At 72.4% G+C, this 230,686-nt stretch carries 185 protein-coding genes, 1 tRNA gene, 3 rRNA genes, 1 other RNA gene, 4 pseudogenes and 1 riboswitch (1 of these 195 only partly in view); of the genes and pseudogenes, 77 read left to right on the top strand and 117 right to left on the bottom strand.

Annotation, left to right across the window (positions count from 1 at the left end):
• Positions 1-173: 173 nt before the first annotated feature.
• The 6 genes from ACSURM_RS22600 to ACSURM_RS22575 form a co-directional block, all read right to left on the bottom strand.
• Positions 174-2,525, bottom strand: coding sequence for a HelD family protein (locus tag ACSURM_RS22600; RefSeq protein ID WP_436957466.1), 2,352 nt, complete (start codon positions 2,523-2,525; stop codon positions 174-176).
• Positions 2,526-2,585: 60 nt separating this feature from the next.
• Entirely contained in the window at positions 2,586-3,386 is an 801-nt protein-coding gene (locus ACSURM_RS22595; RefSeq protein WP_436957465.1) for a zf-HC2 domain-containing protein, read from the bottom strand.
• A 63-nt stretch (positions 3,387-3,449) separates the two neighbouring features.
• Positions 3,450-4,061, bottom strand: coding sequence for a sigma-70 family RNA polymerase sigma factor (locus tag ACSURM_RS22590; RefSeq protein ID WP_436957464.1), 612 nt, complete (start codon positions 4,059-4,061; stop codon positions 3,450-3,452).
• A gap of 172 nt (positions 4,062-4,233) precedes the next feature.
• A complete protein-coding gene (locus ACSURM_RS22585) occupies positions 4,234-4,827 on the bottom strand; it encodes a CGNR zinc finger domain-containing protein (RefSeq protein WP_436957462.1) in 594 nt (197 codons plus the stop codon).
• 206 nt (positions 4,828-5,033) lie between these two features.
• The gene (locus tag ACSURM_RS22580; protein WP_436957460.1) at positions 5,034-6,185 is read right to left on the bottom strand and encodes a uroporphyrinogen-III synthase; all 1,152 of its coding nucleotides are present in this window, start codon (positions 6,183-6,185) and stop codon (positions 5,034-5,036) included.
• Positions 6,186-6,272: 87 nt separating this feature from the next.
• Entirely contained in the window at positions 6,273-7,643 is a 1,371-nt protein-coding gene (locus ACSURM_RS22575; protein WP_436957459.1) for a nitrate/nitrite transporter, read from the bottom strand.
• Positions 7,644-7,987: 344 nt separating this feature from the next.
• Here ACSURM_RS22575 and ACSURM_RS22570 point away from each other — a divergent pair, with 344 nt between their 5' ends.
• The gene (locus tag ACSURM_RS22570) at positions 7,988-8,323 is read left to right on the top strand and encodes a hypothetical protein (RefSeq protein ID WP_436961165.1); all 336 of its coding nucleotides are present in this window, start codon (positions 7,988-7,990) and stop codon (positions 8,321-8,323) included.
• On the opposite strand, the gene ACSURM_RS22565 is transcribed toward ACSURM_RS22570, so the two are convergent.
• Entirely contained in the window at positions 8,238-9,290 is a 1,053-nt protein-coding gene (locus ACSURM_RS22565) for a LysR family transcriptional regulator (protein WP_436957457.1), read from the bottom strand. The two genes, ACSURM_RS22570 and ACSURM_RS22565, sit on opposite strands and share 86 nt — an antisense overlap.
• A gap of 83 nt (positions 9,291-9,373) precedes the next feature.
• Between ACSURM_RS22565 and ACSURM_RS22560 the strand changes: the two genes are divergently transcribed.
• Positions 9,374-10,615, top strand: coding sequence for an MFS transporter (locus ACSURM_RS22560; protein WP_436957455.1), 1,242 nt, complete (start codon positions 9,374-9,376; stop codon positions 10,613-10,615).
• A 39-nt stretch (positions 10,616-10,654) separates the two neighbouring features.
• Here the strand turns inward: ACSURM_RS22560 and ssrA are convergent.
• The 5 genes from ssrA to ftsE all read right to left on the bottom strand — a co-directional run bounded on the left by ssrA (position 10,655) and on the right by ftsE (position 14,641).
• Positions 10,655-11,024: a transfer-messenger RNA gene (gene ssrA, locus ACSURM_RS22555) on the bottom strand.
• A 97-nt stretch (positions 11,025-11,121) separates the two neighbouring features.
• Complete coding sequence (gene smpB / locus ACSURM_RS22550) at positions 11,122-11,661, bottom strand: SsrA-binding protein SmpB (RefSeq protein WP_436961164.1); 540 nt, start codon at positions 11,659-11,661, stop codon at positions 11,122-11,124.
• 80 nt (positions 11,662-11,741) lie between these two features.
• Positions 11,742-12,929, bottom strand: coding sequence for a S41 family peptidase (locus ACSURM_RS22545; RefSeq protein ID WP_436957453.1), 1,188 nt, complete (start codon positions 12,927-12,929; stop codon positions 11,742-11,744).
• Between the two features lie 68 nt (positions 12,930-12,997).
• Complete coding sequence (gene ftsX / locus ACSURM_RS22540) at positions 12,998-13,915, bottom strand: permease-like cell division protein FtsX (RefSeq protein WP_189995962.1); 918 nt, start codon at positions 13,913-13,915, stop codon at positions 12,998-13,000.
• A 36-nt stretch (positions 13,916-13,951) separates the two neighbouring features.
• Complete coding sequence (gene ftsE, locus ACSURM_RS22535) at positions 13,952-14,641, bottom strand: cell division ATP-binding protein FtsE (RefSeq protein WP_030610589.1); 690 nt, start codon at positions 14,639-14,641, stop codon at positions 13,952-13,954.
• A gap of 275 nt (positions 14,642-14,916) precedes the next feature.
• Here ftsE and ACSURM_RS22530 point away from each other — a divergent pair, with 275 nt between their 5' ends.
• Positions 14,917-15,117 (top strand): hypothetical protein, encoded by a 201-nt coding sequence (locus tag ACSURM_RS22530; protein ID WP_030782860.1) that lies wholly within the window; start codon positions 14,917-14,919, stop codon positions 15,115-15,117.
• Positions 15,118-15,199: 82 nt separating this feature from the next.
• On the opposite strand, the gene ACSURM_RS22525 is transcribed toward ACSURM_RS22530, so the two are convergent.
• The 4 genes from ACSURM_RS22525 to ACSURM_RS22510 form a co-directional block, all read right to left on the bottom strand.
• Positions 15,200-16,249: a hypothetical protein gene (locus tag ACSURM_RS22525; RefSeq protein WP_436957450.1), complete on the bottom strand. Its 1,050-nt coding sequence runs from the start codon at positions 16,247-16,249 to the stop codon at positions 15,200-15,202.
• Positions 16,250-16,551: 302 nt separating this feature from the next.
• Positions 16,552-17,658 (bottom strand): peptide chain release factor 2, encoded by a 1,107-nt coding sequence (prfB, locus tag ACSURM_RS22520; protein ID WP_436957449.1) that lies wholly within the window; start codon positions 17,656-17,658, stop codon positions 16,552-16,554.
• Between the two features lie 59 nt (positions 17,659-17,717).
• On the bottom strand, positions 17,718-18,947 hold the full coding sequence (locus tag ACSURM_RS22515) for a serine/threonine-protein kinase (protein ID WP_436957447.1): 1,230 nt from the start codon (positions 18,945-18,947) through the stop codon (positions 17,718-17,720).
• A 111-nt stretch (positions 18,948-19,058) separates the two neighbouring features.
• Positions 19,059-20,798: a serine/threonine-protein kinase gene (locus tag ACSURM_RS22510; RefSeq protein ID WP_436957445.1), complete on the bottom strand. Its 1,740-nt coding sequence runs from the start codon at positions 20,796-20,798 to the stop codon at positions 19,059-19,061.
• Positions 20,799-21,236: 438 nt separating this feature from the next.
• Here ACSURM_RS22510 and ACSURM_RS22505 point away from each other — a divergent pair, with 438 nt between their 5' ends.
• The 6 genes from ACSURM_RS22505 to ACSURM_RS22480 all read left to right on the top strand — a co-directional run bounded on the left by ACSURM_RS22505 (position 21,237) and on the right by ACSURM_RS22480 (position 33,500).
• Complete coding sequence (locus tag ACSURM_RS22505; protein ID WP_436957443.1) at positions 21,237-24,920, top strand: FHA domain-containing protein; 3,684 nt, start codon at positions 21,237-21,239, stop codon at positions 24,918-24,920.
• A gap of 190 nt (positions 24,921-25,110) precedes the next feature.
• The gene (locus tag ACSURM_RS22500) at positions 25,111-26,490 is read left to right on the top strand and encodes an ABC transporter substrate-binding protein (protein ID WP_436957441.1); all 1,380 of its coding nucleotides are present in this window, start codon (positions 25,111-25,113) and stop codon (positions 26,488-26,490) included.
• 7 nt (positions 26,491-26,497) lie between these two features.
• Positions 26,498-27,841, top strand: a complete 1,344-nt coding sequence (locus ACSURM_RS22495) for a carbohydrate ABC transporter permease (protein WP_436957440.1) — start codon at positions 26,498-26,500, stop codon at positions 27,839-27,841.
• Positions 27,838-28,746, top strand: coding sequence for a carbohydrate ABC transporter permease (locus ACSURM_RS22490; RefSeq protein ID WP_436957438.1), 909 nt, complete (start codon positions 27,838-27,840; stop codon positions 28,744-28,746). Before ACSURM_RS22495 ends, ACSURM_RS22490 begins: the two co-directional genes overlap by 4 nt.
• Before the next feature lie 347 nt (positions 28,747-29,093).
• A complete protein-coding gene (locus ACSURM_RS22485) occupies positions 29,094-31,295 on the top strand; it encodes a bifunctional glycosyltransferase/CDP-glycerol:glycerophosphate glycerophosphotransferase (RefSeq protein ID WP_436957437.1) in 2,202 nt (733 codons plus the stop codon).
• Positions 31,296-31,301: 6 nt separating this feature from the next.
• Positions 31,302-33,500, top strand: coding sequence for a bifunctional glycosyltransferase/CDP-glycerol:glycerophosphate glycerophosphotransferase (locus tag ACSURM_RS22480; protein ID WP_436957436.1), 2,199 nt, complete (start codon positions 31,302-31,304; stop codon positions 33,498-33,500).
• Between the two features lie 22 nt (positions 33,501-33,522).
• Here ACSURM_RS22480 and ACSURM_RS22475 read toward each other — a convergent pair whose 3' ends face one another.
• A complete protein-coding gene (locus ACSURM_RS22475) occupies positions 33,523-33,936 on the bottom strand; it encodes an organic hydroperoxide resistance protein (protein WP_189995974.1) in 414 nt (137 codons plus the stop codon).
• Positions 33,937-34,038: 102 nt separating this feature from the next.
• Here ACSURM_RS22475 and ACSURM_RS22470 point away from each other — a divergent pair, with 102 nt between their 5' ends.
• Entirely contained in the window at positions 34,039-34,497 is a 459-nt protein-coding gene (locus ACSURM_RS22470; RefSeq protein WP_436957434.1) for a MarR family winged helix-turn-helix transcriptional regulator, read from the top strand.
• On the opposite strand, the gene ACSURM_RS22465 is transcribed toward ACSURM_RS22470, so the two are convergent.
• The gene (locus tag ACSURM_RS22465; RefSeq protein WP_436961163.1) at positions 34,451-35,935 is read right to left on the bottom strand and encodes a glycosyltransferase family 39 protein; all 1,485 of its coding nucleotides are present in this window, start codon (positions 35,933-35,935) and stop codon (positions 34,451-34,453) included. The two genes, ACSURM_RS22470 and ACSURM_RS22465, sit on opposite strands and share 47 nt — an antisense overlap.
• Before the next feature lie 234 nt (positions 35,936-36,169).
• Here ACSURM_RS22465 and ACSURM_RS22460 point away from each other — a divergent pair, with 234 nt between their 5' ends.
• Complete coding sequence (locus ACSURM_RS22460) at positions 36,170-37,441, top strand: glycosyltransferase 87 family protein (protein WP_436957432.1); 1,272 nt, start codon at positions 36,170-36,172, stop codon at positions 37,439-37,441.
• Positions 37,442-37,513: 72 nt separating this feature from the next.
• Here ACSURM_RS22460 and ACSURM_RS22455 read toward each other — a convergent pair whose 3' ends face one another.
• Positions 37,514-38,149 (bottom strand): TetR/AcrR family transcriptional regulator, encoded by a 636-nt coding sequence (locus ACSURM_RS22455; RefSeq protein ID WP_436957430.1) that lies wholly within the window; start codon positions 38,147-38,149, stop codon positions 37,514-37,516.
• A 199-nt stretch (positions 38,150-38,348) separates the two neighbouring features.
• On the opposite strand from ACSURM_RS22455, the gene ACSURM_RS22450 reads away from it, so the two are divergent.
• The 4 genes from ACSURM_RS22450 (at position 38,349) to ACSURM_RS22435 (ending at position 44,021) form a co-directional block, all read left to right on the top strand.
• A complete protein-coding gene (locus tag ACSURM_RS22450; protein ID WP_436957428.1) occupies positions 38,349-39,263 on the top strand; it encodes an ABC transporter permease in 915 nt (304 codons plus the stop codon).
• The gene (locus ACSURM_RS22445; protein WP_436957426.1) at positions 39,256-40,062 is read left to right on the top strand and encodes an ABC transporter ATP-binding protein; all 807 of its coding nucleotides are present in this window, start codon (positions 39,256-39,258) and stop codon (positions 40,060-40,062) included. The genes ACSURM_RS22450 and ACSURM_RS22445 overlap by 8 nt, the downstream gene beginning before the upstream one ends.
• A 108-nt stretch (positions 40,063-40,170) precedes the next feature.
• Positions 40,171-42,378 carry a CDP-glycerol glycerophosphotransferase family protein gene (locus ACSURM_RS22440; RefSeq protein ID WP_436957424.1) on the top strand — a complete coding sequence of 736 codons (2,208 nt, stop codon included), beginning with the start codon at positions 40,171-40,173 and terminating at the stop codon, positions 42,376-42,378.
• Positions 42,375-44,021: a glycosyltransferase family 2 protein gene (locus ACSURM_RS22435; protein ID WP_436957422.1), complete on the top strand. Its 1,647-nt coding sequence runs from the start codon at positions 42,375-42,377 to the stop codon at positions 44,019-44,021. Before ACSURM_RS22440 ends, ACSURM_RS22435 begins: the two co-directional genes overlap by 4 nt.
• Positions 44,022-44,045: 24 nt before the next feature.
• Here the strand turns inward: ACSURM_RS22435 and ACSURM_RS22430 are convergent, their stop codons facing one another.
• Positions 44,046-45,557: a hypothetical protein gene (locus ACSURM_RS22430; protein WP_436957420.1), complete on the bottom strand. Its 1,512-nt coding sequence runs from the start codon at positions 45,555-45,557 to the stop codon at positions 44,046-44,048.
• Positions 45,558-45,655: 98 nt separating this feature from the next.
• Entirely contained in the window at positions 45,656-50,602 is a 4,947-nt protein-coding gene (locus ACSURM_RS22425; RefSeq protein WP_436957418.1) for an NAD-glutamate dehydrogenase, read from the bottom strand.
• A gap of 652 nt (positions 50,603-51,254) precedes the next feature.
• Between ACSURM_RS22425 and ACSURM_RS22420 the strand changes: the two genes are divergently transcribed.
• Positions 51,255-51,821, top strand: coding sequence for a DJ-1/PfpI family protein (locus ACSURM_RS22420; RefSeq protein ID WP_436957416.1), 567 nt, complete (start codon positions 51,255-51,257; stop codon positions 51,819-51,821).
• Positions 51,822-51,874: 53 nt separating this feature from the next.
• Here the strand turns inward: ACSURM_RS22420 and ACSURM_RS22415 are convergent, their stop codons facing one another.
• Together ACSURM_RS22415 and ACSURM_RS22410 are read right to left on the bottom strand one after the other, a co-directional pair.
• Positions 51,875-52,543: an HAD family hydrolase gene (locus tag ACSURM_RS22415; RefSeq protein WP_436957415.1), complete on the bottom strand. Its 669-nt coding sequence runs from the start codon at positions 52,541-52,543 to the stop codon at positions 51,875-51,877.
• Between the two features lie 48 nt (positions 52,544-52,591).
• Positions 52,592-53,104 carry a DUF6912 family protein gene (locus ACSURM_RS22410; RefSeq protein WP_436957413.1) on the bottom strand — a complete coding sequence of 171 codons (513 nt, stop codon included), beginning with the start codon at positions 53,102-53,104 and terminating at the stop codon, positions 52,592-52,594.
• Positions 53,105-53,433: 329 nt separating this feature from the next.
• Here ACSURM_RS22410 and ACSURM_RS22405 point away from each other — a divergent pair, with 329 nt between their 5' ends.
• Positions 53,434-53,922, top strand: coding sequence for an Rv3235 family protein (locus tag ACSURM_RS22405; RefSeq protein ID WP_436957410.1), 489 nt, complete (start codon positions 53,434-53,436; stop codon positions 53,920-53,922).
• Positions 53,923-54,041: 119 nt separating this feature from the next.
• Here the strand turns inward: ACSURM_RS22405 and secA are convergent, their stop codons facing one another.
• Positions 54,042-56,855, bottom strand: coding sequence for a preprotein translocase subunit SecA (gene secA, locus ACSURM_RS22400; RefSeq protein WP_436957408.1), 2,814 nt, complete (start codon positions 56,853-56,855; stop codon positions 54,042-54,044).
• A gap of 253 nt (positions 56,856-57,108) precedes the next feature.
• Here secA and ACSURM_RS22395 point away from each other — a divergent pair, with 253 nt between their 5' ends.
• Positions 57,109-57,678, top strand: a complete 570-nt coding sequence (locus ACSURM_RS22395) for a GNAT family N-acetyltransferase (RefSeq protein ID WP_436957407.1) — start codon at positions 57,109-57,111, stop codon at positions 57,676-57,678.
• 77 nt (positions 57,679-57,755) lie between these two features.
• The gene (locus ACSURM_RS22390; protein ID WP_436957405.1) at positions 57,756-58,931 is read left to right on the top strand and encodes a winged helix-turn-helix domain-containing protein; all 1,176 of its coding nucleotides are present in this window, start codon (positions 57,756-57,758) and stop codon (positions 58,929-58,931) included.
• A 3-nt stretch (positions 58,932-58,934) separates the two neighbouring features.
• Here ACSURM_RS22390 and ACSURM_RS22385 read toward each other — a convergent pair whose 3' ends face one another.
• The 7 genes and pseudogenes from ACSURM_RS22385 to mtnA form a co-directional block, all read right to left on the bottom strand.
• A complete protein-coding gene (locus tag ACSURM_RS22385; RefSeq protein ID WP_436957403.1) occupies positions 58,935-59,681 on the bottom strand; it encodes a response regulator in 747 nt (248 codons plus the stop codon).
• Positions 59,682-59,884: 203 nt separating this feature from the next.
• Complete coding sequence (gene hpf / locus ACSURM_RS22380) at positions 59,885-60,577, bottom strand: ribosome hibernation-promoting factor, HPF/YfiA family (protein ID WP_391342449.1); 693 nt, start codon at positions 60,575-60,577, stop codon at positions 59,885-59,887.
• A 312-nt stretch (positions 60,578-60,889) separates the two neighbouring features.
• Positions 60,890-61,833, bottom strand: a pseudogene (locus tag ACSURM_RS22375) (ComF family protein).
• Between the two features lie 111 nt (positions 61,834-61,944).
• Positions 61,945-63,777: an LpqB family beta-propeller domain-containing protein gene (locus ACSURM_RS22370; protein ID WP_436957402.1), complete on the bottom strand. Its 1,833-nt coding sequence runs from the start codon at positions 63,775-63,777 to the stop codon at positions 61,945-61,947.
• Complete coding sequence (mtrB, locus tag ACSURM_RS22365) at positions 63,767-65,890, bottom strand: MtrAB system histidine kinase MtrB (protein WP_436957400.1); 2,124 nt, start codon at positions 65,888-65,890, stop codon at positions 63,767-63,769. The genes ACSURM_RS22370 and mtrB overlap by 11 nt, the downstream gene beginning before the upstream one ends.
• A 1-nt stretch (position 65,891) precedes the next feature.
• Entirely contained in the window at positions 65,892-66,581 is a 690-nt protein-coding gene (gene mtrA / locus ACSURM_RS22360; RefSeq protein WP_187279108.1) for a two-component system response regulator MtrA, read from the bottom strand.
• A 108-nt stretch (positions 66,582-66,689) separates the two neighbouring features.
• On the bottom strand, positions 66,690-67,835 hold the full coding sequence (gene mtnA, locus ACSURM_RS22355) for an S-methyl-5-thioribose-1-phosphate isomerase (RefSeq protein ID WP_436957398.1): 1,146 nt from the start codon (positions 67,833-67,835) through the stop codon (positions 66,690-66,692).
• 140 nt (positions 67,836-67,975) lie between these two features.
• On the opposite strand from mtnA, the gene ACSURM_RS22350 reads away from it, so the two are divergent.
• Genes ACSURM_RS22350 through ACSURM_RS22330 form a run of 5 tightly spaced genes read left to right on the top strand, consistent with a single transcriptional unit; the run spans position 67,976 to position 73,634 of the window.
• Positions 67,976-69,361 (top strand): glycerophosphoryl diester phosphodiesterase membrane domain-containing protein, encoded by a 1,386-nt coding sequence (locus tag ACSURM_RS22350; RefSeq protein WP_436957396.1) that lies wholly within the window; start codon positions 67,976-67,978, stop codon positions 69,359-69,361.
• Between the two features lie 4 nt (positions 69,362-69,365).
• On the top strand, positions 69,366-70,139 hold the full coding sequence (locus tag ACSURM_RS22345; RefSeq protein WP_436957395.1) for a DUF4129 domain-containing protein: 774 nt from the start codon (positions 69,366-69,368) through the stop codon (positions 70,137-70,139).
• Positions 70,136-71,335: a DUF4350 domain-containing protein gene (locus ACSURM_RS22340; RefSeq protein WP_436957393.1), complete on the top strand. Its 1,200-nt coding sequence runs from the start codon at positions 70,136-70,138 to the stop codon at positions 71,333-71,335. Before ACSURM_RS22345 ends, ACSURM_RS22340 begins: the two co-directional genes overlap by 4 nt.
• On the top strand, positions 71,335-72,324 hold the full coding sequence (locus ACSURM_RS22335; RefSeq protein ID WP_436957392.1) for an AAA family ATPase: 990 nt from the start codon (positions 71,335-71,337) through the stop codon (positions 72,322-72,324). The genes ACSURM_RS22340 and ACSURM_RS22335 overlap by 1 nt, the downstream gene beginning before the upstream one ends.
• Positions 72,324-73,634 (top strand): DUF58 domain-containing protein, encoded by a 1,311-nt coding sequence (locus ACSURM_RS22330; protein ID WP_436957390.1) that lies wholly within the window; start codon positions 72,324-72,326, stop codon positions 73,632-73,634. Before ACSURM_RS22335 ends, ACSURM_RS22330 begins: the two co-directional genes overlap by 1 nt.
• Before the next feature lie 108 nt (positions 73,635-73,742).
• Here ACSURM_RS22330 and rrf read toward each other — a convergent pair.
• The 4 genes from rrf to ACSURM_RS22310 form a co-directional block, all read right to left on the bottom strand.
• Positions 73,743-73,859 (bottom strand): 5S ribosomal RNA (rrf, locus tag ACSURM_RS22325).
• A 91-nt stretch (positions 73,860-73,950) separates the two neighbouring features.
• Positions 73,951-77,072 (bottom strand): 23S ribosomal RNA (locus ACSURM_RS22320).
• Between the two features lie 301 nt (positions 77,073-77,373).
• A 16S ribosomal RNA gene (locus ACSURM_RS22315) occupies positions 77,374-78,900 on the bottom strand.
• The 16S, 23S and 5S rRNA genes sit together here, the layout of an rRNA operon.
• Positions 78,901-79,474: 574 nt before the next feature.
• The gene (locus tag ACSURM_RS22310) at positions 79,475-80,482 is read right to left on the bottom strand and encodes a stage II sporulation protein M (protein ID WP_436957388.1); all 1,008 of its coding nucleotides are present in this window, start codon (positions 80,480-80,482) and stop codon (positions 79,475-79,477) included.
• Between the two features lie 143 nt (positions 80,483-80,625).
• On the opposite strand from ACSURM_RS22310, the gene ACSURM_RS22305 reads away from it, so the two are divergent.
• A complete protein-coding gene (locus ACSURM_RS22305) occupies positions 80,626-81,645 on the top strand; it encodes an RDD family protein (protein WP_436957387.1) in 1,020 nt (339 codons plus the stop codon).
• A 28-nt stretch (positions 81,646-81,673) separates the two neighbouring features.
• On the opposite strand, the gene ACSURM_RS22300 is transcribed toward ACSURM_RS22305, so the two are convergent.
• Both ACSURM_RS22300 and ahcY read right to left on the bottom strand, forming a co-directional pair.
• Positions 81,674-82,288: a hypothetical protein gene (locus tag ACSURM_RS22300; protein ID WP_436957385.1), complete on the bottom strand. Its 615-nt coding sequence runs from the start codon at positions 82,286-82,288 to the stop codon at positions 81,674-81,676.
• Positions 82,289-82,459: 171 nt separating this feature from the next.
• Positions 82,460-83,917, bottom strand: a complete 1,458-nt coding sequence (gene ahcY, locus ACSURM_RS22295; RefSeq protein WP_436957384.1) for an adenosylhomocysteinase — start codon at positions 83,915-83,917, stop codon at positions 82,460-82,462.
• Positions 83,918-84,382: 465 nt separating this feature from the next.
• Between ahcY and ACSURM_RS22290 the strand changes: the two genes are divergently transcribed.
• Positions 84,383-86,431, top strand: coding sequence for a fructose-specific PTS transporter subunit EIIC (locus ACSURM_RS22290; RefSeq protein WP_436957382.1), 2,049 nt, complete (start codon positions 84,383-84,385; stop codon positions 86,429-86,431).
• Between the two features lie 134 nt (positions 86,432-86,565).
• A complete protein-coding gene (gene lepB, locus ACSURM_RS22285; protein WP_436957381.1) occupies positions 86,566-87,246 on the top strand; it encodes a signal peptidase I in 681 nt (226 codons plus the stop codon).
• Positions 87,247-87,267: 21 nt separating this feature from the next.
• Here lepB and ACSURM_RS22280 read toward each other — a convergent pair whose 3' ends face one another.
• From ACSURM_RS22280 to ACSURM_RS22255, 6 genes are all read right to left on the bottom strand, one after another.
• The gene (locus tag ACSURM_RS22280; RefSeq protein WP_436957379.1) at positions 87,268-88,248 is read right to left on the bottom strand and encodes a cation diffusion facilitator family transporter; all 981 of its coding nucleotides are present in this window, start codon (positions 88,246-88,248) and stop codon (positions 87,268-87,270) included.
• A 169-nt stretch (positions 88,249-88,417) separates the two neighbouring features.
• Positions 88,418-89,569 carry a mannose-6-phosphate isomerase, class I gene (gene manA, locus ACSURM_RS22275; protein WP_436957378.1) on the bottom strand — a complete coding sequence of 384 codons (1,152 nt, stop codon included), beginning with the start codon at positions 89,567-89,569 and terminating at the stop codon, positions 88,418-88,420.
• A gap of 179 nt (positions 89,570-89,748) precedes the next feature.
• Positions 89,749-90,876: an SIS domain-containing protein gene (locus ACSURM_RS22270; protein ID WP_436957376.1), complete on the bottom strand. Its 1,128-nt coding sequence runs from the start codon at positions 90,874-90,876 to the stop codon at positions 89,749-89,751.
• 119 nt (positions 90,877-90,995) lie between these two features.
• Positions 90,996-91,166, bottom strand: coding sequence for a Trm112 family protein (locus ACSURM_RS22265; protein ID WP_181798431.1), 171 nt, complete (start codon positions 91,164-91,166; stop codon positions 90,996-90,998).
• 74 nt (positions 91,167-91,240) lie between these two features.
• Entirely contained in the window at positions 91,241-92,605 is a 1,365-nt protein-coding gene (locus tag ACSURM_RS22260; RefSeq protein ID WP_436957374.1) for a phosphomannomutase/phosphoglucomutase, read from the bottom strand.
• A 104-nt stretch (positions 92,606-92,709) separates the two neighbouring features.
• Positions 92,710-93,135 carry a DUF3499 domain-containing protein gene (locus ACSURM_RS22255; RefSeq protein WP_030615734.1) on the bottom strand — a complete coding sequence of 142 codons (426 nt, stop codon included), beginning with the start codon at positions 93,133-93,135 and terminating at the stop codon, positions 92,710-92,712.
• Between the two features lie 350 nt (positions 93,136-93,485).
• Between ACSURM_RS22255 and ACSURM_RS22250 the strand changes: the two genes are divergently transcribed.
• Complete coding sequence (locus ACSURM_RS22250) at positions 93,486-93,872, top strand: metallopeptidase family protein (RefSeq protein ID WP_436957373.1); 387 nt, start codon at positions 93,486-93,488, stop codon at positions 93,870-93,872.
• Between the two features lie 65 nt (positions 93,873-93,937).
• Here ACSURM_RS22250 and ACSURM_RS22245 read toward each other — a convergent pair whose 3' ends face one another.
• The 3 genes from ACSURM_RS22245 to ACSURM_RS22235 form a co-directional block, all read right to left on the bottom strand.
• A complete protein-coding gene (locus tag ACSURM_RS22245) occupies positions 93,938-95,476 on the bottom strand; it encodes a DUF5719 family protein (protein ID WP_436957371.1) in 1,539 nt (512 codons plus the stop codon).
• Positions 95,473-99,189: a glycosyltransferase gene (locus tag ACSURM_RS22240; protein ID WP_436957369.1), complete on the bottom strand. Its 3,717-nt coding sequence runs from the start codon at positions 99,187-99,189 to the stop codon at positions 95,473-95,475. Before ACSURM_RS22240 ends, ACSURM_RS22245 begins: the two co-directional genes overlap by 4 nt.
• A gap of 181 nt (positions 99,190-99,370) precedes the next feature.
• Positions 99,371-99,634 carry a WhiB family transcriptional regulator gene (locus ACSURM_RS22235; protein WP_003975777.1) on the bottom strand — a complete coding sequence of 88 codons (264 nt, stop codon included), beginning with the start codon at positions 99,632-99,634 and terminating at the stop codon, positions 99,371-99,373.
• Positions 99,635-100,311: 677 nt separating this feature from the next.
• Here ACSURM_RS22235 and ACSURM_RS22230 point away from each other — a divergent pair.
• From ACSURM_RS22230 to ACSURM_RS22215, 4 genes are all read left to right on the top strand, one after another.
• Positions 100,312-100,806, top strand: a complete 495-nt coding sequence (locus tag ACSURM_RS22230; protein ID WP_436957367.1) for a cysteine dioxygenase — start codon at positions 100,312-100,314, stop codon at positions 100,804-100,806.
• Positions 100,807-100,839: 33 nt separating this feature from the next.
• Entirely contained in the window at positions 100,840-101,799 is a 960-nt protein-coding gene (gene cofD, locus ACSURM_RS22225) for a 2-phospho-L-lactate transferase (RefSeq protein WP_436957365.1), read from the top strand.
• Positions 101,796-103,136 (top strand): coenzyme F420-0:L-glutamate ligase, encoded by a 1,341-nt coding sequence (locus ACSURM_RS22220; RefSeq protein WP_436957364.1) that lies wholly within the window; start codon positions 101,796-101,798, stop codon positions 103,134-103,136. Before cofD ends, ACSURM_RS22220 begins: the two co-directional genes overlap by 4 nt.
• 68 nt (positions 103,137-103,204) lie before the next feature.
• Positions 103,205-104,218, top strand: a complete 1,014-nt coding sequence (locus ACSURM_RS22215; protein ID WP_436957362.1) for a DNA-3-methyladenine glycosylase family protein — start codon at positions 103,205-103,207, stop codon at positions 104,216-104,218.
• Between the two features lie 337 nt (positions 104,219-104,555).
• Here ACSURM_RS22215 and ACSURM_RS22210 read toward each other — a convergent pair whose 3' ends face one another.
• On the bottom strand, positions 104,556-105,638 hold the full coding sequence (locus ACSURM_RS22210; RefSeq protein ID WP_436957361.1) for a sugar phosphate nucleotidyltransferase: 1,083 nt from the start codon (positions 105,636-105,638) through the stop codon (positions 104,556-104,558).
• Positions 105,639-105,786: 148 nt separating this feature from the next.
• On the bottom strand, positions 105,787-107,157 hold the full coding sequence (locus tag ACSURM_RS22205) for a peptidoglycan recognition protein family protein (RefSeq protein ID WP_436957359.1): 1,371 nt from the start codon (positions 107,155-107,157) through the stop codon (positions 105,787-105,789).
• Positions 107,158-107,286: 129 nt separating this feature from the next.
• Here ACSURM_RS22205 and ACSURM_RS22200 point away from each other — a divergent pair, with 129 nt between their 5' ends.
• The 4 genes from ACSURM_RS22200 (at position 107,287) to ACSURM_RS22185 (ending at position 113,196) form a co-directional block, all read left to right on the top strand.
• Positions 107,287-108,042 carry a TIGR03089 family protein gene (locus ACSURM_RS22200; RefSeq protein WP_436957357.1) on the top strand — a complete coding sequence of 252 codons (756 nt, stop codon included), beginning with the start codon at positions 107,287-107,289 and terminating at the stop codon, positions 108,040-108,042.
• Positions 108,043-108,271: 229 nt separating this feature from the next.
• On the top strand, positions 108,272-109,459 hold the full coding sequence (locus tag ACSURM_RS22195) for an LCP family protein (protein ID WP_436957355.1): 1,188 nt from the start codon (positions 108,272-108,274) through the stop codon (positions 109,457-109,459).
• A gap of 240 nt (positions 109,460-109,699) precedes the next feature.
• Positions 109,700-111,460 (top strand): LCP family protein, encoded by a 1,761-nt coding sequence (locus ACSURM_RS22190; protein WP_436957353.1) that lies wholly within the window; start codon positions 109,700-109,702, stop codon positions 111,458-111,460.
• An 80-nt stretch (positions 111,461-111,540) separates the two neighbouring features.
• Positions 111,541-113,196: an LCP family protein gene (locus ACSURM_RS22185; RefSeq protein ID WP_436957352.1), complete on the top strand. Its 1,656-nt coding sequence runs from the start codon at positions 111,541-111,543 to the stop codon at positions 113,194-113,196.
• Positions 113,197-113,241: 45 nt separating this feature from the next.
• Here ACSURM_RS22185 and ACSURM_RS22180 read toward each other — a convergent pair whose 3' ends face one another.
• Positions 113,242-114,264 (bottom strand): glycosyltransferase family 2 protein, encoded by a 1,023-nt coding sequence (locus tag ACSURM_RS22180; RefSeq protein ID WP_436957351.1) that lies wholly within the window; start codon positions 114,262-114,264, stop codon positions 113,242-113,244.
• Positions 114,265-114,392: 128 nt separating this feature from the next.
• Here ACSURM_RS22180 and ACSURM_RS22175 point away from each other — a divergent pair, with 128 nt between their 5' ends.
• A complete protein-coding gene (locus ACSURM_RS22175; RefSeq protein ID WP_436957350.1) occupies positions 114,393-115,883 on the top strand; it encodes an LCP family protein in 1,491 nt (496 codons plus the stop codon).
• Between the two features lie 97 nt (positions 115,884-115,980).
• On the opposite strand, the gene ACSURM_RS22170 is transcribed toward ACSURM_RS22175, so the two are convergent.
• Entirely contained in the window at positions 115,981-116,529 is a 549-nt protein-coding gene (locus tag ACSURM_RS22170) for an acyl-CoA thioesterase (RefSeq protein WP_436957348.1), read from the bottom strand.
• Between the two features lie 119 nt (positions 116,530-116,648).
• Between ACSURM_RS22170 and ACSURM_RS22165 the strand changes: the two genes are divergently transcribed.
• Positions 116,649-117,971 carry an LCP family protein gene (locus tag ACSURM_RS22165; RefSeq protein WP_436957346.1) on the top strand — a complete coding sequence of 441 codons (1,323 nt, stop codon included), beginning with the start codon at positions 116,649-116,651 and terminating at the stop codon, positions 117,969-117,971.
• A 116-nt stretch (positions 117,972-118,087) separates the two neighbouring features.
• On the opposite strand, the gene ACSURM_RS22160 is transcribed toward ACSURM_RS22165, so the two are convergent.
• Together ACSURM_RS22160 and ACSURM_RS22155 are read right to left on the bottom strand one after the other, a co-directional pair.
• Positions 118,088-118,453: a four-helix bundle copper-binding protein gene (locus tag ACSURM_RS22160; RefSeq protein ID WP_436957345.1), complete on the bottom strand. Its 366-nt coding sequence runs from the start codon at positions 118,451-118,453 to the stop codon at positions 118,088-118,090.
• A gap of 192 nt (positions 118,454-118,645) precedes the next feature.
• Entirely contained in the window at positions 118,646-119,803 is a 1,158-nt protein-coding gene (locus ACSURM_RS22155) for an acyl-CoA dehydrogenase (protein ID WP_436957343.1), read from the bottom strand.
• Between the two features lie 188 nt (positions 119,804-119,991).
• On the opposite strand from ACSURM_RS22155, the gene ACSURM_RS22150 reads away from it, so the two are divergent.
• Positions 119,992-121,335 (top strand): UDP-glucose dehydrogenase family protein, encoded by a 1,344-nt coding sequence (locus ACSURM_RS22150; RefSeq protein ID WP_436957341.1) that lies wholly within the window; start codon positions 119,992-119,994, stop codon positions 121,333-121,335.
• Here the strand turns inward: ACSURM_RS22150 and ACSURM_RS22145 are convergent.
• The 6 genes and pseudogenes from ACSURM_RS22145 to ACSURM_RS22120 form a co-directional block, all read right to left on the bottom strand.
• Positions 121,332-121,798, bottom strand: a pseudogene (locus ACSURM_RS22145) (hypothetical protein); the annotation flags it as partial. The gene ACSURM_RS22150 and the pseudogene ACSURM_RS22145 sit on opposite strands and share 4 nt — an antisense overlap.
• Positions 121,794-121,862, bottom strand: a pseudogene (locus tag ACSURM_RS22140) (DUF397 domain-containing protein); the annotation flags it as partial. The pseudogenes ACSURM_RS22140 and ACSURM_RS22145, both read right to left, overlap by 5 nt.
• A gap of 390 nt (positions 121,863-122,252) precedes the next feature.
• Entirely contained in the window at positions 122,253-123,083 is an 831-nt protein-coding gene (locus tag ACSURM_RS22135; RefSeq protein ID WP_436957339.1) for a helix-turn-helix domain-containing protein, read from the bottom strand.
• Entirely contained in the window at positions 123,080-123,604 is a 525-nt protein-coding gene (locus ACSURM_RS22130) for a DUF6879 family protein (RefSeq protein ID WP_436957337.1), read from the bottom strand. The genes ACSURM_RS22135 and ACSURM_RS22130 overlap by 4 nt, the downstream gene beginning before the upstream one ends.
• A complete protein-coding gene (locus tag ACSURM_RS22125; RefSeq protein ID WP_436957336.1) occupies positions 123,588-123,779 on the bottom strand; it encodes a hypothetical protein in 192 nt (63 codons plus the stop codon). The genes ACSURM_RS22130 and ACSURM_RS22125 overlap by 17 nt, the downstream gene beginning before the upstream one ends.
• 426 nt (positions 123,780-124,205) lie before the next feature.
• Complete coding sequence (locus ACSURM_RS22120; protein ID WP_436957335.1) at positions 124,206-124,712, bottom strand: CGNR zinc finger domain-containing protein; 507 nt, start codon at positions 124,710-124,712, stop codon at positions 124,206-124,208.
• 84 nt (positions 124,713-124,796) lie between these two features.
• Here ACSURM_RS22120 and ACSURM_RS22115 point away from each other — a divergent pair, with 84 nt between their 5' ends.
• Positions 124,797-125,156 carry a VOC family protein gene (locus tag ACSURM_RS22115; RefSeq protein ID WP_436957333.1) on the top strand — a complete coding sequence of 120 codons (360 nt, stop codon included), beginning with the start codon at positions 124,797-124,799 and terminating at the stop codon, positions 125,154-125,156.
• Between the two features lie 31 nt (positions 125,157-125,187).
• Positions 125,188-125,580 (top strand): VOC family protein, encoded by a 393-nt coding sequence (locus tag ACSURM_RS22110; RefSeq protein WP_436957332.1) that lies wholly within the window; start codon positions 125,188-125,190, stop codon positions 125,578-125,580.
• A 39-nt stretch (positions 125,581-125,619) separates the two neighbouring features.
• On the opposite strand, the gene ACSURM_RS22105 is transcribed toward ACSURM_RS22110, so the two are convergent.
• Genes ACSURM_RS22105 through ACSURM_RS22095 form a run of 3 tightly spaced genes read right to left on the bottom strand, consistent with a single transcriptional unit; the run spans position 125,620 to position 128,476 of the window.
• The gene (locus tag ACSURM_RS22105) at positions 125,620-126,813 is read right to left on the bottom strand and encodes a dipeptidase (RefSeq protein ID WP_436961162.1); all 1,194 of its coding nucleotides are present in this window, start codon (positions 126,811-126,813) and stop codon (positions 125,620-125,622) included.
• A 5-nt stretch (positions 126,814-126,818) separates the two neighbouring features.
• Complete coding sequence (purE, locus tag ACSURM_RS22100; protein WP_078637677.1) at positions 126,819-127,340, bottom strand: 5-(carboxyamino)imidazole ribonucleotide mutase; 522 nt, start codon at positions 127,338-127,340, stop codon at positions 126,819-126,821.
• Positions 127,337-128,476 (bottom strand): 5-(carboxyamino)imidazole ribonucleotide synthase, encoded by a 1,140-nt coding sequence (locus ACSURM_RS22095; RefSeq protein WP_436957330.1) that lies wholly within the window; start codon positions 128,474-128,476, stop codon positions 127,337-127,339. Before ACSURM_RS22095 ends, purE begins: the two co-directional genes overlap by 4 nt.
• A 193-nt stretch (positions 128,477-128,669) precedes the next feature.
• Between ACSURM_RS22095 and ACSURM_RS22090 the strand changes: the two genes are divergently transcribed.
• Positions 128,670-129,173 (top strand): GtrA family protein, encoded by a 504-nt coding sequence (locus tag ACSURM_RS22090; protein ID WP_436957329.1) that lies wholly within the window; start codon positions 128,670-128,672, stop codon positions 129,171-129,173.
• Positions 129,174-129,270: 97 nt separating this feature from the next.
• On the opposite strand, the gene ACSURM_RS22085 is transcribed toward ACSURM_RS22090, so the two are convergent.
• Both ACSURM_RS22085 and ACSURM_RS22080 read right to left on the bottom strand, forming a co-directional pair.
• On the bottom strand, positions 129,271-130,542 hold the full coding sequence (locus ACSURM_RS22085; RefSeq protein WP_436957328.1) for an ATP-binding protein: 1,272 nt from the start codon (positions 130,540-130,542) through the stop codon (positions 129,271-129,273).
• A 37-nt stretch (positions 130,543-130,579) separates the two neighbouring features.
• On the bottom strand, positions 130,580-131,257 hold the full coding sequence (locus tag ACSURM_RS22080) for a response regulator transcription factor (protein ID WP_189991950.1): 678 nt from the start codon (positions 131,255-131,257) through the stop codon (positions 130,580-130,582).
• Between the two features lie 490 nt (positions 131,258-131,747).
• Between ACSURM_RS22080 and ACSURM_RS22075 the strand changes: the two genes are divergently transcribed.
• Positions 131,748-133,253 (top strand): peptide MFS transporter, encoded by a 1,506-nt coding sequence (locus tag ACSURM_RS22075; RefSeq protein WP_436957326.1) that lies wholly within the window; start codon positions 131,748-131,750, stop codon positions 133,251-133,253.
• Between the two features lie 68 nt (positions 133,254-133,321).
• On the opposite strand, the gene ACSURM_RS22070 is transcribed toward ACSURM_RS22075, so the two are convergent.
• From ACSURM_RS22070 to ACSURM_RS22045, 6 genes are all read right to left on the bottom strand, one after another.
• Entirely contained in the window at positions 133,322-134,638 is a 1,317-nt protein-coding gene (locus ACSURM_RS22070) for a hypothetical protein (RefSeq protein ID WP_436957324.1), read from the bottom strand.
• Positions 134,639-134,640: 2 nt separating this feature from the next.
• Complete coding sequence (locus tag ACSURM_RS22065; protein ID WP_436957322.1) at positions 134,641-135,804, bottom strand: hypothetical protein; 1,164 nt, start codon at positions 135,802-135,804, stop codon at positions 134,641-134,643.
• Entirely contained in the window at positions 135,801-136,691 is an 891-nt protein-coding gene (locus ACSURM_RS22060; RefSeq protein WP_436957321.1) for a COG1470 family protein, read from the bottom strand. The genes ACSURM_RS22065 and ACSURM_RS22060 overlap by 4 nt, the downstream gene beginning before the upstream one ends.
• 132 nt (positions 136,692-136,823) lie before the next feature.
• Positions 136,824-137,561, bottom strand: coding sequence for an LPXTG cell wall anchor domain-containing protein (locus ACSURM_RS22055; protein ID WP_436957319.1), 738 nt, complete (start codon positions 137,559-137,561; stop codon positions 136,824-136,826).
• Between the two features lie 901 nt (positions 137,562-138,462).
• Complete coding sequence (locus tag ACSURM_RS22050) at positions 138,463-139,023, bottom strand: ATP-binding protein (RefSeq protein ID WP_436957317.1); 561 nt, start codon at positions 139,021-139,023, stop codon at positions 138,463-138,465.
• Positions 139,024-139,336: 313 nt separating this feature from the next.
• Positions 139,337-139,714, bottom strand: a complete 378-nt coding sequence (locus ACSURM_RS22045; protein WP_289966970.1) for an STAS domain-containing protein — start codon at positions 139,712-139,714, stop codon at positions 139,337-139,339.
• 248 nt (positions 139,715-139,962) lie between these two features.
• Here ACSURM_RS22045 and ACSURM_RS22040 point away from each other — a divergent pair, with 248 nt between their 5' ends.
• Positions 139,963-140,859 carry an RNA polymerase sigma factor SigF gene (locus tag ACSURM_RS22040; RefSeq protein ID WP_359045507.1) on the top strand — a complete coding sequence of 299 codons (897 nt, stop codon included), beginning with the start codon at positions 139,963-139,965 and terminating at the stop codon, positions 140,857-140,859.
• Between the two features lie 132 nt (positions 140,860-140,991).
• Here the strand turns inward: ACSURM_RS22040 and hutI are convergent, their stop codons facing one another.
• Genes hutI through hutU form a run of 4 tightly spaced genes read right to left on the bottom strand, consistent with a single transcriptional unit; the run spans position 140,992 to position 146,508 of the window.
• The gene (gene hutI / locus ACSURM_RS22035; protein WP_436957315.1) at positions 140,992-142,167 is read right to left on the bottom strand and encodes an imidazolonepropionase; all 1,176 of its coding nucleotides are present in this window, start codon (positions 142,165-142,167) and stop codon (positions 140,992-140,994) included.
• A 20-nt stretch (positions 142,168-142,187) separates the two neighbouring features.
• Entirely contained in the window at positions 142,188-143,525 is a 1,338-nt protein-coding gene (locus tag ACSURM_RS22030; protein WP_436957313.1) for a formimidoylglutamate deiminase, read from the bottom strand.
• Complete coding sequence (locus tag ACSURM_RS22025; protein ID WP_436957311.1) at positions 143,522-144,847, bottom strand: allantoate amidohydrolase; 1,326 nt, start codon at positions 144,845-144,847, stop codon at positions 143,522-143,524. Before ACSURM_RS22025 ends, ACSURM_RS22030 begins: the two co-directional genes overlap by 4 nt.
• The gene (gene hutU / locus ACSURM_RS22020) at positions 144,844-146,508 is read right to left on the bottom strand and encodes a urocanate hydratase (RefSeq protein WP_436957309.1); all 1,665 of its coding nucleotides are present in this window, start codon (positions 146,506-146,508) and stop codon (positions 144,844-144,846) included. Before hutU ends, ACSURM_RS22025 begins: the two co-directional genes overlap by 4 nt.
• 502 nt (positions 146,509-147,010) lie before the next feature.
• Here hutU and ACSURM_RS22015 point away from each other — a divergent pair.
• From ACSURM_RS22015 to ACSURM_RS22000, 4 genes are read left to right on the top strand one after another with little or no spacing between them, the layout of a single operon-like run.
• On the top strand, positions 147,011-147,394 hold the full coding sequence (locus ACSURM_RS22015; protein WP_359045514.1) for a hypothetical protein: 384 nt from the start codon (positions 147,011-147,013) through the stop codon (positions 147,392-147,394).
• Positions 147,391-148,206 (top strand): transcriptional regulator, encoded by an 816-nt coding sequence (locus ACSURM_RS22010; RefSeq protein WP_436957307.1) that lies wholly within the window; start codon positions 147,391-147,393, stop codon positions 148,204-148,206. The genes ACSURM_RS22015 and ACSURM_RS22010 overlap by 4 nt, the downstream gene beginning before the upstream one ends.
• Positions 148,207-148,237: 31 nt before the next feature.
• Positions 148,238-148,717: a roadblock/LC7 domain-containing protein gene (locus tag ACSURM_RS22005; RefSeq protein WP_436957305.1), complete on the top strand. Its 480-nt coding sequence runs from the start codon at positions 148,238-148,240 to the stop codon at positions 148,715-148,717.
• A gap of 10 nt (positions 148,718-148,727) precedes the next feature.
• Complete coding sequence (locus tag ACSURM_RS22000) at positions 148,728-149,102, top strand: hypothetical protein (protein ID WP_189991980.1); 375 nt, start codon at positions 148,728-148,730, stop codon at positions 149,100-149,102.
• Positions 149,103-149,108: 6 nt separating this feature from the next.
• On the opposite strand, the gene ACSURM_RS21995 is transcribed toward ACSURM_RS22000, so the two are convergent.
• Positions 149,109-149,702, bottom strand: a complete 594-nt coding sequence (locus ACSURM_RS21995) for a hypothetical protein (RefSeq protein WP_436957303.1) — start codon at positions 149,700-149,702, stop codon at positions 149,109-149,111.
• A 94-nt stretch (positions 149,703-149,796) separates the two neighbouring features.
• A complete protein-coding gene (locus tag ACSURM_RS21990) occupies positions 149,797-150,639 on the bottom strand; it encodes a MurR/RpiR family transcriptional regulator (RefSeq protein ID WP_436957301.1) in 843 nt (280 codons plus the stop codon).
• A gap of 130 nt (positions 150,640-150,769) precedes the next feature.
• Here ACSURM_RS21990 and ACSURM_RS21985 point away from each other — a divergent pair, with 130 nt between their 5' ends.
• A complete protein-coding gene (locus ACSURM_RS21985) occupies positions 150,770-152,197 on the top strand; it encodes a purine-cytosine permease family protein (protein ID WP_436957299.1) in 1,428 nt (475 codons plus the stop codon).
• 10 nt (positions 152,198-152,207) lie between these two features.
• Entirely contained in the window at positions 152,208-152,666 is a 459-nt protein-coding gene (locus ACSURM_RS21980; protein WP_436957297.1) for a hypothetical protein, read from the top strand.
• Between the two features lie 14 nt (positions 152,667-152,680).
• Here the strand turns inward: ACSURM_RS21980 and ACSURM_RS21975 are convergent, their stop codons facing one another.
• Positions 152,681-153,442, bottom strand: coding sequence for an SDR family oxidoreductase (locus tag ACSURM_RS21975; RefSeq protein ID WP_436957296.1), 762 nt, complete (start codon positions 153,440-153,442; stop codon positions 152,681-152,683).
• Positions 153,443-153,590: 148 nt separating this feature from the next.
• Here ACSURM_RS21975 and ACSURM_RS21970 point away from each other — a divergent pair, with 148 nt between their 5' ends.
• Complete coding sequence (locus ACSURM_RS21970) at positions 153,591-154,427, top strand: helix-turn-helix transcriptional regulator (RefSeq protein WP_436957295.1); 837 nt, start codon at positions 153,591-153,593, stop codon at positions 154,425-154,427.
• A 468-nt stretch (positions 154,428-154,895) separates the two neighbouring features.
• On the opposite strand, the gene ACSURM_RS21965 is transcribed toward ACSURM_RS21970, so the two are convergent.
• From ACSURM_RS21965 to ACSURM_RS21955, 3 genes are read right to left on the bottom strand one after another with little or no spacing between them, the layout of a single operon-like run.
• Entirely contained in the window at positions 154,896-155,402 is a 507-nt protein-coding gene (locus tag ACSURM_RS21965) for an NUDIX domain-containing protein (protein WP_436957293.1), read from the bottom strand.
• A gap of 54 nt (positions 155,403-155,456) precedes the next feature.
• Positions 155,457-155,651, bottom strand: a complete 195-nt coding sequence (locus ACSURM_RS21960; protein ID WP_436957292.1) for a hypothetical protein — start codon at positions 155,649-155,651, stop codon at positions 155,457-155,459.
• Positions 155,626-155,961, bottom strand: a complete 336-nt coding sequence (locus ACSURM_RS21955; RefSeq protein ID WP_436957290.1) for a hypothetical protein — start codon at positions 155,959-155,961, stop codon at positions 155,626-155,628. Before ACSURM_RS21955 ends, ACSURM_RS21960 begins: the two co-directional genes overlap by 26 nt.
• Before the next feature lie 122 nt (positions 155,962-156,083).
• Between ACSURM_RS21955 and ACSURM_RS21950 the strand changes: the two genes are divergently transcribed.
• Both ACSURM_RS21950 and ACSURM_RS21945 read left to right on the top strand, forming a co-directional pair.
• A complete protein-coding gene (locus tag ACSURM_RS21950; RefSeq protein ID WP_436957288.1) occupies positions 156,084-156,896 on the top strand; it encodes a helix-turn-helix domain-containing protein in 813 nt (270 codons plus the stop codon).
• Positions 156,893-157,093, top strand: coding sequence for a DUF397 domain-containing protein (locus ACSURM_RS21945; RefSeq protein ID WP_436957287.1), 201 nt, complete (start codon positions 156,893-156,895; stop codon positions 157,091-157,093). The genes ACSURM_RS21950 and ACSURM_RS21945 overlap by 4 nt, the downstream gene beginning before the upstream one ends.
• Before the next feature lie 125 nt (positions 157,094-157,218).
• Here the strand turns inward: ACSURM_RS21945 and ACSURM_RS21940 are convergent, their stop codons facing one another.
• Complete coding sequence (locus ACSURM_RS21940) at positions 157,219-158,610, bottom strand: cystathionine beta-synthase (RefSeq protein ID WP_436957285.1); 1,392 nt, start codon at positions 158,608-158,610, stop codon at positions 157,219-157,221.
• Between the two features lie 162 nt (positions 158,611-158,772).
• On the opposite strand from ACSURM_RS21940, the gene ACSURM_RS21935 reads away from it, so the two are divergent.
• The 3 genes from ACSURM_RS21935 (at position 158,773) to ACSURM_RS21925 (ending at position 162,431) form a co-directional block, all read left to right on the top strand.
• The gene (locus ACSURM_RS21935; protein WP_436957283.1) at positions 158,773-159,789 is read left to right on the top strand and encodes an SGNH/GDSL hydrolase family protein; all 1,017 of its coding nucleotides are present in this window, start codon (positions 158,773-158,775) and stop codon (positions 159,787-159,789) included.
• A 337-nt stretch (positions 159,790-160,126) separates the two neighbouring features.
• Positions 160,127-161,347 carry an acetyl-CoA C-acetyltransferase gene (locus tag ACSURM_RS21930; protein ID WP_436957281.1) on the top strand — a complete coding sequence of 407 codons (1,221 nt, stop codon included), beginning with the start codon at positions 160,127-160,129 and terminating at the stop codon, positions 161,345-161,347.
• A 298-nt stretch (positions 161,348-161,645) separates the two neighbouring features.
• On the top strand, positions 161,646-162,431 hold the full coding sequence (locus ACSURM_RS21925; RefSeq protein WP_436961161.1) for a hypothetical protein: 786 nt from the start codon (positions 161,646-161,648) through the stop codon (positions 162,429-162,431).
• Positions 162,432-162,554: 123 nt separating this feature from the next.
• Here the strand turns inward: ACSURM_RS21925 and ACSURM_RS21920 are convergent, their stop codons facing one another.
• The gene (locus tag ACSURM_RS21920) at positions 162,555-162,866 is read right to left on the bottom strand and encodes a hypothetical protein (RefSeq protein WP_436957280.1); all 312 of its coding nucleotides are present in this window, start codon (positions 162,864-162,866) and stop codon (positions 162,555-162,557) included.
• A 99-nt stretch (positions 162,867-162,965) separates the two neighbouring features.
• On the opposite strand from ACSURM_RS21920, the gene ACSURM_RS21915 reads away from it, so the two are divergent.
• Entirely contained in the window at positions 162,966-163,196 is a 231-nt protein-coding gene (locus ACSURM_RS21915) for a DUF4287 domain-containing protein (protein WP_436957278.1), read from the top strand.
• Between the two features lie 57 nt (positions 163,197-163,253).
• Here ACSURM_RS21915 and ACSURM_RS21910 read toward each other — a convergent pair whose 3' ends face one another.
• The 3 genes from ACSURM_RS21910 to ACSURM_RS21900 all read right to left on the bottom strand — a co-directional run bounded on the left by ACSURM_RS21910 (position 163,254) and on the right by ACSURM_RS21900 (position 165,782).
• Positions 163,254-164,111: a Bax inhibitor-1/YccA family protein gene (locus ACSURM_RS21910; protein ID WP_436957276.1), complete on the bottom strand. Its 858-nt coding sequence runs from the start codon at positions 164,109-164,111 to the stop codon at positions 163,254-163,256.
• A 148-nt stretch (positions 164,112-164,259) separates the two neighbouring features.
• Positions 164,260-165,435 carry a 4-hydroxybenzoate 3-monooxygenase gene (locus ACSURM_RS21905; protein ID WP_436957275.1) on the bottom strand — a complete coding sequence of 392 codons (1,176 nt, stop codon included), beginning with the start codon at positions 165,433-165,435 and terminating at the stop codon, positions 164,260-164,262.
• 263 nt (positions 165,436-165,698) lie between these two features.
• Positions 165,699-165,782 (bottom strand) — tRNA-Leu (locus ACSURM_RS21900).
• A gap of 413 nt (positions 165,783-166,195) precedes the next feature.
• On the opposite strand from ACSURM_RS21900, the gene ACSURM_RS21895 reads away from it, so the two are divergent.
• Both ACSURM_RS21895 and ACSURM_RS21890 read left to right on the top strand, forming a co-directional pair.
• Positions 166,196-166,966, top strand: coding sequence for an ABC transporter ATP-binding protein (locus ACSURM_RS21895; RefSeq protein ID WP_189752092.1), 771 nt, complete (start codon positions 166,196-166,198; stop codon positions 166,964-166,966).
• Positions 166,966-169,494, top strand: coding sequence for an ABC transporter permease (locus tag ACSURM_RS21890; RefSeq protein WP_436957273.1), 2,529 nt, complete (start codon positions 166,966-166,968; stop codon positions 169,492-169,494). The genes ACSURM_RS21895 and ACSURM_RS21890 overlap by 1 nt, the downstream gene beginning before the upstream one ends.
• A gap of 80 nt (positions 169,495-169,574) precedes the next feature.
• Here the strand turns inward: ACSURM_RS21890 and ACSURM_RS21885 are convergent, their stop codons facing one another.
• The 15 genes from ACSURM_RS21885 to ACSURM_RS21815 all read right to left on the bottom strand — a co-directional run bounded on the left by ACSURM_RS21885 (position 169,575) and on the right by ACSURM_RS21815 (position 188,881).
• Positions 169,575-170,867, bottom strand: coding sequence for a class I SAM-dependent methyltransferase (locus tag ACSURM_RS21885; protein WP_436957272.1), 1,293 nt, complete (start codon positions 170,865-170,867; stop codon positions 169,575-169,577).
• A 219-nt stretch (positions 170,868-171,086) separates the two neighbouring features.
• Positions 171,087-172,466 carry an NAD(P)/FAD-dependent oxidoreductase gene (locus ACSURM_RS21880; RefSeq protein ID WP_436957271.1) on the bottom strand — a complete coding sequence of 460 codons (1,380 nt, stop codon included), beginning with the start codon at positions 172,464-172,466 and terminating at the stop codon, positions 171,087-171,089.
• A gap of 444 nt (positions 172,467-172,910) precedes the next feature.
• Positions 172,911-173,852 (bottom strand): Ppx/GppA phosphatase family protein, encoded by a 942-nt coding sequence (locus tag ACSURM_RS21875; protein ID WP_436957269.1) that lies wholly within the window; start codon positions 173,850-173,852, stop codon positions 172,911-172,913.
• On the bottom strand, positions 173,849-174,385 hold the full coding sequence (locus ACSURM_RS21870; protein WP_289967018.1) for a DUF501 domain-containing protein: 537 nt from the start codon (positions 174,383-174,385) through the stop codon (positions 173,849-173,851). The genes ACSURM_RS21875 and ACSURM_RS21870 overlap by 4 nt, the downstream gene beginning before the upstream one ends.
• A 28-nt stretch (positions 174,386-174,413) precedes the next feature.
• Positions 174,414-174,890 carry an FtsB family cell division protein gene (locus tag ACSURM_RS21865; RefSeq protein ID WP_436957267.1) on the bottom strand — a complete coding sequence of 159 codons (477 nt, stop codon included), beginning with the start codon at positions 174,888-174,890 and terminating at the stop codon, positions 174,414-174,416.
• A 106-nt stretch (positions 174,891-174,996) separates the two neighbouring features.
• Positions 174,997-176,277 carry a phosphopyruvate hydratase gene (eno, locus tag ACSURM_RS21860; protein ID WP_436957265.1) on the bottom strand — a complete coding sequence of 427 codons (1,281 nt, stop codon included), beginning with the start codon at positions 176,275-176,277 and terminating at the stop codon, positions 174,997-174,999.
• Between the two features lie 475 nt (positions 176,278-176,752).
• A complete protein-coding gene (locus ACSURM_RS21855) occupies positions 176,753-177,490 on the bottom strand; it encodes a transglycosylase family protein (protein ID WP_436957264.1) in 738 nt (245 codons plus the stop codon).
• Positions 177,491-177,495: 5 nt separating this feature from the next.
• A riboswitch (cyclic di-AMP (ydaO/yuaA leader) is annotated at positions 177,496-177,670 on the bottom strand.
• 183 nt (positions 177,671-177,853) lie between these two features.
• On the bottom strand, positions 177,854-179,005 hold the full coding sequence (locus ACSURM_RS21850) for a transglycosylase family protein (protein ID WP_436957262.1): 1,152 nt from the start codon (positions 179,003-179,005) through the stop codon (positions 177,854-177,856).
• Positions 179,006-179,173: 168 nt separating this feature from the next.
• The gene (locus ACSURM_RS21845) at positions 179,174-180,514 is read right to left on the bottom strand and encodes a cytochrome P450 family protein (RefSeq protein WP_436957261.1); all 1,341 of its coding nucleotides are present in this window, start codon (positions 180,512-180,514) and stop codon (positions 179,174-179,176) included.
• 322 nt (positions 180,515-180,836) lie between these two features.
• Positions 180,837-181,859 (bottom strand): nucleoside triphosphate pyrophosphohydrolase, encoded by a 1,023-nt coding sequence (locus ACSURM_RS21840; protein WP_436957260.1) that lies wholly within the window; start codon positions 181,857-181,859, stop codon positions 180,837-180,839.
• Between the two features lie 181 nt (positions 181,860-182,040).
• Positions 182,041-182,694, bottom strand: coding sequence for a SurA N-terminal domain-containing protein (locus ACSURM_RS21835; RefSeq protein ID WP_436957258.1), 654 nt, complete (start codon positions 182,692-182,694; stop codon positions 182,041-182,043).
• A 151-nt stretch (positions 182,695-182,845) separates the two neighbouring features.
• Positions 182,846-183,673 (bottom strand): glycoside hydrolase domain-containing protein, encoded by an 828-nt coding sequence (locus ACSURM_RS21830; protein WP_436957256.1) that lies wholly within the window; start codon positions 183,671-183,673, stop codon positions 182,846-182,848.
• A gap of 66 nt (positions 183,674-183,739) precedes the next feature.
• Entirely contained in the window at positions 183,740-185,230 is a 1,491-nt protein-coding gene (locus ACSURM_RS21825) for a protein kinase domain-containing protein (RefSeq protein WP_436961160.1), read from the bottom strand.
• A gap of 38 nt (positions 185,231-185,268) precedes the next feature.
• Complete coding sequence (locus tag ACSURM_RS21820) at positions 185,269-186,021, bottom strand: hypothetical protein (RefSeq protein WP_436957254.1); 753 nt, start codon at positions 186,019-186,021, stop codon at positions 185,269-185,271.
• Positions 186,022-186,178: 157 nt separating this feature from the next.
• Entirely contained in the window at positions 186,179-188,881 is a 2,703-nt protein-coding gene (locus ACSURM_RS21815) for an N-6 DNA methylase (protein WP_436957253.1), read from the bottom strand.
• Positions 188,882-189,072: 191 nt separating this feature from the next.
• Between ACSURM_RS21815 and ACSURM_RS21810 the strand changes: the two genes are divergently transcribed.
• Together ACSURM_RS21810 and ACSURM_RS21805 are read left to right on the top strand one after the other, a co-directional pair.
• Positions 189,073-189,621: a hypothetical protein gene (locus ACSURM_RS21810; RefSeq protein WP_436957251.1), complete on the top strand. Its 549-nt coding sequence runs from the start codon at positions 189,073-189,075 to the stop codon at positions 189,619-189,621.
• Positions 189,622-189,804: 183 nt separating this feature from the next.
• Positions 189,805-190,554, top strand: coding sequence for a hypothetical protein (locus tag ACSURM_RS21805; RefSeq protein WP_436957250.1), 750 nt, complete (start codon positions 189,805-189,807; stop codon positions 190,552-190,554).
• A 31-nt stretch (positions 190,555-190,585) separates the two neighbouring features.
• Here the strand turns inward: ACSURM_RS21805 and ACSURM_RS21800 are convergent, their stop codons facing one another.
• Both ACSURM_RS21800 and ACSURM_RS21795 read right to left on the bottom strand, forming a co-directional pair.
• Complete coding sequence (locus ACSURM_RS21800; protein WP_436957248.1) at positions 190,586-191,329, bottom strand: GNAT family N-acetyltransferase; 744 nt, start codon at positions 191,327-191,329, stop codon at positions 190,586-190,588.
• A gap of 169 nt (positions 191,330-191,498) precedes the next feature.
• Entirely contained in the window at positions 191,499-192,215 is a 717-nt protein-coding gene (locus ACSURM_RS21795; protein WP_436957246.1) for an HNH endonuclease family protein, read from the bottom strand.
• Positions 192,216-192,424: 209 nt separating this feature from the next.
• On the opposite strand from ACSURM_RS21795, the gene ACSURM_RS21790 reads away from it, so the two are divergent.
• Positions 192,425-193,216 carry an SDR family NAD(P)-dependent oxidoreductase gene (locus ACSURM_RS21790; RefSeq protein WP_436957244.1) on the top strand — a complete coding sequence of 264 codons (792 nt, stop codon included), beginning with the start codon at positions 192,425-192,427 and terminating at the stop codon, positions 193,214-193,216.
• Between the two features lie 27 nt (positions 193,217-193,243).
• Here ACSURM_RS21790 and ACSURM_RS21785 read toward each other — a convergent pair whose 3' ends face one another.
• The 4 genes from ACSURM_RS21785 to ACSURM_RS21770 all read right to left on the bottom strand — a co-directional run bounded on the left by ACSURM_RS21785 (position 193,244) and on the right by ACSURM_RS21770 (position 200,865).
• Positions 193,244-193,603, bottom strand: a complete 360-nt coding sequence (locus tag ACSURM_RS21785; protein ID WP_436957242.1) for a MerR family transcriptional regulator — start codon at positions 193,601-193,603, stop codon at positions 193,244-193,246.
• Between the two features lie 31 nt (positions 193,604-193,634).
• On the bottom strand, positions 193,635-197,171 hold the full coding sequence (mfd, locus tag ACSURM_RS21780; protein WP_436957240.1) for a transcription-repair coupling factor: 3,537 nt from the start codon (positions 197,169-197,171) through the stop codon (positions 193,635-193,637).
• 329 nt (positions 197,172-197,500) lie between these two features.
• Entirely contained in the window at positions 197,501-200,080 is a 2,580-nt protein-coding gene (locus tag ACSURM_RS21775; protein WP_436957238.1) for an ABC transporter permease, read from the bottom strand.
• A complete protein-coding gene (locus ACSURM_RS21770; protein ID WP_359045596.1) occupies positions 200,077-200,865 on the bottom strand; it encodes an ABC transporter ATP-binding protein in 789 nt (262 codons plus the stop codon). Before ACSURM_RS21770 ends, ACSURM_RS21775 begins: the two co-directional genes overlap by 4 nt.
• A 460-nt stretch (positions 200,866-201,325) precedes the next feature.
• On the opposite strand from ACSURM_RS21770, the gene ACSURM_RS21765 reads away from it, so the two are divergent.
• Entirely contained in the window at positions 201,326-202,822 is a 1,497-nt protein-coding gene (locus tag ACSURM_RS21765; RefSeq protein WP_436957236.1) for an MFS transporter, read from the top strand.
• Between the two features lie 15 nt (positions 202,823-202,837).
• On the opposite strand, the gene ACSURM_RS21760 is transcribed toward ACSURM_RS21765, so the two are convergent.
• The 3 genes from ACSURM_RS21760 to ACSURM_RS21750 form a co-directional block, all read right to left on the bottom strand.
• Positions 202,838-203,725 (bottom strand): cellulose-binding protein, encoded by an 888-nt coding sequence (locus ACSURM_RS21760; protein ID WP_436957234.1) that lies wholly within the window; start codon positions 203,723-203,725, stop codon positions 202,838-202,840.
• 226 nt (positions 203,726-203,951) lie between these two features.
• Positions 203,952-206,930, bottom strand: coding sequence for an SUKH-4 family immunity protein (locus ACSURM_RS21755; RefSeq protein ID WP_436957232.1), 2,979 nt, complete (start codon positions 206,928-206,930; stop codon positions 203,952-203,954).
• A gap of 10 nt (positions 206,931-206,940) precedes the next feature.
• Positions 206,941-207,936 carry an SMI1/KNR4 family protein gene (locus ACSURM_RS21750; protein WP_436957231.1) on the bottom strand — a complete coding sequence of 332 codons (996 nt, stop codon included), beginning with the start codon at positions 207,934-207,936 and terminating at the stop codon, positions 206,941-206,943.
• A 289-nt stretch (positions 207,937-208,225) separates the two neighbouring features.
• Between ACSURM_RS21750 and ACSURM_RS21745 the strand changes: the two genes are divergently transcribed.
• Positions 208,226-208,741 (top strand): YwqJ-related putative deaminase, encoded by a 516-nt coding sequence (locus ACSURM_RS21745; RefSeq protein WP_436957229.1) that lies wholly within the window; start codon positions 208,226-208,228, stop codon positions 208,739-208,741.
• 46 nt (positions 208,742-208,787) lie between these two features.
• Positions 208,788-209,282, top strand: a complete 495-nt coding sequence (locus tag ACSURM_RS21740) for an SUKH-3 domain-containing protein (RefSeq protein WP_436957227.1) — start codon at positions 208,788-208,790, stop codon at positions 209,280-209,282.
• Between the two features lie 23 nt (positions 209,283-209,305).
• Here ACSURM_RS21740 and ACSURM_RS21735 read toward each other — a convergent pair whose 3' ends face one another.
• Entirely contained in the window at positions 209,306-210,634 is a 1,329-nt protein-coding gene (locus ACSURM_RS21735) for a sensor histidine kinase (protein WP_436957226.1), read from the bottom strand.
• Between the two features lie 166 nt (positions 210,635-210,800).
• On the opposite strand from ACSURM_RS21735, the gene ACSURM_RS21730 reads away from it, so the two are divergent.
• The 6 genes from ACSURM_RS21730 (at position 210,801) to ACSURM_RS21705 (ending at position 216,511) form a co-directional block, all read left to right on the top strand.
• Positions 210,801-211,658, top strand: a complete 858-nt coding sequence (locus ACSURM_RS21730) for a hypothetical protein (protein WP_436957224.1) — start codon at positions 210,801-210,803, stop codon at positions 211,656-211,658.
• Between the two features lie 199 nt (positions 211,659-211,857).
• Positions 211,858-213,306: a bifunctional UDP-N-acetylglucosamine diphosphorylase/glucosamine-1-phosphate N-acetyltransferase GlmU gene (gene glmU, locus ACSURM_RS21725; protein ID WP_436957222.1), complete on the top strand. Its 1,449-nt coding sequence runs from the start codon at positions 211,858-211,860 to the stop codon at positions 213,304-213,306.
• Between the two features lie 154 nt (positions 213,307-213,460).
• Positions 213,461-214,441, top strand: a complete 981-nt coding sequence (locus ACSURM_RS21720) for a ribose-phosphate diphosphokinase (RefSeq protein WP_436957220.1) — start codon at positions 213,461-213,463, stop codon at positions 214,439-214,441.
• Positions 214,442-214,646: 205 nt separating this feature from the next.
• Positions 214,647-215,240: a 50S ribosomal protein L25/general stress protein Ctc gene (locus ACSURM_RS21715; protein ID WP_359045618.1), complete on the top strand. Its 594-nt coding sequence runs from the start codon at positions 214,647-214,649 to the stop codon at positions 215,238-215,240.
• Between the two features lie 69 nt (positions 215,241-215,309).
• On the top strand, positions 215,310-215,912 hold the full coding sequence (gene pth / locus ACSURM_RS21710) for an aminoacyl-tRNA hydrolase (protein WP_436957218.1): 603 nt from the start codon (positions 215,310-215,312) through the stop codon (positions 215,910-215,912).
• 92 nt (positions 215,913-216,004) lie between these two features.
• Positions 216,005-216,511, top strand: a complete 507-nt coding sequence (locus tag ACSURM_RS21705) for a hypothetical protein (RefSeq protein WP_359045622.1) — start codon at positions 216,005-216,007, stop codon at positions 216,509-216,511.
• 73 nt (positions 216,512-216,584) lie between these two features.
• Here the strand turns inward: ACSURM_RS21705 and ppc are convergent, their stop codons facing one another.
• Positions 216,585-219,317: a phosphoenolpyruvate carboxylase gene (gene ppc / locus ACSURM_RS21700; RefSeq protein ID WP_436957217.1), complete on the bottom strand. Its 2,733-nt coding sequence runs from the start codon at positions 219,315-219,317 to the stop codon at positions 216,585-216,587.
• Between the two features lie 307 nt (positions 219,318-219,624).
• On the opposite strand from ppc, the gene ACSURM_RS21695 reads away from it, so the two are divergent.
• Positions 219,625-220,632: an acyl-CoA desaturase gene (locus ACSURM_RS21695; RefSeq protein WP_436957215.1), complete on the top strand. Its 1,008-nt coding sequence runs from the start codon at positions 219,625-219,627 to the stop codon at positions 220,630-220,632.
• Positions 220,629-221,306, top strand: coding sequence for a TetR/AcrR family transcriptional regulator (locus ACSURM_RS21690; protein ID WP_030778996.1), 678 nt, complete (start codon positions 220,629-220,631; stop codon positions 221,304-221,306). Before ACSURM_RS21695 ends, ACSURM_RS21690 begins: the two co-directional genes overlap by 4 nt.
• 28 nt (positions 221,307-221,334) lie before the next feature.
• On the opposite strand, the pseudogene ACSURM_RS21685 reads toward ACSURM_RS21690, so the two are convergent.
• Positions 221,335-222,149 (bottom strand): annotated as a pseudogene (locus ACSURM_RS21685) (trans-aconitate 2-methyltransferase).
• A gap of 87 nt (positions 222,150-222,236) precedes the next feature.
• Between ACSURM_RS21685 and tamR the strand changes: the two are divergent.
• A complete protein-coding gene (gene tamR, locus ACSURM_RS21680; RefSeq protein WP_030616064.1) occupies positions 222,237-222,734 on the top strand; it encodes a MarR family transcriptional regulator TamR in 498 nt (165 codons plus the stop codon).
• Here tamR and ACSURM_RS21675 read toward each other — a convergent pair.
• Complete coding sequence (locus tag ACSURM_RS21675) at positions 222,693-223,460, bottom strand: LuxR C-terminal-related transcriptional regulator (protein ID WP_436957213.1); 768 nt, start codon at positions 223,458-223,460, stop codon at positions 222,693-222,695. The genes tamR and ACSURM_RS21675 overlap by 42 nt on opposite strands.
• Positions 223,461-223,775: 315 nt before the next feature.
• On the opposite strand from ACSURM_RS21675, the gene ACSURM_RS21670 reads away from it, so the two are divergent.
• Positions 223,776-224,228, top strand: a complete 453-nt coding sequence (locus ACSURM_RS21670) for a GNAT family N-acetyltransferase (RefSeq protein WP_436957211.1) — start codon at positions 223,776-223,778, stop codon at positions 224,226-224,228.
• A gap of 7 nt (positions 224,229-224,235) precedes the next feature.
• On the opposite strand, the gene galK is transcribed toward ACSURM_RS21670, so the two are convergent.
• From galK to galT, 3 genes are read right to left on the bottom strand one after another with little or no spacing between them, the layout of a single operon-like run.
• The gene (gene galK, locus ACSURM_RS21665; RefSeq protein ID WP_436957210.1) at positions 224,236-225,390 is read right to left on the bottom strand and encodes a galactokinase; all 1,155 of its coding nucleotides are present in this window, start codon (positions 225,388-225,390) and stop codon (positions 224,236-224,238) included.
• A complete protein-coding gene (gene galE / locus ACSURM_RS21660) occupies positions 225,390-226,352 on the bottom strand; it encodes a UDP-glucose 4-epimerase GalE (protein WP_436957208.1) in 963 nt (320 codons plus the stop codon). The genes galK and galE overlap by 1 nt, the downstream gene beginning before the upstream one ends.
• Entirely contained in the window at positions 226,349-227,434 is a 1,086-nt protein-coding gene (gene galT, locus ACSURM_RS21655) for a galactose-1-phosphate uridylyltransferase (RefSeq protein WP_436957206.1), read from the bottom strand. Before galT ends, galE begins: the two co-directional genes overlap by 4 nt.
• Positions 227,435-227,611: 177 nt before the next feature.
• On the opposite strand from galT, the gene ACSURM_RS21650 reads away from it, so the two are divergent.
• Both ACSURM_RS21650 and ACSURM_RS21645 read left to right on the top strand, forming a co-directional pair.
• On the top strand, positions 227,612-229,303 hold the full coding sequence (locus ACSURM_RS21650) for a sodium:solute symporter family protein (protein ID WP_436957204.1): 1,692 nt from the start codon (positions 227,612-227,614) through the stop codon (positions 229,301-229,303).
• 21 nt (positions 229,304-229,324) lie between these two features.
• Positions 229,325-229,645 carry a hypothetical protein gene (locus ACSURM_RS21645; RefSeq protein ID WP_436957203.1) on the top strand — a complete coding sequence of 107 codons (321 nt, stop codon included), beginning with the start codon at positions 229,325-229,327 and terminating at the stop codon, positions 229,643-229,645.
• 18 nt (positions 229,646-229,663) lie between these two features.
• Here the strand turns inward: ACSURM_RS21645 and ACSURM_RS21640 are convergent, their stop codons facing one another.
• Together ACSURM_RS21640 and ACSURM_RS21635 are read right to left on the bottom strand one after the other, a co-directional pair.
• Complete coding sequence (locus ACSURM_RS21640; RefSeq protein WP_436957201.1) at positions 229,664-230,350, bottom strand: helix-turn-helix transcriptional regulator; 687 nt, start codon at positions 230,348-230,350, stop codon at positions 229,664-229,666.
• Between the two features lie 174 nt (positions 230,351-230,524).
• Positions 230,525-230,686, bottom strand: the final stretch of a protein-coding gene (locus tag ACSURM_RS21635; protein WP_436957199.1) for an outer membrane protein assembly factor BamB family protein. 1,641 nt of this gene lie beyond the right edge of the window; 162 of the gene's 1,803 nt are visible here — the last part of the coding sequence; the start codon falls outside the window, past its right edge — the gene reads right to left on this strand; the stop codon is at positions 230,525-230,527.

Here is a 230,686-nt window from a genome sequence, read left to right as displayed (position 1 = left end):
ACCCGCCATGCTCGCCTCGCGGCAAGTGGTCGCTCGTAGCGACGAAGGTTGGGCCCGGGGGCTTGGATCGGGCCGGTGCCACACCAAGGCTAACAAACCCTCGCCCAGGGCCATTCCCCTCACGCGGGATTGTTCGAAATCGACACGTGAGGCAGGAGCCGTGTCCCCGCCTGTCAGTCCCTGAGCAGGTCCGGGACCCCGGTCGGGTCCGGGTCGTCCCGTTGGGTCGAGACCACCGTCAGCTGCTGGGTGGCCCGGGTCAGCGCCACGTACAGCACGCGCAGGCCGGCCGGCGACTCGTCGGCGATCTCCGCGGGCGAGACGACGACCGTCGCGTCGTACTCCAGGCCCTTGGCCTCCAGGCTGCCGAGGGCCACCACCCGGTCGCCCAGCCCGGCCAGCCAGCGCCGGGCCTCCTCGCGCCGGCCCATCGCCACCACCACGCCGACCGTGCCGTCCACCAGGCCCAGCAGCCGCTCGGCCTCCGCGCGCACCGTCCGCTCCAGGGAGTCCGCCACCACGGTGAAGCGCGGCTCCACCCCGGTCGACCGCACGGCGGAGGGGGCCTCGGCGCCGGGCATGGCGAGCGCGAGCACCTTCGCGGCCAGGTCGGCGATCTCGGCCGGGTTGCGGTAGTTCACGGTGAGCTGGAAGCGGCGCCTGGGCCGGCTGCCCAGCGCCTCGTCGCGGGCCTCGGCCGCCTCGTCCGGGTCGGACCAGGAGGACTGCGCCGGGTCCCCGACGACCGTCCAGGTGGCCTGCCGGCCGCGGCGGCCGACCATGCGCCACTGCATCGGCGTCAGGTCCTGCGCCTCGTCCACGATGACGTGCGCGTACTCGGTGCGCTCCTGCGCCAGCCGCTCGGCCCGCTCGCGCTGGGTCTCCTCGCGCACCGGCATCAGCTCCTCCAGGCCGGTGAGCTGGTCCAGCGGGTCCAGTTCGCGCTTCTTGCGGGGGCGGGCCGGGGCGCCGAGGATCGCCTGGAGCTCGTCGAGCAGGGCGATGTCGTGCACGGACAGGCCGTCCCGCCTGAGCGAGCGGGCGACCTTGCGGACCTCGCCGGGGTTGAGCACCCGCCGGGCCCAGCGGCCGAGCCGCTTCTCGTCGGCCATCGCGGCGAGCACGGCCCGCGGGGTCAGCTCGGGCCACCAGGCGTCGAGGAACGCCAGGAAGGAGTCCTCGCTCGTGACGTCCTCGTCGAAGGAAGAGCGCAGCTCGGCGGCCAGCTCCGGGTCGGTGTGCCGGGCGGCGGCGCCGGACCGGGCCCACAGGGCGTCCAGCAGCAGCTTGCGGGCGCGCGGGCGGAGCAGGTTGACCGGCGCGGTGCCGGTGAGGGCGGTACGGCGGATACGTTCCAGCTCGTCGGCCTCCAGTTCGAGCCGGCGCCCGAAGGCCACGACGCGCAGCCGGGAGGGCGTGCCGTCACCGGGCCGGTCCTCGTCGTCCTCGGCGTCGGCCGGGGCGGCCGGGCCCAGCTCCAGGGCGCCCCGGGCGGCCTTGCGCAGCACCTTCAGCATCCGGGCGGAGCCCTTGGCGCGGGCCACGGACGGGGAGTCGTAGACGGTGGCCTCCGCGCCGTCGACGAGGGAGCCGATGGCGCGGATGGCGACCTGGCCCTCCTCGCCGAGCGAGGGCAGCACGCCCTCGGTGTAGGCGACCAGCAGCGGCGTCGGGGAGACGATCAGGATGCCGCCCGCGTAGCGTCTGCGGTCCTGGTAGAGCAGGTAGGCGGCGCGGTGCAGGGCGACGGCGGTCTTCCCGGTGCCCGGTCCGCCCTCCACGTAGGTGATGGAGGCGGCGGGGGCCCGGATGACCAGGTCCTGCTCGGCCTGGATGGAGGAGACGATGTCCCGCATGGTGTGGCCGCGGGCCTGGCCGAGGGCGGCCATCAGGGCGCCGTCGCCGATGACCGGCAGTTCCCGGCCGTCCAGGTACGCCGTCAGCTCCGGCCGCATCAGGTCGTCCTCGACGCCGAGCACCCGGCGCCCCTTGGAGCGGATGACCCGGCGCCGCACCACCCGTCCCGGCTCCACCGGCGTGGCCCGGTAGAAGGGCGCGGCGGCCGGCGCCCGCCAGTCGATGACCAGCGGGGAGTAGTCCTCGTCCAGGACGCCGATACGGCCGATGTGCAGCGTTTCGGCGATGTCGGCGGTGTCGTCCTCGCGCACGGCGCCCTCGGCGGGCTCGACGGCCGTGTAGGCGCCGTCGGGCCCCTTCTTGCCGTCCTTGCCGAGCAGCAGGTCGATCCGTCCGAAGAGGAAGTCCTCGAACTCGTTGTTCAGCCGGTTGAGATGGACCCCGGCCCGGAAGACCTGGGCGTCCCGTTCGGCGAGCGCGCCCGGGGTGCCGACCTGGCCGCGCTGGGCCGCGTCGTGCATCAGGAACTCGGCCTCGTGGATCTTCTCCTCTAGCCGCCGGTACACCCGGTCCAGGTGTTCCTGTTCGACGCTGATCTCCCGGTCACGGACGGAATCGTGTGTCTCGTGTACCGAGCCGACCGCGGACTGCTGAACCTGAGCGGCCACCTGGCCCCCTTCTGACGTGCTGGGCAGCCGTCAACCGTACGCGAAGGGGACCCGTCGAAGCTACGGGGCGGTCACCCGGGGCGCGCCCCGGGGCTCCGCGTCGACCTCCACCAGCTTCCGCCCCTCGAACGTCACCACCTCGAAGTGGTCGATCTCGTCGGGCCGGAAGGCCGCCGCCCCGCCGATGTAGAGCGGTTTCCGCGCCTGGTCGGTCTCGGCGTCCGGGATGCCGTACCCCCGGTCGGGCACCGACCACGACGACATGGTCACGCGCTGGCCGTTCTTGGCGACGAGCACCAGGGAGCACTTCAGCGGGCCCTTGACGTTCTTCAGCTCCAGCACCGCCTGGGTGCCCCAGTCCTTGCCGGTCATGGCGACGGTCGCGCTGACGCGGGTCGCGGCGTCCGTGGCGGACTTCCGGTCGGACATGGTGCGGAAGGCGGACTGGGCCGGTGGCGCGGCGACCTGCCCGTCCCCGTCGGAGCCGCCGCCGGCCGCGACCGCGGCCAGCGGGCCCGCGACGACCAGGGCCGCCGCGGCGGCGATCAGGTACAAGCCGCGGCGGCGCTTGCGGGCGCGCTGCTCGGCGACCTCGCCCACCAGCTCCTCCATCAGCCGGGGGCCGGGCCGGGCGGCCAGCGACTCGCCGATCGCGGGGGTGCCGCCGGAGCCGGGCAGGTCGGCCAGCGCGGCGAGCATCGGTTCCATCCCGGCCAGCTCGTCCAGTTGCCGGGCGCACCACTCGCAGCCGGCGAGGTGCGCCTCGAAAGCGGTTGCCTCGGCGTCGTCGAGGATCCCTAGGGCGTAGGCGCCCACGGTCTCGTGTTCGCTCGGCACCGGAGATCCCTGGCTGGGGTTCATGGGCCCAGGCATACCCGGACCACCCGGTCCGAATGCCCGCTCTCCCCCCGTACCCGCTGCTCATCACGCCGTCACCCCCCGCTCCTCCAGTGCCAGCTTCATCGACCGCAGGGCGTAGAACACCCGGGACCGGACGGTTCCGCTGGGTATGCCGAGGGTCTGGGCCGCCTCGTTGACGGTACGCCCTTTGAAGTACGTCTCGACGAGCACCTCCCGGTGGGCCGGGGTCAGGTCGTCGAGCGCGTCCGACAGCGTCATCAGCCACAGCGCCTTGTCGATCTCGTCCTCCGCGGGGATGACCTCCAGCGGCGACGGGTCGACCTCCTGCGGCCGGGCCTGCCGGCTGCGGTGGCCGTCGATCACGATGCGGCGCGCGACCGTCACCAGCCAGGGGCGTACCGAACCGGTCGCCCGATTGAGCCGACCGGCGTTCTTCCAGGCACGGATGAGCGTTTCCTGTACGACGTCCTCGGCGCGCTGCCGGTCACCGGCGACCAGCCGCAGGACGTAGGCGAGCAGTGGACCGGCGTGCTCCCGGTAGAGCGCGCGCACCAGTTCCTCGTCGGGTTCGGCGGGCGGTGCGGGTACGCGGGGTTCCGAGGGGCGTGCGGACAGGCGATGTCGGGCCTTCGATCCACGGTCCTTGGCCACGGCCGCATCCTTGCGCACGCCCACCTCCGGTGTCCGGGGGTTCCCCCAGTCGGTAGCTCGCCCACCCGTACGCAGGGGGGCGGTGGGGCGTTCAAAGCGGAAGCCCGGATTTCCCCGAGGCGGGCCGCCGGCCGGGACATGCCCGCACATTTCCACCACGGGATCTCCAGCGCGCTGTACGGCCCGTGTCACACGGTCAGGCGCGGGCGAGTGCGGCCCGCCGCCGGTGCCGGGCGACCCGTTCGCGGTTGCCGCACACCTCGCTGGAACACCAGCGCCGGCGCCGGCCCCGGGAGGTGTCGAGGTAGACGAGGGGGCAGTCGTCCCCCGCGCACTGCCGTACCGAGGCCCGCGCGACGGGGTCGGTGAGCAGTTCCACGGCGTCCCGGGCGACGACGGCGAGCAGCCCGGCACACCCGGGCGGCCCGGCCAACTCCCTCACCAGGCTTCCGCCTTCCCCGGGTACGGCGACGGGCGCGGGCGGCACGGCCCGGGCGGCCTCGTTGACCCGAGCGAGCGCACCCCCGTACCCGCCGGCCTCCCCAGCCAGCAGTACGCGCACCAAGTGCCCGATGTCCGCCCGCAGTTCCCGGAAGGCGGCCGGCCAGGAGACCTCCGCGTGCCCGAGCGGGGTCCCGTCCGGCACCAGTCCGGAACCGGTGATCCACGCGCACAACGCGCCCACGCCGTCCAGGCGTTCGCCCGGATGCCGGGTGGCGAGCAGGTCCAGGCACACCCGTCCGGCATCGAACCGCAGCGGGTACGCGGGCGTGCCTCCACCGAGTGCCATGTGCCAGTCACCGCCTAGGCAGAAACCGTGCGCGGGCGTGCACCCCCGCGCACGGACGGCATGCGGGACGACCGCGTCCCGCCTTCTCCACAGTGCCTGGCGGGGGGTTGGGCCGGAAGCCCTCGTGCGGGGAACGGGTCGCCCGCCACGGTCCGGGGCCCCGTGCGCCACGGCGGCCCTCCGCGCCGCCGGGCCGTGCCCCGGCCCTACTGGTCCGCGTACTTGCTGTCCGCCGCCGGGTCGAGGGCCAGCCGGTAGCCCCGCTTCACCACCGTCTGGATCAGTTTCGGCGCGCCGAGGGCCGTGCGCAGACGGGCCATCGCCGTCTCCACGGCGTGTTCGTCGCGGCCCGCGCCGGGCAGGGCCTTGAGCAGGTCCGCGCGCGGGACCACCCAGCCGGGGCGGCGGGACAGGGCGCGCAGCAGGGACATGCCGGCCGGCGGGACCGGCTTGAGTTCGCCGTCGATCAGGACCGCGTGGCCGCGGATCTCCACCCGGTGGCCGGCGACCGGCAACGCGCGGGCGCGGGCCGGGAGTTCCTGGCAGAGCAGCTGCACCAGGGGGCCGAGGCGGAAGCGTTCCGGCTGGACCGTGTCCACCCCGTGGGCCTGGAGGGGCAGCGCGGTGACCGGGCCGACGCAGGCGGGCAGGACGTCGTGGGCCAGCGCCGACAGCAGCTCGCCCAGCAGGCCGCGCTCCTCCGCCCGGGAGAGGAGGGAGGCGGCGGCGGGGGCGCTGGTGAAGGTGAGGGCGTCCAGGCCGCGGCCGACGGCCGTGTCCAGCAGACGGTCCAGCGGGCCGGTGTCCTCCGGGGGCATCCAGCGGTAGACCGGCACCGGGAGCACCTCCGCCCCGGCGGCCCGCAGCGACTCCACGAAGCCGGGCAGGGGTTCGCCGTGCAGCTGTACGGCGACGCGGCTGCCGTCGACGCCCTCCTCCAGGAGCCGGTCGAGGACCTCGGCCAGGGACTCCGAGGAGGGCGACCACTCCTCGGTCAGGCCCGCCGCCCGGATCGCGCCCTTGACCTTCGGGCCGCGGGCCAGCAGCCGCGCCCCGCGCAGCCGGCCCACCAGCTGTTCCCCGAGGCCCCAGCCGTCGGCGGCCTCGACCCAGCCCCGGAAGCCGATGGCGGTCGTGGCCACGACGACGTCCGGCACCCGGTCGATGATGTCCTTCGTGGCGGCCAGCAGTTCGCTGTCGTCGGCGAGCGGCACGATCCGCAGCGCGGGAGCGTGCAGGACGGTGGCGCCGCGCCGCTGGAGCAGGGCGCCCAGCTCCTCGGCCCGGCGCGCGGCGGTGACGCCCACGGTGAACCCGGCGAGGGGGCCGTGCTCGGGTTGCTGCTCTTCGTCGTACATGGGGCTCTCCTAGCTGACCGGCGCGCCGCACGAGCCTGTCAACACTGCGTGACAGGCTCGGTTCGGCTCGATGTCGCCGGTGTTACGTCATACCTCGGCATAGCTGAGCTGGGTCTTCTCCTCGGACGTGGACGCCGTGGCCGGAATCCGCCCGATCGGGCGGCGAAGGTATACGGCCCAGGTGACCACGAAGCAGACAGCGTAGAAGCCGAGGAACGCGACGAAGGCACCGGTACCGGAGCCGTAGGAGAGGAAGGACTGGCGGAAGGCCAGGTTGATGCCGACCCCGCCGAGCGCGCCGACCGCGCCGATCAGCCCCATGGCCGCGCCGGACAGCCGCCGGCCGTGGGCGACGGCCGCCTCGCCCTCGAGCCCCCGGGCCAGGGCCTTGGCCTGGAAGATGCCGGGGATCATCTTGTACGTCGACCCGTTGCCGAGGCCGCTGAGCACGAACAGCACGACGAAGACGGACACGAACAGCGGCAGCGACTTACGCATGCCGGCCCCGATCAGTACGGCGGTGGCGGCCGCCATGCCGACGTAGTTCCACAGGGTGATGCGGGCGCCGCCGTAGCGGTCGGCGAGCCAGCCGCCGACGGGGCGGATCAGGGAGCCGAGCAGCGGGCCGATGAAGGTGAGGTAGGCCGCCTGGAGCGGGGTCCGGCCGAACTGGTTGGTCAGCACCTGGCCGAAGGCGAAGCTGTAGCCGATGAAGGAGCCGAAGGTGCCGACGTAGAGGAAGGCCATGATCCAGGTGTGGCCGTCCCGGGCCGCGTCCTTGGCCGCGCCGGTGTCGTTCTTCACCGAGGCCAGGTTGTCCATGAACAGCGCGGCGAGCACGGCGGCCACGACGATCAGCGGGATGTAGATGCCGAGCAGCACGCGCGGGCCGCCGCCCGCGCCGATGATGGCGAGCGCGGCGAGCTGGATGACGGGGACGCCGATGTTGCCGCCGCCCGCGTTGAGCCCGAGCGCCCACCCCTTCTTCCGCAGGGGGAAGAAGGCGTTGATGTTGGTCATGGAGGAGGCGAAGTTGCCGCCGCCGATCCCGGCCAGCAGGCCCACCAGGAGGAACGTGGAGAAGGACGTGCCCGGCTCCATCACCGTGAACGCGGCGATGGTCGGGGCGAGCAGCAGGCTCGCCGAGACGACCGTCCAGTTCCGGCCGCCGAAGACGGCCACGGCGAACGTGTACGGCACCCGGACGACCGCGCCGACCAGCGTGACCACCGAGGTCAGCAGGAACTTGTCGGCGGGGGTCAGCCCGTACTCGGGGCCCATGAACAGCACCAGCACGGACCACAGGGTCCACACCGAGAACCCGATGTGCTCCGACAGCACGGAGAACCACAGGTTCCGGCGGGCGATCCGCTCCCCGGTCGCGTTCCAGAACCCCTCGTCCTCCGGGTCCCAGCGCTCGATCCAGCGGCCTCGACGGGTTGGGGCTGGGGCTGTCATCAGGCCTCCACGGTGCTCCGGCTGCTCGGTCTGCCGACCACTGACTCGGTTGACTCGGTCCGAAGGTAGGAAGGGCGCGTTTCCACCCTGTGGCAGCGGGTGACCGGAAGGGAACGTTGCTCTCACTCGGGCGGGGGGCGACCGGTGAGGGGGCCTGACCCGCCGGCGCGGGCCGGTATCCGGCTACATCCGGTTCGAACACCACCTGACCGATCCGAACACGGCCACAGGTCACGCTCACCCTCGGCGACCACCCCTGCCCCGCGCCCCGGTGAGCCGGCTGACCCTCTGGAACTGCTCAAGTGGTTTGGAGGGTGCCGTCGGTCGGAGCGAGCATGATCCATATGAAGGGACTCGCGGGATTCGGCAAGAAGCAGGACTGTGTGCTCGTCATCCGGGACGCCGATGTCGTGCTGGCGGCGTTGCGGGAGGTGCTGGACGGGGCCCCGGAGCGGGAGCGGGCCGGGCTGGAGCGGGCCGTCGCCGTGGTCGGGGGTGTCGCCGGGGCGGACGAGGGGGCGCTGCGGGCCGCGTGGGTGCGGGAGCGGCTCGCCGGGGTCGGGTTCGCCGGGGACATCGACTCCGTCGCCGCGGTCAAGGCGCTGCGCCAGGCCGAGCCGGACCTGAGTCTGCTCGCGGCCGTCCAGTTGCAGCGGGACGCGGTCGCCCATCCGGCGTGATGCCGGCCGCCATGGTCTCCTCGTCCACCGCCGGGAGCCAGCCGTCGGCCGGGCGGCGCAGCCAGCCCTCCGACCGGGCGGTGTGCGCCGCCGCACGTCTCAGGGCCGTCAGGCCGGGGTGGACCAGGCCCCTGCGCCAGACCAGGGAGACGGGGGACAGCGGGACGGGGGCCACGAGGGGGCGGCGGACCGTGCCGGGCCTGGGCGGGAAGTCCACCACCGCCAGGACCGGGTTCCCGGTCTTCGCCATGACGCGGGTGAACTCCTCGTCGCCGACGGCCATCGGCAGCGGCGGCGCGAGCCGGATCCCCCGGCCCTCGAACAGGCGCAGGGCCAGGTCGGTCCACTCCCGGGTGCGCGGGTTGCCCGCGCCGGCGTACAGCGTCTCCCCGGCCAGCGCGGACACCGGGACCTCGGGCAGGGGCGCCAGCGGGTGGTCCTCGGGCAGGACGACGGCCATCGGCTCGTACCGCACCGGCTGCTGTACGAGGCCGGAGCGGAGTGCCGGGTCGAGGCCGGCGAAGCGGCCGAAGGAGACGTCCAGGCGGCCGGCCAGCAGATCGGCGGCGGCGCCGGTGAGCCCGCTCTCGTAGCGGGCCATCAGCTCGCAGTCGGGGGCGAGTTCGCGGGCCCGGTGCAGCACCCGGCGGCCGGTGGCCAGGCCCGCCGTGTTCAGGTCGACCAGCAGCGGGCGGGCCTGTCCGGCCGCGAACGCGGCGAGCAGGTCGTCCTGGGCGGCGAGGACCCGGCGCGCGTACGGCAGCAGGCGCTCGCCGTCGGTCGTGAGGGTGACCTGCCGGGTTGTGCGGACGAACAGCTCCGCGCCCAACTCCCGCTCCAGCCGCCGTACATCACGGCTGAGCGCCTGCTGGGCTACGTAGAGGCGGGCCGCGGCCCGGGTGAAGTGCAGGTCCTCCGCCACGGCCACGAAGGCGCGCAGCAGGCGCGGGTCCAGGGATGCGGGCACGGAGCGAATCTACAACGCGGGTGCGTCAATCGGCGCCGCGCAGGTGTTGGACCCGGTGATCCCCTCCGGGTGACCGTGGGGGCATGCCTCAACCGACCACCCAGGAACGCCGGATACGGAAGAGAACCACCGGACTCTCCGGGTACCGGCGGCTGTTCGGGCTCCCCGGCGCCCGTGCCTTCACCGCCGGCAACCTCCTCGCCCGCCTTCCCATGGGCATGTTCAGCGTGAGCGCGGTCGTGATGATCGCCGGTGCCCGGGGCTCGTACGCCCTCGCCGGTGCCGTCACCGCGACCGGGCTCGCGGCGACCGCGGTGGCCGGGCCCTTCGTCGCCCGGCTGGTGGACCGGCACGGGCAGGCCCGGATCGCGCTGCCGGCCACGGTCGTCTCCGTGCTCGGCAGCCTCGCCCTGCTGCTGTGCGTCCGCTGCGACGCCCCCGACTGGACCCTCTTCGCGGCCTACGCCTGCACCGCGACCACCCCGAACATCGGCGGCCTCTCCCGTGCCCGCTGGGCCCATCTGCTGCGGGACGAGCCCGGCGCGCTGCACACGGCGAACGCGTTCGAGCAGGCCGCGGACGAGCTGTGCTTCATGCTCGGGCCGGTCCTCGCCTCCTTCCTGACCGGAACGTTCTTCCCGGAGGCGGGCACGCTCACGGGGGCGGTGCTGCTGCTCGCCGGGATGCTGCTGTTCACCGCCCAGCGGGCGACCGAGCCGCCGCCGACGGCCCGGTCCCAGGGGCCGTCACCGTTGCGCGGCCCGGGCATCCCGGCGCTGCTGGTCTGCTTCACGGCGACCGGAGCCGTGTTCGGTTCCCTGGAGGTCGTCACCCTCGCCTACGCCGACGCGCAGGGGCACCGCGCGGCGGGCGGCGCGGTGCTCGCGCTCCAGGCGGCGGGCTCGTGCGCGGCGGGGCTGGCGTACGGGGCGTTCGGGTCGGCCCGGCCCCGGCTCGTCCCGTGCCTGGCGGCGATGGCCGCCTTGATGGTGCTGCCCCGGGCGGCGGCCGGCACCGGCTCGCTCGTGGTGCTCGCCGGTGCGCTGCTGGTCGCGGGCATGGCGACCGCGCCGACCATGGTGACGGCGATGGCGCTGGTGCAGCGGCGCACCCCGGCCGGCCGGCTGAACGAGGGCATGAGCCTGATGGTGACCGGGCTGCTCGCCGGGATCGCTGGCGGCTCGGCGGCGGGCGGCTGGGCGGCCGAGCGCCTCTCCCCCGTCACCGCCTTCGCCGTACCGGCCGCGGCGGCCTTCCTGGCCCTGCTCGTCGGCGTGGCGGGCGGACGGGAGGGGGCAAGGCGAAGGCCCCGCCACTCAGTGTGACGGGGCCTTGCCCACATGGGGTCGGCCCCCTAGGGGGCCTCGTGGAGATGGCGGGAATCGAACCCGCGTCCAACGGTGCGGAATCAGGGCTTCTCCGTGTGCAGTCCGCTGCGATTTTCTCGGCCCCGGAGATCACGCGGACAAGTCTCCGACGGGCTCAGTCACTGTTTGATTTCCCTCTACACCCCGTGACCGGGTCTAGAGGTTTAGTTCCCTAGCTGATGCCAGGATCCGGGTCGGGAACAGCCCCGGGCTGACACTTCGCAAGTCGCTACTTAGGCAGCGAGGGCGAAGGAATCGCGCTTGGTGTTGGCGATTATTTTTTGCGACATATGGTTTACGAGATCATTGCCGCTTCCTCGACACGCTTCCCCTGCTTCGACAGCCGCTGTCGAAACCGATCATCCCCATGTTGATTTCTCAAGGTGCGCACCCACTGTGAGGTGCAGGTGCCATCGTACGGGAACAACGCGGGCCGATGCCAGCCTATTCCCGTGGCCGGCCGGCTAGGCGCCGCGCTGCCGGCGCTTCGCCGCCGCGATCGCCCGGGCCGCCTCCCGCCGGTCCTGCTGCTCGCGCAGCGTCTGCCGCTTGTCGTACTCCTTCTTGCCCCGCGCGAGAGCGATCTCGGCCTTCGCCCGGCCGTCCTTGAAGTAGATGGCGAGGGGCACGATCGTGTGCCCCGTCTCCTGGGACTTCGCCTCCAGCTTGTCGATCTCCTCGCGGTGCAGGAGCAGCTTGCGCTTGCGGCGCGCGGAGTGGTTGGTCCAGCTGCCCTGGTGATACTCGGGGATGTGGGCGTTGTGCAGCCACGCCTCGCCCCGGTCGATGTGGACGAAGCCGTCGGTCAGCGAGGTCCGTCCCTCGCGCAGCGACTTGACCTCCGTGCCCATGAGCACGAGCCCGGCCTCGAAGGTGTCGATGATCGCGTAGTCGTGCCGGGCCTTCTTGTTCTGGGCGACGATCTTGCGCTTGCCGCCCTTCTCGCCGTCCCTGGCCTTGGCGGCCCCGCCGTGCTTGGGCTGGGACTCCTTCGGTACGTACATTCCCTTGCTCATAGTGCCGCCATTTTCGCACCACACAGGGGTGGTGAGTACAGCCGTTTACGGGTGGGCGCGCGGCGCGGCTACGACGGGTCGCCCAGCCCGGTGAGCACCGTACGGGCCCGGGGCAGGGCCTGGTCCGGGCCCGCCTCCAGGTCGGGGGTGATGCCCCGGCCGTCGACGGTGTGCCCGGACGGGGTGCGGTAGTGGCCGACGGTCAGCTCGGCCACCGAGCCGTCGGGCAGCTTCGTCGGCATCTGGACGGAGCCCTTGCCGAAGGTGCGCGACCCGATCACCACCGCGCGCCCCCGGTCCTGGAGGGCGCCGGTGAGCAGCTCGGCCGCGCTCATGGTGCCGCCGTCGACGAGGACGACCAGCGGCCGGGCGGTGTCGCCGCCCGGGTCGGCGTGCAGGGCGCGCTGGGCGCCGTCGACGTCGTAGGTGGCGACCAGGCCGCCGTCCAGGAAGGCGGAGGCGGTGGACACGGCCTCGGTGACCAGGCCGCCGGAGTTGCCGCGCAGGTCGAGGATGGTGCGGCCGTCGGCGGGGGCGGTGCGCAGGGCCGCGCGCACCGCGTCGGCGGAGCCCTTGGTGAACGCGGAGACCTTGACGGCGGTGACCGCGCCGGGCAGCCGGCTCACGGTCACGGGGTCGGTGGACAGCCTGGCCCGGCGCAGGGTCCTCGTCCACGCGCGCGTGCCCCGCTCCAGGCCGAGCGTGACCGTCGTACCGGCCGGGGCATCCGCCCTGCCGTCGCCGCGCGCGTCGCCGCGCAGCAGGGCGATCACCTCGGTGACCGGCCGGCCGTCGGTGCGGTGGCCGTCGACGCTGCGCAGCCGGTCGCCGGCCCGGATCCCGGCGTCGGCGGCGGGCGAGCCGGGCCGCACCCGGGTGACCTCGATCCCGCCGGCCGGCTCCTGCCGCGCCCACAGCCCGACACCGGTGTAGCGGCCGTCGAGCGCGTCCTGGAACTCCTGGTACTCGCCCTCGGAGTAGACCGCGGCCCAGCGGTCGCCGCTGCGGCTGACGGCCCGTTCGGCGGCCTCCGTCGGGGACTTGCCGGCGGCCATCGCCGCGGCGGCGGCCTCCCGCACGGCCTCGGGCCGGGCGGCCGGGTCCGCCGGTGCGGCGACGGCCCTGCGCTGCGGGGCGCCGGGCCCCGGGAAGGCGTCGGTGGCGGCGCCCGCCCCCAGCACTCCGGCGAAGACCAGTGTCAGGGCGGCGCCGCGGCGGACGCGGCGGGGACTGCAGAGGGGGTCACGGCCTGACATGGCGGTGAGTCTAGGACAACGCGAAGGGCCGCACGGGCGGTTGCCCGTACGGCCCTTCTTGGTGTGCGTCACACCTTCAAGTATTTGCGGAGCGCGAAGAACGCCGCCAGGGACGGCATCAGCACGCTGGTCGCCAGGATCAGCGGCAGCTTGGTCAACACGGCGTCCCAGCCCACGAAGTTGATGAGGGTCAGCTTGTGGGAGAGGTCCATGCCGTGGTCGATGGTGAAGTACCGGCCGAGCACGAGGGCCACACAGGCCAGGCCGCCGCCGATGAGTCCGGCGACCGCGGCCTCGGCGATGAACGGCGCCTGGATGTAGAAGCCCGAGGCGCCGACCAGGCGCATGATGCCGGTCTCGCGCCGGCGGCTGAACGCCGAGACGCGCACGGTGTTGACGATCAGCAGCAGGGCGACGATCAGCATCATCGCCATCACGCCGAGCGCGCCCCGGTTCATCAGGTTCAGCAGCTGGAAGAGGTTGTCCAGGATGCCCTTCTGGTCCTGCACCGACTGCACGCCGTCCCGCCCGTTGAACGCGCTCGCGATCACCTGGTACTTCTGCGGGTCCTTGAGCTTGATCCGGTACGACTCCTGCATCTGGTCCGGCGTCAGCGAGCCGGCCAGCGGGGAGTTGCCGAACTGCTCCTTGTAGTGCTTGTACGCCTCGTCCTGGGACTCGTAGGTCACGTTCTCGACGACCGGCATCTGCTTCAGGTCCGCGAGGATCTGCTTCTTCTGGTCCTCGGTGACCGCGCCCTTGGCGCAGTGCACGTCGTTCTCCGCGTCGTGCTTGTTGCACAGGAAGATCGAGACGTTGACCTTGTCGTACCAGTAGCCCTTCATGGTGCTGACCTGGTCGCTCATCAGCAGCGAGCCGCCGAACAGGGCCAGGGACAGGGCGACGGAGACGATGACGGCGAAGGTCATCGTCAGGTTGCGGCGGAGACCGACACCGATCTCCGACAGGACGAACTGGGCGCGCATGGCTACTTCTTCAGGCCTTTCGGGAACTGGGTGCGGTCAGTGCTGGTAGCCGTAGACGCCGCGGGCCTGGTCGCGGACGAGGCGGCCCTTCTCCAGCTCGATGACGCGCTTGCGCATCTGGTCCACGATGTTCTGGTCGTGCGTCGCCATGATGACGGTGGTGCCCGTCCGGTTGATCCGGTCGAGCAGCTTCATGATGCCGACGGAGGTCTGCGGGTCGAGGTTGCCGGTGGGCTCGTCGGCGATGAGCAGTTTGGGCCGGTTGACGAACGCGCGCGCGATGGCGACGCGCTGCTGTTCACCGCCGGACAGCTCGCCGGGCCTGCGGTCCTCCTTGCCGCCGAGCCCGACCAGGTCGAGCACCTGCGGCACGGACTTGCGGATCTCGCCGCGGGACTTGCCGATCACCTCCTGGGCGAAGGCCACGTTCTCCGCGACCGTCTTGTTCGGCAGCAGCCGGAAGTCCTGGAAGACGGTGCCCAGCTGGCGGCGCATCTGCGGCACCTTCCAGTTGGACAGGCGCGCGAGGTCCTTGCCGAGCACGTGCACCTGGCCGTGGCTGCACCGCTCCTCGCGGAGGATGAGCCGCAGGAAGGTGGACTTTCCGGAGCCGGAGGACCCCACGAGGAAGACGAACTCGCCCTTCTCCACCTCCAGGGAGACATCCCTGAGTGCGGGGCGGGTCTGCTTGGGGTAGACCTTGGAGACGTTGTCGAATCGGATCACGGATGCACCACGGGTCGCCGGGGGTAGATGAGCGTGACCATACGCGAACCGGGTGTGCGAGCGCAGGCACAGGTTGAGGTTGGGCAAGACTTGTACGTTTTTGTACCTCCCGGTGTCCGTACCCCCCGCCTACGCCCGGGTGCGGGCCCCGCGCACGCTCCGCGGGAACCTGGCACAGTGGAAGAAGGAAGACGAAGGACGACGGGAGCGCCGGGGAACGTTCCCGTTCCCGTGAGCGTTGTACATGTGATGGCCGGTGCAAGGAGGGCGAGCGCATGACGTACGACCGGTTGGTGTGCGCGAACTGCGCGGCGCCCGTGAGCGAGGGCCGGTGCCCGGTGTGCCGTGCCAACCGCGAGCGACTGCAGCAGGAGGGCTTCTTCGGGGGCCTGAACGGGCTGAACCCGATGGCGCTGATCGCGCTGCTGGCGGTGCTGATCGCCGCGGTGGCGCTGCTGGCGCACCAGACGGCGTGAGCATGCCGTAAGGGCCCGGAGCGCCTGGCTCCGGGCCCTTACGTATGCGCTGTGCTTGCGGTGCGTGACCGCGCGGTCACGCTCAGGCAGCGGCGCCGCTCCGGCCGTTGACCAGGCGCGGCAGCATGCGGAAGCCGATACCGCCGGCGATCATGGTCGCGGCGCCGACGAGCAGGAACGCGGTCTGCCCGGCACCGGTCTCGGCGAGCTGCTTGTCGCCGCCCTGGGCCACGGTGTCGGAGCCGGTGTCGGTCAGCGCCGAGGAGCCGGCGTCCTGCGGGACGGTGTTGTTGCCGCCGCCGTTGGGCGTGTTGTTGTTGCCGCCGGTGCCGGTGCCGCCGTCGGTGGAACCGCCGGTGGAGCCGGTACCGCCCGTGGTGCCGGTGGTGCCGGTGCCGCCGTCGGTGCCGGTGCCGCCGTCCGTGCCGCTGTCGCCGCCCGAGTTGCCGCCGTTGCCGTTGCCACCGGAGTTGCCGTTGCCGCCGTCGGTGCCGCTGTCGCCACCGTTGCCGCCGTTGCCGTTGCCACCCGAGTTGCCGTTGCCGCCCGAGTTGCCGTTGCCGCTGTCGCCGCCGATGACACCGCCGATGGACGCGTCACCGCCGTTGGAGGCGTCACCGCCCGAGGCGGCGGCACCACCGGAAGCGGCGTCACCACCAGAGGCCGCCGCACCACCGGAAGCGGCAGCACCACCCGAGGCGGCGTCACCGCCCGAGGCCGCCGCACCACCGGAAGCGGCGTCACCACCAGAGGCCGCCGCACCACCGGAAGCAGCAGCACCACCAGAGGCAGCGTCACCGCCCGAGGCCGCCGCACCGCCGGAAGCAGCATCGCCACCAGAGGCCGCCGCACCACCCGAGGCGGCGTCACCACCCGAGGCCGCCGCACCACCGGAAGCAGCAGCGCCGCCCGTGCTGTCGGTGCCGCCGTCGGTGCAGATGCCGACCGGGCAGCTGCCCCCGTCGGTGTTCCCGCCGTCGGCGCCGACACCGCTCACGCCGAGGCTGATCGGACCCGCCTGGACATCGAGGTCCAGGGCGGAAGCCGCGCCCGCCGCGGTCAGCGAGGCACCGGCCGCGATCACGGCGCCGGCGGCTATCCGCGCGACCCGGATCCGCGTCTTCTTCGTCATATGGTTGCTACCCCCAGTAGCTGTTCGTCCATGAGGCGGCACGTGGGACGGGCGTGCCGTGATCGACGGAGGCAGCTGGTGACGAAGAGTGCGTCAACTCGATCCCCCGGTTCACATGCGCCCCGCGCATACGCATGCCGCCGCCCCACCCTTCCGATTTTTCATAGCAACGTCAAGGGCGTTGCGGGCGTAATGCCCGATGGGGTGGCGTTTAGGGGGAATGGGAGCCTGTGAGTGTGATGTAAAACCCGGACAAAAGAACAACTGCCGCCCATCGGACGGCAGTTGTCATGTCGACAAAGTTACTTCTCCTGCTGCTTGCGCCAGCGAATACCGGCCTCCAGGAACCCGTCGATCTCGCCGTTGAACACGGCCTCCGGGTTGCCCACCTCATGCTCGGTGCGCAGGTCCTTGACCATCTGGTAGGGGTGCAGCACGTACGAACGCATCTGGTTGCCCCAGGAGTTGCCGCCGTCGCCCTTGAGGGCGTCCATCTTGGCCTGCTCCTCCTGGCGGCGCCGCTCCAGCAGCTTGGCCTGGAGGACGTTCATCGCAGTGGCCTTGTTCTGGATCTGCGACCGCTCGTTCTGGCAGGAGACCACGATGCCGGTGGGCAGGTGGGTGATGCGGACGGCGGAGTCGGTCGTGTTGACGCCCTGGCCGCCGGGGCCGGAGGAGCGGTAGACGTCGATCCGCAGGTCGGACTCGTCGATCTCGACGTGGTCGGACTGCTCGACGACCGGCAGCACCTCGACGCCCGCGAAGGACGTCTGGCGGCGGCCCTGGTTGTCGAACGGCGAGATGCGCACCAGGCGGTGCGTGCCCTGCTCGACGGAGAGCGTGCCGTAGGCGTACGGCGCCTGCACGGAGAAGGTGGTCGACTTGATGCCGGCCTCTTCGGCGTACGAGGTCTCGATCAGCTCCGTCTTGTAACCGCGCTGCTCGGCCCAGCGCAGGTACATGCGCTGGAGCTTCTCGGCGAAGTCGGCCGCGTCGACGCCGCCGGCCTCGGCGCGGATGTTGACGAGCGCCTCACGGGAGTCGTACTCCCCGGACAGGAGGGTGCGCACCTCCATCTCGTCCAGCGCCTTCTTCACCGAGACCAGCTCGGACTCGGCCTCGGCGCGGGTGTCCGGGTCGTCCTCCTCCTCGGCCATCTCGAAGAGGACCGCGAGGTCGTCGATCCGGCCGCGCAGCGCCTCCGCCTTCCTGACCTCGGCCTGGAGGTGGGAGAGCTTGCTGGTGACCTTCTGCGCCTCGTCCGGGTTGTCCCACAGGGACGGGGCCGCCGCCTGCTCCTCAAGCACGGCGATATCTGCCCTCATCTTGTCGAGGTCCAGGACGGCCTCGATCGACTCCATGGTCGAGGAGAGGGACTTCAGCTCTTCGGATACATCGACGACTGCCACGCCTTCCAGCGTAACGGCTGTGGCAAGCGTCCTCGGCCGGGTCGGGTCCGCCCCGGGTCTCAGGGGGCCGACGTGCTGTGCGTGTCCTGGGGTGCCCGGCCGTCGTCCCCGTCGGCGGCGGCGAACCACGCGCCGACGCCCACGGCCGCCGCCACCAGCACTCCGGCCACGCCCAGGGTCACCCGGCGCCGCCGCACCGCGACCCGGTGACGGGCCGAGCCCGGGCGGGGCGCGCCGGCGGCCCGGGGCACGCGGGCGGTCCCGTGGGCGCCGCCGGCCAGCTCGTCCGGCGCGGGCACCCGCATCGACGTGTGCGTGTCCCGGTTGGAGTCCGGCCGGGCGCCGGGGACCAGGGACACCGCGCCGCGCCGCCGTACCGGCTCGCCCTCCGGGGCGGCCGCCGGCGCGGGCTCCCCGGCCTCCTCCTCTGCGGGTCCCGGCTCGTCCACCTCCAGCGGCGGCAGCCCGGCCAGCGTGGGCAGCTGCTCGCGCAGCCGCGCGGCGAGCTCCGAGGCGCGCAGCCGGGAGGCGGGGGCCTTGGCCAGGCACTGGACGAGCAGCTGCCACAGCTCCTCGGGGATGCCGGGCAGCGGTACGACGGTTTCGGTGACGTGCCGGCGCAGCACCGCGCCGGGGTGGCCGCCGCCGAAGGGCGTGAAGCCGGCCAGCAGCTCGTACAGGACCGTCGCCAGGGCGTAGATGTCCACGGCGGCGCGCGGCGGCAGGCCCTCCACGATCTCCGGGGCCAGGTAGTCCGGGGTGCCGATGATCTTCGTGGCGCGGGTCCGCTTGGGCGAGTCGATCAGCTTGGCCACGCCGAAGTCGGTGAGCAGCGCGGGGTGGGCGCCGCCCGGTCCGAGCGGGCCCTGCATGTCGAGCAGGACGTTCTCGGGCTTGACGTCCCGGTGGACGACCCCGGCGGCGTGGGCCGCGGCCAGCGCGTCGGCGACGTCGGCGACGATCGCGACGGCCGCCTCGGGGGCGAGCCGCCGCTCCCGCTCCAGCCGGGTGCGCAGGTCGGTGCCGCGCACCAGGTCCATGACCAGGGCCAGGTCGTTGCCGTCGACCACCAGGTCCCGCACGGTGACGATGCGCGGGTGCTCCAGGCCGAGCAGGGCGGTGCGCTCCTGCACGAAGCGTCCGACGAGCTCCTGGTCGGAGGCGAGGTCCTCGCGCAGCAGCTTGATGGCGACGGGGCCGTCCGGTCCCTCGCCCAGCCACACCGTCCCGGCGCTCCCCCGCCCCAGGATCTGGTTCGCGGTGTACCGGCTGCCGATCTTCCGTGCCAAGACTGCTCCTACAGACGCGTGTTGTCGTTAAAAGTACGCGTCCGGCGAGCCAACCTCCTCCGCGGAGGCGGAAATCACCCGGCAGGTGTCGACAAATCTCCAACCTGACGGTCAGTTCCCGGAGGAGCCGCCCAGGTCGTTGATCCAGCCGCCCACCGTGCCGGCCCAGTCGGTCAGCTGGTCCCAGTAGCCCTTGCCGGTGCCGATCCAGTCCTGGAGCGGGGTCAGCTCCCAGATCAGCCAGCTGACGACGATCAGGATGACGATCGTGAACAGGCAGCCCTTCAGGCAGCCGAGCCCGGGGATCTTCATCGGGTTGGCACTGCGCTGCCGCGGCGCCCGGGGCTCGCGCGCGGGCCGCCGCGGCTCGGGCGGGGCGGGCGGCGCGTACCGCTGCGGCTGCTGGGGCTGCTGGGGCTGCGGCGGCTGGGGCGTGGCGTACCGCTGGGGCTGCTGCTGCGGGTAGCCGTGGCCCGGCGCCTGCTGCGGGCGCTGCCGGCCGCGCGGCTGCGGCTGCTGCGGGCGGGGCTGGGGGGCCGGGCGCGGCTGCTGCTGGGGCCGGGGGGCGACCTGCCGCTGGGGGCGGCGGCGCAGCGGGTCCTCGTCCGGGTCCAGGTACTGGATCTGCGTCTGCTCGTTGCGGTCGCGGGCGGCGCGCAGCTGGTTCTGCCAGGGGTGCGGCTGCTCGGGCTGCTGCCCCTGCGGGCCGTACTGCCCCTGCTGTCCCTGTTGGTTCGGCGGGACCGGCGGCAGGACGGCCGTGGGGTCCGCCGCGCCCGTGTTCGGCAGTACGGCGGTGGGGTCGGCGGCGCCGGCCGGGCCGTCGGTGTGCGGCAGCACGCTGGTCGCGGCGTTCGGGTCGTACGCCCCCGACGGCGCGTTCGACGGCAGCACCTGGGTGGGGTCGGCGGCGCCGGGCGCGTCCGGGACGGCGGTCGGGGCCGGGTCGGGGGCGAGGAGCGCGCCGACCCCCTCGGCGGCGGCGATCCGCGCGGCGTTCGCGTGCACGCCGACGCCCTCGGCGACGACCCGCAGGGCCCGCGCGAGGTTCTCGGCGCCGGGCCGTTCGTCCGGGTTCTTGCGCAGGCAGCGCTCTATGACCGTCCACAGCGGGTCCGGGACGGTGGAGGGGCGGCGCGGCTCGGCGCTCAGGTGCTGGTGCAGCACCTCGAGGGCGGTGGAGCCGGCGAACGGCGGACGGCCGGTGACCAGCTCGTACAGCAGGATGCCGGCGCCGTAGATGTCCACGGCGGAGGTCTGCGGGCGGCCCTCGGCGGACTCCGGGGCGACGTAGGCGGGGGTGCCGACGAACTCGTGGGTACGGGTCAGTCCCGGGGAGTCGGCGAGGCGGGCGATGCCGAAGTCGGTCAGCATCGGGTGCATCTCGCCGCCCTGCTGCATGAGCAGCACGTTGGCGGGCTTCAGGTCGCGGTGGACGACGCCGTCGGCGTGGCTCGCGGCGAGGGCGTCGGCGATCTGCGCGGTCAGCAGGGCCGCGGCGACCGGGGTGAGGGGGCCGTTCTCGCGCAGGTAGCGGTGCAGGTCGGGGCCGTCGACCAGGTCCATGACCAGCGCCAGCAGGTCGCCCTCCACGACCAGGTCGCGGACCCGGACGATGTTCGGGTGGGTGAGCCGGAGCAGCACGGAGCGCTCGCGCAGGAAGCGCATCACGATGTCCGGGTCGCTCGCCAGCTCCTCCTTGAGGACCTTGATCGCGACCGTCTCGCCCGGCTGTCCGGGCACGGCGGCCTCGGCGCCCGCCGTCTCGCGCTGGCGGGCACGCCAGACGGTGCCTGTGGCGCCGCGTCCGAGCGGCTCCTCAAGCAGGTACTTGCTGCCGACTGGCCGCACGTCACGCGCTCCCTGCTGGTTGCTGTCGCTTGCTTCCGGCGCATCCGGTCCCGGTGTCCCGAGGACCCGGTGCCCCGCTGTTCCGCCCCACTGTAGTGCCGTGCTACGGGGCACCCCCACGCGTTCCCGGGCATCCCCGGGGCGCTCGGGACGGGGCTCGACGGAAAGACGCCGGTCGCGGTCCTCCGGTTGCCCGGGGCCGGACGTGACCGATCTCAACTGATCGCCGACGGGGTCCGGGTCCGGCACTTTTGGGGGCAGAGCCGACCAATCAAGATCACTTGCTGTCGGGTTCCAAGCGCGTTGCCGACGGCAGGTGCGAGGATGCCTCCAGCAGTCCGCCGGGACGGTTCCGGCGGCCGCTGGCCGACGTGCTCGTGTGGGGTGGGGGGAAGTCCGCGCCCGCGCAGACCCGCGCAGAAGGGACCGCTGACGCCGATGCAGATCCGGCTGACCGTCGTAGACCCGCTCGGTCCGCCCCCGCAGGGGGGCCGCGCCGTGAGCCGCGACGTGCTGGTCACGGCGCCCGTGGGCACGGAGCTGGGCGCGGTGGCCTCGGCGCTGGCCGGGGCGGTCGCGGGCGAGGGGGGCGCGGGGCGCGAGGCCGGCGCCTCCGTGGTGCTGTACGCGGGCGCGGAGCGGCTCGATCCGCGCCGGAGCACGCTCGGTGAGCCCCCGCTCGTGGACGGCGCCGTACTGTCCCTGGGCGCGCCGGCGGAGCCCGAGCCGCATCCCGAGCTGGACACCGCCCCGGCGCAGCTGCACGTGGTGGCGGGGCCGGACGCGGGCGGGGTCCACCTGCTGCACGGGGGGCGGATCACCGTGGGCCGCTCCGCCGACGCGGACGTGCCGCTGGACGATCCCGACGTCTCCCGGCTGCACTGCGCGGTCACCGTCGGCGCGGACGGCCGGGTCGCGGTCGCCGACCTCGGCTCCACGAACGGCACGTCCCTGGACGGCACACGGGTGACGGACCGTCCGGTACGGGTGCCCGCCGGGGGCCTGCTGCGGATCGGGGAGTCCGCCCTGCGGGTGACTCCGTCGGGCGGGGCGGGGTCACGGGTACGGGCGGTGCCGGACGGGGAGGGCCGCGTACGGGTCGGCGTGGGCGGTGACGGGCCGGGGGCGGGGCCGGGTTCCGGGGCGGGGGCGGGCCCGGGTTCACTTTCTGTTGCGAATTCGGGCTCAGGTTCAGGCCCCTTCGGGGAGACGCACCACGCCTACGGCTCCTTCGCCCCCGCCGCCCAGGCCCGGGATCCCCGGCGCGGGCAGTCGCCGGTGGTGCCGGGGCAGGCCGGGGCGCCGAGCGTGGAGAGCCGGAGCGCGGGCCTCGGTGTGCCGGGCGCGGTGTCCGGCGGTGCCGCCACCCACGCGGGCCGCTTCGGGGTCGCCGGCGGGCCGGGCGGGGCGTCCGGAGCGGCGTACGCCGGGGCGCCCGGTGGCGAGGACCCGCGCCCGGGCGGGCGCAAGAGCACCCCGGTCAGGGGCACGGACCTGCCGCCGGGCAGCCTCCCCGGACCCGACGGCGCGACCTACACGCAGTACGGCGACCACCCCGGGCACCCCGACGCCCCGTACGGCGGCCGTCCCGGGCGGATCGACGTACCGCAGGACACCCACCCGGCACCCGGCGACGCCGGTGCCCCCTCCCGGCCGGCCGCCCTCCCGCAAGGGGCCCGGCGGCGCGGGTTCGGGGCCTGGGCCCGGCGGCTGACCGGTGGCCGCGGGGAGCAGGCAGGCGGTGCCGTGCCGTACGACGCCGCCCCCGGGCCCGCCGCCGACGGTGGCCCGGCCGCCGGTGCCGTACCGCGCCCGGACACCTGGCCGGACCCGGCCGCGCTGCTGCTGACGGCGCTCGGTCCGGGGCCCCGGCTGTGGGAGCGCGGGCCGGGCCACCCGGAGGCGCTGACCGTGCGGCTCGGCACGGCCGACCGGAGCGCGCCGGACGGCTCGTGGCTCCTGCCCGCCGTACCGGTGACCGCCGCGCTGCGCGAGGCCGGCGCGCTGGGCCTGGCCGGTCCGCGCCCCCGGCTGTCCGGGCTGGCCCGCGCGGTGCTGGCCCAGCTCGCCGCGCTGCACTCCCCCGACCTGCTGGAGATCGTGCTGATCAGCGCGGACCACTCCCGGCCGGTGGCGGACCGTACGGAGGAGTGGGCCTGGCTGGGCTGGCTCCCGCACGTCCGGCCGGGCCGCGGCCAGGACTGTCGGCTGCTGCTGGCCTACGACCGCGAGCAGGCCGCGGCCCGCGTCGAGGAACTGCTGCGCCGGGCGGAGGACCACGCCGGGGCGCCGGACGGACCGTCCGGAACGGTGACCGGAGCCGCGCCCGCCGGAGCGATGCCCTCGCCCATCGGGACGGTGCCCGGACCCACCGGAGCGATGCCCGGACCCGCCGGAGCCATGGTCGCGCCCACCGGGACGATCGCCGGCCCCGCCGGGGCCCCGGCCCAGCACGCTCTCACCGGCCCGGCAGGGATATCCGTACCCGCCCAGGGCACGCCCGCCCGGACCTCCGGCCTCCCCGCCCGTCACCCCCTCGGCGCCCCCGGCACCGTCGGCACCCCCGGCAGCGGCTCCCGAGGGCCGTTCACCGTCGTCGTCGTGGACGGAGACCCCGGCGGTTCCGCCCTGCGGGACGACCTCGCGCGGCTGGCCGCGGCCGGGCCGCGGGCCGGGATCCACCTGGTGTGTCTCGCCGAGACCGAGCCCGCCTCGCCCGTCTCCCCCGTGGCGCGGACGTACGAGGCCGCCTGCGCGGTGACGCCCGCCTTCCGGCACTGCGGTGCCGTCGCGCTGCTCAGCGGGGACGTCGCCACCGCGCTGCAACTGCTGCGGGTCGGGCCGGGCGGCCCGGTCGGTCCGGGCACGCACGGCACCGTGGACGCCGTCTCCGCCGCCTGGGCGGACCGGTTCGCGCGGGCGCTGGCGCCGCTGCGCCCGGACGGCCCGGACAGTGAGCCGCACCCGCGCGTGGCCGTGCCGCTGCCCCGGTCGGCCCGGCTGCTGGACGAGCTGGGACTGGCCCGCGCCACCCCGGCGTCACTGATGGCGCGCTGGGCGGACGCGGCGGACGACACCGACTCCCCGGGCGGCCGGGCCCGGGCCGTGCTCGGCGCCGGGCCGCGCGGCCCGGTCACCGTCGACCTCGTGTCGGAGGGGCCGCATCTGCTCGTCGAGGGCCCGGCCGGCAGCGGCCGTACCGAGCTGCTGCGGACCGTGGTCGCCTCGCTGGCCGCCGCCGAGCGGCCGGACCGGCTGGCCGTGGCGCTGCTCGAGGGCCGGGACGGCGCCGGCACGGGCGCCGGGCGGGGCGAGGGCCTGCGCGTGTGCACGGACATCCCGCACGTGACCACCCACCTGATCGCCAACGACCCCGTGCGGATGCGGGAGTTCGCGCAGTCGCTGAGCGCCGAGCTGAAGCGCCGGGCGGAGTTGCTGGGCCGCACCGACTTCGCCCGCTGGCACGCGGGGCGGGAGGTGTCCGGCCGGATGGTGGCCCAGCGCGGCTCCGCCACGGGGTCGGCCTCCGGTGACATCGAGGCGCCGCCCAGCTCCACGCTGCGGCTGCGGCCGGGCGCGGCGTCCCGTCAACGCGCCGCCGCAGCACCGCCGTTGCCCCGGCTGGTGGTGGTCGTGGACGACCTGGACGCCCTGGTCTCCCCGGCGCTCGGCTCGCCGGGCCGGCCCGCCGCGGGCTCGGTGATCAGGGCGCTGGAGGCGGTGGCCCGGGACGGCGACCGGCTCGGGGTGCACCTGGTCGCGGCGGCCGGGGCGGACGGCCGCACGGCCCAGTCGGAGCCGGCCCGCCGGGCGGCCCTGCGGGTCGTCCTGGACGCGCCGCAGCCGGGGCCGGAGCAGCCGGCGCCGGGGCGGGGACGGCTGACGTACGCGGACGGCCCGGCCGTGGGCTTCCAGGGCGGCCGGGTGACCGGGCGCATCCCGCGCACCGCGACCCAGCGGCCCACGGTGGTCCCGCTGGACTGGGCGCGCACGGGCGACCCGCCGGCCCGCCGCCCGGTGCGGGAGCTGGGCAACGGCCCGACCGACCTGGCCCTGCTGGCGAGCGCGGTGGAGCGGGCGGCCCGCGAGGTCGCGGCGACCGAGGTCCCGTCCCTGCTCTAGCCGCTCTTCCCCCCGAACTTCCCCGCGAACTTCCCTGCATACGTGCCCGGTTACGAGCCGATCACGATACGACGGTCCGGCCCCCGGGCGCTCTTGCCCGGGTGGAGCGGCCCGGCGTACACCGGACCGCACGGGACAGAGTTCTTACGTTCAACGCGCGTTCAACGAAGAACGAACGAACGGGGAAGTGATGCACAGCGAGAGCAGCACATTCCGGGCCCACCGGGCCGTCACCGCGGTCGCCGCCCTGCTCACGGGGGCCCTCGTGCTCACCGCCTGCGCCGGCGGTGACGACGACAAGGAGGGCACCGGGGGAACGACCGGCGCGACCGCGGGTTCCACCGTCACCCTGCCGAAGCTGGACGGCGCCAAGCTGGAGGTGGCCGCCGTCTGGACCGGCGGCGAGCAGGCCAACTTCAAGAAGGTCCTCGCCGAGTTCGAGAAGCGCACCGGCGCGTCGGTCACCTTCGTGCCCGCGCAGGACCCGATCATCAACTTCCTCGGATCGAAGATCGCGGGCGGCCAGCCGCCGGACGTCGCGCTGCTGCCGCAGCCCGGCGCCATCAAGCAGGCCGTGGACAAGGGCTGGGCCAAGCCGCTCGGCGCGGCGGCCGTCAAGGAGCTGGCGGAGAACTACTCCCGGGGCTGGCAGGACATCGGCAAGGTCGACGGCAAGCAGTACGGCGCCTACTACAAGGCCGCCAACAAGTCGCTGATCTGGTACAACACCCAGGTCTTCGAGAACGCGGGCGCGAAGGAACCGAAGACCTGGCAGGAGCTGCTGACCGCCTCGCAGGCGGTGTACGACTCCGGGGTCACGCCGTTCTCGGTGGCCGGCGCGGACGGCTGGCCGCTGACCGACTGGTTCGAGAACATCTATCTGTCCCAGGCGGGCCCGGAGAAGTACGACCAGCTGGCCCAGCACAAGATCAAGTGGACCGATCCCTCGGTCAAGCGGGCGCTGACCACCCTCGCCGAGCTGTGGGGGAAGAAGGACTATCTGGCGGGCGGCCAGAAGGGCGCGCTGCAGACGGAGTTCCCGCAGTCGGTCACCCAGACCTTCACCGGCGGCGACCAGCCGAAGTCGGCCATGGTCTACGAGGGCGACTTCGTGCAGGTGAACATCGGCGAGACCAAGTCGAAGGTGGGCACGGACGCCAAGGTGTTCCCCTTCCCGGCGGTCGGCGACAGCGCGCCGGTGGTCTCCGGCGGTGACGCGGCGGTGATCCTGAAGGACTCCGAGGCGGCGCAGGCCCTGGTGACCTTCCTCGCCTCCCCGGACGCGGCCACCGTCCAGGCCGGGCTGGGCGGTTACCTCTCCCCGAACAAGAACGTGCCCCTCTCGGCGTACCCGAACGAGGTGCAGCGGAAGATCGCCAAGGCGCTGATCGAGGCCGGTGACGACTTCCGCTTCGACATGTCCGACCAGGCCCCGCAGGCCTTCGGCGGCACGCCCGGCAAGGGCGAGTGGAAGGACCTCCAGGACTTCCTGAGGAACCCCGAGGACGTCGCGGGCGCCCAGGCCAGGCTGGAGCGGGACGCGGCGGCGGCGTACGGGAACGGGGGCTGATCCGGGCATGGCGTCGGCAGCGGCGGCCGGGGCCCCACCGGGCCCCGCCGCGCCCCGCGGTCGCAAGAGCGTGACCGGCACCCGCAAGGCCGTGGCAGCGCTGTTCCTGCTGCCCGCGCTGGTGCTGCTCGGCGCGCTCGTGGTCTACCCGATCGGGTACTCGATCGTCCGCAGTTTCTCGAACGCCTCCGGTGACGGCTTCGCCGGCTTCGACAACTACAAGACGCTGTTCACCGACGACGGCATCCGGACCGCGCTGAAGAACAACGTCATCTGGGTGGTGTTCGCGCCGACGGTCGCCACCGCGCTCGGCCTGGTCTTCGCGGTGCTGACCGAACGGGTGCGCTGGGGAACGGCGTTCAAGCTGGTCGTCTTCATGCCGATGGCGATCTCGATGCTGGCCGCCGGGATCATCTTCCGGCTGGTGTACGACCAGGACCCGGACAAGGGGGTCGCCAACGCGGTCTGGGTGGGCGTGCACGACACGTTCGCGCAGTCGTCGGCGTTCCCCAAGGCGCATCCGGGCCGTAAGTCGCCGCTCGTGGCGGACGGCGGGGGTTTCGTCACCAGGGACGCCGTGCGCGCCGGTCGGCCGGTCGCGCTGCCCCTGGTGGGCGTGGCCCCCGGTCAACTGCCCGACGGGGTGGAGCGGGCCGTGGCGGCGAAGCCGGAGCCGGGCAGGGTCACCGGCACCACCTGGCAGGACTTCACCCGCGGCAAGGGCGTCGGCAGGCTCGGCGCGCCGGACCCGTCCGAGGTGGGGTATGCCGGGATGCGGATCGAGGCGGTGAAGGACGGGAAGGTGGTGGCCTCCGCCGAGGCGTCCGCCGACGGCACCTTCACCCTGCCCGCCGCCGCGGACGGGGCCCGGCTGCGGCTGCCCGCGGACAACTTCCGGGAGCCGTACAACGGGGTCTCCTGGCTCGGCCCGGCGCTGGTCACCCCGGCGATCATCGGGGCGTACGTGTGGATGTGGGCGGGCTTCGCGATGGTGCTGATCGCGGCCGGACTCGCGGGCGTGCCCCGGGAGCTGCTGGAGGCGGCCCGGGTGGACGGCGCCTCCGAGTGGCAGGTGTTCCGCAAGGTCACCGTGCCGCTGCTGGCCCCGGTGCTGGCGGTCGTCGTCGTCACGCTGATGATCAACGTGCTGAAGGTGTTCGACCTGGTGTTCATCATCGCGCCGGGCTCCTCCCAGGACGACGCGAACGTGCTGGCGCTGGAGCTGTACCGCAAGGGCTTCTCGGAGGGGCAGCCGGGCGTCGCGAGCGCCATCTCGGTGTTCCTGCTGCTGCTGGTGATTCCGGTGATGCTGTTCAACATCCGTCGGCTCAGGCGGGAGGTGCGGCGATGACGGTGACCACCGAAGGCGTCCGGAAGGCCGGGGCGGCCCGGGCGGTTCCCGCCCGGCGGTCGGTCGGTGCCCGGATCGTGGAGCGGCTGGGCGGCGGACTGGTCCGCGTGGTGCTGATCGTCGTGGGCCTGTTCTGGCTGGTGCCGACCATCGGCCTGCTGGTGTCCTCGCTGCGCTCGCCGCAGGAGATGAGCGCGAGCGGCTGGTGGACGGTGTTCACCGAGCCGTCCCAGCTCACCGTGGACAGCTACCGGAAGCTGCTGGAGAACTCCGACATCACGCACTCGCTGGTCAACACCGTGCTGATCACGGTCCCGGCGACGGTCCTGGTCGTGGTGATCGGGGCGCTGGCCGGGTACGCGTTCGCGTGGATGGAGTTCCCGGGCCGGGACTGGTGGTTCCTGGGCGTGGTGAGCCTGCTGGTGGTGCCCGTGCAGGTGGCGCTGATCCCGATCGCCGAACTCTTCGGGAAGATCGGGCTGTTCGGGTCGATCCTCGGGGTGATCCTGTTCCACACCGGGTTCGGGCTGCCGTTCGCGGTGTTCCTGCTGCGGAACTTCTTCGCGGAGATCCCGCGCGAACTGCTGGAGGCGGCCCGCCTGGACGGCGCCGGTGAACTGCGGCTGTTCGCACGGGTGGTGATGCCGCTGGGCGGTCCGGCGATCGCCAGCCTCGGCATCTTCCAGTTCCTGTGGGTGTGGAACGACATGCTGGTCGCGCTGGTGTTCACCAAGTCGGGCACCCAGCCGGTCACGGTCGCCCTGCAGACGCAGGTACGGCAGTTCGGCAACAACATCGACGTCCTGGCGCCCGGCGCGTTCCTCTCCATGGTGATCCCGCTGGCCGTGTTCTTCGCGTTCCAGCGGCAGTTCGTGTCCGGCGTGATGGCGGGCGCGGTCAAGTAGCGGTACGAGCGGGTCAGTTCAGGGGGCGGGCCGGTCGCGGCCCGCCCCTTTCGCGTCGGGCCGGGGTAGCCCGAATGCCGTACCCGCCGTAACCAATTCACTCCATCGGCCGTTCCCGGACCACCACGCCCGCGCCGAGCGACCCAGGGATGTCCCGTGCCCCGGTTCAGTGTCACCGTGCCGCCACCTCCCGGTTCCCTGCCCGACCCCGGGAGCCGCTGAACACCGTTGTCACGTCCTGGAGTTCCCGTGCCCCTCGGCTCGACGCGGCCCGCCCCGAGCCGGCCGACCACCTGGCGTCCGGCGGGACGGCCCGGCCGCGTCCGCACGACGACAGAGAGAACAGAATGCCCCGCTTCAGCATCATCGTCCCGTCCCATGGGGTCGCCGGACGGCTGTCCCAGGCGCTGGACTCGGTCCTCGGCCAGTCCTTCGGCGACCTCCAGCTGATCCCGGTCTGCGACGCCCCCGACGCCGCCGCGGCCGAGGTCGCCGCCGGGTACGCGGGGCGGGACTCCCGGGTGACCGTGGTCCACTCGCCGCCGTCCGCCGGGCTGAGCGGGGCGCGCAACGCCGGGATGCGGGCGGCGGCCGGCGCCTATGTGCTGTTCCTGGACGGCGACGACCTGCTGCTGCCGGGGGCGCTGGCGGTGGTGGACGCCCGGCTGTCCGAGGTCGCCGGGGTGGACGTGCTGTACTGCGAGCACGAGCGCGCCCCCTGGTGGGAGGGCGAGCCGGCGACCTCGGCCGGGCCGCTGCCGGGGCGGGCCCCGCTCGGTGCCTTCGCCCCCGCCGAGCTGCCCGGGCTGACCGGCGTCCAGCTGCCCGCGTGGAGCGCCGTGTACCGCCGGGCCTTCCTCACCGAGCGGGAACTCGTCTTCCCGGACGGGTACTTCACCGACCTGGGCTGGGGCGGGCTGGTGACCGTCGCGGCCGGGCGGATCGCGGTGCTGCGCCGGCCCGTCGTACGCCACCGGGCCCGCCGCCAGGGCAGCCGGCTGCAGCTGCCCGGCCCGCACCAGCACACCCTGCTGGACCAGGTGGAGCGGGTGCTGACCCGGGCGGCCGAGGCGGAGCTGCCGCCCGAGCGGACCGGGCCGCTGTTCGACCAGGCGTTCGCGCTGGTGCTGAAGGCGGCGTCCCGGCCGGAGCGGCTGCTCTCGGGGCACCGGGCGTTCTTCCGCCGGGCGGCCCGGCTCTACCGGCTGCACCGCCCGGCCGGTCACCGGGTGCCGGACGGCAGCCTCGGCGTGCAGCACCGGCTGCTGGCGGCGGGCGCGTACGGCGCGTTCCGCGCCCTGCGCGGCGCCCGCCGGGCGGCCGGCGGCACCGTCGCCCGGCTGCCGCGCCCGCTCCCGGCCCGCACCCGGCTGCGCTACGCCCGCGACCTGCGCCGCCCGCTCGATCCGGACCTCGCCGTGTACTGCGCGTACTGGGGCCGGGGGTACGCCTGCAATCCGGCGGCGATCCACGCCAAGGCCCGGGAGCTGGCCCCGCACCTGCGCGGGGTGTTCCTGGTCGAGGCCGGCCGGGAACACACCATGCCGGACGGCGTCGAGTACGCGGTGCTCGGTTCGCGCCGCTCCTGGGAGGTGCTGGCCCGGGCCACGTACCTGGTCAACAACGCCAACTTCGCCGAGGGCGTGGTCAAGCGGCCGGGCAGCGTGCATCTGCAGACCCAGCACGGCACCCCGCTGAAGACGATGGGCGTGGACCAGTCGGTGTACCCGGTGGTGGCGGCCCGGTCCGGCAGCTTCACCAAGCTGCTGGGCCGGGTCGACCGCTGGGACTTCAGCCTGTCGTCCAACCGCCACTCCACCCGGATGTGGGAACGCGCCTTTCCGGGCTCCTACGAACAGCTGGAGTACGGCTATCCGCGCAACGACGTCTACTACACGGCGACCGCCCGTGACGTGGCCCGGATCCGCCGTGAGCTGGGCGTCCCGGAGGGCCGGACGGCCGTGCTGTACGCGCCGACCCACCGCGACCACCACACCGGCTTCGAGCCCGGCCTGGACCTGGAGGCGTTCTGCCGGGCGGCCGGGGACGACGTAGTCGTGCTGCTGCGCGCCCACTACTTCTACGACCGGGGCGGCCCGCGCGGCTCGGGCCGGATCATCGACGTCACCGCGCACCGCTCGACGGAGGACGTGTGCCTGGCGGCGGACGCGCTGATCACCGACTACTCGTCCATCATGTTCGACTACGCCAACCTGGACCGGCCGATCGTGATCCACGCCGCCGACTGGGAGGTGTACCGGGAGACCCGGGGCGTCTACTTCGACCTGCCGGCCGAGCCGCCGGGCCTGGTCGCCCGGACCCCCGGGGAGCTGGCCGCCGTGTTCCGCGACGGCTCGTACGCCGGTCCCCGGGCGCGGGCGCTGCGGGCCGCGTTCCGGGAGCGGTTCTGCGAGTTCGACGACGGGCGGGCCGCCGAGCGGGTGGTGCGCCGGGTGCTGCTCGGCGAGCCGCCCCAGGCGCTGCCGCCCGTGCTCCCGCTCGCCGAGCGCGTCCCCGCCCCCGCCGCCGCGACCCTCACGAGGAGCTGACCCGCCGTGCCCCGCTTCAGTGTGATCGTGCCCTGTCACCGGGTGCAGGGCTTCCTGCCCGAGTGCCTGGACTCGGTGCTCGGGCAGTCCTTCGGGGACTTCGAGCTGATCGCCGTGGACGACCGCTCCCCGGACGACTGCGGCGCGATCCTGGACGAGTACGCCCGGCGCGATGCGCGGGTGAAGGTGCTGCACCTGCCGGAGAACGTGGGCCTCGGCATGGCCCGCAACGCCGGGCTCCCGCACGCCACCGGCGACTACCTGCTCTTCCTGGACAGCGACGACACCCTCACCCCGGGCGCGCTGGAGGCCGTGGCCGACCGGCTCGCCGAGACCGCCGACCCGGACGTGCTGGTCTTCGACTACGCGCGCGCCTACTGGTGGGGCGGCACCCGGCGCAACGTCCTCGCGCACCTCCTCGCCGAGGAGGAGGTGTTCACCGCCGCGGAGTACCCGCGGATCCTGGACCTGCTGATGGTGGTCTGGAACAAGGCCTACCGCCGGGACTTCGTCACCGAGCACGGCTTCGCCTTCCCGCCGGGCTACTACGAGGACACCCCCTGGACGTTCCCGGTCATGCTCAGCGCCCGCCGGATCGCCGCCCTGGACCGGATCTGCGTGCACTACCGGCAGCGCCGGCAGGGCAACATCCTGTCCACCACCAGCCGCAGGCACTTCGACATCCACGACCAGTACGAGCGGGTCTTCGCGTATCTGGCCGGGCGGCCGGAGCTGACGTCCTGGCGCCCGTACCTGCACCGCAAGATGGGCGAGCACTGCCTGGACATCCTGGCCAAGCCGGACCGGCTGCCGCCCGCCGACAAGGCCGAGTTCTTCCGGCGCACGGCCCGGCTGTTCCGCGCCCACCGGCCCGAGGGCGCCCGGGTGGACGGCGAGGTCGCCGTGCTGACCGGCTCCTGGACCGGGTACCGGCTGCGGCGGCAGTCGGCGCGGGCCGGGCGGGAGGCGGCCCGGCGGGCGGCCCGGGCGCGCCGGGCCGCCGCCGCGCGGGCCCGCGCCGGCTGGGCCGCGCTGCACGCCCGCCGCCCGCTGGACGAGCGCCTCGTGGTGTACTCGGCGTCCTCGCACCGGGGCGTGCTCGGCGACCCGGCGGCGATCTACCACGCGGCCCGCGAGATCGCCCCTGAGCTGCGCGGGGTGTGGGTGGTGCGGGACGAGGAGACGGCGGCGGGGCTGCCGGACGGCGTGGAGCACGTGATCGTCGGCTCGCGGCGCTATCTGGAGGTCACCGCGCGCGCGAAGTTCTTCGTCAACGACGTCAACTGGCCCGGCACCCTGGCCAAGCGCCCCGGCAGCGTGCACATCCACACCCACCAGGGCACCCCGCTGAAGTACCTGGGCGCCGATCTGCGGGACAAACCCGGCGCGCGGCTCGGCCTCGACGTGCCCCGGATGCTGCGCCGGGCCGACCGCTGGGACTACAGCCTGGTCGCGAGCCGCCACGCCGAGCTGGTGTGGGAGCGGGCCTACCCCTGTCACTTCACCTCGGTGCGCACCGGCAGCCCGCGCAACGACGTGCTGGTGCGCGGCGGGCCCGGCGGTTTCCGGGAGCGGCACGGCATCCCGGAGGACCACACGGTGGTGCTGTACGCGCCGACCCGCCGGGACTACCGGCGCAACGGCTACGTGGAGCGGATCGACCTGGCCCGGTTCGCGGCCGGTCTCGGCGAGGGGCACACGCTCGTGGTCCGGCTGCACCCGTCGCTGGCCACCGGCCCGGCGCGGGGCATGGGCCTGGCGGAGCTGGCCCGGCGCCGGATCGTGGTGGACGCGACCGGCGAACCGCACCTGGCGGACGTCCTGCTCGCGGCGGACGCGCTGGTCACGGACTACTCGTCGGTGATGTTCGACTACGCCGTCCTGGACCGGCCGATCGTGATCCACGCCGACGACTGGCCCGCGTTCACCGCGAGCCGGGGCGCCTATCTCGACATCACCGCCGAGCCGCCCGGCCATGTCACCCGCAGTTGCCGGGAGCTGTCCGGGCTGTTCCGCTCGGGCGGCTGGCGGGACGCGGAGTCGGCCCGGCTGCGGGCCGCGTTCCGCGCCCGGTTCTGCGAGTTCGAGGACGGCCGGGCCGCCGAGCGGGTGGTGCGGACCCTGCTGCTGGGCGGGCCGCCGTCCGGCCCGGCGTCCCGGATCCCGGGCCAGTCCGGGTCCCGGGACGCGCTGTCGCCGGCGTAGCGGTCGCCCGGCCGTGCGACGGCTACTCGATGACGAGGTCGACGTCGATGTTGCCGCGGGTGGCGTTGGAGTACGGGCAGACCTGGTGGGCGGCCTCGACCAGTTCGCGGCCGGTGGCCTGGTCCACCGTGTCGGGCAGTTCGACGCGCAGGGTGACCTTCAGCCCGAAGCCCTCGCCCTGCTTGCCTATGCCCACCTCGGCGGTCACGGCGGCGTCGCTGACGTCGACCTTCGCCTGGCGGCCGACCAGGCCGAGGGCGCTGCCGAAGCAGGCGGCGTACCCGGCGGCGAAGAGCTGCTCGGGGTTGCTGCCCTGGCCGTCGCCGCCCAGCTCGACCGGCATGGCCAGGGCGAGGTCGATCCGGCCGTCGGAGGAGACGGCACGGCCTTCGCGGCCGTGGGTCGCGGTGGCGACGGCGGTGTAGAGCGCGTCCATGTCAGACCATCCCTCTCGGATGCGGGGTTCGTTACGACCGAAAGTAGAGCACACAACTAAGTTGTGCACAACTGAATCTCGGGCAAGGGCTACCCTGGAGGCATGACCGAACCGGAGTGGCTCCGCCTGGACCGCCAGATCTGCTTCTCCCTGCACGCCGCGTCCCGCGCCTTCACCGGCGTCTACCGCGTCCTCCTCCAGGACCTCGGGCTCACCTACCCCCAGTACCTGGTGATGCTGGTGCTGTGGGAACAGGGCGAACTGCCCGTCAAGAAGCTCGGCGAGCGGTTGCGGCTGGACTCCGGCACGCTGTCCCCGCTGGTCAAGCGGCTGGAGGCGGCCGGTCTGGTACGGCGTGAGCGCAGCGCCGAGGACGAGCGGTCGGTCCTCGTCCGGCTCACCGGGGAAGGCTCGGCGCTGCGCGAGCGGGCGCTCGAGGTGCCGCGCCGGATCATGGCGGCGACCGGCTTCGACCCGGCGGAGATCGGCGAGCTGCGCGAGCGGCTCGACCGGCTCACCGCCGCCCTGGACGCGGCGGCGCGGACGGAGGCCGCGCGCTGACCGGGCGGACGTAGAGCCGTACCGTCGCCATCCCCCGCACGGCCTCCTCGCGGCCGGTGAACTGCTGCCAGAGCGTGGTCAGCTTCGCCCGTTCCACGGGGTTGCGCGGCACCCAGCGGGCGCCGAGCAGCCGGCGGTCCCCGACCACCCACACCCGGTCCAGCCGCGCCAGCCTGCGGCGCAGCTCGGCCACGCCGGCCTCGCGCCCGTACAGCGTCCCGGACTCCGCCGCTCCCGCCACCCGCAGCACGTCCCGGGTGCCGCGGAACGGCCCGGGGTAGGTGAGCGCCACGTTCCGCATGGCCGCCGGCACGAACACCACGGCGTCCCCGGCCGCCAGCTCCCGCCCGGCGGCCCGGGAGACGGCCCCCAGGTCATCCGCCCGGGCACCGGGGTCGCGGTCGTCGCGGAGCAGGGGGAACTGGTGGAACACCGCGAGGGCGACGGCGGCGACGCCGAGGAGGGTGAAGGCCGGGAAGGCCAGGGGCCGGCACCCTGCCCGCCGTCGGCGCCCCCACAGCCGCTCCGCCGCCCCCGCCACCCGCTCCGCCCCGCAGGCCACCAGCAGCGGCGCCCCCGACAGGGCGTAGAGCACGTACCGGTCGACGTACAGCGGCGACGCCTGCGACACCAGCATCAGCACCAGCGGCGGCACCACCGTCACCGGCAGCGCCACCCCCGCGCACGTCGGCTCCCCCCGCCGCCCGACCAGGCGCGGCAGGCCCAGGCAGCCCAGCGCGAGACACACCCAGTACACCGAGTCGGCCGGCCCCAGGAACGTGCGCAGCAGCCCCCCGGCCGTCTCCGCCGTGGGCGCCCGCAGCCACGCCAGCTGCGCCGACTGGCCCCGCGACACCAGCGCCAGCGGCAGCAGCGCCAGCACGACCGCCGCCGCCGCGCGGCCCCAGCCCCGCCACACCCGCCGCCCGGCCCGGGCCAGCGCCAGCGACACCGCGTGGGCGAGCAGCAGCAGCACGGCGAACTCGTGCAGCCAGCAGGTGACGCCGAGGACCACGCCGTAGGCCCGCCACGCACCGCCGCGCACGGCCCGGACGAACAGCAGCGTCGCCGCGGTGGCACCGGCCGCGACCAGGGCGTAGGAGCGGCCCTCCTGCGCGTAGTGCCCGGCCATCGGCGTGACGGCGTAGAGCAGCCCGGCCCACAGCCCGGCCCGCGGCCCGAGGAGCCGGTGGCCGAGCTCGGCCACCAGCGCCGCCGTGGCGGCCGCCGCGCACACCGACGGCAGCCGCAGCGCGACCTCGCCGGGGTGGACGGCGAGGACGGCGTGCGCCAGCAGGTAGTACAGGCCGTGCACCGCGTCCACGTCGTGCAGCAGGTGCCAGATCTGCGGCACGGTCCGGCGCCCCACCTGGAAGCTGACGGCCTCGTCGCGCCACATGCCGCCCCGGTCCAGCCGCCACAGCCCGAGGACCAGCATCACCAGCGCGGGCACGCCGGGGACGGCGGCCCGCCGCAGCCGTTCCCGGGCGGGCGGCCGGCTCGTTGTACCGGTCGGCGCGCCCATGGGCGCGCCGACCGCTCGACGCGATCGCGGTGTGGCAGGAAGCCCGACGTTCACCATGGCCCGATCTCTTGCGATTAGCCAATATTCGCGGATTATGACGGCGTATCAGCCGGGATACACCAACCGCACCGCTTAGGCTCCCATGTGATGAACCGTCTCCGTGTCACCCCCGGACCGATCGTCACCCTTGCCGCCCTGTGGCTCGCCACCCGCGCCCTGATGCTGTGGCTGACCGCGCACAGCGGTCCCCGGCTGCTGGGCGGGGGCGCGGTCACCCGGGAGGTGTGGCGGCTGTACCACCACTGGTACGGCGTGCTCGCGCACGGCTCCTTCCCGGCGCACGACACGCTGTGGCAGTACCCGCCGGGCGCGGGCGCGGTGCTGCTGGCGCCGGGGCTGCTGCCGGGCCTGACCTACTTCCAGGCGTTCGTGCTGCTCACCCTGGCCGCGGACGCGGTGACCGTGGCGGCGCTGCTGCGCGCGGGCAGCAGGCCCGGCCGCAGCCTGCTCGGCGCGGCCCTGTGGACCGGCGGCCTGCCGCTGCTGCTGCACCTGCCGCTGGCCCGCTACGACGTCCAGGTCACCGCCCTGGCCGTGCTCTCCCTGCTGGCCATGGCCCGCTCCCCGCGCGCGGGCGGCGCTCTCGCCGCGCTGGGCGCGCTGGTGAAGGTGTGGCCGGCGCTGGTGCTGCTGGGCACGCCCCGGGGCCGGCCGACGCGCGGGGCATGGCTGTCGGCGGCCTGGACCGGCGCCGGGTGCCTGGCCGTGCTCGCGGTGTTCTTCACCCACCCGCTGTCCTTCCTGCGGGAGCAGGGCGGCCGGGGCGTGCAGATCGAGTCGCTCGGCGGTACGGCGCTCAACCTGGCCCGGCACTTCGGCTGGTCCGGCCGGTCCCGCTACCAGTACGGCGCGGTGGAACTGGTCGGCCCGTATGTCCGCGCGGTCGCCGTCGCCTCCCTCACGCTGACCGTGCTCTCCTTCGCGCTGCTGGTGCTGTGGCGGGTGCGGGCGCGGCACTTCGGCGAGGCGACGCCGTTCGACGCGGCGCTGAGCGCGGTGCTGCTGTTCACGGTCACCAGCCGGGTCATCAGCCCGCAGTACATGATCTGGCTGATCGGGCTGGCCGCCGTCTGCCTGACCTCGCGGCACACCGTCCAGCGGCCGGTGGCGGTGCTCGTCCTGGCGGCGTCCGCGCTGAGCACGGTGGCGTTCCCGATGTACTACCGCGAGGTGATCGACGGCACCTGGGCGGGCTGTCTGCTGATGCTGGCCCGCAACGGGCTGCTGACGGCCGCCGCCGTGCTGTCCTGCGTACGGCTGTGGCGGTCCGCGCGCCCGCCGGCCGACGGCACCGGGCCCACGACGCGGCCCCGGCCCGGCTCCGACCGCCTCCCGGACCGGGCGCTGAGCGCGTCGTAGCGGGGCCTCGCCCGGCCGCGGGTCACGGGGGCGGCGAGTCGGTCCTCAGACCGACCCCGGGCGCCCGGACCCTCACAGCGCCCTGAGGGCCGCCGCCGTGGCCCGGGCCAGCTTCTCCAGGTAGCCCTTCGGCGGTTTCGGGGCGCGGATCACCACCGAGCGCCAGTACAGCGGGCCGGAGATCAGGTCGAGGGCCAGCTCCGGGTCGGTCCCGGCGCGCAGTTCGCCCCGCTGCTCGGCCGCCGCCACGATCCGGCTGGCCACGCCCTCCTGGCCGTCCCGCAGGGCCTTCTGGAAGGCCTGGGCGAGATCGGGGTTGCGGGCCGCCTCGGCCTGGAGGTCGGGGATGACCTGGGACGCGACCGGGTGGCGCAGGGCGCGGGAGGTGACCTCGTACAGCAGGCGCAGGTCGCCCTCCAGGGAGCCGGTGTCGGGCACCGGGAAGCCGGTCACCGCCATCGCCGAGACCACGTCCAGGACCAGGTGGAGCTTGGAGCGCCAGCGCCGGTACACCGCCGTCTTGCCGACGCCGGCCCGCCGGGCGATGCCCTCGATGGACATGCGGGCGTAGCCGACGGCGGCCAGTTCCTCGAAGACCGCCGTCCGGATGGCCTCGGTCACGTCCTCCCGGAGCACGGCGGCCCCGGCGGGCGCGCGGCGGCGCGGACGCGCCGGCGGCTCGTCGGCGGAGGCGGCGTTCGTCGTCATACCGCACAGCATAGGCCGCGACGACGAAACGGTTGCGTTCCGACGTGCCCTGCCCTACGCTCACGTAGCGACGATACGGTCCCGTCCCGACGTAAGAGCACGTGAAGAGAAACGTAAGGAAACGCCGGCCGACGGGCACCGCGGCGCTCCCGGCGCGAGCCGGGCGCGACATCCCCTCCCCCGAGCGAAAGCAGCGGATGTGAGCCAGGTCCTCCACACACCGCCCCCCACCCGGGCCCCGGCCGACGGCGATCTCGCGGCGCTCGCGGCCCGGCACGGCCTGTCGGTCAGCGGCGCCCGCCCCTCCCTGCCGCAGTACGTCCGCCAGCTGTGGGCCCGCCGCCACTTCATCGGCGCCTTCGCCACCGCCAAGCTCACCGCCCAGTACAGCCAGGCGAAGCTCGGCCAGGTCTGGCAGGTCATGACCCCGCTGCTGAACGCGGCGGTCTACTACTTCATCTTCGGCGTGCTGCTCGGCACCAAGCAGAACGTGCCGGACTACGTGCCGTTCCTGGTCACCGGCATCTTCGTGTGGACGTTCACGCAGAGCTCGATCATGGCGGGCACCCGGGCGATCTCCGGCAACCTCGGCCTGGTCCGGGCGCTGCACTTCCCGCGCGCCGCCCTGCCGGTCTCCTTCGCCCTCCAGCAGCTCCAGCAACTGCTGTTCTCGATGTGCGCGCTGGCCGTCATCCTGCTCTGCTTCGGCGTGCCGGTCGCCGCCTCCTGGCTGCTGGCCGTCCCCGTGCTCGTCCTGCAGTTCACCTTCAACGCGGGCGTCTCCATGATCATGGCGCGGCTCGGCGCCAAGACCCCGGACATCGCCCAGCTGATGCCCTTCGTGCTGCGCACCTGGATGTACGTGTCCGGCGTGATGTGGAGCATCGACAAGATCGCCGAGCACGACGACCTGCCGCATGTCGTCACGGTTCTGCTACAGATCAACCCGGCCGCCGTCTACATCGACCTGATGCGGTTCGCTCTGATCGACAGCTTCCAGGCCCACCAACTGCCCCCGCACGTCTGGGCGGCGGCGGTCGGCTGGGCCCTGCTCGCCGGTGTCGGCGGTTTCATCTACTTCTGGAAGGCTGAGGAGACGTACGGCCGTGGCTGAGCACACCACCGAGAAGGTCCCCACCGTCGTCGCCGACCGCGTCGACATCGTCTACCGGGTCAACGGCACCGGCGCGGGCCGCGGTTCCGCCACCGCCGCCCTCAACCGCATCCTGCGCCGGGGGAAGGCCGAGAAGGCGGCCGGCGTGCGCCGGGTGCACGCGGTGAAGAAGGTGTCGTTCGTCGCCTACAAGGGCGAGGCGATCGGGCTCATCGGCACCAACGGCTCGGGGAAGTCGACCCTGCTGAAGGCGGTAGCGGGCCTGCTCCCGGTGGAGAGTGGGCACATCTACACCGACGGCCAGCCGTCCCTGCTGGGCGTGAACGCGGCCCTGATGAACGACCTCACCGGCGAGCGCAACGTCCACCTCGGCGGCCTGGCCATGGGCATGTCCCGGGAGCAGATCAAGGAGCGCTACCAGGACATCGTCGACTTCTCCGGCATCAACGAGAAGGGCGACTTCATCACCCTGCCCATGCGCACCTACTCCTCCGGCATGGCCGCGCGGCTGCGCTTCTCCATCGCCGCCGCCAAGGACCACGACGTCCTGCTGATCGACGAGGCGCTGGCCACCGGCGACCGCTCCTTCCAGCGGCGTTCGGAGGAGCGGATCCGCGAACTGCGCAAGCGCGCCGGCACGGTGTTCCTGGTCAGTCACAACAACAAGTCCATCCGCGACACCTGCGAGCGGGTCCTCTGGCTGGAGCGCGGCGAACTGCGCATGGACGGGCCGACGGAGGCGGTCATGAAGGAGTACGAGGCCTTCACCGGCGAGAAGAAACCGGCGGCCAAGGCATAGGCCGCGGCCTCCCGTTGGAGACGACACCGGCCATATCCGTTTTATATGACCCTTACATGATGTTGTGGAAGATGTGCCGGACATACCCAGCCCAAGGAGTCCACACACATGCCCCAGTTGAGCGTGATCGTCTACGGGTCGAACACCCAGGGGCATCTCACCGAATTGCTCGACTCCCTGACGGCCCATCCACCGCCCGGCACCGAGGTGGTCGTCGCCGCCGTCGGCGACTGGGCGCGGGAGACGGCCGAGGGGTACGCGCCCTCGGTCCTCGTCGTACCGCTGCCGGACGGCACGGGTGACGCGCAGGCCCGCGCGGCCGGTGCCGCCCGGGCCTCCGGCCGCTGGCTGCACTTCGTGCACGCGAGGGACGGCCTCCCGGCCGGCGGGCCCCGGCTGATCGCCGAGCGCACCGCCGAACTGGACGCCCCGGACGGCACGGACCCCGTCGACGTGCTCCTGTTCGACCACGTCGGCACGGACTGGCAGGGCGTCGGCAGACCCTCCCCCGACGGCCGCCGGCTGGCCGCCGCCGGCCGGACCCCCAGACCCCTGGACGAGGCCGCCGACCTGCTGCGGCTCGCCCCGCTGCTCGGCAACCGCGCCCTGCGCACCGCCTTCTGGCAGGCCCACGAGGAGCTGCACACCGACGCCGACGAGCCGCGCGCCGCCCACGCCGCCCTGCTGGCCGCCGGCCGGATCGCCTGCCTGCCCCAGGCCGCGTACGAACACCGCGTGCCGCGCCCGCAGAGCCTGCCGCCCCGCACGTCCGAGGACCGGTTCGCGCTCATCGGCCGGTACGAGTCCCTGCTCCCGCTCACCGAGGACCGCCGCGCCCCCCGCGCGGTGCTGTACGACCTGATGGTGCGTGACCTGGTCGGCACCTTCGCCCGCGAGGACCTGCCCGACGCGGTGGCCCGCGAGTTCTTCCACCGCGCCGCGCGGGCCGCGGTCCGCTGGCGCCCCGACGACCACCAGCGCCCGGCCGGCCTGGACGGCATACGGCACGCGCTGCTGGAAGAGGGCGCCTACACCCGGTACCGCGCGCTCCAGGCCGCCAACCGCACCCGCCGCGCCGCCCGCGCGACCCTGCGCACCCGCAAGCGGCAACTGGGCACCAAGGTCCGCGACCAGCAGTACCGGCGCGCGCTGAGCCGCCCGGTCGACCCCGGCCTCGCCGTGTTCGCGTCCTACTGGAACCGCGGGGTGGCCTGCAACCCGGCCGCCATCGCCGCCAAGCTCGGCGAACTCGCCCCGCACATACGCCCCGTGTGGACGGTGAGCAAGAAGAACGCGGCCCTGCTCCCGCCCGGCACCGACCACGTCATCCCCGGCTCCCGCCGCTACTGGGAGACCCTGGCCACCGCCAAGTACCTGACGAACAACGTCAACTTCCCCGACGCGGTGGTCAAACGCCCCGACGCGATCCACCTCCAGACCCACCACGGCACCCCGCTCAAGCGGATGGGCATGGACCAGCGGGACCACTCGGCCGCCGCCCAGGGCCTGGACTTCGCCGCGCTGATGGCCCGCGTCGACAGATGGGACTACAGCCTCAGCGCCAACCGCCACAGCACCCGCATGTGGCAGCGCGCCTACCCCTCCCGCCACACCTCGCTGGACTACGGCTATCCGCGCAACGACGTCTACTACACGGCCACCGCCGCCGACGTCCGCGCCGCCCGCGAGCGCCTCGGCATCGCCCCCGGGCAGACGGCCGTGCTGTACGCGCCCACCCACCGCGACTACGAGGCCGGCTTCACCCCCCGCCTCGACCTGGCCGCCCTCGCCGACAACCTGGGCGAGGACACGGTCCTGCTCGTCCGCGCCCACTACTTCTACGGCGCCGCCGCCCAGCTCACCGGGCTGCGCCGCTCCGGCCGGATCATCGACGTCTCCGTCTACGACCCCGTGGAGGAGCTGTGCCTGGCCGCCGACGCCCTGGTCACCGACTACTCGTCGATCATGTTCGACTACGCCAACCTGGACCGGCCGATCGTGATCTACGCCGACGACTGGGAGACCTACCGCACCACCCGCGGTGTCTACTTCGACCTGATGGCCGACCACCCCGGCCAGGTCGCGCGCACCCAGGGGGAGCTGACGGAGATCTTCCGCTCCGGCGCCTGGCGCGACGAGCGCGCGGCCAAGGCACGGGCCGCGTTCCGGCACCGGTTCTGCGAGTACGACGACGGACGCGCCGCCGAACGGGTCGTACGGCGGGTGTTCCTCGGCGAGCCCGCGGAAGCGCTGCCCCCGGTCCTCCCCGTCGACCGGCGCACCCCTGCCCCGACGCCCGAGGAGGCCACCGCATGACCAGCCCCGACGTCACGGTCACGATCATCGTCCACAACGACGCGGCCCGGCTGCCCCGCGCGGTCGCCTCCGTGCGCGCGCAGACCCACGCCGGCATCGAGATCGTCATCAGCGACGACCACTCCACCGACGACACCCCCGAGGTGGCCCGGCGGCTCGCCGCCGAGGACGACCGCATCCGCGTCATCCGGCTGCCGGAGAACAGCGGCGGGTGCAGCGCCCCGCGCAACCGGGCCATCGAGTCGTCCCGGGCGCCGTACCTGATGTTCCTGGACAGCGACGACGAACTCCCGCCGCGCGCCGTGGAGGTGCTGCTCGCCGCGCACCGGGAGCGCGAGGTCGACTTCGCCATGGGCGCGGTGCGCCGGGTCCGGGTCGACAACGGGCGCCGCTCCACCTGGATGCCCCACCTGGTGGCCGAGCACCGCACCCTGGAGGGCATCGAGGAGGACCCCCGCCTGCTCTTCGAGCACCTGGCGACGAGCAAGATGTACCGGCGCGACTTCCTGGACCGCCACCGGCTCCGCTTCCCCGAGGGCATCCACTACGAGGACCAGCTCTTCTCGGCGCAGGCGTACTGCCTGGCGAAGGCGTTCACCATCGTCCCCGAGCCGGTGTACGTCTGGTACATCGAGCCGTTCGCCGCCGCGGCCTCCGCGTCCATATCCAACCAGCGGGACCGGATGTCCAACGTCCGCGACCGGGTCGGCGTCCAGCGGCTGATCGACGACTTCCTGCACGACAGCGGGCACGAGGGACTGCGGGCGGACAAGGACTTCAAGTTCCTCAAGCACGACTTCCGCCTCTACGCCGGCGATCTGCCCCACCGGGACGACGCGTGGCTGGCCGCCTTCGCCGAGATCATGAACCCGTACCTGGACACGCTGTCCCCCGAGGCGTACGGCAGGCTGCCGCGCGACGAGCGGGTGGTGCTGGAGCTGCTGCGGCAGGGGCGCACGGCCGAGGCACGGCAGGCGGCGCGCGGGCTGGGGCACGCGGTCGCGCCGCGCCGGGTGACGACCGACGGGGCGGGTGTCCCGTACTGGGGCGAGACACCGCCGACGACGGAGCGGGCCCGCCGCGAACTGGACCTGTCCGAACTGGAGCTGGACACCCGCCCGTTCCCGACGGCGCTGTTCCGCCACGAGATCACGGACCTGGCCTACGACCCCGGCGCGGCCCTCACCCTGACGGTCCGCACCTACGACCCGGGCCTGCGCCTGCCCGTCGGCCCCCAGCGGGCGTCGCTCCTGCTCACCCCAGGAAAGCGCCGGATGACCGTCCCGTTCCGCCTGGACCCGGTGCGCCCCGGCGTCTTCACCGGCACGGTCCGCCTCGACCTCGCCTCGGCGTCCCTGCCCGTCCAGGGCTTCGACGGCTTGCGCCACCCCCAGATCCGGCTGGAGCGGCAGGGCCTGGCCAACTCGTCGGTGCTGCTCGCCCCGCCGGACTTCCCCGCGCGCACGGCCCGCGTCCCGCACCACACCGTCACCGTCGAACCGGAACCCCGCAACCCCGGCCGGCTGCAGATCCGCTGGCGGCCGGTGGGGGCGACGGCCCGGGTCCTGCGCCCGATGGCCCGCCGGGTCACCAACCCGCGCCTACGGAGTGCCGTGCGGCTGGTGGCGAGCGTCCTGAAGTAGGGGGCGCCCGGGCGGCGCCGTCGCTCAGGGCACCACGCGGTACAGCACCTGTCCCCGGGGCCCCACGGCCGTCTTGTGGAGCCACGGGGCCGGGGCGCCCCCGACCACCCAGCGCACCCCGTACTCGCGCAGGATCCCCCGCCGCTCCTCCGCTCCGGCGCCCGCGGAGAAGTACCGTTTCACCGCCGCCTCCCGCCGCGCCGCGTCCGGCAGGAACACGTCCGGATAGCCGGGCGCCACGGTGTACGGCCCGTACGCGGGGATCTGCCGGGCCGGGAACCGGCGGGCCATCACCACGTCGCCGTACCGCACCCCGGCCCGTACGGTCCACTGGTACCCGGCCCACGGCGGCCGGTACTTCGCCGCGACCGCCCCGGGCAGCGCGTCCCGGCGCACCGCGTACCCGAGCGTCCCGGCCTGCGTCCACGCCCCCGCCACCAGCGCGACGAGCAGCACGCCCGCCCACCCCCGGCGCACCGCCCACCGCCCCGCCGACACCGCCTGGAGCGCGGCGGCGAGCTGGGCCGGGATCAGCGCGGCGGGCAGGGCGCGGCCCCAGGAGTAGTGGCCGGTCAGCCCGCCCGCGGCCACCATCAGGACACCGAGCAGGAAGAACAGGGCAAGCGGGTCCCGGCGGTCCCGGCGCAGCCGGAACCCCAGCGCCACCACCCCGAGCAGCACATACCCGAACCGCCCGGCCAGGTCCCGGTACAGCGACCGGTGGACCGCCTCCAGGTCCCCGCCGGCAAAGAACAGCGCGAAGAAGTCGTAGTACGGCCACAGCCACAGCACCAGCAGCCCGGCGAGCAGCCCGGCGCCGAGGCGGAGCAGCGTCGCGCGCGCCGGACGGGCCCCGGCCACCATGGCCAGTGCGCCCAGCGTCGCCACCACCCCGGTGAACTGGTGGCACAGCAGGATCACCGCCCACAGCGCCCCGAGCGCGGCCCCCGCGCCCCACCCGGCCGGTCCGCGCGCCGCCCGGGTCAGCCACGCCCAGAAGTGGAAGGTGAGCCCGAGCGCCGGCACGCTCGGGTACGACACCGTCAGGGCCAGGGAGTTCAGGCCGAGGAAGCCGCTCCAGGCGAACAGCGCCGGGCCCCACAGGAACAGCAGGCTCAGCAGGGCCAGGGCGGGGGCGGCACGGTGTGCGGTGAGGGTGCGGACGTAGCGGTGGACGCCCGTCACCAGCAGCGCCAGTCCGGCGAGCGCGGCCAGGCGCAGGACCACGAAGACGGACAGGCCGGTCGCCTTGGCGACGATGCCGAGCAGCAGCGTCCAGGGCGAGTAGTACGGGCTCGGCGTGTCGGCGTCGACCAGCGGGTTGCCGGGGTGGAGGAGGCCGTGCCGCAGCCGCTCGACCGTGGCCGCGTGCATGCCCAGGTCGCCCGCCCACGGCAGCCGGACGACGACCAGGAGCAGCAGTACCAGGACCAGTGCGGCGGCGCCCCGCGCCGCTGTCCGGCCGGCGCGGGCCACCGGATCGCGCGGCACCGCCGTGCGCCGCTCCGGTTCGATGTCGGTTGTCGTGGTCTGCATGATCCACCGACCCTACCGCCGTCCGTGTCTCCTCCCCCGGACAGACGGAAGGCGCCCGGGGCCACCGCGGGCCCCGGGCGCCTGTCCCTCCGTACGGACTACGAGTGCGTGCGCAGCAGCGTCCGCATCGTGCGCATCGCCACCGACAGGTTGGCGAGGTCGAAGGAGTCCGAGCCCCGGATCTCGTCCAGCGTGGTGCGGGCCCGGCTCAGGAGCGCCGCGTTCTTCTGCTCCCACGCCTCGAACCGCTGCTCCGGCGTCGAGGTGCCGTTGCCCACCGCGAGGATGTCCGCGGTGAGGGCCGCGTGCGCCGCGTACAGGTCCTCGCGGATGGAGGCGCGGGCCATCGACTGCCAGCGGTCGGTGCGGGGCAGCTCGATGATGCGGTCCATGAGCCGGGTGATGTCCAGCCGGTCGGCGAGGTCGTAGTACACCTCGGCGACGTCCAGCGGCTCCTTGCCCGTGCGGTCGGCCACCGACACGATGTCGAGCGCCGGGAAGGCGGAGGAGAAGCCGGCCACGCGGGTCGCCAGCTCGTCCGGGACGCCGGCCGCGGACAGCTCGTCGTACACGTGCTGGTACCACTCCAGGTCCGCGCCGCGCAGCAGCTTCGGCAGCTCCTGCCAGACCCGCTCCACCCGCTCGGCGAAGAACTCGACCGTCTCGGCGAGCTGCACCGGCTGCTGCCGGTTGTTCAGCAGCCAGCGCGTGCCGCGCTCGACCAGGCGGCGCGAGTGCAGCCGGATGCGGGTCTGCACGGCCGCGTCGACCTTGTTGTCCAGTGCCTCGACGGCGTCCCACACCGGTGCCGCGCAGAAGATCACGCGGGCCGCGGTCTGGGCCCGGACGATCTCCTCCAGGGAGGCGCCGGTCTCCTCGCGCAGCCGGTGCAGATACGTCGTACCGCCCGTGTTGACCGTGTCGTTGACCAGCACGGTGGTGGTGATCTCGCGGCGCAGCGGGTGGTTGTCGATGGCGTCGGCGAACCGCTCGCGCAGGGCCGTCGGGAAGTAGGCGTGCAGCAGACCGCGCAGGTACGGGTCGTCCGGCAGCGAGGTGTGCAGCAGCTCCTCGGCCACCGTGATCTTCGTGTACGCCAGGACCACGGCCGTCTCCGGGCCGGTCAGGCCCTGGCTCTGGGCGAGGCGCTCGCGGATCTGCCGGTCGGTCGGCAGGAACTCCAGCGCCCGGTCCAGGTGGCCCTCGCGCACCAGGTGGCGGATGAACCGCTGCTGGGCGTGGAGCATGTCCTTGGCCTGGGACAGGGCGTTGGCCAGGGCGGTGTTCTGCGCGTAGTTGTTGCGCAGGACCAGCGCGCCGACCTCGTCGGTCATCTCGGCGAGCAGCTTGTTGCGCTGCTTGACGGTCATGTCGCCGTCCGCGACCAGACCGTTCAGCAGGATCTTGATGTTCACCTCGTGGTCGGAGGTGTCCACACCGGCGCTGTTGTCGATCGCGTCGGTGTTGATCTTGCCGCCGTTCCGGGCGAACTCGATCCGGCCGAGCTGGGTCAGGCCCAGGTTGCCGCCCTCGCCGACGACCTTGGCCCGCAGGTCCTGGCCGTCCACGCGGATGGCGTCGTTGGCCTTGTCTCCGACGTCGGCGTGCGACTCCGTCGACGCCTTGACGTACGTGCCGATGCCGCCGTTCCACAGCAGGTCCACCGGCGCCTTGAGGATGGTCCGCATCAGGTCGGCCGGGGTCATCTTGGTGACCTTGCCGTCGATGCCGAGGGCCTCGCGGATGTGACTGTTGAGCGGGATCGACTTGGCGGTGCGCGGGAAGATCCCGCCGCCCGTCGACAGCAGACCCGTGTCGTAGTCGGCCCAGCTGGAGCGGGGCAGCTCGAACAGGCGGCGGCGCTCGGCGTAGGAGGTGGCCGCGTCCGGGTTCGGGTCGATGAAGATGTGCCGGTGGTCGAAGGCGGCGACCAGGCGGATGTGCTCCGACAGCAGCATGCCGTTGCCGAACACGTCACCGGACATGTCGCCGATGCCGACGACCGTGAAGTCCTCGCTCTGCGTGTCCACGCCCAGCTCGCGGAAGTGCCGCTTGACGGACTCCCAGGCGCCGCGCGCGGTGATGCCCATGCCCTTGTGGTCGTAGCCGGCCGAACCGCCGGAGGCGAAGGCGTCGCCGAGCCAGAAGTCGTAGCTGTTCGCGACGTCGTTGGCGATGTCGGAGAAGGTCGCGGTGCCCTTGTCGGCGGCGACCACCAGGTAGGTGTCGTCACCGTCGTGCCGGACCACGTCCCGCGGCGGCACGACCTCGCCGGCCACCATGTTGTCGGTGATGTCGAGCAGCGCCGAGATGAACGTCTTGTAGCTGGCGATGCCCTCGGCCAGCCAGGCGTCGCGGTCCACGCCCGGGTCGGGCAGCTGCTTGGCGACGAAGCCGCCCTTGGCGCCCACCGGCACGATCACGGTGTTCTTCACCATCTGCGCCTTGACCAGGCCGAGGATCTCCGTACGGAAGTCCTCGCGCCGGTCCGACCAGCGCAGACCGCCGCGCGCGACCTTGCCGAAGCGCAGGTGCACGCCCTCCACCCGCGGCGAGTACACCCAGATCTCGAACGCCGGGCGCGGCGCGGGCAGGTCCGGGATGGCCCGCGGGTCGAACTTCATGGAGACGTAGTCGTGCGGCTCGCCGCCCGGCCCCTCCTGGAAGAAGTTCGTGCGCAGGGTCGCCTTGATGACGGTCAGGAACGACCGCAGGATGCGGTCCTCGTCCAGGCTGGCCACCTGCTCCAGGGCCGCGTCCAGCTCCTCCAGCAGGGCGTCGGTGATCTCCACGCCGGCCTGCTGCCGCTCCGGGGACATCCGGGCCTCGAACAGGGAGACCAGGAGCCGGGTGGTGTGGACGTTGTTGCGGAGGGTGTCCTCCATGTAGTCCTGCGAGAAGGTCGAGCCGGCCTGCCGCAGGTACTTGGCGTAGGCGCGCAGCACCATCGCCTGCCGCCAGGTCAGCCCGGCGCTGAGCACGAGGGCGTTGAAGCCGTCGTTCTCGGCCTTGCCGGTCCAGGTCGCGGCGAACGCGTCCTGGAACCGCTCCCGGCCGTCGTCGCCGAGGTAGTCGCCGTTGCCGCCGCCGAGCGACTTCGGCATGCGCAGGCCGAAGTCGTAGATCCAGGCGGTGGTGCGGTCGGCGCAGCGCATCTCGTACGGCCGCTCGTCGGTGACCTCGACGCCGAGCCGGCTGAGCACCGGCAGCACCTTGGACAGCGAGACCGTGCCGCCCTTCTGGTAGATCTTGAACCGGCGCTCGTCGGGCGCGGCGCCCACCGGCTCGTACAGGCTCAGCGAGAAGGCCTTGTCCTCGCTCAGCTGCTCCAGGTGGGTCAGGTCGGCGACGGCCGCGCGCGGGCTGTGGTCGGCCTTGTAGCCCTCCGGGAAGGCGTGGTTGTAGCGGCGCAGCACCTCGGCCGCGCGCTCCTCGCCGCACTCGGCGGTCAGTGCCTCGGCGAACGCGTCGGCCCAGGAGCGGGCCGCCTCCACCAGGCGGGCCTCGATGCGCTCCTTGTCGGTGTCCGACAGCTCGGGCAGCTCGGTGCCCTGCGGGACGCGGACCACGAAGTGCAGCCGGGAGAGGATCGACTCGGTGTTCCAGGCGGTGAAGTCGACGCTGGTGCCGCCCAGCTCCTCCTTGAGGATGTCGATGATCCGCAGGCGCACGCCGGTGGTGTAGCGGTCGCGCGGGAGGTAGACGAGGGCCGAGTAGTAGCGGCCGTACTCGTCCTGGCGCAGGTACAGCCGCAGCCGGCGGCGCTCCTGGAGGTAGAGCACGCTGGTGACGATGGCCTGGAGCTCGGCGACCGGCGTCTGGAACAGCTCGTCGCGCGGGTAGGTCTCCATGATCTGGAGCAGGTCGCGGCCGTCGTGGCTGTGCGGCGAGAAGCCGGCCCGGTCCAGCACCTCGTCCACCTTGCGGCGGATCACCGGCACCCGGCGCACGGACTCGGTGTAGGCGGCGGAGGAGAACAGGCCGAGGAAGCGGCGCTCGCCGACGACGTTGCCGTCCGCGTCGAACTTCTTGACGCCGATGTAGTCCAGGTACGACGGCCGGTGCACGGTGGCCCGGCTGTTGGCCTTGGTCAGCACCAGCAGCTTGTGCTCGCGGGCCTTGGCGCGGGCGTCGGCCGGGAGGCGCTCGAAGGAGGGGCTGACCGGGTGCTGGTCCTCCTCGGCGTGGTGCGGGTCCGAGCGCAGTATGCCGAGACCGGTGCCGGGCACGGCGGCGAGCGTGTCGTCGTCGCGCAGCTGGTACTCGCGGTAGCCGAGGAAGGTGAAGTGGTCTGCGGCCAGCCAGTGCAGCAGCTCGCGGGCCTCCGCCACCTCGGGACGGGGCAGGTCGGCGGGGGCGGGCTCGCCCTCCAGGCCGTCGGCGATCCGGATCGCCGCGTCCCGCATCTTCTCCCAGTCCTCGACGGCCTCGCGCACGTCGGACAGCACGCGCAGCAGGTCGGCGGCGATCTGCTTCAGGTCGGCGCGGTCGGTCTCCCGGTCGATCTCGACGTGGATCCAGGACTCGACGTGCGCGTCGTGCGGGAGGGCGTCGCCGACGGGCGGGGTCGGCAGCACCTCCAGCAGCTTGCCGGTCAGATCCCGGCGGACCACGAACTGCGGGTGGATGACGACGTGGATGCCGCGCCCCTGCCGCGTCAGCTCGTTGGTGACCGAGTCCACGAGGAAGGGCATGTCGTCGGTGACGACCTCCACGACGGTGTGGCTGCACGTCCACCCGTTCTCTTCCACGGTCGGGGTGTGCACCCGCACGTTGGCCGTGCCCTGCGGGCGGTTCTCGGCGAGCCGGTAGTGCGAGACCGCGGCGCCGAAGACGTCGACCGGGTCGCGGTCGGCGAAGTCCTCGGGTGCGGTGTGCAGGTAGTAGCGCTGGAGGAACGCGAGCACGGATTCGCTGTCCGGGGTGCCGGGGGTGCCCTCGCTCGTCGTCCCGGTCGGTAGGTGCCCCCCGACCGGGCTGTTCTCAGCTACCCGGGCGGCCCTTTCGAGCAGCTCGGCCTTGGCTTCGTCCAGCTTGGTCTGCATTGTCCTCTGGCTCCTGTCGCGCGCCGTTGCGTGACGTAGAAGGAAGTTCTGTCTCTTCCCTTGCGACACAACGCCACGTCCCGGGGTGTCCGGTCACTGTCGACGGTATGCCGCGAGGTGAGATGAGCGGGGTGATTTCGGCCAATTTGATGACGCCGGCCGAGTGTGACGCTGCTCTCGGCACCGCCGTGACCCGGACCATTTCCGGCGCCGCGGAGGCGTCCGCGCCCCCGTCCCGCCCGCGAGGACCAGCGACCGCCGCCCGGTCACGGAGACGAGCCGTGCAACCCGGGCGCGGGGCGGGAACAGGATCGTCCCCGCGGGATATCGCGCTGATCACGCCACAAGGCTATCGCTCTTGCCCCGGGGCGCGTCATGAGCCGCTTGTGTACAAAACCAGGTGGTGAAGTTTGACGTTCTGCACAGCGGTGGTGGCGGAGAGGGTGGCGTATCCGGCCACCGGCGCGCGCCACCCGCCGCCGGGCATCCGGTCGCGCCCCCGCGTGCGCCGCCGCACTCTGAAAACCACCGGGTCCCCTTGGCAGACGCGCCCGGCGGGGGGCACGGTGCCTTCAGTCCGCCGCGGGTCCCAGCGTCCCACTGCGGAGCCCCGAGCCCCACCCCCACGCACGAAAGCCCGCGAGGAGCCGACATGCCCACGAAGATCCTCATCGTCACCGGAGACGCCGCGGAGTCCCTGGAGGTGCTCTACCCCTACCAGCGGCTGCGCGAGGAGGGCTACGAGGTCCACATCGCGGCCCCCTCCCGCAAGACGCTCCGCTTCGTCGTCCACGACTTCGAACCCGGCTACGACACGTACACCGAGAAGCCCGGCTACACCTGGCCCGCCGACCTGGCGTTCGCCGAGGTCGACCCCGGTGCGTACGCGGCCCTGGTGATCCCCGGCGGCCGGGCGCCCGAGTACCTGCGCAACGACGCCGAGCTGCGCAAGATCCTCAAGGCGTTCTTCGACGCGGACAAGCCCGTGGCCCAGATCTGCCACGGCCCGCTGCTCACCGCCGCGGTCGACTCCCTGCGGGGCCGCCGGGTGACCGCCTACCCGGCCCTGGAGCCGGACATGCAGACGGCCGGCGCGGACTTCCAGGACACCGAGGCGGTGGTCGACGGCACCCTGGTCTCCTCCCGCGCCTGGCCGGACCACCCGGCGTGGATGCGGGAGTTCCTGAAGGTGCTGCGGGCGTCCGCTCCGGCGAGCTGAGACCGCCTACAGGCTCCCCGCGCCCCTTCGCGGGGCGCACCTCGCCACCCCCGTCACGCCGCTATTCTGCGGGCCTCCGCGACCGCCTCGGCCAGGGAGTCCACCACCGGCACGCCGACGCCCTCCAGACTCGCCCGGCTGTGCGACCCCCCGCTGTACAGCACGGCCCGGGCACCCACGTGCCGCGCCGCGACCGCGTCGTCCGCCGCGTCCCCGATCACCACGGTCCGCTCCGGCTCGGCCACCCCCGCCAGCGCCCGCAGGTGCCGCACCATGTGCTCGGCCTTGCTGCCGCCGGACGGCCCGGTGCGCCCGTCGATGCGGACGAAGTGCGGCTCGATGCCGAAGCCCCGCACCACCGGCACCAGTTCCTCGTGCCCGTACATGCTCAGCAGCGACTGGCTGTGCCCGTCCGACCGCCACCCGGCGAGCAGTTCCTCCGCCCCCTCGGTCAGCCCGCACCGCACCCGGTGCTCGGCGTAGTGCCGCTGGAAGGCGCCGTCCATCAGCTCCCACTCGGCGTCGCTCGGCAGCCGGCCGAGCAGCCGCTCGTAGAACCTCGGCACCGGTACGCAGTACAGCGAGCGGTACTGCTCCAGTGTGATCGGCGCGAGCCCCAGCTCGGCGAAGGCGGCGTTCGTCGCCCCTATGACCGCGTCGTTGTCGTGGAAGAGCGTCCCGTTCCAGTCCCAGACGATGTGCGCGCTTTCGTGCGTCCCCATGCCCGAGACCGTACCCGCCGCCACTGACAATCACGGCGTCGGCCGAGGTCAGCCCCGTGCGACGAGGTTGGGGATCTCCTGCGTGGCGTACCACAGCAGTTCGTGGTCGTCCGCCCCGTCCACCACGAACCGGGCGTCGTCGTCCCCGCCGTCCGCGGCCGGCAGCGCCCGCGCCGCCGCGGCCACGTCCGGTTCCGCGTCCTCGGCGTCGACGTGCACGGCGGCCGCCTTCGCCAGCGGCACCGACGCCGCCACGGTCACCTGGCCGAGGGCGGAGGGTTCGAGCCCGCGGTCCGGGTCGACGCTCGCCGCGCCGTCGGGCACGTCCACCGCGACCACCACCCGGCGCCGTACCGCGTCCGGGTCCGCCGCCAGCAGCCGCAGCGAGGCCAGCGCGGCCCGGCCGAGCGCCGCGTACTCCAGCTCCTCGATGTCCTCGGAGAGGTACCACTCGCGCAGGGCGGGGGTGACGGCGTACGCGACGAAGGGGCCGCTCCCCAGCTCACCCGTCCTGTGCGCCTCGGCGAGAGCGGGCAGGGTCAGGGGGACGTAGACGCGCATACTGGCCGCTCTTTCCTGGTCAAAGGCTCCGCTGGGGCCCCGGGGAGGGCGGCTGGCGCGTCTCCCGGCGGGCCTTCAGGATACGTGCGTCCGTCCTCTTTCGAGCTCCCGCCCACCGCCGTCGAGAAGTCAACTCCAGGCCACCGGTCCACCCTCTCCGGCCGCTTCTCCCCGGGGTCCGGGACCCTCACTCCACACTGATGGGTGAACCTTCCCGGCTCGCGCCCACCGGCCGCCCCTCGCTTGCCCGGGCCTTCAGCGCCCCGTACAAGGTCCCCACCACTTGTTACCGCCCGGTACCCCTCCCGGGCCGGCCGAACGGGATCCCCATGAACAAGGTCATGAGCCGAACCGTCCAGCCCCGCCCGCGGCACCGCCCGCCGACCCGCCGCGACACCCGCCGCCCCGGCGGGACGCCACCCCGAGCGGCCGCCCGCCCGGCGGCCGGCCGCGCCCAGAGCCTCCGTACGGCCCCCGGGACGGCCGCAGGACAGCCCCGGCCCACCGACCTGTTCGCGGACCGCCTGCTCGCCGTCCTGAGCGGCCAGCGGCCCGTCCACTGGATGCTCCGCCACACAGCCGGCCGCGCCTACGACGACCTGGCCCGCCTCGCCGAACGCGTCCCGCTGCGCACCCCCGGCCCCCGCGCCATCCGCCCGGTCGTCCAGGACATCGGCTACTACGTCGCCGACGAGGGCGCGCTGGAGGTCTTCGCCCGCGTCGCCACCGGCGACCGCCTGCGCGCCATGGCCTTCCGCCTGGAACTCGGCGAGGACCTCCGCTGGCGCTGCACAGCGGTGGAGACGGGGCCCGTGTGACCCCCTCCCCGCCCCGCCTCGGCCCGGAGCGATGCCCGAAGGGCCGGGTCCCCGTCGGAGACCCGGCCCTCAGGCGCCGCCGGCCGCTCAGGCGCGGCGTGGCTTCCCGCGTCGCTTCGTCACTTCTTGCGGCGCCGGCCGCCCTTGGCCTGCCGCCGCCGCTCCGCCCGGGTCAGCCCGTCCGACTCGGAGCGCACCGGCTCCTCGTCCTCCAGGTCCCGCTCCACGATGCCGCCCTCGCCGTCCACCGTCGGCGCGGAGAAGTGCAGCTCCCGGCGCTGCGGAACGTCCAGCCCCTTCGCACGGATCTCGGGACGGGCGGTCGCCTGCGCCGGCACCGTGTCCTGCGCGCCCTCGCCGGCCGGCTGGGCCTGCGCCTCGACCGGGACCTCCTCGACCTGCTGCTCGACCTGGACCTCCAGGTTGAACAGGTAGCCGACGGACTCCTCCTTGATGCCGTCCATCATCGCGGTGAACATGTCGAAGCCCTCGCGCTGGTACTCGACCAGCGGGTCCTTCTGGGCCATCGCGCGCAGGCCGATGCCCTCCTGGAGGTAGTCCATCTCGTAGAGGTGCTCACGCCACTTGCGGTCCAGGACCGACAGCACGACCCGGCGCTCCAGCTCACGCATGATCTCGGAGCCGAGCTGCGCCTCGCGGGCCCCGTACTGCTCGTGGATGTCCTCCTTGATGGACTCGATGATGAACTCGGCGGTCAGACCGGCCCGGTCACCGGCCGCCTCCTCCAGTTCATCGATGGTGACCTTCACCGGGTAGAGCTGCCGGAAGGCGCCCCACAGCCGGTCCAGGTCCCAGTCCTCGGGGAAGCCCTCGGAGGTCTCCGCGGTGACGTACGCCTCGATCGTGTCGTCCATGAAGTGCCGGATCTGCTCGTGCAGGTCCTCGCCCTCCAGGACGCGGCGGCGCTCGCCGTAGATGACCTCGCGCTGCCGGTTGAGCACCTCGTCGTACTTCAGGACGTTCTTGCGGGTCTCGAAGTTCTGCGTCTCGACCTGTCCCTGCGCGGAGGCGATCGCGCGGGTGACCATCTTGTTCTCGATCGGCACGTCGTCCGGCACGTTGGCCATGGACATCACGCGCTCGACCATCTGGGCCTTGAACAGGCGCATCAGGTCGTCGCCCAGCGAGAGGTAGAAGCGGGACTCGCCCGGGTCGCCCTGACGGCCGGAACGGCCGCGCAGCTGGTTGTCGATGCGCCGCGACTCGTGCCGCTCGGTGCCGAGGACGTAGAGGCCGCCGAGCGACTCCACCTCCTCCTTCTCCGCCTTGACGGCCTGCTCGGCCCGCTCCAGGGCGGCGGGCAGGGCCGCGGCCCACTCCTCGATGTGCTCCTCGGGGTCGAGGCCGCGCTGGCGCAGCTCCGCCTCGGCGAGGTCCTCGGGGTTGCCGCCGAGCTTGATGTCCGTACCACGGCCGGCCATGTTGGTGGCCACCGTCACCGCGCCCTTGCGGCCCGCCTGGGCCACGATCTGCGCCTCGCGCTCGTGGTGCTTGGCGTTCAGCACCTCGTGCTGGATGCCGCGCTTGCTGAGCTGCTGCGAGAGGTACTCCGACTTCTCCACGGAGGTCGTGCCGACGAGGATCGGCTGGCCCTTCTCGTGCTTCTCGGCGATGTCGTCCACGACCGCCTCGAACTTGGCCACCTCGGTGCGGTAGATCAGGTCCGACTGGTCCTTGCGGACCATCGGCCGGTTGGTCGGGATCGGGACCACGCCGAGCTTGTAGATCTGGTGGAACTCGGCGGCCTCGGTCATCGCCGTACCGGTCATGCCGGAGAGCTTGTTGTAGAGGCGGAAGAAGTTCTGCAGGGTGATCGTGGCGAGCGTCTGGTTCTCGTCCTTGATCTCCACCCCTTCCTTCGCCTCGATCGCCTGGTGCATGCCCTCGTTGTAGCGGCGGCCGGCGAGGATACGGCCGGTGTGCTCGTCGACGATCATGACCTCGCCGTCGATGACGACGTAGTCCTTGTCGCGCTTGAACAGTTCCTTGGCCTTGATGGCGTTGTTCAGGTAACCCACGAGCGGGGTGTTCACCGACTCGTAGAGGTTGTCGATGCCCAGCCAGTCCTCGACCTTGGCGACACCGGACTCGTGGATGGCGACCGTGCGCTTCTTCTCGTCGACGTCGTAGTCGCCGGTCTCCTCGACGCCCTTGAGGGGGTTGCCGGCCTCGCCGCGCTTGAGGCGGGTGACCAGCTTGGCGAAGTCGCCGTACCACTTGGTGGCCTGGTCGGCCGGGCCGGAGATGATCAGCGGCGTACGGGCCTCGTCGATGAGGATGGAGTCGACCTCGTCGACGATGGCGAAGTTGTGGCCGCGCTGCACCAGCTCGTCCTTCGACCACGCCATGTTGTCGCGCAGGTAGTCGAAGCCGAACTCGTTGTTCGTGCCGTAGGTGATGTCGCACGCGTACTGCTCGCGGCGCTGGGCCGGGGTCATGCTGGCGAGGATGCAGCCGACGTCCAGGCCCAGGAACTTGTGGACGCGGCCCATCATCTCGGAGTCGCGCTCGGCCAGGTAGTCGTTGACCGTGACGATGTGCACGCCGTCGCCGGACAGCGCGTTCAGATAGGCGGGCAGGGTGCCCACGAGGGTCTTGCCCTCACCGGTCTTCATCTCGGCCACATAGCCGAGGTGGAGCGCGGCACCGCCCATCAGCTGCACGTCGTAGTGGCGCTGGCCGAGGACCCGCTTGGCGGCCTCGCGGACCGTGGCGAACGCCTCGGGGAGCAGGTCGTCGAGGCTCTCACCGTCGGCGTACCGCTGCTTGTACTCATCGGTGAGGGCCCGCAGCTCGGCGTCGGAGAGGTCGACGAAGTCCTCTTCGATGGAGTTGACCTGGTCCGCGATGCGGTGCAGCTTGCGCAGGATCTTGCCTTCGCCTGCACGCATGATCTTCGAGAGGACGGACACGGGGGCTGGTCTCCTTGCCGGTCGGGCCTGGGACGGTCGGTTTTCCTTCTGACTACTGAGCAACGGCCATCGTATGCGAGGACCCGGCCGCGCCGGGAGGCCTGGCGGCCCGGCGGCTTGCTTCATCCAGGACAACGGACGGGGTGTCCGGATGGTGCCGCCCGGGCGCGAGGAATTACGCGAATTGTGATCACACGCTCACGCAACGCGGAAATCCGTGGCGCCGGCCCGGTGTCCCGCGCAGAATCGGGCGATGGAACACGTCACGCTCACCACGGACCGTCTCGTGCTGCGCCCGGTCGGCCCCGAGGACACCGCCGCGGTGTACGCCGCCGCGCAGGACCCCGGCATCCAGCGCTGGACGACGGTCCCCTCCCCTTATCTGCCCGAGCACGCGGCCGGCTTCACGGAGCGGATCGTCCCCGACGGCTGGGCCCAGGGGTCGGTGTTCACCTTCGGCGTGTTCCTCACCGGCGGGGAGCTGGCCGGCATGCTCGCCCTGTCGACGCGCTCGCCGGGCACGGCCGAGATCGGCTTCTGGGCGACCAGGGAGCACCGCGGCCGGGGCTACGTCGTGGAGGCCACGCTCACCGCCTGCCGCTGGGCCTTCACCGAGGCCGGCGTGGACCGGGTCGAGTGGCGGGCCGAGGTCGGCAACCACGCCTCCCGCGCGGTGGCCGAACGCGCGGGCTTCACCGTCGAGGGCGTGCTGCGCTCCGGCGTCGCCAACAAGGGGGTGCGCCGGGACTGCTGGGTCGGCTCGCTGCTCCCCTCGGACCTGGGACTGCCGTCCACCGCCCCCTACCTGCCCGCGCGCCCCTGAGGCCCCTCGAGCCGCTGCCCCGGGCGAACGCGCTGGTCGTCGCCGACTGTCGGTGCCACCCTCTATCGTCACGGGACATGACGACCCTTCCGCGTCCCACCACCACGCTCACCGCGGACGACGCCCGCCGGATAGTCCTGCGGGCCCAGGGCCTGCTCGGCGCGCCCGACCGGCGCGCGGGGGTCCGCGGGGTGCTGCGCCATCTCGGCGCGGTCCAGCTCGACACCATCTCGGTCCTGGCCCGTTCCCACGAGCTCGTGCCGTACGCCCGGCTGGGCGCGGTCGGCCGGCGGACGGTGGAGGCCGCGTACTGGACGGACACCCACGCCTTCGAGTACTGGTCGCACGCCGCCTGCCTGCTGCCCATCGAGGAGTGGCCCCACTTCGCCTTCCGCCGCCGCGCCTACCGCGACCGCCCGCACTGGCACCACGAACTCCCCGACGGCGCCTACGACCAGGTGATCAAGCAGCTGCGCGCGGAGGGCCCGCTGACCGCCACGGAGCTGGGCGGCGCGAAGAAGACGAACGACTGGTGGGACTGGTCGGGCACGAAGGTCGCCGTGGAGCGGGCGCTGATGTACGGCGAGGTGGTCTGCGTGGAACGGCGCGGCTGGAAGCGGGTGTACGACCTCGCCGAGCGCGCGGTACCGGCCGAGCTGCTGCACGACGAACTGGACGACGCCGAGTGCCTGCGGCGCCTGGTGCGGCTGGCGGGCGAGGCGCTCGGTGTGGGCACGCGCGCGGACATCGCCGACTACCACCGGCTCAGGGGCGAGCAGGTCGAGTCGGTGATCGCGGACTCGGGTCTGGTGCCGGTGGAGGTGGAGGGCTGGGCCAAGCCGGCGTGGGCCGACCCGGCGGCCCTGGCGGAACCGCCGCGCGGCCGGCACCGCACCACGCTGCTGTCCCCCTTCGACTCCCTGATCTGGGAGCGGGCGCGCACGGAGCGGATCTTCGGCTTCACCCACCGGCTGGAGGCGTACGTCCCCAAGCCCAAGCGGGTGCACGGGTACTTCGCGATGCCGGTGCTCGCCGGCGGCCGGCTGGTCGGGCGGGTGGACCCGGCGCGCCAGGGCCGCACGCTGGTGGCCAAGCAGGTCACCCTGGACGGCCCGAAGGCGGTCCCGGCGGTGGCCCGGGCCCTGGCCGAGGCGGCGTCCTGGGTGGACTGCACGGACGTCCGCGTCGAGCGCGCCGACCCGCCGGAGCTGCGCGAGCCCCTCACCCGGGAACTCGCGGAACTCCTCGGCTAGGCGCTAGCGGATCTCCAGGATCTTCTCCCGCATCGCGTAGACCACGGCCTCCATCCTGGAGTGCAGCTGGAGCTTCTCCAGGATGTTGCGGACGTGGTTCTTCACGGTGTTCTCGGAGATGAACAACTCCTTGGCGATGTCCCGGTTGTTCATTCCCGTGGCGACGAGTTTGAGGACCTCCAGCTCCCGGTCGGTGAGCCGGGGCGCGGGCACCAGCCGGCGCTCGTCGGTGCGCTGGATCATCGACTTGAACTCGGTGAGGAGTTTCGACGCCATCGACGGACTGATCTGCGACTGGCCGTCGGCCACCGCGCGAATGGCGGTGGCCACCTCGTCGGTGGAGATCTCCTTGAGGAGATATCCGGTCGCGCCCGCCTTGATCGCGTCGTAGAGGTCGGCCTCCTCGTCGCTGATCGTCAGCATGATGATCTTCGCGCTGGGGGCCACCTCCTTGATGGAGGTGCACGCCTCGATCCCGCCGCGCTTCGGCATACGGACGTCCATCAGGACGATGTCGGGCAGCAGGTCGGCGGCCTTGTCGACGGCCTCGGCGCCGTCGCCCGCCTCCCCGACGACCAGGATGTCCTCCTCGGCGGCGAGCACGATCTCCAGGCCGCGCCGGAAGAGGGCGTGGTCGTCCACGACCAGGACTCTGATCGGCTCCTTGCGCGGCGCGTCCGCGCCGGGGTGCCTGCCGATGACAGCGTCGTCGGCGTCCCCGTCCCGCATCGGTCCGAAGGTGTCCGCCATCGTTCCTCCCCCTGAAGGCTGTGGCCTGTGGTCCTGTGCCATCGCCAACCCAAGGCAACGGCCCACCGGTTGGGCCGGTGCGGCCATGATTTCATGCCTGGGCGACACCGAGGTGACGTGCGGGGCGCGAAGTGGTCGCACGCCGGTGCCCCTGGGGGCGCACGCTCGCTCCAGGGGCACCGGCTGGGCTTCAGCCGGGTGCGTCAGCCGCCCAGCGTGCCCCCGGCCGTGGGGGTCTGCGCCTCGGTGACCATCGGGTCCGTGCTGAGATGGATCACGCCGTAGTCGTAGGCGTGCCGCCGGTAGACGACGCTCGGTTCCTTCGTCTCGGAGTCGACGAACAAGTAGAAGTCGTGGCCGACCAGCTCCATCTCGTAGAGGGCCTGGTCAAGCGTCATCGGGGCGGCGACGTGGGTCTTCTCGCGGACGACCAGGGGGCCTTCGCCCTTGACCTCGAGAGAGCCGATCTTCTTGGTCGGCACCCCGTCGGACTCCTCCTCCGCGGCGGCCAGGCCGTTGCCGTTCAGAGTCGCCGCGCCGGGGACGTGGTCGGGAACCTCGGCCGCCGAGATGCGGCGCGCGCCCCGGCGTGAGAACCGCTTGTCGTGCTGCTTGCGCAGCCGCGCGTCCAGCTTCTCCGCCGCCAGGTCGAGTGCGGCGTAGGGGTCGCTGGCCGCTGCCTCCGCCCGGATCACCGGACCGCGGGAGCGGAGGGTGATCTCCACTCGGTCACAGCGGTCGGCCTGCCGGGGGTTGGGCTCCTTGGACACCTCGACGTCGAGGCTGATCACCTTGGCATCGAGCCTCTGGATCTTCTCCAGCTTCAGCTTCTCGGCCACGTGCTTGCGGAACCGCTCGGGCACCTCGGTCTTGCGGCCCTTGACGACGATGTCCACGCAGAACTCCGTTCCCGGATCGCTCCGCTCCATCGGCGGAGCGTCTCCCTTTCGCACCAGGTCCGGTGATCACCGGACCTCGGACTCGGTGACTTCCACCTCCTCCTCCCCCATGGGCGAGATCTCCACCCCACCGGCGCGGGTGATTGCGGAAAACCGCGCGCGGCATTCGGATATGCGAGGTGTGTGGCCTGGGCCTTTCCTCACAACCGAACATATCTCGCCCGGAGCGATGTCGTCACCCTCTCTGCCGCCGCACCTCCGTTCAGGCGAATTAAGCCTCTCACTACCTGCAACGATGCACGTTGTCGATCAGTTCCTGTTTATTTCCAGGGAATCGGCGGGAGCGGCGATCACGGCGGCACGCGGCATCCGCGTGCGGGCGTTCGGCATCGCCTTTTCCGGTGCACTGTGCACCGACTCCGTCCTCTTCCGCTCTGAACCGATCCGTCGTTCCTCCCTACCTTCCCGGGTTATGGCCCGATACACGGCCGTTCCGCCATTGGCGCCGGATACCGCGGTCTCCCGCAGGGCCCGCGCCGCCTCCGCGAGACTGGCGCCCGTCGTCATCAGGTCGTCGACGAGCACGACGCGCCGGCCGTCGCCCAGCAGCGGGCCGCCTCCCGCCGCCACCTCCAGCGCCCCGGCGAGGTTCGCCCGGCGCCCCGCCGCGTCCAGCCCGGCCTGGTCCGCGACGGCCCGCCGCTGCCGCAGCACGGCCGCCACCCGGGCCGGCGTCCCGGTGCGCCGCAGCTCCCGCGCCGCCGCGAGCGCCATCCGCCGCACCGGATCGTGCCCCCGCGCCCGCACCGCCCACCGCGCGGAGGGCACGGGAACCAGCAGCAGGGGTTCCCGCCAGGAGTGCCCCGCCGGCCCGCCACCGGCACCCCCGCCCATACCGAGGCCGGGGCCGGGGCCGGGGCCGCTCACGCCGGGACCGAGACCGCCCGCGTCCTCACCGCCCGCCGCGAGACCCGCCCGCACGGCCCGCGCCAGTGCCACGCCCAGCGCTCCCGCGAGAGCCAGCGCGCCCCGCTCCTTGTGGGCCAGCAGCAGAGCCCGCACCTCCCCGCGTAGGGAGCCACCGCGTGCACCACCGGCAGCCCGGCCGGCTCCGGCACCGGCCGTGCCCGCCGCGGCACACCCCCGTCCAGCGTGGCCCGGCACCGCGGGCACAGCGCCGTACGAGGTGCCCCGCAGCCCGCGCAGTCGGCCGGCAGCACCAGGTCGGTGAGGTCCTGCCACCACCCCCGCATGACCACCACTGTGCCCGCACCGCCGCCGGCCCGCCACCCCTGTGGAAAACCGCCTGTGGACAACCGGGCGAATCACCCGACGGCCAGGAAAACCCGCAGGTCAGCGAGGTGTCAGCCCGGATAGACCGGCGCCGAACCGTCCTTGTCGACCTTCTGCCACTGCGCCCCGGACGGCAGCCGGACGATCCCGTCCTCCGAGTAGGCCACCAGCGGCACCCGCTCGTCCTCGGACGCGGCGATCGCCTTGACACTGGTGAGCGCGCCCGGGGCGGGACCGTCCAGCGTGGACCCGTCGGCCTGGACGTACCGCATCTGCTGCACGCCCCCCTGTTCCTGGCCGACGACCAGCAGTCTGCTGTCCCCGGCCCAGGAGATGGCGCTGACCTGCTCCAGGTCCGGTGTCGCCGAGCGCAGCCCGTCCACCGAGATGCCCTGCCCGGTGCCGTCGTCGTGCTGGATCCGGCCGATGAACAGGGACTGCTTGCCGTCCTTGGCCACGACCAGCGCGATCCGCGCGCCGTCGGCGGCCACCCGCGCGTCCGTGATCCGGCCCGGGAGATCGGGCACGGTGACCGGCACCGCTTCCTTCTCCCCCTCCTCGACGACGTACAGGCGGGGCCGGCGGGGGTCGCCGTCGGCCACCCACAGGTCCCCGTGGGCGTCCCAGCTCGGCGTGGTCAGCCGCTCGTCCGGAGCGGGCCCCTCGCTGGTCACCAGCGGCTCACCGAGCGAACCGCCCGACGCCAGCGAGGCCACGTACAGCGAAGCGCCCCCGTCGGCGACCCCGGCCGCGGTGTGCTCGTCCCGCGACACGGCCACCGACCGCAGCTCCCTGCCGCCCTGGCCGAGCGGACCCGGCACCGGGACGGACCCCGTGCCGGTGCTTCCGGTCGGCATCCGCACCACCCGGTGCCTGCCGTCGATGAAGTACACGTACTCCGGGCGCTTGGACGACCCGTGCCAGGCAGTGGCCTCGGCGCGCTCCTCGGTCACTTCGCACAGCCGGTCGCCGCCGGCCCCGCGCAGCTCGACGGATTCCAGCGTCGGCGCCAGGTTCCGCAGGGTGAACAGCAACTGCGTCGCCATCTCGGTGCACTTGCCCGTCGCGACCCGCGACGCCTTCAGGTTCAGCGGCACGGTCAGCCTGTTCTGGTCGTCCGGGGTCAGCCCGGACACGCCCTGGCGCAGCGCCGTACCGGTCGGGAAGCTGGACCTGACCACCGGCCCGAGCCAGGTGGTGGGCCCGTTCAGCAGCGACCGCACCATCTGCGTCATCGGGTCCACCTTGCCGCGCACGAACACCGGATCGGCGACCGCCACCGGCTGCCCGCCCGCCCCGACCGCCGTGTCGGAGGCGAAGTAGTACTTGTCGACGGGCGTGTAGTTGCGCTGGAAGTCCGACTTGCCCATGATGACGCCGTCCGGCAGCCCGTCGATGCGCCACTGCCCGCTCTTGGGGCTCTTCGTCAGGTGCAGCCTCTTGCGGTAGGAGCCGCCGGCGGGCTGGTAGGCCTGCTGCGCGTCGACCGTGGCGACCCGGGTGCCGGTCAGCACACAGGTGACGCTGTTGGTCTCCTCCCGTCCGCCCGGGCTGCAGTCGGTCTCGATGCTCGGCCCGTTCGCGAGGACGGTGGTCGACCGCTCCGGCCGCCAGCGGCTCGCCGCGTCGGCCGTCAGGTACTTGCGCGCCGTGTCGTACTCCGGGTCGTCGCTGGTCAGCGCCTCCAGGAAGCCCTGCATGATCTCGCCCGGACCGGCGCCGTCGGCCGGCGGCATGGCGAACACCCGTACCCCGGTGTCCTGCCGCGGCGTGGACTCCACATCCCGCAGGTCCCCGCTGTCGGGCATCGAGGCACACCCCGCCAGCAGTACGACGCCCAGGGCGGCGCACGCCACCGCGCGCCCCGACCGCCGCCGTGCGCCCCCCACGCGGTCAGCGACCACGGAATGCCTCCCCTGACTGCGTCGAGTCCTGCGGCGCGGCGGCGTCCGGCCGGGCCCCCGCCGCGTCCGGCACGTCCGGCGCCGGGCGCGCGCCGGGCTCGTCACCGGGACGCCGTACGCCCCCGGTGGGCCGGGGCACCACACGCGCGCCGTTGCCCTTGCCCGGCAGGGCGGTCGGATCCGCGGCCGGGGTGCCGGTGGTCAGCCGCGGCGCGATCGGCGCCCGCGGGGGCAGCGCGGGCGCCTGCGCGCCGGCCTGCTGCACCGGGACCGTCGCCCGCTTCTCCTCACCGGCGCACGGCTCACCGCCACCGCCGTCGAGGCCGCGGTTACGGCGCGAGTCCTTCGGCTCCAGCGGTATCGGCGAGCCCCGCAGCGGCTCGTCCGCGGTCCTCGGCAGCGTAAGCCGGAACTGGGAGCCGCCACCGGGCTCGCCCCATGCCTGCAACCAGCCGCCGTGCAGCCGCGCGTCCTCCAGGGCGATCGACAGCCCGAGGCCGGTGCCGCCGGTGGTACGCGCGCGTGCCGGGTCGGCCCGCCAGAAGCGGCTGAACACCCGGGTCGCCTCGCCGGGCTTCAGCCCGACGCCGTAGTCCCGTACGGCGACGGCCACCGCTCCGCCCGCGGCGGCGAGCTTGACGACGACGTCCTTGCCCTCGCCGTGCTCGACCGCGTTGACGACGAGGTTGCGCAGCACGCGCTCCACGCGCCGGGCGTCCGCCTCGGCGACGACGGGCTGCTGGTCGCCGACCACCCGGATGCGCGTGCCCTTGCGCTCGGCGAGCGGCTCGGCACCGCTCACCACCCGCCGCACGACCTCCCTGAGGTCTATCGGCTCGGCCTCCAGCGCGGCGGCGCCGGCGTCGAACCGGCTGATCTCCAGCAGGTCCGCGAGCAGCGACTCGAACCGGTCCAGCTGGTCGGCGAGCAGCTCGGCCGACCGCGCGGTCACCGGGTCGAAGTCCTCACGCGCCTCGTGGATGACGTCGGCGGCCATCCGGACGGTGGTCAACGGGGTGCGCAGCTCGTGCGAGACGTCGGAGACGAACCGCCGCTGCATCCGCGACAGGTCCTCCAACTGCTGGATCTTGACCTGGAGGTTCTGCGCCATCTTGTTGAAGGCCTCGCCCAGGCGCGCGATGTCGTCCTCGCCGGTGACCTTCATCCGCTCCTGCAGCCGCCCGGCGGACAGCCGCTCCGCGATCCCCGCCGCCATCCGCACCGGCGTGACCACCTGCCGCACCACCAGCCAGGCGATGGCGCCGAGCAGGACGACGACGAACAGCCCCGCCGTGGCCAGGGTGCCCTTGACCAGGCTCAGGGACTTCTCCTCCTGCGTGAGCGGGAAGAGGTAGTACAGCTCGTACGGGCGGCCGTTCGGGTCGTTGACCTGCTTGCCGATGGCGAGGCCGGGCTGCGGCTCCTTGCCGCCGGAGTAGACGATCCGGGTGTTGCTCTGCACGGCCGTCGTACCGCTGTTGACCCGCTCGCGCAGCTCGGCGGGCACGCTGGAGGTCGGGTTGACGTTCCCGGAGCCGCGCGGGCTCCGGCCGCCGCCGCTGTCGTCGCCGACGGGCAGCGTCACCACGTCGAAGGCGCCCGCGCCACCGCTGGACAGCGACTCCACGAGGTCGCTCATCCACTGGATTACGTTCTGCGACTGCCGTCCGTCGGCGGTCGCCGTACCGTCACCGGTCCCGGCCGCCCCGCCGGCGCCCGTACCGCTCACCGCCTCGTCGGCCTTCTGCTTGGCCACCGCGAACCCGCCCGTGGCCTGGCTCTGCGACGCCTTCACCTTGGCGTCCAGCAGGCCGTTGCGCACCTGCCCGATCACGACGAAGCCCAGCAGCAGGACGACGCCCAGCGACATCACCAGGGTCGTCGCGACCACCCGGAGCTGGATGTTGCGCCGCCACAGCCGCATCACGGGCAGCAGCGGACGGCGCACCCAGCGCGAGAACAACCGCAGCACCGGGCTGCCCTGCACCCCGCCGCGCAGCGGCCCGCCCTCGAACAGCCGCCGGAAGCGCGTACCCACCGCCGTCCGGCCGACAGGCCGCCCCGGACGGGTCCCGGGCCCACCGGGAACCGAAGCGGCACTGTCCCCGGTCATGTCAGCTCGGTCCGGCCTTGTAACCGACACCACGGACGGTCACCACGATCTCCGGCCGCTCCGGGTCCTTCTCGACCTTGGAACGCAGCCGCTGGACATGCACGTTGACGAGTCGCGTGTCGGCGGCGTGGCGGTAGCCCCACACCTGCTCCAGCAGCACCTCACGGGTGAACACCTGCCACGGTTTGCGCGCGAGCGCCACCAGCAGGTCGAACTCCAGCGGGGTCAGCGCTATGGACTGCCCGTCCCGCTTCACCGAGTGCCCGGCGACATCGATGACCAGGTCACCGATGGTGAGCTGCTCCGGCGCCGGCTCCTCCGACCTGCGCAGCCGGGCCCGGATCCGGGCCACCAGCTCCTTGGGCTTGAACGGCTTGACGATGTAGTCGTCGGCACCCGACTCCAGGCCCACCACGACATCCACGGTGTCGCTCTTGGCCGTGAGCATCACGATCGGCACCCCGGACTCCGCCCGGATCAGCCGGCACACCTCGATGCCGTCCCGCCCGGGCAGCATCAGATCGAGCAGCACCAGATCGGGCTTGCTCTCACGGAAAGCGGCCAGCGCCTTGTCGCCGTCGGCTACGAAAGACGGCTCAAAACCTTCACCACGCAGCACGATCCCGAGCATCTCGGCCAGTGCGGTGTCGTCGTCGACGACAAGGACTCGTCCCTTCATAAACGACATCATCCCATTCTCGTAACGGTGACCGGGGCGCTGGTGAGGCAGGTCACTGGCCCGTGACGATAGTCGTAGGGGACGGTCACTGTCTGCCCCCGGCCACCGGCGGCGGCCCGCTCAGGCGGGGTCCGCGGTACGGCGTGACCGGGCGCAGACCCCGGCAAGCGACTCCGCGGTCACCGGGGAGACGGCTCCCTGTTCGGTGACGATGGCCGTCACCAGCTCGGGGGGCGTCACGTCGAACGCCGGGTTGTACGCCTGCGTCCCCAGCGGCGCCACCGGTATCCCGCCCGCCGCACCGGTCGCCGCCACCTGGGGTGCCACGATCTCGGTCACCTCGAAGCCGGGCCGCTGCTCGACCTCGATGGACGCCCCGTCGGCAGTGTCCGGGTCGATCGTCGTCACCGGGGCCACCACGATGAACGGCACATGGTGGTACCGGGCGAGGACGGCCAGCGGGTAGCTGCCCACCTTGTTCGCCACCGAGCCGTCGGCCGCGATCCGGTCCGCCCCGATCAGTACCGCGTCCACCTCGCCCGCCGCGAACAGCGAACCCGCCGCGTTGTCGGTGAGCAGGGTGTACGGCATGCCGCTGCGGGCCGCTTCGTACGCCGTCAGGCGCGCCCCCTGCAGCAACGGCCGTGTCTCGTCCACCCACAGCCGCCGCAGCCGCCCCGCCCGGTGCGCGGCGAGCGCCACCGCGAACGCCGTGCCCTCCCCGCCCGACACCAGCGAACCGGTGTTGCAGTGGGTCAGGATCCGGTGCCCGCCGGCCGGCAGCAGTTCGTCCAGCAGCGTCAGCCCGTGGGCCGCCATCCGGGCGCTGGCCTCGGCGTCCTCCTGGTGCAGCGCCCGCGCCTCGGCCAGCGCCGCCACGGCGGCCGCCGTGGGGTCACCGGTGCGGGCCAGCGCCGCCCGGTGCGCGGACTCGGCCCGGCGCACCCCGACGGACAGGTTCACCGCGGTGGGCCTGGCCCCTTCCAGCGTCCGCGCCGCCTCGGGCACGTCGAAGCCCCGCGCGGCGGCGAGCGCGACGCCGTACGCCCCCGCGATCCCGAGCAGCGGCGCCCCGCGCACGGCGAGCGAGCGGATCGCCTCCACCAGCGCCGACGCGTCCGTGCACACCAACTCGACCTCTTCGGCCGGGAGCCTCGTCTGGTCGAGAAGGACCAGTACGGGACCCTCGGGTGGTTCCTCCCATCGGATCGCCGGTATCTCGTTCGGCCGCTTGTCCCCGCCGGTTCGCGCCTGCTGATCAGCCATGCCGTCAGTCTGCCCCGGATCCGGCGGACAATTGAAGAAGTCCCGCCCCCACTGCGGCCGGTACCCCGATGACCGGCCCATGGCACGATGGCTGCCAACCCGCCGCCGCGACCGCGGACGGGCACCGAGAAGGAGCTTCGATGACTGACACTCCGGGCTGGGCCTCGCCCGGATCCGCCCCGTCGTCCGAGGGGCGGGAACCCGGCGCGTCCGGCCCCGCCGAGCCCGCCGACCGCCCCGGCCCCGCCGAGCCCGCGCCGCGGCCAGGCCCGGACCCGCAGGGCCCCGGCGTGAAATGGTCCAAGGAGCAGCCGCCGCCCGGCCAGTGGTCGGCGCCCGCCGGCACTCCCGGGGCACCCGGCCCGCACCAGACCCCGCCGCCCCCGCCGCCCGGCCCCGGCTGGGGCGGTCAGCCCCCCGGCACCCCGGGCCCCGGCGGCTACGGCGGTCACGGCGGCGGACACCCGGGCCCGCCCGCCGGCCACGGCGGTCACCCGGCCTGGGGCGGCGGCTGGGGCGGACCGCCGCCCGCCGCCAAGCCCGGCGTCATCCCGCTGCGCCCGCTCGGCGTCGGCGAGATCCTCGACGGCGCCGTCTCCACCATGCGCACCTACTGGCGCTCGGTCCTCGCCATCTCGCTGGCGGTCGCCCTGCTCACCGAGACCGGCCTGGTCCTGCTGCAGGGCTTCGTCCTCAACGACGCCCTCACCGACACCACGCTCGACAGCGAGACCGCCACCCCCGGCGAGGTGCTCAGCAGCCTGCGCGACACCATGGTCGGCACCGGACTCCTCACGGTGGTCTCGGCAGCCGCCACCCTCGTCGCGACCGCCCTGCTCACGACCATCACCAGCCGTGCCGTGCTCGGCAGGCCGGTCAGCACCGGCGAGGCCTGGCGCGAGGCCCGCCCGCGGCTGCTCAAGCTGTGCGGCCTGCTCATCCTCCTCGGTCTGATCGTCTTCGGCGTCCTCGCCGTCGGCGCGCTGCCCGGCTTCCTGGTCCTGATCAGCGGTGGCGGCGACGCCGCGGGGGCCGCGCTGATGGCCCTGGGCATCCTCGGCGCCATCGTCGTCGCGGTCTGGCTGAGCATCCGCTACTACCTGGCCGCGCCCGCCCTGATGCTGGAACGGCAGGGCATCCGGAAGTCCATGAGCCGCTCCGCCCGGCTGGTGCGGGGCTCCTGGTGGCGCGTCTTCGGCATCCAACTGCTCGCCGGCCTGATCGCGAACATCGTCTCCGCGATCGTCACCATTCCCTTCGCCGTCATCGGCGCCGCCGCGAGCGGCGACGGCATGGCCGACTTCCTCGCCACCAACAGCGGACACGTCGGCTGGGCGTTCCTGATCATCCGGTCCATCGGCTCGGTGATCGGCACCACGCTCACCCTCCCGATCAGCGCCGGCGTCACCGCGCTCCTGTACATCGACCAGCGCATCCGCCGCGAAGCCCTCGACCTGGAACTGGCCCGCGCGGCCGGCATCCAGGGCCACGGCACCGGCGCCCCCGGTCCCGTCCCCGGGAGCTGACGCGGTGGGCCTCACGGGGGGAGTACTCACGGCGGTCCTGTCACCGGGCGGAACCACCGTCGTACGAGTCCGGCGCGCGTCGGACGGTGCGCTCCTGGCGGCCGGCGGCTCGGGCGACGAGCCGCCGGTGACCATCCCGCGCAACCCCGCGCGGGAAGCGGCCCGGCGCGAACTGTCCAAGGGGATGTACCACGAGAACGATCCCAGCCTGTTCCAGCGCGCCCTGAACGCGTTCTGGGACTGGCTCGACCGGCTGTTCGGCGCCGCCGCGTCGGCCACCCCGGGCGGCGCGGTCGGCCTGTTCGTCGTCGTCCTGTTCGCCGTCGCCGTCCTGGCCGCCCTCTGGTGGCGCCTCGGCACCCCCCGCCGCCGCCCCGCCTCCGCCGCGCCCCTGTTCGACGAGCGCGTCCGCAGCGCCGCCGAACACCGCGCGGCCGGCGAGGCACACGCGGCCCAGGGCCACTGGAACCAAGCCCTCCAGGAACGCATGCGAGCCGTGGTCCGCTCCCTGGAGGAACGCGCCCTGCTCGACGTACGCCCCGGCCGCACCGCCGACGAAGCCGCCGCCGAGGCCGGCCGCGCCCTGCCCGCGCACGCGGACCGACTGCGCGCCGCCGCACGCGAGTTCGACGACGTCACATACGGCGGGCGCGGTGCCGACGAGCAGTCGTACCGCCGCCTCGCCGACCTGGACCGCGACCTGGAGAACACCCGCCCGAGCCTCACCGGCAGTGCGGTCAGCACGGCCGACAGCACCCGCCAGGGGGCAGCCGAGTGACCACCGAGGCCCCACCGACGACCACCACCTCCACCGCCCCCACCGGCCACCGGCTGTGGACCCGGAGCCGCGGCATCGCACTCGCCGTCGTCCTCGTCCTGGCCGCGGCCGTCGCCATGGCCGCCGTACGCTCCACCGCCCACCACGGCGAACTGGACCCGCGCTCCGCCGACCCCTACGGCAGCCGCGCCGTCGCCGAACTCCTCGCCCAGCGGGGCGTGTCCACGCGCGTGGTCACCACCCTCGACGCGGCACGCGCCGCCACCGGCCCCGACACCACCCTGCTCGTCGCCGTGCCCGACCGGCTGACCCACCGGCAACAGGACCGCCTGCACTCCGCGATGGCGGACTCCGGCGGACGGACCGTCCTGGTCGCGGCCGGCAGCTGGTCCGTCGAACGACTCGCCCCCGGGGTCACCGCGGACCCCGCCGTCAGCGGCGACTCCACGCTCGCCCCGGACTGCGCCCTGCCCGAGGCCCGGCGCGCGGGCACCGCCGACACCGGCGGCCTCCGCTACACCACCGCCCACCTCGACGCCGACTCCTGCTACCCCAGCGAGCGCCTCGCCACCCTGCTGCGTCTCCCCGCGCCCTCCGGGAGCGGCGACACCGTCGTGCTCGGCGCGCCCGACATCCTCCACAACGACCGCCTGGACGAGCAGGGCAACGCCTCCCTCGCCCTTCAGCTCCTCGGCTCCCGCCCTCATCTGGTCTGGTACCTCCCCTCGCTGTCCGACGCCTCCGGCGCCCCGACGGACGGCCGGAAAGGCTTCTTCGACCTGCTCCCCTCCGGCTGGCTGTGGGCCACCCTCCAGCTGTTCATCGCGGCGGCCCTCGCCGCCTTCTGGCGGGCCCGCCGATTCGGCCCGCTCGTGGCCGAGAGACTCCCCGTCGCGATCCGCGCCTCCGAGACCACCGAAGGCCGCGCCCGCCTCTACCGCAAGGCCGACGCCCGTGACCGCGCGGCCGACGCGCTGCGCTCCGCCACCCGCACCCGCCTCGCCCCCCTCGCCGGCGTCCCCGTCGCCCAGGCGCACACGCCCGAGGCCCTGCTTCCCGCCCTCTCCGCCCGCCTGCCCGGCGACGGACAGGACCTGCACGCCCTCCTCTTCGGACCGCCGCCCGGCGACGACGCGGCCCTCATCGCCCTCACCGACCGACTCGACGCCCTCGAAAGAGAGGTACGCCGTTCATGATGGACCCGACCACTGACAACGCCGGGCAGAGCGGGGACGCGGGCATCGCCCGCACCGCGCTGGAAGCCCTGCGCGCCGAGATCGCCAAAGCCGTGGTCGGCCAGGACCCCGCCGTGACCGGCCTAGTCGTCGCCCTCCTGTGCCGCGGCCACGTACTCCTGGAAGGCGTCCCCGGGGTCGCCAAGACACTGCTCGTCCGCGCTCTCGCGTCCGCCCTGGAACTCGACACCAAGCGCGTCCAGTTCACCCCGGACCTGATGCCGAGCGACATCACCGGCTCCCTCGTCTACGACACCCGCACCGCCGAGTTCTCCTTCCAGCCCGGCCCGGTCTTCACCAACCTGCTCCTCGCCGACGAGATCAACCGCACCCCACCCAAGACCCAGTCCTCGCTGCTGGAGGCCATGGAGGAACGCCAGGTCACCGTCGACGGCACCCCACGCCCCCTCCCCGAGCCGTTCCTGGTCGCCGCGACCCAGAACCCGGTCGAGTACGAGGGCACCTACCCCCTCCCGGAAGCCCAGCTGGACCGCTTCCTGCTGAAGCTCACGATCCCCCTGCCGTCCCGCCAGGACGAGATCGACGTCCTCACCCGGCACGCCTCGGGCTTCGACCCGCGCGACCTGCGCGCCGCCGGCGTACGACCGGTCGCCGGCCCCGCGGACCTGGAGTCGGCCCGTGCCGCGGTCGCCAAGACGACCGTCTCACCCGAGATCACCGCCTACGTCGTGGACATCTGCCGCGCCACCCGCGAGTCGCCGTCCCTCACCCTGGGCGTCTCCCCGCGCGGCGCCACCGCCCTGCTCGCCACCTCCCGCGCCTGGGCCTGGCTGACCGGCCGCGACTACGTCATCCCCGACGACGTGAAGGCCCTGGCCCTGCCGACGCTCAGGCACCGCGTACAGCTGCGCCCGGAAGCCGAGATGGAGGGCGTGACCGCCGACTCCGTCATCAACGCCATCCTCACCCACGTCCCGGTCCCCCGCTGATGGCGCTCACCGGACGCGCCGCTCTCCTCGCGGCCCTCGGCTCGATCCCCGTCGGCGTCCTGGAACCGGGCTGGACGGGCATCCTCGCGGTCAACGGCCCGCTGGCCCTGGCCTGCGCCTGCGACTACGCGCTGGCCGCGCCGGTACGCCGCCTGCTGCTGACCCGCTCCGGCGACACCACCGCCCGGCTCGGTGACACCGCGGAGGTCACCCTGACGGTGACGAACCCGACCCGCAGGCCCCTGCGCGCCCAGCTCCGGGACGCCTGGCCACCGAGCGCCTGGCAGCCGGGCACCGAGACCGAGGCCTCGCGGCACCGGCTGACCGTGCCCCCGGGCGAGCGCCGACGCGTCACGACCAGGCTGCGCCCCACCCGCCGTGGCGACCGCCAGGCCGACCGCGTGACCATCCGCTCCTACGGCCCCCTCGGCCTGTTCACCCGCCAAAGCGCCCACAAAGTGCCTTGGACGGTACGAGTCCTGCCCCCGTTCACCAGCCGCAAGCACCTTCCGTCGAAACTCGCCCGATTGCGTGAACTCGACGGCCGTACCAGCGCGCTGACCCGTGGAGAAGGCACGGAGTTCGACAGCCTGCGCGAGTACGTGCCCGGAGACGACACCCGCTCCATCGACTGGCGCGCCACAGCCCGGCAGTCCTCCGTCGCGGTCCGTACCTGGCGTCCGGAACGCGACCGGCACATCCTGCTGGTCCTGGACACCGGCCGGACCTCGGCGGGCCGCGTGGGCGACGCGCCACGGCTGGACGCCTCGATGGACGCGGCCTTGCTGCTCGCGGCCCTCGCCTCGCGCGCGGGCGACCGGGTGGCGCTGCTGGCCTACGACCGCCGGGTGCGCGCTCTGGTCCAGGGCCGCACGGCCGGTGATGTCCTGCCTTCCCTGGTCAACGCGATGACGACGCTGGAGCCGGAGCTCGTCGAGACCGATGCCCGTGGCCTCACCGCCACCGCTCTGCGCACGGCGCCTCGGCGTTCCCTGATCGTGCTCCTCACGACGCTGGACGCGGCACCGGTGGAGCAGGGTCTGCTTCCGGTGCTTCCCCAGCTCACTCAGCGCCACACGGTCCTGGTGGCGTCGGTGGCGGATCCGCACATTGCCGGCATGGCCGAGGCCCGGGGCAACGTCGAGGCCGTCTACGAGGCGGCGGCAGCGGCTCGTGCGCAGGACGAGCGCCGGCGCACCGCCGAGCAGCTCCGTCGTCACGGGGTGACGGTGGTGGACGCGACTCCGGAGGAACTGGCGCCGGCACTCGCGGACGCGTATCTGACGCTGAAAGCGGCAGGCCGACTCTGAGCGCTCCTCACAAGAGTTCTTATCTGCGCAGTCCCTTCGGGGACTGCTATGCATGCACAACGCAGAAAACCCCCGCACCGTAAGGTGCGGGGGTTTCCCTCAAAATTTGTTCGGCGGCGTCCTACTCTCCCACAGGGTCCCCCCTGCAGTACCATCGGCGCTGTGAGGCTTAGCTTCCGGGTTCGGAATGTAACCGGGCGTTTCCCTCACGCTATGACCACCGAAACACTATGAAACTGTCGAACAATGCCGCACCGCATGTGGCCATACGGGGCCGTTCGTGGTTTCAGAACCAACACAGTGGACGCGAGCAACTGAGGACAAGCCCTCGGCCTATTAGTACCGGTCACCTCCACACGTTACCGTGCTTCCAGATCCGGCCTATCAACCCAGTCGTCTACTGGGAGCCTTACCCCATCAAGTGGGTGGGAGTCCTCATCTCGAAGCAGGCTTCCCGCTTAGATGCTTTCAGCGGTTATCCCTCCCGAACGTAGCCAACCAGCCATGCCCTTGGCAGAACAACTGGCACACCAGAGGTTCGTCCGTCCCGGTCCTCTCGTACTAGGGACAGCCCTTCTCAAGACTCCTACGCGCACAGCGGATAGGGACCGAACTGTCTCACGACGTTCTAAACCCAGCTCGCGTACCGCTTTAATGGGCGAACAGCCCAACCCTTGGGACCGACTCCAGCCCCAGGATGCGACGAGCCGACATCGAGGTGCCAAACCATCCCGTCGATATGGACTCTTGGGGAAGATCAGCCTGTTATCCCCGGGGTACCTTTTATCCGTTGAGCGACGGCGCTTCCACAAGCCACCGCCGGATCACTAGTCCCGACTTTCGTCCCTGCTCGACCCGTCGGTCTCACAGTCAAGCTCCCTTGTGCACTTACACTCAACACCTGATTGCCAACCAGGCTGAGGGAACCTTTGGGCGCCTCCGTTACCCTTTAGGAGGCAACCGCCCCAGTTAAACTACCCATCAGACACTGTCCCTGATCCGGATCACGGACCCAGGTTAGACATCCAGCACGACCAGACTGGTATTTCAACGACGACTCCACCCACACTGGCGTGCGAGCTTCACAGTCTCCCAGCTATCCTACACAAGCCGAACCGAACACCAATATCAAACTGTAGTAAAGGTCCCGGGGTCTTTCCGTCCTGCTGCGCGAAACGAGCATCTTTACTCGTAGTGCAATTTCACCGGGCCTATGGTTGAGACAGTCGAGAAGTCGTTACGCCATTCGTGCAGGTCGGAACTTACCCGACAAGGAATTTCGCTACCTTAGGATGGTTATAGTTACCACCGCCGTTTACTGGCGCTTAAGTTCTCAGCTTCGCCCACCCGAAAGTGAGCTAACCGGTCCCCTTAACGTTCCAGCACCGGGCAGGCGTCAGTCCGTATACATCGCCTTACGGCTTCGCACGGACCTGTGTTTTTAGTAAACAGTCGCTTCTCGCTGGTCTCTGCGGCCACCCCCAGCTCGAACAGCAAGTGTTCTCACCAGGTGTGGCCCCCCTTCTCCCGAAGTTACGGGGGCATTTTGCCGAGTTCCTTAACCATAGTTCACCCGAACGCCTCGGTATTCTCTACCTGACCACCTGAGTCGGTTTAGGGTACGGGCCGCCATGAAACTCGCTAGAGGCTTTTCTCGACAGCATAGGATCATCCACTTCACCACAATCGGCTCGGCATCAGGTCTCAGCCGTATGCAAGGCGGATTTACCTACCTTGCGGCCTACACCCTTACCCCGGGACAACCACCGCCCGGGATGGACTACCTTCCTGCGTCACCCCATCACTCACCTACTACCAACTTGGGTCAGCGGCTCCACCACTTTCCATTCCCCGAAGGGTCCGGAACGGCTTCACGGCCTTAGCATCACTGGATTCGATGTTTGACGCTTCACAGCGGGTACCGGAATATCAACCGGTTATCCATCGACTACGCCTGTCGGCCTCGCCTTAGGTCCCGACTTACCCTGGGCAGATCAGCTTGACCCAGGAACCCTTAGTCAATCGGCGCAAACGTTTCTCACGTTTGTATCGCTACTCATGCCTGCATTCTCACTCGTCAACCGTCCACGACTACCTTCCAGTGCCGCTTCACCCGGCAGACGACGCTCCCCTACCCATCACAGCCTCCGTTGGGAGTACATGCTGCAATGACACGACTTCGGCGGTACGCTTGAGCCCCGCTACATTGTCGGCGCGGAATCACTAGACCAGTGAGCTATTACGCACTCTTTCAAGGGTGGCTGCTTCTAAGCCAACCTCCTGGTTGTCTCTGCGACTCCACATCCTTTCCCACTTAGCGTACGCTTAGGGGCCTTAGTCGATGCTCTGGGCTGTTTCCCTCTCGACCATGGAGCTTATCCCCCACAGTCTCACTGCCGCGCTCTCACTTACCGGCATTCGGAGTTTGGCTAAGGTCAGTAACCCGGTAGGGCCCATCGCCTATCCAGTGCTCTACCTCCGGCAAGAAACACACGACGCTGCACCTAAATGCATTTCGGGGAGAACCAGCTATCACGGAGTTTGATTGGCCTTTCACCCCTAACCACAGGTCATCCCCCAGGTTTTCAACCCTGGTGGGTTCGGTCCTCCACGAAGTCTTACCTCCGCTTCAACCTGCCCATGGCTAGATCACTCCGCTTCGGGTCTTGAGCGTGCTACTAAAATCGCCCTATTCGGACTCGCTTTCGCTACGGCTTCCCCACCCGGGTTAACCTCGCAACACACCGCAAACTCGCAGGCTCATTCTTCAAAAGGCACGCAGTCACGAGAACAAGGCAAGCCTCGTTCCGACGCTCCCACGGCTTGTAGGCACACGGTTTCAGGTACTATTTCACTCCGCTCCCGCGGTACTTTTCACCATTCCCTCACGGTACTATCCGCTATCGGTCACCAGGGAATATTTAGGCTTAGCGGGTGGTCCCGCCAGATTCACACGGGATTTCTCGGGCCCCGTGCTACTTGGGTGTCTCTCAAACGAGCCGCTGACGTTTCGACTACGGGGGTCTTACCCTCTACGCCGGACCTTTCGCATGTCCTTCGCCTACATCAACGGTTTCTGACTCGTCCCACGGCCGGCAGACCGTAGAAGAGAGATCCCACAACCCCCACGACGCAACCCCTGCCGGGTCTCACACGTCGTAGGTTTGGCCTCATCCGGTTTCGCTCGCCACTACTCCCGGAATCACGGTTGTTTTCTCTTCCTGCGGGTACTGAGATGTTTCACTTCCCCGCGTTCCCTCCACTTGCCCTATGTGTTCAGGCAAGGGTGACAGCCCATGACGACTGCCGGGTTTCCCCATTCGGAAACCCCCGGATCAAAGCCTGGTTGACGACTCCCCGGGGACTATCGCGGCCTCCCACGTCCTTCATCGGTTCCTGGTGCCAAGGCATCCACCGTGCGCCCTTAAAAACTTGGCCACAGATGCTCGCGTCCACTGTGCAGTTCTCAAACAACGACCAGCCACCCATCACCCCCGGACGAATCCGGAGTGCACTGGGGCCGGCAACTGAGGAAAGTTCATTCCCTCAGACACCCAACAGCGTGCCCGGCCAGACTCCGTCCAGTGATCGTGCGTTCCACGCTCCGAAGAGCAGTACTAGCAGCCACCAGCCCGGCATCCTGACCGAGTAGTCAACGTTCCACCCATGAGCTGACCACCGTCGAACATTCGCCGACGTAGTGGCTCTGGCTGCCTTGCGGCAGCTAGATGCTCCTTAGAAAGGAGGTGATCCAGCCGCACCTTCCGGTACGGCTACCTTGTTACGACTTCGTCCCAATCGCCAGTCCCACCTTCGACAGCTCCCTCCCACAAGGGGTTGGGCCACCGGCTTCGGGTGTTACCGACTTTCGTGACGTGACGGGCGGTGTGTACAAGGCCCGGGAACGTATTCACCGCAGCAATGCTGATCTGCGATTACTAGCGACTCCGACTTCATGGGGTCGAGTTGCAGACCCCAATCCGAACTGAGACCGGCTTTTTGAGATTCGCTCCACCTCACGGTATCGCAGCTCTTTGTACCGGCCATTGTAGCACGTGTGCAGCCCAAGACATAAGGGGCATGATGACTTGACGTCGTCCCCACCTTCCTCCGAGTTGACCCCGGCGGTCTCCCGTGAGTCCCCAGCACCACAAGGGCCTGCTGGCAACACGGGACAAGGGTTGCGCTCGTTGCGGGACTTAACCCAACATCTCACGACACGAGCTGACGACAGCCATGCACCACCTGTACACCGACCACAAGGGGGGCACTATCTCTAATGCTTTCCGGTGTATGTCAAGCCTTGGTAAGGTTCTTCGCGTTGCGTCGAATTAAGCCACATGCTCCGCCGCTTGTGCGGGCCCCCGTCAATTCCTTTGAGTTTTAGCCTTGCGGCCGTACTCCCCAGGCGGGGCACTTAATGCGTTAGCTGCGGCACGGACAACGTGGAATGTTGCCCACACCTAGTGCCCACCGTTTACGGCGTGGACTACCAGGGTATCTAATCCTGTTCGCTCCCCACGCTTTCGCTCCTCAGCGTCAGTATCGGCCCAGAGATCCGCCTTCGCCACCGGTGTTCCTCCTGATATCTGCGCATTTCACCGCTACACCAGGAATTCCGATCTCCCCTACCGAACTCTAGCCTGCCCGTATCGACTGCAGACCCGGGGTTAAGCCCCGGGCTTTCACAACCGACGTGACAAGCCGCCTACGAGCTCTTTACGCCCAATAATTCCGGACAACGCTTGCGCCCTACGTATTACCGCGGCTGCTGGCACGTAGTTAGCCGGCGCTTCTTCTGCAGGTACCGTCACTTTCGCTTCTTCCCTGCTGAAAGAGGTTTACAACCCGAAGGCCGTCATCCCTCACGCGGCGTCGCTGCATCAGGCTTTCGCCCATTGTGCAATATTCCCCACTGCTGCCTCCCGTAGGAGTCTGGGCCGTGTCTCAGTCCCAGTGTGGCCGGTCGCCCTCTCAGGCCGGCTACCCGTCGTCGCCTTGGTGAGCCGTTACCTCACCAACAAGCTGATAGGCCGCGGGCTCATCCTGCACCGCCGGAGCTTTACAACCCGGGAGATGCCTCCCAGGCTCATATCCGGTATTAGACCCCGTTTCCAGGGCTTGTCCCAGAGTGCAGGGCAGATTGCCCACGTGTTACTCACCCGTTCGCCACTAATCCCCTCCCGAAGGAGGTTCATCGTTCGACTTGCATGTGTTAAGCACGCCGCCAGCGTTCGTCCTGAGCCAGGATCAAACTCTCCGTGAATGTTTTCCCGTAATCGGGATGAACACATCACGAGAGCGGTGCGAGAGGAGGAATAGTCCTCTCACACACAGCGTCCTCGCTGTGTTTTTTCAAAGGAACCTCGTCCCAGCGGATGCTGGAGACGGGGTATCAACATATCTGGCGTTGACTTTTGGCACGCTGTTGAGTTCTCAAGGAACGGTCGCTTCCTTTGTACTCACCCTCTCGGGCTTTCCTCCGGGCGCTTCCCTTCGGTCTTGCGTTTCCGACTCTATCAGATCTTTTCTCGATCCGATTTCCTCGGTGCTTTCCAGGTTCTCGCTCTCGCGTTTCCCTTTCCGGCGGTTCCGACTTTATCAGAAGTTCTTGGCCGGTCTGACCGGCCGCTCATTTCTGAATATTCGGAGGATGCTTTCCCGGGTGCCGTTCACGGCTCCCTGAGAAGCGATCAAGTAGATTCTAGCGACTGCCTGGCAACATGTCCAGTTCCAGACAACTCATTGAATCTACCTCCCCACTCCCTCCGTGTCAACGGCTCTTGCGGGGCGAAGAGGAGACTAGCAGCTCAGAGGGGGTGAGTGCACATCCGCCGGAGTCAGGCGGCCGTGGGCACGGACGCGCTGCGCTCCGTCGCCCCGAGATCGCCCGTCTCGCCGGCGCGTGTCGCACGGCCGCCGAGCACGTAGACGTAGGCGAGAAAGGCCAGCTCGGCTGCGACGCCGATCCCTATGCGGGCCCAGGTGGGCAGGCCGGAGGGGGTCACGAAGCCCTCGATGGCACCCGACACGAGCAGGACCAGGGCGAGGCCGATCGCCATGCCGATGGCCGCGCGCCCCTCCTCAGCGAGAGCGGCCCGCCGGGTGCGCGGGCCGGGATCGATCAGCGTCCAGCCCAGGCGCAGCCCCGTACCGGCGGCGACGAAGACCGCGGTCAGTTCCAGCAGGCCGTGCGGAAGGACCAGGCCGAGGAAGGTGTCGAGACGGCCCGCGGAGGACATCAGACCGAAGCCCACGCCCAGGTTCAGCATGTTCTGGAAGAGGATCCACAGCACGGGGAGGCCCAAGAAGACGCCCAACACCAGGCACATCGCCGCCGCCTGGGCGTTGTTCGTCCACACCTGGGCGGCGAAGGAGGCCGCAGGGTGGCTGGAGTAGTAGGTCTCGTACTCGCCGCCCGGCCGGGTCAGCTCGCGCAGCTCGCTGGGTGCCGCGATGGACGACTGCACCTCGGGATGGGTGCCGATCCACCAGCCCAGCAGGATGGCGACGGCGGTGGAGACGAGCGCCGTGGGCATCCACCAGTGGCGGGCGCGGTAGACGGCGGCCGGGAAGCCCTGGCCCAGGAAGTGCGTGACGTCCCGCCATGAGGCGCGGCGGGTGCCCGCGACGACGCTGCGCGCGCGTGCCACGAGCCGGCTCAGCCGTCCGGTCAGGTGCGGGTCGGGCGCGCTGGACTGGATGAGGGAGAGGTGAGTGGCGGTGCGCTGGTAGAGGGCGACGAGTTCGTCCGCCTCCGCTCCGGTGAGCCGGCGCCGGCGGCGGAGCAGTGCGTCCAGCCGGTCCCATTCGGCTCGGTGTACGGAGACGAAGACGTCCAGGTCCATCGGGTCTGCCTGCTCCTCGGCTGGTCGTCCACGGCTCGTCGTGGATGCTCATGCTTGCTGTCAGCTTGTCGTACTGCGGCGCGATCCGCCCTCAGCTTGGCAGACTGGCGGTTCAGGGGGCAGACCAGGGAAGGACGGCGGGCGTGAGTGAGCTGGTGACCGGCGAGGCGGTGGCGCTCGAACTGCGGCCCGCGAAGCTGCCGAGCAGGGCGCTCGCCGTGTTGCTCGACCTGGTGGTGGCGATGGTCGCGTATCTCGTCGTGGTGATGGTGCTGGTGGCGTCGACGGCTTCGCTGGACGAGGCCGCGCAGATGGCGCTGTCGATCGCGTCGTTCCTGCTGGTGCTGGTAGGCGGGCCGATAGCGGTGGAGACGCTCAGCCACGGGCGTTCGCTGGGGAAGCTCGCGTTCGGGCTGCGGGTGGTACGGGACGACGGCGGGCCGATCCGGTTCCGGCACGCTCTGGTGCGGGGCGCTATCGGGGTCGTCGAGATCCTGATGACGTTCGGCGTGGTGGCCTGTATCGCCTCGCTGGTCTCGGCGCGGGGGCGGCGGCTGGGCGATGTGTTCGCGGGCACCCTGGTGGTCCGGGAGCGGATACCCGCCGGGCGGACGGGATTCGTGCCGCCTCCGCCTCCGTGGCTCGTGGGGCGGTTCGCCGGGCTGGATCTGTCCGCGGTTCCGGACGGGCTGTGGCTGGCCGTCCGGCAGTACCTGACCCGGATGCCACAGCTCGATCCGCAGGTGTCGGCGGGCATGGGGCAGCGGCTGGCGGCCGACCTCGCGGAGCGTACCGGCGCTTCGGTGCCGCCGGATCTGCCTCCGGCCGCGTTTCTCGCGGCCGTGGTGCACGAGCGGCAGTCGCGCGAGGCCCGGCAGGTGTTCGGCGGGGGTCCGGCTACCGGTGGCGGTGGTGGTCTCGCGGTCGGCGGCTTCGCACCGCCGACGGGGCAGCCGGGGGCACCGGCCTCCTACTGGCCTGGGCTTTCACAGCAGGACCAGCTCTCGCGGTACGGGGGCTCTCATCCGGCCCGGACCGGCCCTCGGCCCGGCGACGCGTACCCCTCCGAGGTCTCCGCGCCGGTTCCGCCCGCCCCTGCCCGGCCGCCGCGGGACGAGCCGCCGACCGACCGGCCGGCCACCGGGTTCGTGCCGCCCGCCTAGGGGCGCGGGGGCCGCGGGTGTGCCGGGGTCAGTCGAAGCGCGACGGCGGTGACTGAAGGTCCTCCAGCTCGATGCCGGGCGCGGCCAGGACGACGTCGCCGGCGATGTGGACGGCGTGCTGTTCGCCGGTGTCCAGGGCTGTGACCTGGTATTCGTCCACGGTCAGGGGTCCGTTGTCAGTGGCGTGTGCTTCGCTGTTCACCAGAGCCCAGGACTGGTCCACGGTGCGGGGGGCGAGGACCGGGTCGGTGAAGGCCACGAGGCGTACGCGGGTCGTGGCGGACGAGGGGGTGAGGCGCAGGAGCCGTGCGGTGGCGACGAGGAACGCGGGGGACGTGCCGGCGAAGGCGTGGGCGCGCACATTGCCTTCGGTGGCGTGGCGGCCGGTGGGGTCGGTGCGGACCCAGGTGACGCCGTCGAGGGCGGCGCCGCGCACCTGCCAGTCGCCCGCGTGGAGTTCGAGGCGGAGGGGGCGGCCGAGGTCGTCCAGGGCGAGGTCGACCGAGCCCCGGTGCTCGCCGGCGGGGCCGGTCAGCCGGGAGACATAGCGCCAGCCGGACGGGCCGGGGGCGCACTGGAAGTGCTCTTCAGCGAGGGGGGTGTGATCGTGCGGATCGTGGAGCGAATAACGGCCGCGGGGCATGGGGGTCCTGGGTCTTGACGGGCTGGTCCGGCCGGAAGCCATGGGTCGGGGCCAAAGGGGCAGGCCCCCGGCACGGGGGTGCGGGGGCCTGCCTCGGAGAGCCTGCTGCCGGGAGGGGTGCGTCGGTGCGCCGGCGCACTCCCCCGGCGGTCGGGCTACGGGATCACCGGCTCAGTAGCGGTAGTGGTCCGGCTTGAACGGGCCGTCGACGTCCACACCGATGTACGCCGCCTGCTCCGGGCGCAGCTTGGTGAGCTTGACGCCGAGGGCGTCGAGGTGGAGGCGGGCGACCTTCTCGTCGAGGTGCTTGGGCAGGGTGTAGACGCCGATGGGGTAGGCGTCGGGCTTGGTGAACAGCTCGATCTGGGCCAGGGTCTGGTCCGCGAAGGAGTTGGACATCACGAAGGACGGGTGGCCGGTGGCGTTGCCCAGGTTGAGCAGGCGGCCCTCGGACAGCACGATGATCTTCTTGCCGTCGGGGAAGGTCCAGGTGTGGACCTGCGGCTTGACCTCGTCCTTGACGATGCCCGGGACCTTGGCCAGACCGGCCATGTCGATCTCGTTGTCGAAGTGGCCGATGTTCCCGACGATCGCCTGGTGCTTCATCCTGGCCATGTCGGAGGCCATGATGATGTCCTTGTTGCCGGTCGTGGTGATGAAGATGTCGGCCGTCTCGACGACCTCGTCCAGCGTGGTCACCTGGTAGCCGTCCATCGCCGCCTGGAGCGCGCAGATCGGGTCGATCTCCGTGACGATGACCCGGGCGCCCTGGCCCCGCAGGGACTCCGCACAGCCCTTGCCGACGTCGCCGTAGCCGCAGACCACGGCCGTCTTGCCGCCGATCAGCACGTCCGTGGCGCGGTTGATGCCGTCCACCAGGGAGTGCCGGCAGCCGTACTTGTTGTCGAACTTGGACTTGGTCACGGCGTCGTTGACGTTGATCGCCGGGAAGAGCAGGGAGCCGTCGCGCTGCATCTCGTACAGGCGGTGCACGCCCGTGGTGGTCTCCTCGGTGACACCGCGGATCTCCGAGGCCAGCTGGGTCCATTTCTGCGCATTCTCGCCCAGCGTGCGGTGCAGCAGCTGGAGGATCACCCGGTGCTCGTCGGACTCGGCCGTCTCCAGCGCCGGGACCTCACCGGCCTTCTCGTACTCCACGCCCTTGTGCACCAGCAGCGTGGCGTCGCCGCCGTCGTCCAGGATCATGTTCGGGCCGCCGGTGGGGCTGTCCGGCCAGGTCAGCGCCTGCTCCGTGCACCACCAGTACTCCTCCAGGGTCTCGCCCTTCCAGGCGAACACCGGCACACCGCGCGGGTTGTCCGGGGTGCCGTCCGGGCCCACCGCGATCGCCGCGGCGGCGTGGTCCTGGGTGGAGAAGATGTTGCACGAGGCCCAGCGCACCTGCGCGCCCAGGGCCACCAGGGTCTCGATCAGCACGGCCGTCTGCACCGTCATGTGCAGCGAACCCGTGATCCGCGCACCGGCCAGCGGCTGCGCCTCGGCGTACTCCTTGCGGATCGCCATCAGGCCGGGCATCTCGTGCTCGGCGAGAGTGATCTCCTTGCGGCCGAACTCGGCCAGCGACAGATCGGCGACCTTGAAGTCCTGTCGGTTCTCGACAGTCGTCATTACGAGCTGCTCCTCGGGGTTGGGTCGAGGTGGGTACGGCTGGTCTGCGCGGCGGCGGACACAAGGGTGCCCGAGAAGAGGACACAGGCATGCCCACGTACGCGCAGCGCAGTCCGTCGGAGGCCCTCTCTCCCTCGGTCGGCCCGCGTGGGGCCGCCCGACCGCCATCAGCAGCGACGTCTGGCTCCGTCCCAAGCTACACCGGAGGACCCGGTCGTCCCAGTCCGCCTTCCGATTCCCCGCGTCTTTCCCAGGCCGTCCCCGGTGGGTTCCGGGGGGCGGCGGGGGCGTCTGTGGTTGTGCGGAAAGCGTGGAGCCGGTGCGGACAGACCGGTGTGAACCGGGACTTACGCGCCCTGGGGGCCGGGTTGGGGTGGTGCAGGATGCAGGGGGGCCGGGATGGCCGGTTCCGTTCGCGGGGCGTCCGGGACGGCGCCGCGCGGGCCGAAGCGTGAGGAGACCGACGTGACCAGTCCGGCCGGGCCACCCGCCACGGGTGGCCGCGACGAGGAGCGGCAGCCGCTCAGGCTGCTGGCGGTGACCGCCTGCCCGACCGGCATCGCGCACACGTACATGGCGGCGGAGAAGCTCGCGCGGGCCGCCGCGAGCCTGGGCATCGAGATGAAGGTGGAGACGCAAGGGTCCATCGGGGCCGAGAACGTCCTTGATGACAACGATGTCAGACATGCGGACGGTGTCATCGTCGCCGCCGACAAGGACGTGGACCTCAGCCGGTTCGCGGGCAAGCGGGTGCTGACGGTCGGGGTGGCGGAGGGCATCCACCATCCCGAGCGGCTGATCGAGCGGGTGCGGTCGGCGCCCGTGCACGGGGCGGACGGCGCGGGCGCGGGTTTGGCGGTGGCCGCGCCGGGCGGCGGCAGGGAGCGGAGCCTGGTGTACAAGGCGCTGATGAACGGCGTGTCGTACATGATCCCGTTCGTGGTCGTCGGCGGTCTGCTCATCGCGGTGTCGCTGGCGCTCGGCGGCCATGCCACGGCCAAGGGCTATGTGATCCCGGAGGGCACCTTCTGGGCGCACGTCAACGCGGTCGGCACGATCGGCTTCCAGCTGATGGTCCCGATCCTGTCGGGTTATATCGCCTACGCCATCGCCGACCGGCCCGCGCTGGTCCCGGGCATGATCGGGGGCTGGATAGCCAACACCGGCGCGCTGTACGACTCCGAGGCCGGCGCGGGTTTCATCGGGGCGATCGTGACCGGGTTCCTGGCCGGGTATCTGGTGCTGGGGATCAAGCAGGTCCGGGTGCCGAGGTTCGTGCGGCCGGTCATGCCGATCATCGTGATCCCGATCGTGGCGACGACGGCGCTCGGGCTGTTCTTCATCTACGTCATCGGCAAGCCGATCTCCTGGGTCTTCGAGCATCTGACCAGTTGGCTCGGCGGGATGACCGGCACCAGCGCGGTGCTGCTCGGCGCGATCCTGGGTCTGATGATCGCGTTCGACATGGGCGGGCCGGTGAACAAGACGGCGTTCCTGTTCGGCGCCGGGCTCATCGCGAGCGGCAACCAGACCGTGATGGGCATGTGCGCGGCGGCGATTCCGGTGATGCCGCTCGGGCAGGGCCTGGCCACGGTCCTCCGTCGGCGGCTCTACACCGAGCAGGAGCGGGAGACCGGCCTCGCTGCCCTGTTCATGGGGTGTTTCGGCATCTCGGAGGGGGCGATCCCGTTCGCGGCGGCGCGGCCCGCGCAGGTCATCCCGGCGAACATGCTCGGCGGGGCGGTGGCCGGCGCGGTCGCGGGGCTGGCCGGGGTGAAGGACGCCGTTCCGCACGGCGGGCCGATCGTGGCGGTGCTGGGCGCGGTGAGCGGGGTCCCGCTGTTCCTCGTGGCCGTGGCGGTCGGCGCGGTGGTGACGGCGCTGGCGACGGTGGCGCTGGTCGACGTCAGTGGACGCCGGGGGCGTACGGAGATCATCGGGGCCAGTGCCTCGTCGGCCCAGGAGGGCAGCGGCGCGGCGGAAGCGGGTGCCCGGGAAACCGCCGCGCCGGACGAGACCCCGTCGGAGAGGACGGCGGCGGGTGCGGGCGGCGGGAGCGGGGTGCTGTCCGGGTATCTGACCGGGCGGACCGTGCGGGTGGCGCTAGGGGCGGCGGAGAAGGACGCCGCGATCCGGGAGATGGCGGAGCTGCTGGCGCGCGGTGGCCGGGTCGCCGATGTCGCGGAGCTGGTCGCGACCGCGCTGCGGCGCGAGGAGCAGGGGAGCACCGGGCTCGGCGAGGAGATCGCGATCCCGCACGCCAAGACGGACGCGGTGACGGCCCCGGTCGTGGGGTTCGCGCGGTCGGCGGAGGGGGTCGAGTGGGGGTCGCTGGACGGTACGAAGGCCCGGCTGATCTTCATGATCGCCGTTCCGGAGGCCGCCGCGGGCGACGAACACCTGCGCATCCTCGCGCTGCTGTCGCGCAAGCTGATGGACAGCGGCTTCCGGGAGCGGCTGCTCGCGGCACCGGACGCGGAGGCGGTGCTGGAGGTACTGGCGGAAGTCGGCTGAGCCCGCGCCGCCGAGCGGCCCCTCTCCGGCCGGCCCGCACGGAGAGGGGCCGTTCCGCTGGGCCGGGGCGCGGGCCGTTCACGGCCGGCCGCTATGCTCCGCGCCGCGGACGGGCCGCGTGGGGAGGACGGGACATGGCGGGCAGAGGGCGGGGACTGGGGATCGCGGCGCTCGTGGTGGGGCTGCTGGGCGTGGCGCTGGCCGGCGGTGCCTGGCTGTACGGGCGGGACGCGTACGGCTCGGGCACCCTCTCGAGCCCGAGCATGGAGCCGGCGTACCACCGGGGTGACCGGATCGTCTGGGAGCGGATGGACGGGAGCGGGGTGCGGCGCGGTGACGTCGTGATGCTCTCGATGCCGGGGCGCTACGGGACCGACGGCGTCGTCATGCAACGGGTGATCGGTGTGGGCGGCGACCGCGTGGCGTGCTGCACGACCGCCGGCAACGAGGCGCGGGTCACCGTGAACGGCAGGCCGGTCACGGAGCCCTATGTGTACGCGGGCGATGCCGACGGTGTGAACCGGTCGTACGACGTGAAGGTGCCCGAGGGGCGGCTGTTCCTGCTGGGCGACCGCCGGTCCGACGCGCGGGATTCCCGTTTCTTCGCGTCGGACCACGGCGGGACCGTCCCCGTGGACGCCGTGCGGGGACGGGTGACCGACGGCCGTACGGGTCCGGCGCTGCTGGGTACGGCCCTGCTGGCCGGCGGGGCGCTGGTGCTCGCCGGTGGCGGGCTGGGGATCGCGTCTCTGGTGGTACGGCGGCGGAGGGCGCCGGTGGTGCCGCCGGCGCCCTGGCCGGTGCGGCACCGCTGAGGCCGGCCGCCGTACCGGGCGTCAGTGGCCGGCGGCGTGCGGGTTCGGGCCGCCCGGGGTGGCGCTCGGGTCCGGGCCCTTGGCGGCCTCGGCCTCGCTGTAGATGTCCGGTTCGAGGTAGATGACGCGGGCGATCGGGACGGCGGCGCGGATGCGGGCCTCGGCGGCGTCGATGGCGGTCGCGATCTCGGCGGCCGAGTCGTCGTGCTGCACGGCGATCTTCGCGGCGACCAGCAGCTCCTCGGGGCCGAGGTGCAGCGTGCGCATGTGGATGACGCGGGTGACCGTGTCGCCGTCCACGAGCGCGGCCTCGATCTTCTTGACCTCCTCGACGCCCGCGGCCTCACCGAGCAGCAGCGACTTGGTCTCGACGGCCAGGACCAGGGCGATCAGGACGAGCAGGATGCCGATGCAGAGGGTGCCGATGCCGTCCCAGACGCCTTCGCCGGTGAGCAGGGAGAGGCCGACGCCGCCGAGGGCGAGGACCAGACCGATGAGCGCGCCGAAGTCCTCCAGCAGGACGACGGGCAGCTCGGGTGCCTTGGCGCGGCGGATGAACTCCTTCCAGGAGAGCTTGCCGCGCAGCGCGTTGGACTCCTTGATGGCCGTGCGGAAGGAGAAGCCCTCGGCGATGATCGCGAAGACGAGGACGCCGACCGGCCAGTACCAGTGCTCCAGTTCGTGCGGGTGGCGGATCTTCTCGTAGCCCTCGTAGATGGCGAACATGCCGCCGATGGAGAACAGCACGATCGAGACCAGGAAGGCGTAGATGTACCGCTCGCGGCCGTAGCCGAACGGGTGTTGCGGGGTGGCCTCGCGCTGTGCCTTCTTGCCGCCGACGAGCAGCAGGAACTGGTTGCCGGAGTCGGCGAGCGAGTGCACGCCCTCGGCGAGCATCGAGGAGGAGCCGCTGAACGCGAACGCCACGAACTTCGATGCCGCGATGGCGAGATTGGCGCCGAGTGCCGCCACGATCGCCTTGGTACCGCCTGACGCGCTCATGTGTCCGCGTTGTCCCTTCGCCTCTGCCTCGTGTTGTCCGTCCGTCCGGACGGGTGCCCGGCTTTGCCCGGCCTTTGCCGGTGGGTCATTCTTGCAGCCCGGCCGGGCACCGGCGCGTCAGGTATCCACAGGCCCGGTCATATGATCGACCGCTTGTCCACAGCCCTGGTCAGGCGACCACGGTGGCGCGGAAGATGGTGCCCGCGCCGGAGATCTCCGCCGGTTCGCCGGCCGGGACGAAGACCGACTGGCCGGGACCCAGCTCGTGCTCGCCCGCCCGGACGGTCCCGGACGTGCACAGCAGGATCTGCGGGGTGTCGCGGGTGAGGTCGCGGGCGGTGCCGCCCTCGGGCAGGACGTAGCGGGAGAGCCGGAACTCGTCGGTCGGCGTCTCGTAGACCTCTTCGCCCTCCGGGGAGGCCTCCGGGCGCAGCACGCCCGGGTCGCTCGGTGCGAAGCGGACGATCCGCAGCAGTTCGGGGACATCGACGTGCTTGGGGGTGAGGCCGCAGCGCAGGACGTTGTCGGAGTTGGCCATGATCTCCACGCCGAGGCCGTTGAGGTAGGCGTGCGGGATGCCGGCGCCGAGGTACAGGGCTTCGCCCGGCTGCAGCCGGACGTGGTTGAGGAGCATCGCCGCGATCACGCCGGGGTCGCCGGGGTAGTGGTGGGCGATGTCGGCGTAGGGGGCGTAGGCGCCGCCGAGGCGGGTGCATGCGGCGGTGGCCTCGGCGACCGTGTGGGCCATGTCCTCCGGGTCGGCGGTGAGGACGGCGGTGAGGACCTCGCGCAGGGCCGCGTCCTCGGGGTGGGCGTGCAGCAGGTCGACGTACGGCTTGAGGGAGTCGACGCCGAGCCCGTCGAGCAGTCCGGCGGCCTGGACGGGGTCGCGGAAGCCGCACAGGCCGTCGAACTCGGTGAGCGCGCAGATCAGTTCGGGCTTGTGGTTGGCGTCCTTGTAGTTGCGGTGCGGGGCGTCGGCCGGGACGCCGCGCCGTTCCTCGTCGGCGTATCCCGCCCTGGCCTGCTCCAGGTCCGGGTGCACCTGGAGGGACAGGGGCGCGCCGGCCGCGAGGAGCTTGAGCAGGAACGGCAGCCGGGGGCCGAACCTGGCGACCGCGCGGGCGCCCAGTTCCCGTTCCGGGTCGGCCTCGATGACCTCGACGAGGGGGCCGCGGGGGGTGCGCGACGGGGCGCCCGGGTGTGCGCCCATCCACATCTCCGCCTGGGGTTCGCCGGTCGGCTCGACCCCCAGGAGCCGCGGGATGGCGGTGGGGGAACCCCAGGCGTAGGGGCGGATGGTGTTGTCGAGGCGGTCCATGTGTCTTCTCTGTCTCCGTACGTGCGCTGCTCGGCCGGCGCTGCCGCTTTCCGTTCCCGGCGCCGACGGGTCTGCCCACTCCGGCGCCGGGTACTCCCGTCCCGCCGACGGGACTGCCGGGACCGGCGGCGGGGCGGCTGGGGTCCGTGGCAGGCGTGGGCGGTGGGCCTGGGGTCAGATCAGGCTCCCGAAGCGAGCGCCAGGTAAACGGCGGCGAAATCCGTGACGGCGATCAGTTCCGCGAGGGTCTCCAGTTCGCCGCCCTCCTCGGGTTCGAGTTCGCTGACCGGCGTGTCGTGGCTGAGGGCCACGTCCCGGGCGGCCGGGGCGGCGGTGAGGCCGCCGATCGGGCGGTCGCGCAGCAGCACCACGCGCGCGTGCAGCGCGGGCGGCTCCTCCACGCGGTCCCGGAAGAAGTCGTCCGGGTCGGCGCTGGCGGCGAGCGGCCCGGCCAGCAGGGCGCTGTGCGCGGCGAGCGCCTCGGGCAGCTCGGCGACCAGGGCCGGGCGGCCGGCGAGTTCGGCGAGGGCGGCGGCGAACCGGCGGCCCGCCGGACCGGCCGAGGTGCCCTCCGTCCACACCACGGGCAGCGCGTCGGCCAGCTCGGCGGCGAGGGTCTTGGCCGGGTTGCTGTAGGTCGCGATGGCGGGCCCGCAGCGCTCCGCGATGGTGTCCAGCCGGTCGGCGACCTTCTCCAGGGCCTCCGGCGGGGCGTCGAGCAGGCCGATCCGGTCCAGGAGCGCCAGCAGCGGGGTCAGCAGCGCCCAGAGCACTCCGGGAGAGGAGGCGGCGAGCGGTTCCTCCTGGTCGTAGGGGGCCGTCGCCATCGGTACGAACAGGCCGTGCGTCCCGGCGACCGCGTCGGCGAGCGGGGCGCCGGGCGGGGCCACGCCGACGACGGAGCAGCCGCGGCGGTAGGCCTGCTCGGCGAGGAGGGACAGGCTGGGTTCGGTGCCGTCCGGGGTGGCGATCAGCAGCAGGTCCACGGAGCCGGCCCAGCCCGGCAGTTCCCAGCGCAGGGCGCCCGCGGCCGGGGCGACGCCGGTGGGGGCGAGCCGGACGACGGGGCTGCCCGGGCCGGCCAGCGTGCCGAGGAGGTCAGCGGTGTGGGTGGCGGCGGCGCCGGGGCCCGCGATGAGGACGGCGCGGGGGCGGCCGTCGGGCTTGAGACCGCCGATGCCGGCCTCGGCGGCGTTCCGGGCGGCGGTGCGGACGCGGGCGCCGGCCTCCGCCGCCCCGCGCAGCAGACCTCGGTGGTCGGCCTCGGCGAGGCCCTCCGGGGTGTCGAGCAGCGTTTCGTCCAGCATGGGCGGCAGCCTCCGGTCGCCGGGGATCCTGGGATGCTACGAGGGGACGGCCCTGGTCACGCGGGGCGGCGGCCGGACCGGGCGGCGCCGGCCCTCCCGCCCGCGGTGACGGGGTCGGCTCAGGCGGGGCGGCGGGCCTCGTCGACCAGCAGCACCGGAATGCCGTCGCGGACCGGGTAGGCGAGGCCGCAGTCCGGGCCGGTGCAGATCAGCTCGGTGTCCTGCTCCTTCAGGGGGGCGTGGCAGGCCGGGCAGGCGAGGATCTCCAGGAGGCCGGCTTCGAGCGCCATGGGGTGTCCCTTCGGGGGGCGGATGGGTGTCTGTGGATTTGCCTGGTCAGGGTACCGCCGATGGGGCGGGCCGCTCAGCCCCTGATGATCGCCAGGGCCTCGTCGCGGACCTTGGTCAGCGTCGCCTCGTCCTGTGCCTCGGCGTTCAGCCGGAGCAGCGGCTCGGTGTTGGACGGGCGGACGTTGAACCACCAGTCGGCGGCGGCGACCGTGAGGCCGTCGAGGTCGTCGAGGGTGACGTCGGCGCGGCCCTCGTAGGCGGCGCGGACCGCGGCGAGGCGGCCGGCCTGGTCGGCGACCGTGGAGTTGATCTCACCGGAGCCGCGGTAGCGGTCGTACTGCGCGACCAGGGCGGACAGCGGGCCGTCCTGGCCGCCGAGCGCCGCGAGGACGTGCAGGGCGGCCAGCATGCCGGTGTCGGCGTTCCAGAAGTCCTTGAAGTAGTAGTGCGCCGAGTGCTCCCCGCCGAAGATGGCGCCGGTGCGGGCCATCTCGGCCTTGATGAAGGAGTGGCCGACCCGGGTGCGCACCGGGGTGCCGCCGTGCTGCCGCACGACCTCGGGGACCGTGCGGGAGGTGATCAGGTTGTGGATGACGGTGCCCCTGCCGCCGTTGCGGGCCAGCTCGCGCGCGGCGACCAGCGCGGTGATCGCGGACGGGGAGACGGGGTCGCCGTTCTCGTCCACGACGAAGCAGCGGTCGGCGTCGCCGTCGAAGGCGAGGCCGAGGTCGGCGCCCTCCGCCGGGACCCGCTTGCTCAGGTCCACGAGGTTGGCCGGGTCGAGCGGGTTGGCCTCGTGGTTGGGGAAGGTGCCGTCCAGCTCGAAGTACATCGGGACGAGGGTCAGGGGCAGACCGGCGAAGACGGAGGGGACGGTGTGGCCGCCCATGCCGTTGCCGGCGTCGACCACGACCTTCAGGGGGCGGATGGCGGAGAGGTCGACCAGGGAGCGCAGGTGCGCCGCGTAGTCCTCCAGCGTCTCGCTCGCGGAGAGCGTTCCCGGCCGGGCCGCGGGTGCCGGGGCGCCCTCGGCGAGCCAGCGCTCGACCAGCTCCCGGATCTCGGTGAGCCCGGTGTCCTGGCCGACGGGGGCGGCGCCCGCGCGGCACATCTTGATGCCGTTGTACCGGGCCGGGTTGTGGGAGGCGGTGAACATCGCGCCGGGGAGGTTCAGCGCGCCCGAGGCGTAGTACAGCTGGTCGGTGGAGCACAGGCCGATCTCCACGACGTCCACGCCGCGGTCCGCCGCGCCGTGCGCGAAGGCGCGGGACAGGCCGGGGGACGAGGGACGCATGTCGTGGCCGACGACGACGGACGCCGCCGCTGTCACCTCCGCGAAGGCGGCGCCGAAGAGCCGGGCCAGTGCCTCGTCCCACTGGTCCGGGACCACTCCGCGCACGTCGTACGCCTTCACGATCTGTGACAGATCAGCAGTCACGGCCGTCCTCCTGAAAGTGCTGTGGATGCCCAAAACTACCCGTCGGGCGGCGGGGAACGGTGTGCGGACACCGGGCGGAGGTCCGGGAACGTCGCCCGGCGTGGTCAGTTGTCCGGGGAGCGCAGGACCCTCAGGTGGCCGCGGCGGGCGACCTCCATGGGGTCCGCGGCGCGGGATCCGCCGCCGCCCGCCTCGGCCGCGCGCTCCTGGGGGCGGGCCGCCTCGCGCACGGCGTTGGCCAGCGCTTCCAGGTCGTCTCCGCTGGGCCGCGCGGGCGCGGAGCCGTCGAGGAGCCGTACGACCTCCCAGCCGCGCGGGGCGGTGAGGCGCTCGGAGTGCTCGGCGCACAGGTCGTAGCAGTGGGGTTCGGCGTAGGTGGCGAGCGGGCCGAGGACCGCGGTCGAGTCGGCGTAGACGTACGTCAGCGTCGCGACGGCGGGTCGGCCGCAGGCGGTGCGCGAACAGCGACGTACAGGGCTCACGATGTTGGACGGTACCGCACTCTTGAGCGGGCCGCGACGACTCTCCACCAGGTCACTCCACCGTGTCGGGCTGTGAAACGCCCCACACACCCCTTCGAGGGGACCCCGCTGACCTGCGTGGACGCGCTCACGGCGGGGGTGCGGAGGAGGCGCGTCCGGTCAGGAGTCGGCACAAACACCATCAATTGCCTTGAGTTCGGTGGTCTCGGAAAGTTACGGAAACGAGCCAGACGTTGGCCGGAATGGTCATCCTGCGACAGGGCGGGCGGGCGTCGGTTGCCGCGTGGAACCGGACGGGCGAAGGGTGCGGGGACTACGCTTCACCGGTGATGGACAACCGTGTACCGCCCCGTGCCAGCGGCCCCGGGCCCCGTCGCCGTGATCGTCACGGACGGGGCATGCGGGGGCCGATCGCGCCGCCGCAGGTGCCGTTGGCCGCCAGCCGCGCCGAGGTGTTCGCGGATCTGGTGCAGGACTCCGTGGACCGCCTCGAGCGGCGCTGGCCGCAGCTGGCCGACATCGACTTCCTGGTGCTGGAGGTGCCCCGGCTGGACGGGCCGGGGGACGGGCCGGTGTGGGACGACGAGGCCGTGCCGCTCGGCGGGGTCGTGCCGGCGCGGGAGGGGCAGCGGGCGCGGGTCGTCGTGTACCGGCGGCCGGTGGAGATCCGGACGAAGGGGCGGGACGAGCGGGCCGCGCTGGTCCACGAGGTGGTCGTGGAGCAGGTGGCGGAGCTGCTGGGGCTGACCCCGGAGACGGTGGATCCCCGGTACGGGGAGGACTAGCCGGGCGGGGGCGGAGGCCACCGCCCCCGCCCCCGCTTGCCGGGCTGTCGCCGCTCCCGCCGTCGCTACTTCTGCAATATCGACAGGTCCTCCCGCGTCCGCGGTACGGACACCAGGCCGTGGTCGTCGGGGAGGGTCTGGACGGTGAAGGCGGGGGTGTCGGCGGCGGTGAGGGCGCGGGAGGCGTAGACGGGGCCGCCGGAGACGGGTTCGACGGTGAGGGCGTAGGTGCCCTTCAGGCCCGTCGGGACGGGGACGTCGACGTCCTGCGTGGTGCCGGACCTGAGCGTGTACGTCTTGGTCGCCGGGGTGCCGCCCTCGCTGCCCGCCGAGGCGGTGACCTTGACCGTGGCCGCGCCCTCGGGCGCCGACAGCGCGAGCGTCGTGCCCTTGGCGCCGTTGCCGGCCGAGGTCGCGCGCGTGCCGACGGCGGCGGTGGCCGGGATGAACGCCGTCTCCCGCTCGTCCCCCTTGCCCCGCACCACCTGGAGCGCCGCGACGACCGGGGCCGCCTGGTCGGTCGGGGTGAGCACCAGGGAGCCGGGCTCGCCCCGGGTGACGTCGCCGAGGTCGACCGTCGTCGTCATGCCGGACTTGACGTGGACGGTCTCGTTCCCGGCCGGGGTGATCAGGCCGTCCGGCGAGGCCAGGCGGATCTTCAGGTCGGCGTCGTCGTCGCCGGGCGCGAAGGCGGTCAGGCGGACGCCGGTGGCGTCCTTCGGGATGCCGGGCAGCACCAGGCTGCCGGCCGGGTCGGCGGCGGGGGCCAGCCAGTCGCCGCCCGCCTTGTCGTCCAGGGCCTGCACGGCCGCGCCGACCCGGCCGCCGCGCACGCTGACGTGCACGGTGAGGTCGGTCTGCCGTTCCTCGGTGAGCGTGGGGAGCAGGAACGCCTCGCTCGCCCCCGGGTCGACGGTGAGGTTCTCGCCCAGCGGGGCCTTGATCGCGCCGTCCTTGCCGTACAGCTCGATGTCGACCACGGCGGCGGAGTCGTCGGGGTTGGTCAGGTGGACGTAGTCGGTGCGGCCGGCGGCCGTGCTGGCGCCCGGGAACCAGAAGTCGGTGTCCGCGCCGGCGCAGGTGACGCCGAGGAGGCCGCGGCCGGTGCCGGCGCTGACCTCGGTGGTCTCCTGGACGGTCCAGCCGGGCGCGAAGGAGCCGTCCGCGGTGCCGACGAGCGCGGTCGTGTCCCCGCCGGAGGTGTCGCCGGTGGCCGGTGTGCCCGGTGCCTTCGGCGTGAGCACCGGCTGCCCGGCCTTCTCCCCGCCCTTCTTCTTGTCGTCCTTCTCCTTGCCGTCCTTCTCCTTGTCGTCCTTCTCGCTCGCGCCGGAGCCGTCGTCCGCCTCCTGCTCGTCGGCCGCCTGGAGCCGGGCCCGGCCGCCGCTCGCGGCGCCCTGGGTGACGGGGGTGAACGAGGTGTACGTCGTCTCGGCGAGGTCCGAGGTGCTGGGCGCCGGGCACACCAGGCTGGTGCGCTCCACGGGCTTCCGGGCGGCGGCCTCGGGGGCGGCGCCGGACGCGGACGGCGAGTCGACCGCGGCGAACGCGGTGACGGCGGCCAGCGCGGCCGTGCCGGCGAACAGGGACAGGGTGGTGCGGTTCACTGCTGGCTCCCGTCGGGACGCTGGCTGCCGGTGCCGTGGGGCTGCTGGGCCGGGTCATATCCCCCGGCGGCGGGGTCGTAGCCCCGCTGGACCGGGTCGTAGTCCTGCGGGGCGGAGCCGTAACCCTGCGGGCCGGGGTGGTAGCCCTGCTGGGCGGGGTCGTACGCCGCCCCGTAGCCCTGGTGCCCGTAGGCCGTCGGGTCGTAGGGCGGCTGGTCGCCCGTGCCGCCGTAGCCGTACGGGTCGTAGGGGGCCGTCTGGTAGGGGTCGGACTGCGGGTACGCCCGCGGGTCGTAGCCGGCCGGCGCCTGGTACTGGTCCGTGCCGTACCCCGCGTACCCGGTGGTCGCGTACGGGGCCGGGTCGTGGGCCTCGTACGGCTGCTGGGGGTCGGGGGCGGCGGCCGGGGGGGTGCCGGGCCGGTCCTCGGCGGGCGGTTCCTCGGCCTGGGCGCGCAGGCGGCGGGCGCGGCGGCCCTCGCCGGCGGTGGCCTGGGCGGGCAGCGGCCGCTCCTCGGGCAGGTCGTCGTCGACGTCCCGGCGGCGGCCGGGCAGGGCGAGGACGACCAGGACGACGGCGAGCAGGCCCTGCGCCCAGAGCCAGGCGGTGTGGGCGAGCGGCGTGTCGTAGCCGACGTCGAGCCTGCCGCCCTGGGCGGGGAGCCGGAAGCCCTGGGCCCAGCCGTCGACCGTGGTGCGGGTGAGCGGCTTGCCGTCGAGCGTGGCCGTCCAGCCGTCGTCGGCGCTGTCGGCCAGCCGCAGGACGCGGCCGTCGGGGCCGGCGGGGACCGTGGTGTGGATCTCCACGGGTCCGGCGGCGACCGGCTGGGGCGTGCCGGAGCCGCCGGCGGGCACGATGGCCGCGCGGGAGACGTCCTGGTCGACGCGCCACAGGGCGCCGCCGTTCTGCTGGCTGAGCCGGCTCAGACCGGGGGTGGCGTCCAGGACGCGGGTGATCTCGCGGGGGGCGCCCTTGTGGACGAGGACGTAGCGCACGGCGAAGCCGCCGAGTTCGGCGGCCTGGTCGGCGCCGGAGCCGGCCACCAGGTGGGCGACGGTCTGGTCCAGGCGGGTGTTCGTGCCGTCGGCGGCGGTGAGTTCGGCGTCTCCCATGCGGGCGCCGGAGCCGCGGACCAGGCTGTAGCGCACGCGCGCGGTGGAGTCGCTGTCCAGGACCAGGGTGCGGGCCTGGGCGCCGCCGGTGGAGTCCTCGGCGACGAACGCGGGGACCTGGGCCGGGTCGCGGCGCTCCAGCGGGCCGTCGGCGCCGCGGATCATCCAGCCGGCGGCGACGAGGAGCGGACCGGCGGCCGAGGCGAAGGCGATCAGCGCGGCGACGGGCTGGCGCCAGCCGAAGCTCTGCTCGGCCACGCGCGCGCGTGCGCCGTCGGCGCCGAGGGCGGCGGCGGCCAGCAGGGCGATGCCGTAGACGAGGGTGGCCGGTCCGGCCCACGCGGACCTGTTGGACAGGACCGCGAAGACGAGTCCGGCCAGGGCGACGGCCCAGGCTGTGCGGATGCCGAGCTGCCGTTCGGAGCGCAGCAGGGCGGCGAGCGCGGCCAGCACGATGCCGATGAGCATCAGGCCGTTGACGGTGCCGGGGCCGCCGGGGGCGGCGCCGAGCAGGTCGGACGCGGAGGCGGCAGAGGGGCCGTACTCCAGGCCGGCCTCCTGGAAGAAGCCGGCCGGGAACAGGGTCAGCGACCAGGGAGCGAGGATCAGCAGCGGGGTACCGAGCTGCGCGAGGAAGCGCGGTCCGTAGCCCAGGAGGTCGCGGCGGCGCACCGCCAGGACGCCGAGTCCGAGCAGCAGCGCGAGGGGCCACACGATCGGGGTGAAGGCGGTGGCGATGGTCAGCAGCAGCGCGTACGCCCAGGTGGCGCGCCAGCTGCCGCGGGTGCCGGCGCGGCCCGCCAGGCCGCTCGCGGCGACGCCCGCGCGCGCGATGAGCGGCAGCAGCACGGCGAGGACGGCGGTGCCGACGCGTCCGCCGGCCAGCGCGCCGGTGGTGGCGGGCAGGAAGGCGTAGGCGATGGCGGCCCAGGCGCGCAGCAGCCGGGAGGTGACCAGCGGCCGGGAGGCGAGGTAGGCGGTGCATCCGGCGAGCGGCACCGAGCAGATCAGCAGGACGGTGACGGCGAGGCCGGTGGAGCCGAACAGGAGCGAGGCGAGGGTGGCGACGAGGGCCAGGTAGGGCGGTGCGGACGGGGTGCCGCCGGTGCCCGTCGGGTGCCAGGCGTCCAGGTAGCTCGACCACAGGTCGGTCGCACCGGCCGGGGCGGGCAGCAGGGCGCCGCCGGCGAGGGCGCCGCCGCCGAGCAGGGCGCGGCAGGCGGCGAGGGAGATGAGCAGCAGGGCGAGGAAGAGGACGGGGGCGGGTCTGCGGGCGATCCGCTTGAGCCGGGCGAACTGCTCGACCTCCAGGAAGTCGGCGTCGTCGCCGCCGGGCCCGGACTCCACGGCGCCGCCGTGCCGGCCGGCCGGGGAGGTGTCGGTGTCGGAGCCGCCGGTGAGGTTGCCGGCGATCTGTTCCACGGTGGCCCGGACGGTGGCGCCGGGCGGCGGGAAGAGGGCGCGCAGTTCCGCCTTGTCGATGCGGGAGGGGCCGCGGCGGCGCCGGGCGGCGATGATCCGCTCGGGCCGCAGCAGGGTGCTCAGCAGGCCACGGATCTCGTCGAGGGCCTGGCCGGGGACCTTGCCGACGAGGTAGGCGAGGGTGCGCAGGACGGTGCCGAGGACGAGCCGGAGCAGCACCCAGGGCAGCGCGGCCGTACGGGTGTTGACGAGCAGGGTGTAAACGGCGCCGGCCTTGTCGACCTTGTGCGGGGAGGCGGTGGTGCGGCCGGCGCAGTCGACGGCGCGGCGTTCGCGGGAGGCGGCCTCGGCGTGCCGGACGACGGCGTCGGGGGCGATCAGGACGCGGTGGCCGGCGGTGTGGGCGCGCCAGCACAGGTCGACGTCGTCGCGCATGAGGGGCAGCAGCCGGTCGAAGCCGCCGAGCTGTTCGAAGACGTCGCGGCGGACGAGCATGCCGGCGGTGGACACGGACAGCACGGTGCGGACGTGGTCGTGCTGGCCCTGGTCCTGTTCGCGGCGGTCCAGACCGGTCCAGCGGCGGCCGGAGTTGGCGATGGAGACGCCGACCTCCAGCAGCTGGCGGCGGTCGTACCAGCCGCGCAGCTTGGGGCCGACGACGGCGACGTCGTCGCGGCCGAGTTCGAGTTCGTTGTCGACGACCCGCAGCAGCTGGGCGAGGGCCTCGGGTTCGGGGGCGCAGTCGTCGTGCAGCAGCCACAGCCACTGGACGGGTTCGCCGTGCGGCAGTTCGGGCAGGTCGTAGGCGTCGTCGCGCCAGGTGCGGGTGGCGGGGTCCCAGCCGCTGGGACGCTTGAGGTACGGCAGGTCGTCGGGGGTGAGCAGGGGCGCGGCGCGGCTCGCCTCCTCCACGGCCTGGCCGAAGCCGGTGCGGCGGGCGAGATGCAGGACATTGGCCTCGCCGAAAGCCTCGGTGAGCAGCCGGGCGGAGTCGTCCGCGCTGCCGGTGTCGGCGGCCACCGCGTGCTGGACGGGACGCTCCTGGCCGAGCAGCCCGGCGAGCGCGTCGGGCAGCCAGCGGGCGCCGTCGTGGGAGACGAGGACCGCGGTCACGACGTGGCGCGGGAACTCAGGGATGGCAGCTCCTGGTTGGGCTGCCGCATGGCTGTGCACGGACATCGAGGTACGGGCCCCGGTTCGATGGACTGCGGTGGACGCCTGTGTCCTCTCGCGCGTCGAGGGGACAGCGGGGCGTCTCGGACGAGCGTCCACACTATCGGCTGGGCATGACGACGGCCCGCCTCCTGTGGACAACCCACGGCTGACGGGCCGTTCGTACCTTTCGCGGCCGCGCGTATGGTCACACGGCGGCCTTCTTCAGCCGGCGGCGTTCGCGCTCGGACAGGCCGCCCCAGATGCCGAAGCGCTCGTCGTTGGCGAGGGCGTATTCGAGGCACTCGGAGCGCACCTCGCAGGCGAGGCAGACCTTCTTCGCCTCTCTGGTGGAGCCGCCCTTCTCGGGAAAGAAGGACTCGGGGTCGGTCTGGGCGCACAGTGCGCGCTCCTGCCAGCCGAGTTCCTCGTCCGCGTCGTCGACCAGCAGTTGCTGCACCAGCTCGGTCATGTGCGCCCCTCGTCTGTCTTTCGCGTCCCCGTGCCTGGCCGTTACCGATTCCGGCTGAACGACACGAGTGAAATTACAAGTGTGCTGCTCCGGGCGAGTCAAGCCGGGATCTGCTATTGGGCCCGTTATTCACTCTGCGGAACCAAGGCCGTGCGGAAAGTGTTCAAATCGGCATAAACCTTGACACGCAGGCGGACCCGCGGGGACGGCCGAACCCCGTACAGATCTTCTGTACGGAGAAGGACGCCTCCGCGTTCGATCTCGTTCCGTGAGGCTCGCGCGCTCGGATGTGCCCCATGTGTCCCGGGACCCCGATGAGCAAACCTTTCGCCTGCGAAATAAACCGGATGAGGTGAAACATGTCCCACATACCGGGCATCGAGTTGACACTGCCCGTGTGAACCGCTGTCCTAGGGGGCATGCTCGCGTACTTGGCACCCACCTCGACCCGCACCGCCGGGTCCCTCGGTGCCGCCCGCGCGCGCTGTAGCTGTTGCTGCTGTCCCAGCTGTTGAGCCACGTCCGCTCCGGCTGTTCCCGAGTCCCTCCCGGCTCGGCCGCGTTCCGTCTTTCCCGATCCCCCTCGTCCGGGGCATCCCGTCCGCCCGTGACCCGGCCGGACCGCACGCGTCACCCAGCTCCGGCCCCACTCTTCCGCCGAGGACCACCGCACCCCTATGAACAGCGACAACGACCTCCAGATCGCCGGCGACATCCTCGAAGTCCCGCACCTGCTCCAGCCGCCGCGCGAGCACCCGGCCACCGTCGCCGAGTTCGTGGGGCTCGCCCGCTCGATCGCCGCCGACCGGGACCAGTGGGCCCACCTGGTCCGCTTCGACGCCACCACCCGCTGGTACCACCGGCTGCGCACCGGCCCCGGCTACGAGGTGTGGCTGCTGTCCTGGCTGCCCGGGCAGGGCAGCGGGCGGCACGACCACGGGCGCTCCTCCGGTGTCCTCACCGTCGTGGAGGGCACGCTCACGGAGCACACCGTGCGCGGCACGCGCGCGCTGGGGGCGGGCGCGCAGCGGGTTTTCGCGCCGGGGTACGTCCACGAGGTCGTGAACGACACGCTGGAGCCGGCGGTCAGCCTGCACGTGTACCACCCCGGGCTGACCGAGATGCCGATGCACGCCTCCCCGCACTGCGAGGCGTCCTCGGTGACTGCCTGACGCGCTGTCGTACCCGGCTGACACACTGTCCCCATGCGCATTGTGGTTCTGGCAGGCGGCATCGGCGGTGCCCGTTTCCTGCGCGGTCTGAAGCGGGCCGCCCCGGACGCGGACATCACGGTCATCGGCAACACCGGCGACGACATCCACCTCTTCGGGCTGAAGGTCTGCCCGGACCTCGACACGGTGATGTACACGCTGGGCGGCGGCATCAACGAGGAACAGGGCTGGGGGCGGGCCGACGAGAGCTTCCACGTCAAGGAGGAGCTGGCGGCCTACGGCGTCGGGCCGGAGTGGTTCGGGCTCGGCGACCGGGACTTCGCCACGCACATCGTGCGGACCCAGATGCTCGGCGCCGGCTACCCGCTCAGCGCGGTCACCGAGGCGCTGTGCGACCGCTGGCGGCCGGGCGTGCGGCTGATCCCGATGACCGACGACCGCGTGGAGACGCACGTGGCCGTCGAACTGGACGGCGAGAGCAAGGCGGTCCACTTCCAGGAGTACTGGGTCAAGCTCCGCGCCTCCGTCCCGGCCCGGGCGATCGTCCCGGTCGGCGCCGAGCAGGCCAAGCCGGCCCCGGGCGTCCTGGAGGCCATCGCCCAGGCGGACGTGATCCTCTTCCCGCCGTCGAACCCGGTGGTGTCCATCGGCACGATCCTCGCCGTGCCCGGCATCCGCGAGGCCATCGCCGACGCGGGCGTGCCCGTGGTCGGCCTCTCCCCGATCGTCGGGGACGCGCCGGTGCGCGGGATGGCCGACAAGGTGCTCGCCGCGGTCGGCGTGGAGTCCACGGCCGCCGCGGTCGCCGAGCACTACGGCTCGGGACTGCTCGACGGCTGGCTGGTCGACTCGGTGGACGCGGGCGCCGTCGAGCGGGTCGAGGCGGACGGCATCCGCTGCCGGGCCGTGCCGCTGATGATGACCGACGTCGAGGCCACCGCGCGGATGGCCCGGGAGGCGCTGGCGCTGGCCGAGGAGGTGCGGGGAGCGTGAGCGCGACGGCGTCCGCCGCGGCGGGCGAGCGGGCTGAGTACCGGGTCTGGGCCCTGCCCGGCATCCCGGAGGTGCGGCCGGGCGACGACATCGCCAAGCTGATCGCCTCGGCCGGACCCGGCCTGGCCGACGGCGATGTGGTGATCGTGACCTCCAAGATCGTCTCCAAGGCGGAGGGCCGGCTGACGCGGGCCGACGACCGGGAGGCGGCGATCGACGCCGAGACGGTCCGGGTGGTGGCCCGGCGCGGCACGCTGCGCATCGTGGAGAACCGGCAGGGCCTGGTGATGGCCGCCGCCGGGGTCGACGCCTCCAACACCCCCGCCGGGACGGTGCTGTTGCTGCCCGAGGACCCGGACGCCTCCGCGCGCGCCATCCGGGCCGGCCTGCGCGAGACCCTCGGCGTCAACGTCGGGGTGATCGTCACCGACACTTTCGGGCGACCCTGGCGCTCCGGGCTCACGGACGTGGCGATCGGCGCCGCCGGGGTGCGGGTGCTGGACGACCTGCGCGGCGGCACGGACGCGTACGGCAATCCGCTGAGCGCCACCATCGTCGCCACGGCGGACGAGCTGGCCGCCGCCGGCGACCTGGTCAAGGGCAAGGCCGAGGGCCGCCCGGTGGCCGTCGTGCGCGGGCTGCCCCACGTCGTGGACCCCGATGCGACCGAGGACACGGAGGAGGGCGCGCGGGCGCTGGTGCGCCGGGCGCAGGACGACATGTTCCGGCTCGGCACCTCGGAGGCGATCCGGGAGGCCGTCACCCAGCGCCGCACCGTGCGGTCCTTCACCGACGCCCCCGTGGACCCGGGTGCCGTCCGGCGCGCGGTGGCCGCGGCGGTCACCGCGCCCGCCCCGCACCACACCACGCCCTGGCGGTTCGTGCTGCTGGAGTCGGAGGAGTCGCGGGTGCGGCTGCTCGACGCGATGCGGGACGCCTGGATCGCCGACCTGCGCCGGGACGGCAAGAGCGAGGAGTCCATCGCGAAGCGGATCCGGCGCGGTGACGTCCTGCGCCAGGCGCCGTATCTGATCGTGCCCTGCCTCGTCATGGACGGCTCGCACACCTACGGCGATCCCCGGCGCGACGGCGCGGAGCGGGAGATGTTCGTGGTCGCGATGGGCGCGGGCGTGCAGAACCTGCTGGTCGCGCTGGCCGGGGAGCGGCTGGGCTCGGCGTGGGTGTCGTCCACGATGTTCTGCCGGGACGTGGTGCGCGAGGTGCTCGGGCTGCCGGCGGACTGGGACCCGATGGGCGCGGTCGCGGTCGGCCGGCCCGCCGAGGAGCCCCGGCCCCGGCCGGAGCGGGACGCGGGGGCGTTCGTGGAGGTGCGCTGAGCGCCTACCCTCGTAAAGCGGAACCGGCACCTCCGGAACATCCCGACCGGCCTCTCTAGGACTCCCCCGTGGCAGGACGCTTTCCCCAGCGGCCCACGCGCACGACCGTGCGCGGCGGGCACGCGAGCGTGCCCGGGGCGGCCGGGACGCCCCGGGGGACGGCGCCCGCGCGGGTCCGCCGGTGGGTGCCGGACGGTCCGCTGGACCTCGGGCTGACCCTCGGACCGCTGCGCCGCGGGCCCGCCGACCCGACGTTCCGGGCCACCGCGGACGGCTCCGTGTGGCGGGCGTGCCGTACGCCCGCCGGGCCGGGCACGCTGCGCGTGCGCGTGTACGGCGCTGAGGTGCTCGGCGAGGCGTGGGGGCCGGGGGCCGGATGGCTGCTGGAGCGGTTGCCGGAGCTGCTCGGCGCCGCCGACGATCCCGGGGCGTTCGTGCCCCGGCACCGGGTGGTGGCGCTGGCCCGGCACCGGCGGCCCGGACTCCGGCTGACCCGGACCGGGCTGGTGCTGGAGTCGTTGATCCCGTCCGTGCTGGAGCAGAAGGTCACGACCGACGAGGCGTACCGGGCCTGGCGGCTGCTGGTACGGCGGTTCGGGGAGCCCGCGCCGGGACCCGCGGGGGCGGGCGAACGGCCGATGTCCGTGATGCCCGCGGCACGGACCTGGTCGCTGATTCCCTCCTGGGAGTGGCACCGGGCGGGCGTGGACGACAAGCGGGCCTCCACGATCCTGCGGGCCGTACGGGTCGCCGCGCGGCTGGAGGAGGCGGCGGGGATGCCGCCGGACCGGGCCCGGGCGCGGCTGGAGGTCGTGCCGGGCGTGGGGCCGTGGACGTCGGCGGAAGTCGTGCAGCGCAGTCATGGGGCGGCGGACGAGGTGACCGTCGGGGATCTGCATCTGCCCCGGATCGTGGGATGGGCCCTGGCGGGCGACCGCGACGCCGACGACACGGAGATGCTGCGCCTGCTCCAGCCGTACACCGGGCAGCGGCACCGGGCGGCCCGGCTGATCCTGCTGAGCGGCCACATACCGGCCAGACGCAAGCCGAAGATGCCCTGGGTGGACATCGGGGCGCTGTGAGGTACGGGGGCCGGGGATTGCTCACCGGCGCGGGAAAGTGACGGGTGCTGCTGGGGGTGGGCACGCTTACCGGCGCCGGCAGGGTGCCTCCCCCAGAGGGGGTACCCCCAGCCCACCCGTGCCGCCCCAGCGGCACGACTGCCCGCAGCGGGGACGGTGCCGTGAAGCCGACGGTGGTGGACTTACCCAAGGGGCGCGGGGAACTGCGCGAGCGGCCACCGACGGCCCGCACACGGCGTCGGCCGGCAGCCACCCCTTCCCTTCCCCGTGTCGGGGGTCTGGGGGGCAGAGCCCCCATGGCGGTGCGCCAGGCAAGGCCAGAGCGAACCGGAGTTCCCTACTGGTCGGAGGAGAAGCGGAGTGCCCCCGCGGGGATGCGGGCGTCGCACCACACCCGTACGCCCTCGCGGAGTTCGTTGTCGGCGCCCACGACCGCGCCGTCGCCGATGACCGTACCGGTGAGGACGGAGCGTTCGCCGACGCGGGCGCGGGCGCCGATGAGGGAGTCGGTGACGACGGCGTCCGGCTCGATGACGGCGCCGGGAAGGATGGTGGAGCCGGAGATCCGCGCCCCCTCGGCCACGAACGCGCCCTCGCCCACCACCGTGCCGCCGGTCACCTTGGCGTCCGGCGCCACCCTGGCCGTGGGCAGCACGAGCCGGTCGCCGCAGCGGCCGGGCACCGCCGGGGAGGGCGCGCGGCCGAGGACCAGGTCGGCCGAGCCGCGCACGAAGGCGGCCGGGGTGCCGAGGTCCAGCCAGTACGTGGAGTCGACCATGCCCTGGAGGTGGGCGCCGGCCGCCAGGAGGCCGGGGAAGGTCTCGCGCTCGACCGAGACCGGCCGGTCCGCCGGGATCGTGTCGATGACCGAGCGGCGGAAGACGTACGCCCCCGCGTTGATCTGGTCGGTGACGATCTCCTCCGGGGTCTGCGGCTTCTCCAGGAACGCCAGGACGCGCCCGGTGCCGTCCGTGGGCACGAGCCCGTAGGCGCGCGGGTCCGCCACCCTCGTCAGGTGCAGCGAGACGTCCGCGCCCGTCGTCTCGTGGGTGTCCACCAGGGCCCTGATGTCCAGCCCCGTCAGGATGTCCCCGTTGAAGACCAGCACCGGGTCGTCGGGGCCGGAGCGCAACCGGTCGGCGACGTTGCGGATCGCGCCGCCGGTGCCGAGGGGCTCGTCCTCCGTGACGTACTCGATGTGCAGGCCCAGCGCGGAGCCGTCGCCGAAGTACGGTTCGAAGACCTCGGCCAGATAGCTGGTCGCGAGGACGATGTGCTCCACGCCCGCCGCCCGCGCCCGCGCGAGCTGGTGGGTGAGGAACGGCACCCCGGCGGCCCGGACCATCGGCTTGGGCGTGTGCACCGTGAGCGGTCGCAGCCGGGTGCCCTTGCCGCCGACCAGAAGGATCGCTTCCGTCACCTGTTCGTCTCCGCTTCCAGCCGGACCGGCCGAACTGCTCGTCGCACTCGTTTCGGCCGGTCAGTGTAAGCAGACCGGAGGACGACGCCTCGACCGGCCGCGCGGTGTCCGGCCGGATCGGCGTGCGCTTTCCCCCGTCCGCCCGGCCTCAGCGCCCCTGGTAGCGCGCCGCGCTGGTGCGGGCCGTGCCCAGCTTGGCGTAGAGCCGCTTCCCGGGGCACTCGGTGGCGTATCCGTCCCGGTGGCCGGACATCACGTTCAGCCGCACCTTCTTTCCCTTGGGGTAGAGGTTGCCGCCCCCCGAGGTGAGGTACGTCTTCGCCCTCGGGTCGGCCCCGTGGAGGCCGAGCTTCCATGCGGCGAGCCGGGCGACGGACGTCACCGCGGCGCCCGGCGGCTGGGTCGTGCCGTGGCTGCCGATCACGGCGACGCCCATGCTGTCGGTGTTGAACCCGAGGGTGTGCGCGCCGAGCACCGGCTTGGCCACGCCCCCGGCCCGGCCCTCGTAGAGCTTTCCGCACTTGTCGACCAGGAAGTTGTAGCCGATGTCCCGCCAGCCCAGGCTCTTGACGTGGTAGCGGTAGATGCCGCGGATGACGGAAGGGGCCTGGGCGCAGGTGTAGTTGTTGCCCGAGGCCGTGTGGTGCACGAAGGCCGCCTTGATCTTCTTCGTGTAGACGAACCCGCGTTCGCGCAGTGACTCGTCGGCGCCCCAGCCCCGGCGCGTGATGATCTTCGGGCGCGGGCCGATGTACTGCTTGCCCCGCGACGGCCCCTGAAGCTTCGTCAGTTCCAGCTCGGTGGCCGGGCGGTCGAGCTCCGGGATCTCGGTGGTGCCGTAGGCGGCGATGTCGGCGTTGGCGCCCGAGGCGGCGATCGCGGCCTCCGTGTCCAGCGCGGTGCGCGGCGGCTCGTCGACGGGCGCCCCCGCGGCCGGTGCCTCCGCCGCCGGCTCCCCCGTGTCCTCCCCGGGGTCGACCAGCTCCAGGCGCAGTCCCGACGGCAACGCGCTCCGCCCGCCCGCCCTCTCCGCCCGCACCCGTACGTCCACGCCGTCCGAGGCGCCCACCCACAGCGGCGCGGTCGCCCCGCGCACCCGGCGGGCGGAGCGTTCCGCGGTGCCCGGGTCGGCGCCGTGGTCGGCGTGCGCCTCGACGTCCTGCCAGCCGGTCCACTCCCCCGTCACGACGGACCGGGTGCGCACCCGCACCCGGCCGCGCAGCTCGGTGCCGGGGTCGTCCCACACCACGCCGAGCAGCGCGAAGCGGCCGAGGCCGGTGCGGCGCAGCCCTTGCTCCGGGGCCGCGCCCGGATCGTTCTCACGGGACAGCGGGACGAGCGGCAGCGAGCGGGTGCTGCCCGGGATCGCGCCCCCGGTCGCGGATCCGGACGCGGGTACGGGCCCGGACGCGGACGCGGGCGGGGCCGGCGCGAGGGCGAGGACCGCCGCGCAGGCGGCACCGAGGGATCGGAGGGTGAACGGAAGGGCACCGGAAGAGGAAGCAAGGAATCCACGCATGTACACGAATGTGGGCATAGGCATACAAATCTGTCCATAGGTCAGCTGACGGACCGTCGGACGGGGTTCCGCCGAACCGGTGGCCCGTTCCCCCCGTGCGCGGGCCCGCCCGCGCGTACCCTGTCCCGGGTGAACGCCACCGATCGCACCCCCGCCGACCTGCTGACTTCCGCGCTCGCCGCCGACCCCGGCCGCCCGCTGGTGACCTTCTACGACGACGCCACGGGCGAACGCGTCGAACTGTCCGTGGCCACCTTCGCCAATTGGGTGGCCAAGACCGCCAACCTCCTCCAGGGCGACCTGGGCGCCGAACCCGGCGACCGTGTCGCGCTGCTGCTGCCCGCGCACTGGCAGACGGCGGTGTGGCTGCTGGCCTGCTCCTCGGTGGGCGCGGTCGCGGACGTCGCCGGGGACCCGGCGGCGGCCGACCTCGTGGTGAGCGGCCCCGACGCGCTGGAGGCCGCGCGGGCCTGTTCCGGAGAGCGGGTGGCGCTGGCGCTGCGGCCCCTGGGCGGGCGGTTCCCGCAGCCGCCGGCCGGGTTCCTCGACTACGCCGTGGAGGTGCCGGGCCAGAGCGACCGGTTCGTCCCGTTCGCGCCGGTGGACCCGCGGGAGCCGGCGCTCGTCGTCGCCGGACGCGAGTTCAGCGGCGCGGAGGTGGTCGGGCACGCCTCGGCCCAGGCGCCCTCGCTGGAGCTGACCGGGCCCGGCTCCCGGCTGCTGTCCGGGCTGCCGTACGACACCTGGGAGGGGCTGAGCGCGGGACTGTTCGCGCCGCTGGCCGCCGGCGGGTCCGTGGTGCTGTGCCGGCACCTGGACCGGCTCGACGAGGAGTCCCTCGCCAAGCGCGTCGCGAGCGAGCGGGTGACCGCGGTCCGCCGCTGAGCCCGTACGGCGGCCGTCCCGCGGCGGAGCCGCGCGAACCCGCCCCGCCGCGAGCCCGCACCCCGAGCCCCAGGCCCCGGCGCCCCAGGTCCCCGCACCCCCGCCCCCACGCCTTGAGAGCCCTCCGCCTCACCCGGTCGGAGCAGCAAAGGGCGCTGCCCGGGCCGCTCCCCGCCATCGTCGTAAGGGCAGCACGTGACGCTCGTACGCCATGAGGGGATGGCCCACCGTGACCGACACCGCAGGCAGGCCCCTCGGTAGCGGTCGCGAGCCGGGGGCCTCGGCCACCGGGGACGGACTGATACGCCGCCGGCGGCGGCGCCGGCTGCGGAACGCGGCGCTGGGGGCGGCCGCCCTCCTCCTCGCCGCCGTCGGCGTCGGCTGGGCCGGCTACGCCCGGCTCAGCGCCAACATCACCCCCGACGAGGCCGCCGCCGCCGAGCTGGCGCGCTATGAACGGGAGCGGCCCACCGCGCTGGTCCGGGACGCGCAGAACATCCTGCTGATCGGGTCCGACACCCGGGCCGGCGAGGCCAACAGCGCGTACGGCAAGGACGTCCGCGGCCAGCGGTCGGACACCACGATCCTGCTGCACCTGGCCGCCGACCGGACCAGCGCCACCGCCGTGTCGCTGCCCCGCGACCTGATGGTGGACGTCCCCTCCTGCCGGCAGGAGGACGGCACGCGCAGCGACCCGGTGTTCGCGATGTTCAACCACGCCTTCGAGGTGGGCGGTTCGGCGTGCACGATCCGGACCGTGGAGAAGCTCACCGGCATCCGCGTCGACCACCACATGGTGCTGGACTTCGCCGGGTTCAAGGAGATCGTGGACGCCGTCGACGGCGTCGAGGTGTGCCTGGACGAGCCGGTGGACGACAAGGCGGCCAAGCTCCGGCTGCCCGCCGGGCGGGTCACGCTGAACGGGGAGCAGGCGCTCGGCTACGTGCGCGCCCGCAAGTCGCTCGGCAACGGCAGCGACACCGAGCGGATCAAGCGCCAGCAACGGTTCCTCGGCGCGCTGGTCGACAAGGTGCGCGACGACGACATCCTGCTCAATCCGGTGAAGCTCTATCCGCTGCTGGACGCGGCGACCTCCGCGCTGACCACCGACCCGGAGCTGGCGAGTCTGCGCGGCCTGTACCGGCTGGCGCGCGGGCTGCGCGACATCCCCACGGAACAGGTCCGATTCCTGACCGTGCCGAGACGGTCGTATGTCTACGACGCCAATCGTGACCAGCTCGTGGAGCCCGAGGCCGAAAAACTGTTCGGGCGACTGCGGGCCGATCAACCGGTGACGGTGACACCGGAGAATTCACAGGAAGTTCCCCGGGATGTCACAGGCACGGGCGGCCCGGACGGCCCCTCGCCCGCCCCGACGTTTCGCGGGTACACCGCCGCCGAACACACCTGCGCGTGAGCCGCCTACCAAAAACGGCGTGCCTCCGTTTTGAAAATGAGGGGGATTGCCCGGTTGTAGGCACGGCGAATTTGTCATCGGCGTCGTCCGACGCTGAACTGGGCGGATAGTGTGAGCGATCCGGTGCACCTGGCCGCGAGGTCCGACGGGCTTTGTCGGGGCCGTGCACTGTTTCACCGAGACCCGAGCGCCTTGGAGGGGGAAGGCGCCGCGTGGCCCCGACGGAGGATTCGGACAACCGTGGACGCGCAAGGCCGTGGGCGGGCGGACAACATCGACCCCGCAGACCAGTGGGTGCTCAATCCGAACACCGGCGAATACGAACTGCGACTGAGCCCTTCCGCAGCGCAGCCGCCGGTTCCCGGACCGCGCAGACCGTCCGGGAAGGACGACGGCGGTGCGGCGGGCGGCCGTGCCCGGCGACAGGACGGCGAGAGCCGGCAGCCGTCCCGGGCGCGCGGCTCCGACGTGCCGCCGCCGCGCTCGGCCCGGCGCCGGGGCGCGGAGCCGGAGGCGCCGCAGGGCCGGCGCGCGACCCGGCGGCCGGCGAAGAAGCCGTCGCGGGCGAAGAAGGCGCTGCTGTGGACCGGCGGGTCCATGGCGTTCGTGCTGGTCGCCGTGGCGGCCGCCGGCTACCTGTACATCAAGCACCTGAACGACAACATCACGTCCGTGTCCGACGACGGCGCCAGCACCGGTGGCTTCCGCAAGGACGAGGCGATCAACATCCTGCTGATCGGCACCGACAAGCGGACCGGCAAGGGCAACGAGGGCTACGGCGACGCGGGCAGCGCCGGGCACGCGGACACCACGATCCTGCTGCACGTGTCGAAGGACCGCTCCAACGCCACCGCGCTGAGCATCCCGCGCGACCTGATCGTGGACATCCCGGACTGCCCGACCCAGCAGGAGGACGGCACCCAGAAGATCATCCCGGGCGCGACGGGCGTGCGCTTCAACACCAGCCTCGGGCAGGACGACCGTACGCCGAGCTGCACCATGCGCACGGTGACCGAGCTGACCGGGATCAAGCCGGACGACTTCATGGTGGCCGACTTCAACGCGGTCAAGACGCTGACCGAGGCGGTCGACGGTGTCGAGGTCTGCCTGGCCAAGGACATCGACGACCCGGACTCGCACCTGAAGCTGCCCAAGGGCACGCACACGATCTCCGGTGAGCAGGCGCTGGCGTTCGTGCGCACCCGGCACTCCGTGGGCCTCGGCGGCGACCTGAGCCGGATCGGGCTCCAGCAGCAGTTCCTGGGCGCGCTGATGCGCAAGCTGAAGGGCAACTCCACGCTGACCAGCCCGACGAAGATGGTGAAGCTGGCGGAGGCCGGCACCAAGGCGCTGACCGTGGACGACAAGCTGGACGACATCAACAGGCTGAAGGACCTGGGGCTGGAGCTGGGCAAGCTCAACCCGAAGAACCTGACCTTCACCACGTTGCCGGTCAAGGACAACCCGGCCGACGGCACCGTGCACAAGACGGTGATCGTCGATCAGGCGCTGGCCCCGCAGGTGTTCGAGGCCATCCAGAACGACGTCTCCTTCACCGAGGTGAAGAAGAAGCAGAAGGCGGCCAAGGACGCCCAGGCCGCCCGGCTGAAGGGCACCCAGGCGCCCGCCTCGGAGGTGCGGGTGCGCGTCCTGAACGGCGGGGCGCAGGCCGGCAGCGCGCAGGCGGTGCTCGGCTGGCTGCAGAACGGCCAGGGCGTGACCAAGTCGGAGAACGGCGGCAACGCCCCCGGGAAGCTGGCGAAGACCACGCTGGAGTACGCGCCCGACCAGGCGGCGCAGGCCCGCCGGCTGGCCGCGATCATGGGCCTGTCCGGGGCCGCGCTGAAGCCGGGCGAGAGCGTGACCAACGCGCAGGGGCTGCCGGCGATGACGCTGACCCTGGGCGCGGACTTCAAGGGAGCGGGGGTCTCCCTGACACCTCCGACGAAGGCGCCGAAGGTCGACAAGTCCACGGCGGACACGGTGAAGTGCGCCTCGTAGGTAACCCATGGGGCCCGTCGTGCGTCTAACCGGACGCGGGACGGGCCCGCTGCTTGGCGCGAGGGCGGGGAGGGCAGGGAGTGGCGCAGAGCGAGGTGCGCGGAAAGGCTCCGGCGGTCGAGGACGCGGTGGCGCGCACGCCTGCGGACGCGGGGGCACCGGCGGGTCCGGGCCGCGGTGGGGGCAGGCGGCGGCCGGGCGGTGCGCAGACCGACCGGCGGCGGCGCAGAAGGCGGGTGCTGCGCTGGTCGGCGACGGTGCTGGCGGTGGTGATACTCGGCACCGCGGGCGCCGGATATCTGTACTACCAGCACCTCAACGGCAATCTCCAGAAGGGGCGGCGCGCCAACGGCGACGACTCCAAGGCGCACCGGACCGCGCCGAACGCGGCCGGCCAGACCCCGCTGAACATCCTGCTGATCGGCTCCGACAGCCGGAACTCCGCGGAGAACGTGAAGCTCGGCGGCAGCCGGGACCACGCCGGTGACCCGCCGCTGGCGGACGTGCAGATGCTCATCCATCTCTCGGCGGACCGCGAGAGCGCCGCGATGATCAGCATCCCGCGTGACACCCGCGTGGACATCCCCGCGTGCACGGACCCCGACACCGGCAAGGAATATCCGCCGACGAACGACATCATCAACGTCACCCTGGCCCGTGGCGGGGCCGGCTGCACGCTGCTGACCTGGGAGAACCTCACCGGGGTCTATATCGACCACTGGATGACGATCGACTTCGCGGGCGTGGTGCGGATGGCCGACGCGATCGGCGGCGTCGACGTCTGCGTGAACCAGAACGTGTCGGACCACCCGACGCCCACCGTGTCCGGCGGGTCCGGGCTGAAGCTGACCAAGGGCACGCACAAGGTGAAGGGCGTGCAGGCCCTGCAGTGGCTGCGCACCCGGCACGCCTGGGGCGACGACCTGATGCGGGCCCGAGCCCAGCACATGTACCTGAACTCGATGATCCGCACGCTCAAGCAGCAGAACGTGTTCACCGACACCGGCCGGCTGATGGACCTGGCGGACGCGGCCACCAAGTCGCTGCGCGTGTCCGAGGAGATCACCTCGGTCAAGAAGCTCTACGACCTCGGCATGCAGATGAAGTCGGTGCCGACGGACCGCATCACCTCCGTGACCATGCCCAACCTGAAGGACCCGCAGAACGGGAACCACGTCATCCCCGACGAGAAGAACGCCGACAAGATGTGGCAGATGCTCCGGGACGACGTGCCGTTCGACAAGAACGGCGGGAAGCCGGACGCGAAGGGCGGCAAGAAGGACACGGCCGCGAACAAGCCGGACAAGAAGCCCTCGCTGGACCAGGCCGCGCTCGGGGTGCTGGTGCGCAACGCCACCCGGACCTCCGACGAGGCCGCGGTGCGGCAGCGGGCGTCGGCGATCGCCCAGGTACTCGCGGGCAAGGGCTACGCCCGTGCGCAGGCCGACGCCTCGGGCAGCCTGGCCGAGGACAAGACGCTGGTGCGGTACCCGAGCGCGGACCTGGAGGGTGACGCCCAGGCGGTGGCTGGGGCGCTGGGCATCCCGATGTCCCAGGTGCGGAAGTCGACCGACGTCTCGGGGGTCACGGTCGACGTCGGCGCGGACTGGCGCTCCGGCCCGTCCTACCCGAAGGAGTCCGAGCCGAAGGCCGGCGACCTGCCGGAGAACTCCGACGCCGTGAACGGCTCGGACACCTCCAAGTGCATGGACGTGTACGCCCCCTACCGCTGGTAGCGGACCGGGCTTCCGGGGCCCCGTGGGCGGGGCCCCGGCGGGGCCTCAGGCGTGGACCGCGGGCCGCCGGGAGGCGATGACCCTGCGCGCCAGCGACTTCGGGCTGGTCAGGAAGCCCCAGCCCCAGGACATGTGCATGGTGGCCAGGGCCACCGGTATGCGCAGCCGGGCCGGCAGCGGCAGCCCCTTGCCGGCCGGTACCGAGCCCGCGACGATCGCGGCCAGGTAGCCGCCGGGGACCACCAGGCCCCAGGGGGTCAGCGCGACGCCGACGACGAGGCCCGCCGCGATCGCGCACACCGCCACCGGCGGGGCGAGGTAGCGCAGGTTGATGGACCCGGAGTGGTAACGGGCGACGACGTGCCGCCAGCGGCCGTAGTCCTTGTACTGCTTGGCCAGCGCGCGCACCGACGGCCGCGGCCGGTACGACACCCGCAGCTCGGGCGAGAACCAGATCAGCCCGCCCGCCTCACGGATCCGGAAGTTCAGCTCCCAGTCCTGGGCGCGGATGAACTCCTCGTTGTAGCCGCCCTGCTGCTCCAGCGCCTCGCGCCGGAACACGCCGAGGTAGACGGTCTCGGCGGGGCCGGCCCGGCCGCCGGTGTGGAAGGCCGCGTTGCCGACGCCGATCTTCGACGTCATCGCGGCGGCCACCGCGTGCTCCCAGGCGTTCTCGCCCTCGGCGTGCATGATGCCGCCGACGTTCTGCGCGCCGGTCTCCTCCAGCAGCCGCACGGCGGTGGCGATGTAGTTCGGCGAGAGCATCCCGTGGCCGTCCACGCGGACCACGATCGGGTGCCGGGACGCCTTGATCGCCGCGTTCAGCGCGGCCGGGGTGCGGCCGGTCGGGTTGGGCACGGTGTGCACGCGGGGGTCCGCGCGGACCAGCTCGGCGGCGATCTCGTCCGTGCGGTCCGTGGACGGACCGAGGGCGATCACGACCTCCATCTCGCCGGCGTACTCCTGCGCGAGGATCGCTTCGACGGCTCCGCGCAGATGCCGCTCCTCGTTGAGAACGGGCATGATCACGGACACTGCGGGGAGCCGCACGTCGGGCTTGGCGTTCATAGGAGCCTCACGTTACCGCGAACGGGGGACACGGATGCGCGCCACCGTGGCCGCGGCGCGGGCTGGAGATCGTATCGGCCTACTGTGCTCCCGGATCCCGCGTACGGCCTCGTCCGGAGGTGTCCCCCTTGTCCAGCCCGCCCCGGTCCCCGGCGCGTCCGCAGCGCCGCCCGCAGCCGCCCCGCCGTGTGCCGCGCCCGCCCGAGCGGGCCATGAGGCCGGTCCGGCCGCCCCGGCGGCCCCGCTGGGCCATGCGGGCGGTCACCACCCTGTCGGTCGTGGTGCTCGCCTCCGCCGGGATCGGCCACGCGGTGGTCAGCAGCCTGGACGCGGGCATCGCCCGGATCGACGCCTTCAAGGACATGAAGAACCGGCCCCGGGGCGGGCACGGCATGAACGTGCTGCTGGTCGGCACGGACGCCCGGGACCGGGTCAGCGAGCGGGACCGGCGCGCCTTCCGGCTGGGCGGCCAGCCCTGCCACTGCACCGACACCATGATGATCGTGCACATCGCCGACGACCGGGAGCGGGCCACGGTGGTGAGCCTGCCGCGCGACTCCTACGCCGAGATGCCCGCACACACCGACCAGAACTCGGGGCGGCGGCACGGCCCGCACCCGGTCAGGCTCAACGCGGCCTACGCCGAGGGCGGCCCGCAGCTGACCATCCGCACGGTGGAGAACATGACCCATGTGAAGATCGACCACTATCTGGAGGTCGACTTCACCAGCTTCATGCGGACCGTGGACGTGCTCGGCGGGGTCGAGGTCTGCACGCCGACCCCGCTGAAGGACCGGTACACCGGGCTCGACCTCGCCGCCGGCCGGCACACCCTGAAGGGCGGGCAGGCACTTCAGTACGTGCGCGCCCGGCACGTCGACGGGGCCAGCGACCTGGGCCGGATGAAGCGGCAGCAGCGGTTCCTGGCCTCGCTGGTCGACAGGACGACCTCCTCCGGGGTGCTGCTGAACCCGATGCGGTTCCGGGACGTGACCCGGGCGGTGCTCGGCTCGGTCCGCGCCGACGCGGGCTTCGGCACCGACGAGCTGCTCGACCTCGGCCGGGCGATGCGGAACTTCTCGCCGTCCTCCTCGGAGTTCACCACCGTGCCCATCGGGCAGCTGGACTACCAGGTCAAGGGCATCGGCTCGACGCTGAAGTGGGACGCGGCGAAGGCGGCGAAGCTGTTCGCGGCGGTACGCGACGACAAGCCGCTGGCCCAGGACCCCGCGCGCCGCTCCCGGGTGCCCGCGCCGGTGCCGGTGGAGGTGGCGCCGGCGACGATCCGGGTGCAGGTGGCGAACGGCACGGGCACGGTGGGGCTGGGCAAGCGGGCCGACGCGGCGCTCGCGGCGACCGGTTTCGCCACCACCCGCCGGCCGGTGACGGCCCCCGCCCGCGTGCCGCACACGCTGGTCTTCTACGACCCCCGCTGGGACCGCTCCGCCCGTTCCCTGGCCGCGGCCCTGCCGGGCAGCGAGCTGCGGGCGGTGCCGGGGCAGGGGCCGCTGCTGAAGGTGACGGCCGGCGCCGACTTCAAGGACGTCCGCCGGGTGCGCTTCGACGACCCGGGCCGCCCGGAACAGAGCGTGCTGCGGGGCGACGAGGCGGTGTGCTGAGCGGCGGGCCGCGCGTGCCGTACGGCGGCGCGGCGGGGTGCCGGGTCTGCTCGGTGTTCTCGGTGTTCTTGCCGTGCTCGGTGTATCGCGGAGGCGCTCAGTCCTCGAAGCCCTCCGCCGCCCGCTGTTCCCGCAGCTCACGGATGGCGCGGCGGCGGGCCAGCCGGTGGGTGCGGCGGATCTGCGCCTCCTGGTAGCGGCGGCGGTCGCGGTCGCTCTCGGGTATGACCGGCGGCACCCGGCGCGGCTTGCCGTCGGCGTCCACCGCGGTGAAGACCAGGTAGGCGGAGCCGACCTGGGTGGGCGGGGCGGACTCGTTCCAGCGCTCGGCGAGGACCCGGACGCCGACCTCCATCGAGGTCCGGCCGGTCCAGTTCACCTGCGCCTTGACATGGACCAGGTCGCCGACGCGCACCGGCTCCAGGAACGCCATCTCGTCCATGGAGGCGGTGACGGCGGGCCCGCCGGAGTGCCGGCCGGCCACGGCGCCCGCCGCGTCGTCGACCAGCTTCATGATCACCCCGCCGTGCACCGTCCCCAGCAGGTTGGTGTCGCTGTGGGTCATGATGTGGCTGAGGGTGGTGCGGGAGGCGGAGGTGGGCTTGCCCGGGATCTCCGGTTCCACTTCCGTGGCCTGGTCTGTCATGCCCTCCACCTTATGCCGACGGCGCATTCGCGGAATTTGTGTCGGCTTCGCAACAGCACCGCCCTGTTTTTCCGACAGCCCTTGTCCGGCACGCCGCCGCGCCCGGCACACTGGTGCGCATGAATGACTGGCCCGAGGGATGGTCCGACGACAACCGCGGCCCGCGCTACGGACGCGGCAGCGCCGGCGCGCGGCCGGAGAACGCCCGCGTGATGCGTCAGGTGCGGCGCGGCCCGGCGGTACCGCCCGGACCGCGCTCGGGGCGCGACGGCTCCGGCCCGGCGGCGCCGCCGCAGGGTGCCGGGGTGCCGCAGCAGCCGTCGTACGTGGACGGCCGGGGCCATGAACCGGGCGCCGGCGGCGGGTACGACAGCGGCTACAACACCGGTCAGGTCTACGGCACCCCCGGCGGCCGCGGCCCGGGTGCTCCCGGGGGCGCGCCCGCCCGGGGTCCGCGTCCGGCGCCGAACTGGCGGCGGCGGATCAAGTGGACGGCGATCACGGTGGCCGGAGTGGTGGTCGTCACGTCGGTCGCCACCTACTTCTGGGCCGACTCCAAGCTGCGCCGCGAGGTGGACCTGTCCACGGTCATCGACCGGCCGGAGGGCGGCGACGGCACGAACTACCTGATCGTCGGCTCCGACAGCCGCGAGGGCATGTCCAAGGAGGACAAGAAGAAGCTGCACACCGGCGGCGCCGACGGCAAGCGCACCGACTCGATGATGATCCTGCACGTCGGCGGCAACGGCGACACGCTGATCTCGCTGCCGCGCGACTCGGACGTGGTGGTGCCGTCGTACCAGGGGTCCACGTCCGGGAAGGTGTTCCCGGCGCAGGGCAGGCACGCCAAGCTGAACGCCACCTACGCCGAGGACGGGCCGACGCTGCTGGTCCGCACGATCGAGGCCAACACCGGGCTGCGCATCGACCACTACGTGGAGATCGGCTTCCAGGGCTTCGCCAGCATCGTGGACGCGGTGGGCGGTGTCGAGATCACCATCGACAAGGGCTTCAAGGACAAGTGGTCGGGCGCCGACTTCGAGGCCGGCAAGCAGACGCTGAACGGCCAGGAGGCCCTCGCGTTCGTGCGCACCCGGCACGCGTTCGCCGCCTCGGACCTCCAGCGGACCAAGAACCAGCAGAAGTTCCTCGCCGCCCTGGCCCACCAGGTGGCGACGCCGTCGACGATCCTGAACCCGTTCACGTTCTACCCGACCATGGGCGCGGGCCTGGACTCCCTGATCGTCGACAAGGACATGTCGCTGTGGGACCTGGCGTCGATGTTCTGGGCGATGAAGGGCGTCAGCGGCGGTGACGGCACCTCGATGAACATGCCGATCTCCGGCTCCGCGGGCGGCAACCTGGTCTGGGACAAGGCCAAGGTGAAGACGCTAGTGGACCAGCTGAACAACGACGAGAAGGTCACCGTCACCGGGAACTAGGCGCCGGGGAGCGGGGGCCGGGGGCGCCGGGAGGCGAGGCGCGAGTGCGCCGGGCCGGGCGCCCCCGGCCGTGCCGTTCGCGGCTGCGGCTGCGGCTGCGGCTGCCGTTACGGGGACTACACGTGCCCGGCGCCCGCCATCGTCCGGCAGCTCTCGGCACAGCGGCGACACGCCTCGGCACAGCGCGTCAGCTGCTGGTCGTCCGGCATGGCGGTACACGCCTCGGCGCACGTGTCGCACGCCTTGGCACACAGCGCGCACATGTCGGTGTGCATGGGCGAGCGGCGCATCATCATGTCGGCGCACATCCGGGTGGTCTCGGAGCAGTCCATCAGCGCGCGCATGATCTGCATCTGCTGCTGGCCGCCCTTCTGCATGCAGGAGCTCATGGTCTCCTCGCAGATGCCGTGGCAGTCCATGCAGGCCGCGATGCAGTCCTGCATCTGCCGCGTGAGGGCGGGCATCGTCGGCGACTGGGTCATGGCTCCTCCTGGAAGGACGGGGGCCCGGGGCGGACCCCGTGCCCTTCCGTCCTACGCCCGACCCCGCCACCCCGCATGTCGGGCCCGCACCCCCTCGCCGCTCCACGGCCCGCGGCCCGCCGCGCCGGGCACCGGCACGCGGAAGGAAGACACCCGGACGTACGCCTTCCGGAAACCCGAACCGCCTGACGGCTACGGCAGGTTGCGCGCCATGACGATGCGCTGGACCTGGTTGGTGCCCTCGTAGATCTGCGTGATCTTGGCGTCGCGCATCATGCGCTCCACCGGGTAGTCGCGGGTGTAGCCGTAGCCGCCGAGGAGCTGGACGGCGTCGGTGGTGACCTCCATGGCGATGTCCGAGGCGAAGCACTTGGCGGCGGCGCCCAGGTAGGTGAGGTCGGCGTCGCCGCGCTCGGAGGCGGCGGCGGCCTGGTAGGTGAGGGCGCGGGCCGCCGAGATCTTCATCGACATGTCGGCGAGCATGAACTGGATGCCCTGGAAGTCGGCGATCGGCTTGCCGAACTGCTTGCGCTCCTGGACGTAGCCCTTGGCGTAGTCGAGGGCGCCCTGGGCGACGCCGAGGGCCTGGGCGGCGATGGTGATGCGGGTGTGGTCCAGGGTCTTCATGGCCGTCATGAAGCCGGTGCCCTCCTCGCCGATCATGCGGTCGGCGGGGATGCGGACATTGTCGAAGTAGACCTCGCGGGTCGGGGAGCCCTTGATGCCGAGCTTCTTCTCCGGGGCGCCGAAGGAGACGCCCGGGTCGGACTTCTCCACCACGAAGGCGGAGATGCCCTTCGAGCGCTTCGACGGGTCCGTCACGGCCATCACCGTGTAGTACTCGGAGACGCCCGCGTTGGTGATCCAGCGCTTGACGCCGTTGAGGACCCAGTGGTCGCCGTCGCGTACGGCCTTGGTCTTCATGCCGGCCGCGTCCGAGCCCGCGTCCGGCTCGGAGAGGCAGTACGAGAACATCGCGTCGCCCTTGGCCAGCGGGCCCAGGTACTTCTTCTTCAGGTCCTCGGAGCCGGACAGGATCACCGGCAGCGAGCCCAGCTTGTTCACGGCCGGGATGAGCGAGGAGGAGACACAGGCGCGGGCGACCTCCTCGATCACGATGACCGTGGCGAGCGCGTCGGCGCCGGAACCGCCGTACTCCTCGGGGACGTGCACGGCGTGCAGGTCGTTCGCCACCAGGGCGTCGAGGGCCTCCTGCGGGAAGCGGGCCTCCTCGTCCACCGCCGCGGCGTACGGCGCGATCTTCGCCTCGACCAGGGAGCGGACGACGTCCCGGAGCATGTCGTGCTCCTCGGACGGGCGGTACAGGTCGAAGTCAGCCGATCCGGCCACGGTCTCTCACGCTCCAAAGACGCAGTGATACTGACGCTAATTACCGTTAAGTAACTCAAATTTTAGAGGTCCGGCCTCCAGCCGCCTACGTGACCTACGCGACAGCGGGAAAAATGCCCGGCGAGCGGCCCGGATATGCTCGGGCCCGCATGACCGAGCACGACCGACGGACCCGAGCTGGAGCACCCATGAGCCTGAAGATCACCGTGATCGGCACCGGCTACCTCGGCGCCACGCACGCCGCGGCCATGGCCGAGCTGGGCTTCGAGGTGCTGGGCCTGGACGTCGTACCCGAGAAGATCGCCCTGCTGGAGCGCGGCGAGACCCCGATGTACGAGCCGGGGCTCCAGGAGCTGCTGCGCAGGCACGTCGCCGGGATCGAGGGCTCGACCGGGCGGCTGCGGTTCACCACGGACTGGGCCGAGGCCGGGGCCTTCGGCGATGTGCACTTCGTGTGCGTCAACACCCCGCAGAAGCACGGCGAGTACGCCTGCGACATGTCGTACGTGGACTCCGCGATCGCCTCGCTCGCGCCGCATCTGCGCGGCCCGGCCCTGGTCGTGGGCAAGTCGACCGTGCCGGTGGGCTCCGCCGAACGGCTGGCGGCCTACCTCGCCGAGCACGCCCCGGCGGGCGCGGACGCCGAGCTGGCCTGGAACCCGGAGTTCCTGCGCGAGGGCTTCGCCGTCCAGGACACCCTGCACCCGGACCGGATCGTGGTCGGCGTCCGCGGCGAGCGTGCCGAGAAGCTGCTGCGCGAGGTGTACGCGACGCCGCTGGCCGAGGGCACGCCGTTCGTCGTCACCGACTTCCCGACCGCGGAGCTGGTGAAGACGTCCGCGAACTCCTTCCTCGCCACCAAGATCTCCTTCATCAACGCGATGGCGGAAGTGTGCGAGGCGGCCGGCGGCGACGTGGCGAAGCTCGCGGAGGCCATCGGCCACGACGACCGGATCGGCCACAAGTTCCTGCGTGCCGGGATCGGCTTCGGCGGCGGCTGTCTGCCCAAGGACATCCGGGCGTTCATGGCCCGCGCGGGCGAGCTGGGCGCCGACCAGGCGCTGACCTTCCTGCGCGAGATCGACTCCATCAACATGCGCCGGCGCGGCCAGATGGTGGAGATGGCCCGGGAGGCGCTCGGCGGCGGCTCCTTCCTCGGCAAGCGGGTCGCGGTGCTCGGCGCCACCTTCAAGCCGGACTCGGACGACGTGCGCGACTCGCCCGCGCTGAACGTGGCCGGGCAGATCCACCTCCAGGGCGGCCAGGTGACGGTGTACGACCCGAAGGGCATGGCCAACGCCCGCAGGGTCTTCCCGACCCTGGGCTACGCCGACACCGCGGAGGAGGCCGTCCGGGGCGCCCATGTCGTCCTGCACCTGACCGAGTGGCGGGAGTTCCGCGAGCTGGACCCCGCCGCGCTGGGCGAGGTGGCGGCGGCCCGGGTGCTGCTCGACGGCCGCAACGCCCTCGACCCGGAACTGTGGCGTCGGGCCGGCTGGACGTACCGGGCGATGGGGCGGCCGACGGCCTAGCGCTCCCGTCGCACCGGGCAGGCCAGTCGGGGCTGTGAGCGGTTGGGGAGCACGTCACCACGGTCAGGGACAGATACGAGGGGCGCTCCAGGTAGAAGCCGTACGACACGTCGGCCCCCGAGCGCAGCCGGCTGGCGGCGGCGTTCACCAGCCGGGCCAGGCGGGTGAGGTCCCGGTCGGTCTCGGAGGCGAACCGGGGCGCGTACTCGGCCAGCCGTTCCCCGATCCACGCCGCCGCCTCCTTGGCCTCGTCCCGCGTGCCATGAAGCAGGGAACGGGGCTTGACGAGCCAGTACGCCGTTTCGACCGGCGGCAGATCGGACGCCGGGAACTCGGCCACCACCTCCCGGTAGCGCTTGAGCAGTTGCTCCGCCTTCACGTCCTCGTCGGACACGGGAGCCGGCGGAGGCTCGGGGTACGGGGGACGCCGTAGGGCCTCGTCGTCGAAGCGGAGTACTGCCCCCGCACGCCTTTACGAACGAGGCCCCGCTGATGTCGAGTGCGTACAGATCGGTTCCGTTCTGCATCACTGAACCTTCCTGCTCAGCTAATCGCGGCCATGGCTGACCGCCGCCGCCCATGCCGGGCGGGAGTCGAAAGGGGGAGAGCCGCGCTCAGCGGTCGGAACGTTGCCGGACTCGGCGGACCGCGCGCACTTGCACGGCGGCCACACTGAAGGCGTCAGTAGCTTGGTGGCGGCGGAGCCTCACGTTGCCGTCTGAAACCCCGCTGTGGTCCCCCCGCGGATCGTGCGTTCTCGCGAGCGACCGACAGTGCGAGGCAGGCACGGCAACAAGGCTTAGGGGACGGCTCACTTGCCCCCTCCACCAGGCTGATTGCCGAAGCGGTCGTCTCTGGATCGGAAGGTCTCTCTTCACTCCCCATGACGCCATCTTCGGCTGGTCGGGAGCGTTCCTCTAGGCTGTTTCCTGTTCCCGCAAAAAGTCGTTTCGGATGTCTTCGAGCAAGCTCCGCATTCTGGCGCCTGACAGAGCTACTGCTGCGAACCCGTCGAACTTGCCTACGTACAGTCCAACATCCCTGGGGTCCGTAACGACGACTTCAGCGTGCACGGTCTCTATCGTCACCATGTGGTCATCGCGAATGACGAACGCGTGATTTGCAATGTCGTGCTGCTGAATCGCCAGTGGTACCACCCGAATATCCACGTGAGACAGGCGAGACATGGAGGCGATGCGGTCGAGTTGCGCCGCCATCATCTGCGGGCGGACGATTCTCCACCTCAGTACGGGTTCCGTGATGACGAACTGAAGTGATTTCGTGCTGTCGTAGAGAACCGCTTGCCGTTCAAGTCTTCCGTTGACCGTGCGCGTGACGGCGTCTTCACTCAGGTTGTGCCGTCTCAGAACGGCGCGGATGTACTCGGGGGTTTGAAGCAGGCCGGGGACCAGGGCCGGTTGAAAGAGCCGCAGCGTCGACATCTGGGCTTCCAGGGCCTTGGCGGCTTGCTGCCCTTTGTGGACGCCGATGCGCTTCAGCAGCCGCCACGCTGTCGCTTCCGTCGCCGATGCTCGGGCGGCCTCCGTGTACTCGGCCTTGACCTCATCTGAGACTCCGATGGCGGTCAGGATGCGTTCAACGTCCGTGGTGCTCGGTGCGAGCCTGGCGTTCTCGATCTTGGACAGCTTGGACGGAGACATGAGGGCGCTGCGGGCCACTGCCTTGGCTTCCTTTCCGGATGCCATTCGCAGCGCCCGCAGCGCGGCCCCAATCTGTGCTCTGTTCACGCCCCGTACTCGGCCCACCATTCGGTAAATGGTTCTGCGTGCGCAAGTGCCGTATCACGGTACCTGGCGAACTCCGCTGCCCGGCCTGGCTCCAGTACCTGCGAACCCAGGTACTTTCCTGCCCTGTCGTAGTTCATCACGGCCACGGACTCCGAGTCGAAGCACCAGAAGTCCGGAACGCCGGGCAGGGGATGCGGTTTGTCGGTGATGTCGAGGATGAAGAATTCTTCGCCCCCGGTCATGTTCTTCCGGTAGCCCCACCCGAGTTCGAAGCAGAGATAGTCCGTGAGGGGGCGCGACAGAATGTGCACCCGATAGACGCGCTTCCCGTTATCGGTGTGCGAGCGGAGTTCTTCCACCCAACCGGCGTTGTAGTCATCCGGCTGGGGCTCTCCGGCCAGGTAGGCGTGATACGCGTCGACGTTCCCGGACTTGCTGTAGTCGTCCAGGGTCTCCAGACGGAAAGCCTCACGCTCGAACGAGTCGAAGAGGTCGCCGAGGGTCTTAGATGAGGTGGTCACGGATGGCCTTCTGGAGCAGTTCCATCGGAATCTCGACCAGGCTTTCGTGAGCGGGAATCCGAAGCCCGTGGTCGGTCGGCGTCTCGCCCTGCACCAGGAAGGTGCCGCGGTCCGTCGCGTAGATCGTCGGACAGTCCTTGATGCCGCACGTGCTGACCAGCTTGGTGACCTTCATGGTCCGGGTTCCCCTCCCATGCCGCTGCCAGTGCCTCGCATCCGGGACGATGCTCCCGAGGGCCGGGCGTGCGGGTCAAGCGATCAGGGTTGACGGAACGGGAAACCGCGCAACCTCCCGCGTGCCTGCTGGAAGGGGCATGCGTGCGGGTCATGGCCGTATGGCCTGTAAAGCACGCAGATCTACGAGGGCACCAACCAGGTCCAGCGCATCGTCATGGCGCGCAACCTGCCCTAGCGGCACGGCGTGTGACACACGCGCGAACACGGCGGCTCCCGGCTGATCGCAGGGGGCCGTTCGTCATGTCGAGCCGCAGGCGGTGGCTGTCATGCGGAGTGTTCCGAAGTGGCGCACGCCCCCGGTTCGGCCGAGGCTCAGTCGGCCGAACCGGGGGCTGTGCGCATTGTGCACCATCGGTGGCGGGGGTCAGGGGCCCTTCGCTCGGTAGCGGCGCATCTTGGCGCGGGCGCCGCAGAGCTGCATCGAGCACCAGCGTCCGCGCCCCGCGGGGCTGCGGTCGTAGTACGCCCAGTGGCAGGTCTCGGACTCGCATGCCTTGAGCCTGGTCCAGGTGCCCGCGACGAGCGCCTCGGCGACGGCGGTGGCGACGCGGGAGAGCAGCGGGCCCTCCGTGGCGGGGGCCAGCCGGGCGGAGCCGTCGTGGTCGTCCACGGCGACGTACAGCGGGGCCCGGGCGAGCAGGGTGCCGAGCGGGGTCACGGCGCGGTGCGGCGGGTGGCCGGCGTGGGCGAGCAGCGCGGCCCGCAGCGACTCGCGCAGTTCGCGGGCCTCGGCGGCGCCGTCCTCGGTGATCCCCAGCCGGGCGAGGCCCTCCGGCGTGTCCAGCGTGTCGGTGCCCGCCTCGATGTCGAGCGTGTTCACCAGCGACTGGACCAGCGCCAGGCCACCCGGAGCGGCGGATCTCTCGCTCATGCTTGCGACGTTACCGCTTCTGCGGGAGCATGTAGTAACCGTTACCGGTTACCCGCCTCTACAGGTAACGCCGAGGAGGTAGTCATGGCTCTCGCCAAGCTCGACGCCGTGGTCCTGGACTGTCCCGACCCCCGTGCCCTGGCCGGCTTCTACGCCGATGTGCTGGGCGGCGCGGTGGAGGGGGACGACGAGTGGGAGACCCTGCGGGTGCCCGGCGGCCCGGCGCTCGCCTTCCAGCGGGCGCCCGGGTACGTGCCGCCCCGGTGGCCCGCGGCGGACCGCTCCCAGCAGTTCCACCTGGACCTGACCGTGCCGGACCTGGACGCGGCCGAGAAGGAGGCGCTGGAGCTGGGCGCCAGGCCGCTGGACACCGCCGACCGGTCCCGCGGTTTCCGTGTCTACGCCGACCCGGCGGGGCACCCGTTCTGTCTCTGCGCCGGCTGAGATGTCCCGAACACCAGAAACCGGAGGACCCATGGCACCCGTGGCCCGTTTCCGTACCGTCGTGCTCGACTGTCCCGACCCGCACGGCCTGGCCGCCTTCTACGCGGCGGTGGCCGGGGGCACCCCGGAGCCCGAGGACGACGACTGGGTCGTCCTCCAGGTGCCGGACGGGCCCCGGCTGGCCTTCCAGCGGGCCGAGGGCCACACCCCGCCGGAGTGGCCGCGCGCCGACCGCAACGGCCAGCAGTTCCACCTGGACTTCGACGCGGGCCCGACCTGGGCGGACGTCGACGCCGCCCACGAGCGGGTGCTCGCGCTCGGCGCCCGTCCGCTGGACCTGGAGGACCGCGAGAAGAAGGACTTCCAGGTGTACGCCGACCCGGCCGGGCACCCGTTCTGCCTGTGCCGGATCGAGCACCCGTAAGGACCCCGGCGGGGAGTGGGGCACCCAGGGGTGCCCCGGTCAGCTCCCGTCGGGCGTGCCGTCCAGTTCGCCGATGGTGGCGAGGGAGGGGCCGCGGGCGGCCTGGAGATCGCGGGCCACGTCCTCCGCCGCGCCGAGCACCCGTACCGCGTTGCGCCAGGTCAGCTTGGCCAGGTCGGTGCGGGACCAGCCGCGGTCCAGCAGTTCGGCCAGGAGGTTCGGGTAGCCGGAGACGTCGTCCAGGCCGTCCGGGGTGAACGCGGTGCCGTCGTAGTCGCCGCCGATGCCCAGGTGGTCGATGCCGGCCACCTCGCGCATGTGGTCCAGGTGGTCGGCCACCACGGACACCGTGGCGACCGGGCGCGGGTGGCGCTCCTCGAAGGCGCGGTGCAGCCGCATCGCCTCGGGACTGGTGTCCAGGTGGTGCAGCCCGTGCGCGCGCAGGTTGTCGTCGGCGGCGGCCGTCCAGTCGACGGCGGCCTGGAGCACGAACTTGGGCACGAACGTCACCATCGCCACGCCGCCGTTGGCGGGCAGCCGCTCCAGGACGTCGTCGGGGATGTTGCGCGGGTGGTCGCAGACCGCGCGGGCGGAGGAGTGCGAGAAGATCACCGGCGCGGCGGAGGCGTCCAGCGCGTCCCGCATGGTGGTGGCGGCCACGTGGGAGAGGTCGACCAGCATGCCGAGCCGGTTCATCTCCCGGACCACCTCGCGGCCGAAGGCGGTCAGACCGCCGGCCCTGGGCTCGTCGGTCGCGGAGTCCGCCCAGTCCACGTTGGAGTTGTGGGTGAGCGTCATGTAACGCACGCCGAGCGCGTGCAGGGCGCGCAGGGTGCCCAGGGAGTTGGCGATGGAGTGGCCGCCCTCGGCGCCCATGAGGGAGGCGATACGGCCCTCGGCGCGGGCCGTCTCCAGATCGGCGGCGGTCCGCGCGGGCGCCAGGTCCGCCGGGTAGCGCTGAAGCATCCGGCGGACGCAGTCGATCTGCTCCAGGGTGGCCGCGACCGGGTCCGGCTGCTCGGCCGGCACGTACACCGACCAGTACTGGGCGCCGACGCCGCCCGCGCGCAGCCGGGGCAGGTCGGTGTGCAGCCGGTCGCTGCGGTCCCCGGCGATGTCCAGGGCGTCGAGGTCGTAGCGGACCTGCTCGCGCAGCGCCCACGGCAGGTCGTTGTGGCCGTCCACGACCGGGAACTCGCGCAGCAGTTCCCGGGCCTCCTCCAGCGCGCCCATGCCGGTCACTTCCCGAAGCCGAAACCGCTCGCGCCCTCGACCTTGGCGCGCAGCCGCTTGCCCTTCTCGGTGGCCTGGTCGTTCAGGTCCTGCTGGAAGTCGCGCATCCGGTGCAGCAGCTCCTCGTCGTGCGCGGCGAGCATCCGGGCCGCGAGCAGGCCGGCGTTGCGGGCGCCGGCGACGGAGACCGTGGCGACCGGGACACCGGCCGGCATCTGCACGATGGACAGCAGCGAGTCCATGCCGTCCAGGTACTTCAGCGGCACGGGCACGCCGATGACCGGCAGCGGGGTGACGGAGGCGAGCATGCCGGGCAGGTGGGCGGCGCCGCCCGCGCCCGCGATGATCGCCTTCAGCCCGCGGTCGGCGGCCTGCTCGCCGTAGGTGATCATCTCGCGGGGCATGCGGTGCGCGGAGACGACGTCGACCTCGTAGGCGATCTCGAACTCGTCCAGGGCCTTGGCGGCGCCCTCCATGACGGGCCAGTCCGAGTCCGACCCCATGACGATGCCTACAACTGGGCTCATTCGGTGATCGTGCCTCTCAGGTAGCCGGCTGCGTGACGGGCGCGCTCCAGCACGTCGTCCAGGTCGTCGCCGTAGGTGTTGACGTGTCCGACCTTGCGGCCGGGCTTCACGTCCTTGCCGTACATGTGGATCTTGAGCTTGGGGTCCCGGGCCATGCAGTGCAAGTACGCGGAGTACATGTCCGGGAAGTCGCCGCCCAGGACGTTGACCATGACCGTCCACTTGGCGCGCGGACGCGGGTCGCCCAGCGGCAGGTCCAGGACCGCGCGCACGTGGTTGGCGAACTGCGAGGTGATCGCGCCGTCCATGGACCAGTGGCCGGAGTTGTGCGGGCGCATCGCCAGCTCGTTGACCAGGACGCGGCCGTCGCGGGTCTGGAACAGCTCGACGGCGAGGTGCCCGACGACGTCCAGTTCCTTGGCGATGGACAGGGCCAGCCGCTCGGCGTGCAGGGCGAGGTCCTCGGGCAGGTCCGGGGCGGGCGCGATCACGGTGTCGCAGACGCCGTCCACCTGCCGGGACTCCACCACCGGGTAGGCGACGGCCTGGCCGTGCGGGGAGCGTACGACGTTGGCGGCCAGCTCGCGGACGTAGTCGACCTTCTCCTCGGCGAGGACGGGGACGCCGGCGCGGAACGGCTCGGCCGCCTCCTCGGCGTTCTCCACGACCCACACGCCCTTGCCGTCGTAGCCGCCGCGGACCGTCTTGAGGACGACGGGGAAGCCCTCGCCCTCGGCCGCGAACCGCACCACGTCCTCCGGGTCGGCCACGATCCGGTGCCGGGGGCACGGGACGCCGATCGCGTCGAGCTTCGCGCGCATCACGCCCTTGTCCTGGGCGTGCACCAGCGCGTCGGGCCCCGGGCGCACGGGAATGCCGTCCGCCTCAAGGGCCCGTAGGTGCTCGGTGGGGACGTGTTCGTGATCGAAGGTGATCACGTCGCATCCGCGCGCGAACTCGCGCAGCGTGTCCAGGTCGCGGTAGTCGCCGATGACGACATCGCTCACGACCTGCGCCGCGGAATCCTGAGGGGTGTCACTGAGAAGCTTGAACCTGATGCCCAACGGGATGCCCGCCTCGTGCGTCATACGCGCGAGCTGCCCCCCGCCGACCATGCCGACTACCGGGAACGTCACACCCTTAGGGTATCGGCCGTACGGGGGCGGCCGGATCGCCTCCCCCGCAGAACTCTTACCCGACGCTTCCCCGCCTCTTTCCGGCCTGTTTTCCAGCCCGTTTCCCGGCTGTGGGCCGGTCCATGGGCACGCCGGGGCCCGCGCGGCTAGCATGGCGGGGTTGTCGAACCCTACCGACGGGAGCTGCCCAGCCATGGAACCTCGTTCCGCGAGGCTGCAACGGCTCGTACGCGAGATGGCCAAATTCGGCGCCGTCGGCGGGGCCGGGGTCCTCGTGAACCTCGCTGTGTTCAACCTGGTCCGGAGCGTGTCGGACCTGCCGGTGGTACGGGCGAGCATCATCGCGACCGTCGTGGCCATCGTCTTCAACTACGTCGGCTTCCGGTACTGGACCTACCGCGACCGCGACAAGGGCGGGCGCACCCGGGAACTGGTGCTGTTCCTGCTGTTCAGCGCGGCCGGCCTGGTGATCGAGAACGGCGTGCTGTACCTGGCGACGTACGGCTTCGGGTGGGACACCCCGCTGCAGAGCAACGTCTTCAAGTTCGTCGGCATCGGTGTGGCGACGCTGTTCCGGTTCTGGTCCTACCGCACCTGGGTGTTCCGGACGCTGCCGGCCGGGGAGGCCGTGGCGGGTGCGGAATCGATTCTGAAGCAGGAGCCGAGGCGGCCCGCGCCTCGGCAGCGGGTTCCGTAACCGGCCGGTTCCGTAGCGGGCCGGTTCCATAAGCGGTGCCGGTTCCGTAAGCGGTCCCGGCTCCGGGCCGGTGTCCGGGCGGTCGCCGCACTCCCCCTCAGCGGACCGTCGACCGGTGCTCCTCCGCCTTGGGCGGCGGGGGCGTGCGGGAGAGGAACAGGCCGAAGACCGGGGGCTGCGCCTGGAGCAGCTCCAGCCGGCCGCCGTCGGCCTCCGCGAGGTCCCGCGCGACGGCGAGGCCGATGCCCGTGGAGTTCCGCCCGCTGATCGTCCGCTCGAAGATCCGCGCACCGAGGTCGGCCGGCACCCCCGGCCCCTCGTCCGTCACCTCGATCACGGCCTGGTTGCCGGTGACCCGGGTGCGCAGGGCCACCGTGCCGCCGCCGTGCATCAGCGAGTTCTCGATCAGCGCGGCCAGCACCTGGGCGACCGCGCCCGGCGTGCCCACCGCCGTCAGGTGCCGCTTGCCGGAGCTGACGATGGCCCGGCCGACGCTGCGGTAGGCGGGCCGCCACTCGGCGAGCTGCTGCTGGATGACCTCGTCCAGGTCGAAGGCGACCGCGGAGCCGGTGCGCGGGTCGCGCGAGTTGGTCAGCAGCCGCTCCACCACGTCGGTCAGCCGCTCCACCTGCGTCAGCGCGATGGTGGCCTCCTCCTTCACCGTCTCCAGGTCGCCGGTGAGGGTGATCTCCTCCAGCCGCATGGACAGGGCGGTGAGCGGGGTGCGGAGCTGGTGCGAGGCGTCGGCCGCGAGGCGCCGCTCGGCGGTCAGCATGCGCGCGATCCGCTCGGCGGAGGAGTCCAGCACATCCGCGACCCGGTCCAGCTCGGGCACGCCGTACCGCCGGTGCCGGGGGCGCGGGTCGCCGGAGCCGAGGCGTTCGGCGGTCTCGGCGAGGTCGGTCAGCGGGGAGGCGAGCCGGCCCGCCTGCCGGAGCGCGAGCAGCACGGCCGCGACCACCGCGAGCAGCGCGACCAGGCCGATGATCAGCAGCGTCCGGCCGACCTCGCGGGTCACCGCGGAGCGGGGCTCCTGCACGGTGACCGTCTCACCCTCCTCGCCCCGCTGCGTGAACTCGATGGTGTCGCCCTCGGGCTTCTCGCCGATCTCTATGGGCTTCTTGCCGGGCATGCGGATGACCGCGTACTGGTCCTTGCTGACCGGATTGCGCAGCACGTCCGCGTTGACGTTCTCCGCGGCCAGCAGCCGGCTGTCCACGATGCTGGCCAGCCGTACGGCCTCCGACTCGACCCGCTCCTGGGCGCTGTCGCTGATGGTCCGGGTCTCGACGGCGACGAGCGAGACGCCGAAGACGGCGATCACCACCAGCACGACGGCGAGGGTGGACTGGATGAGACGTCGACGCATGGTCCGTTACCTGAGGTGATCGCCGGCCCGGCCCGGCTCAGCTCTTCTCGAAGCGGAAGCCCACGCCGCGCACCGTCGCGATGTACCGGGGGTTCGCCGCGTCGTCGCCGAGCTTCTTGCGCAGCCAGGAGATGTGCATGTCGAGGGTCTTGGTGGACGACCACCAGGTGGTGTCCCAGACCTCGCGCATCAGCTGGTCCCGGGTGACCACGCGGCCGGCGTCCCGCACCAGCACCCGCAGCAGGTCGAACTCCTTGGCGGTCAGCTGGAGCTCCTCGTCGCCCATCCACGCGCGGTGCGACTCGACATCGATGCGCACCCCGTGCGTGGCCGGCGGCTGCTGCGGCTCGGCGGACCCGCGCCGCAGCAGCGCCCGCACCCGGGCGAGCAGTTCGGCGAGCCGGAAGGGCTTGGTGACGTAGTCGTCGGCGCCCGCGTCGAGGCCGACGACGGTGTCCACCTCGTCGGCCCGCGCGGTCAGGATGAGGATCGGCACGGTGTGGCCGTCGGCCCGCAGCCGGCGGGCGACCTCCAGGCCGTCCATGCCGGGCAGCCCCAGGTCCAGCACGACCAGGTCGACGCCGCCCTGCAGTCCGGCGTCGAGCGCGGCGGGTCCGTCCTCGCGCACCTCGACCTCGTAACCTTCCCGGCGCAGGGCGCGGGCCAGCGGCTCCGAGATGGACGCGTCGTCCTCGGCGAGCAGTACACGGGTCATGAGGTGATGGTAGTCCGCCCGTATACGGTGCCGGGGCGTGATCGCTTTCCCGGTCTCTTACCTTTGCCACCGGCTGGTACGAACCATTGACCTGGGGATGCGATCGTAGAGGAGACCTTGGAAACAGGTCGCGCGGTTCCCGCGACACCTGTGATCCGCGTCTCAAGTCCTTCCATATCCGGCAGTGTCCTGCCGTATGGTGACCTGAACGCCTGTAGTACGCACCGGGGACCTTTGGCGAGCAGTCGACGCTGAAGGTCTCTTTTGTGTACGGGCTGATCGATCAGCCTTGAAAGGAATGACCTCTGGCCGGGCTCCGGGCGCAGCGACGCGTGTGGGGCGTGGATCCCGGTGGTCGCCGTCCGCCGTCTCCGTGATCAGGGGCGGGCTCCCCCTGGGCGTGGGGGTGGACGACCGATCTGCCGGTGCCGGCCGCACCCCCACCGGGCGCGCACGCTCAATCGCGCGTCCCGACCAGCAAGGAACGACCATGGCGTCCAGCCTGACGAAGGACTCGGTCCGACCGGGCACCCCCGGTTCCGAGAAGACCTTCTTCGGCCACCCCCGCGGACTGGCCACTCTCTTCATGACCGAGATGTGGGAGCGTTTCTCCTACTACGGCATGAGGGCCCTGCTCCCGCTGTACCTGGTGGCCCCGGGTGGCCTGCACCTCAACGGTGGCACGGCTAGCGCGATCTACGCGGTGTACCTGTCGCTCGTGTACCTGCTCGCCCTGCCCGGCGGCTGGTTCGCCGACCGCCTGCTCGGCCCGCGCAAGACGGTCGCCGTCGCGGGCGCGGTCATCATGCTGGGCCACCTGTGCCTGGCGGTCCCCTTCGCCGCGAGCTTCTACGTCGGCCTGGTGTTCGTCGCCATCGGTTCGGGTCTGCTGAAGGCCAACATCTCCACGATGGTCGGCCACCTGTACAACGGCCCGGAGGACCCGCGCCGGGACGGTGGCTTCACGCTGTTCTACATCGGCATCAACCTCGGTGCCTTCGTCGCCCCGCTGGTCATCGGCACCATCGGCGAGAACGTCAACTGGCACCTGGGCTTCGCGCTGGCCGCGCTCGGCATGGCGCTGGGCCTGGTCCAGTACCTGCTGGGCGGCCGTCACCTGAACCCGAAGAGCAGCGAGGTCCCGACCCCGCTGACCGCCGAGGAGAAGGCCGCCACGCTGCGCAAGGGCCTGATCTGGCTGGCCGTCGCCGCGGTGTTCTACGGCGTCGTCGGCGGCACCGGTCACTTCACCCTGAACTGGGCGCTGATCCCGCTCACCGTCATCGGCCTGATCGTGCCGATCCTGGTCATCGCCCGGATCATGCGGGACAAGGACCTGGACGCGGGCGAGCGCTCGAAGGTGTCGGCGTACATCTGGTTCTTCGTGGCCGCCGCCGTCTTCTGGATGATCTACGACCAGGGCGGCTCGACCCTGTCGCTGTTCGCCAAGGACGGCGCCGAGAACTCGGTCCTCGGCTGGGACTTCCCGGTCTCCTGGTACCAGTCGGTCAACCCGGTCCTGATCATGGCGCTGGCGCCGGTCTTCGCCTGGCTGTGGCTGTGGCTGAACCGGCGCGGCAAGGAGCCGAGCACGATCGTGAAGTTCTCTTCCGGTCTGGTGCTGGTCGGTGTGTCCTTCTTCGTCTTCCTCGCCCCGCTGTCGATCGCCGAGGGCGGTCACAAGGCCGCGGCGCTGTGGCTGGTCGCGATCTACTTCGTGCAGACCGTCGGTGAGCTGACGCTGTCCCCGGTGGGTCTGTCGGTGACCACGAAGATGGCGCCGCAGAAGTACGCCTCGCAGATGATGGGTGTCTGGTTCCTCGCGGTGACCGCGGGCGACTCCGTCACCGCCCTGCTGTCCAACCCGGCCGTCGGCGGCGTCAACCTCGACAAGAAGGGCTTCGTCGCCCTGGAGGCCGTGCTCGCCGTGATCGCGGGTGTGGCGGTGTGGATGTACCGCAACAAGGTCAAGAAGCTGATGGGCAACATCAACTAGTCCGTCCGGTCCGTCGGGACCGAGCCCGGAGGGCCGTCGCACCCAGGTGGGGTGCGGCGGCCCTTCGGCTATCGGGTCCTCCGCCGTGGCATCAGCGTGAACACCGCGCCGCCCAGCAGGATCGCCGTGCCCGCCACCAGGCCCAGGGCCCGCAGCGCGCCGTGGTCGCTGGCGCCGGTCTCGGCGAGGCCGCCGTCACCGCTGCCGCCGCCGCCGCTGCCGCCGCCCGTCGCGGCCGAGCCCGAGCCACCGCCCGACGCCGACGTGCCGCCCGCCGCGCCGCCCGGCTGCTCCGTCGTGTCCAGGGTGAGCGAGACGGCCGTCCGCACCGGCGTGCACGTCGTGGTCGTACCGAGCGCCTTGACCGTCAGCACGCCCGGGGAGAGCGTCGACGTGCCGCTGGCGCCCGGCTTGTAGGTGCCGGTGAGGTCGGGGATCTCGATGGGGGCGCCGGCCTTGATGGGCCCCGCGTTCGCCGGTCCCTCCACGTGCACGGTGCCCTTGTCGGCGCCGCCCAGCACCACCTCCATGGACGGCTTCACCGAGCCCTTCGGGATCTCGGCGGGACTGTCCATCACCGACGCGCCGAACTTCACGGTGAGGGCGTAGCTCCCGCCGTCCTTCCGCGCGTCGATCCGCACCGGCGAGGTCGCGCTCTTGTCGCCGATCGGCGTCTTGCAGGCGTACGGGACCCGCACCTCCTTGCCCGGGAAGCCGGACTGCCCGGTGCCGCCGGTGACGGTGGGGGTGGCCGTGGCGGTGGGCGCGGGGGGCGCCGTGTCCGACGGCGTCGTGCTGGGCGTGGGGGTGGCCGTGGCGGTGGACGTCGGGGTGGACGTGCCGCCGCCCGCCGTCACCCGGATCGTCGCCGCCTTCGGCACGGTCTCCATGGGCGCGCACTCGGTGTCCGTGGACATCGCGTTGACGGTGTACGCGTCCGGGGTCAGCGTCACCTCGCCTGCGGCGGTCAGCTTCAGCGTGCCCTTCATGGCGGAGAGCACCATGGCGCCGCCCTTGGGGATCGCGGGGTTCTCCCGGGGCCCCCGCATCGCGATGCCGGCGGTCTGCGCGCCCGCCGCCTTCAGCACCCCCGACGGCTGGACCGAGTTCGCGGGCAGGTCGATGATGTCCGGGTTCCGGGAGGCGGCCCGGACGAACGTCCACCCGACAGTCACGGTGTCGCCCACCTCGGCCGTGGCCGGCGCGGTGATCCGGACCTCGGTGGTGCCGTCGACGGGGTCGATGCCCGCGGGCGGCACGCAGCGGGTGGCGTACGCCACGTCGGCCGCCCGCGCGGGCGTCACCGCCGGGCCCAGCAGGATGCCCGCCGCACCGAGCACCAGCAGGGCTGCCGTGCTCCCGGCCGCTGTGCCTGTCCTTCGCATGCTCACGTGGGTCCCTTCGGGGTGGGAGTCGCAGGACTCGTCGGACTGTCGTCGTGCGGTGCGGAGGACCGGCCGGCCGGGCCGTGCGGGGCGGAGTCCGGGGTGAACCACGGCAGGCTCGCCGTCCCGGCGGCCGGGGCGGACACGGGGGCCGGGGGGCCGCCGGGGGCGTGCGGGGCGCCCCGGGCGCCGGTGGTACGGAGGCGTGGCAGGCGTACGCGCGGGCGCGGGCCGGAGTGCGGGGCGGCGCGGCGCGGGCGCGGGCCGGAGTGCGAGGCGGGGCGGCGCGGGCGCCCGGCGGGTCCGGGCGGGCGGAGCCGGTCGACCACCGCCATGGCGGCGCGGAACAGCGCGGCCGGGACGACCAGGCAGAGCAGGACCCAGAACAGCGTCACGCCCCAGGGCCGGGGCACGCCCCAGGGCTGTTCGGCCAGCACCCGGCCGGCGTACCGCAGGGTCACCGTGTAGTCGCCGTGCGCCCCGGCCGACAGCTCGACGGGCAACTCGATCCGTGCCTTCTTCCCGGGCGCCAGGGTGCCGCGCCACTGCCGCTCGTCCCACTGGGGGGCGAACACGCCGTGCGCGGTGCCGACCTGGAAGACCGGGTTGTGCACCGGGCCGGTGCCGGTGTTGCCGACGGTGAACACCAGAGTGCGGTCCGGCGGCGCCCCGAACCAGGTCAGCAGCCCGCCCGACCCGGTCAGCCGGGTGTCGGACAGCACCGCCAGCCGGCCGGCGGAGCGCTCGGCGGGCAGCGGGGCCACCGGGTGCCCGGCGACCTCCAGGACGGCGTCCGCCTCGGCGCGGGCGCCGGTGACGGTGGCCACGTGCACCACGCAGGGGCAGGGTACGGGCGGCTCGGCGACCGGCAGCCGCCGGGCGAACGCGCCGTCGGCGTCCGTGGTCACGGCCCGGCCGTCGCCGTTGGCGCAGGAGTTGGTGCCGCCGGTCACGCCCCGGGCCGGGGTGGCCCGCCCGCACACCAGCAGCATCAGCAGCGTCCGGGTCCGCCAGCCGGTGCCGCTCACGGTGACCGAGCCGCCCGCCCCGGCGCGGGCCGCCGACAGCCGTACGGCGGGACCGTCCGCCGCCCGGGCCGGGGCGGGCGGGACGGCGAGGGCCAGCAGCAGCGCGACGGCCAGCGGCAGTGGCGCGAGGCGCCTCACGACACCGCTCCCACCGGTCCGGCCCCGGCCCGCCGGGGCCTCCGCGCGCGCCGCCACCACAGGAGTACGGCCACCGCCGCGGCGCCGCCGCCCACCGCGCCCCACGGCACGTACGCGGCCGAGGTGCCCGCCGTGGCGCGCGCCCCGCCCGCCGCCGTCACCGTCAGCCGTACCCGCACCTCGTCCAGCACCGGCCGGCCGGGCCACGGCTCGCTGAGCGTCCGCCGGGCGCCCGGGGGCAGCCGGACCGGCAGGGCGCGCGGGCCACGGTCCAGGACGCGCCGGCCGAAGAACCCGTCGGCGCGCACCGCGAGCCTCGGCACCAGGACGGTCGTACCGCGGTTGACCAGGTCGTAGGTGATCCGGTCGGCGTGTACGGCGAGGTGCTCGACGGTCAGCGCGGCCAGCGCGGGGCCGCCGACGCGCAGCCGGACGGGCACGGTGGCTCTGCGGCCGTGGGCGTCCCGCGCCTCGATGGCGCCGGTGCGGTCGCCGGGTCCGGCGTCGCGCGGCACGGTGAGGGTGAAGGGCACCTGGGCCCGGGTGCGGGCGGGCACCCGCAGGCCGTCGCGGGCGAACACCGCCGGGACGCCGGTGCCGCGCAGCCGGACCGCGACCGGTGTCCGGCCCGGGTTGGTCACGGACACCGTGTCCCGCAGCACCGCCCCGGGAGCGCCCTCGGCGTAGAACGCGGGCCGCCCGCCGCCCAGCGGGGCGACCGTCCATCCGCCGGAGCGCGCCACGGCCCGCGGGGCGACGGTCAGCGAGGTGAGCGCCAGGAGGACGGCGAGGACGGCCGGGAGCGCCCGGCGGGCAGGACGTGCGAGGGGGCGGGGAGGGCGCGGCGCGCGCGGCGGCGGGACGAGGGCGCGTGCGGCGGTCGGCATGGGCGGCTCCAGCGGTGGTGGCCGAAGGGTCGGCGGGCGACGGCACCGGGACGGCGGTGGTGTGCGGTCCGGCCGGGCCTGCCGGGGGAACGTCCCGGCCGGGCCTTCTCGGACCCGTGGTGGGGCGGTCCGTCAGCCGCGGGCGGTGCGGCCGCGCCGGGACAGCCACAGGGCGCCCGCCGCGCCGGCGAGGAGCACCGTGCCGCCGAGCGTGCCGAGGGCGACCGCGGAGTCCTGGGGACCGGTCTGCGGCAACTGCCCGCCGCCGGACGCGCTTCCGGAACCACCGGTCGTACCCGAGCCACCGGTCGTACCGGAGCCGCCGGTCGTACCGGAGCCGCCGGTCGTACCGGAGCCGCCGGGCGCCGTCACGTTCAGGGTGAGGGCCGGTCCTGGGCTGTTGGTCGGTGTGCAGGTGGTCGTCGTACCGAGGGCCTTGATGGTGAGCGTGCCCGCCGTGAAGGTGACCGCGCCGCTCTTGCCGGGTGAGTAGGTCCCGCTCAAGTCACTGATTTTGATGGGGGTGTTGGCGGGGATCGCGGCGGTGTTGGCGGGCCCGGTGACGGTGAGCGTGCCGCTGTCGGCGCCGCCCAGCCTGATGGTGGCGCTCGGGTTCATCGCCCCCTTGCCCAGTTCGATGGGGCTGGAGGAGACGCCCTTCTGCCAGGACATCGTGATCTTGTAGCCGGCACCGCTCGGAACGCCCTTGATGTCGATGGGCGATACGGCGCTCTTGACGCCGATCGGCGTCTGGCAGCGGTAGTTGACGTCGGTCACCTCGGCGTGGGCCGCGGGCGCGGCCACCAGTGCCGCCACACCGGCCAGGGCCGCGGCGGACGCGAGCGCGGCGGTTCGTTTCGGGTACGACACGGTCGGTCCACCCCATCCGTTCCTGACGGCATATCAGATTCGGCCGTCAAGGTACGCCCGGGACCGTGAGGAAGGAAGACGCGTCACACGCCGGAGTTGCGACGGTCGGACGCGGGCGGTGGGGTGCGGCGGCCGGGCCAGGACGGCGGGGTACGGCGGTCGGGCGCGGGCGACGGGGTCCGGCGCGGATGGTGGGGTACGGCGGTCCGGCGCGGATGGCGGGGTACGGCGGTCCCGCACGAGCGGCGGGGTACGGTCCCGCGCGGGCGGCGGGGTACGGGAGCGGGAACGGCGGCCAGGGCACCCACCGGCACGGCCGGGCCGGGAGACCCACCGGCCACACCAAGGGCCGTGAGGACCACCGCCTTCGGCCGGGCCGACGCCCCACCGGCTACGGTCAGGCCGGGGCCCCCACCGGCGCGGTCAGGCCGAGGCCCCCACCGGCTGCGACCAGTGCCGGAGACTCGCCGACTGCGGTCGGCCAGGTCCCCACCCGCCGGTCGGCCACGGCACCCACCGGCTACGGGTCGGGGCGGAGCCCCCACCGACTGCGGTCGGGCCAGAACCCCACCGGCCACGGTCAAGCCGGGACGACCCCCCGGCTGCGGTCACGCCGGGGCCCTCACCGGTACGGCCAGACCAAGGCCCCTACCGGCCGCGGCCAAGCCAAGACACCCCCCGGCTGCGATCAGGCGAAGACCCCCACCGACTGCGATCAAGGCCGAGCACTCGCCGACCACGGCAAGGCCAGGCCCGCACCCGCCGGTCGACCACGGCACCCGCCGGCTACGGTCGGACCGGACTCCCCCACCGTACGGTCGGGTCAATACCCCCACCGACCGTCGGCCAAGCCAAGACAACCCCCCAGCGGCGGTCACGCCGAGGCCCCCGCCGGCTGTGGTCAGGCGGGCGCGCCCAGTTCCGCCCACACCGTCTTGCCCGGCGTGCCGGAGATCCGGACGACGCCCCAGTCCAGGCAGAGCCGCTGCACGATGAACATGCCGTGGCCGCCGGGCCGGCCGGCCCGGTGCGGGGTGCGCGGGGCCGGCTGGCCGGTGCCCCGGTCCGAGACCTCCACCCGGATCACCTTGTTGTCGCAGGTGAGCCGCAGTTCCTCGGGGCCCTCGGCGTGCAGGCAGGCGTTGGTGACCAGTTCGGAGACGACGAGCAGCACGTCCTCGGCGGCGGCCCGCCGGTCGGCGGTGGCGGCGGGCAGCCAGTCCCACGCGTACAACGCCTGGCGGGTGAAGTCGCGAGCGAGCGGGACGACCCCGCTCTCGCCTTCCAGGCGCAGTCTGCGCACCTGCCGCCCGCGGCTCAGCGGAGTGCCGTCGGTCGGCACGGACGGCGCGGCTGCCCCCGCGGTCGCGCCGACGGCCGGCGCGGCCCCCTCGGACGCCCCGGAAGCGCCGCTGGGCTCCGGGCCGCGCTCGCCCGGCGAGTAAGGCCGGGTGGTGCTCATCAGCGCTTCACCTCACCGATTCACCAGTTCACGATTACAAAAGTCCGGTCAGCGGTCCGAGCGGCACCGCGGCCCGCGGTCCGGCCGAGGAGCCGGATCACGGGCGCCGGCCGCGTCGGCCGTCGCACCACCCGGGGACCGACCGCCCGTCCGCCGGACGCGCGCCCCGTGCGCGTGCCGGCCGGGCTGTCCCCCGCTGTCTTCTGCCCTCTCCTGCCCGACCGATCCCAGGGAACACCCCCGTGTTCGGGTGACCCGCGCAACGCCCGCGAGGGCCTGGCGCGGACCCGTCCGTCCGGCAGGACGCGGCGGCTCAGTCGGCACCGTCGGCCAGGGCGGCCTCCACGGAGTCGTGAACGGAGAAGACCGTCTCGGCCCCGGTGATCTCGAACACCCGGGCCACCACCGGCAGCATGCCGGCCAGGTGGACCCCGCCACCGGCGGCGTCCGCCTTCAGCCGGGCGCCGAGCAGGACGTTCAGTCCCGTGGAGTCGCAGAACTCCAGGCGGGAGCAGTCCACGACGAGCCGTGAGAAGCCCTTGTCCAGCAGGTCGTCGAGGGGCTCACGCAGAAGATCGGCGGTGTGGTGGTCGAGCTCCCCCGCCGGTGTCACAACGGCGCTGGAGCCCTCTTCCCGCACCTCCACCAGAAGCCGGCCCGACTGTGCGCTGCCGACCGTCCCGTGGTCCATGCCGTCTCTCTCTCCCGAGGTCGTGGCTGCTGATGCCCTCGAACATTACGCCTTCCCTGCGCACTCCGACACCCGAACATCCGCACACAATCGGACATACCGCAACAGAACGCACTTGCGACCCGCTCGGTGCAGCGGGTAGGGCTAGTAAGGACACACATCCCTACACGCCGGCTTCGGAGGCGCCGCACACCGCAGTGCACGTTCTGGCTTCGGCAGCCATATGCCGAGAACGATGGAGGACACCCATGTCACCCCGGCTCGACGCATCGCATACCCCGATCGCGACGTCGACACCCCCACCGGTACAGCTGGATCATCCCATCGATCCCCTCGACCCCTTCGAGGGACTCCCGGAGATCCCCCCCTACGACGAGATCGGCCCGGTCGATGCGCGGGCCCTGTCCAAGACCCTCTTCGAGCGGCTGGAGTCGCTGGAGGAAGGGACGTACGAGCACGCGTACGTCCGCAACACCCTCGTCGAGCTCAACCTCGCGCTCGTCAAGTTCGCCGCCTCCCGCTTCCGCTCCCGCAGCGAGCCGATGGAGGACATCATCCAGGTCGGCACCATCGGCCTGATCAAGGCCATCGACCGCTTCGAACTCTCCCGCGGCGTCGAGTTCCCCACTTTCGCGATGCCCACCATCATCGGCGAGATCAAACGGTTCTTCCGTGACACCTCGTGGTCCGTGCGGGTCCCGCGCCGGCTCCAGGAACTGCGCCTCGACCTCGCCAAGGCGGGCGACGAGCTGGCGCAGCAGCTGGACCGCGCGCCCACCGTCGCGGAACTCGCCGAACGCCTCGGCATCTCCAGCGAGGAGGTCGTCGAGGGCATGGCCGCCTCGAACGCCTACACCGCCTCGTCGCTGGACGCCCAGCCCGAGGAGGACGACTCCGAGGGCGCGCTCGCGGACCGCATCGGCTACGAGGACCACGGGCTGGAGGGCATCGAGTACATCGAATCCCTCAAGCCCCTGATCGCCTCGCTGCCGTCCCGGGACCGGAAGATCCTCTCCCTGCGCTTCGTGGCGAACATGACCCAGTCCGAGATCGGCGAGGAACTGGGCATCTCCCAGATGCACGTGTCCCGGCTGCTGTCGCGCACGCTGGTACGGCTGCGCAAGGGGCTGACCCTGGAGGAGTGACCCGCACGGCACTTCACGCGCCGCGGTGAGCGGTCCGGCCGTCGGATGCCGGACCGCCCGCCGGGGTCCTCATGCGCGGGCCGGACCGCCCCGCAAGGTCCTCGTGCGCGGGCCGGACCGTCCGGCGGCCGGTCAGACGACGCGTACGCCCGCGCGCCACACCGCGTCGACCAGCGGCACACCCGGGCGGTAGGCCAGGTGGACATGGCTCGGGGCGTCGAGCAGGAGCAGGTCCGCGCGGGCGCCCGGGGCGATCCGGCCGATGTCGGTGCGGCGCAGGGCGGCGGCGCCGCCCGCCGTCGCCGACCACACCGCCTCGTCCGGGGTCATCCCCATGTCCCGGACGGCCAGGGCGATGCAGAAGGGCACGGACGAGGTGAAGGACGAGCCCGGGTTGCAGTCGGTGGACAGGGCGACCGTCACGCCCGCGTCCAGCAGGCGGCGGGCGTCCGGCCACTCGGCGCGGGTGGAGAACTCGGCGCCGGGCAGCAGGGTGGCGACCGTGCGGCTGTGCGCCAGGGCGTCGACGTCCGCGTCCGTCAGGTGGGTGCAGTGGTCGGCGCTGGCCGCGTCCAGTTCCACGGCCAGTTGGACGCCGGGGCCGTAGGAGAGCTGGTTGGCGTGGACGCGCGGGTGCAGGCCCTTCGCCTTGCCCGCCGTGAGGACGGCCCGGGCCTGGTCGCCGTCGAAGGCGCCCTTCTCGCAGAACACGTCGATCCAGCGGGCGTGCGGCGCGCAGGCGTCCAGCATCTCGCCGGTGACCAGGGCGACATAGGCCGCCGGGTCGTCGGCGTGGTCGGGGCTGACGACGTGCGCGCCGAGGTACGTCACCTCCTCGGTGTGCCGGGCTGCCACGCGCAGGGCGCGGGCCTCGTCCTCGACCGTGAGGCCGTAGCCCGACTTGGTCTCGAGCGTGGTCGTGCCCTGGCGCAGGGCCTCGGCGAGGTAGCGGGTGAGGTTCGCCTCCAGTTCCGCGTCGCTCGCGGCGCGGGTGGCCGCGACCGTGGTGCGGATGCCGCCCGCGGTGTAGGGGCGGCCGGACATGCGGGCGTTGAACTCCTGTGTCCGGTCACCGGCGAAGACCAGGTGGGAGTGGGAGTCGACGAAGCCCGGCAGCACCGCCCGGCCGGCCGCGTCGACCCGGTTGTCAGTGGCGGGTGCTTTGCTTGACTCACCGGTCCACACGACCCGGTCGCCGTCGATGACGACGGCCGCGTCCCGGACCAGACCGAGAGGGGAGCCGTCACCGAGGGAGGGATCGTTGGTGACCAGCGTGGCGATGTTGGTGATGACGGTGCTGCTGCTCATGGTGTCCTCATGGGTGGTGGTCAGGCGCGGAGGGCCGCGACGGCCCGCGCCAGTGCTTGCGGCACATCGGGGACGAGCGTGTGCGCCCCGTCGCGCACGACCTGCCGGCCCCCCACGACCGTGTGCCGGACGTCCGCCGCGCTCGCCGCGAATACGGCCGTCTCGGCGCCCAGCCGGGGCAGTGGCCCGGCCGTCCTGACCGAGTCCAGGGCGATCGTCGTCAGATCGGCGAGCGCGCCGGGTTCGATGGTGCCGGCCCCGTCCCAGCCGAGGGCGGCGTGGCCGTCGGCGGTGGCGGCCCGCAGCAGGGCGGCGGCCGTCCAGTGGCCCCGGGTGCGGCTGCGCAGCCGCTCGTTCAGCTCCATCGCGCGCGCCTCTTCGAGCAGGTCGATCACGGCGTGGCTGTCGGAGCCGAGGGAGAGCGGGGAACCGGCCCGCTGGAGGGCGACGGCCGGGCCGATGCCGTCGGCCAGGTCCCGTTCGGTGGTGGGGCACATGCAGGTGCCGGTGCCCGAGCCGCCGAGCAGGGCGATGTCCTCCTCGGTGAGGTGGGTGTTGTGCACGCCGGTGGTCCGCGGCCCGAGGACGCCGTGGTCGGCGAGCAGCCGGGTGGGGGTGCGGCCGTGCGCGGCGAGGCATGCCTCGTTCTCGGCGGGCTGCTCCGACAGGTGGACGTGCAGCGGGGCCCGCCGTTCCCGGGCCCACTCGGCCACGGTCGCCAACTGCCCGGCGGGCACGGCCCGTACGGAGTGGATGGCCGCTCCGATCCGCGCGTGATCCCGTTCCTTGAGAACTGAACAGCGTTCGGCCCAGTCCGCCGCGCTGCCGTCGGAGAAGCGCAGTTGGTGGGTGCCCGGCGGCTCCCCGAAGCCGGCGGAGAGGTAGCAGGTGTCCAGGAGGGTGATCCGGATGCCGGCCTCGGCGGCGGCCTCGATCAGTGCCTCGCCCATGGCGTTGGGGTCGGCGTAGCGGGTGCCGCCGGGGGCGTGGTGCACGTAGTGGAACTCGCCGACGCAGGTGATGCCGGCCAGGGCCATCTCGGCGTACACCGCGCGGGCCAGGGCGTGGTAGCTGTCCGGGGTCAGCCGGTCGGCGACGGAGTACATCACCTCGCGCCAGGTCCAGAAGGTCCCGGAGCCGACCTGGACCGTGCCGCGCAGGGCCCGGTGGAAGGCATGGCTGTGGGCGTTGGCCAGCCCCGGCAGGGTGAGCCCGCGCAGCACCTCGGCACCCGGGGGCGGGGCGTCCACGCCCGTGCGCACGGCGCCGATACGCCCGCCCGCCACGTCCACGGCCACGCCCGGCTCGACGCGGTCGCCGAGCCAGGCGTGCTCCAGCCAGTAGGTTCCCTTGGTCACCGGCAGGCCAGCCCTTCCAGTACGTCGGCGAGTGCGCGCACCCCGGCCACGCAGTCGTCCTCGGCCGCGAACTCGGCCGGGGAGTGCGAGACACCGGTGGGGTTGCGCACGAACAGCATGGCGGTCGGAATGCTCCCGGACAGGATTCCGGCGTCGTGTCCCGCTCCGGTCCCGAGGACGGGCACGGTCAGGCCGGTGTCCTTGCCGAGGATGCGGGCGAGTTCGTCCCGCAGGGCGTGGTCGAACTCGACGACCGGGGTGAAGGACTCCCGGACGACGTCGAGATCGACACCGTGGGCGTCGGCGTACTCCCGGGCCGCCTTCCCGACGCCGTCCACCACCGTGTCCAGGGTCTCCTGGTCGGCGGCGCGGGAGTCGAGCCAGCCGCGCACCAGCGAGGGGATCGCGTTGACGCCGTTGGGTTCCACCACGATCTTGCCGAAGGTGGCGACGGCACCGGCGAGTTCGGCCTCCCGGCGGGCGGCGAGCACGGCCTGGGCGTACGGCAGCATGGGGTCGCGGCGGTCCGCCAGCCGGGTGGTGCCGGCGTGGTTGGCCTGGCCCCGGAAGTCGAACCGCCAGCGTCCGTGCGGCCAGATGGCGCTGGCGACGCCCACCCGGTCGCCGGACAGGTCCAGCGCGCGCCCCTGTTCGACGTGCAGTTCCACGAACGCGCCGATCCGGGCGAGCCGTTCGGGGTCGGGTCCGATGGCCTCGGGGTCGTATCCGGCGGCCTCCATGGCCCGGGGCAGGCCGACGCCGTCGCCGTCGGTGAGCCGGTGGGCCTGCTCGGCGGTCAGCTGCCCGGCGGTGAGCCGCGACCCGACGCAGGCGAGCCCGAACCGGGCCCCCTCCTCGTCGCCGAAGTTGGCGATGGCGAGCGGCTTGGTGAACCGCACGCCCCGGTCGCGCAGTTCGTCCAGCGCGGCGAAGGAGGAGACCACGCCGAGGGGCCCGTCGAAGGCCCCGCCGTCCGGCACGGAGTCCAGGTGGGACCCGGTGACGACGGCGTCCCCGGCGGCCGGGTCCCCCAGCCAGGCCCACTGGTTCCCGTTCCGGTCGACCTCGTAGGCCAGCCCGCGCGCCTCGGCCTGCTCCCGGAACCAGTCCCGGCACTCGGCGTCGGCCCCGGTCCAGGCGTGGCGCCGGTAGCCGCCGGTGTCCGGGTGCCGGCCGATGGGCAGCAGCTCGCGCCACATCTCGTGGAAGGAGGCGCCGCGTGCGGGCCGTGGGCCGTCACCCGGTACGGCGGTACCCCCGGACGGCGAGGAGGGACCGGCCACCACCGGCGGGGCTCCGTGCCCGCCCTGACCCGTCGTCACGCCTCGTCACCCTCACGCATGGGCACCCGGACCCCCCGCTCCCCCGCGACGGACTCGGCGATGTCGTACCCGGCGTCCACGTGCCGGATGACGCCCATGCCGGGGTCGTTGGTGAGGACGCGCCGGATCTTCTCGCCGCCCAGCTTCGTGCCGTCGGCCACCGTCACCTGGCCGGCGTGGAGGGAGCGCCCCATCCCCACGCCGCCGCCGTGGTGGAGGGACACCCAGGACGCGCCCGAGGCCACGTTGACCATGGCGTTCAGCAGCGGCCAGTCGGCGATCGCGTCGGAGCCGTCGCGCATGGCCTCGGTCTCGCGGTACGGCGAGGCGACCGACCCGCAGTCCAGGTGGTCCCGCCCGATGGCCAGCGGCGCGGCCAGCTCCCCGCTCGCGACCATGTCGTTGAACCGCTCGCCGGCCTTGTCCCGCTCGCCGTAGCCGAGCCAGCAGATGCGCGCGGGCAGGCCCTGGAAGTGGACCCGTTCGCCGGCCAACTTGATCCAGCGGGCCAGGGACTCGTTCTCCGGGAACAGGTCCAGGATCGCCTTGTCGGTCTTGGCGATGTCGGCCGGGTCGCCGGACAGCGCGGCCCAGCGGAAGGGGCCCTTGCCCTCGCAGAACAGCGGGCGGATGTAGGCGGGGACGAAGCCGGGGAAGGCGAACGCCCGCTCGTAGCCGGCGAGCTTGGCCTCGCCCCGGATGGAGTTGCCGTAGTCGAAGACCTCGGCACCGGCGTCCAGGAAGCCGACCATGGCCTCCACGTGCCGGGCCATGGACTCGCGGGCGCGGGTGGTGAAGCCGGCCGGGTCCTTCGCCGCCTCGGCGGCCATGTCCTCGAAGGCCACGCCGACCGGGAGGTACGACAGCGGGTCGTGGGCGGAGGTCTGGTCCGTGACGATGTCGATGGGGGCGTTCATGGCGAGCAGCCGCGGGACCAGGTCGGCCGCGTTGCCGAGGACGCCGATGGACAGCGGCTTGCGCTGGTCGCGGGCCTCGGTGGCGAGCTGGAGGGCGTGGTCGAGGGAGTCGGCCCGCACGTCGAGGTAGCGGTGCTCGATGCGGCGCTCGATGGCGCGCGGGTCGCAGTCGATACAGATCGCGACGCCGTCGTTCATGGTGACGGCGAGCGGCTGGGCGCCGCCCATGCCGCCGAGGCCGGCGGTCAGCGTGATCGTCCCGGCGAGCGTGCCGCCGAACTTCTTCGCGGCGACGGCGGCGAAGGTCTCGTAGGTGCCCTGGAGGATGCCCTGGGTGCCGATGTAGATCCAGGAGCCGGCGGTCATCTGGCCGTACATGGTCAGGCCGAGGGCCTCCAGGCGGCGGAACTCCTCCCAGTTGGCCCAGTCGCCGACGAGGTTGGAGTTGGCGATCAGGACGCGCGGGGCCCACTCGTGGGTCTGCATCACGCCGACCGGGCGGCCGGACTGGACCAGCATGGTCTCGTCCTGCTTGAGGGTCTTCAGCGTGCGGACCATGGCGTCGAAGGAGCGCCAGTCGCGGGCGGCCTTGCCGGTGCCGCCGTAGACGACGAGCTTGTCGGGGTGCTCGGCGACCTCGGGGTCGAGGTTGTTCTGCAGCATGCGCAGGGCGGCTTCCTGCTGCCATCCCAGGGCGCTGAGTTCCGTGCCGCGCGGTGCTCGTACGGGGCGGGGTCCCGACATCTCTGTCTCCTCCTGTGCCTACGACTATTCACATCCTGTAGGGCTGAATAGAGCTAGTCAATACAGGGGGCGGTCCGTCCGGGCGTGGCGGGTAACCGGCTGGAGACACCGGAAGCCGGGACAGGACGGACACCCGCGCGGGGAGATCAGGGCCGCACAGGACACCGAGGCCGAGCACGGGAGGCCGGGACCGAGGCCCAGGACCGCGGGCAGGCGGCGGATCGCGATGACGCACGCGGGCCCGGACCGTCGCCGAGGTGGCGGTCGGCTCCGGAGGGGCGCGCGTCGGCGCTCACCGCTCTCCCGGCGCCCTGAAGCCGCCGTCGCGCCCCGCCCGCCGGCCGGACGGAAGGATCAACGGCCGCGGAACACACGTCAGTTGGACAACACTAGTACGTCGGACGCATGTTCCACCGGAAATTGCCAAACGCCCCGCCTTCCGCACACACGTTGCGTAGTGTCGGCGTCACTCAGCCGGAGTCCCAGGCGGGAGGAAGCCACGGTGCCCGGAATCGACGAGTGCTTACTGGAAGCGATGCGCCTGCCCGGTGCCCGGGGAGCCGCACTGGTGGACTGGACGAGCGGGCTGGCCCTCGGCGCGGTCGGGGAGGCCCCCGGCGGGGACCACGAGACGAGTGCCGCCGAGGCCGCCGAACTGGCCCGGCTGGCCGCCGAGCACGGCACCTTCGCCACGGCCCGCGCGGGACTGCCGCCCGTGGAGGACCTGATCGTCAGCAACGGTGACAGCTACCACCTGCTGCGGTTCGTGGACACCTCCTTCGACAGCAGCGTGTTCCTGCACCTGTGGCTCGGCCGGGAGGAGGGCAACCTCGCGCTCGCCCGGATCCGGCTCGGCGAGATGGCCGCCCGGCTGGTGCTGGGATGACCATGGTCCGGATCCCTCCGCCGGCCCTGCCGGTGCGGGACAGGCGGGCCGCGCGCGCCCTGTCCCCGATGCTGACCCGGCTCGCCGAGGAGCGGGCCACCGGCGTCCTGGTCCGCGAACACGGCGTCCTGCACCTCGCCGAGGGCCGGGTGGTGCACGCCGAGAGCCCCCTCTCCCCGGATCTCGGCGTGCTCCTCACGGCCCACGGCACCCTCGCGGCCGCCGCCTGGCAGCACGCCGCCGCCCGGGCCCCGGACCCCGCGCGGGCGGCGGAACTGCTGCTGCGCTCCGGGGTGCTGCCCACCGGCGCGCTGGAGCTGTGCCACCTGGACGCGCTGTACGACGCCGGGTACTTCGCTCTGGCGCCGAGCGGCACCCCGGGCCGGTTCCGGTACGGCGCCGGGCCCCGGCTCGGCCCGCTGCCCTCGGTGCCGGTGGTCGCGCTGGAGCGCGAGACGCTGCGCCGCCGGCTGCTGCTGCACCGGCTGTGGCCGGACCCGGCCGCCGACAGCGCCCCGCTGATCCGCGCCGACGCGGCCCCCGGCCCCGCCCCCGCCCTGCCGGTCACGCCCCGGCAGCGGGCCGTCCTGGACCGCGTGGACGGCGTCCGCACGGCCGCCGACCTGGCCCGGGACCTGGGCCGGCAGGCCTTCCACACGCTGGTCGACGTCCGCCGGCTCACCGCGGCCGGCCGGATCGCGCCGGTGCCCGCGGCCCCCGCCCCGCCGCCCGCACCACCACCCCTCCCGGTCACCACCGACCCCGACATCGCGCTGCTGAAGAGGCTCAGGGATGCGCTGGAGGCGCTTTGAACGGCACCGCCCCGCCGAAAGGAGACAGCTGATGGTGACCGAGGACGATCTGCGGACCGTGCTGGCCGAACTGCGCCGGCTGCGCACCCGGGTACCGCAGCTCACCGGCGCCCTCGCGGCCGGCGTCGACGGCCTCGTCATCGCCCACGACACCCCCGGCGTCGACCCCGACGGCCTGGCCGCGCTCACCGCCGCCGCGCTCGGGGTCGCCGTACGGACCGCCGACGCCACCGGCAACGGCGCCCTGCGGGAGCTGCTGGTGCGCGGCGAGCGCGGCTATGTCGCCACCTACGCGGCCGGCCGCACCGCCGTGCTGACGCTGCTCGCCCAGGACCGGGTCAACGTGGGCCGGCTGCACCTGGAGGGCCGCCGGGCCGGCGCCCGCGTCGGGGAGCTGCTGGACGCCGCCGAGGCCGTACGCCCGCTCCCCGGCACCACCCCCGCACGCCACCGGGACCCCCGCGCGCCGCGCACCCCGGCCGCCGAGCCCCGTACCCCGACCGACAGCTGAGAGGACCCCCATGTCCGACACCGCTACCGCCCTGAAGCAGGCCCTCACCACCATCTCGGGCGCCACCGGAGCCGCGCTCGTCGACTACACCAGCGGAATGGCGCTGGGCACGATGGGCGACAGCGCGAGCTTCGACCTGAACGTGGCCGCCGCCGGGAACACCGACGTGGTCCGCGCCAAGATGCGCACGATGGAACTCCTCGGCCTCAAGGGCGAGATAGAGGACATCCTGATCACCCTGACCGACCAGTACCACCTGATCCGCCTGCTCAAGGGCCGGGGCGGCAACGGACTGTTCCTGTACCTGGTCCTGGACTCCTCCCGGGCCAATCTGGCGATGGCCCGGCACCAGCTGCGCCGGATCGAGGAGGAGCTGGAGGTCTGAAGCGGCTCAGACCAGGGCCGCGGTACGGCGGCGGGCCCCGCCCGGGGCCGCGTCGCCGGCCGCGACGCCCGTGGCCCGCAGGCTCTTGACGGCCTTGCCCGCCGGGTTCCCGCCGCCCCGGCCGAGCCAGTCGACGCGCACCCACAGCAGGGCCTCGGCGGACCGTTCCAGCCGCCCGATCCAGGCGGCCTTCAGCCACAGCCCGGCGCCGAGCCCGGCCAGCAGCAGCCCGCCGGCCACCGGCACCGCGAACGCCGAGCCGAGCGCGAGCGCCCAGCCCAGCAGCAGCCACCAGCGGTGCCCCCGGCGCCAGCCGCGCACGGTCACCGCGCGGTCCTGGAGCACGTCGTACTTGCCCGCGCGGGCCGCCCCGCGGGCGAGGGCCGCGTACCGGCCCCGGCGGGCCAGCAGTACACCGGCCGCGCCGAGCAGGAACAGCGCCGCCCCCGCCGTCGTCCCGATCCGCCGCCCGGTCAGCCCCTCGGGCACGGCCCCGAGCCCGGCGGCTACGATCCCGAGCCACCACAGCGGCGCGGCGCCCGCCCGTACGACGACGGCCACCCGTGCCAGTCCCTGCCCTCCGCGTCCTCCGCGCGCCACGTCAGCCTCCCGTGTCACGTGTCCACAGCGCTTGCGTCTCGATGGGGAAGCTAATAGCAGAACGTGAGACGAATCTGAGAGCGGCGCGGCCCGGTCACTCCACGAACAGGCCCCGGGCCGCCGCCTTGGCGTCGAACTCCTCCAGCCGGGCCTGGGCGTCGGGCAGGTCGTCGCACAGCGCCTCCAGCAGCACCCGGCCGAGCAGCATCGGCGCGCACGCGGTGTCGAAGGCGAGCCCGGTGCCGACGGCGGCGGGCAGCAGCAGGTCGGCGTGCTTGGCGACCGGCGCGAACGCCGAGTCGGCGACGGTGACCACGGTCAGGCCCGCGTCCTTGGCGTGGGCGAGGGTGTCCACGACCTCGCGCGGGTGCCGGGGCAGCGCGAAGCACAGCAGGGCGGTGGCGCCGGCCCGGACGGCGGCGTCGATCCGGTCCTGGATCATCGTGCCGCCCTCGTGCAGCAGCCGGACGTCCGGGTGGACCTTGGCGGCGAAGTAGGCGAAGCCGTAGGCCTGGGAGGCGGCGGCGCGCAGGCCCAGCACCGGCAGCGGCCGGGAGGCGGCGAGGATCCGGCCGGCCCGCCGCACCGGGCGCGGGTCGGCGAGCAGCTCGGCCAGGTGCCTGAGGTTCTCGATCTCGGCCTCGACGGCCTGCTGGTACTCGTTGTAGGCGCCGGCGCCGGTGGCCGGTTCGGCGGGGACGACCTCGCGCAGGTGCCGGCGCAGGGCGGGGTAGCCGTCGAAGCCGAGGGCGACGGCGAACCGGGTCACCGACGGCTGGCTGACCCCGGCCAGTTCGGCCAGCTCCACACTGGACAGAAAGGGCACGTCGGCGGCGCGGCGCACCATGCTGTGCGCGATGCGGCGCTGGGTCGGCGTGAGCCGGTGGCCCTCGAAGAGCGCCTGCAACCGGTTCGCAGGGCTGTCGCTCGCGCTCATGCGGTACTCCCCCTCCAGATCTCCTCGACGCCCCGGGAGAGTACAGCGCCGGGGCATTGACAAACACCGGCCGCCTATTCAGACAGTGTGTCGCTGCATACAGTTATACAGCCCGGTGTGGGGAGAACGCATGGCACAGTTCGTGGAACCGCGCTCCATCGACGCCGTCCCGGACGAGGAACGGCACGGCAGGGCCTTTGGCCAGTTCACGCTGTGGCTGGGGGCCAACCTCCAGATCACGGCCGTCGTCACCGGCGCCCTCGCGGTCGTCTTCGGTGGGGACGTGGTCTGGTCGGTGCTCGGCCTGCTGCTCGGCAACCTGCTCGGCGGCGCGGTGATGGCCCTGCACTCCGCGCAGGGCCCGCGCCTGGGCCTGCCGCAGATGATCCAGTCGCGGGCCCAGTTCGGGGTGCGCGGGGCGGTCGTCCCGCTGCTGCTGGTGGTCGTGATGTACGTCGGCTTCTTCGCCTCCGGCAGCGTGCTCGCCGGGCAGGCGGTGGGCGAGCTGACGCACACGGACGACACCACCGGGATCCTCGTCTTCGCCGCCGTCACGGGGGTCATCGCGACCGCCGGGTACCGGGTCGTGCACGCCCTCGGCCGGGTGGCGAGCACGGTGTGCGCGCTCGCCTTCGTCTTCCTCGCCGTACGCCTCCTGGACCGCGCCGACACCTCCGCGCTGCTGCACGACGCGCACTTCTCGCTGCCGCTGTTCCTGCTGGCGGTGTCCCTGTCGGCGTCCTGGCAGCTGGCGTTCGGGCCGTACGTGGCCGACTACTCCCGCTATCTGCCGCGTACGACGTCCGCGAAGGCGACCTTCTGGTGGACGCTGTCCGGCTCGGCGCTGGGCTCGCAGTGGTCCATGACCTTCGGGGTGCTGGTCGCGGCCACGGCCGGGGAGGCGTTCCTGGACAGCCAGGTGGGTTATGTCGTCGGCCTCGGCGGCACCGGTCTGGTCGCGTCCTTCCTGTACTTCGTGATCGCGCTCGGCAAGCTCACCGTCAACGTCCTCAACACCTACGGCGGCTTCATGTCGCTGGTGACCGGTGTGAGCGGCTTCCGCGGGCAGCGGCGGCTGTCCCGGGCGGGCCGGGTGGCGTACATCGCGCTGGTGATGGCGGCGGGCACCGCGGTGGCCCTGCTGGGCAAGGACAGCTTCCTGACCTCGTTCAAGGACTTCCTGCTGTTCCTGCTGACGTTCTTCACGCCCTGGTCGGCGATCAACCTGGTCGACTACTACCTGATCTCCAAGGAGCGCTACGACCTCGCGGCCCTCGCCGACCCGCACGGCCGCTACGGCGCCTGGCGCTTCGACGCCCTCGCGGTGTACGCGGCCGGTCTGCTGGCCCAGCTGCCGTTCCTCGCCACCGGCTTTTACACCGGCCCGCTGGTGGAGCCGCTCGGCGGCGCGGACGTCTCCTGGATCGTGGGCCTGGCCGTACCGGCGCTGCTGTACCGGCTCGTCGCCCGCCCGGTACCGCCGCCGGACGCGCCACCGGCCGCCCCGGCGCCGGAACCGGGGGCCGGCACCAGTGCGGCCGGGCCCACCGCTCCCTAGGCTGACCGACATGGACACTCGCGATCCGCGCGACACCGCCCCCCGTCAGGATCCCGGCCTCGGGAAGGACCCCGACCTCAAGAGGGAGCTGGACGCGACCGTGCGGGCCCGCGCGGAGCTGGGCGACGAGTACGACTCCGCCCTCGCGGACTCCTTCCTGGAGCGGGTCGAGCGGCGGATCGACGACGCGGTGGACCGCCGGGTGCGCCGCCAACTGGCCGAGCGGCGGCTCGCCGACGCCCGCGCGGCCCGGCGGCCGGGAACGGCCGGCTCCTGGGCCGAGCGGTACGGCTTCGCGCTGATCACGCTGGTCCTGGCGATCCCCCTGTCCGCGATCGCGGGCGGCATGGCCGGACTGTCCGGCCTGGTGGTCGCCTGGCTGGGCATCATCGGCGTCAACGCGGCCCAGTCCGTGCGTCTGAACCGGGAACCCCCGCCCGGCCACGACCGCCCCGCGCCCGGGGACTGACCGGCTCCGAAGGGTCACGCCTGCCGGGTCGGCAGCACCATGATCTGGCGGAGGTTGACGTGCCGGGGGCGGCTCGCCACGTAGGCGACGACGTCCGCCACCTCCGCCGCCGACAGCGCGCCGATCTCCTCGAACATCCCCGCCAGCTGCCCGGACAGCTCCGGGTCGCGGACGAACGTCTTCAGCTCGGTGTCGGTCAGCCCGGGCTCGATGTTGGTGACCCGGACGTCCCGCGGCCCGAACTCGGTGCGCAGCGACTCCGACAGGTGCGTGACGGCCGCCTTGGTCGTCCCGTACACCGTGTAGTTCGGGAAGGACAGGTGGGCGGCGACGGAGGAGACGTTCACCAGGTCGGCGGTGCGTCCCGCCGCCGCGGCGGCGACCAGGTCGGCGCTGAAGGCCCGCATGACCCGCAGCACTCCGGTGACGTTGGTGTCCAGCATCCGCCGCCACTCCTCGATCCGGCCCTCCTCCACCGGGCCCGGCAGCATGACACCGGCGTTGTTGACGACGAGGTCGACGGCCCCGAACGTCTCGTGGATCCGGTCCCGGGCGGCCGTCACGGACGCGTCGTCGGTGACGTCGGCGGCCACGGCCAGCGCCTGCCCGCCGTCCGCCCGGATCTTCTCCGCCAGCGCGTCGAGGCGGTCCGCGCGGCGGGCGAGCAGCGCCACCCGGGCGCCCTCGGCGGCCAGTTGGAGGGCGACGGCCTCGCCGATGCCGCTGGCGGCTCCGGTGACGACGGCGGTACGGCCGGACAGGCTCTCGTACGACATGGGTGCTCCCTGGGCGGTTGCCGTCCGGGGCGCTTCCCCGGCGGTCGCACACCACCCTTGCCGGGTCCGGGGGCCGTACCCAGGGATGCGCTTTTCCTGGGTCTGCCAGTACCAGGACGGACCGGCGGCACTCCCCTACGATCGGCGCATGGACGGGGACCGGACCGAAACAGAGGTGGGCGACTTCCTGCGCTCGCGGCGCGCCCGCATCAGGCCCGAGGAGGTGGGGCTGCCCGCGCACGGGCGGCGTCGCGTGCCGGGCCTGCGCCGCGAGGAGGTGGCCCAGCTCGCGGGCGTGAGCGTCGACTACTACATCCGGCTGGAACAGGGCCGGGGCCCGAGCGTCAGCGACGCCGTCCTGGACGCGGTCGCGCGGGTGCTGCGGCTGGACGACACGGAGCAGGCGTATCTGCGGACGGTGGCGCGCCCCGGCCGACGGCGCGCGAGGCCCGCGGCGGCGCCTGGGGTCCGCCCCGGCGTCCAGGCGCTCCTCGACGGCATGGAGCGCAGCCCCGCGTTCGCGGTGGACCACCGCATGAACGTGCTGGCCTGGAACGCGCTCGCCGACGCGCTGAGCGGCTACGGCCGGATGACGCCGGCCGAACGGAACGTGCCCCGGCACCTCTTCCTCGACCCGGGTGCCCGGGAGCTGTACCCCGAGTGGGCGGCGGTGGCCTCGTCGGCGGTGGCCCATCTGCGGCTGGGCGCCGGCCGGTACGCCGACGACGCGGAGTTGTGCGCGCTGATCGGCGAACTCGCCGTGAAGAGCGAGGACTTCCGCAGGCTGTGGGCGGACCACGAGGTCCGGGAGTGCTCCTACGGCGTGAAACGCGTCCGGCACCCGGTCGCGGGCCTGCTGACCCTGCCGTACGAAACCCTGACGGTGCCGTCCCAGCCGGACCAGACCCTCGTGGTCTACACCCCGGAACCGGGCTCGGAGACGGCGGAACGCCTGGCGCTGCTGGGGAGTTGGGCCGGCGTCTGACCGCCGGGAAGACTGTCGCGGGGACCGCCGCACCCCCGTATCCGGGGGGCGGGACGACGGCGGTCCCCGCGAGGGACGCGAGCCGGTCAGGACCGGACGTGCGCGTCCTTGGCGTCCATGGAGGTCCGGGAGCCGCTCCGGAGGTCCTGGCGCCGTTCGGCGCCGGCCCGGGCGGGGAGCCGATCCCGCCCTGCCGACGCCCACCAATCTGCCGGACGCGTGTTAAGCGGGTGCTGCGCGCACGTGACACGCTCGTACCACTTGCGCGAACCCCGGCCCCGCGTCCGCCCCGCCCAGCAAGGCCACGGAAACCACCGAGCCTGGCCAGGACACCTTCGCTGACGAGACGTCCAGCGTCCGCATCGACTGAATCGTCCCCGGCAATCGGCAGGGCAGCCGACACCGGATTGCCCCGCCGAATCCCGGCGTCGAGAAACCCTGTGCACTTCGACTGCGATGCCCCCCGAGTCACCCGTACGTGAGCGAACGCCCTTCCGCGAGGTAGACCGACAAGGGGAAGTCGTCTTCGAGGACCCCCACGGCGAAGCGGATGCGTTTTTCCGTGAGCGGCGTGACGAATTCGCTCAACTGGTACAGAGGGACGAATTGGATTCCGGTGATTTCCGGCTCCTCGCCCTCGTACTCGGGAAGCATGTTCTCCGTGTCCTTCGCCGTACCTCCGTCGAATACGAAGTTGATGCCTTCGGCGCTGCCGCTCGCCTCGGAGTACGGCACGTAGTCGACCGCGAGAAGGCGGCCGGGAGTGCGGTCGAGGCCCGTTTCCTGACGGACTTCACGAACCCACGCGTCGTGCGGAGCCTCGTCGGCGTGGGCGGCGCCTCCGGGCAGTCCCCAACTTCTCCCCTCCTTGTACGCCTTCTTGACGAGAAGCACCGACCCCTCCCCGTCCCGGACGATGGCCAGAGCGCCGATGCGCCGACGAGGGGGGTTCTTGAAATCGGTGTCCTTGTGCATGTGTCTCCTTCTTGAGCGGACGACAGGGATTTCGGCGTCACCAGCACACGGGGGTCACCCCCGGATCACCCTGGCTTGCACGCCGGCCTCGATGGCGAGCGCCAGTTCTTCGGCCGCCTCGATCCCGATGCACTGGACGATCAGGAAGCCGCCCGCGGGGTCGATCAGTACGTCCACGATGGCCCCGGCCCGCATGATGGCCTGTTCGAGGCGGGCCCGCGCGTCAACTGTTCTTGACGGGTGCACCATTGATCGCCTCCTCCGGATACCGCTCCCGGAGGATCAGCCCGTCCTTCATGAGGTCGAGGATGTCGCGGGCCTGGACCACGTTGCAGTCGCCGAGACGCACCACCCACCGACGCTCCGCGGCGGGGTCCAGTCGGGTGTGGAACTGCGGGAGCCTGATACCCGCCTTCGTCAGCACCTCGGCCAACGCGAAGGTGACTTCCCCGATTTCGAGCGTCGTCCTGAATCCCAACCCGGGAGTGCCGGCACCATCGGGTTCCTCCGGGCCCTTCTCCTCGTCAACCAGAGTCGGCTCGTTCAGCCCTCCGGGCATGATTATCCCTCTCTGTAGTGCTTCGACTACCGGACGCGTTCAGCGTGGCCTACAGTCGGGAGTTCATCAACTTGCGCTTTCTGCCAGGAGAGTTGAGGTCGAAGCCGTTGAACAGACGAAAGTTGGACCCCGAAGCATCGGCGGCTGCCGCGTTCGGCGACCGTCTTCGCAGGCTGAGGGACGAGCGGGGGTGGACGCAGGAACAACTGGCCGAACGCTGCGGGTGCACCGACTCGCATATCTCTGCCGTGGAAACTGGTCGACGTCCTCCAACTCCACGTTTCGCGGCAAGTGTCGACAGAGCGTTCGGCACGGGCGAGCTGTTCCAGCGCGAGTGCTCGGAGATATACAGCCCGTCGCTGCTGGAAGGGTTCCGGGAGTACGTTCCTCACGAGCTGAAAGCGGCAGAGATCCGCATCTTCCAAATCGGCATCATGCCCGGGCTGCTCCAGACCCCGGAGTACGCCGCAGCGATCCAGGGAGGTGACGTACGCCGAGGGGCCATCACCGAGCAGCAGGCGCAAGAGCGGCTGGCGAAGCTCGAGGAGCGGCAGGCGGCGCTGACTCGTACTCCGCCTCCGCTGGTCTACGTGGTACTGGACGAGAGCTCTCTCAGGCGGCTCGTAGGGGGGCCCGAGGTCATGGCGGGGCAACTGGACAAGCTTCTCGCCTTCGCCGAGCTGCCGTCGACCGTCCTTCAGGTGGCCCCCTACGACCTCGGCGAGCGCCGGTCCTTCGATCTGCCCATCAACATCCTGACCCTGGCGAACCGGACGCAGATCGCCTACGCCGAGTCCGCGCAGCGCGGGCACCTCGTCCGCGAACCGACGTTCGTTGTAAGCGCGTTGACGGCCTACCATCAGTTGCAGGTGGAAGCGGCATCTCAAGCCGCCAGCGTGGCCATGATCCAGGACCTTCGAAAGGACTTCCCGTGACGTCCGAGCAACCGCAGTGGTTCACGTCTTCGTACAGCAGCAACGGCGGCGACTGCGTCAAGGTCGCCACCAACCTCGTAGCCACACACGGCGTGGTCCCCGTCGGGGACACCAAGCGCAACGAGGGTCCGACGCTCACCATCGAGGCTCGCGCCTGGTCCGCCTTCGTGGAGATGGCCAAGGAGTCCCAGGTCTGATCCCGAGTCGCAGTGCCCTGTGCTCCAGGGACCAGGAGAGCCCCCGACCGCTTCCCGGTCGGGGGCTCTCGTGCGTATGCGCGTTCAGGCCGCCTGAGGACTGATCACGGCCGCATCGGCCCCGGCTACTTGTTGCCGCCCTTGGCGAGGAAGGCGAGCAGGTCCTGCCGACTGATCACACCGGTCGGCTTGCCCTCGACCAGGACGATCGCCGCGTCCGCCTCGCCCAGCACCTGCATCAGGTCGCCGACCGGCTCACCGGAGCCGACCTGCGGCAGCGGGGAGCACATGTGCTTCTCCAGCGGGTCCTCCAGCGAGGCCCGCTTGCTGAACAGGGCGTCCAGCAGCTCCCGTTCCACCACGGAGCCGACGACCTCGGCGGCCATCACGTCCGGGTGACCGGCGCCCGGCTTGACGACGGGCATCTGCGAGACGCCGTACTCGCGCAGCACCTCGATGGCCTGGCCGACGGTCTCCTCCGGGTGCATGTGCACCAGGGACGGGATGGAACCGGCGACCTTGTCGCTCAGGACATCACCGACGCGGGCGCTGGGGCCCTCGTCCTCCAGGAAGCCGTAGTCCGCCATCCACTCGTCGTTGAAGATCTTGCTGAGGTAGCCGCGCCCGCTGTCCGGGAGCAGGACCACCACGACGTCGTCCGGGCCGAGCCGCTCGGCGACCTCCAGCGCGGCCACGACGGCCATGCCGCAGGAGCCGCCCACCAGCAGGCCCTCCTCCTTGGCCAGCCGACGGGTCATCTGGAAGGAGTCCTTGTCGGAGACGGCGACGATCTCGTCCGCGATCTGGCGGTCGTAGGCGGTCGGCCAGAAGTCCTCGCCGACGCCCTCGACCAGGTACGGCCGGCCCGAACCGCCGGAGTACACCGAGCCCTCCGGGTCGGCGCCGATGACCTTGACCTTCCCCTCGCTGGCCTCCTTCAGGTAGCGGCCGGTGCCGGAGATGGTGCCGCCGGTGCCGACGCCCGCCACGAAGTGGGTGATCTTCCCCTCGGTCTGCTCCCACAGCTCGGGACCGGTGGAGTGGTAGTGCGAGAGCGGGTTGTTGGGGTTGGAGTACTGGTCCGGCTTCCAGGCGCCCGGGGTCTCACGGACGAGCCGGTCGGAGACGTTGTAGTAGGAGTCCGGGTGCTCCGGCGCCACGGCGGTCGGGCAGACCACGACCTCGGCGCCGTACGCGCGCAGCACGTTGATCTTGTCGGTGCTCACCTTGTCCGGGCAGACGAAGATGCACTTGTAGCCCTTCTGCTGGGCCACGATGGCAAGTCCGACGCCGGTGTTCCCGCTGGTCGGCTCGACGATCGTGCCGCCCGGCCGCAACTCCCCGCTCTTCTCGGCGGCCTCGATCATGCGCAGGGCGATGCGGTCCTTCACGGAGCCGCCCGGGTTGAAGTACTCCACCTTGGCCAGGACGGTCGCCCGGATGCCCTTGGTCACGTTGTTGAGCCGCACCAGCGGGGTGTTGCCGACGAGGCTGATCATCGAGTCGTGGTATTGCACCGTTGTCTCCGGTCGCTGCAAAAAAGGGTGTGTTCGTAGTGGTGTCGCCAGCCTAAGGCCAGCAGCGCGGCGAGCGCGGCCGTTCACTCCCCGTTGAGATTGACGCACGGTCCGTACGGGGCAAGGAGTGGGTGTACGGCTACGAGGAGGTGGCGGCGACGCATGACGAGCATGTCGAGGGCCCGGGTGGCCCGGCGCATCGCGGCCGGGGCGGCGTACGGCGGTGGCGGGGCCGGTCTGGTCGGCGCGGCCGTCGTCGGCCTGGTGCTGGCGGAGGTGCGGCTGGCCCGGCGGCAACTGGGCAACGGGCTCAGCGACCGGGTGCCGTCGGCCGACGGCGTGTACGGGCGCGCGTACGACATCCCGGGCGAACCGCCGCTGCGGCTGGCCATGCTCGGCGATTCCACGGCGGCGGGGCAGGGCGTGCACCGGGCGGGCCAGACGCCGGGGGCGCTGCTGGCCTCGGGGCTGGCGGCGGTGGCAGAGCGCCCGGTGGAACTGCGCAACGTGGCGGTCACCGGCGCGCGGTCGGACGACCTGGAGCGTCAGACGGGGCTGCTGCTGTCCGCCCCCGGGCCCGTCCCCGACGTGTGCGTGATCATGATCGGCGCGAACGACGTGACCCACCGGATGCCGCCGGCCCAGTCGGTACGGCACCTGTCGACGGCGGTACGGCGGCTGCGCACGGCCGGCGCGGAGGTGGTGGTCGGCACCTGTCCGGACCTCGGCACGATCGAGCCGGTGCAGCAGCCGCTGCGGTGGCTGGCCCGGCGGGCGTCCCGGCAGCTCGCGGCGGCCCAGACGATCGGGGTGGTGGCGCAGGGCGGGCGCACGGTGTCGCTGGGGGATCTGCTCGGCCCGGAGTTCGAGGCGAATCCGCGGGAGTTGTTCGGGCCGGACAACTACCACCCGTCGGCCGAGGGGTACGCCACGGCGGCGATGGCCGTCCTGCCGACGGTGTGCGCGGCACTGGGGCTGTGGCCGGAGGAGGAGCGGCCGGACGCGTCGCGCCGCGAGGGTTTCCTGCCCGTCGCCCGTGCCGCGGCCGAGGCGGCGGCGGAGGCGGGGACGGAGGTCACGGCGGCGATGCCGGCGGGGCCGCGGGGACCGTGGGCGCTGCTCAAACGCAGGCGCCGCCGGCGCGTTCCGGAAGCCGAGCCGGCGACTCCGTCGGTGTGAGCGGGTCCCGGCCCTGCCGTTGCCGGGGCACCCGACCCTGCCCTTTCCCGGGTACCGGGTCCTGCCGTTCGCGGGTACCGGGTCCTGCCCTTTCCCGGGTGCCGGGTCCTGCCGTTCGTGGGGGCCCGGCCTGGCCCTTCCCGGGCACCCGGACCTGCCCTTCCCGGGGCACCCGGCCCCGCCCTTCCCGCGGGGTCCGCCCTTCCCCGCGCCACCCGAGGAAAGCAAGCGCTTAGAAAACTGCGGTCAGTGTCACACCGCGACACCGGTGACCTGGACCATACGGCCGGGTAACTTCCCAACCGGCCCTGCCCAACCTCCTTCCCCTGGAGCCGTGATGCCCGAAGCCGTCATCGTCTCGACCGCCCGCTCCCCCATCGGCCGCGCGAACAAGGGCTCCCTGAAGGACCTGCGCCCGGACGACCTCACCGCCACGATCATCCAGGCCGCGCTCGACAAGATCCCCGAGCTCGACCCCAAGGACATCGACGACCTGATGCTCGGCTGCGGCCTCCCCGGCGGCGAACAGGGCCACAACCTCGGCCGCGTCGTCGCCGTGCAGATGGGCATGGACCACCTGCCGGGCTGCACGATCACCCGCTACTGCTCCTCCTCCCTGCAGACCTCCCGCATGGCGCTGCACGCCATCAAGGCCGGCGAGGGCGACGTCTTCATCTCGGCCGGCGTCGAGATGGTCTCCCGCTACGCCAAGGGCAGCTCCGACGGCATGCCGGACACGCACAACCCGCTGTTCGCCGAGGCCGAGGCCCGCACCGAGGCCGTCGCCCGGCAGGAGGGCTCGACCTGGCACGACCCGCGCGAGGATGGCCTGCTGCCCGACCCGTACATCGCGATGGGCCAGACCGCCGAGAACCTCGCCCGCTGGAAGGGCGTCACCCGCCAGGAGATGGACGAGTTCGGCGTCCGCTCCCAGAACCTCGCCGAGCAGGCCATCAAGAACGGCTTCTGGGAGCGCGAGATCACCCCGGTGACCCTCCCCGACGGCACGGTGGTCAGCAAGGACGACGGCCCGCGCGCCGGCGTCACCCTGGAGGGCGTGGCCGGCCTGAAGCCGGTCTTCCGCCCCGACGGGCTCGTCACCGCCGGCAACTGCTGCCCGCTCAACGACGGCGCCGCCGCGCTCGTCATCATGTCCGACACCAAGGCGCGCGAGCTGGGCCTGACCCCGCTCGCCCGGATCGTCTCCACCGGCGTCTCCGGCCTCTCGCCCGAGATCATGGGCCTCGGCCCGGTCGAAGCCAGCAGGCAGGCGCTGAAGCGCGCGGGCCTGACCATCGACGACATCGACCTGGTCGAGATCAACGAGGCGTTCGCCGCCCAGGTGATCCCCTCCTACCGGGACCTGGGCATCGACCTCGACAAGCTGAACGTCAACGGCGGCGCCATCGCCGTCGGCCACCCCTTCGGCATGACCGGCGCGCGGATCACCGGCACGCTCATCAACTCGCTCCAGTGGCACGACAAGCAGTTCGGCCTGGAGACCATGTGCGTCGGCGGCGGCCAGGGCATGGCGATGGTCATCGAGCGCCTCAGCTGACCCGCCCCCACGGTCCGTAGCGGGCCTGGCACGGTACGTCACGAAAGGGCCCAGAACCGGGGAAACACCACGGTTTTGGGCCTTTCCGTGACCCAATCTCCCCCAGGATGTGACCTATCTCGCTCGCCGGGCGCATCACCGCAGGTCAGCGGCGATCAGCTCGACACACGGCGAAATCGCGTGCCGTACGTCCTGTCCGATTCGTGACGTTACGCACTGACAGCTGGTTAGTCCGCCCTTCAAGCTGATGTAGGAAGTCGGGGGACGACCTTGAACCGGGAGTATGTCAGTGAGCGCCATGCCGATCGCCCTGCTGCTCACCACGGCAGCCACCGGCGCCGTGGGTGTCGCCGTCCTGCGCACCGTCCTGAAGCTGCGCCGCCAGCTCACCGAGTTGCAGCGGCAGCTCGCCGATGACCAGGCGGCCACCGCGCGCGCCCTGCTGCCCGGTGCCCGTTCCGCCGCCGACGCCGACCGGATACGGGCGGCCGTGGCGGAGGCGCTCGCGGAGGAACGGGAGCGGGAGCTGGCCGAGGCGCGGGCCTTCTGGGCCGCCCAGGAGGCCCGGGACGCCTCCGACGCGCCGATGCTGTTCGGCCTGCCCGAGGGCGATCTGTTCCTGCCCCGGCAGGCGGACTTCGCGGGCCTGGAGCCGCTGGAACCGGTGACCGAGCCGACCGCCGACGCCGAGGACTTCTCCGGGGCCGAGTCCCCGGAGCTGGCCGCCGCCCGCCGCCGGCACCCCTCGCACCCGGACTTCGTCCCGGCGCAGTCCCCGGCCGTGGGCGACCACGAGCGCACGGTGGCCGCCCTGGAGGAGCTGGCCGCCGGGCAGGTGCGGCTCGCCGATGTGCGCCCCGGCCCGCTGGGCACGCTCGACGTCTACGTCTTCGCCGACGGCACCACGCTGTGCATGACCCCGGGCCACCGCGAGACGGCGGAACGGCTGGCCGCGGCGCTGGAGTCGGGCGAGACGCCGTACCTCCTGGGCGGCTCTGGCGTCTCGGGCTCGTACACCCTGACCTTCGCGTGCGGCGAGGACATGGTGTACGTCCTGGCCGACCGGGTGATCGCGTCCCTGTAGTACCCAGAGGGCCCGGAGTACCCGAAGTACCTGTAGCACCCGAGAGCCCGTAGTACCCGTAGCACCCGAGTACCGGTGATACCCGTAGTACCCGTGACCCCGTAGGCGCGCGGGCCGGGAGTCTCAGACCCCGGCCCGCCGCCGCGCCTCCTCCACCAGGCGCACGGCCTCGGCGACCTGGTCGTCGCCGTCCAGCACGACCGCGAGGTCATGGGCGGCCACCAGGATCTGGTCGGCGGCGGCGAACATCCCGGCGTCCGGCATCTCGCGGGGCTCCGCGCCGGGTGCTTCCTTCCGCTGGGCCCACCCGGACAGCTCCCGGGCCAGTGCCAGCGCCTCCGCCGCGGCCCCGCGCTGGAGCCGGCTCTGCGGTGCGGCCCGCAGCCGGTCGGCGAAGTGGTCCACTGCTTGGGTCAAGGGCGTCGTATCAACCACCCGCCGAGCGTAACGTGCCGCACTGTTGCCAATACGCGAACGCTCAGGCACGGTGACGTGAAGGACCGGCTTACATCCCCTTTGTGTCCGGAGGCGCCGATGTCCCACGTCTTCTCCGAGGAGACCCACCGCAATCTGCTCGCCCGCATCCCGCACTGCACCGGTCGTGAAGTGTCCGACTGGCTGCTAGCCGTAGAAGAAGGCCCGGCTCTGTTCCGCTTCGAGGAGAAGGTCAGCTGGCTCCGGCACGAGTACGACCTGGCGTACGGCCACGCCAAGGCGATCGTGCACGAGTACGACTTGAGGAGGGCGGCGCGCAGGCTGCTCTGAACGCGGAAGTGCCCCGGGTGGATCACCCGGGGCACTTCGCCGCTTCAGCGACCGTCGCTAGTCGTTACTGCTGAAGATGGCCACCAGCCGCAGCATCTCGACGTAGATCCACACCAGGGTCATGGTGAGGCCGAACGCGGCGAGCCAGGACTCGCTGCGCGGGGCGCCGTAGGCGATGCCGTCCTCGATCTGCTTGAAGTCCAGCGTCAGGAAGAACGCGCCGAGCACGATCGCGATGATGCCGACGAGCGCGCCGAGCGGGCCGAAGCTGCGCAGCCCGCCGTCCCCGGCGACACCGAAGACGACCAGCAGCAGGTTGACCGCCATGACCGCCATGAAGGCGATCGCGATGGACAGGCCGATGCGGGCGTAGCGGGCGGTGACGCGGATCCAGCCGGCCTTGTAGATCAGCAAGGTGGCGCCCGAGACCGCCATGGTGCCGAGCACCGCCTGGAACGGGGCGCCGCTCCAGCGGCTGTTGAACATCTCGCTGAAGACGCCGAGGAAGACGCCTTCGAAGGCGGCGTAGCCGAGGATCAGCGCGGGCGAGGGCGTGCGCTTGAAGCTCTGGACCATGGCCAGGACGAACGCGATCAGCGCGGAGCCGACGGCCAGGCCGTAGCTGGTGCCGGAGACCGGCAGCAGCGCCCAGGCGAGGACGGCGCCGACGGCGACCGTGCCGAGCGTGAGGGCCGAGCGGACGACGACGTCGTCCATGGTCATCCGGCCGGTGGTGACCGGGGCCTGGACGTCCGCCTGCGCGTACGGGTTCTGGGCGTAGGGATTCTGCGCGTACGGGTTCTGCGCGTACGGGTTGCCCTGTGCGGACCCGGCCTGCGGTGCGGTGTTGAAGCCGGCGTAGCCGTTGTCGCGGCTGAAGCCCCGTCGCGAGAAGACCGGGTTGCTGCTCCTCATTTCACTCCTCCATGACTGCCGACTGCAGTCTTGGCTCAAGAGTAATGGATTGGCAAAGGACCGACCATGATACTTGAGGAGGATCCTTCCCCTTGCATAGTGCGCAACACGCTACGCGGACTCCCGATTCCCGGCCATGGAGGCGGGGCTAACCGAGGGGGAACCCGGTGTACGCCTCGGCGAGGTCGGTCTCGGCCGCGCGGGAGGAGGCGATCCGGTCCAGCCGGGCGAGCTGGAGCCGGGCGTCGAAGGGGGTGGCGTCCGGGGCGCGGTGCAGCAGGGTCGTCATGTCGTAGGAGAACCGTTCGGCCTGCCAGACGCGGCGCAGGCAGGTCGCCGAGTAGGCGTCGAGGAGTTCGGGGGAGCCGGTCTCCCGCTCGTGGGCGAGGGCCCGGGCGAGGGTGACGACGTCGCCGACGGCGAGGTTCAGGCCCTTGGCGCCGGTCGGCGGCACGATGTGGGCGGCGTCGCCGGCGAGGAAGAGCCGGCCGTGCCGCATCGGCTCGTGCACGAAGGAGCGCATGGGGGTCACCGACTTCTGGGTGATGGGGCCGCGCTCCAGCTTCCAGTCGTCGTCCGTCTCCAGCCGCCGTTCCAGCTCGTCCCAGATCTCCTCGTCGCCCCACTGCCCGGCGTCCGTTCCCGCGGGGACCTGGAGGTAGAGCCGGGAGACGGCCGGGGACCGCATGGACAGCAGGGCGAAGCCGCGCTCGTGCCGGGCGTAGACGAGCTCGTCGTGCGAGGGGGCGACGTCGGCGAGGATGCCGAGCCAGGCGTACGGGTACGACCGCTCGAACACCCGGGAGACCTCGGCCGGGAAGGCGTTGCGGGCCACGCCCCAGAACCCGTCGCAGCCGACGACGTACTCGCACTCCAGCACGTCCTCGCGCCCCTGGTGCCGGAACGGAATCCGCGGCCGGTCGGTCTCAGCGCCCTCCACCGTCAGGGCCTCGGCCTCGAACAGCAGCGGCCCGCCCTCCTCCATCTGGAGCGCGATGAGGTCCTTGCAGACCTCGGTCTGGGCGTAGACGGTCACGGACCGCCCGCCGGTGAGCGCGGGGAAGTCGACGCGGTGGCGGCGCCGGTCGAACCGCAGCTCGATCCCGTCGTGCCGCAGCCCCTCCCGGTCCAGTCGCTCCCCGGCCCCGGCGGCGCGCAGTACGTCGACCGTGCCCTGCTCCAGGATCCCGGCGCGCTGCCGCCGCTCGACGTAGGCACGGTCGCGGCTCTCCAGGACGACCGACTCGATCCCGGCGCGACGCAGCAGCCGCGCGAGCAACAGCCCGGCCGGCCCCGCCCCGATGATCCCCACGGTGGTACGCATCGACCGTCCCCTTCTCTCCACGCTGTTCGCCAGGTGAACTTTCCTTCACCATTTGCCCGCGAGTCTCGGCCCCACGGACCCGGACTGTCAATGGTCGGTTCCGGATCGCGGGATCAGGGGGACGCCGACGTCCGGCGACGCGGTGACAGCGGTCGCGGGAGGGCGTCGGGAGAGGAGGAGGGGGCTGCGGGAAGCGGCCGGAGCCGACGGAGCGTCCTTGTACTGGGGTCGTAAACGTACAAAACGCGCCAAGAGGCGGAAAGTGCCCGGAGCCGGACTCGAACCGGCACGCCCGCGAAGGGGCAGCGAGGTTTAAGCTCGCCGTGTCTGCATTCCACCATCCGGGCTTGCCAGGGGCTCCGCATCGAGGGTCCGAGCCTATCGGGGCCCCTCCCCCGAACAGCGGATGGGTGCACCGATGTTGTCTTATTTTATTGACGTCTGAGTGGGCATCAGCGGACGGAACTGGCCATCCGCACTTGCCAATAGCGTGCCGCGAGAGTGGTGCCCGTGTACGCGAAATGACGGAATTTCACCGCTCGAACAAGACCGGTCCACCGGTTAACGAGATCCCGGACAGCCGCCGGAGCGCCCCGTGCCTCTCAGGGTCGGCCGTCCTCCCCAGGTATGACACGGCGGGCCCGCGTCCGACCCCAGTCGCCCCCCGGAACCGGAACAGCGACTGACTCCGGGGGCGCACCGCGCCGGGACGATGGAACGGTCCCCAGGAAACACGTCGTCCCGACAGGAGCACCGTCCCGTGACCACCACACCCACCGCCGGCCGGACCACCGCCGTAGCCGCGCGCGCCATGGAGCTGTCGAAGATCTACGGGCAGGGTGAGACCCGGGTGGTCGCCCTGGACCGGGTCTCCGTCGACTTCCGGGCCGCCGAGTTCACCGCCATCATGGGCCCGTCCGGCTCCGGCAAGTCCACGCTGATGCACTGCGTGGCCGGTCTGGACACCTTCTCCTCCGGGTCCGTGCGGATAGGCGACACCGAGCTGGGCTCCCTGAAGGACAAGCAGCTCACCAAGTTGCGCCGGGACAAGATCGGCTTCATCTTCCAGGCGTTCAACCTGCTGCCGACGCTGACCGCGCTGGAGAACATCACCCTCCCGATGGACATCGCCGGGCGGAAGCCGGACAAGGCGTGGCTGGATCAGGTCATCCAGATGGTGGGCCTGTCCGGGCGCCTGGGCCACCGGCCCTCCCAGCTGTCCGGCGGCCAGCAGCAGCGCGTCGCCGTGGCCCGCGCCCTCGCCTCCAAGCCCGAGATCATCTTCGGCGACGAGCCCACCGGCAACCTGGACTCGCGCTCCGGCGCCGAGGTCCTCGGCTTCCTGCGCAACTCCGTGCGCGAGCTGGGCCAGACGGTGGTCATGGTGACCCACGACCCGGTGGCCGCCGCCTACGCGGACCGGGTGATCTTCCTGGCCGACGGCCGGATCGTCGACGAGATGTACGGCCCCACGGCCGAGTCCGTCCTCGACACGATGAAGCAGTTCGACGCGAAGGGCCGTACCAGCTGATGTTCCGCACCGCCCTGCGCAACGTCCTCGCGCACAAGGCCCGGCTGTTGATGACCGTGCTCGCCGTCATGCTCGGCGTGGCGTTCGTCTCCGGCACGCTGGTCTTCACCAACACCCTCTCCGACGCCTACCAGAAGAGCTTCGCCAAGGGCTTCGACCAGGTCGACGTCGCCGTACACCCCAAGTACCAGGATTCCAAGGGCGATCGGGTCGGCAAGGACGCCGAGCTGACCCAGGCCCTGCTGGACAAGGCCGCCAAGGTCCCCGGGGCCGCCTCCGCCACCGGTGTCGTCACCGGCTTCACCGCCGTCGCCGGCAAGGACGGCGAACTCGTCGGCGGCGACTGGCAGTCGGCCGGCGGCAACTACTGGGGCGTCAAGGACCCCCGCTACCCCCTGGTCAGCGGTCGCGCCCCGCACGGCAAGGGCGAGGTGCTGATCGACTCCGCGACGGCCGAGCGGTCCGGCTTCAAGGTCGGCGACACCGTGCGCCTGTCCGTCGACGGCCCGGTCCTCACCCCCACCGTCAGCGGCATCTTCACCACCGACGACGGCAACGTGGCCGCCGGCGGCAGCCTCACCCTGTTCGACACGCCGACCGCGCAGTCCCTGTTCGGCAAGAAGGGCACGTACGACGAGATCGACGTCCAGGCGGCGGCCGGAACCAGCCAGCAGGCGCTCAAGGCCGCGCTGGACAAGGCCCTGCCCGCCAAGCTGGTGGAGACCACCACCGGCGAGCAGCTCGCCGACGACCAGGCGGTGGCGATCGCCGACTCGATGAGCGGCCTGAAGCAGAGCCTGCTGGTGTTCGCGGGCATCGCCCTGTTCGTCGGCACCTTCATCATCGCCAACACCTTCACCATGCTGGTCGCCCAGCGCACCCGCGAGCTGGCCCTGCTGCGGGCGGTCGGCGCCTCCCGCCGCCAGGTCACCCGCTCGGTGCTCGTCGAGGCACTCGCGGTCGGCACGGTCGCCGGCGTGGCCGGTCTGGCCGCCGGTGTCGGCATCGGCGCCGGTCTGCGCTCCCTGCTGGGCTCCATGGGCGAGAGCGTGCCCAACGGACCGCTGGTGATCAGCCCCGGCACGGTGGTCGCCGCCCTCGCCGTCGGCATCCTCATCACCGTGCTCGCCGCCTGGCTGCCCGCCCGCCGGGCCGCGAAGATCCCGCCGGTGGCGGCGATGAGCAGCCTGCACGCCAAGGCCACCACCAAGTCCCTGGTCCTGCGCAACACGCTCGGCTCGCTGTTCGCGGCCGCCGGGATCGCGGTGGTCCTCATGGCCACCGGCATGAGCGCCGACTCCGCCCAGGGCCCGATGGGCATCGGCGCGGTCCTGCTGATCATCGGTGTGTTCGTGCTGACCCCGCTGCTGTCCCGCCCGCTGATCGCCGCCGCCGCTCCGGTGCTGCGCGCCTTCGGGGTGTCGGGCAAGCTGGCCCGCCAGAACTCGGTGCGCAACCCGCGCCGTACCGCGGCCACCGCCTCCGCGCTGATGATCGGCCTGACCCTGATCACCGGCATGACGGTGATGGCGGGCAGCCTCCAGACCTCCATCGACCGGCTGGCCAGCTCGGCGATCCGGGCCGACTACGTCGTCTCGATGGCCAACCGCGGCCCGCTCTCCCCCGACGTGGCGAAGAAGCTCGCCACCGCCGACGGGGTCACCACCAGCAGCCCGCTGCGCAACGCCGAGTCCCGTATCGACGGCGGCACCGAGTGGCTGACCGGCGTCGACGGCGCGGCCATCGGCAAGCTGACCGACCTGAAGGTGACCGACGGCTCCTTCGCGGTGGACGGCACGCGGATCGTCGTGGACCAGGACCGGGCCAAGGAGCACGGCTGGAAGCCCGGTTCGCGGCTCACCGCGCACTTCGAGGACGGCGCGGCCCGCCGGCTGACCGTCGCCGGGGTCTACGAGGGCAACGACATGATCAACGGGATCATCCTCGACAACAAGGTCCTCACCCCGCACCTGAGCGACCCCGCCGACATGCAGGTCATGGTCAAGATGGCGGACGGCGCGTCCGACGCGGCCAAGGACGCGCTGGTGAAGACCCTCGGCACCAACCCGGCGATCAAGATCCAGGACAAGCAGGACATCTCCCACGAGATCGGGAACGTGTTCACGCAGGTGCTGAACATGGTCTACGGCCTGCTCGGCATGGCGGTGATCGTCGCCGTGCTGGGTGTCGTCAACACGCTGGCCATGTCCGTCTTCGAGCGCGCGCAGGAGATCGGCATGCTCCGTGCGATCGGCCTGGACCGCCGGGCGGTCAAGCGGATGGTCCGTCTGGAGTCCCTGGTGATCTCCCTGTTCGGCGGCGTGCTCGGCCTCGGCCTGGGCGTGTTCTTCGGCTGGGCGGCCGGCGAACTGCTCGCCACGAAGATACCGACGTACGAACTGATCCTGCCCTGGGGCCGGATGGCGGTCTTCCTGCTGCTGGCGGGCCTGATCGGCGTCCTGGCCGCGCTGTGGCCGGCCCGCCGCGCGGCCCGGCTGAACATGCTCGCGGCCATCAAGGCCGAGTAGCGGTCGCACGCACGAAGTGGAGGGGGCCCCTCAAGCAGGGGCCCCCTCGCCGTGCGTACAGACAGTTCCGTGCGTACCGGTCAGCCGTGCCAGGTGCGGGGCCGCAGGGCGAGCCCGGAGGCGCCGGAGACGGGGGTGCGGATCGCGAGGACCTGGTTGACACCGATCCGGTTGCGTTCGAAGGCGAGTGCGGAGGCGGCCATGTACAGCCGCCACACCCGGGCCCGGCCCGGGCCGGTGAGCCCGACCGCGCGGTCCCAGTCGTCCTCCAGGTTGGCCACCCAGCGGCGCAGGGTGCGGGCGTAGTGCTCGCGGATGGACTCCACGTCCCGCACCTCGAACCCGGCCCGCTCCAGCTGGGTGACGGTGGTGCCGACGGGGGCGAGTTCGCCGTCGGGGAAGACGTAGGCGTCGATAAACTCGTCCACCTCGTACGCCGACTCGTCCCGCTGCGGGCGGCGGGCGATCTGGTGGTTGAGCAGCCGGCCGCCGGGCTTGAGCAGGGCGTACAGCTGGCGGGCGTACTCCAGGTAGCGTTCGGCGCCGACGTGTTCGGCCATGCCGATGGAGGAGATCGCGTCGTAGGGGCCGTCCACGACGTCCCGGTAGTCCTGGACCCTGATCTCCACCCGGTCGGTCAGCCCGGCGTCGGCGACGCGCTTGCGGGCGTAGGCGGCCTGTTCCTGCGACAGGGTGACCCCGACGACGCTCACCCCGTGCTCGCGGGCCGCGTGGATGGCCATGGAGCCCCAGCCGCAGCCGACGTCGAGCAGCCGCTGACCCTCCTTCAGGCCCAGCTTGGCGCAGATCAGTTCGAGCTTGTCGCGCTGGGCGGTCTCCAGGGTGCCGTCCTCCTCCCAGTAGGCGCAGGAGTACACCATGGAGGGGCCGAGGACGATCTCGTAGAAGTCGTTGCCGACGTCGTAGTGGTGGCTGATGGCCCGCTTGTCGGTGCGGCGGGTGTGCAGGTGCCGGCGGGGTCTGCGCATCTCCTCGCGCGGCGGGGTGGGCGGGATCGGCGGGCCGGCCAGTTTCAGCAGGTCGCGGACGGCGGCCCGGACGGCGGGGTCGCGCACGGCCTGGCGCAGGGTGCGGGCGTCCTCGCCGCGCTCCCAGATCAGGCCGGCCATCGCGTCCAGCGCGGTGTACAGGTCGCCCTCGACGTCCAGGTCACCGGAGACCCAGGCGCGGGCGAGGCCCAGTTCACCGGGTTTGAAGAGCATCCGGCGCAGGGCGCGGCGGTTGCGCACCACGAGGGCCGGCGCGTCCGGCGGGCCGGCCTGCGATCCGTCCCAGGCCCTCAGCCGCACCGGGAGCGGGGCCCCCAGTACCTGCTCGGCAAGACTCCTCAGCCGCTGTGCGGCGTCGGCCATGACGCACACCTCCGTGACGGACGATCCCGGAATGCCAACACCACGTAAACACACGCGGCCCCCGGCCGTAGTCCCCGCGCCGTGTTGCGGCCGGGTAAAAAGCGGGTATGCGCCGGCCGCTTCCCGCCCGGGGGGCGATCGGTTCCGGACAGCCCGAAGGGGCCGCCCGCACCACGGATGGCAGGCGGCCCCTTCGGGATCGGACGAGTGACCGGGAGGTCAGGAGGCCTTGGCCTTCTCCTCCGGCTTGGCGGCGGCGACCGGGGCCGGCTTGGCGGCCTCGTAGAACTCCTCGCGCGGGTTCTCCATGGCGCCCAGGGAGACGACCTCACGCTTGAGGAACATGCCCAGCGTCCAGTCGGCGAAGATCCGGATCTTGCGGTTCCAGGTCGGCATCGCCATACCGTGGTAGCCGCGGTGCATGTACCAGGCGAGACGGCCCTTGAGCTTGATCTTCATCTTGCCCATGACGATCATCGCCACGCCCTTGTGCAGGCCGAGGCCGGCGACCGCGCCCTTGTTGGCGTGCTCGTACTCCTTCTGCGGGAAGCCCCGCATGCCGGAGACCACGTTGTCGCCGAGGACCTTGGCCTGGCGCAGCGCGTGCTGGGCGTTCGGCGGGCACCAGGCGTTCTCGTTGCCCGCCTTGCGGCCGACGAGGTCCGGGACCTGTGCGTTGTCACCGGCGGCCCAGATGTAGTCCGTGCCCTTGACCTGGAGCGTGGGCTCGCAGTCGACGTGGCCGCGCGGACCGAGGGGCAGGCCGAAGCGGGCGAGGGCCGGGTTCGGCTTGACGCCGGCCGTCCACACGATCGTGTTGGCGTCGACCTCGAGGCCGTTCTTCAGCACCACGTGGCCGTCGACGCAGGAGTCCATCGAGGTGGAGAGGTAGATCTCCACGCCCCGGCTCTCCAGGTGCTCCTTGCCGTACTGGCCGAGCTTGGGGCCGACCTCGGGCAGGATCTTGTCGGCGGCGTCGACGAGGATGAAACGCATGTCCTCGCGGGACACGTTCTTGTAGTACTTGGCCGCGTCCCGGGCCATGTCCTCGACCTCGCCGATGGTCTCCGCGCCCGCGAAGCCGCCGCCGATGAAGACGAAGGTGAGCGCCTTGCGGCGGATCTCCTCGTCGGTCGTGGAGTCGGCCTTGTCCAGCTGCTCCAGAACGTGGTTGCGCAGGCCGATGGACTCCTCGATGCCCTTCATGCCGATGCCCTGTTCGGCGAGGCCGGGGATCGGGAAGGTGCGGGAGACCGCGCCCATGGCGATGACCAGGTAGTCGAAGGGCAGCTCGTACGCCTCGCCCACCAGCGGGGCGATCGTGGCGACCTTGCGGTCCTGGTCGATGGTGGTGACCCGGCCGGTGAGGACCTCCGCCTTCGGCAGCACGCGTCGCAGCGGGACGACGACGTGGCGAGGGGAGATGCTGCCGGCGGCGGCTTCGGGGAGGAAGGGCTGGTAGGTCATGTACGACCGGGGGTCGACGACCGTGACGGTCGCCTCGCCGTAGCGCATCTTCTTGAGGATGCGCCGAGCTGCGTACAGGCCTACGTACCCACCGCCTACTACGAGGATCCTGGGACGCTCCGTGGTGCTCATGCCATCGAGTATCCACCCGCCCCAGGGGGGTCGCTCGTGCGCCCCTTCACAAGAACCGACAGGCCCTGTGTTAAACTCCGCGACCCGCGTGACCGAGGTCATGCGGCCCGGCGGGAACCGCGCGGCGGTTCGCCCCGTTGTCAAGGCCGCGTGAGCAGCCTCTCCGGAGTCGCGGGGTGGTCGTGAGAGTGCCGTGAAGCCTCCGGGACAACCTCCTCCAGGGCCCGTTCGCGCCCTTCATCTGAACATGTTCAAACGGTCTTTGATGCCCCGGAAGGGCCAACCGGCCCCATTCGGGGGACCCCCGGGACCGAATTCCTTGTGAAGAACTTCACGAAGTTTTCCGCGCGCGTACGGCGAAGGGCCCCCGAGGGGGCCCTCCGGACCGCTCAAACGTTATCCAACCTGCTCAGCGGTCGGCTACCGACGAGTAACAAAAGAGACCTACGCCACCGACCACGCGATGCCGTCCAGGATGTCGTGCTCGCTCACCACGACCTCCTCGGCGCCGGTGCGTTCCATGATCGCGAGCAGGACGAGGGCGCCCGCCCCGATGACATCGACCCGGCCGGGGTGCATGGACGGGACGGCGGCGCGCTCGGCGTGCGTGGAGCGCAGCAGCCACTCGGTGATCTCCCGGACGCGGCCCTTAGAGATCCGGGAGTGGTGGATGCGCGCGGAGTCGTACGCGGGCAGTTCCTGGGCGATCGCCGACACCGTGGTGACGGAGCCGGCCAGCCCCACCAGGGTGCGCGCCTCGCGCAGCGGGACCGTCCGCCCGGCCAGGTCCAGGGCGGCCTCCACATCGGCCCTTATGGCGGCGATCTGCTCCCCGGTGGGCGGGTCGGAGACCTTGCCGTCGTGCACCAGGTGCCGCTCGGTCATGCGCACGCAGCCGATGTCCACCGACCGCGCGGCGCGCACGTGGTCGTCGCCGACGACGAACTCGGTGGAGCCGCCGCCGATGTCCACCACCAGGTACGGCCGGGCGAGGTCGGTGCGCCCGGTGAGTTCCTTCGTGGCGCCGGTGAAGGAGAACTCGGCCTCCTGGTCGCCGCTGATGACCTCCGGCTCCACCCCGAGGATGTCCAGCACGCCGCGCGTGAAGTCCTCGCGGTTCTCGGCGTCCCGGGAGGCGGAGGTGGCGACGAAGCGGACCCGCTCGGCACCGTGCTCCTTGATGACCCCGGCGTACTCGCGGCAGGCGGCGAAGGTGCGCTCCAGCGCCTCCGGGGCGAGCCGGCCGGTGCGGTCGACGTCCTGGCCGAGCCGCACGATCGTCATCCGGCGGTCCAGCTCGGTCAGTTCCCCCGTCGCCGGATCGGCGTCGGCGACCAGCAGCCGGATGGAGTTCGTGCCGCAGTCGACGGCGGCCACACGGGTCACTTCGCGTCCTCCTCGGGGGTGCCGGCCGTCACGCACGCGCCCTTGCGCCACCACTCCGGCAGCATCGCCAGGGCCTCGTCGCCGAGCGGGTTCACGCCCGGCCCCGCGGCCAGCGAGTGGGCGACGAGGACGTGCAGGCACTTCACCCGGTCGGGCATGCCGCCCGCGCTCGGGAAGCCCTGGAGGACCTCGATCTCGTCCCGGCGCCGGATGTAGTCCTCGTGCGCGGCCCGGTAGGCGGCGGCCAGCTCGGGGTCGCTCTGGAGCCGCTCGGTCATCTCCTTCATCACGCCGTTCGCCTCCAGCGTGCCGATGGCGGAGGACGCCTTCGGGCACGTCAGGTAGTACAGCGTCGGGAAGGGCGTGCCGTCGGGCAGACGCGGCGCCGTCTCCACGACGTCCGGCTGACCGCACGGGCAACGGTGCGCGATGGCCCGAAGGCCCCGCGGCGGGCGGCCCAGCTGCTGCTTGAAGGCCTCTACGTCCGCGTCGGTGGGCTCGGTGCGCGGAGTGGGCGGCGGAGGGGTTTCCATGACTGGCTGTCGGAGACTTTCTGTCGGTTCACTGATCGGAGGCATCGGACTTGTCGACGCCGTCCCAGACGTTCGCGTACCAGGGCCGGCCGGCGGCCCCGAGGTCGGCGCGGGACTGCTTGGCCGCGCCGGGGTCGACGACCACGTACCCGGTCTCGCCGGGCCGTACGTAGTGCAGCCGGCGGCGGATCTGCTGCTCGGCGTAGGCGTCGTCCTGCCAGCGCGCCTTGAGGTCCCGCAGCCGCTCCACCCGCTCGCGGGCCTGCCGCTGCTCGCGCTGGAGATCGGCGATCTCCGCGCGCTGGGAGACGTACTGCCGCATCGGGTAGGCGAGGGCGACGATCATCGTGCACAGCACCAGCGCGAGCAGCGCCGCCCGCCCGGTGAGCCGGGAGCGGCGGGCCTGCCGTTTGGTCTGCGAACGGTAGACGCGGGCCGCGGTCTGCTCGCCGAGCAGCCTGATCCTGGTCGCGGTGGAGAACCGGTCACGGTCCTTCACGCCCATCTTCCCCGCCTCCCGTCACACGCGCGTACGTCCCCGGACACGGTACGGGACCGGGTACGGGGACGTACGTACGACTGGCTAGGACTTAGCCCAGGTTGGGTCGGGCTCAGCCCTTGAAGCGCGGGAAGGCGCTGCGGCCGGCGTACACCGCGGCGTCGTCGAGGATCTCCTCGATGCGCAGCAGCTGGTTGTACTTGGCGACGCGCTCGGAGCGGGCCGGGGCGCCGGTCTTGATCTGGCCGCAGTTGGTGGCGACGGCCAGGTCGGCGATGGTGACGTCCTCGGTCTCGCCGGAGCGGTGGGACATCATGCACTTGAAGCCGTTGCGCTGGGCCAGCTCGACGGCGTCCAGGGTCTCGGTGAGCGAGCCGATCTGGTTGACCTTGACCAGCAGGGCGTTGGCGGCGCCCTCCTCGATGCCCTTGGCCAGGCGCTCCGGGTTGGTGACGAACAGGTCGTCGCCGACCAGCTGCACCTTGTCGCCGAGCTTGGCGGTGATGGTCTTCCAGCCCTCCCAGTCGTCCTCGAAGAGCGGGTCCTCGATGGAGACCAGCGGGTACGCCGCGACCAGCTCGGCGTAGTACTCGGTCATCTCGGCGGCGGTGCGGTTCTTGCCCTCGAAGAGGTACGAACCGTCCTTGTAGAACTCGGACGCGGCGACGTCGAGCGCCAGGGCGATCTGCTCGCCGGGGGTGTAGCCGGCCTCCTTGATCGCCTCCAGGATGAGGTCGAGGGCCTCACGGTTGGAGCCGAGGTTCGGGGCGAAGCCGCCCTCGTCGCCGAGGCCGGTGGACAGGCCCTTGTTCTTCAGGACCTTCTTCAGGGTGTGGTAGACCTCGGTGCCCCAGCGCAGGGCCTCGGAGAAGGACTCCGCGCCGATCGGGGCGATCATGAACTCCTGGATGTCCACGTTGGAGTCGGCGTGCGAGCCGCCGTTCAGGATGTTCATCATCGGCACCGGCAGCAGGTGCGCGTTCGGGCCGCCCAGGTAGCGGAAGAGCGGCAGGTCGCTGGCCTCGGAGGCGGCGTGGGCGACGGCGAGCGAGACGCCGAGGATGGCGTTGGCGCCGAGGGAGCCCTTGTTGTCGGTGGCGTCCAGGTCGAACATGGCCTGGTCGATCAGCCGCTGCTCGGTGGCGTCGTAGCCGACCAGCTCGGGGCCGATCTGCTCGATGACGGCGAGGACGGCCTTCTCGACGCCCTTGCCCTGGTAGCGGTTCGGGTCACCGTCGCGCAGCTCGATGGCCTCGAAGGCGCCGGTCGAGGCGCCGGACGGCACGGCGGCACGACCCGTGCTGCCGTCGTCGAGGCCGACCTCGACCTCGACCGTGGGGTTGCCTCGGGAGTCCAGGATTTCCCGGGCTACGACGACGTCGATGGACGGCACGAGCATCTCCTTCTTGGATGTGACGCTGGAAGTGCGGGGCTGGTGTGCCTTGCGACTAGAGCCTAACCGTCCCGGGCCGCTCGGCTGTCGACCGACCGCCCCGTGGACAGGGCGACGGTACCTTTTGTTTCTGCGCGAAACAAAGGGGTCGGGTCAATTCCGGACCGGAGGCGCCGGGCCGGACACGGAAAACCCCGCCCCGGCGCGTACGGGGGAACACGCGCCGGGGCGGGGAGCCCTTGGGGGACGGGGGTGACCCGCACGGGCCTTGGGGGGCCGCCTGGTTGTGCGGGCTGGGGGCCCGGGGGGTGTACGGGCCTTGGGGGCCGTGGATGTACGAGGCCCGGGGGCCTTGCGTACGAGGCCCGGGGGCTTGGTCGTACGGGGCCCGGGGGCCTTGGGGTCGTACGGGGCCCGGGAGGGAACCCGGGGCCCGCCGGGATGTGCGGGCCGTGGGGTCCCCCCGGGGGGGGGCTTACTTCAGGTGGAGCTGCTGGCCCGGGTAGATGAGGTCGGCGTCCTGGACGATGTCCTTGTTCAGCTCGAACAGCTTCTGCCAGCCGCCCGCGACCTTGTGCTCCGCGGCGATGGTGCTGAGCGTGTCGCCCTCGACGACCTTGTACTCGCCGTCACCCTTCTTGACCTTCTTGCCGGTCGGGGTGGTGACGGTCTTGCTCGCGCCGCCGGTGCTCTTGCCCGCGCTCGTGCTCGTGCTCTTGCTCGTGGAGGCGGCCAGGCGCTCCGCGGAGCGGGAGGCGGCCTGCTGGTCGGCGGAGCGGGTGGAGGTGCCCGAGTCCTGGGTGGACGGGGCGGACGGCGCCGGGGCGGAGCCGTTGTACGGGGTACTCGACAGACCCGTGCCGCAGACCGGCCAGGCGCCCTTGCCCTGGGAGGCGAGGACCTTCTCGGCGACGGCGATCTGCTGCGCCTTGCCGGCCTGGTCGGCGGTGGCGGCGTACTGCGTGCCGCCGTACGCGGCCCAGGTGGAGGCGGAGAACTGCAGACCGCCGTAGTAGCCGTTGCCGGTGTTGATGGACCAGTTGCCGCCGGACTCGCACTGGGCGACCGCGTCCCACTGGGAGGCGGTGGCGGCGGAGGCGTTGCCGGCCGCCATCAGCGGGGCGGCGACGGCGGCGCCGGTGACACCGGCGAGCGTGACGGCGCGAACGGCCTTGGACGGACGACGGTGCTTGCCCTTGCCGGAAAACAGCATGGATCGATTCCCCTCACCGACGCCTGCGAGGTGAGCTGTCGGGTTCGGGCCGGTTGAGTTGCCCGGCCGCGTACGACGCTTTCGCGTGACGCGGCTTCACCCCCAGCCGGTCCCAGCCTCAACTGCTGGGCCCGGCACTTACCTTGGGTCCCCCGCTCCTGCCTACGGCGCTTGACGCGACGACTGTTCCCGGGCGACCGCCGGCAGGATTCGGCGTGGCGGAAGCCGGGGCTCGCGGTGACGAGCGGCCTCGACCGTAGGCAGGTGATCGCCGGAATTTCAAAGACGATCAGGGCTTCTGAGACTCATCCCACACTTTCGCCAAACCGGACATTCAGGCGGTAAGCGGGGCGCCAAGTCCCGCTACTCCGCGTCCGTTTCGCCCTGAACATTCAGGGTCTGACCGGCGGTGATGTGGTTCGGGTCGGCACCGATGGCCTTCTTGTTGCCGGCGTACAGCGCGTGCCACCCGCCGTCGACGTCAAGGGAGTCGGCGATGGAGGACAGCGAGTCGCCCTGGCGGACTGTGTAGGTGTCCGGTTCGCGGGAGGCGTGACGGCCGGAGGAGGTGTCGTTCTGACCGTTTGTCAGGGTTTCGTCCGCGCTCGGGCCCCGGTGGCGTCCGCCGGTGCCGACGGCGCCGGTGTCGACCAGGCTCCAAGACCCGGCCGCCTGCTGCGGGTTGTCCACGGTCCCGGCGTCCGGGGTGGCCGTCGGGGAGCCGCCGGGGTACTGGGGGTGGCCGGTGCCGGGCGTGGGGGACGTGTCCGGCCCGGTGGTGCCGGTCCCGGCGGACCCGGGGGTCTCGCCCGCGCCCTCGCCCGCCGCCTTGCCCGCATCTTCACCAGTGGCCTTGCCCGCGCCCTTGTCACCCTTGTCGGCCTTGTCGCCCTTGTCCTGCTTGGTGGGCGGCGTGCCGGTCGGGTCGGAGGAGTGGCCGGACCCCGGGTCGGCGGTGGAGCCGGTGGAGTCCGTGGAACCCGTAGAGCCCGTGGTAGGCGACGCGTCCGGCCGGTCGGACGGGTCGGAGGTTCCGGGAGCCTTGGACGTACCGGAGTCGCCGGCCGATCCGGACGCGTCCGTCGAACCGCCGGTGCCGCCGGAGTCGCCGACGCCCGTGTCGACGTCCATGGACCCCGAGTTCCGCGTCAGGCCGGAGAGCAGGGCGCAGGTGGCCCAGGGGGCGGTGCCCCGGTCAGCCAGGATCTTCTCGGCGACGGCGATCTGCTGCTGGCGGCTGGCCTGGTCGGGGCTGGCCGCGTACCGGCCGCCGCCGTACTTGTCCCAGTCGTCCTGCGAGATCTGCAGGCCGCCGTAGTACCCGGTCCCGTTGTCCGCGCTCCAGGAGCCGCCGCTCTCGCACTCGGCCACCTTGTCCCACGTGGTGCCGTCGGCCGCGTTGGCGCTCGCCGCGCCGAGGAGCGGGATGGCGATGGCGGAGCCGGTCACTCCGGCCGCGACGAGGAGGGCCGGAGCCTGGCGGGGGCGACGGTGTCGACCGTTCCCGGAGAGCATGCAGAAGCCTTTCGAGCGACAGCAGGACCGGCGCGGCGGTTGGAGCCGCTCGCCGCGCTGATGGGTGAACGTATCGGCAGACGATCACTTGTCACAAGTTCATGCCGCACAGATCACGTGAAGATCACAGAGTTGAGAAAGTGTCACCTTTGTCTGGAGGGACTGTGTTCAGGCGGGCGGTGTGAACTCCACCGGCAGCGTGCGCAGGCCCCGCATGATGAGCCCGCCGCGCCAGCGCAGGTCGGCCGGATCGGCGGCGAGCCGCAGGTCGGGCAGGCGGGTGAACAGGGTGGCCAGCGCGGTCTGGCCCTCCAGCCGGGCGAGCGGGGCGCCCAGGCAGTAGTGGATGCCGTGGCCGTACCCGAGGTGCTGGTTGTCGCGGCGGCCGAGGTCCAGCACGTCCGGGTCGGCGAACCGCTCCGGGTCCCGGTCGGCGGCGGCGAGGACGACGAGCACCGGGTCGCCCGGCGCTATGTCCTGCCCGCCGATGGTCAGCGGCTCGGTGGCGAACCGCCAGGTGGCCAGCTCCACCGGACCGTCGTAGCGCAGGAGTTCCTCGACGCCCGTCTCCAGCAGGTCCCGTTCGCCGCGGGTCAGGGAGTCCTGGAACCGGGTGCGCTGGCCGGGGTGGGTGAGCAGGGCGTAGGTGCCGTTGCCGATGAGGTTGACGGTCGTCTCGAAGCCGGCGAACAGCAGGATGAAGGCCATCGCGGCGGCCTCGTTCTCGGTGAGGTGCTCGCCGTGGTCGGAGGCGCGGATCAGGCCGGAGATCAGGTCCTCGCCGGGCGCGGGCGTGGCGGACAGCGCCTCGCGCTTCTTGTGGATCAGCTCGGCGAGATAGCCGCGCATCTTCTTCACGGACCGCGCGACCCCTCCCCTCGGTCCTCCCCCGTGCCGGATCATCATGCCCGCCCAGTCCCGGAAGTCGTCCTGGTCCTCGCGCGGGACGCCGAGCAGGTCGCAGATGGCGTAGATGGGCAGCGGGAAGGCGAACTCGTGGATGAGGTCGGCGGAGCCGGTCTTCGCGAACCGGTCGATGAGCTGGTCGGTCAGCTCCTGCACCCGGGGGGCGAACTCGGCGACCCGGCGCGGGGTGAACGCCTTGCTGACCAGCCTGCGCAGCCGGGTGTGGTCCGGCGGGTCGATGTTCAGCAGGTGCGTCATCAGCTCGGCCTTGCGCTCGCCGGGGATGCCGGTCTTGCCCTTGGCGTGCGCGGGCTCGTCGTGGTGGGCCGGGTTCTTGCTCAGCCGCTGGTCGGCCAGGGCCTGCCGGGCATCGGCGTACCGGGTGACCAGCCATGCCTCGACCCCGCTCGGCAGCCGCGTCCGATGCACGGGGGCGTGCTCGCGCAGCCAGGCGTAGGCGGGGTAGGGGTCGGCGGCGAACTCCCACGTGAAGAGGGCGGGGGCCGGCTGGGCGGGCGCCTGCTGGTGGGCGGGGGCCGGCTCGTCGGCAGAGGCCGCCTCGTGGGCGGGGGCCGGCTGGGCGGGGTGGTGCTGGTCGGTCACTCTTCGACGGTATCCGGCGGGGCGGGTGCCTCGCCGGGCGCCTTCGGGCGGCGGGGCGAGGGCCCAGTCCGGGGGCGGGGCGGCGGCCCAGTTCGGCGGCCGGGCGGCCGGACAGCGGGCCAGGCCGACGACCGGGTAGCCGGACAGCGGGGCAGTCCGGTGGCCGGGCGGCGGGGCGGCGGGGCGGCGGCCCAGTCCAGCGGCCGGGCGGCGGGGCAACGGCCCAGGCCGGTGACCCGGGCAGCGGCCCCGTTCGGCGGCGGGCCAGGCCGGTGGCCGGGCGGTGCCAGGTGGGAGACCCGGGTGCCGGAGGGCGGACCGGCTACGCCTCGTCCTCCTTTTCGTCGCCCGCCGCGCGCGCCGCCTCGCTGTCCTTGATCGCGTCCCGGTACACCCGGGCCGCCGCCCGCAGCGCCGCCTCCGGGTCGACGCCGTCCGCCTCGGCGGCGACGGCCAGCGCCAGCAGCTCGTACCCGATGCCCTCGCCGCGGGGCAGGGGCACCTCCAGGCCCGCCGTGCGGACACGGGACGCGAGCTTGGCGGCCAGGGCCAGGCCGGGCTGGCCGAGCGGGACGCCCTCGGTTATCGAGGTGCGCCGCTTCTCCTCGGCCTTGGTGCGCAGCCAGTGCTCCTTGACGTCCTCCGGGGTCTCCGCCCGCTCGTCGCCGAAGACGTGCGGGTGGCGGTGGATCAGCTTGGCGACGATGCCGCCGGCCACGTCGTCCACGGAGAACGGCGCGTCCGGGTCCTCCTCGGCTATCCGGGAGTGGAAGACGACCTGGAGGAGGACATCGCCCAGTTCCTCGCGCAGCTCCTCGCGGTCGCCGGCCTCGATCGCCTCGACCAGTTCGTACGCCTCCTCGATGCCGTACTTGGCCAGGCCCTCGTGGGTCTGCCGGGAGGACCAGGGGCACTCGGCGCGGATGCGGTCCATGACCTGCACCAGGTCCAGCAGGCGGGCGCCGGGCAGGTCGTAGGAGGCGGGGAGCAGCTCCAGCTCCGGCATGGCGACCCGGCCGGAGCCGGCCAGCCGGGCGAGGCCGTCGGTGAGCGCCGGTTCCCCCTCGCCGGTCGCCACGACCACCACCGTCCGCCCGCCGGCACAGGCGTCGACCAGTTCCCCTGCGGTGGGGGACGCCTGCGTGACCGCTATCCCGGCCTCGCGCAGATACGGCAGCTGCGGGTGCGCGCCGTCCGCGCACAGCACGGTGTCGGCGGTGCGCAGGGCCTGCCAGGCGGGCCAGGACAGCAGGCCGGGGGCGACGCGGTGGCTGGTGGTCAGCAGGACGACACGGCCGGGGGCGGGGCTGGGTTCGGGGCGGGCTTCGGCGCTGGATTCGTTCACGGTCCGAACGTAACCCACGACGCGAAGGGGCGGATCGAGTTATCCACAGGACCCAGGCACTCGTGTGACCGTACGACCGGAAGCTCCGTTTCCGGTTCCGTTTTCGGTTCCGTTTCGGTTCAGGATCCGCGCCGGGCCGCCGCCCAGCCCTGTTCCCCGTCCGGCCCCGTCCGCTCGCCGTCTACATCGTCACCGGCTGTCCGCCCGCGACCGCCGTGGCCTCCCGTACCCATGGTGTCTTGGCGTCCACCCGGCTGCTCTTCTGCACGTCCCAGGAGCCGTAGCGCGGGTTGAGGTCCACGTGGAGCTCCGTGGACGCCTTGGACAGGGCCTTCCAGAACGCGGGCTGGCTGGTGTCGGTGCCCAGCTCGGTGGCGAGCTTCTGCGCCTCCAGTTGCAGGCGCAGGTTGTCGTCGAGGCGGGCCGGCGCGATGCCGTACTTCTGCAGCCAGGCCGTCTCCAGGCCCTTGCCGCCGCCGGCCTGCTGCTCCAGGCCCGCGCGCATCCGCTGGATCTCCGCGCGGGTGACCGTGACGCCCTTGTCCCGGGCGGCGCGGTGCAGCACCCGGTCGAGCACCATGTTGTGCAGGGTGTCCCGGGTGAGGCTGCTGGTGGAGGAGACGACCTGCTGGTACTGCGTCTCGTCCGGTACCGCGGCCCGCTGGGCCCGGCGGACCTCCTCGACCCGGCTCTCCAGCTGGGCCACGGTGATCCGCTGCCCGCCGACGACGGCCGCGGCGCCCGGGTGCGCCTCGCTTCCGCAGGCGGTCAGCAGGGGGGCCGCGGCGGCGATCGCGGCGGTGAGGACGAGCGCGGTGCGACGGCGGCGGTGCAAGGTGAACCTCCTGGGGGGAGATTGTGCGACGGTGCACAAGGTCTTGCGGTGATCGATGGTAGGCAGTGGGCAGGCCGCGGCCAACCCATTCGACCAACGATTCGCACCCGCTTCGGGCACCGCCGCGCCGCTCGGGGAGCGGACCGCCGGGTCAGCCGATGATGGCCACCGGCGCGTCCCAGGAGTTCCGGTCGACGGTCAGCGTGACACCGCCGCGCGTCTCCTTGCTGTTGACCAGGTACTGGTGGCCGCGGCTGTGCGGGGTGAACTGACCGGCGCCCCACGGCCAGTCCGCGGTCGTCGTGTCCTTCTTGTCGTACAGCGCGTACCAGAGGTTGCCCGGCAGGTCCTTCTTGTCCGCGGCGGTGGCGACGGCCTTGGCGCTGGAGCTGGTGAAGCCGTAGTAGCCGGCGCGGTAGGTCTTGGCGCGCAGCGTCTTCGTGAAGGAGCGCACGTACGTCAGGACGGCGTCGTTGCACGACTTGTTCTTGATGTCGTACGCCTCCATGTCCAGGTAGATGGGGCTGCCGGCCTTCATGCGGAGCGCGGACGCCTTGGCCACGGCGTCGGCGGCGTCCTTCGCGCCCAGCGAGGCAGCCGTCGCGGCGGAGAGCTTCTCGGGGCTGGAGCCGGTCTGGCAGGGCGGCTGCGCGCCGACGTAGATCGGGATGAGCTTCCAGCCGAGGGAGTTCACCGACTTCACCCACGAGGCGGTGAGGTTGGGCTGGGCGCAGCCGCGGTTCTTGCCGCCCACGTAGACGGCGACGGCGCCGTAGTAGCCGGTGTGCCATGCCTTCATCGCGGACAGCGACGGCGCGGTGCAGGTGTCGAAGGCGCGGCCGGTGAACGTCTTCTGCGCGGGCCAGCTGGTGGCGGCCATGGAGGTCTGGGCGGCGATGCCGGCCCCGGCGGCCACCACCACGCCGACCGCTCCCCACGTGATGTATCTGCGCTTCTTGGACTGCCGGTGTCCGGCCATGAATCCCACCCCTGTTCGTTTGCGGCGGCTCGCGCGCGTGCGTGCCCGACGAAGCCGACGGACAATCTATCCGCGCACCTGTCCGAGCCACTGGAGGGTCCGCCGGATCTCCACGGCCAGCGGATGACCGGGGCCGTGCAGCCGCTCGACGTCCGTCACCAGCCGCACGAGCGTGTCCTGGGCGGCCGGACGGTCGCCGAGCGCGAGCAGCAGATGGCCGACGCGCCGGCGCACCTCGTGGGCGAGCCCCGGGTCCCCGGAGACGTACTGGTTCTCGTAGTACGGCAGCAGCGCGCGGTACTCGGCGAGCGCCGCCGCCGGTTCGCCCAGCTGCTCCAGGCACTGCGCGGCCTCGTAGCGGTAGCGCAGTGCCTGCGCGTCCGCCTGGCCTGCCTCGGCGGCGCGTTCGTCGGCGAGCCGGCGCAGTTCGGGCAGCGCGCGCCGGTACTGGCCGTCGTCCAGGAGCGTGGCCGCGTACTGCTTGCGCAGGGTGCGTACCACCGGGGAGTGCTCGCCGTGCTGGTCGGCGGCGGCCGGCAGGATCGCGCCCAGGATGTCCACGGCCTGCGTGATACGACCCTCGCCCAGCAGCCGTTTCACCTCGTCCACGGCGGCGGCGACATCGGGTTTCCCGGCCGCCGGCGCGGGCGCGACCGGGGCTGGCCGGTGTGCGGGGATTCGCGCGCGGTCCGGCCAGGGGGCGTGCGGACGCAGGAAGGGGCGCGTGGGGTCCAGGGGCGCCCCGGTGGGTGTGCCGCGCGCGGGCAGCAGCAGCGCCAGGTCCTCGTAGACCTCCTGCGCGGACGCCGGCCGGTGCTGCGGGTCCTTGGCCAGCAGACGCAGCACCAGGGACTCCAGGGCCTCGGGGACCTCGGGACGGATCCGGCGCACGGGCAGCGGCGGCTCGTACAGATGCCGGTGCAGCACCCCGAGCGCGGTGGAACCGGCGAACGGCACCTCCCCGCTGAGCAGTTCGTGCAGCAGCACACCGAGCGCGTACAGGTCGGTGTACGGGCCGACCGCGCCGCCCATCGCCTGCTCGGGCGCCATATAGGCGGGCGAGCCGATCGGGGATCCGGTGTGCGTGAGCCGAGTGGTGTCGGTGTCCATCACCGACGCCACGCCCAGGTCGAGGACGGTGACCGTGCCGTCCTGCTTCACCATCACGTTGCGCGGCTTGAGGTCGCGGTGCACGATCGGCACGGCGTGCACGGCGCTCAGCACGGCGCACAGTTGCGCGGCCACCGCGACCGCCCACGGCCACGGGTACGGGTCGTGCTCGGCGAGGTGGTCGGACAGGTCGGCGCCGTCGACGTACTGCATGACCAGGAACAGCTCGTCGCCCTCGCTGCCCGCGTCGTGCACCGTCACCAGGCCGGGGTGGTCCACCTGCGCGGTGGTCCGGCACTCGCGCAGGAACCGGCGGCGCAGTTCGTCCGTCTCCTGGCCCGCCACCTTGTCCGGGCGCAGCAGCTTCACGGCCACGCGCCGGTCCAGCCGCCGGTCGTACGCCGTCCACACCTGGCCCATGCCGCCCTGCCCGATGAGCGTGGACAGTTCGTAGCGCCCGGCGACGACTCGTCCCGTCGTCACGCTCACCGACCGCCCTCGTGGCCGTCCTGCCGGCGCAGGTAGTCGCTCAGCTCGTCCAGCTCCGCGCGCACCTGATCGATCCGCGCGGGCGCCGGGGGCCGCGGCAGCGGGGCGGCCGACGGGGGCGCGGGCACGGGCGCGTACGGCGCCGGGGGCGGGGTGTGCGCCACCGGGAGCGGAGTGTGCGGCGCGCCGGACGGCCGGTGCGGCGCCGGAGCGGTGGGCACGGCCGGGGCGGACGCGGTCGGCGCGCTCGGCGTGACCGGTACGGGCGTCGGCGGCGGGGTCGGTACGGCCGGTACGGGCGCTGTCGGCGTCATCGGCGGGGTCGGTACGGTCGTCGCGCCGTACGCGGCCGCGGGGGCCGGGTAGCCGTAACCCGGCACTCCGGGCACCGCCGCGTACGCCTGCCGGCGCAGCGCGAAGTGCTGGATGTCCGCGGCCAGGTAGTACGCGATCGAGCCGACGAGCGAGCCCAGCACCAGTATCAGGCCCACATAGCCGCCCGTGGTGTGGATCTCGTCGCCCGGCTCCAGCCCCAGCAGGACGACGGCGAGGATGTCGGCAGCCAGCACCGCCACGAACAGCCCCCAGTCCAGCGACCGGCGCGTGACGATCGCCAGCCGCAGCAGCAGCGCCCAGGACATGAAGCCGACGGTGAGGATCCCGAGCGCCACGAACAGCACCCGCAGGCAGACCAGCCACGCGGTGTGCGGCGGCTGCGTCACCGGCTGTCCGTGGCCGTGGCCTGGCATGGCTGCTCCCGGTCCTGGAAGTGGGCGTAGCGCCCGCCCGGCGGGTCGGCGGGCGCGCGGACCACGCCGCTCGGGCGATGGCCGCTTCGAGCATATGGCCCGGCACGGACAAATGATCGAGGCTGTGCCGAACCGTTGTCCGGCCACCCGCGCGGGATCAGTCCGGTGCCACCGTGCCGTCGGTGAGCCCGTCGTACATCCCGCGCACCAGTTGCTCCCCGAGCAGGCTCGCGTGCCTGAGCGCCCGCTCGAACTCGTCGAGGGCACGGAAGCGCGCGCCGTAGCGGTGCTGTTCCTCCAGCGGGAGCCGGGGCAGGTGCAGCCGGCGCACGTCCAGCCGGGTCGCCGTGGAGGCGTAGCTGCTGGCCTGCCGGTTGTTGGCGGTACCGCGCAGGAACCCGGCCAGGAACCACGGATCGAGCGCCGTGCGATCGGGGCGCAGCAGCACCAGGTTGCGCCCCAGGGCGGCGCCCCCCGTCGCCTCGTCGATCACGCGCGCCACCGCGCCACCGCCGAGCACGGGCACGACGACGTCGCCGGGCTCGGTCAGCACGGCCTCCTCCTCGCTCTCGGGCAACGTGCCGGAGGGCGCCGTCCCGGCGAGGACGTCGTGGTCGGTGAGCACCGGCACGCGCGCGTGGCCGCCGTTCCCGCCGGTACGCATCACCAGCGCGCCCCCGCGCGCGAGTTCGCCGACGGTGGTCAGCGGCCAGCGCGCGGGCGGGGCCGGGTCGGCGGGCGGCGGGGTGAGGTCGACGGTCAGGCGCAGGGTCGCGCCCAGGCGCTCGCGCACCCGCGTGAGCTGCTCCGCGCCGTCGGCCACCGCGGCCGGCGGCAGATGGCGGGCGGGCGCGAGGTCCACGTCGTCGTCGAGGAGTTCGATGACCGGCACGGAACGGACGAGTCCGGGCCGCTCCGCGAGCCGCCCCTCGCGCGCGAAGGCACGCCAGGCGTCCAGTACGGCCTCCCGTACCGCCTCCCAGTCCGGTCCGCCCCGCGCCTCCCCGGCGAACCTTCCGGTGTCCACGAGCAGCACCTCGGGCGCCGCCGGCGTCCGGTCGGGCCGGCGCAGCACCCACAGGTGCAGCGGGATGTTGTACGGCGGTGCCGCGCCGACCGGCAGCGCGACCACGGCCCTGAGCGCGCCCCGGCGCAGCAGATCGGCCCGGATCCGGCGCCCGGAACGGCGGGAGGCGGCGGCCGGCGGCATCAGCAGGACCGCGGTGCCGCCGTCGGTCAGCCGGGCCAGCGCGTGCTGCACCCAGGCCAGCTCCGACTCCGTGCGCGCGGGGAAGCCGTACTCCCAGCGCGGGTCGTAGGCGAGTTCGTCGTGGCCCCAGTTCCGCTCGTTGAACGGTGGATGGCACAGCACCGCGTCGGCGAGCAGCGCGGGGTGGGCGTCGGCGCGCAGGGTGTCGCCGACGGCGGCGCGCACACCGGCCCGGCTGTGCAGCGCCAGCCGCAGCGCGCTGAGCGCGGCGAGTTCGGGCGCGCTGTCCTGGGCGTACAGCTCCTGGCCGGGGCGGGGGTCCACGGCGCGCAACAGGGCGCCGGTGCCGCAGGCCGGGTCCAGGACGGTGCGGGCCGGACCGGCCAGGTCGGCCATGAGGCCCGCCAGCTCGGCCGGGGTGAGCGTGTACTGGCGGGGGTTGGCGTCCAGGTGCCGGCCCAGCAGGAACTCGAACGTCTGCCGGGCGCCGATCTCGGCGGCGAGTTCGGCGGCGCCGCGGAGGAGGGGGACGGAGGGGAGGAGTTGGGGGCCGGTGGGGGTGGCGAGGGCTGGGGTGGGGGTGGGGGTGGCGGTGTCAGCGGGGGTGGTGGTCGGGGCGCTGGGGCTAGCGGTGGTGCCTGTGCGGGTGCCGGCGGCGCTTGTGGGGGTGGCGGCACCTGTGGGGCTGCCGGGCGCGGGGCTGTGAACAGTGGGCCGAGTGGATCGGCTGTGAACGGCTGACGCGTTGTGAACCGGTGATTCGCCGTGGCTGAGTGGGGCGTTGTGAGCGGATGGGTCGTTGTGGACGGTGGGTGGGGTGTTCACAGTCGGCGCCGCCGACGAGGAGTTCACAGCGGGCTTGGTGGGGGCGGAGTTCACACCGGGGGCGGTGGGTTCCGGGTTCACACCAGTAACGGCGGGATCCGAGTTCACACCGGACACCGACTGCCCCGAGTTCACAGCGGGTGCGGATCGCCCCGAGTTCACAGCGGGCGCCTCCGCCCCGGAGTTCACACCGGCCGCCGCCGAATCGGAATTCACACCGGGTGACGCCGAACCCGCGTTCACAGCAGGCGTGTTGTTTGGACCGTTCACACCGACCTGCCCGGACACCCCGCTCACACCGGCCCGACCGAAAGCCCCGTTCACACCACCACCGGCGCCCGCGACCGCGCCCGAAGCCGAACCCGCACCCGCGTCCCCCCTCAGACGCGCGCCCGCACCTCCAACGCCCGCTCCCCCGCGCCCCCGTACGCTCCCCACTCGCGGTGTCAGCACCTTCTCCAGCGCCCCCGGCAGCATCGCGGCCAGCCTCGCGTCGGAGCCCGCGCTCGCGTCGAGCCAGACCGTGGGGCGCTCGTGGATCAGCAGTAGTGCGCAGCCGGTGTGCACCAGGGCCGTCAGCGGGCCCTCCGGGTGGCCGGCGAGTTGCTGCCAGACGCGTTCACGCAGCGGCACTTCGGCGAGTTTTCCCTGCTTGCGCAGCCATGCCTCGACCTCGGCGAGGGCGAAGGACGGGCTGGTCTCGGTGCCGCCGACCGGCTTGGGGAAATCGGCGTGCCGGCGGCGCCAGTTGCTGACGGCGGCCCGGCCCACTCCCGCGAGTCGGGCGATCCCCGCCGCGGTCACCTCTGTCGCGTTGTCCTGCACCGGCTTCGCTCCCCTCGTCCCGTGTGTGCGCCGAGCATACCGGCGTACACAAAGAACCAGGGGTTCACGGCCGTGAACACACCCTCAAGTGTGAACCGTGTTGACTCGGTTCACACGCTCTGCTGTTATTGACCCAGCGAACGAGCGGTCGCCGGAGGGGGAGACCGCCCGCATTCGGGGAGGGATACGTCATGGGTATGAAGGCCAGGCTCGCGGTCGGCGCGACAGTGGGGCTCGCCATCATCGGGACCGTGTCCGCCACCGCCGGCAGTGACGGCGGCAACGGTGGTCCCGGTGGCGGCGCCAAGGCGACCGCGCCGGCCTCGGCCGAGCACAAGCCCGGCAGCCCCGGCAGCCCCAGCAGTCCCGGCAAGGACTCAGCCGGTTCGCGCAGCTCGCACGGCTCGGGCGGCTCGAACGGCTCGGGCGGTGCCGAGGCAAGCGAGGCGGGCGGTGCGGGCGAGGGGAAGAAGACGGCCCCGGCCGCGAAGGGCGCTCCCGCCGCTTCCATGGACGGCGACGGGGGCCTCTTCAAGGTGGGCACGGACATCGCGCCGGGCACCTACAAGTCGACCGGGAACGCCGACGGTTCCTGCTCCTGGGAGCGCCTCAAGGGCGCCGAGGGCGGCACGGACTCGGTCCTCGCCCACGGCAACGTCACCGGTACGGCCGTCGTCACCATCAGCGCCTCGGACCGCTACTTCAAGACCGAAGACTGCCGCGACTGGAAGAGGGCCTGACCCGTTTGCCCACCCCGGCGCGGGGACACCCACACCGCACATCCCGCGCCGCCACGGCACCGCCCCACGCCGACTCGTAGAACCCCGTACCGCTCACCCCGTACCGCTCACCCGTACCACTTACCCCCACGGAGCCGTCCGGCTCCCCGCTCACCAGAACACCTATCTCACCAAGGAACCCCCATGCGTCGTACCGCGTTTGCCGCTCTCTGTCTCGCCGCCGCGGCCACCGTCGGCCTCACCACCGGCTGCCAGTCCGGGGACGACTCGGCCGACAGTAAGCCGAAGGGCCCGTTCGCCGGGCTGAGCGGTGGTCAGATCGTCGAGCGGGCGATGAAGGTCACCACCGGCACCTCGTCGCTGCGTATGAAGGGCCGGGTTCCCGACGAGGAGAACAAGGGCTTCATCGACATCGACATGGCGCTCGACAAGCAGGGCCGGTGCGCCGGCACGCTGAGCATGAACGGCCAGGGGAAGGCCGACATGATCAGGTCGGGCGGCACGCTCTACATGAAGTACGACGAGAAGTTCCTGCGCGCCCAGAGCGAGGGCGAGTCCAAGGAGGACACCGACGCGGCGGTCGACATGCTCGCCGGGAAGTGGACCAAGATGGCCGCCACAGGCCAGGACGCCGAGGACATGGCGAGCTTCTGCGACCTGGACACGATCCTCGGTGACATGAAGGAAGGCGACGAGGCGGCCACCCGCGGCAAGACCACGAAGGTCGGTAGCACGCCCGCGATCATCCTGCACGAGAAGGACGGCGCGGACGACTACACGGCGCACGTGGCGACCGAGGGCAAGCCGTACCTGCTGCGAATCGACAGCGGCGCCAAGGTCAAGGAGCAGATCCACCTGTCCTTCAGCGACTTCGACCGGCCGGTCCCCGCGGACAAGCCCGCGGGGAAGGTCATCGACCTGGACGCGCTGTAAGGGCCGGTACGGGGCCGGGCCCGGCGCGGGGTCACAGCGGGTGCCGCATCCAGACGTTGGGTTCGACGTAGACGGCGTACCCGCGCTCTGGTTCGCAGCGGACCGGGACCAGCGCGCCGGGCACCTCGATGTCGCCGGGGCGGTCAAAGGGCAGGCCGGTCCAGCGGCGCCACTCCTCCAGCGAGCCGCCGACGGTCATGGAGGCCGGGGCGATGGAGTCGATGGTGGCGCCGGCCCGGGCGTGGACGCGCAGCCACGGGTCCTCGGGCAGCCCGTCGGGGCGGACCCGGTGGGCGTACTCGGCGATCGGGGTGTGCGGTTCGCGGTGCTTGGCGCTCGGCCGGACGGGGGCGACGACCTCGCGGAAGCCGCGCTCGCGGGCGTTGTCCCGCATCGCGGAGAGCAGGACGGCGGACAGGCCCCGGCCCTGGGCGTGCGGGGCGATGGTGACCGAGATCGCGCTCACCGTGTCCGGGCGGGTGCCGTGGCGCAGGTCGGCGAAGGCCCACGCCAGGACCTGGTCCCAGCCCCGGGCGGGCAGGGTGCCCCGGCCCGGCGCGTCCAGGGCGAAGGGCACGCTGTAGGCGTGGGCGACGACCCTGCCGTCCTCGTCCTCGGCGAACAGGGCGTATTCCGGCAGTTCGGTGGGGATGCGGCCGTAGTGGGTGGCGCCCACGGGGTCGTTGGTGACGAACTCGGGCCAGGTGTCGGGCATGTCGAACACCGCCGGCAGCCGGTCGGGCCGCTCGGCGAGGCTGCTCACCTTGATGTCCATGTCGATCACGGTAGGCGGGGCGGGCCCGCCGGGACAGCGATTTACCCGGTCACCGGGCCCGTGATGCCGCCGGTCACCGGGCCCGTGATGCCGCCGGTCACCAGACCCGTGATGCCGCCGGTCACCAGACCTGGGACGCGGCCGGTCACCGGGCCCGGGGGTCGGCCGGTCACCGGGCGCGGAAGCGTTCGGGGGCCCGGGTCGGGTTGCCGCCGGTGGGCAGCTTCTGGTCCGGGCAGTCGGTGAGGACCTTCTTCATGGCCGACTGTTCGGCGGCGGTGACCCACAGGCCGTACTTCTTCTTGACCGCCACCTGGGCGGCGACGTACTCGCACCGGTAGGCCTTGTCGGGCGGGAGCCAGGTGGCCGCGTCGCCGTCGCCCTTGCCGCGGTTGGTGCGCGCGTCCACGGCGAGGAGGTTGAGCGGGTCGTTGGCCAGGGCGATTCGCTTGCTCGGGTCCCAGTACTTGGCGCCCTTCTGCCAGGCGTCGGAGAGGGCCACGACGTGGTCGATGTCGACCTGGCTGCGGCCGCGCCGGTAGGTGATCCTCTTGCCGGAGTAGGGGTCGGGGTCCAGCAGGCCGTAGGTGACCTTGCAGGTGCCGCCGGTGAACTTCACTTCTCTCAGGTCACGTTTGAGGATGTCGTCGCGGGTGTCGCAGGAGTTGGAGTCGGTGTCCGCCCACGCGGTGCCGAAGCGCTCGCGGGAGTAACCGGTCTTCGGCGCGCGTCCCTTGACGGTCAGCGAGTCGACCGCGGTCAGGGCCGCGCCGCCGCCTTTGGCCTCGCCGGGCCCTGCGGCTCCCTGGTCCTGCTCGGCCGTGCAGCCGGTCACGGCGACCAGTGTGGCCACGGCGGTGACCATCCCACCCCTCAGACGCGTCACGGTGCGCCCCCCTTGCTCGTGCTGGTCCGCCCTTCAAGCGGGGCGGGTCGTTCCGCCCTCCACGGTAACTTCCCGCCTCCGCCCAGCAGATGGGACGTTGTCAGGTAATAGCCTGACAAATGATGTTTCATCCGGTGACCGGTAGCCGGTGGCCGGTGGTCGGTCGCCGCTTGACCTTGTCATTGGCGTCAGGGTCCGACGATCCCGGCATGAGCGAGAACAGCACCTCCCGCACCAGCACCTCCCGCACCAGCCCCTCCCCGCACCCTCGTACGGTCCTCGTGACCGGTGCCGGTACCGGCATCGGCCGGGCGACGGCGCGCGCGTTCGCCGCCGAGGGCGCCCGGGTCGTCGCCGTCGGCCGCCGCTCCGCGCCGCTGGCCGAGACCGCCGAGGGACACCCCGGGATCACGCCCCTGCCCGCCGACCTGACCGCCGAGGACGGGCCCGCCACCATCGTCCGGGCCGTGCTGGAGCGCTACGGCCGGATCGACGTGCTGGTCAACAACGCGGCCGTGGTCACCACCGACTCCCTGCGCAGCTACACCCGCGCGTCGGTACGGCCGCTGCTGGAGACCAACCTCCTCGCGCCCGTGCTGCTCACCCAGGCCGCGCTGCCCGCGCTGGAGGAGAGCCGGGGGGTCGTGGTGAACGTGACGACGGCGGTGGGCCAGCGCGGCTGGCCCGGCAACTCGCTGTACGCGGCGGGCAAGGCGGCGCTGGAGGTGCTGACCCGCAGTTGGGCGGTGGAACTGGCGCCGCACGGCATCCGGGTGGTCGCGGTGGCCCCGGGCGCGATCGAGACGCCGATCGCCGACCACTCCGGCTACACCCCCGAGCAGCGGGCCGCCATCCGGCAGTGGCAGCTCGCCCACACCCCGCTCGGCCGGATCGGCCGCCCCGAGGAGGTCGCCTGGGCCATCACCCGTCTCGCCTCCCCGCGGGCGTCGTTCGTGACGGGGGTCGTCCTGCCCGTGGACGGCGGCGCGGTCGTCTCCTGACCCGACTCAGGTGGGCCGGCCACTTCTTCAGGGGACCTCGGCGCCCGCCTCCCGCAGCGCCGCCGCCAGCCGCTCCCGCAGCTCCGTCTGGGCCGCGATGCGGGCGTCCAGGACGGCCAGCCGGTCCCGGGCGACCTTCAGCGCCCGCGCGGAGGCGGGGCCGGCGGTGACGTCGCCGTCGAGGCAGGGCAGGAACACCAGGACGTCGTCCAGGGTGAGGCCCGCCGCGAGCAGCCGGCGGATGTTGCGCACCCGTACGGCCGTACCGGCGTCGTACTCGCGGTAGCCGTTGGCCGCGCGGGCGGAGGTGATCAGGCCCTGCTGTTCGTAGTGGCGCAGGGCGCGCGGGCTCGCTCCGGTCGCCTCGGCCAGCTCACCTATCCGCACGCGCGCCCCCCGTTCACGTCCCTGTCCTCGGCTAGCCCAGGACCGAGGTGAGGAACTCGCCGACCCAGGCCAGCAGTTCCCGGCCGACCAGCGGCTTGCCGCCGACCTTGGCCGTCTTCGGGCGCGGGACCAGCACCTGGTGGGCGGCCGCCTTGATGACCGTACCCGGGTAGAGCCGCTGGAGCCGCAGTTCCTGCGACTCGCGCAGCTCCACCGGCGCGAAGCGGATGTTGGTGCCCTGGAGCACGATCTCGCCGACGCCGCAGGCGCGCGCGAGCATCCTCAGGCCGGCCACCAGCAGCAGGTTCTCCACCGGTTCGGGCAGCTTGCCGTAGCGGTCGGTGAGTTCCTCGCGGACGGCCTTGATGTCCTCCTCGCTGTTGGCGGAGGCGATCGCGCGGTAGGCCTGGAGGCGCAGGCGCTCGCCGGGCGCGTAGTCGTGCGGGACGTGCGCGTCGACGGGCAGCTCGATCTTGACCTCCAGCGGCGGCTCCTCCTCGATCCCGCCGGTCTCCAGCTGGCGCCGGTAGTCGGCGACGGCCTCGCCGACCATGCGGACGTACAGGTCGAAGCCGACGCCCGCGATGTGGCCGGACTGCTCGCCGCCCAGGAGGTTTCCGGCGCCGCGGATCTCCAGGTCCTTCATCGCCACGTACATGCCCGCGCCCATCTCGGTGTGCTGGGCGATGGTCGCCAGGCGCTCGTGCGCGGTCTCGGTGAGCGGCTTCTCCGGCGGGTACAGGAAGTAGGCGTAGCCGCGCTCGCGGCCCCGGCCGACCCGGCCGCGCAGCTGGTGCAGCTGGGACAGGCCGAAGGTGTCGCCGCGCTCCACGATCAGGGTGTTGGCGTTGGAGATGTCGATGCCGGACTCCACGATCGTGGTCGACACCAGCACGTCGAACTTCTTCTCCCAGAAGTCGACCACGACCTGTTCCAGCGCGGACTCCGACATCTGGCCGTGGGCGGTGGCGATGCGCGCCTCGGGGACGATGTCGCGGAGCCTGGCCGCCGCGCGGTCGATGGACTCGACGCGGTTGTGGATGTAGAAGACCTGGCCCTCGCGCAGCAGTTCACGGCGGATGGCGGCGCCGATCTGCTTCTCCTCGTACGGCCCGACGAAGGTGAGCACCGGGTGGCGCTCCTCGGGGGGCGTGGTGATCGTGGACATCTCGCGGATGCCGGTGACCGCCATCTCCAGGGTGCGCGGGATCGGGGTCGCGGACATGGTCAGCACGTCGACGTTGGCGCGGAGCTTCTTCAGCTGCTCCTTGTGCTCGACGCCGAAGCGCTGCTCCTCGTCGACGATGACCAGGCCGAGGTCCTTGAACTTGGTCTCGGAGGAGAACAGGCGGTGGGTGCCGATGACGACGTCCACCGAGCCCTCCTTCAGGCCCTCCAGGACGGCCTTGGCCTCGGTGTCGGTCTGGAAGCGGGACAGGGCGCGCACGTTGACGGGGAACTGCGCGTACCGCTCGGAGAACGTGCCGTAGTGCTGCTGCACCAGCAGGGTGGTGGGCACCAGGACGGCGACCTGCTTGCCGTCCTGTACGGCCTTGAAGGCGGCCCGCACCGCGATCTCGGTCTTGCCGTAGCCGACGTCGCCGCAGATCAGCCGGTCCATCGGGATCGACTTCTCCATGTCCTCCTTGACCTCGGCGATGGTGGTGAGCTGGTCCGGGGTCTCGGCGTAGGGGAAGGCGTCCTCCAGCTCGCGCTGCCAGGGGGTGTCGGTGCCGAAGGCGTGGCCGGGGGCGGCCATGCGCGCGCTGTACAGCTTGATCAGGTCGGCGGCGATCTCCTTGACGGCCTTCTTGGCGCGGGCCTTGGTCTTGGTCCAGTCGGCGCCGCCGAGGCGGTGCAGGGTGGGTGCCTCGCCGCCGACGTACTTGGTGATCTGCTCCAGCTGGTCGGTCGGGATGTACAGCCGGTCGCCGGGCTGGCCGCGTTTGGCGGGCGCGTACTCCACGACCAGGTACTCGCGGGTGGCGCCCTGCACGGTGCGCTGCACCATCTCGATGTAGCGGCCGACGCCGTGCTGTTCGTGGACGATGTAGTCGCCCGGCTCCAGGGTGAGCGGGTCGATGGTCTTGCGGCGGCGGGCCGGCATGCGGGCGCCGTCGCGGCCGGCGGTGCGCTGTCCGGAGAGGTCGGTCTCGGTGAGCACGGCCAGCTTGAGCGCGGGGTCCACGAAGCCGTACTCGATGGAGCCGCAGGAGACGTGCACCAGGGAGGGGGCGAGTTCGCCGAGGTCGGCGTCCAGGCGGGCGGCGATGCCCTCGCCGCCGAGTACCTCCACGGTGCGGGCGGCGGGGCCGTGGCCTTCGGTGACGAACACCGTGCGCCAGCCGTCGGCGAGCCAGCCCTTGGTGTCGGCGAGGGCGCGCGCGGTGTCGCCGCGGTAGGTCTCGGGCGCGTGCATGCCGAGCTTGAGGGTGTCGGCGTCGCCCGCGGCGTCGGCGTCGGCGGCGAACGGGGAGACCGACCACCACATCATGTCCAGCTCGCGGGCGCGGTCGCGGACGTCGGCGATGGACCACAGGGAGGCCGCGCCGACGTCGATGGGGGCCTCGCCTCCGCCGGCGGTGGCCGCCCAGGACGCCTGGAGGAACTCCTGGCTGGTGGCGACGAGGTCGGCGGCGCGGGTGCGGACCCGCTCCGGGTCGCAGACGACGGCCATGGCGCCCTTGGGCAGCACGTCGAGCAGCAGCTCCATGTCGTCCACGAGGACGGGGGCCAGGGACTCCATGCCCTCCACCGCGATGCCCTCGGCGATCTTGCCGAGCAGTTCGCCCAGCTCGGGGTGGTCCTCGGCGAGGGCACGCGCGCGTGCGCGGACGTCGTCGGTGAGCAGCAGCTCGCGGCACGGGGGCGCCCACAGGCCGTGTTCGGCGACTTCGAGGGAGCGCTGGTCGGCGACCTTGAAGTAGCGGATCTCCTCGACCTCGTCGCCCCAGAACTCGATGCGCAGGGGGTGTTCCTCGGTGGGCGGGAACACGTCCAGGATGCCGCCGCGCACGGCGAACTCGCCGCGCTTCTCGACCAGCTCCACGCGCGCGTAGGCGGCGGCCGCGAGGGCTTCGACGATGTCGTTCAGATCGGCGCTCTGGCCGGTGCGCAGGGCCACCGGTTCCAGGTCGCCGAGGCCCTTGACCTGCGGCTGGAGCACGGAGCGCACGGGGGCCACGACGACGGAGACGGGGCCGGTCTCGGGGTCGTCGGGGCGGGGGTGGGCGAGGCGGCGCAGGACGGCGAGGCGGCGGCCGACGGTGTCGCTGCGGGGGCTGAGCCGCTCGTGCGGGAGGGTCTCCCAGGAGGGGTACTCCACGACGCCCTCGGGCGGCAGCAGGGAGCGCAGGGCGGCGGCCAGGTCCTCGGCCTCGCGTCCGGTCGCGGTGACCGCCAGCACCGGGCGGCCGGCGTCCCGGGCCAGGGCGGCGACGGCGAAGGGCCGGGCCGCCGGGGGGCCGACCAGGTCGACGTGCGGGCGGTTGCCGTCCGCTGCCGCGCGCATCGCTTCCGCGAGGGCGGGGTCCTTGACGACGGCGTCGAGCAGACCGTGCAGGCTCATGGAGGCTTTTTCCGTCCAGGGGGTCGGCAACACGAAGGGCCCGACTCGTGTGACGGGCCGGGGCTGTCCAGCGTACGACGGTGTCGGCGCCGCCGCTGGAGCCTGTGGACAACCCCGCACCCCGGGTACGGGCCCTGTGGAAAACCCGGGACCGCCCGCACACGGCCCGGCGCCGGGAAGCCGCAAGGCTCCCCGGCGCCGGATGCTCCCCCGCAACCCCCGTGTGCGGTGGCCGTCGGCCACGGCCGGTCCCGCCGTGCGCGGTGGCCGGCCGGGCCGGTGCGCGAGGCCGTGTCGTCAGACTCCCGCCTGCCGCGCGACGACAGGATCTAGTCGGTGGCGATCGCGTTCAGCACGTTCATCCGGGCCGCCCGGAACGCCGGGACCAGCGCGGCGAACAGGCCCACGAAGGCCGAGCCGATGAACACGCCGGTGATCGTCGGCCAGGGGATGTCGAGGACGTTCAGGCCCTCCAGGGCGAGGAGCTGCTGCGCGGTGGCGCCCCAGACCATGCCGAGGCCGAGGCCCAGCAGGGCACCGAAGACGGCGATCACCACGGACTCCAGGCGGATCATGCGGCGCAGCTGGCGGCGGGAGAGGCCGATGGCCCGCATCAGGCCGATCTCCCGGGTCCGCTCGACCACGGACAGCGCCAGGGTGTTCACCACGCCGAGGACCGCGACGATGATCGCCAGCGCCAGCAGGCCGTAGATCATGTTCAGCAGCTGGCCGATCTGGTCCTTCAGTTCCTGCTTGTAGTCGGTCTGGTCGCGCACGGTGTACTGCGGGAACTCGTGCAGTGCCGACTTCAGCGCCTGGTAGGCGGCCTTCTCCCGGCCGTCCTCGGCGGTGGCGAACAGCAGGTCGTCCAGCGGCATCCGGTCGGCGGGGACGTACTTGGCGACCGTGGTGATGGAGGCGTACATCGCGCCCTTGTCGACGACGACCTCGTCGCTGGTGATCGCGCGGACGGTCAGCTTCGCCGTCCCGCCGTCCTCGAAGCGGACGGTGACCGTGGAGCCGAGCTTGATGCCGTGCTCCTCGGCGAAGCCCTCGAAGACGGACATCGAGTCGGGCCGGTAGGCGTCGGCGAGGTCGCCGGCGACGGTCTTGGTACGTACGTCCTGGGCGTACGTCGGGTCGGCCGCGTTGATCGTCTCCTTGGGGACGGTGCGGCCGTCCGGCGTGGTCAGGGTGGCGTCCAGGAGCTTGTACTCGGTGACCCGGGCCAGGCCCGGGGTGTCCTTGACGGCCCGCACCGCCTGCTTGGTGATGACCTGGCCGTTGTCCTCCTGGACGATGAAGTCCGCGCCGACGGTCTTGTCCAGCTGGTCGGTGGCGGAGGCCACCATGGAGGAGCCGACCACCGACAGGCACGCCACCAGGGCCAGGCCGATCATCAGGGCGGCGCCGGTGGCACCGGTGCGGCGCGGGTTGCGCAGCGCGTTGCGCTCGGCCATCCGGCCGACGGGGCCGAAGACCCGCAGCAGGACCGCGCCGAGGACACGGACCAGCGCGCCGGCGAGCAGCGGGCCGATGACGACGAAGCCGATCAGGGTGAGCAGCACGCCCAGGCCCAGCCAGCCGGAGCCGGTCTTGGCCCGCTCGGCGGTGGCGGCGGCGTACAGGCTCCAGCCGCCGGCGGCGGTCAGCAGCAGGCCGAGGACGGCGCGGACGGCACCGGAGCGGGCGTCTGCGGGGGCGCCGGCGTCGCGCAGGGCGGCCATCGGGGAGACCTTGCCGGCGCGCCGGGCGGGCAGGTAGGCGGCGAGGACGGTGACGGCCACGCCCAGGAGCAGGCCGAGCGCGGGGGTGGTCCAGGCCACCGTCAGGTCGTCGGTGGACAGCTTCATGCCCATCTGCCCCATGAGCTTCATCAGGCCGATGGCGAGGCCGACGCCCGCGCCGACGCCGAGGACGGAGCCCGCCACGCCCAGCAGCAGCGCCTCGACCAGCACCGAGCGGTTGACCTGCTTGCGGGAGGAGCCGATGGCGCGCAGCAGGCCGATCTCCCGGGTGCGCTGGGCGACCAGCATGGAGAAGGTGTTGATGATCAGGAAGATGCCGACCAGGAAGGCGATCCCGGCGAAGCCGAGCATCGCGTACTTCATGACGTCCAGGAAGCTCTGGAGCTCCTTCTGGTTGGCGTCGGCGACCTCCTTGGCGGTCTGCACCTTGTAGTCGTGGCCGAGGACGGCGACGACGTTCTTCTTCAGCTGCTCGTCGCTCACGCCGTCGGCGGCGGTGACGTTGACGGTGGTGTAGACGCCGGTGCGGCCGACGAGGGTCCGCTGGGCGGTCGTGGTGTCCAGGTAGAAGATCGCCGCGCCGGGGTTGGTGACCTTGAAGGCGGCGATGCCGGACACGCGCGCGTGGTGCGTGCCGACGGCCGTGATGAGGCCGATCCGGTCGCCGCGCTTCAATCCGTGCCGGTCGGCGGTGTCGGCGTCGATCATCACCTGGTCCGGGCCCTTGGGGGCCGTGCCGGAGGTGATCTCCATGGTGCGGGCGTCGTTGCCGTTCCAGCTGCCGACGATGGTGGGCCCGCCGTTGCCGGGCGACAGCTTGTCCTTGTCGGCGTCCACGACGGTGACCGAGGTGGAGAACACCGTGCCCTCGGCCGACTTCACGCCCTGGGCGCCGCGGACCTCGGCGACGACCGAGGCCGGCAGGACGGGCGGCTTGCCGGTGCGGGAGGTGGTCTCCCCGGTGTCGGAGGCGCCCTTGGCGCCGATCTGGACGTCGGAGGAGGTGGCCTGGAACAGCTTGTCGAAGGTGGTGTTCATGGTGTCGGTGAACACCAGCGTGCCGCACACGAACGCCACCGACAGCAGCACGGCGACCGCCGACAGCGCCATGCGTCCCTTGTGCGCGACGAAGTTGCGCATCGAGGTCTTCAGAACGGTCACGACGTACGTCCCCGGGCGTCGAAGTCCTTCATGCGGTCCAGGACCTGTTCGGCCGTCGGCTGGTACATCTCGTCGACGATGCGGCCGTCGGCGAGGTAGAGCACGCGGTCGGCGTAGGAGGCGGCCACGGGGTCGTGGGTGACCATGACGATGGTCTGGCCGAGTTCGTCCACCGAGCGGCGCAGGAAGCCGAGCACCTCGGCGCCCGCGCGCGAGTCGAGGTTTCCGGTCGGCTCGTCCCCGAAGATGATCTCCGGGCGGGCGGCGAGGGCGCGGGCCACGGCGACGCGCTGCTGCTGGCCGCCGGAGAGCTGGGTGGGGCGGTGCTTGAGGCGTCCGGTGAGCCCGACGGTCTCCACCACCCGCTCCAGCCAGGCCCGGTCGGGCTTGCGGCCGGCGATGTCCATGGGCAGCGTGATGTTCTCCAGGGCGTTCAGCGTGGGCAGCAGGTTGAACGCCTGGAAGATGAAGCCGATGCGGTCCCGGCGCAGCTGGGTGAGCTTCTTGTCCTTCAGGCCGGTGATCTCGGTGTCGTCCAGGTGGATGTGACCGCTCGTCACGGTGTCCAGGCCGGCCAGGCAGTGCATCAGGGTCGACTTGCCGGACCCGGAGGGTCCCATGATCGCGGTGAACCGGCCGCGGGCGATGTCCACGTCCACGCTGTCCAGCGCGACGACACGGGTCTCCCCGGCCCCGTACGCCTTCACGACCTGGCGCGCCCGCGCCGCGACGGCCGTACGCCCTCCAGTACCCCCGTGCCTGGGAATCGTCACAGCCGATGTCACGGTATGTCTCCTATGTCGGTCGACAGGTCGGTGCACGGCGCCCGGTGGTGCCGGGGCGTCGTCTGAGTACGTTCTGAGTACGTCGATGAGTCTCGCGGTCGGCGAGGGCGTCGCGCGCTGGTGCGGAGCCCCGTCTTTCCGGGGGGTAAACCCCACCCCCGCCGGTGCGGTTCGCCGCCCCCCCCCAGCGGCGTGAGACCAGGTTAAGGACCGCCCTGGGCCCGGCTCCTCCTCCGCCGGGACGAACCCTCCCCGAGCCGGGGTACGGAGGAACCCCTAGGGGGCCTCCACCGTCGGGTGGAGGCATTCCCGGGGATGCCTCCACCCTTCGGCGCGCGCCGCCTCCACCCGGCCCCATGCCCGGGGCCCCGGCCCGCCCTCCGTGCGAAGCTGTCGTCGCATACATAGGTGCAGGGGGCACCTGGGTAGCTTCCGACGGGAAGCAGGGGAGGGGTTTGCGGTGGGGAGTACGACACCCGCGATACGCGGCGGCGCGGCCCGGCACCAGGGGGAACGCCGCCGGGGGGCGGTCGTGGCCGCCCTGATGCTGGCGATGGCACTGGCCGCGCTCGACTCCACCGTCGTCTCCACGGCGGTCCCCCAGATCGTCGGCGACCTGGGCGGGTTCTCCGTCTTCTCCTGGCTGTTCTCCGGCTATCTGCTCGCCGTCACCGTCACGCTCCCCGTCTACGGCAAGCTCTCCGACACCTTCGGCCGCAAACCGGTGCTGGTGGTGGGCGCGGCCGTGTTCCTCGCGGGGTCGCTGCTGTGCGCGGTGGCCTGGAACATGGGCGCGCTGATCGCGTTCCGGATCGTCCAGGGCCTGGGCGGCGGGGCGTTGCAGGGCACCGTGCAGACGCTCGCCGCCGACCTGTACCCGCTGGCCGAACGCCCCAAGATCCAGTCCCGGCTGTCCACGGTCTGGGCGGTCAGCGCGGTGGCCGGCCCCGGACTCGGCGGCGTGCTCGCCGCCTACGCCGACTGGCGCTGGATCTTCCTGATCAACCTGCCGATCGGCGCGGCCGCCCTGTGGCTGATCGTGCGTCACCTGCACGAGCCCGAACGGGAGACCGCCCCCCGCGCGCGCGTGGACTGGGCCGGCGCGCTCGCGGTGTTCGCGTGCGGCGGGGTGCTGCTGACCGCGCTGGTGCAGGGCGGGGTCGCCTGGCCGTGGCTGTCGGCGCCGTCACTGGCCCTGTTCGGCGCGGGTCTCGCCCTGGTCGCCGTGGTGGTGGCGGTGGAGCGACGGGCCGCGCAGCCCATCATCCCGGGCTGGGTGTGGCGGCGCCGGACGATCGCCGCCGTCAATCTGGCGCTCGGCGCGCTGGGGCTGCTGATGGTGGCGCCCGCGGTGTTCCTGCCGACGTACGCCCAGTCGGTGCTCGGACTCGGCGCGGTGGCCGCCGGGTTCGTGCTGTCGGTGTGGACGCTCAGCTGGCCGGTGTCCGCCGCGCTCAGCCAGCACGTCTACCGGCGGATCGGCTTCCGGGACACCGCGCTGATCGGCATCGGGCTCGCCACGCTCATCCTCCTGGCGTTCCCGTTCCTGCCCTACCCCGGGGCCTGGTGGCAGCCCACGCTGCTGATGCTGCTGCTCGGCGGGGCGCTGGGCCTGTTCCAGCTGCCGCTGATCGTCGGGGTGCAGTCGACCGTGGGCTGGTCGGAGCGGGGCACCGCGACCGCCTCGGTGCTGTTCTGCCGGCAGACCGGCCAGACCCTGGGCGCGTCCCTGTTCGGCGCCATCGCCAACGGGGTGCTGGCCGCGCGGCTGGGCGGGGCCGGCGACCTGGACTCCGTCACCCGCGCGCTGGACGCCGGCACGGCCCCGGAGGTGACCCGGCGGGCCATCGCCGACGCGGTCCACGCCGTCTACCTCGGCGCGGCGGCAGCGGCGGCCCTGGCGTTCGTCGTGCTGCTGCTGGTGGCACCCCGCCGGTTCCCGGTGCTCCCGGAGTGAACCCGGCGGGCCGGCTCACTCGGTGACGACTCGTCCGGTCAGCGACATCAGGTTCTCGCGCGCGCAGTCCATGTGCGCCTGCACGGCGTCCCAGGTGTCGCCGTGCTCGCGCAGCACCCGCTCGGTCTCCTGGGCGATGCGCTCCTCGCGCACGCGCGCGTCCGCGACGATCTCGGCGGCACGCGCGCGTGCCCGCTCCTCACACCGGCGGGCGTACTCCCCGGCCTCCTCCACGGCCCGCACGGCCGCCGCCAACGCGGCCTCGGCCCGGCTCGCCCGCTCGGCGTGCCGGGCGTCCAGCTCGGCCGCCCGTCCGGCCGCCTCGCGTTCGGCCGCCGCCCAGCGCCCGGCGTTCTCCCGGGAGTGCTCGGCTAGCATCCCGGCGGCGCGCTGCCGTGCCTCGCGCACCAGGGCGAGGGCCTCCATGCGCGCCGTCCGCACCTCACGCCGGGCCCCCACCCGGATGCCGTTGGCCTCCGCGCGCGCGGCCAGGATCCGTCCGCGCGCGTGCTCGTCGGCCGCCGCACGGACCGCGTCCGCCGCCTCCCGCGCCTCCCGGCGGACCCGCTCGGCCTCCGCCTCGGCCCGCGCGACGTGCTGCGCGGCCGCGCGCCGCGTGCGCTCCCTGAGATCCGCCGCCTCGCTCTGCACCCGCTGGAACAGCCGCTGGGCGCCCTCCCCCAGCGCCTCGTACGTCTGCGGCTGGAGCCCGGCGACCACCTCGCCCAGCCGTGCCGCCTCCGCCTCCATGTCCTTGGCGAGCACGGTCAGCCGGGCGGCCCGCTCCCACGCGGCGTCCCGGTCCTCGGACAGCGCCTCCAGGCAGGCGTCGACCTGGTCGGGGCGGTAGCCGCGCCCCCGGACGGTCGCGAAGCCGTGCGGCGGCATCGATGCGCTGCTCACCCTGGGACTCCTCTCCACCGGACCTACACGACAGAATGATTTCGTGCATATCTTGATGGATCGGACATAACCGGTCACCATCCGACACTCCGCAGACCGGCGCGCGGACACGGAACGCGCGCCGGGCGGCCAACGGCACGCGGCAGACACGCGTCGGGCCCTCCACGCGCGCGTGAAGGGCCCGACGACGGCAAGCGGCGGCCGCGACGCACTTGTGCGGGAAGGGCTACAACAGCCCGTCCCACATCTGCTCCAGCAGCACCGACCACCAGCTCTCCGGCGAACCGAGCGCCGCCGGGTCCAGGGCCGCCAACTGCGCCTGGAAGTCGACGGTCCAGCGGCCCGCCTGCTCCTGGTTCAGCCCGTACCTCAGACGCCACATCCGGCCCAGCAGCGCCAGACAGCGCACGAACTCCGGCAGCCCCGTGTTCACGAACTGCGGCGGCACCGGCGCACCACCCGGACCCGCCTCCACCGGCACGGCCACGATGCTCGCCGTCCCGTACTGCACACAGACCGCCTTGCCGAAGTCGGTGCCCATCACCAGGTACGAGCCCGCGTCCGGCGCCGCCATCACCCCGCGCTCGGCCGCCAGCTCCGCCAGCGTCGGCACCGGACGGCCCGGCTGCGCCTGCGCCCAGAAGAACGGGCCCATGTCCAGCGGCAGTCCGGCCACCACCAGGGTGTGCGCCACGATCGGCGGCACACCCTGCCGGGACACCGCCTGCTGTTCGAACCGGAAGATCCCCGGCCCGAACGCCGCCGCCAGCTCCTGCGCGACCCCCTCCGGCGGCACCGGCGGCGCGGCCTGCACCGGCGGCAGCGGCGCCCGCACCGGCGCCGGCCGCGCCGGACCGTCCGCCACCTGGTGCAACTCGCCCTGATGCGCCAGCAACTGGTGCATGCCCTGGCGCCGGCCCGCGTGGTCCGTGCCGTACGGCGCGATGCTCGTGATCCGCGCCTGCGGCCACTGCTCCCGGATCATCCGCGCGCAGTAGGCACCCGGCAGCTCACACGACTCCAGCTCGGTGTGCAGCTCCAGCACCTGGTCCGGCGGCACGTTCATGGCCCGCAGCTCGTGGAAGATCTGCCACTCCGGGTGCGGCATGCCCGGCGCCGAACGCCGGATCAGCTGCTGCTCGGAGCCGTCCTGCGCGCGGTAGCGCAGAACGGCCTGGTAGCCCGGACCCACCGTCGGCTGCCCCTGCGGATACCCGTACGCCGGCCCCGTCCCCGGCACGGGCGCACCGGGCGGCGGCATCGCACCCGGCGGCGGCATCGCGCCGGGCGGCATCGGGGGCGGGGCGCCCTGAGCGCCCGGGGGCATGCCCGGGGCGCCCCCCGGGACACCGGGAGCGGGCGGGGGCGCGGCGCTCGGGGCGGCACCCGGGGGCGCGACGGCACCCGGGCCGCCGGTCACGGGGGGTGCGGCCAGCATGGTCTCGGCCTGGTGCACGGCCCCGGGAGCACCGGAAGTGCCGGGGGCGCCCGGAGCATGCGGCGCGGCAGGAGGCTGGGGCGCGCCGGGTACGGGGGCCCCCGGAGCCGGGGGCATGTTGGGGGCACCCGGCGACTGCGGGGCCCTCGGAGGCTGCGGCGTGCCCGGAGGCTGGGGCGCGCCTTCGCCCGGTCGGCTCGGGTCGGCCAGCATCGTGGCCGCCTGGTGCACACCCCCCGGAGGCGTACCCCCCGGGGCACCCGGCGGCGCGGCGGGCGGGGTGGGGGCGCCCGGAACGTTCGGCGCGCCCGGCGCCCGCGTTCCCTCCGCGCTCCCCGGACCGTCCTGCCCCTCGGGGCCCTCCGGCCCGAGCGCCGACACCAACTGCGTCGGCACGTACCCGCCCGCGGGGGCACCCGGCGCGGGCGGCGGCGTCGCACTCCCCGGGCGCGCGCCCGGCAGGCCCGGGGCGCCCGGCGGCGGAGGGGGTGCACCCACTCCCCCACGCCCCTTCTTCGGCGGCGGTGCCGCCTTGCTCGTCGCGGCGTCCGCGATGTCCCCCGCGTGCGGCGGCAGCGGACGCGCGGGCGCACCCGGGCCCGCCGCAGGCTGCGGCGCGCCCGGCGCACCACCCGGCGCCTGCGGATAGCCGTACCCCGGAGCGCCGCCCGGCCCCTGCGGGTAGCCGTACGACGGAACGGGCGGCGCGGGCGTGCCTGCCTGCGGGGCGCCCGGCGCCCCGGCGGCCATGGGCGGCGGCGGGGGCGGAGTGCCGTGCGCGGGAGGGTACGGCGGCACGCCCGGCGCGGGCGTACCCGGAGCCGCCTGCGCCTGCGCCTGCGCCTGCGCCTGCGCCTGCGGATGACCGTACGCCGACGGGCCCGGCGCCGGTGGAGGCGTGTCGTTCCGCCCGGGGGCCGGCGCGCCCGACGCGTCCAGCGCCGGTGCGACCGCCGTCGGCGGCAGCGGAACACCGCCCGGCAACAACGCCGTCGGCGCGTCCGCCGCGACCGCCGGAGGCCGCGGCGCGTCGTCCGACTCGCCCAACGGCGGCGCGAACACCGTCGCGGGCAGCGGCACGGAACGGTCGTCCTCACCGGATCCCCCGTTCGTGTCGGTCCCGGCCCACGGTGTGGCGCCCTCGGGCACCTCCTCGGGAGCGGGCACTCCCGGCGCACCGACCGCGCCCGGAGCACCAGGCGTCGCCGTACCCGCGCCCGGAACAGGCCCACCACCCGACTCCGCCGAAGCGGAAACCGGAGCCGGAGCCGGAGCGGAGGCCGACACCGAACCCGACGCCGAATCCGGCGCCCCCGAACCCGGCACCCCCGATTCCGACGAGACCGAACCCGTCGAACCCGCCGACCCCGCCGAATCCCCCGCTCCCCGCTCACCCACCCCCAACTTGTCCGCCGCCTCCTGCAACCACTCCGGAGGAGTCAGCAGGAACGACGTCTGATTGAGGTCCAGCCGCGCGGGCGCCGGCACCGCCTCCTGCGGCTCCCCGGCACGGCCGTACTCCTCCTCGTACCGGCGGATCACCTCACCCACCGGCAGCGCGGGCCACAACGTGGCCTCCCCGCTGTCCCGGGCGATCACCAGCCGCTGGCCGCCCGCGTCCGAACGCGGGCCCTCCGCACGGTCCTCGCCCCACACCACGAACCCCAGCTCGAACTCCCGCACCCGCACCTCACGGTGCTGGTACACGGGCACGTCGCCGTTGATCCACTCCTCGGCGCGCTCCTGCGCCTGCGCGTACGTCACCATCGCGTGCAGCTCACTCCCCCACCGGGCCGGAAGACACCGGGACGACCCGGACGAAGCCGCCGTCCACCATCAGACCGGCCACCGTCTCCAACTCCGGCGGACCACCGGCCAACCGGGACAAGAACGCGTCGAAGTCGTCACCGCACGGCAGCAGCAGGCGCTCCACCCGCTCCGCCGGCGACCACGACGGATCCACGTCCCGCACATCGTCGTACGCGCAGAACCACACCGAACCGGCCCGCTCGCCCTTCACCTTCACCGCGAGCAGCCCGCCCTGCACGAACCCCACCCCGAGGTAATCCTTCGTCAGATGGTCGCGCAGACACTTGTTCACATACACCAGGTCATTGACCGCCGCCTCGTCCCGCACCGTGAAGAACGGCTGGTCCACCAGCAGCCCCAGCCCGGCGTCCAGTGCCGCGCCGACCGGCGCGCAACCGCCCGCCGCCTTCAGGAACGAACGGTAGGCACCCGGCAACCGGTAGCCCAGGTCCTCCTCGATCCCCTGCACCTGCGCCTCCGACACCGCCACACCCGACTTCGGCAGCCCGAAGTGCGCCGGCCGCGACTCCTGCAACGGGCGCGTCCCGCGCTTGGCATGGTCCACCACCGCCGTCGCCACCCCGCCGTGATGCCTCAGCAGCGCCTTCACCTCGACCGGGACCAACTCCAGCCGCCGGGTGCCCGCCACGTGGTGCCACGTCCAGCCGTGCGGCGTCGCCACATGCGGCACCGTGTCCCACAACGCGTGCCCCGCCGCCGCCAACGCCGCGTTCGCCGACACATAATCCGTCAGCCGCAGCTCATCGACCCCGAAACCCTCCGGCGGATCGGCGATCTCCACCGCCACGCGCGCGTACGGCGAGAAATCCGGATAACCCCGCTCGTCGACCCGCACCCCCCTCGGGTGACGCGCCGCCCGGACCGGATCCGGAAAGTGCACGACCTGCCCGGCATAGGCCGCGTTCGGCGGCGCGGCTTGCTGCCCGAGCCGACCTGTCGTCATGACGGATGCCCCCTGCGGCGTTCTCTCTGGCCGTGAACGGCGGTGTCGATCGCGGATGGCGCCCAGCCTATGCGGTACGCCAACCCCGGTCACCGGCCCGCCACAACCCCACCCGAGCCCCCACTCGCACCCACGCCCACACCGGCCCCCACCACCGTGACCAGCCGTCACCCCACCGTCACGCCCCGCCCCGGAACACACGTGTCACACCGCCCCAGCTTCCCCACCAGCCACGGCATTTGGCACCCTAAGTCCTTCGGGGGGATGCCCCAGGGGAGGGACAACGATCATGACGACCTTGCAGACCGGAGGTGCCGACGTGCGGGCCGGCGACCCTCGCATCGACTGGAGCGGCACCGAAACACCCCCCACCCCCACCCTCCGGCACCGCCGCGACGGCATCCTGCCCGCCATCGCCGCCGCCCTCTCCGTCCGCGGCACCACCCTCACCTGCACCGCCGCCCGCGGCGACCGGCCCCCCACCCTGCACCCCCTCGTCCAGGACTTCCTCGACGCCCTCACCAGCGCCCAGCGCGACCGCTTCACCGGCCGCTGCGCCGAGACCATCCTCATCTCCCGGCACCTCACCACCGCCGACGCAGCCCGCAGCAAACGCGCCGCCCGCAGACCCATGACCAACGGCGAAGCCCGAAAAGCCCTCAAACACGCCAAACTCACCACCCGCCGCATACGCGAGGACGGCGACCCCCTGCACGGCCGCTTCGCCGCCCCCTGCCGCGCCTGCACCGCCCTCAGCGCCCACTTCGGCGTCCGCATCGTCGACACCACCCCCACCGACGGCTGACCCCACCACCACGAACCACCCGGCAAGCTCGACGAACGAAGGGCAGATGCACCCCGACCGCACGTCTACCACGCGCTTCCCCGTACCCGTCGACGCCGCCCTGCGCGCCGCCGGCTGGCACCCCGGACGCTGGGACATCAAACAGGCCGAGATCTGGGCCGACGCCCTGCGCACCCACACCTCACCCGCCGGACACCGGCACACCGTCTTCCCCGCCGCCGTCGAAGCCTGGGCCGAATTCGGCGGCCTCACCATCACCCCCACCGGCCCCGGCCGCCAGATCACCCCCGCCACCCTCCACCTCGACCCCCTGCACGGCCTCCACCTCGCCCGCACCCTCGGCGACCTCGGCCACGCCCTCGGCACCCAGCTCTGCCCCCTCGGCGAGGAAACCGATACCGCCGCCCTCCTCGCCATCGACGCCGAAGGCCGCGTCTACACCATCGACCACACCGGCGACTGGTACACCGGCCAGGACATCGACCACGCCCTCACCACCGTCATCACCGGCATCCAGCCCGTACGCCTCACCGCCGGCTGACCCCCGCGCGAGCACCCCGCGGCTCACGCCGCCGGAATCACCGCCGACACCCGGAACCCACCGGCGTCCGTCGGCCCCGACACGAACACCCCACCCAGCGCCACGACCCGCTCCCGCATCCCCACCAGGCCGTTACCACCCGACGGCAACCCCGCCGCCGACGCCGACGCCGGCTCCGGCGGCGGCTCGTTCTCCACCTGCATCGCGATCTCCGACACCCGGTGCGCCAGCCGCACATACGTCTTCGCACCCGCCGCGTGCTTGTGGACGTTCGTCAACGCCTCCTGCACCACCCGGTACGCCGTCTGCTCCACCTCCGCCGGATACGACCGCGCCTCCCCCTCCACCGACAGATCCACCACCATCCCCGCCGCGGCCGACTGCCCGACCAACTCCTCCAGCTCCGACAGACACGGCCCCTCCGCCGCCCCCGCCTCGGCCGCCGCCCGCGACACCGCCGCCCGCGACGCCGCCGCCTCGGCCGCCTCCCCCACCGCCGCCAACGGCACCCCCGACGGACGGCGCACCGCGCCCTCACCCGCCCGCAGCACCCCCAGCATCTCCCGCAACTCCGTCAACGCCTGCCGCCCCATGTCCCCCACCAGCGCCGCGTTCCGCACCGCCTTCTCCGGATCCTTCCGCGCCACCGCCTGCAACGCCGCCGCGTGCACCACCATCAGACTCACCCGGTGCGCCACCACGTCGTGCATCTCCCGCGCGATCCGCGTCCGCTCCTCGTTGCGCGCCCACTCGGCCCGCTCCTCCGCCCGCTCCGCGAGCAACTGAAGCTCCCGCTCCAACGAATCCGCCCGCTCCCGCAGACTTTCCATCAACCGCCGCCGCGCCCCCACGTACAACCCCAGCAGCACCGGCGGAGCCGTCAGCCCCAGCGACGTCGTCACCGCCGCGAACGGCAGAAACCAGTCACCCAGCGTGAGATCACCGCGCGCCATGTCCTGCCGCACCCGCACGAACGTCACCACCGCCGTGCCCAGCAACGACATCCCCGACAACGCCCCGATCACCCGGCGCGGCAACTCGCACGACGCCAGCGTGTACAGGCCGACGACACCCATCAGGAAGCCCATCTCGGCCGGCGTCACCGCGATCGCCACCAGCACCACGGCGATCGGCCACCTCCGCCGCACCAGCAGCACCGCACCCGCGATCAGCCCGAACACCAGGCCCACGGACACCGGGACCCCCGCCTCCCGGGCGAACGGAACCCCCTCCGCGGCACACTCCACGGCCGACAGCAGCGCGAGACCCCCGTCCAGCACCGCGCTGCGCCGCCTCGCCCACCACCATGGCCCGGTCAGGGCCCTGGCGTGCTCTTCCCCCGTCGTGGTCATGCCTCCAGCCTACGGGCGACGGGTGCGGCATTTCCGGTGACTTTCACCTACCTCCACACACCACACTCCGTAACCGAACGACATCGAAACCTCCCCCTATCCCTCGAACTGGTGAACCCTTCCCGTTCGACCCCGGAACCTCCCATTCCGGCCGGACGGTATGCCCATGGCACAGACACACGGCAAATACGCCGACTTCGAGGGGCTGCGGGAGCGGGCGGTGGCGTTGCGGCGTTCCGGCTACAGCCTCCGGCAGATCCGCGACGAGCTGAAGATCCACAACAACGACCTCCTCAACCAGCTGGTGAAAGGGGAACCACCACCGGAGTGGACCAAGCGCCCGAACGCGAAGGACGACCTGCGCGACAGGGCACGAGAGCTGCGCCTCCAGGGCTGGACGTACGACCGCATCCAGGCGGAACTGGGCTGCTCGAAGAGTTCGATCTCCCTGTGGGTACGGGATCTGCCGAAGCCCGACCCCCGCTACACACCCGAGGAACAGCGAGCCCTGATGAACGAGGGCCTGGCACACCTGCGGGCCGCACGGGATCGCGAGCGCGAGGAGACCAAGCAGCGCGCGGCGGCGGCCGTCGGCCGGCTGTCCGATCGCGAACTGTTCCTGGTCGGCGTCGGCCTGTACTGGGCCGAGGGCGCCAAGGACAAGCCCTACAGCCGACGCGAGCTGGTTCTCTTCGTCAACAGCGATCCGGGAATGATCTCCGTCTTCCTCGCCTGGCTCGACCTCCTCGGCGTGGAGCGCGACCGCCGGCGATTCCGGGTGATGATCCACGAGTCGGCCGACGTAGCGGCCGCCGAGCGCTACTGGGCCGACCTGGTCGGCATGGATCCCGGCTCTTTCAGCAGGACCACATTGAAGAAGCACAACCCGAAGACGGTCCGCAAGAACTCGGGCGAGGCCTACAGGGGCTGTCTGGTGATCAGCGTTCTGCGGAGTGCCGACTTGTACCGTCGCATCGAAGGCACTTGGTACGGCATAGTGTTGGGTGCCGACTCGGCGACCTGACCAGATGTCCGGTTTAGCCGAGTTTCATCCCCCATGGTGTAACTAGGCAGCACTGAGGGTTTTGGTCCCTTAAGTTCAGGTTCAAATCCTGATGGGGGAGCCGCTCCACCCGGGCCCTGACCCACAAGTCGGGGCCCGTACCCATGTCCCCGGTATCCTGCGGCTGTCACCCACCCACCCCCAGCCGAAGGGCAACCCCGTGAGTGCCATCCGCCCGGCAGCCGTCGTCGTTCTCGCAGCGGGTGAGGGCACCCGTATGAAGTCGGCCACACCCAAGGTCCTGCACGAGATCTGCGGCCGCTCCCTCGTCGGCCATGTGCTGGCCGCCGCCCGCGCGCTGACCCCCGAGAACCTCGTCGTCGTGGTCGGCCACGCCCGCGAGCAGGTGAGCGCCCACCTCGCCGAGATCGACCCGGACACCAGGACCGCCGTGCAGGCGGAGCAGAACGGCACCGGGCACGCCGTACGGATGGGCCTGGAGGAGCTGGGCGGCGCGGTGGACGGCACCGTCGTGGTGGTGTGCGGCGACACCCCGCTGCTGACCGCCGAGACGCTCCAGCGGCTCACCGAGACGCACCACGCGGACGGCAACGCCGTGACCGTGCTGACGGCCGAGGTGCCGGACGCCACCGGCTACGGCCGGATCGTGCGGGACGAGGCGACGGGTGCCGTCACCGCGATCGTGGAGCACAAGGACGCGTCCGACGCCCAGCGGTCGATCCGGGAGATCAACAGCGGTGTGTTCGCGTTCGACGGGCAGTTGCTGGCGGACGCGCTGAAGCGGGTGCGCACGGACAACAGCCAGGGCGAGGAGTACCTGACGGACGTGCTCGGGATCCTGCGGGACGCCGGGCACCGGGTAGGCGCGTCGGTCGCGGCCGATCACCGGGAGATCGCGGGTATCAACAACCGGGTGCAGCTGGCCGAGGCGCGCCGCATCCTGAACGACCGGCTGCTGACGCGGGCGATGCTGGACGGGGTGACGGTGGTCGATCCGGCCACCACCTGGGTGGATGTGACCGTGACGTTCGAGCGGGACGCGGTGGTGCACCCGGGTACGCAGCTGACCGGGGCCACGCATCTGGGCGAGGGTGCCGAGGTCGGGCCGAACAGCCGGCTGAGGGACACGCAGGTGGGCGCGGGGGCGCGGGTGGACAACACGGTGTCCGACGGGGCCCGGATCGGCGCGGGGGCGAGCGTGGGTCCGTACGCGTATCTGCGGCCGGGTACCCGGCTGGGTGCGAAGGGCAAGATCGGGACGTACGTGGAGACGAAGAACGCGTCGATCGGGGAGGGCACGAAGGTGCCGCACCTGTCGTACGTCGGGGACGCGACGATCGGTGAGTACTCGAACATCGGTGCGGCGAGCGTGTTCGTGAACTATGACGGACAGGACAAGCATCACACGACGATCGGGTCGCACTGCCGGACGGGTTCGGACAACATGTTTGTGGCTCCTGTCACGGTCGGGGACGGTGCCTACACCGCCGCCGGGTCGGTGATCACGAAGGACGTGCCGCCGGGTTCGCTGGCCGTGGCCCGTGGCCAGCAGCGGAATATCGAGGGTTGGGTGGCCCGGAAGCGGCCGGGGAGCGCGGCGGCGAAGGCGGCCGAGGCGGTGTCCCGGCGGGGCGAGAGCGAGGACTGACCGGAAACGTGTGCGCCAAACACGGCGTACCGTGATAAGTGCACATCCGCACATGTGCACCCCGCACCCTTACCAGCTGATTCGGCCTCTCCTGCCCAGCCGAGAGGTCGCCGAGCAGCCGGCTGGCTGAGACAACCTCTGAGGAGACTGTGCTGTGACCGGGATCAAGACGACCGGCGAGAAGAAGTTGATGTTCTTCTCCGGCCGCGCCCACCCCGAGCTTGCCGAGGAGGTCGCCCAGCAGCTGGGTGTCGGGGTCGTCCCGACGAAGGCCTTCGACTTCGCGAACGGGGAGATCTACGTCCGTTACCAGGAGTCGGCGCGTGGTGCGGACTGCTTCGTGATCCAGAGCCACACGGCTCCGATCAACCAGTGGATCATGGAGCAGCTGATCATGATCGATGCGCTGAAGCGTGCTTCGGCGCGGTCGATCACCGTCATCGTGCCGTTCTACGGTTACGCGCGGCAGGACAAGAAGCACCGGGGTCGTGAACCGATTTCGGCGCGTCTGATCGCGGATCTGATGAAGACGGCGGGTGCCGACCGGATCCTGACGGTGGATCTGCACACGGATCAGATCCAGGGCTTCTTCGACGGTCCGGTGGACCACCTGTTCGCGCTGCCGCTGCTGGCGGACTACGTCGGGCGGAAGGTGGACCGGTCGAAGCTGACGGTGGTGTCTCCGGACGCGGGCCGGGTGCGGGTGGCGGACCGGTGGTGTGACCGGCTCGGTGCGCCGCTGGCGATCGTGCACAAGCGGCGTGACAAGGACGTGGCGAACCAGGTGACGGTCCACGAGGTCGTGGGCGAGGTCAAGGGTCGTGTGTGTGTGCTGGTGGACGACATGATCGACACCGGTGGCACGATCTGTGCGGCCGCCGACGCGCTGTTCGCGCACGGTGCGGAGGACGTCATCGTGACGGCGACGCACGGTGTGCTGTCGGGTCCGGCGGCGGACCGGCTGAAGAACTCGCGGGTGAGCGAGTTCGTGTTCACGAACACGCTGCCGACGCCGGCGGAGCTGGGCCGGGATCTGGACAAGATCACGGTGCTGTCGATCGCTCCGACGATCGCGAGTGCGGTGCGTGAGGTGTTCGAGGATGGTTCGGTGACGAGCCTGTTCGACGAGCAGTGAGGTTTCTGCTGGTCCGTGGTGCGGGCTAGCGGGTGATCCTTTTGGGTGCGGCCTTCCTTGCCGAGTAGACTGTCTGAGTTGCTCGGCGAGGGAGGCCGTACTCGCGTCTGCGAATACGGCGGTCCGTTATCGACGCGCTCTTCGTAGCAGGCCGTTCGTGGCCGGGTGACCACGTCCGTTCCGATTCCTACGAGGAGTGATCCCCATGTCCGAGGTGAAGCTCACCGCCGAGTCCCGTACCGAGTTCGGCAAGGGTGCGGCCCGTCGCATCCGCCGTGACAACAAGGTGCCGGGTGTGCTGTACGGCCACGGTTCCGACCCGCTGCACCTGACCCTGCCGGGTCACGAGCTGCTGCTGGCGCTGCGTACGCCGAACGTCCTGATCTCCCTGGACATCGACGGCAAGACCAACGAGCTGGCGATTCCGAAGGCCGTGCAGCGTGACCCGCTGAAGGGCTTCCTGGAGCACGTGGACCTGCAGCTGGTCAAGCGTGGCGAGAAGGTCCAGGTCGAGATCCCGGTGCACACCGAGGGCGAGCTGGCCCCGGGTGGCAACCTGCTGGAGCACGTCCTGGACGCGCTGCCGGTCGAGACCGAGGCCACGCACATCCCCGAGTCGGTCACCGTCTCCGTCGAGGGCCTGGAGGCCGGTGCCTCCATCCTCGCCAAGGACATCTCCCTGCCGTCCGGCACCACGCTGGCCGTCGAGGAGGACGCGGTCGTGCTGCAGGTCCTGGCCGCGCAGGCCGAGGAGACCCAGGGCGAGTCCGCCGAGGGTGAAGAGGCTGCCGAGGCCTGAGCCTCGTAGTCGTCGTTTCGTCAGCCGCTGTTCCCGTGGGGGGCAGCGGCTGGCGCGTATCGAGGAGAGATGGACGTGACCACTCCCGCCAGTGCCCCCTGGCTGATCGTCGGGCTCGGCAATCCGGGTCCGGAGTACGCGATGAACCGGCACAATGTCGGGTTCATGGTGGTGGACCTGCTCGCGGAGCGGATCGGGGGGAAGTTCAAGCGGGCGGGCAAGGCGCAGGCGCAGGTGCTGGAGGGCCGGATGGGTCCGGCCGGGCCGGCGAGCCGCCGGGTGATCCTGGCGAAGCCGATGTCGTTCATGAATCTGTCCGGTGGTCCGGTGAACGCGCTGCGGGATTTCTACAAGGTTCCGCCGGCGAACGTGGTGGCGGTCCATGACGAGCTGGACATCGACTACGGCACGCTGCGGCTGAAGCTGGGCGGCGGGGACAACGGGCACAACGGTCTGAAGTCGATGACGAAGGCGATGGGGCCGGATTACCACCGGGTGCGGTTCGGGATCGGCCGGCCGCCGGGGCGGATGCAGGTGGCCGATTTCGTGCTGAAGGACTTCTCGTCGGCGGAGCGCAAGGAGCTGGACTACTTCGTGGACCGTGCGGCGGACGCGGTGGAGTGTCTGGTGGCCGAGGGGCTGGAGCGGGCGCAGGGCGCGTACAACTCGTGAGGGCCAGGTCCGGGTGGGCGGGGCGTCGTACAACTCGTGACTTGTCCGCCCAGGCCGCCCGGCGGAGTTGACCGCTCGTAGGGGTATGGCCAATGATCCCGGCCATGCCTGCCACCGCCAGTACCGCTCGTCAGGCGTCCGGGACCGCGCTGCGGTTCGGCCGGGTCGCCGTGATGGGTGCGTTCGCCGCGCTGATCCTGTTCGCCGGGGTGTGGGGTTCCTGGGGGACCGCACAGCACGTGATGCTGGCGAAGGGGCGTGAGTCCGGCACGGTGCGGGTGACGCGGTGTGCCGGGGACACCTGTACGGGGCCGTTCACGCCGGAGTCGGCGGGGGGCCGGGCCCGTCCGCGTGTGGAGCTGGACGCGTCCGTGGGGGTGCGTGCGGGGTCGGCGTACGACGTGGTGCTGAAGCCCGGTACAGGGGAGGCGGTGCGGTCGGGTCCGGCGGGGATCCTGCTGGCGTGGCTGCCGCTCGGCGGGGCGCTGTTGCTGGCGTCGGTGGTGGTCGCGGGCGGGATGCGGCTGACGCGGCCGGCGTGGGTGCTGGGGCTGGCCGGTGCGGGGCTGCTGACGGCGGCGTTCGTGGCGGTGCAGTGAGCCGGGCCGGACGAGAAAAAGGGGGTGCCCCCGGGGTCGTACGACCTCGGGGGCACCCTCTTTTCGCAGTTGGTCAGCCGGTGTTGCGCAGGCCCGCCGCCACGCCGTTGACGGTGAGGAGCAGGGCGCGGGAGAGCAGCGGGTCGGGGTTGACGCCGGCCGCGGCGGCGTCGCGCTGCCGCTTGAGCAGGGCGACCTGGAGGTAGGAGATCGGGTCGAGGTAGGCATCGCGGATGGCGAAGGTCTGCTTGAGGACGGGCTGTGCGTCCAGCAGTTCCTTCTCGCCGGTGATCTTCAGGACCTCGGCGACGGTCAGCTCGTGTTCGGCCTCGATGGTGTCGAAGACGTGCTTGAGCTCGTCGGGGACGAGGGTGTCGACGTAGTGCCGGGCGATCCGCAGGTCCGTCTTGGCGAGGGTCATCTCGACGTTGGAGATGAAGTTGCGGAAGAAGTGCCACTCCTGGTGCATCTCGTCGAGGACGGTGTCCAGGCCGGCCTCGCGCAGGGCCTTCAGGCCGGAGCCGACGCCGAACCAGCCGGGGACGATCTGCCGGGACTGGGTCCAGCCGAACACCCAGGGGATGGCGCGCAGGCCGTCGAGCGAGACGCCGGAGCCGGGGCGGCGGGAGGGCCGGGAGCCCAGGTGCAGGTCGGCGAGCTGGTCGACCGGTGTCGACGCGAGGAAGTACGTCGGCAGGTCCGGGTCCTCGACCAGGCGGCGGTAGGCGGCGTGGGCGGCGTCGGAGACGACGTCCATGGCCGCGTCCCAGCGGGCGAGGGCCTCGTCGGACTGGCGGGGGGCGGTGTGCAGGGCGGAGGCCTGGAGGGTGGCCGCGACCGTCAGTTCCAGGTTCTCCCGGGCGAGGGAGGGGATGAGGTACTTGTCGGAGATGACCTCGCCCTGCTCGGTGACCTTGATCTCGCCCTCCAGGGTGCCCCAGGGCTGGGCGAGGATGGCGTCGTGGGAGGGGCCGCCGCCGCGGCCGACGGTGCCGCCGCGGCCGTGGAAGAGGCGCAGCCGGACGCCGTAGCGGTGGGCGACGTCGCGCAGCCGGCGCTGGGCGCGGTGGATCTCCCACTGGCTGGTGGTGATGCCGCCGAACTTGGAGGAGTCGGAGTAGCCGAGCATGACCTCCTGGACGTCGCCCCGGAGCGCGACCAGGCGCCGGTAGGACGGGTCGGAGAGCATGTCCTCCAGGATGGTGTCGGCGGCCTTCAGCTCTTCGGTGGTCTCCAGCAGCGGGACGATGCCGATCTTGGCCCAGCCGGCGTGCAGGTCGACCAGGCCGGCCTCGCGGGCGAGGACGGTGGCGGCGAAGACGTCGTCGGCGCCCTGGCACATGGAGATGATGTAGGACTCGATGACCTCGGGGCCGAAGACCTCCAGGGCCTTCTTGACGGTCTGGAAGACGCCGAGGGTCTTCTGCCCGGCGGCGTCGACGGGGGCCGGGGTGGGGGCGAGCGGCCTTCTGGAGCGGAGTTCCTTGGCGAGGAGCTTGGCCCGGTACTCGCGGGGCATGTCGGCGTAGCGCCAGGACTCCTCGCCGAGCCGGTCGAAGAGCTGGCCGAGGGCGTGGTGGTGGGCGTCGGCGTGTTCGCGGACGTCCATGGTGGCGAGCTGGAGGCCGAAGGCGGCCAGGGTGCGGATGGTGCGGGCCAGGCGGCCGTCGGCGAACAGGCCGCCGCGGTGTTCGCGCAGGGAGGCCTGGATGATCCTGAGGTCCTTCAGCAGCTCGGCGGTGCCGAGGTAGTCGCGGCCGTCCTCGTGCGGGGTGCCCTGGGCGAGGCGCTGCTTGGTGTTGACGAGCTTCTGCCGGATGCAGGTGGCCTTGAGCCGGTAGGGCTCCTCGGCGTTGAGGCGCTTGTAGCGGGGGCTGATCCCGGGGAGCAGCTCGAGGTCCTTCTGCAGGGAGTCGAGCAGTTCCTGGGTGGCTCCGGTGTAGCGGATGGAGTTGGAGAGCAGGCCGCGCAGTTCGTCGATCGTCTCCAGGGCGTCGTTGATGCCGTGTTCGTGCTGGAGGATGAGGACGTCCCAGGTGACCTGGGGGGTGACGTTGGGGTTGCCGTCGCGGTCGCCGCCGATCCAGGTGCCGAAGGTGAGCGGTCGGGTGTCGTCGGGGAGCTTGACGCCGACGCGCTCGAGTTCCGCGGTGAGGTCCTCCAGGACGTCGCCGACGGCGCCGGCGTGCAGTTCGTCCAGGTAGTAGATGGCGTTGCGGGCCTCGTCGGCGGGTTCGGGGCGTACGACGCGCAGCTCGTCGGTCTGCCAGACGAGGTCGATGTTCTCGGCGAGGCGGACGTCGTGGCGGCGGCGGTCGGTGTCGAGGACGGGGGTGTCCAGGAGGGCCGCGATGCGCCGCAGCTTGTTGAGGACGGAGCGGCGGGCGGCCTCGGTGGGGTGGGCGGTGAAGACCGGGCGGACGTTGAGGTTCTGCACGGTCTGGCGCAGGTGCTCGGGGTCGGCGTCCTTGAGCCGGTCGGCGGTGCGGGAGAGCAGGCCGCCCTCGGCGGCGCGGCGGGCGCGCAGCTCGCGGCCGCGGTGCACCTGCTCGGTGACGTTGGCGAGGTGGAAGTAGGTGGAGAAGGCGCGGACCAGCTTGGCCGCGGTCTCCAGTTCGGTGCCGCGCAGCAGCTCCGCGGCGGCTTCGCCGTCCTCGCGGGTGAGGCGGCGGACCTTCTCGACCAGTTCGAGGAGTTCGGGGCCCTCCTGCCGGACGAGGGTCTCGCCCAGGAGGTCCCCCAGCCGGCGGATGTCGGCGCGCAGCTCGCTGCTGGTTGTGGTGGTCTGGTCGTCGGCACTGCTCACAGGTTGCGGCTCCTTGCAGTGTTGAAGCTCGGCTGGCGGGGAACCCGGCCGGCCACCGCGCGCGGCGGGGCGCCGCATACGGGCCGTGGCGTCCGGGAAGGAAACTTCAGCGGACCGCGCTGTCCGACCGGTTCCAAGGATAGGTGGCGATGGGGACGCGCAGGGTCTGGGGCTCTTGCCGCGGCATGACGCGCTGCCATACTTACGATGCCGTAGGTTACGGAACCGTAGGGAAGCACCGTCGAGTCCCGTCCGGTCCCGGCGGCCCCGGCATCCGACTCGATTCTCGACCCCACAGGGGACGCGTATGACCTCAAGCTCCGATGTGATCGCCAAGGCCCGTGAGGCCACCGACACGGCTGCTCCGTCCGCCACGCTGGGCGGCGAGCGGAAGCGTTCGATCGAGCAGATCACGCTGCTGCTCTTCATCACCGTGCCGTTCCTGGCGCTGGTGGCGGCGGTGCCGCTGGCCTGGGGATGGGGGGTGAGCTGGCTCGATCTGAGCCTGCTGGTGTTCTTCTACTTCCTCGGCTGCCACGGGATCACGATCGGTTTCCACCGGTACTTCACCCATGGCTCGTTCAAGGCGAAGCGGCCCCTGCGGATCGCGCTGGCGATCATGGGGTCGCTGGCGGTGGAGGGCCCGCTGGTGCGGTGGGTGGCCGATCACCGCAAGCATCACAAGTTCTCCGACGCCGAGGGCGATCCGCACTCCCCGTGGCGGTTCGGGGAGACGGTTCCGGCGCTGATGAAGGGCCTGTGGTGGGCGCACATCGGCTGGATGTTCGACGAGGAGCAGACCCCGCAGGACAAGTACGCCCCGGATCTGATCAAGGACCCGGCGATGCGGGCGATCTCCCGGCAGTTCGTGATGTGGACGCTGGTGTCGCTGCTGCTGCCGCCGCTGATCGGCGGTCTGGTGACGATGTCGTGGTGGGGCGCGTTCACCGCGTTCTTCTGGGGTTCACTCGTCCGGGTGGCGCTGTTGCACCATGTGACGTGGTCGATCAACTCGATCTGCCACGCGGTGGGCAAGCGGCCGTTCAAGTCGCGGGACCGTTCGGGCAACGTGTGGTGGCTGGCGATCCTGTCCTGCGGCGAGTCCTGGCACAACCTGCACCACGCCGACCCGACCTCGGCGCGGCACGGCGTGATGCGCGGCCAGCTGGACTCCTCGGCGCGGTTCATCCGCTGGTTCGAGCGGCTGGGCTGGGCGTATGACGTGCGCTGGCCGTCACGCTCGCGTATCGATTCGCGGCGGAACAGCGGGGAAGGCGGCTCCCGGCGCCGGAGGGAGACCGCCGAGGCGGCATGATTGACGCCGTGGCGACCGACTCCAGCAGCACCTCAGGCAACGACAAGCAGCGGCGGACCCGCCGGACCCGTATGACCGGTGCCGAGCGCCGCCAGCAGTTGCTGGAGATCGGTCGCACCCTCTTCGCGGCGAAGGGCTTCGAGGGCACGTCGGTGGAGGAGATCGCGGCGAAGGCCGGGGTGTCCAAGCCGGTGGTGTACGAGCACTTCGGCGGGAAGGAGGGGCTGTACGCGGTGGTGGTGGACCGGGAGATGCGCCGCCTGCTGGACATGGTCACCAGCTCGCTGACCGCCGGGCACCCGCGGGAGCTGTGCGAGCAGGCGGCGTTCGCGCTGCTGGACTACATCGAGGAGTACACGGACGGGTTCCGCATCCTGGTCCGGGACTCGCCCATCCCGCAGTCCACGGGGTCCTTCGCGTCCCTGATCTCCGACATCGCCACCCAGGTGGAGGACATCCTGGGCCGCGAGTTCAAGTCGCGGGGCTTCGACCCGAAGCTCGCGCCGCTCTACGCCCAGGCGCTGGTCGGCATGGTCGCGCTGACCGGGCAGTGGTGGCTGGACGTGCGCCGCCCGAAGAAGGCCGAGGTGGCGGCCCACCTGGTGAACCTGGCGTGGCACGGCCTGGACGGCCTGGAGCCCAAGCCGCGGTTGATAGGTCACCGCAAGGCGTAGGCCGTGAACCGGGTTCACACCCCCCTCTTCAGCGAGGTGGCTTCACCGCGATCGTGAACAGGCGGCGGAAGGGCAGGACCGTGCCGTAGGGGGCGGGCGGGTAGGCGGTGCGCAGCAGGGTGCGGTATTCGGCGAGGAACGCCTCGCGTGCCTCGGGATCGTCGGCGAGGGCCGTCAGGGCGGGGCGCAGCGCGGTGCCCTTCGCCCAGTCGAGCACCGGGTCCTCGCCCTGGAGGACGTGCTGGTAGGTGGTCTGCCACACGTCGGTCGCGCAGCCCAGGCGGGCGAGGCGGTCCAGGTAGAAGCCGGGGCTGTGCACGGAGTCGGTGGCGCGGACGGCGCCGGCGAGGCGGGTGCGCCAGCGGGGGCGGCGACGAGGCCGCGCAGCAGGGTGTGCAGCGGGGCGTCGAGGTTGTCGGGGACCTGGAAGGCGAGGGCGCCGCCGGGGGTGAGGGCGGCGGTCCAGTCGGCGAACCGGTCGGCGTGGCCGGGCACCCATTGCAGGGTGGCGCTGGAGACGATCAGGTCGTGGGGCTCCCCGGGCGTCCAGGTCCGTACGTCGGCGTGGGCGAAGTCGAGCCGGCCGCCGCCCGTCGTGGGGCCCTCGTGGTCGGTGCGGGCCCGGTCGAGCATCTCGGGGGAGTTGTCGTACCCGGTGATGCGGGCGGTGGGCCAGCGCCCGGCTAGCAGGGCGGTGACGTTGCCGGGGCCGCAGCCGAGGTCGGCGATTCGGGGGCGGTCGCGGGGCGGGTCCGCCAGGCGGGCGAGGAGGTCGGTGAAGGGGCGGGCGCGGTGGCCGGCGTGGCGGAGGTACCGGTCGGGGTCCCAGCTGGGTGTGGTCATGGGTCCACTGTCCCCCGCTTGTATCTCTACATCAAGAGGCTTGACATCAAGAGACTTCATGTCGACACAACCACTACACTGATCTCCATGGAGGACGAGGTCGATCGGCTGGTCGCAGCGTGGCGCCGGGAGCGCCCGGACCTCGACGTGGAGCCGCTGGAAGTGCTGAGCCGGGTGAGCCGACTCGCCCGGCACCTGGACCGCGCCCGCCGGCTCGCCTTCTCCGAGCACCAGCTGGAGCCCTGGGAGTTCGACGTGCTGACCGCGCTGCGGCGCGCGGGCACGCCGTACCAGCTCTCCCCCGGCCAGCTGCTGACGCAGACCCTGGTCACCTCGGGCACGATGACCAACCGAATCGACCGGCTGGCGAAGAAGGGCCTGGTGGAGCGGCTGCCCGACCCCAGCGACCGGCGCGGCGTGCTGGTCCGGCTGACCGACGAGGGCCGGGACCGCGCGGACCAGGCGCTGGCCGGGCTGCTGGAGCAGGAGCGGGCGATCCTCGCCGAGCTGTCCCGCGCCCAGCGCGCCGAACTGGCCGGGCTGCTACGCCAGCTGACCGCCCCGTTCGACAACATCCCCGGCTAGGTCCACCGGCCCCACCCCGGCCCGCCGGGCGAGCGCGACGGCCGCCAGCGTGGAGTGGACGCCCAGCTTGCCGAGGACGTTCTGCATATGGGTGCGGACGGTGTGCGGGGAGAGGAACAGCCGCTCGGCGACGGCCTTGCGGCCCAGCCCGGCGACCATGCAGCGCAGCACCTCCCGTTCCCTGGGGGTGAGGGACTCCACCAGCCGCTCGCTCTCGGTGCGGTGCCGGCGGGCCGCCGTCAGCTCTTTGAGCACCCCGGTGAGCAGCGCGGGCGGCAGGTGCGTCTCGTCGCGCAGCACGCCCCGTATCACCGTCAGCAGCCGGGACAGCGAACAGTCCTTGGCGACCCAGCCGGAGGCGCCGGCCTGGAGCGCGAGGGCCGCGCGGCGCGGGTCGTCCCTGTCGGCGAGGACGACGGACCGCACCGCGGGCTGGGCGGTGCGCACCCCGGCGACCAGGGAGATGCCGTCGACCAGGCCCTCCTCGTTGCCGTCCCGCACCGGTACCGCCGGGCGGGCGCCGGGCGGGGGGCCGCCGAGGTCGGCGTCGACCAGCAGCACGTCGTAGCGGCGGCCCTCGCCGGCCGCCCGCTCCAGGCAGCGCAGCGCGGCCGGGCCGCTGCCCGCGGCGAAGACGTCGACGTCCGGTTCGGCGGCCAGGGCGGCGGCCAGCGACTCGGCGAAGATGCGGTGGTCGTCGACGACCAGGACTCGGATACGAACCACGTAACCCCCTTCCCCGTGGCTCCGCGTGGAGCAGGGGATGTCCAAGGTCCGGAAAGCTCCGGAATGAGCCGGCTTCCGGGACGGGCCCGGAGAAGGTCCGGAGAACGACGACCGGCACGGGCACGACACCGGCGGACAGGGGCGACGCGCCGCGCGGCCGCCGCCGTCGCGGAGACTGCCACCCCCGACCGCGGGCGCCGTACCCGCGTGTCTCGCCCCCTGAGCGGCACCGGCCCCCACCGGTGCTGTTCCACAGAGTACGGATGCGGGCACGCAGCGGAAGGAGATTTGCAGAACTGACCCTCCGGCACGTTTATGGTGTGCCGCATGTTTCGTATCGAGACGGAAGTCGACAAGGCGCGACGCGATCTGCTCCGCTCACGCCTGCGGGACACCAACACGGCGGCGTCCCCGGTGCTGGCCGCGCTGCGCGGCACCCCCGGCGAACGCGAGGCCCCGCTGCACGTGTGGGGGCTGGACGCCGCCGGCGACCTGGCGGGCGGGCTGGTCGGCCACACCTGGACGACCTGGCTGCACGTCACCTACCTGTGGGTCGACACCCGGCACCGCGGCACCGGCCTCGGCGCCCGCCTGCTCGCCGAGGCGGAACGGCTGGCCGCCGCCCGCGGCTGCGCCGCCGCCCGCGTGGAGACCTGGGACTTCCAGGCCCCCGGCTTCTACCGCAGGCAGGGCTACGACGTGGTCTGCGTGATCCCCGACTACCCGCCGGGGATCACGGAGTACACCCTGACCAAACGCCTGGGCTGACGACGGGTCAGGCGAGCCGCCGGGCGCCCGCCGACGGGACCGCCTCGAAGACGCGGGGCGCGGTGAGGCCGGCCGCGGCGAAGGCCTCCTCGACGGACTTCGTCAGGGTGTCGACCTCCGTCGCCTCCGCCAGGACGATCGCCGAGCCGCCGAAGCCGCCGCCGGTCATCCGGGCGCCGAGGGCGCCGCCGGCCAGGGCGGTGTCCACCACCAGGTCCAGCTCCGGGCAGGAGATGCGGAAGTCGTCGCGCAGGGAGGCGTGGCCCTCGGTGAGGACCGGGCCGATGGCGCGGGGGTCGCCGGCCCGCAGCAGCGCCACCGTGCGTTCGACGCGCTCGTTCTCCGTCACGATGTGGCGGACCAGGGGGACGACCTCCTCCTCGTCGCCGAGGCGGGCGAGGGCCGCGTCCAGGCCGTCGTAGGGGATGTCGCGCAGGGCGTCGACGCCGAGCAGGGCCGCGCCCTTCTCGCAGCCGGCCCGGCGCTTGCCGTACTCGCCGCCGCTGTGCGCGTGCTTGACCTGGGTGTCCACCACCAGCAGCCGCAGGCCCGCGGCCGCGAGGTCGAAGGGGATCTGCCGCTGGGACAGGTCGCGGGTGTCCAGGAACAGCGCGTGGCCGGCCTCGCAGCAGGCCGACGCCGTCTGGTCCATGATGCCGGTGGGCACGCCGACGTAGACGTTCTCGGCGCGCTGGCACAGCCGGGCCAGCCGCCAGGGCTTCAGGCCCAGGCCGTACAGGTCGTCGAGGGCGAGCGCGATCACGACCTCGAGGGCGGCGGAGGAGGACAGGCCCGCGCCGGTCGGGACCGTGGACGCCAGGTGGACGTCGGCACCGGTGATCCCGTGGCCCGCCTCGCGCAGCGCCCAGACCACACCCGCCGGGTAGGCCGTCCAGTCGTGGTCGCCGCCGGGGGCGAGGTCGTCCAGGCGCAGCTCGGTGATCCCGCCCTCGATGTCCGCCGAGTGCAGGCGCAGCACGCCGTCGGTGCGGCGGGAGACCGCCGCGACCGCCTGGTGCGGCAGGGCGAACGGCATGACGAAGCCGTCGTTGTAGTCGGTGTGCTCGCCGATCAGGTTGACCCGGCCCGGCGCCGCCCAGACGCCCTCGGGCCGTGCCCCGTACAGCTCGGCGAAGCGGTCCGCGACCTGCTGTGCCCCCACTAGTGCTCCCTCGTGATGCTCTGCGCGAACTCCCACGCGTCCGCGACGATGCCCGCGAGGTCCGCGCGGGACGGGTTCCAGCCCAGCTTCTCGCGGGCGGTGTCCGCGGACGCGACCAGGACCGCCGGGTCGCCGCCGCGGCGCTCCGCGGTCACCTCCGGGATCGGGTGGCCGGTGACCTCGCGGACGGTCTCGATGACCTCGCGCACGGAGAAGCCGTTGCCGTTGCCGAGGTTGCAGATCAGGTGCTCGCCGGGGGCGGCGGCGCCCAGGGCCAGCAGGTGGGCCTCGGCCAGGTCCGCCACGTGGATGTAGTCGCGGACGCAGGTGCCGTCGGGGGTCGGGTAGTCGTCGCCGTAGACCGAGATGGCCTCGCGGCGGCCCTGGGCGACCTGGAGGACCAGCGGGATCAGGTGCGACTCGGGGTCGTGGCGCTCGCCGTACGCGCCGTAGGCGCCGGCCACGTTGAAGTAGCGCAGGGAGACCGCGGCCAGGCCGTGGGCGTGCGCCTCGCCGGTGATCATGTGGTCGACGGCGAGCTTGGAGGCGCCGTAGGGGCTGGTGGGCCGCGTCGGGGCGGTCTCCCGGATGGGGGTCTGCTCGGGCTCGCCGTAGGTCGCCGCGGTGGAGGAGAACACCAGCTTGCGCACGCCGGCCTCGCGCATCGCGGCGAGCAGCGCCATGCTGCCGCCGACGTTGTTGTCCCAGTACTTCTCCGGCTTCACCACCGACTCGCCGACCTGCGAGAACGCCGCGAAGTGCAGCACGCCGTCGAAGGACGGGTCGAGCCACTTGGCCGCGTCGCGGATGTCGCCCTCGACGAAGTCGGCCCCGGCGGGCACGCCGGCGCGGAAGCCGGTGGAGAGGTTGTCGAGGACGGTGACCTCGTGCCCGGCCTCCAGCAGGTGCTGGGCCACGACGCTGCCGACATATCCGGCGCCACCCGTCACCAGGTACTTCATGAACTCGCTACCTCTCGCAGTCGCTCGGCCGCGCGCTCCGGCGGCACGTCGTTGATGAACACGCTCATGCCGGACTCGGAACCCGCGAGAAACTTCAGTTTGCCGGAAGTGCGGCGGATGGTGAAAAGCTCGAGGTGGAGCGCGAAGTCGTCGCGCGTCACGCCGTCGAACTCCTCCAGCGTCCCGAACGGGGCCTGGTGCCAGGCCGCGATGTACGGCGTCGGAGGCTCGCCCGCGGAGCTTTCCCCTCCGTCCCGCCCATCGAAGATCCGGTCGAACCGCTTCAAGAGTTCCAGATACACCTGGGGGAACTCTGTGCGGGCCGCCTCGTCCAGCGCGAGCAGATCGGGCACCCGGCGCCTGGGGTACAGGTGGACCTCGTACGGCCAGTGGGCCGCGTACGGCACGAAGGCCACCCAGTGTTCACCCTCCAGGACGACCCGTTCGTCGGCCAGTTCGCGTTCCAGGACCGCGTCGAAGAGGTTCTCCCCGCCGGTGGCCTCCTTGTGGGCGGCGAGCGAGCGGAGCATCAGCGCGGTGCGCGGGGTGGTGAAGGGGTAGGCGTAGATCTGCCCGTGCGGGTGGCCCAGGGTCACGCCGATCTCGGCGCCGCGGTTCTCGAAGCAGAACACCTGCTCGACGGAGGGCAGCTGGGACAGCTCGGCGGTGCGGTCCGTCCACGCGTCCAGCACCAGGCGGGCCTGCTCGGGGGTGAGGTCGGCGAAGGAGGCGTCGTGGTCGGAGGTGAAGCAGACGACCTCGCAGCGGCCGGAGTCGCCGGCGAGGGAGGGGAAGCGGTTCTCGAAGACCACGACGTCGTACGAGGAGTCCGGGATCTCGCTGAGCCGGTCGCCGCGCGTGGGGCACAGGGGGCACTCGTCGGCCGGCGGGTGGTAGGTGCGGCCCTGGCGGTGCGAGGCGACGGCGACGGCGTCACCGAGCAGCGGGTCGCGGCGGACCTCGGACGTGGTGACCGTACGGTCCAGGGGGCGCCGGTCGGCCGCGTCGCGCACGGTGTCGTCCCGAAGGTCGTAGTAGATCAGCTCACGACCGTCGGCAAGCCGGGTCGGGGTCTTCTTCACGCCGGACTCCTCCACGTCCCCACTCCATCACTCAACACAATCAAACATAACAGAGCACAACCCGACACCCCCGTGCTCGATCACAATCAAACAAAGAACACCAGTCACAGTGTTCAAATACCGAACACGGCGGCGTAGGTTCCGCTTGGATCAGTTCGCGCAACGAAGCGAGTTCTCATGCAAACCCCCCCATACGCCCCCACCCACCTGGCGGCGGAGCTACGGCTCCCCACCAACTGGCTGGACTACACGATCCTGGCGATCTACTTCGTCGTCGTCCTCGGCATCGGCCTCGCCGCCCGCCGTTCCGTCAAGACCAGCCTCGACTTCTTCCTCTCCGGACGCTCGCTGCCCGCCTGGATCACCGGCCTCGCCTTCATCTCGGCGAACCTGGCGGCCACCGAGATCCTGGGCATGGCGGCCAACAGCGCCCAGTACGGCGCCTACACCGTCCACTGGTACTGGATCGGCGCCATCCCCGCCATGGTCTTCCTCGGCCTGGTGATGATGCCCTTCTACTACGGCAGCAAGGTCCGCTCGGTCCCCGAGTTCCTGCTGCTGCGCTTCGACAAGGCCGCCCACCTGCTCAGTTCGGCGCTCTTCGCGTTCGCCGCGGTCCTCATCGCGGGCGTCAACCTCTACGCCCTCGCGATCGTCGTCGAGGCCCTGCTCGGCTGGCCGCAGTGGGTCGCCATCGTCGTCGCCGGCGCCTTCGTGCTCGCGTACATCACCCTGGGCGGTCTGTCCTCGGCGATCTACAACGAGGTGCTCCAGTTCTTCGTGATCCTCGCCGCGCTCATCCCCATCACCGTGCTCGGCCTGAAGAAGGCCGGCGGCTGGGACGGCCTGACCGACAAGCTCACCGCGCGACACGGCGCCGACTTCACCACCGCCTGGGGCGGCACCGGCATCGGGGAGGCCAACCCGCTCGGCGCCAACTGGCTCACCATCGTCCTCGGCCTCGGCTTCGTGCTCTCCTTCGGCTACTGGACCACCAACTTCGCCGAGGTGCAGCGCGCCCTGTCCGCGAAGAACCTCTCCGCCGGGCAGCGGACCCCGCTCATCGCCGCCTTCCCGAAGATCTTCATCGTCTTCCTGGTGATGATCCCGGGCCTGGCCGCCGCCGCGCTGGTGCCGAACATCGGCAGCAAGGAGTCGGGGCTCCAGTACAACGACGCCATCCCCTACCTGATGCAGGAGCTGCTGCCCAACGGCGTGCTCGGCATCGCCGTCACCGGTCTGCTGGCGGCCTTCATGGCGGGCATGGCGGCGAACGTGTCGTCGTTCAACACGGTGTTCACCACCGACATCTGGGCGAAGTACGTGGTGCGGGACCGCGAGGACGAGTACTACGTGCGGTTCGGCCGGCTGATCACCGTGATCGGCGTCTGCGCCTCCATCGGCACGGCGTTCCTGGCGTCCTCGTTCTCGAACATCATGAGCTACCTGCAGACGCTGTTCTCCTTCTTCAACGTGCCGATGTTCGTCGTCTTCATCATCGGCATGTTCTGGAAGCGGGCGTCCGTCAAGTCCGGCTTCTGGGGCCTGCTCGCCGGCACCACCGCGGCGATGATCAACTACTTCGTCTTCTACAAGAAGGGCGTCATCTCCATCCCCTCCGACCAGGGCGCCAACTTCGTCTCCGCGATCGCGGGGTTCGTCGCCGGCGCGGTCGTGATGATCGCGGTGTCCCTGTTCACCAAGCCGAAGCCGGTGGAGGAGCTCCAGGGCCTGGTCTACGGCACCCGGTCCCCGGGCATGTCCGAGCCGCCCGCCGAGGGCGACGACGCGTGGTACCGCAAGCCGGCCCTGCTGGGCTGGGGCGCTGTCGTCCTGGCCGCCGCCTGCTACATCCCGTTCTCGTTCTGACGCGGGAGGATCGAGGAGATCATGACCGAGCACCCTGAGCACCGTCCGCCGCACCCCACCGAGCACGACGTCCAGCGGGAGGTCTCCGAGCTGGAGACCAAGTCCGCGACGGCGGCCCGCATCTTCGATCTGCGCCGCGTCATCGGCGGGCTGTTCGTGGTCTACGGCGTCATCGTCACCATCACCGGGATCACCGACTCCCAGGCCGCGATCGACAAGGCCGAGGGCGTCAACATCAACCTGTGGACCGGGATCGGCATGCTGCTGCTGGGCGTCTTCTTCCTGGCGTGGCTGAAGCTCCGTCCCACGGTGCTGCCGCCGCAGGACGAGCGGAGGGAGTAGCGCGCCCTTCCACGACGCCTAGGCCGGGCCCGTCTTCCCGCGCGGCCCGGCCCGTTCCAGCAGGCCCGTGCGGGCGGCCAGGGCCGCCGCCTCCAGGCGGGAGCCGACGCCCAGTTTCATCAGGACCCGCTGGACGTGGGTGCGGGCCGTGCTGGGGGCGATGCCCATGCCCGCCGCGATCAGGCGGGTGTCCTCGCCGTCGGCCACCCGGACCAGGACCTCCACCTCGCGCGGCGTCAGCATCTCCAGCAGCCGCTGGGCCTCGTCATCGGGCTGCGCGGCCGGGTTCAGCAGCTCGCCGAAGGCGCCCTGGAGCAGCTGCGGGGCGACGGCCGCCTCCCCGGCGCGGGCCTTCATCATGGCCCGCTCGACGCCCTCGATCCGCTCGTCGTGCCGTACGTACCCCGACGCGCCCGCCGCGAAGGCCGCCGCGATGCCGCGCGGCGACGGCACCGGGCCGAGCACCACCACCGCCACCTGCGGACGCTCCCGCTTGATCTTGACCACCGGGTCGAAGGCGCCCGGCTCGGCCGGTGCCGCCGTGCCCAGCAGGCACACCTCGGGTGCCCGGGCGATCACCAGGTCCGCCGCGCCCGCGGCCGGTGCCGCCGCGGCGACCACCCGGTGCCCGCGCAGCTTGAGCGCCGACGCCAGCGCCTCCGCGAGCAGGCGATGGTCGTCGACGACCACGAGCCGCACTCCCATTGAGCAACCCCCCAGTCCCCCCGGCACCCCCGCGCTTCATGCCCCCGGAAGCTACACGCTTGTTCGACGTCGCGCTGCCCCTCCAGAAGAGAAGTGCCCCGGATCGATGAAATCCGGGGCACCACTGGGCAGTTCACTCCTTCGGGCGAGTCCGGCGACGGCGCCGGCGGCCGGTCAGCCGTCCGTGCCGAACGCCATCACCAGGTACTCCTCGTCGTACGTCCGGTTGCGCTTGTGGGCGAACCGGGCCGACATGTACAGGCGGCCCTTGCCGAAGAGCACCTCGGCGTACTCGGGCAGCAGGCTGGTCTCCGCCGTGTGCACGCTGCGCTCGGC

The sequence above is a fragment of the Streptomyces sp. SudanB182_2057 genome (assembly GCF_964272715.1).
GTDB classification, from domain to species: Bacteria; Actinomycetota; Actinomycetes; order Streptomycetales; family Streptomycetaceae; genus Streptomyces; species Streptomyces rubradiris.
Note: the sequence above shows the minus strand (reverse complement) of the source record. Positions and strands in the feature narration are given on the sequence as shown.

Coding starts and splice junctions, on each gene's coding strand:
- ACSURM_RS22595 (WP_436957465.1), bottom strand. CDS start 3,386: ATGAACCCCAGCCAGGGATCTCCGGTGCCGAGCGAACACGAGACCGTG.
- ACSURM_RS22585 (WP_436957462.1), bottom strand. CDS start 4,827: ATGGCACTCGGTGGAGGCACGCCCGCGTACCCGCTGCGGTTCGATGCC.
- ACSURM_RS22580 (WP_436957460.1), bottom strand. CDS start 6,185: ATGTACGACGAAGAGCAGCAACCCGAGCACGGCCCCCTCGCCGGGTTC.
- ACSURM_RS22575 (WP_436957459.1), bottom strand. CDS start 7,643: ATGACAGCCCCAGCCCCAACCCGTCGAGGCCGCTGGATCGAGCGCTGG.
- ACSURM_RS22570 (WP_436961165.1), top strand. CDS start 7,988: ATGAAGGGACTCGCGGGATTCGGCAAGAAGCAGGACTGTGTGCTCGTC.
- ACSURM_RS22560 (WP_436957455.1), top strand. CDS start 9,374: ATGCCTCAACCGACCACCCAGGAACGCCGGATACGGAAGAGAACCACC.
- smpB (WP_436961164.1), bottom strand. CDS start 11,661: ATGTACGTACCGAAGGAGTCCCAGCCCAAGCACGGCGGGGCCGCCAAG.
- ACSURM_RS22545 (WP_436957453.1), bottom strand. CDS start 12,929: ATGTCAGGCCGTGACCCCCTCTGCAGTCCCCGCCGCGTCCGCCGCGGC.
- ftsX (WP_189995962.1), bottom strand. CDS start 13,915: ATGCGCGCCCAGTTCGTCCTGTCGGAGATCGGTGTCGGTCTCCGCCGC.
- ACSURM_RS22530 (WP_030782860.1), top strand. CDS start 14,917: ATGACGTACGACCGGTTGGTGTGCGCGAACTGCGCGGCGCCCGTGAGC.
- ACSURM_RS22525 (WP_436957450.1), bottom strand. CDS start 16,249: ATGACGAAGAAGACGCGGATCCGGGTCGCGCGGATAGCCGCCGGCGCC.
- ACSURM_RS22505 (WP_436957443.1), top strand. CDS start 21,237: ATGCAGATCCGGCTGACCGTCGTAGACCCGCTCGGTCCGCCCCCGCAG.
- ACSURM_RS22500 (WP_436957441.1), top strand. CDS start 25,111: ATGCACAGCGAGAGCAGCACATTCCGGGCCCACCGGGCCGTCACCGCG.
- ACSURM_RS22495 (WP_436957440.1), top strand. CDS start 26,498: ATGGCGTCGGCAGCGGCGGCCGGGGCCCCACCGGGCCCCGCCGCGCCC.
- ACSURM_RS22490 (WP_436957438.1), top strand. CDS start 27,838: ATGACGGTGACCACCGAAGGCGTCCGGAAGGCCGGGGCGGCCCGGGCG.
- ACSURM_RS22485 (WP_436957437.1), top strand. CDS start 29,094: ATGCCCCGCTTCAGCATCATCGTCCCGTCCCATGGGGTCGCCGGACGG.
- ACSURM_RS22475 (WP_189995974.1), bottom strand. CDS start 33,936: ATGGACGCGCTCTACACCGCCGTCGCCACCGCGACCCACGGCCGCGAA.
- ACSURM_RS22470 (WP_436957434.1), top strand. CDS start 34,039: ATGACCGAACCGGAGTGGCTCCGCCTGGACCGCCAGATCTGCTTCTCC.
- ACSURM_RS22465 (WP_436961163.1), bottom strand. CDS start 35,935: ATGCTGGTCCTCGGGCTGTGGCGGCTGGACCGGGGCGGCATGTGGCGC.
- ACSURM_RS22460 (WP_436957432.1), top strand. CDS start 36,170: ATGAACCGTCTCCGTGTCACCCCCGGACCGATCGTCACCCTTGCCGCC.
- ACSURM_RS22455 (WP_436957430.1), bottom strand. CDS start 38,149: ATGACGACGAACGCCGCCTCCGCCGACGAGCCGCCGGCGCGTCCGCGC.
- ACSURM_RS22440 (WP_436957424.1), top strand. CDS start 40,171: ATGCCCCAGTTGAGCGTGATCGTCTACGGGTCGAACACCCAGGGGCAT.
- ACSURM_RS22435 (WP_436957422.1), top strand. CDS start 42,375: ATGACCAGCCCCGACGTCACGGTCACGATCATCGTCCACAACGACGCG.
- ACSURM_RS22430 (WP_436957420.1), bottom strand. CDS start 45,557: ATGCAGACCACGACAACCGACATCGAACCGGAGCGGCGCACGGCGGTG.
- ACSURM_RS22425 (WP_436957418.1), bottom strand. CDS start 50,602: ATGCAGACCAAGCTGGACGAAGCCAAGGCCGAGCTGCTCGAAAGGGCC.
- ACSURM_RS22420 (WP_436957416.1), top strand. CDS start 51,255: ATGCCCACGAAGATCCTCATCGTCACCGGAGACGCCGCGGAGTCCCTG.
- ACSURM_RS22415 (WP_436957415.1), bottom strand. CDS start 52,543: ATGGGGACGCACGAAAGCGCGCACATCGTCTGGGACTGGAACGGGACG.
- ACSURM_RS22410 (WP_436957413.1), bottom strand. CDS start 53,104: ATGCGCGTCTACGTCCCCCTGACCCTGCCCGCTCTCGCCGAGGCGCAC.
- ACSURM_RS22405 (WP_436957410.1), top strand. CDS start 53,434: ATGAACAAGGTCATGAGCCGAACCGTCCAGCCCCGCCCGCGGCACCGC.
- ACSURM_RS22395 (WP_436957407.1), top strand. CDS start 57,109: ATGGAACACGTCACGCTCACCACGGACCGTCTCGTGCTGCGCCCGGTC.
- ACSURM_RS22390 (WP_436957405.1), top strand. CDS start 57,756: ATGACGACCCTTCCGCGTCCCACCACCACGCTCACCGCGGACGACGCC.
- ACSURM_RS22385 (WP_436957403.1), bottom strand. CDS start 59,681: ATGGCGGACACCTTCGGACCGATGCGGGACGGGGACGCCGACGACGCT.
- mtrB (WP_436957400.1), bottom strand. CDS start 65,890: ATGACCGGGGACAGTGCCGCTTCGGTTCCCGGTGGGCCCGGGACCCGT.
- mtrA (WP_187279108.1), bottom strand. CDS start 66,581: ATGATGTCGTTTATGAAGGGACGAGTCCTTGTCGTCGACGACGACACC.
- mtnA (WP_436957398.1), bottom strand. CDS start 67,835: ATGGCTGATCAGCAGGCGCGAACCGGCGGGGACAAGCGGCCGAACGAG.
- ACSURM_RS22350 (WP_436957396.1), top strand. CDS start 67,976: ATGACTGACACTCCGGGCTGGGCCTCGCCCGGATCCGCCCCGTCGTCC.
- ACSURM_RS22335 (WP_436957392.1), top strand. CDS start 71,335: ATGGACCCGACCACTGACAACGCCGGGCAGAGCGGGGACGCGGGCATC.
- ACSURM_RS22330 (WP_436957390.1), top strand. CDS start 72,324: ATGGCGCTCACCGGACGCGCCGCTCTCCTCGCGGCCCTCGGCTCGATC.
- ACSURM_RS22310 (WP_436957388.1), bottom strand. CDS start 80,482: ATGGACCTGGACGTCTTCGTCTCCGTACACCGAGCCGAATGGGACCGG.
- ACSURM_RS22300 (WP_436957385.1), bottom strand. CDS start 82,288: ATGCCCCGCGGCCGTTATTCGCTCCACGATCCGCACGATCACACCCCC.
- ahcY (WP_436957384.1), bottom strand. CDS start 83,917: ATGACGACTGTCGAGAACCGACAGGACTTCAAGGTCGCCGATCTGTCG.
- lepB (WP_436957381.1), top strand. CDS start 86,566: ATGGCGGGCAGAGGGCGGGGACTGGGGATCGCGGCGCTCGTGGTGGGG.
- ACSURM_RS22280 (WP_436957379.1), bottom strand. CDS start 88,248: ATGAGCGCGTCAGGCGGTACCAAGGCGATCGTGGCGGCACTCGGCGCC.
- manA (WP_436957378.1), bottom strand. CDS start 89,569: ATGGACCGCCTCGACAACACCATCCGCCCCTACGCCTGGGGTTCCCCC.
- ACSURM_RS22270 (WP_436957376.1), bottom strand. CDS start 90,876: ATGCTGGACGAAACGCTGCTCGACACCCCGGAGGGCCTCGCCGAGGCC.
- ACSURM_RS22265 (WP_181798431.1), bottom strand. CDS start 91,166: ATGGCGCTCGAAGCCGGCCTCCTGGAGATCCTCGCCTGCCCGGCCTGC.
- ACSURM_RS22250 (WP_436957373.1), top strand. CDS start 93,486: ATGCGGGGGCCGATCGCGCCGCCGCAGGTGCCGTTGGCCGCCAGCCGC.
- ACSURM_RS22240 (WP_436957369.1), bottom strand. CDS start 99,189: ATGTCCGTGCACAGCCATGCGGCAGCCCAACCAGGAGCTGCCATCCCT.
- ACSURM_RS22235 (WP_003975777.1), bottom strand. CDS start 99,634: ATGACCGAGCTGGTGCAGCAACTGCTGGTCGACGACGCGGACGAGGAA.
- ACSURM_RS22230 (WP_436957367.1), top strand. CDS start 100,312: ATGAACAGCGACAACGACCTCCAGATCGCCGGCGACATCCTCGAAGTC.
- cofD (WP_436957365.1), top strand. CDS start 100,840: ATGCGCATTGTGGTTCTGGCAGGCGGCATCGGCGGTGCCCGTTTCCTG.
- ACSURM_RS22205 (WP_436957359.1), bottom strand. CDS start 107,157: ATGCGTGGATTCCTTGCTTCCTCTTCCGGTGCCCTTCCGTTCACCCTC.
- ACSURM_RS22180 (WP_436957351.1), bottom strand. CDS start 114,264: ATGAACGCCAAGCCCGACGTGCGGCTCCCCGCAGTGTCCGTGATCATG.
- ACSURM_RS22170 (WP_436957348.1), bottom strand. CDS start 116,529: ATGACAGACCAGGCCACGGAAGTGGAACCGGAGATCCCGGGCAAGCCC.
- ACSURM_RS22165 (WP_436957346.1), top strand. CDS start 116,649: ATGAATGACTGGCCCGAGGGATGGTCCGACGACAACCGCGGCCCGCGC.
- ACSURM_RS22160 (WP_436957345.1), bottom strand. CDS start 118,453: ATGACCCAGTCGCCGACGATGCCCGCCCTCACGCGGCAGATGCAGGAC.
- ACSURM_RS22150 (WP_436957341.1), top strand. CDS start 119,992: ATGAGCCTGAAGATCACCGTGATCGGCACCGGCTACCTCGGCGCCACG.
- ACSURM_RS22125 (WP_436957336.1), bottom strand. CDS start 123,779: ATGAAGGTCACCAAGCTGGTCAGCACGTGCGGCATCAAGGACTGTCCG.
- ACSURM_RS22120 (WP_436957335.1), bottom strand. CDS start 124,712: ATGAGCGAGAGATCCGCCGCTCCGGGTGGCCTGGCGCTGGTCCAGTCG.
- ACSURM_RS22115 (WP_436957333.1), top strand. CDS start 124,797: ATGGCTCTCGCCAAGCTCGACGCCGTGGTCCTGGACTGTCCCGACCCC.
- ACSURM_RS22110 (WP_436957332.1), top strand. CDS start 125,188: ATGGCACCCGTGGCCCGTTTCCGTACCGTCGTGCTCGACTGTCCCGAC.
- ACSURM_RS22105 (WP_436961162.1), bottom strand. CDS start 126,813: ATGGGCGCGCTGGAGGAGGCCCGGGAACTGCTGCGCGAGTTCCCGGTC.
- purE (WP_078637677.1), bottom strand. CDS start 127,340: ATGAGCCCAGTTGTAGGCATCGTCATGGGGTCGGACTCGGACTGGCCC.
- ACSURM_RS22090 (WP_436957329.1), top strand. CDS start 128,670: ATGGAACCTCGTTCCGCGAGGCTGCAACGGCTCGTACGCGAGATGGCC.
- ACSURM_RS22085 (WP_436957328.1), bottom strand. CDS start 130,542: ATGCGTCGACGTCTCATCCAGTCCACCCTCGCCGTCGTGCTGGTGGTG.
- ACSURM_RS22080 (WP_189991950.1), bottom strand. CDS start 131,257: ATGACCCGTGTACTGCTCGCCGAGGACGACGCGTCCATCTCGGAGCCG.
- ACSURM_RS22075 (WP_436957326.1), top strand. CDS start 131,748: ATGGCGTCCAGCCTGACGAAGGACTCGGTCCGACCGGGCACCCCCGGT.
- ACSURM_RS22070 (WP_436957324.1), bottom strand. CDS start 134,638: ATGCGAAGGACAGGCACAGCGGCCGGGAGCACGGCAGCCCTGCTGGTG.
- ACSURM_RS22060 (WP_436957321.1), bottom strand. CDS start 136,691: ATGCCGACCGCCGCACGCGCCCTCGTCCCGCCGCCGCGCGCGCCGCGC.
- ACSURM_RS22050 (WP_436957317.1), bottom strand. CDS start 139,023: ATGAGCACCACCCGGCCTTACTCGCCGGGCGAGCGCGGCCCGGAGCCC.
- ACSURM_RS22045 (WP_289966970.1), bottom strand. CDS start 139,714: ATGGACCACGGGACGGTCGGCAGCGCACAGTCGGGCCGGCTTCTGGTG.
- ACSURM_RS22040 (WP_359045507.1), top strand. CDS start 139,963: ATGTCACCCCGGCTCGACGCATCGCATACCCCGATCGCGACGTCGACA.
- hutI (WP_436957315.1), bottom strand. CDS start 142,167: ATGAGCAGCAGCACCGTCATCACCAACATCGCCACGCTGGTCACCAAC.
- hutU (WP_436957309.1), bottom strand. CDS start 146,508: ATGTCGGGACCCCGCCCCGTACGAGCACCGCGCGGCACGGAACTCAGC.
- ACSURM_RS22010 (WP_436957307.1), top strand. CDS start 147,391: ATGACCATGGTCCGGATCCCTCCGCCGGCCCTGCCGGTGCGGGACAGG.
- ACSURM_RS22005 (WP_436957305.1), top strand. CDS start 148,238: ATGGTGACCGAGGACGATCTGCGGACCGTGCTGGCCGAACTGCGCCGG.
- ACSURM_RS22000 (WP_189991980.1), top strand. CDS start 148,728: ATGTCCGACACCGCTACCGCCCTGAAGCAGGCCCTCACCACCATCTCG.
- ACSURM_RS21990 (WP_436957301.1), bottom strand. CDS start 150,639: ATGAGCGCGAGCGACAGCCCTGCGAACCGGTTGCAGGCGCTCTTCGAG.
- ACSURM_RS21985 (WP_436957299.1), top strand. CDS start 150,770: ATGGCACAGTTCGTGGAACCGCGCTCCATCGACGCCGTCCCGGACGAG.
- ACSURM_RS21980 (WP_436957297.1), top strand. CDS start 152,208: ATGGACACTCGCGATCCGCGCGACACCGCCCCCCGTCAGGATCCCGGC.
- ACSURM_RS21975 (WP_436957296.1), bottom strand. CDS start 153,442: ATGTCGTACGAGAGCCTGTCCGGCCGTACCGCCGTCGTCACCGGAGCC.
- ACSURM_RS21970 (WP_436957295.1), top strand. CDS start 153,591: ATGGACGGGGACCGGACCGAAACAGAGGTGGGCGACTTCCTGCGCTCG.
- ACSURM_RS21965 (WP_436957293.1), bottom strand. CDS start 155,402: ATGCACAAGGACACCGATTTCAAGAACCCCCCTCGTCGGCGCATCGGC.
- ACSURM_RS21960 (WP_436957292.1), bottom strand. CDS start 155,651: ATGGTGCACCCGTCAAGAACAGTTGACGCGCGGGCCCGCCTCGAACAG.
- ACSURM_RS21955 (WP_436957290.1), bottom strand. CDS start 155,961: ATGCCCGGAGGGCTGAACGAGCCGACTCTGGTTGACGAGGAGAAGGGC.
- ACSURM_RS21935 (WP_436957283.1), top strand. CDS start 158,773: ATGACGAGCATGTCGAGGGCCCGGGTGGCCCGGCGCATCGCGGCCGGG.
- ACSURM_RS21930 (WP_436957281.1), top strand. CDS start 160,127: ATGCCCGAAGCCGTCATCGTCTCGACCGCCCGCTCCCCCATCGGCCGC.
- ACSURM_RS21925 (WP_436961161.1), top strand. CDS start 161,646: ATGCCGATCGCCCTGCTGCTCACCACGGCAGCCACCGGCGCCGTGGGT.
- ACSURM_RS21915 (WP_436957278.1), top strand. CDS start 162,966: ATGTCCCACGTCTTCTCCGAGGAGACCCACCGCAATCTGCTCGCCCGC.
- ACSURM_RS21910 (WP_436957276.1), bottom strand. CDS start 164,111: ATGAGGAGCAGCAACCCGGTCTTCTCGCGACGGGGCTTCAGCCGCGAC.
- ACSURM_RS21905 (WP_436957275.1), bottom strand. CDS start 165,435: ATGCGTACCACCGTGGGGATCATCGGGGCGGGGCCGGCCGGGCTGTTG.
- ACSURM_RS21890 (WP_436957273.1), top strand. CDS start 166,966: ATGTTCCGCACCGCCCTGCGCAACGTCCTCGCGCACAAGGCCCGGCTG.
- ACSURM_RS21885 (WP_436957272.1), bottom strand. CDS start 170,867: ATGGCCGACGCCGCACAGCGGCTGAGGAGTCTTGCCGAGCAGGTACTG.
- ACSURM_RS21880 (WP_436957271.1), bottom strand. CDS start 172,466: ATGAGCACCACGGAGCGTCCCAGGATCCTCGTAGTAGGCGGTGGGTAC.
- ACSURM_RS21870 (WP_289967018.1), bottom strand. CDS start 174,385: ATGGAAACCCCTCCGCCGCCCACTCCGCGCACCGAGCCCACCGACGCG.
- ACSURM_RS21865 (WP_436957267.1), bottom strand. CDS start 174,890: ATGGGCGTGAAGGACCGTGACCGGTTCTCCACCGCGACCAGGATCAGG.
- ACSURM_RS21855 (WP_436957264.1), bottom strand. CDS start 177,490: ATGCTGTTTTCCGGCAAGGGCAAGCACCGTCGTCCGTCCAAGGCCGTT.
- ACSURM_RS21850 (WP_436957262.1), bottom strand. CDS start 179,005: ATGCTCTCCGGGAACGGTCGACACCGTCGCCCCCGCCAGGCTCCGGCC.
- ACSURM_RS21830 (WP_436957256.1), bottom strand. CDS start 183,673: ATGGCCGGACACCGGCAGTCCAAGAAGCGCAGATACATCACGTGGGGA.
- ACSURM_RS21820 (WP_436957254.1), bottom strand. CDS start 186,021: ATGCCAGGCCACGGCCACGGACAGCCGGTGACGCAGCCGCCGCACACC.
- ACSURM_RS21810 (WP_436957251.1), top strand. CDS start 189,073: ATGGGTATGAAGGCCAGGCTCGCGGTCGGCGCGACAGTGGGGCTCGCC.
- ACSURM_RS21805 (WP_436957250.1), top strand. CDS start 189,805: ATGCGTCGTACCGCGTTTGCCGCTCTCTGTCTCGCCGCCGCGGCCACC.
- ACSURM_RS21800 (WP_436957248.1), bottom strand. CDS start 191,329: ATGGACATCAAGGTGAGCAGCCTCGCCGAGCGGCCCGACCGGCTGCCG.
- ACSURM_RS21790 (WP_436957244.1), top strand. CDS start 192,425: ATGAGCGAGAACAGCACCTCCCGCACCAGCACCTCCCGCACCAGCCCC.
- mfd (WP_436957240.1), bottom strand. CDS start 197,171: ATGAGCCTGCACGGTCTGCTCGACGCCGTCGTCAAGGACCCCGCCCTC.
- ACSURM_RS21755 (WP_436957232.1), bottom strand. CDS start 206,930: ATGGTGACGTACGCGCAGGCGCAGGAGCGCGCCGAGGAGTGGATCAAC.
- ACSURM_RS21750 (WP_436957231.1), bottom strand. CDS start 207,936: ATGACGACAGGTCGGCTCGGGCAGCAAGCCGCGCCGCCGAACGCGGCC.
- ACSURM_RS21745 (WP_436957229.1), top strand. CDS start 208,226: ATGACGACCTTGCAGACCGGAGGTGCCGACGTGCGGGCCGGCGACCCT.
- ACSURM_RS21740 (WP_436957227.1), top strand. CDS start 208,788: ATGCACCCCGACCGCACGTCTACCACGCGCTTCCCCGTACCCGTCGAC.
- ACSURM_RS21735 (WP_436957226.1), bottom strand. CDS start 210,634: ATGACCACGACGGGGGAAGAGCACGCCAGGGCCCTGACCGGGCCATGG.
- ACSURM_RS21730 (WP_436957224.1), top strand. CDS start 210,801: ATGGCACAGACACACGGCAAATACGCCGACTTCGAGGGGCTGCGGGAG.
- ACSURM_RS21715 (WP_359045618.1), top strand. CDS start 214,647: ATGTCCGAGGTGAAGCTCACCGCCGAGTCCCGTACCGAGTTCGGCAAG.
- pth (WP_436957218.1), top strand. CDS start 215,310: ATGGACGTGACCACTCCCGCCAGTGCCCCCTGGCTGATCGTCGGGCTC.
- ACSURM_RS21705 (WP_359045622.1), top strand. CDS start 216,005: ATGATCCCGGCCATGCCTGCCACCGCCAGTACCGCTCGTCAGGCGTCC.
- ACSURM_RS21695 (WP_436957215.1), top strand. CDS start 219,625: ATGACCTCAAGCTCCGATGTGATCGCCAAGGCCCGTGAGGCCACCGAC.
- ACSURM_RS21690 (WP_030778996.1), top strand. CDS start 220,629: ATGATTGACGCCGTGGCGACCGACTCCAGCAGCACCTCAGGCAACGAC.
- tamR (WP_030616064.1), top strand. CDS start 222,237: ATGGAGGACGAGGTCGATCGGCTGGTCGCAGCGTGGCGCCGGGAGCGC.
- ACSURM_RS21670 (WP_436957211.1), top strand. CDS start 223,776: ATGGTGTGCCGCATGTTTCGTATCGAGACGGAAGTCGACAAGGCGCGA.
- galE (WP_436957208.1), bottom strand. CDS start 226,352: ATGAAGTACCTGGTGACGGGTGGCGCCGGATATGTCGGCAGCGTCGTG.
- ACSURM_RS21650 (WP_436957204.1), top strand. CDS start 227,612: ATGCAAACCCCCCCATACGCCCCCACCCACCTGGCGGCGGAGCTACGG.
- ACSURM_RS21645 (WP_436957203.1), top strand. CDS start 229,325: ATGACCGAGCACCCTGAGCACCGTCCGCCGCACCCCACCGAGCACGAC.
- ACSURM_RS21640 (WP_436957201.1), bottom strand. CDS start 230,350: ATGGGAGTGCGGCTCGTGGTCGTCGACGACCATCGCCTGCTCGCGGAG.